The 226,198-nt window shown below is 71.2% G+C and carries 216 protein-coding genes and 4 pseudogenes (2 of these 220 running past the window's edge); 106 read left to right on the top strand and 114 right to left on the bottom strand.

Translation table 11 applies throughout. The features are described from left to right. Together HNR73_RS14010 and HNR73_RS14005 are read left to right on the top strand one after the other, a co-directional pair. Positions 1-73: the final stretch of a hypothetical protein gene (locus HNR73_RS14010; RefSeq protein WP_184787843.1), read on the top strand. Its footprint begins 92 nt before the window's first position; only the last 73 of its 165 coding nucleotides appear in the window; its start codon lies off the left edge, out of view; it ends in the stop codon at positions 71-73. A gap of 54 nt (positions 74-127) precedes the next feature. Then, a complete protein-coding gene (locus HNR73_RS14005; RefSeq protein WP_184787842.1) occupies positions 128-508 on the top strand; it encodes a hypothetical protein in 381 nt (126 codons plus the stop codon). 628 nt (positions 509-1,136) lie between these two features. On the opposite strand, the pseudogene HNR73_RS14000 reads toward HNR73_RS14005, so the two are convergent. Continuing rightward, positions 1,137-2,441: pseudogene (locus tag HNR73_RS14000) on the bottom strand (HAMP domain-containing protein); the annotation flags it as partial. Next, complete coding sequence (locus HNR73_RS13995; RefSeq protein ID WP_184787840.1) at positions 2,438-3,139, bottom strand: response regulator transcription factor; 702 nt, start codon at positions 3,137-3,139, stop codon at positions 2,438-2,440. The pseudogene HNR73_RS14000 and the gene HNR73_RS13995, both read right to left, overlap by 4 nt. 119 nt (positions 3,140-3,258) lie before the next feature. Between HNR73_RS13995 and HNR73_RS13990 the strand changes: the two genes are divergently transcribed. After that, a complete protein-coding gene (locus tag HNR73_RS13990) occupies positions 3,259-3,723 on the top strand; it encodes a hypothetical protein (RefSeq protein ID WP_184787839.1) in 465 nt (154 codons plus the stop codon). 323 nt (positions 3,724-4,046) lie between these two features. Next, on the top strand, positions 4,047-4,994 hold the full coding sequence (locus HNR73_RS13985; protein WP_184787838.1) for a hypothetical protein: 948 nt from the start codon (positions 4,047-4,049) through the stop codon (positions 4,992-4,994). Here the strand turns inward: HNR73_RS13985 and HNR73_RS13980 are convergent. The 3 genes from HNR73_RS13980 to HNR73_RS13970 are packed head-to-tail and all read right to left on the bottom strand — an operon-like array spanning position 4,991 to position 7,054. Then, a complete protein-coding gene (locus tag HNR73_RS13980; RefSeq protein ID WP_184787837.1) occupies positions 4,991-6,049 on the bottom strand; it encodes a winged helix DNA-binding domain-containing protein in 1,059 nt (352 codons plus the stop codon). The two genes, HNR73_RS13985 and HNR73_RS13980, sit on opposite strands and share 4 nt — an antisense overlap. Next, positions 6,046-6,603, bottom strand: a complete 558-nt coding sequence (locus HNR73_RS13975) for a hypothetical protein (protein WP_184787836.1) — start codon at positions 6,601-6,603, stop codon at positions 6,046-6,048. The genes HNR73_RS13980 and HNR73_RS13975 overlap by 4 nt, the downstream gene beginning before the upstream one ends. Before the next feature lie 58 nt (positions 6,604-6,661). Continuing rightward, positions 6,662-7,054, bottom strand: a complete 393-nt coding sequence (locus HNR73_RS13970; RefSeq protein WP_184787835.1) for a VOC family protein — start codon at positions 7,052-7,054, stop codon at positions 6,662-6,664. 122 nt (positions 7,055-7,176) lie between these two features. On the opposite strand from HNR73_RS13970, the gene HNR73_RS13965 reads away from it, so the two are divergent. Next, positions 7,177-10,458 carry a S8 family serine peptidase gene (locus tag HNR73_RS13965; protein ID WP_184787834.1) on the top strand — a complete coding sequence of 1,094 codons (3,282 nt, stop codon included), beginning with the start codon at positions 7,177-7,179 and terminating at the stop codon, positions 10,456-10,458. Between the two features lie 52 nt (positions 10,459-10,510). Here HNR73_RS13965 and HNR73_RS13960 read toward each other — a convergent pair whose 3' ends face one another. From HNR73_RS13960 to HNR73_RS13945, 4 genes are all read right to left on the bottom strand, one after another. Then, positions 10,511-13,114: a TPR repeat domain-containing protein gene (locus HNR73_RS13960; RefSeq protein ID WP_184787833.1), complete on the bottom strand. Its 2,604-nt coding sequence runs from the start codon at positions 13,112-13,114 to the stop codon at positions 10,511-10,513. 9 nt (positions 13,115-13,123) lie between these two features. Beyond that, a complete protein-coding gene (locus tag HNR73_RS13955) occupies positions 13,124-13,477 on the bottom strand; it encodes a hypothetical protein (protein WP_184787832.1) in 354 nt (117 codons plus the stop codon). Between the two features lie 134 nt (positions 13,478-13,611). Beyond that, positions 13,612-13,926, bottom strand: a complete 315-nt coding sequence (locus HNR73_RS13950; RefSeq protein WP_184787831.1) for a DUF3817 domain-containing protein — start codon at positions 13,924-13,926, stop codon at positions 13,612-13,614. Further along, positions 13,923-14,318, bottom strand: coding sequence for a hypothetical protein (locus HNR73_RS13945; protein ID WP_184787830.1), 396 nt, complete (start codon positions 14,316-14,318; stop codon positions 13,923-13,925). The genes HNR73_RS13950 and HNR73_RS13945 overlap by 4 nt, the downstream gene beginning before the upstream one ends. 74 nt (positions 14,319-14,392) lie before the next feature. Between HNR73_RS13945 and HNR73_RS13940 the strand changes: the two genes are divergently transcribed. Further along, complete coding sequence (locus HNR73_RS13940) at positions 14,393-15,367, top strand: acyltransferase domain-containing protein (protein ID WP_184787829.1); 975 nt, start codon at positions 14,393-14,395, stop codon at positions 15,365-15,367. Here HNR73_RS13940 and HNR73_RS13935 read toward each other — a convergent pair. Beyond that, positions 15,355-16,089 carry a sugar phosphate isomerase/epimerase family protein gene (locus tag HNR73_RS13935; RefSeq protein WP_184787828.1) on the bottom strand — a complete coding sequence of 245 codons (735 nt, stop codon included), beginning with the start codon at positions 16,087-16,089 and terminating at the stop codon, positions 15,355-15,357. The genes HNR73_RS13940 and HNR73_RS13935 overlap by 13 nt on opposite strands. Before the next feature lie 221 nt (positions 16,090-16,310). On the opposite strand from HNR73_RS13935, the gene HNR73_RS13930 reads away from it, so the two are divergent. The 11 genes from HNR73_RS13930 (at position 16,311) to HNR73_RS13880 (ending at position 28,453) form a co-directional block, all read left to right on the top strand. Beyond that, positions 16,311-17,327 (top strand): potassium channel family protein, encoded by a 1,017-nt coding sequence (locus HNR73_RS13930; RefSeq protein WP_239122425.1) that lies wholly within the window; start codon positions 16,311-16,313, stop codon positions 17,325-17,327. Next, positions 17,324-18,079, top strand: coding sequence for a pyrimidine reductase family protein (locus tag HNR73_RS13925; RefSeq protein ID WP_184787827.1), 756 nt, complete (start codon positions 17,324-17,326; stop codon positions 18,077-18,079). The genes HNR73_RS13930 and HNR73_RS13925 overlap by 4 nt, the downstream gene beginning before the upstream one ends. A 4-nt stretch (positions 18,080-18,083) precedes the next feature. Further along, entirely contained in the window at positions 18,084-19,823 is a 1,740-nt protein-coding gene (locus HNR73_RS13920; RefSeq protein WP_184787826.1) for an ATP-binding protein, read from the top strand. 67 nt (positions 19,824-19,890) lie between these two features. Further along, positions 19,891-20,343, top strand: coding sequence for a YbaB/EbfC family nucleoid-associated protein (locus tag HNR73_RS13915; RefSeq protein ID WP_184787825.1), 453 nt, complete (start codon positions 19,891-19,893; stop codon positions 20,341-20,343). Then, positions 20,343-20,666 (top strand): hypothetical protein, encoded by a 324-nt coding sequence (locus HNR73_RS13910; RefSeq protein ID WP_184787824.1) that lies wholly within the window; start codon positions 20,343-20,345, stop codon positions 20,664-20,666. Before HNR73_RS13915 ends, HNR73_RS13910 begins: the two co-directional genes overlap by 1 nt. Next, entirely contained in the window at positions 20,663-21,697 is a 1,035-nt protein-coding gene (locus HNR73_RS13905) for a WXG100 family type VII secretion target (protein ID WP_184787823.1), read from the top strand. Before HNR73_RS13910 ends, HNR73_RS13905 begins: the two co-directional genes overlap by 4 nt. A 2-nt stretch (positions 21,698-21,699) precedes the next feature. Further along, entirely contained in the window at positions 21,700-22,257 is a 558-nt protein-coding gene (locus HNR73_RS13900; protein WP_184787822.1) for a hypothetical protein, read from the top strand. A 66-nt stretch (positions 22,258-22,323) separates the two neighbouring features. After that, positions 22,324-23,751, top strand: coding sequence for an RNB domain-containing ribonuclease (locus tag HNR73_RS13895; RefSeq protein ID WP_184787821.1), 1,428 nt, complete (start codon positions 22,324-22,326; stop codon positions 23,749-23,751). A gap of 86 nt (positions 23,752-23,837) precedes the next feature. Beyond that, entirely contained in the window at positions 23,838-25,010 is a 1,173-nt protein-coding gene (locus tag HNR73_RS13890; protein ID WP_184787820.1) for an exonuclease SbcCD subunit D, read from the top strand. Next, positions 25,007-27,445 carry an AAA family ATPase gene (locus HNR73_RS13885; protein WP_184787819.1) on the top strand — a complete coding sequence of 813 codons (2,439 nt, stop codon included), beginning with the start codon at positions 25,007-25,009 and terminating at the stop codon, positions 27,443-27,445. The genes HNR73_RS13890 and HNR73_RS13885 overlap by 4 nt, the downstream gene beginning before the upstream one ends. An 81-nt stretch (positions 27,446-27,526) precedes the next feature. Then, positions 27,527-28,453 carry a DNA double-strand break repair nuclease NurA gene (locus tag HNR73_RS13880; RefSeq protein WP_373316655.1) on the top strand — a complete coding sequence of 309 codons (927 nt, stop codon included), beginning with the start codon at positions 27,527-27,529 and terminating at the stop codon, positions 28,451-28,453. A 1,890-nt stretch (positions 28,454-30,343) separates the two neighbouring features. On the opposite strand, the gene HNR73_RS13875 is transcribed toward HNR73_RS13880, so the two are convergent. From HNR73_RS13875 to HNR73_RS13860, 4 genes are all read right to left on the bottom strand, one after another. After that, complete coding sequence (locus tag HNR73_RS13875) at positions 30,344-30,820, bottom strand: cupin domain-containing protein (RefSeq protein WP_184787817.1); 477 nt, start codon at positions 30,818-30,820, stop codon at positions 30,344-30,346. A gap of 89 nt (positions 30,821-30,909) precedes the next feature. Then, a complete protein-coding gene (locus tag HNR73_RS13870; protein WP_184787816.1) occupies positions 30,910-31,353 on the bottom strand; it encodes a carboxymuconolactone decarboxylase family protein in 444 nt (147 codons plus the stop codon). Positions 31,354-31,369: 16 nt separating this feature from the next. Next, positions 31,370-32,602, bottom strand: coding sequence for an MFS transporter (locus HNR73_RS13865; protein WP_184787815.1), 1,233 nt, complete (start codon positions 32,600-32,602; stop codon positions 31,370-31,372). Between the two features lie 187 nt (positions 32,603-32,789). Continuing rightward, a complete protein-coding gene (locus HNR73_RS13860; protein WP_260337127.1) occupies positions 32,790-33,266 on the bottom strand; it encodes an RrF2 family transcriptional regulator in 477 nt (158 codons plus the stop codon). Between the two features lie 184 nt (positions 33,267-33,450). On the opposite strand from HNR73_RS13860, the gene HNR73_RS13855 reads away from it, so the two are divergent. The 3 genes from HNR73_RS13855 (at position 33,451) to HNR73_RS13845 (ending at position 37,133) form a co-directional block, all read left to right on the top strand. Further along, positions 33,451-34,944, top strand: coding sequence for an alpha/beta hydrolase (locus HNR73_RS13855; RefSeq protein ID WP_184787814.1), 1,494 nt, complete (start codon positions 33,451-33,453; stop codon positions 34,942-34,944). Between the two features lie 76 nt (positions 34,945-35,020). Beyond that, positions 35,021-36,619 carry a serine/threonine protein kinase gene (locus HNR73_RS13850; RefSeq protein WP_184787813.1) on the top strand — a complete coding sequence of 533 codons (1,599 nt, stop codon included), beginning with the start codon at positions 35,021-35,023 and terminating at the stop codon, positions 36,617-36,619. A gap of 76 nt (positions 36,620-36,695) precedes the next feature. Continuing rightward, positions 36,696-37,133: a hypothetical protein gene (locus HNR73_RS13845; RefSeq protein ID WP_184787812.1), complete on the top strand. Its 438-nt coding sequence runs from the start codon at positions 36,696-36,698 to the stop codon at positions 37,131-37,133. A gap of 4 nt (positions 37,134-37,137) precedes the next feature. Here the strand turns inward: HNR73_RS13845 and HNR73_RS13840 are convergent, their stop codons facing one another. Next, on the bottom strand, positions 37,138-38,157 hold the full coding sequence (locus HNR73_RS13840; protein WP_184787811.1) for a TY-Chap domain-containing protein: 1,020 nt from the start codon (positions 38,155-38,157) through the stop codon (positions 37,138-37,140). A 146-nt stretch (positions 38,158-38,303) separates the two neighbouring features. Here HNR73_RS13840 and HNR73_RS13835 point away from each other — a divergent pair, with 146 nt between their 5' ends. The 4 genes from HNR73_RS13835 (at position 38,304) to bioD (ending at position 42,124) form a co-directional block, all read left to right on the top strand. Continuing rightward, positions 38,304-38,948, top strand: coding sequence for a DUF3159 domain-containing protein (locus HNR73_RS13835; RefSeq protein WP_239122367.1), 645 nt, complete (start codon positions 38,304-38,306; stop codon positions 38,946-38,948). Between the two features lie 61 nt (positions 38,949-39,009). Further along, positions 39,010-40,344 carry an adenosylmethionine--8-amino-7-oxononanoate transaminase gene (gene bioA, locus HNR73_RS13830; protein WP_239122366.1) on the top strand — a complete coding sequence of 445 codons (1,335 nt, stop codon included), beginning with the start codon at positions 39,010-39,012 and terminating at the stop codon, positions 40,342-40,344. Next, a complete protein-coding gene (locus HNR73_RS13825; RefSeq protein WP_184787808.1) occupies positions 40,341-41,468 on the top strand; it encodes an 8-amino-7-oxononanoate synthase in 1,128 nt (375 codons plus the stop codon). Before bioA ends, HNR73_RS13825 begins: the two co-directional genes overlap by 4 nt. 5 nt (positions 41,469-41,473) lie before the next feature. Further along, entirely contained in the window at positions 41,474-42,124 is a 651-nt protein-coding gene (gene bioD / locus HNR73_RS13820; RefSeq protein WP_203686902.1) for a dethiobiotin synthase, read from the top strand. Here the strand turns inward: bioD and HNR73_RS13815 are convergent. From HNR73_RS13815 to HNR73_RS13805, 3 genes are read right to left on the bottom strand one after another with little or no spacing between them, the layout of a single operon-like run. After that, the gene (locus tag HNR73_RS13815) at positions 42,096-43,244 is read right to left on the bottom strand and encodes a cytochrome P450 (RefSeq protein ID WP_221330920.1); all 1,149 of its coding nucleotides are present in this window, start codon (positions 43,242-43,244) and stop codon (positions 42,096-42,098) included. The genes bioD and HNR73_RS13815 overlap by 29 nt on opposite strands. Positions 43,245-43,246: 2 nt before the next feature. Next, positions 43,247-43,783: a GNAT family N-acetyltransferase gene (locus HNR73_RS13810; RefSeq protein ID WP_184787805.1), complete on the bottom strand. Its 537-nt coding sequence runs from the start codon at positions 43,781-43,783 to the stop codon at positions 43,247-43,249. Between the two features lie 10 nt (positions 43,784-43,793). Further along, entirely contained in the window at positions 43,794-44,294 is a 501-nt protein-coding gene (locus tag HNR73_RS13805; protein WP_184787804.1) for a hypothetical protein, read from the bottom strand. Positions 44,295-44,608: 314 nt separating this feature from the next. On the opposite strand from HNR73_RS13805, the gene HNR73_RS13800 reads away from it, so the two are divergent. Then, entirely contained in the window at positions 44,609-46,495 is a 1,887-nt protein-coding gene (locus HNR73_RS13800; RefSeq protein WP_184787803.1) for a hypothetical protein, read from the top strand. Between the two features lie 76 nt (positions 46,496-46,571). Further along, on the top strand, positions 46,572-47,135 hold the full coding sequence (locus HNR73_RS13795; RefSeq protein ID WP_184787802.1) for a hypothetical protein: 564 nt from the start codon (positions 46,572-46,574) through the stop codon (positions 47,133-47,135). 188 nt (positions 47,136-47,323) lie between these two features. On the opposite strand, the gene HNR73_RS13790 is transcribed toward HNR73_RS13795, so the two are convergent. Genes HNR73_RS13790 through HNR73_RS13780 form a run of 3 tightly spaced genes read right to left on the bottom strand, consistent with a single transcriptional unit; the run spans position 47,324 to position 51,087 of the window. Beyond that, positions 47,324-50,275 carry an ATP-binding protein gene (locus HNR73_RS13790; RefSeq protein WP_184787801.1) on the bottom strand — a complete coding sequence of 984 codons (2,952 nt, stop codon included), beginning with the start codon at positions 50,273-50,275 and terminating at the stop codon, positions 47,324-47,326. An 8-nt stretch (positions 50,276-50,283) separates the two neighbouring features. After that, a complete protein-coding gene (gene msrB / locus HNR73_RS13785) occupies positions 50,284-50,673 on the bottom strand; it encodes a peptide-methionine (R)-S-oxide reductase MsrB (RefSeq protein ID WP_184787800.1) in 390 nt (129 codons plus the stop codon). Positions 50,674-50,709: 36 nt separating this feature from the next. Next, on the bottom strand, positions 50,710-51,087 hold the full coding sequence (locus HNR73_RS13780; RefSeq protein WP_184787799.1) for a MerR family transcriptional regulator: 378 nt from the start codon (positions 51,085-51,087) through the stop codon (positions 50,710-50,712). A 54-nt stretch (positions 51,088-51,141) separates the two neighbouring features. Here HNR73_RS13780 and HNR73_RS13775 point away from each other — a divergent pair, with 54 nt between their 5' ends. Beyond that, entirely contained in the window at positions 51,142-52,233 is a 1,092-nt protein-coding gene (locus HNR73_RS13775) for an alkene reductase (protein ID WP_184787798.1), read from the top strand. Between the two features lie 72 nt (positions 52,234-52,305). Here the strand turns inward: HNR73_RS13775 and HNR73_RS13770 are convergent, their stop codons facing one another. Beyond that, complete coding sequence (locus HNR73_RS13770) at positions 52,306-53,346, bottom strand: serine hydrolase (RefSeq protein WP_184787797.1); 1,041 nt, start codon at positions 53,344-53,346, stop codon at positions 52,306-52,308. Positions 53,347-53,649: 303 nt separating this feature from the next. After that, positions 53,650-54,978 carry a C1 family peptidase gene (locus HNR73_RS13765; protein ID WP_184787796.1) on the bottom strand — a complete coding sequence of 443 codons (1,329 nt, stop codon included), beginning with the start codon at positions 54,976-54,978 and terminating at the stop codon, positions 53,650-53,652. Positions 54,979-55,176: 198 nt separating this feature from the next. Between HNR73_RS13765 and HNR73_RS13760 the strand changes: the two genes are divergently transcribed. Together HNR73_RS13760 and HNR73_RS13755 are read left to right on the top strand one after the other, a co-directional pair. Further along, positions 55,177-55,620, top strand: coding sequence for a GNAT family N-acetyltransferase (locus HNR73_RS13760; protein WP_184787795.1), 444 nt, complete (start codon positions 55,177-55,179; stop codon positions 55,618-55,620). A 269-nt stretch (positions 55,621-55,889) separates the two neighbouring features. Then, positions 55,890-56,381 (top strand): hypothetical protein, encoded by a 492-nt coding sequence (locus tag HNR73_RS13755; protein WP_184787794.1) that lies wholly within the window; start codon positions 55,890-55,892, stop codon positions 56,379-56,381. A gap of 84 nt (positions 56,382-56,465) precedes the next feature. Here HNR73_RS13755 and HNR73_RS13750 read toward each other — a convergent pair whose 3' ends face one another. The 4 genes from HNR73_RS13750 to hemE form a co-directional block, all read right to left on the bottom strand. After that, positions 56,466-57,941 (bottom strand): APC family permease, encoded by a 1,476-nt coding sequence (locus HNR73_RS13750; RefSeq protein WP_184787793.1) that lies wholly within the window; start codon positions 57,939-57,941, stop codon positions 56,466-56,468. A gap of 110 nt (positions 57,942-58,051) precedes the next feature. Next, the gene (hemQ, locus tag HNR73_RS13745; RefSeq protein WP_184787792.1) at positions 58,052-58,759 is read right to left on the bottom strand and encodes a hydrogen peroxide-dependent heme synthase; all 708 of its coding nucleotides are present in this window, start codon (positions 58,757-58,759) and stop codon (positions 58,052-58,054) included. 67 nt (positions 58,760-58,826) lie between these two features. Next, positions 58,827-60,230 (bottom strand): protoporphyrinogen oxidase, encoded by a 1,404-nt coding sequence (gene hemG / locus HNR73_RS13740; protein WP_184787791.1) that lies wholly within the window; start codon positions 60,228-60,230, stop codon positions 58,827-58,829. Further along, positions 60,227-61,291 (bottom strand): uroporphyrinogen decarboxylase, encoded by a 1,065-nt coding sequence (gene hemE / locus HNR73_RS13735; RefSeq protein ID WP_184787790.1) that lies wholly within the window; start codon positions 61,289-61,291, stop codon positions 60,227-60,229. Before hemE ends, hemG begins: the two co-directional genes overlap by 4 nt. A 112-nt stretch (positions 61,292-61,403) precedes the next feature. On the opposite strand from hemE, the gene HNR73_RS13730 reads away from it, so the two are divergent. Further along, complete coding sequence (locus HNR73_RS13730) at positions 61,404-61,958, top strand: DUF3000 domain-containing protein (protein ID WP_184787789.1); 555 nt, start codon at positions 61,404-61,406, stop codon at positions 61,956-61,958. Positions 61,959-62,044: 86 nt separating this feature from the next. Here HNR73_RS13730 and HNR73_RS13725 read toward each other — a convergent pair whose 3' ends face one another. Next, positions 62,045-62,713 carry a hypothetical protein gene (locus tag HNR73_RS13725; protein ID WP_184787788.1) on the bottom strand — a complete coding sequence of 223 codons (669 nt, stop codon included), beginning with the start codon at positions 62,711-62,713 and terminating at the stop codon, positions 62,045-62,047. A 239-nt stretch (positions 62,714-62,952) separates the two neighbouring features. Between HNR73_RS13725 and HNR73_RS40715 the strand changes: the two genes are divergently transcribed. The 3 genes from HNR73_RS40715 to HNR73_RS13710 all read left to right on the top strand — a co-directional run bounded on the left by HNR73_RS40715 (position 62,953) and on the right by HNR73_RS13710 (position 67,523). After that, positions 62,953-64,191 carry an HRDC domain-containing protein gene (locus HNR73_RS40715; protein WP_184787787.1) on the top strand — a complete coding sequence of 413 codons (1,239 nt, stop codon included), beginning with the start codon at positions 62,953-62,955 and terminating at the stop codon, positions 64,189-64,191. A gap of 72 nt (positions 64,192-64,263) precedes the next feature. Beyond that, complete coding sequence (locus tag HNR73_RS13715; protein WP_184787786.1) at positions 64,264-65,451, top strand: thiolase family protein; 1,188 nt, start codon at positions 64,264-64,266, stop codon at positions 65,449-65,451. 2 nt (positions 65,452-65,453) lie between these two features. Then, complete coding sequence (locus tag HNR73_RS13710; protein WP_184787785.1) at positions 65,454-67,523, top strand: 3-hydroxyacyl-CoA dehydrogenase NAD-binding domain-containing protein; 2,070 nt, start codon at positions 65,454-65,456, stop codon at positions 67,521-67,523. 59 nt (positions 67,524-67,582) lie between these two features. On the opposite strand, the gene HNR73_RS13705 is transcribed toward HNR73_RS13710, so the two are convergent. After that, positions 67,583-68,386, bottom strand: a complete 804-nt coding sequence (locus HNR73_RS13705) for a class I SAM-dependent methyltransferase (protein WP_184787784.1) — start codon at positions 68,384-68,386, stop codon at positions 67,583-67,585. 720 nt (positions 68,387-69,106) lie between these two features. Between HNR73_RS13705 and HNR73_RS13700 the strand changes: the two genes are divergently transcribed. After that, the gene (locus HNR73_RS13700) at positions 69,107-69,457 is read left to right on the top strand and encodes a hypothetical protein (protein ID WP_184787783.1); all 351 of its coding nucleotides are present in this window, start codon (positions 69,107-69,109) and stop codon (positions 69,455-69,457) included. A gap of 151 nt (positions 69,458-69,608) precedes the next feature. Here the strand turns inward: HNR73_RS13700 and HNR73_RS13695 are convergent, their stop codons facing one another. The 3 genes from HNR73_RS13695 to HNR73_RS13685 form a co-directional block, all read right to left on the bottom strand. After that, the gene (locus tag HNR73_RS13695) at positions 69,609-71,132 is read right to left on the bottom strand and encodes an alkaline phosphatase D family protein (protein ID WP_239122364.1); all 1,524 of its coding nucleotides are present in this window, start codon (positions 71,130-71,132) and stop codon (positions 69,609-69,611) included. A gap of 140 nt (positions 71,133-71,272) precedes the next feature. Next, the gene (locus HNR73_RS13690; RefSeq protein WP_184787781.1) at positions 71,273-71,674 is read right to left on the bottom strand and encodes a VOC family protein; all 402 of its coding nucleotides are present in this window, start codon (positions 71,672-71,674) and stop codon (positions 71,273-71,275) included. Between the two features lie 206 nt (positions 71,675-71,880). Next, positions 71,881-72,786, bottom strand: coding sequence for a LysR family transcriptional regulator (locus HNR73_RS13685; protein WP_184787780.1), 906 nt, complete (start codon positions 72,784-72,786; stop codon positions 71,881-71,883). Between the two features lie 24 nt (positions 72,787-72,810). On the opposite strand from HNR73_RS13685, the gene HNR73_RS40710 reads away from it, so the two are divergent. The 3 genes from HNR73_RS40710 to HNR73_RS13670 are packed head-to-tail and all read left to right on the top strand — an operon-like array spanning position 72,811 to position 74,959. Continuing rightward, positions 72,811-73,704, top strand: a complete 894-nt coding sequence (locus tag HNR73_RS40710; RefSeq protein WP_308441969.1) for an NAD(P)-dependent oxidoreductase — start codon at positions 72,811-72,813, stop codon at positions 73,702-73,704. Further along, positions 73,701-74,108 (top strand): RidA family protein, encoded by a 408-nt coding sequence (locus tag HNR73_RS40705; RefSeq protein ID WP_184787778.1) that lies wholly within the window; start codon positions 73,701-73,703, stop codon positions 74,106-74,108. Before HNR73_RS40710 ends, HNR73_RS40705 begins: the two co-directional genes overlap by 4 nt. A 47-nt stretch (positions 74,109-74,155) precedes the next feature. Further along, positions 74,156-74,959, top strand: coding sequence for a hypothetical protein (locus HNR73_RS13670; protein ID WP_184787777.1), 804 nt, complete (start codon positions 74,156-74,158; stop codon positions 74,957-74,959). Here HNR73_RS13670 and HNR73_RS13665 read toward each other — a convergent pair. After that, entirely contained in the window at positions 74,949-75,800 is an 852-nt protein-coding gene (locus tag HNR73_RS13665) for a hypothetical protein (RefSeq protein WP_184787776.1), read from the bottom strand. The genes HNR73_RS13670 and HNR73_RS13665 overlap by 11 nt on opposite strands. A gap of 27 nt (positions 75,801-75,827) precedes the next feature. Next, complete coding sequence (locus HNR73_RS13660) at positions 75,828-76,268, bottom strand: SbtR family transcriptional regulator (protein WP_184787775.1); 441 nt, start codon at positions 76,266-76,268, stop codon at positions 75,828-75,830. Between HNR73_RS13660 and HNR73_RS13655 the strand changes: the two genes are divergently transcribed. Continuing rightward, a complete protein-coding gene (locus HNR73_RS13655) occupies positions 76,267-76,677 on the top strand; it encodes an ester cyclase (RefSeq protein WP_184787774.1) in 411 nt (136 codons plus the stop codon). The two genes, HNR73_RS13660 and HNR73_RS13655, sit on opposite strands and share 2 nt — an antisense overlap. A 10-nt stretch (positions 76,678-76,687) precedes the next feature. Here HNR73_RS13655 and HNR73_RS13650 read toward each other — a convergent pair whose 3' ends face one another. Next, the gene (locus HNR73_RS13650) at positions 76,688-77,080 is read right to left on the bottom strand and encodes a winged helix-turn-helix transcriptional regulator (RefSeq protein ID WP_184787773.1); all 393 of its coding nucleotides are present in this window, start codon (positions 77,078-77,080) and stop codon (positions 76,688-76,690) included. 113 nt (positions 77,081-77,193) lie between these two features. Between HNR73_RS13650 and HNR73_RS13645 the strand changes: the two genes are divergently transcribed. Next, positions 77,194-77,559, top strand: a complete 366-nt coding sequence (locus HNR73_RS13645) for a DoxX family protein (RefSeq protein WP_184787772.1) — start codon at positions 77,194-77,196, stop codon at positions 77,557-77,559. Here the strand turns inward: HNR73_RS13645 and HNR73_RS13640 are convergent. From HNR73_RS13640 to dxs, 3 genes are read right to left on the bottom strand one after another with little or no spacing between them, the layout of a single operon-like run. Beyond that, entirely contained in the window at positions 77,556-78,554 is a 999-nt protein-coding gene (locus HNR73_RS13640) for a sensor histidine kinase (protein WP_184787928.1), read from the bottom strand. The two genes, HNR73_RS13645 and HNR73_RS13640, sit on opposite strands and share 4 nt — an antisense overlap. A 43-nt stretch (positions 78,555-78,597) precedes the next feature. Continuing rightward, the gene (locus tag HNR73_RS13635; RefSeq protein ID WP_184787771.1) at positions 78,598-79,263 is read right to left on the bottom strand and encodes a response regulator transcription factor; all 666 of its coding nucleotides are present in this window, start codon (positions 79,261-79,263) and stop codon (positions 78,598-78,600) included. A 40-nt stretch (positions 79,264-79,303) separates the two neighbouring features. Next, positions 79,304-81,232, bottom strand: a complete 1,929-nt coding sequence (gene dxs, locus HNR73_RS13630; RefSeq protein ID WP_184787770.1) for a 1-deoxy-D-xylulose-5-phosphate synthase — start codon at positions 81,230-81,232, stop codon at positions 79,304-79,306. Between the two features lie 169 nt (positions 81,233-81,401). Here dxs and HNR73_RS13625 point away from each other — a divergent pair, with 169 nt between their 5' ends. After that, positions 81,402-82,361 carry an amidohydrolase family protein gene (locus HNR73_RS13625; protein ID WP_184787769.1) on the top strand — a complete coding sequence of 320 codons (960 nt, stop codon included), beginning with the start codon at positions 81,402-81,404 and terminating at the stop codon, positions 82,359-82,361. Here the strand turns inward: HNR73_RS13625 and HNR73_RS39745 are convergent. Then, positions 82,358-82,561, bottom strand: coding sequence for a hypothetical protein (locus HNR73_RS39745; protein WP_184787938.1), 204 nt, complete (start codon positions 82,559-82,561; stop codon positions 82,358-82,360). The two genes, HNR73_RS13625 and HNR73_RS39745, sit on opposite strands and share 4 nt — an antisense overlap. A 28-nt stretch (positions 82,562-82,589) precedes the next feature. Next, on the bottom strand, positions 82,590-83,735 hold the full coding sequence (locus tag HNR73_RS13615) for an anhydro-N-acetylmuramic acid kinase (protein ID WP_184787768.1): 1,146 nt from the start codon (positions 83,733-83,735) through the stop codon (positions 82,590-82,592). Between the two features lie 160 nt (positions 83,736-83,895). Here HNR73_RS13615 and HNR73_RS13610 point away from each other — a divergent pair, with 160 nt between their 5' ends. From HNR73_RS13610 to HNR73_RS13595, 4 genes are all read left to right on the top strand, one after another. Further along, on the top strand, positions 83,896-85,020 hold the full coding sequence (locus HNR73_RS13610; RefSeq protein WP_184787767.1) for an epoxide hydrolase family protein: 1,125 nt from the start codon (positions 83,896-83,898) through the stop codon (positions 85,018-85,020). A gap of 83 nt (positions 85,021-85,103) precedes the next feature. Continuing rightward, positions 85,104-85,433: a PadR family transcriptional regulator gene (locus HNR73_RS13605; RefSeq protein WP_184787766.1), complete on the top strand. Its 330-nt coding sequence runs from the start codon at positions 85,104-85,106 to the stop codon at positions 85,431-85,433. Next, positions 85,430-87,484 (top strand): hypothetical protein, encoded by a 2,055-nt coding sequence (locus HNR73_RS13600; RefSeq protein WP_184787765.1) that lies wholly within the window; start codon positions 85,430-85,432, stop codon positions 87,482-87,484. The genes HNR73_RS13605 and HNR73_RS13600 overlap by 4 nt, the downstream gene beginning before the upstream one ends. Continuing rightward, entirely contained in the window at positions 87,481-89,460 is a 1,980-nt protein-coding gene (locus tag HNR73_RS13595; protein WP_184787764.1) for a hypothetical protein, read from the top strand. Before HNR73_RS13600 ends, HNR73_RS13595 begins: the two co-directional genes overlap by 4 nt. Positions 89,461-89,515: 55 nt before the next feature. Here HNR73_RS13595 and HNR73_RS13590 read toward each other — a convergent pair whose 3' ends face one another. After that, positions 89,516-90,295: an enoyl-CoA hydratase/isomerase family protein gene (locus tag HNR73_RS13590; RefSeq protein ID WP_239122363.1), complete on the bottom strand. Its 780-nt coding sequence runs from the start codon at positions 90,293-90,295 to the stop codon at positions 89,516-89,518. Between the two features lie 85 nt (positions 90,296-90,380). Here HNR73_RS13590 and HNR73_RS13585 point away from each other — a divergent pair, with 85 nt between their 5' ends. The 3 genes from HNR73_RS13585 to HNR73_RS13575 are packed head-to-tail and all read left to right on the top strand — an operon-like array spanning position 90,381 to position 92,034. Further along, positions 90,381-90,797, top strand: coding sequence for a YbaB/EbfC family nucleoid-associated protein (locus tag HNR73_RS13585; RefSeq protein ID WP_184787762.1), 417 nt, complete (start codon positions 90,381-90,383; stop codon positions 90,795-90,797). A 4-nt stretch (positions 90,798-90,801) separates the two neighbouring features. After that, positions 90,802-91,110: a hypothetical protein gene (locus HNR73_RS13580; protein ID WP_184787761.1), complete on the top strand. Its 309-nt coding sequence runs from the start codon at positions 90,802-90,804 to the stop codon at positions 91,108-91,110. Positions 91,111-91,113: 3 nt separating this feature from the next. Next, positions 91,114-92,034 (top strand): hypothetical protein, encoded by a 921-nt coding sequence (locus HNR73_RS13575; protein WP_184787760.1) that lies wholly within the window; start codon positions 91,114-91,116, stop codon positions 92,032-92,034. 47 nt (positions 92,035-92,081) lie between these two features. Here the strand turns inward: HNR73_RS13575 and HNR73_RS13570 are convergent, their stop codons facing one another. The 3 genes from HNR73_RS13570 to HNR73_RS13560 all read right to left on the bottom strand — a co-directional run bounded on the left by HNR73_RS13570 (position 92,082) and on the right by HNR73_RS13560 (position 94,841). Next, entirely contained in the window at positions 92,082-93,146 is a 1,065-nt protein-coding gene (locus HNR73_RS13570) for a cellulose binding domain-containing protein (protein ID WP_184787759.1), read from the bottom strand. A 187-nt stretch (positions 93,147-93,333) separates the two neighbouring features. Then, positions 93,334-93,828, bottom strand: a complete 495-nt coding sequence (locus tag HNR73_RS13565; RefSeq protein WP_184787758.1) for a GNAT family N-acetyltransferase — start codon at positions 93,826-93,828, stop codon at positions 93,334-93,336. Positions 93,829-93,857: 29 nt separating this feature from the next. After that, positions 93,858-94,841, bottom strand: coding sequence for an aldo/keto reductase (locus HNR73_RS13560; RefSeq protein WP_184787757.1), 984 nt, complete (start codon positions 94,839-94,841; stop codon positions 93,858-93,860). An 83-nt stretch (positions 94,842-94,924) separates the two neighbouring features. Here HNR73_RS13560 and pdxR point away from each other — a divergent pair, with 83 nt between their 5' ends. Next, a complete protein-coding gene (gene pdxR, locus HNR73_RS13555) occupies positions 94,925-96,337 on the top strand; it encodes a MocR-like pyridoxine biosynthesis transcription factor PdxR (protein WP_184787756.1) in 1,413 nt (470 codons plus the stop codon). A 10-nt stretch (positions 96,338-96,347) separates the two neighbouring features. Here pdxR and HNR73_RS13550 read toward each other — a convergent pair whose 3' ends face one another. Then, positions 96,348-96,806 (bottom strand): class I SAM-dependent methyltransferase, encoded by a 459-nt coding sequence (locus HNR73_RS13550; RefSeq protein ID WP_184787755.1) that lies wholly within the window; start codon positions 96,804-96,806, stop codon positions 96,348-96,350. A gap of 200 nt (positions 96,807-97,006) precedes the next feature. Between HNR73_RS13550 and HNR73_RS13545 the strand changes: the two genes are divergently transcribed. From HNR73_RS13545 to HNR73_RS13535, 3 genes are read left to right on the top strand one after another with little or no spacing between them, the layout of a single operon-like run. Further along, the gene (locus HNR73_RS13545; protein WP_184787754.1) at positions 97,007-98,128 is read left to right on the top strand and encodes a sensor histidine kinase; all 1,122 of its coding nucleotides are present in this window, start codon (positions 97,007-97,009) and stop codon (positions 98,126-98,128) included. Further along, positions 98,125-98,790 carry a response regulator gene (locus HNR73_RS13540; RefSeq protein ID WP_184787753.1) on the top strand — a complete coding sequence of 222 codons (666 nt, stop codon included), beginning with the start codon at positions 98,125-98,127 and terminating at the stop codon, positions 98,788-98,790. The genes HNR73_RS13545 and HNR73_RS13540 overlap by 4 nt, the downstream gene beginning before the upstream one ends. 53 nt (positions 98,791-98,843) lie before the next feature. Further along, positions 98,844-99,647: a hypothetical protein gene (locus HNR73_RS13535; protein ID WP_184787752.1), complete on the top strand. Its 804-nt coding sequence runs from the start codon at positions 98,844-98,846 to the stop codon at positions 99,645-99,647. Here the strand turns inward: HNR73_RS13535 and HNR73_RS13530 are convergent. The 5 genes from HNR73_RS13530 to HNR73_RS13510 all read right to left on the bottom strand — a co-directional run bounded on the left by HNR73_RS13530 (position 99,640) and on the right by HNR73_RS13510 (position 104,190). Continuing rightward, positions 99,640-100,833 (bottom strand): ABC transporter ATP-binding protein, encoded by a 1,194-nt coding sequence (locus tag HNR73_RS13530; protein ID WP_275414590.1) that lies wholly within the window; start codon positions 100,831-100,833, stop codon positions 99,640-99,642. The genes HNR73_RS13535 and HNR73_RS13530 overlap by 8 nt on opposite strands. Positions 100,834-100,836: 3 nt before the next feature. Then, positions 100,837-101,025 carry a hypothetical protein gene (locus tag HNR73_RS13525; protein ID WP_184787751.1) on the bottom strand — a complete coding sequence of 63 codons (189 nt, stop codon included), beginning with the start codon at positions 101,023-101,025 and terminating at the stop codon, positions 100,837-100,839. A 46-nt stretch (positions 101,026-101,071) separates the two neighbouring features. Further along, entirely contained in the window at positions 101,072-101,971 is a 900-nt protein-coding gene (locus HNR73_RS13520) for a carbohydrate ABC transporter permease (RefSeq protein ID WP_239122362.1), read from the bottom strand. Next, complete coding sequence (locus HNR73_RS13515; protein ID WP_184787750.1) at positions 101,968-102,855, bottom strand: carbohydrate ABC transporter permease; 888 nt, start codon at positions 102,853-102,855, stop codon at positions 101,968-101,970. Before HNR73_RS13515 ends, HNR73_RS13520 begins: the two co-directional genes overlap by 4 nt. A gap of 69 nt (positions 102,856-102,924) precedes the next feature. Continuing rightward, positions 102,925-104,190 (bottom strand): ABC transporter substrate-binding protein, encoded by a 1,266-nt coding sequence (locus tag HNR73_RS13510; protein WP_203686896.1) that lies wholly within the window; start codon positions 104,188-104,190, stop codon positions 102,925-102,927. Between the two features lie 259 nt (positions 104,191-104,449). Here HNR73_RS13510 and HNR73_RS13505 point away from each other — a divergent pair, with 259 nt between their 5' ends. From HNR73_RS13505 to HNR73_RS13480, 6 genes are all read left to right on the top strand, one after another. Next, positions 104,450-105,655 (top strand): ROK family transcriptional regulator, encoded by a 1,206-nt coding sequence (locus tag HNR73_RS13505; RefSeq protein ID WP_184787749.1) that lies wholly within the window; start codon positions 104,450-104,452, stop codon positions 105,653-105,655. 149 nt (positions 105,656-105,804) lie between these two features. After that, positions 105,805-107,355, top strand: a complete 1,551-nt coding sequence (locus HNR73_RS13500) for an ABC transporter substrate-binding protein (RefSeq protein WP_184787748.1) — start codon at positions 105,805-105,807, stop codon at positions 107,353-107,355. 1 nt (position 107,356) lies between these two features. Then, positions 107,357-108,289, top strand: coding sequence for an ABC transporter permease (locus HNR73_RS13495; protein ID WP_184787747.1), 933 nt, complete (start codon positions 107,357-107,359; stop codon positions 108,287-108,289). Further along, positions 108,286-109,101 carry an ABC transporter permease gene (locus HNR73_RS13490; protein ID WP_184787746.1) on the top strand — a complete coding sequence of 272 codons (816 nt, stop codon included), beginning with the start codon at positions 108,286-108,288 and terminating at the stop codon, positions 109,099-109,101. Before HNR73_RS13495 ends, HNR73_RS13490 begins: the two co-directional genes overlap by 4 nt. Then, positions 109,086-110,003, top strand: a complete 918-nt coding sequence (locus tag HNR73_RS13485) for an oligopeptide/dipeptide ABC transporter ATP-binding protein (RefSeq protein ID WP_184787745.1) — start codon at positions 109,086-109,088, stop codon at positions 110,001-110,003. Before HNR73_RS13490 ends, HNR73_RS13485 begins: the two co-directional genes overlap by 16 nt. Then, positions 110,000-110,656: an ABC transporter ATP-binding protein gene (locus HNR73_RS13480; RefSeq protein WP_184787744.1), complete on the top strand. Its 657-nt coding sequence runs from the start codon at positions 110,000-110,002 to the stop codon at positions 110,654-110,656. Before HNR73_RS13485 ends, HNR73_RS13480 begins: the two co-directional genes overlap by 4 nt. A 1-nt stretch (position 110,657) precedes the next feature. On the opposite strand, the gene HNR73_RS13475 is transcribed toward HNR73_RS13480, so the two are convergent. Next, positions 110,658-111,056 carry a hypothetical protein gene (locus tag HNR73_RS13475; protein ID WP_184787743.1) on the bottom strand — a complete coding sequence of 133 codons (399 nt, stop codon included), beginning with the start codon at positions 111,054-111,056 and terminating at the stop codon, positions 110,658-110,660. Next, the gene (locus HNR73_RS13470; protein ID WP_184787742.1) at positions 111,053-111,295 is read right to left on the bottom strand and encodes a hypothetical protein; all 243 of its coding nucleotides are present in this window, start codon (positions 111,293-111,295) and stop codon (positions 111,053-111,055) included. The genes HNR73_RS13475 and HNR73_RS13470 overlap by 4 nt, the downstream gene beginning before the upstream one ends. A 351-nt stretch (positions 111,296-111,646) precedes the next feature. Between HNR73_RS13470 and HNR73_RS13465 the strand changes: the two genes are divergently transcribed. Both HNR73_RS13465 and HNR73_RS13460 read left to right on the top strand, forming a co-directional pair. Then, on the top strand, positions 111,647-111,934 hold the full coding sequence (locus HNR73_RS13465; protein WP_184787741.1) for a hypothetical protein: 288 nt from the start codon (positions 111,647-111,649) through the stop codon (positions 111,932-111,934). Continuing rightward, positions 111,931-112,422, top strand: a complete 492-nt coding sequence (locus HNR73_RS13460; RefSeq protein ID WP_184787740.1) for a hypothetical protein — start codon at positions 111,931-111,933, stop codon at positions 112,420-112,422. The genes HNR73_RS13465 and HNR73_RS13460 overlap by 4 nt, the downstream gene beginning before the upstream one ends. 5 nt (positions 112,423-112,427) lie before the next feature. Here HNR73_RS13460 and HNR73_RS13455 read toward each other — a convergent pair whose 3' ends face one another. Beyond that, the gene (locus tag HNR73_RS13455; protein ID WP_184787739.1) at positions 112,428-113,636 is read right to left on the bottom strand and encodes a class I SAM-dependent RNA methyltransferase; all 1,209 of its coding nucleotides are present in this window, start codon (positions 113,634-113,636) and stop codon (positions 112,428-112,430) included. Further along, complete coding sequence (locus tag HNR73_RS13450) at positions 113,633-115,600, bottom strand: APC family permease (protein ID WP_184787738.1); 1,968 nt, start codon at positions 115,598-115,600, stop codon at positions 113,633-113,635. Before HNR73_RS13450 ends, HNR73_RS13455 begins: the two co-directional genes overlap by 4 nt. A gap of 164 nt (positions 115,601-115,764) precedes the next feature. On the opposite strand from HNR73_RS13450, the gene HNR73_RS13445 reads away from it, so the two are divergent. Both HNR73_RS13445 and HNR73_RS13440 read left to right on the top strand, forming a co-directional pair. After that, positions 115,765-116,430, top strand: coding sequence for a potassium channel family protein (locus HNR73_RS13445; protein WP_184787737.1), 666 nt, complete (start codon positions 115,765-115,767; stop codon positions 116,428-116,430). Continuing rightward, complete coding sequence (locus HNR73_RS13440) at positions 116,430-117,095, top strand: potassium channel family protein (RefSeq protein ID WP_184787736.1); 666 nt, start codon at positions 116,430-116,432, stop codon at positions 117,093-117,095. The genes HNR73_RS13445 and HNR73_RS13440 overlap by 1 nt, the downstream gene beginning before the upstream one ends. On the opposite strand, the gene HNR73_RS13435 is transcribed toward HNR73_RS13440, so the two are convergent. From HNR73_RS13435 to dut, 4 genes are all read right to left on the bottom strand, one after another. Then, a complete protein-coding gene (locus HNR73_RS13435) occupies positions 117,092-117,748 on the bottom strand; it encodes a DUF3159 domain-containing protein (RefSeq protein WP_239122361.1) in 657 nt (218 codons plus the stop codon). The genes HNR73_RS13440 and HNR73_RS13435 overlap by 4 nt on opposite strands. 16 nt (positions 117,749-117,764) lie before the next feature. Then, a complete protein-coding gene (locus HNR73_RS13430) occupies positions 117,765-118,154 on the bottom strand; it encodes an OB-fold nucleic acid binding domain-containing protein (RefSeq protein ID WP_184787734.1) in 390 nt (129 codons plus the stop codon). A 195-nt stretch (positions 118,155-118,349) separates the two neighbouring features. After that, positions 118,350-119,054 carry a DUF3710 domain-containing protein gene (locus HNR73_RS13425; RefSeq protein WP_184787733.1) on the bottom strand — a complete coding sequence of 235 codons (705 nt, stop codon included), beginning with the start codon at positions 119,052-119,054 and terminating at the stop codon, positions 118,350-118,352. Positions 119,055-119,062: 8 nt separating this feature from the next. After that, positions 119,063-119,572: a dUTP diphosphatase gene (gene dut / locus HNR73_RS13420; protein WP_184787732.1), complete on the bottom strand. Its 510-nt coding sequence runs from the start codon at positions 119,570-119,572 to the stop codon at positions 119,063-119,065. A gap of 56 nt (positions 119,573-119,628) precedes the next feature. Between dut and HNR73_RS13415 the strand changes: the two genes are divergently transcribed. Further along, complete coding sequence (locus HNR73_RS13415; protein WP_184787924.1) at positions 119,629-120,090, top strand: DUF3093 domain-containing protein; 462 nt, start codon at positions 119,629-119,631, stop codon at positions 120,088-120,090. A 36-nt stretch (positions 120,091-120,126) separates the two neighbouring features. Here HNR73_RS13415 and HNR73_RS13410 read toward each other — a convergent pair whose 3' ends face one another. Next, positions 120,127-120,426 carry a DUF4193 domain-containing protein gene (locus HNR73_RS13410; RefSeq protein WP_184787731.1) on the bottom strand — a complete coding sequence of 100 codons (300 nt, stop codon included), beginning with the start codon at positions 120,424-120,426 and terminating at the stop codon, positions 120,127-120,129. 335 nt (positions 120,427-120,761) lie between these two features. On the opposite strand from HNR73_RS13410, the gene HNR73_RS13405 reads away from it, so the two are divergent. After that, positions 120,762-121,277 carry a LytR C-terminal domain-containing protein gene (locus tag HNR73_RS13405; RefSeq protein WP_184787730.1) on the top strand — a complete coding sequence of 172 codons (516 nt, stop codon included), beginning with the start codon at positions 120,762-120,764 and terminating at the stop codon, positions 121,275-121,277. Here HNR73_RS13405 and HNR73_RS13400 read toward each other — a convergent pair. After that, a complete protein-coding gene (locus HNR73_RS13400) occupies positions 121,267-122,094 on the bottom strand; it encodes an inositol monophosphatase family protein (RefSeq protein ID WP_184787923.1) in 828 nt (275 codons plus the stop codon). The two genes, HNR73_RS13405 and HNR73_RS13400, sit on opposite strands and share 11 nt — an antisense overlap. A gap of 269 nt (positions 122,095-122,363) precedes the next feature. On the opposite strand from HNR73_RS13400, the gene HNR73_RS13395 reads away from it, so the two are divergent. From HNR73_RS13395 to HNR73_RS13385, 3 genes are all read left to right on the top strand, one after another. After that, a complete protein-coding gene (locus HNR73_RS13395; RefSeq protein ID WP_184787729.1) occupies positions 122,364-124,004 on the top strand; it encodes an RNA polymerase sigma factor in 1,641 nt (546 codons plus the stop codon). Between the two features lie 359 nt (positions 124,005-124,363). Then, entirely contained in the window at positions 124,364-124,603 is a 240-nt protein-coding gene (locus HNR73_RS13390; protein WP_184787728.1) for a DUF7455 domain-containing protein, read from the top strand. Between the two features lie 380 nt (positions 124,604-124,983). Then, on the top strand, positions 124,984-126,129 hold the full coding sequence (locus HNR73_RS13385) for a serine hydrolase domain-containing protein (RefSeq protein ID WP_184787727.1): 1,146 nt from the start codon (positions 124,984-124,986) through the stop codon (positions 126,127-126,129). Positions 126,130-126,426: 297 nt separating this feature from the next. On the opposite strand, the gene larA is transcribed toward HNR73_RS13385, so the two are convergent. From larA to HNR73_RS13360, 5 genes are read right to left on the bottom strand one after another with little or no spacing between them, the layout of a single operon-like run. Then, on the bottom strand, positions 126,427-127,701 hold the full coding sequence (gene larA / locus HNR73_RS13380; RefSeq protein WP_184787726.1) for a nickel-dependent lactate racemase: 1,275 nt from the start codon (positions 127,699-127,701) through the stop codon (positions 126,427-126,429). Between the two features lie 2 nt (positions 127,702-127,703). Further along, on the bottom strand, positions 127,704-128,534 hold the full coding sequence (locus tag HNR73_RS13375) for a fumarylacetoacetate hydrolase family protein (protein WP_184787725.1): 831 nt from the start codon (positions 128,532-128,534) through the stop codon (positions 127,704-127,706). Positions 128,535-128,564: 30 nt separating this feature from the next. Then, entirely contained in the window at positions 128,565-129,311 is a 747-nt protein-coding gene (locus HNR73_RS13370) for an SDR family NAD(P)-dependent oxidoreductase (RefSeq protein WP_184787724.1), read from the bottom strand. Next, a complete protein-coding gene (locus tag HNR73_RS13365; RefSeq protein ID WP_184787723.1) occupies positions 129,308-130,603 on the bottom strand; it encodes an L-fuconate dehydratase in 1,296 nt (431 codons plus the stop codon). Before HNR73_RS13365 ends, HNR73_RS13370 begins: the two co-directional genes overlap by 4 nt. Positions 130,604-130,634: 31 nt before the next feature. Further along, complete coding sequence (locus tag HNR73_RS13360) at positions 130,635-131,969, bottom strand: MFS transporter (protein WP_184787722.1); 1,335 nt, start codon at positions 131,967-131,969, stop codon at positions 130,635-130,637. 131 nt (positions 131,970-132,100) lie between these two features. Here HNR73_RS13360 and HNR73_RS13355 point away from each other — a divergent pair, with 131 nt between their 5' ends. Beyond that, a complete protein-coding gene (locus HNR73_RS13355; RefSeq protein WP_184787721.1) occupies positions 132,101-132,880 on the top strand; it encodes an IclR family transcriptional regulator in 780 nt (259 codons plus the stop codon). Here the strand turns inward: HNR73_RS13355 and HNR73_RS13350 are convergent. Next, on the bottom strand, positions 132,858-133,343 hold the full coding sequence (locus HNR73_RS13350) for a hypothetical protein (RefSeq protein ID WP_184787720.1): 486 nt from the start codon (positions 133,341-133,343) through the stop codon (positions 132,858-132,860). The genes HNR73_RS13355 and HNR73_RS13350 overlap by 23 nt on opposite strands. A gap of 90 nt (positions 133,344-133,433) precedes the next feature. Next, on the bottom strand, positions 133,434-134,294 hold the full coding sequence (locus HNR73_RS13345) for an alpha/beta fold hydrolase (RefSeq protein ID WP_184787719.1): 861 nt from the start codon (positions 134,292-134,294) through the stop codon (positions 133,434-133,436). Between the two features lie 80 nt (positions 134,295-134,374). Here HNR73_RS13345 and HNR73_RS13340 point away from each other — a divergent pair, with 80 nt between their 5' ends. Then, positions 134,375-134,923 (top strand): CGNR zinc finger domain-containing protein, encoded by a 549-nt coding sequence (locus HNR73_RS13340; protein WP_184787718.1) that lies wholly within the window; start codon positions 134,375-134,377, stop codon positions 134,921-134,923. 4 nt (positions 134,924-134,927) lie between these two features. On the opposite strand, the pseudogene HNR73_RS41180 reads toward HNR73_RS13340, so the two are convergent. The 3 genes and pseudogenes from HNR73_RS41180 to dtd form a co-directional block, all read right to left on the bottom strand. After that, a pseudogene (locus HNR73_RS41180) lies at positions 134,928-135,113 on the bottom strand (ATP-dependent helicase); the annotation flags it as partial. Positions 135,114-135,179: 66 nt separating this feature from the next. Next, positions 135,180-136,643: pseudogene (locus HNR73_RS13335) on the bottom strand (DEAD/DEAH box helicase); the annotation flags it as partial. A 56-nt stretch (positions 136,644-136,699) separates the two neighbouring features. Next, positions 136,700-137,122, bottom strand: a complete 423-nt coding sequence (gene dtd / locus HNR73_RS13330; RefSeq protein WP_184787922.1) for a D-aminoacyl-tRNA deacylase — start codon at positions 137,120-137,122, stop codon at positions 136,700-136,702. An 83-nt stretch (positions 137,123-137,205) separates the two neighbouring features. Between dtd and HNR73_RS13325 the strand changes: the two genes are divergently transcribed. Together HNR73_RS13325 and HNR73_RS13320 are read left to right on the top strand one after the other, a co-directional pair. After that, positions 137,206-137,559: a DUF3099 domain-containing protein gene (locus HNR73_RS13325; protein ID WP_184787716.1), complete on the top strand. Its 354-nt coding sequence runs from the start codon at positions 137,206-137,208 to the stop codon at positions 137,557-137,559. A gap of 50 nt (positions 137,560-137,609) precedes the next feature. Then, complete coding sequence (locus HNR73_RS13320; protein WP_184787715.1) at positions 137,610-137,852, top strand: DUF3039 domain-containing protein; 243 nt, start codon at positions 137,610-137,612, stop codon at positions 137,850-137,852. A 7-nt stretch (positions 137,853-137,859) separates the two neighbouring features. On the opposite strand, the gene HNR73_RS13315 is transcribed toward HNR73_RS13320, so the two are convergent. Then, positions 137,860-138,471 carry a trimeric intracellular cation channel family protein gene (locus HNR73_RS13315; protein WP_184787714.1) on the bottom strand — a complete coding sequence of 204 codons (612 nt, stop codon included), beginning with the start codon at positions 138,469-138,471 and terminating at the stop codon, positions 137,860-137,862. Positions 138,472-138,572: 101 nt separating this feature from the next. Between HNR73_RS13315 and HNR73_RS13310 the strand changes: the two genes are divergently transcribed. From HNR73_RS13310 to HNR73_RS13290, 5 genes are all read left to right on the top strand, one after another. Beyond that, positions 138,573-140,018 carry a DUF2252 domain-containing protein gene (locus tag HNR73_RS13310; protein ID WP_184787713.1) on the top strand — a complete coding sequence of 482 codons (1,446 nt, stop codon included), beginning with the start codon at positions 138,573-138,575 and terminating at the stop codon, positions 140,016-140,018. Positions 140,019-141,823: 1,805 nt separating this feature from the next. Continuing rightward, the gene (locus HNR73_RS13305; protein ID WP_184787712.1) at positions 141,824-142,798 is read left to right on the top strand and encodes a methionine ABC transporter ATP-binding protein; all 975 of its coding nucleotides are present in this window, start codon (positions 141,824-141,826) and stop codon (positions 142,796-142,798) included. Continuing rightward, positions 142,795-143,457, top strand: a complete 663-nt coding sequence (locus tag HNR73_RS13300) for a methionine ABC transporter permease (RefSeq protein WP_184787711.1) — start codon at positions 142,795-142,797, stop codon at positions 143,455-143,457. Before HNR73_RS13305 ends, HNR73_RS13300 begins: the two co-directional genes overlap by 4 nt. A gap of 32 nt (positions 143,458-143,489) precedes the next feature. Continuing rightward, the gene (locus HNR73_RS13295; protein WP_184787710.1) at positions 143,490-144,323 is read left to right on the top strand and encodes a MetQ/NlpA family ABC transporter substrate-binding protein; all 834 of its coding nucleotides are present in this window, start codon (positions 143,490-143,492) and stop codon (positions 144,321-144,323) included. A 95-nt stretch (positions 144,324-144,418) separates the two neighbouring features. After that, positions 144,419-144,991: a DinB family protein gene (locus tag HNR73_RS13290; RefSeq protein ID WP_184787709.1), complete on the top strand. Its 573-nt coding sequence runs from the start codon at positions 144,419-144,421 to the stop codon at positions 144,989-144,991. A 55-nt stretch (positions 144,992-145,046) separates the two neighbouring features. Here the strand turns inward: HNR73_RS13290 and sigB are convergent, their stop codons facing one another. Then, the gene (gene sigB, locus HNR73_RS13285) at positions 145,047-146,027 is read right to left on the bottom strand and encodes an RNA polymerase sigma factor SigB (protein ID WP_184787708.1); all 981 of its coding nucleotides are present in this window, start codon (positions 146,025-146,027) and stop codon (positions 145,047-145,049) included. 219 nt (positions 146,028-146,246) lie between these two features. On the opposite strand from sigB, the gene HNR73_RS13280 reads away from it, so the two are divergent. Together HNR73_RS13280 and HNR73_RS13275 are read left to right on the top strand one after the other, a co-directional pair. Then, on the top strand, positions 146,247-146,621 hold the full coding sequence (locus HNR73_RS13280) for a BlaI/MecI/CopY family transcriptional regulator (RefSeq protein ID WP_184787707.1): 375 nt from the start codon (positions 146,247-146,249) through the stop codon (positions 146,619-146,621). Between the two features lie 25 nt (positions 146,622-146,646). Next, the gene (locus tag HNR73_RS13275) at positions 146,647-147,567 is read left to right on the top strand and encodes a M56 family metallopeptidase (protein ID WP_184787706.1); all 921 of its coding nucleotides are present in this window, start codon (positions 146,647-146,649) and stop codon (positions 147,565-147,567) included. Between the two features lie 52 nt (positions 147,568-147,619). Here the strand turns inward: HNR73_RS13275 and HNR73_RS13270 are convergent, their stop codons facing one another. Next, positions 147,620-148,216, bottom strand: coding sequence for a TetR/AcrR family transcriptional regulator (locus HNR73_RS13270; RefSeq protein WP_184787705.1), 597 nt, complete (start codon positions 148,214-148,216; stop codon positions 147,620-147,622). Between the two features lie 77 nt (positions 148,217-148,293). On the opposite strand from HNR73_RS13270, the gene HNR73_RS13265 reads away from it, so the two are divergent. After that, a complete protein-coding gene (locus HNR73_RS13265) occupies positions 148,294-149,217 on the top strand; it encodes an alpha/beta hydrolase (RefSeq protein WP_184787704.1) in 924 nt (307 codons plus the stop codon). A gap of 4 nt (positions 149,218-149,221) precedes the next feature. Here HNR73_RS13265 and HNR73_RS13260 read toward each other — a convergent pair whose 3' ends face one another. The 3 genes from HNR73_RS13260 to HNR73_RS13250 are packed head-to-tail and all read right to left on the bottom strand — an operon-like array spanning position 149,222 to position 150,700. After that, positions 149,222-149,692, bottom strand: coding sequence for a macro domain-containing protein (locus HNR73_RS13260; protein ID WP_184787703.1), 471 nt, complete (start codon positions 149,690-149,692; stop codon positions 149,222-149,224). A gap of 40 nt (positions 149,693-149,732) precedes the next feature. Next, positions 149,733-150,107 (bottom strand): VOC family protein, encoded by a 375-nt coding sequence (locus HNR73_RS13255; protein ID WP_184787702.1) that lies wholly within the window; start codon positions 150,105-150,107, stop codon positions 149,733-149,735. After that, positions 150,098-150,700 (bottom strand): TetR/AcrR family transcriptional regulator, encoded by a 603-nt coding sequence (locus HNR73_RS13250; protein ID WP_203686631.1) that lies wholly within the window; start codon positions 150,698-150,700, stop codon positions 150,098-150,100. Before HNR73_RS13250 ends, HNR73_RS13255 begins: the two co-directional genes overlap by 10 nt. Before the next feature lie 122 nt (positions 150,701-150,822). Between HNR73_RS13250 and HNR73_RS13245 the strand changes: the two genes are divergently transcribed. Beyond that, entirely contained in the window at positions 150,823-152,298 is a 1,476-nt protein-coding gene (locus HNR73_RS13245) for a chitinase (protein ID WP_184787701.1), read from the top strand. A gap of 34 nt (positions 152,299-152,332) precedes the next feature. Here HNR73_RS13245 and HNR73_RS13240 read toward each other — a convergent pair whose 3' ends face one another. Then, the gene (locus tag HNR73_RS13240) at positions 152,333-152,884 is read right to left on the bottom strand and encodes a CGNR zinc finger domain-containing protein (protein WP_203686634.1); all 552 of its coding nucleotides are present in this window, start codon (positions 152,882-152,884) and stop codon (positions 152,333-152,335) included. A gap of 74 nt (positions 152,885-152,958) precedes the next feature. Between HNR73_RS13240 and HNR73_RS13235 the strand changes: the two genes are divergently transcribed. Beyond that, positions 152,959-154,146 carry an MFS transporter gene (locus HNR73_RS13235; protein WP_203686636.1) on the top strand — a complete coding sequence of 396 codons (1,188 nt, stop codon included), beginning with the start codon at positions 152,959-152,961 and terminating at the stop codon, positions 154,144-154,146. Here the strand turns inward: HNR73_RS13235 and HNR73_RS13230 are convergent. The 4 genes from HNR73_RS13230 to HNR73_RS13215 are packed head-to-tail and all read right to left on the bottom strand — an operon-like array spanning position 154,133 to position 159,491. After that, positions 154,133-156,547, bottom strand: coding sequence for a glycoside hydrolase family 32 protein (locus HNR73_RS13230; RefSeq protein ID WP_184787699.1), 2,415 nt, complete (start codon positions 156,545-156,547; stop codon positions 154,133-154,135). The genes HNR73_RS13235 and HNR73_RS13230 overlap by 14 nt on opposite strands. 58 nt (positions 156,548-156,605) lie before the next feature. Further along, positions 156,606-157,433: an ATP-binding cassette domain-containing protein gene (locus HNR73_RS13225; RefSeq protein WP_184787698.1), complete on the bottom strand. Its 828-nt coding sequence runs from the start codon at positions 157,431-157,433 to the stop codon at positions 156,606-156,608. Next, positions 157,430-158,440, bottom strand: a complete 1,011-nt coding sequence (locus tag HNR73_RS13220; RefSeq protein ID WP_184787697.1) for an ABC transporter permease — start codon at positions 158,438-158,440, stop codon at positions 157,430-157,432. Before HNR73_RS13220 ends, HNR73_RS13225 begins: the two co-directional genes overlap by 4 nt. Before the next feature lie 37 nt (positions 158,441-158,477). Then, on the bottom strand, positions 158,478-159,491 hold the full coding sequence (locus tag HNR73_RS13215; protein ID WP_184787696.1) for a sugar ABC transporter substrate-binding protein: 1,014 nt from the start codon (positions 159,489-159,491) through the stop codon (positions 158,478-158,480). Between the two features lie 164 nt (positions 159,492-159,655). Here HNR73_RS13215 and HNR73_RS13210 point away from each other — a divergent pair, with 164 nt between their 5' ends. After that, entirely contained in the window at positions 159,656-160,660 is a 1,005-nt protein-coding gene (locus HNR73_RS13210) for a LacI family DNA-binding transcriptional regulator (protein ID WP_184787695.1), read from the top strand. 16 nt (positions 160,661-160,676) lie between these two features. Then, positions 160,677-161,624 (top strand): carbohydrate kinase family protein, encoded by a 948-nt coding sequence (locus HNR73_RS13205; RefSeq protein ID WP_184787694.1) that lies wholly within the window; start codon positions 160,677-160,679, stop codon positions 161,622-161,624. A gap of 37 nt (positions 161,625-161,661) precedes the next feature. Here the strand turns inward: HNR73_RS13205 and HNR73_RS13200 are convergent, their stop codons facing one another. Further along, the gene (locus tag HNR73_RS13200) at positions 161,662-164,895 is read right to left on the bottom strand and encodes a S8 family peptidase (protein ID WP_184787693.1); all 3,234 of its coding nucleotides are present in this window, start codon (positions 164,893-164,895) and stop codon (positions 161,662-161,664) included. A gap of 314 nt (positions 164,896-165,209) precedes the next feature. Between HNR73_RS13200 and HNR73_RS13195 the strand changes: the two genes are divergently transcribed. Then, the gene (locus HNR73_RS13195; protein WP_184787692.1) at positions 165,210-165,893 is read left to right on the top strand and encodes an iron-dependent transcriptional repressor DtxR; all 684 of its coding nucleotides are present in this window, start codon (positions 165,210-165,212) and stop codon (positions 165,891-165,893) included. Positions 165,894-166,023: 130 nt separating this feature from the next. Here the strand turns inward: HNR73_RS13195 and HNR73_RS13190 are convergent, their stop codons facing one another. The 4 genes from HNR73_RS13190 to HNR73_RS13175 form a co-directional block, all read right to left on the bottom strand. Next, positions 166,024-166,644 (bottom strand): hypothetical protein, encoded by a 621-nt coding sequence (locus HNR73_RS13190; protein ID WP_184787691.1) that lies wholly within the window; start codon positions 166,642-166,644, stop codon positions 166,024-166,026. Between the two features lie 67 nt (positions 166,645-166,711). Further along, positions 166,712-167,656: an ROK family glucokinase gene (locus HNR73_RS13185; protein ID WP_184787690.1), complete on the bottom strand. Its 945-nt coding sequence runs from the start codon at positions 167,654-167,656 to the stop codon at positions 166,712-166,714. A gap of 3 nt (positions 167,657-167,659) precedes the next feature. After that, positions 167,660-168,106, bottom strand: a complete 447-nt coding sequence (locus HNR73_RS13180) for an SRPBCC family protein (protein WP_184787689.1) — start codon at positions 168,104-168,106, stop codon at positions 167,660-167,662. Between the two features lie 66 nt (positions 168,107-168,172). Next, positions 168,173-168,532 (bottom strand): polyketide cyclase / dehydrase and lipid transport, encoded by a 360-nt coding sequence (locus tag HNR73_RS13175; RefSeq protein WP_184787688.1) that lies wholly within the window; start codon positions 168,530-168,532, stop codon positions 168,173-168,175. A 96-nt stretch (positions 168,533-168,628) separates the two neighbouring features. Here HNR73_RS13175 and HNR73_RS13170 point away from each other — a divergent pair, with 96 nt between their 5' ends. The 3 genes from HNR73_RS13170 (at position 168,629) to HNR73_RS13160 (ending at position 172,820) form a co-directional block, all read left to right on the top strand. Continuing rightward, positions 168,629-170,425 (top strand): AMP-dependent synthetase/ligase, encoded by a 1,797-nt coding sequence (locus HNR73_RS13170; RefSeq protein WP_184787687.1) that lies wholly within the window; start codon positions 168,629-168,631, stop codon positions 170,423-170,425. Positions 170,426-170,540: 115 nt separating this feature from the next. After that, positions 170,541-172,121 carry a sensor histidine kinase gene (locus tag HNR73_RS13165; protein WP_184787919.1) on the top strand — a complete coding sequence of 527 codons (1,581 nt, stop codon included), beginning with the start codon at positions 170,541-170,543 and terminating at the stop codon, positions 172,119-172,121. A gap of 60 nt (positions 172,122-172,181) precedes the next feature. Next, positions 172,182-172,820, top strand: coding sequence for a response regulator transcription factor (locus HNR73_RS13160; protein WP_184787918.1), 639 nt, complete (start codon positions 172,182-172,184; stop codon positions 172,818-172,820). 57 nt (positions 172,821-172,877) lie between these two features. On the opposite strand, the gene HNR73_RS13155 is transcribed toward HNR73_RS13160, so the two are convergent. Continuing rightward, positions 172,878-173,783 (bottom strand): oxidoreductase, encoded by a 906-nt coding sequence (locus HNR73_RS13155; RefSeq protein WP_184787686.1) that lies wholly within the window; start codon positions 173,781-173,783, stop codon positions 172,878-172,880. A 79-nt stretch (positions 173,784-173,862) separates the two neighbouring features. On the opposite strand from HNR73_RS13155, the gene HNR73_RS13150 reads away from it, so the two are divergent. Next, entirely contained in the window at positions 173,863-174,474 is a 612-nt protein-coding gene (locus HNR73_RS13150; protein WP_239122256.1) for a TetR family transcriptional regulator, read from the top strand. A 6-nt stretch (positions 174,475-174,480) separates the two neighbouring features. Here HNR73_RS13150 and HNR73_RS13145 read toward each other — a convergent pair whose 3' ends face one another. Next, positions 174,481-175,047 (bottom strand): TetR/AcrR family transcriptional regulator, encoded by a 567-nt coding sequence (locus HNR73_RS13145; protein ID WP_184787685.1) that lies wholly within the window; start codon positions 175,045-175,047, stop codon positions 174,481-174,483. An 84-nt stretch (positions 175,048-175,131) separates the two neighbouring features. Between HNR73_RS13145 and HNR73_RS13140 the strand changes: the two genes are divergently transcribed. The 3 genes from HNR73_RS13140 (at position 175,132) to HNR73_RS13130 (ending at position 179,091) form a co-directional block, all read left to right on the top strand. Further along, the gene (locus HNR73_RS13140; protein WP_184787684.1) at positions 175,132-175,914 is read left to right on the top strand and encodes an SDR family NAD(P)-dependent oxidoreductase; all 783 of its coding nucleotides are present in this window, start codon (positions 175,132-175,134) and stop codon (positions 175,912-175,914) included. A 155-nt stretch (positions 175,915-176,069) separates the two neighbouring features. Further along, positions 176,070-178,199 carry a S9 family peptidase gene (locus tag HNR73_RS13135; protein WP_184787683.1) on the top strand — a complete coding sequence of 710 codons (2,130 nt, stop codon included), beginning with the start codon at positions 176,070-176,072 and terminating at the stop codon, positions 178,197-178,199. A gap of 97 nt (positions 178,200-178,296) precedes the next feature. Next, the gene (locus tag HNR73_RS13130) at positions 178,297-179,091 is read left to right on the top strand and encodes a pentapeptide repeat-containing protein (protein ID WP_184787682.1); all 795 of its coding nucleotides are present in this window, start codon (positions 178,297-178,299) and stop codon (positions 179,089-179,091) included. Here the strand turns inward: HNR73_RS13130 and HNR73_RS13125 are convergent. Both HNR73_RS13125 and HNR73_RS13120 read right to left on the bottom strand, forming a co-directional pair. Further along, positions 179,088-180,212, bottom strand: a complete 1,125-nt coding sequence (locus HNR73_RS13125) for a glycosyltransferase family 4 protein (RefSeq protein WP_184787681.1) — start codon at positions 180,210-180,212, stop codon at positions 179,088-179,090. The genes HNR73_RS13130 and HNR73_RS13125 overlap by 4 nt on opposite strands. A 28-nt stretch (positions 180,213-180,240) precedes the next feature. Then, complete coding sequence (locus HNR73_RS13120; protein ID WP_239122260.1) at positions 180,241-181,473, bottom strand: M48 family metallopeptidase; 1,233 nt, start codon at positions 181,471-181,473, stop codon at positions 180,241-180,243. Positions 181,474-181,711: 238 nt separating this feature from the next. Between HNR73_RS13120 and HNR73_RS13115 the strand changes: the two genes are divergently transcribed. The 3 genes from HNR73_RS13115 (at position 181,712) to HNR73_RS13105 (ending at position 186,685) form a co-directional block, all read left to right on the top strand. Next, the gene (locus HNR73_RS13115; protein WP_184787679.1) at positions 181,712-183,139 is read left to right on the top strand and encodes an NYN domain-containing protein; all 1,428 of its coding nucleotides are present in this window, start codon (positions 181,712-181,714) and stop codon (positions 183,137-183,139) included. 173 nt (positions 183,140-183,312) lie between these two features. Then, on the top strand, positions 183,313-183,864 hold the full coding sequence (locus HNR73_RS13110; RefSeq protein ID WP_184787678.1) for a hypothetical protein: 552 nt from the start codon (positions 183,313-183,315) through the stop codon (positions 183,862-183,864). A 1,054-nt stretch (positions 183,865-184,918) separates the two neighbouring features. Then, a complete protein-coding gene (locus HNR73_RS13105; RefSeq protein ID WP_239122257.1) occupies positions 184,919-186,685 on the top strand; it encodes a DEDD exonuclease domain-containing protein in 1,767 nt (588 codons plus the stop codon). On the opposite strand, the gene HNR73_RS13100 is transcribed toward HNR73_RS13105, so the two are convergent. Next, positions 186,674-188,428 (bottom strand): RelA/SpoT family protein, encoded by a 1,755-nt coding sequence (locus HNR73_RS13100; RefSeq protein ID WP_184787677.1) that lies wholly within the window; start codon positions 188,426-188,428, stop codon positions 186,674-186,676. The two genes, HNR73_RS13105 and HNR73_RS13100, sit on opposite strands and share 12 nt — an antisense overlap. A 301-nt stretch (positions 188,429-188,729) precedes the next feature. Here HNR73_RS13100 and HNR73_RS13095 point away from each other — a divergent pair, with 301 nt between their 5' ends. Both HNR73_RS13095 and HNR73_RS13090 read left to right on the top strand, forming a co-directional pair. Next, positions 188,730-189,326, top strand: a complete 597-nt coding sequence (locus tag HNR73_RS13095) for a PadR family transcriptional regulator (protein WP_184787676.1) — start codon at positions 188,730-188,732, stop codon at positions 189,324-189,326. Beyond that, complete coding sequence (locus HNR73_RS13090; protein WP_184787675.1) at positions 189,323-190,258, top strand: hypothetical protein; 936 nt, start codon at positions 189,323-189,325, stop codon at positions 190,256-190,258. The genes HNR73_RS13095 and HNR73_RS13090 overlap by 4 nt, the downstream gene beginning before the upstream one ends. A gap of 1,676 nt (positions 190,259-191,934) precedes the next feature. Here HNR73_RS13090 and qcrB read toward each other — a convergent pair. From qcrB to ctaE, 4 genes are read right to left on the bottom strand one after another with little or no spacing between them, the layout of a single operon-like run. Continuing rightward, the gene (qcrB, locus tag HNR73_RS13085) at positions 191,935-193,545 is read right to left on the bottom strand and encodes a cytochrome bc1 complex cytochrome b subunit (RefSeq protein WP_184787674.1); all 1,611 of its coding nucleotides are present in this window, start codon (positions 193,543-193,545) and stop codon (positions 191,935-191,937) included. Beyond that, entirely contained in the window at positions 193,542-194,645 is a 1,104-nt protein-coding gene (gene qcrA, locus HNR73_RS13080; RefSeq protein WP_184787673.1) for a cytochrome bc1 complex Rieske iron-sulfur subunit, read from the bottom strand. The genes qcrB and qcrA overlap by 4 nt, the downstream gene beginning before the upstream one ends. Next, positions 194,642-195,460 carry a cytochrome bc1 complex diheme cytochrome c subunit gene (gene qcrC / locus HNR73_RS13075; RefSeq protein ID WP_184787672.1) on the bottom strand — a complete coding sequence of 273 codons (819 nt, stop codon included), beginning with the start codon at positions 195,458-195,460 and terminating at the stop codon, positions 194,642-194,644. The genes qcrA and qcrC overlap by 4 nt, the downstream gene beginning before the upstream one ends. A 6-nt stretch (positions 195,461-195,466) precedes the next feature. Next, positions 195,467-196,069 carry an aa3-type cytochrome oxidase subunit III gene (gene ctaE / locus HNR73_RS13070; RefSeq protein WP_184787671.1) on the bottom strand — a complete coding sequence of 201 codons (603 nt, stop codon included), beginning with the start codon at positions 196,067-196,069 and terminating at the stop codon, positions 195,467-195,469. Between the two features lie 245 nt (positions 196,070-196,314). Between ctaE and HNR73_RS13065 the strand changes: the two genes are divergently transcribed. Genes HNR73_RS13065 through HNR73_RS13045 form a run of 5 tightly spaced genes read left to right on the top strand, consistent with a single transcriptional unit; the run spans position 196,315 to position 199,295 of the window. Beyond that, complete coding sequence (locus HNR73_RS13065) at positions 196,315-196,719, top strand: hypothetical protein (protein WP_184787670.1); 405 nt, start codon at positions 196,315-196,317, stop codon at positions 196,717-196,719. Between the two features lie 15 nt (positions 196,720-196,734). Then, complete coding sequence (gene trpD / locus HNR73_RS13060; RefSeq protein ID WP_184787669.1) at positions 196,735-197,790, top strand: anthranilate phosphoribosyltransferase; 1,056 nt, start codon at positions 196,735-196,737, stop codon at positions 197,788-197,790. Positions 197,791-197,822: 32 nt separating this feature from the next. Continuing rightward, positions 197,823-198,356: an NUDIX hydrolase gene (locus HNR73_RS13055; RefSeq protein WP_184787668.1), complete on the top strand. Its 534-nt coding sequence runs from the start codon at positions 197,823-197,825 to the stop codon at positions 198,354-198,356. Beyond that, positions 198,349-199,014, top strand: coding sequence for a nucleotidyltransferase family protein (locus tag HNR73_RS13050; protein ID WP_184787667.1), 666 nt, complete (start codon positions 198,349-198,351; stop codon positions 199,012-199,014). The genes HNR73_RS13055 and HNR73_RS13050 overlap by 8 nt, the downstream gene beginning before the upstream one ends. Continuing rightward, complete coding sequence (locus HNR73_RS13045; RefSeq protein WP_184787666.1) at positions 199,011-199,295, top strand: Lrp/AsnC family transcriptional regulator; 285 nt, start codon at positions 199,011-199,013, stop codon at positions 199,293-199,295. Before HNR73_RS13050 ends, HNR73_RS13045 begins: the two co-directional genes overlap by 4 nt. Before the next feature lie 40 nt (positions 199,296-199,335). Here HNR73_RS13045 and HNR73_RS13040 read toward each other — a convergent pair whose 3' ends face one another. The 5 genes from HNR73_RS13040 to ctaC form a co-directional block, all read right to left on the bottom strand. Next, on the bottom strand, positions 199,336-199,809 hold the full coding sequence (locus HNR73_RS13040) for an Rv0361 family membrane protein (RefSeq protein WP_184787665.1): 474 nt from the start codon (positions 199,807-199,809) through the stop codon (positions 199,336-199,338). 53 nt (positions 199,810-199,862) lie between these two features. Further along, the gene (locus tag HNR73_RS40700) at positions 199,863-200,546 is read right to left on the bottom strand and encodes an Rv0361 family membrane protein (protein ID WP_184787664.1); all 684 of its coding nucleotides are present in this window, start codon (positions 200,544-200,546) and stop codon (positions 199,863-199,865) included. A 68-nt stretch (positions 200,547-200,614) separates the two neighbouring features. Continuing rightward, entirely contained in the window at positions 200,615-201,478 is an 864-nt protein-coding gene (locus HNR73_RS13030) for a DMT family transporter (RefSeq protein ID WP_184787663.1), read from the bottom strand. 21 nt (positions 201,479-201,499) lie between these two features. After that, positions 201,500-201,925 carry a cytochrome c oxidase subunit 4 gene (locus tag HNR73_RS13025; RefSeq protein ID WP_184787662.1) on the bottom strand — a complete coding sequence of 142 codons (426 nt, stop codon included), beginning with the start codon at positions 201,923-201,925 and terminating at the stop codon, positions 201,500-201,502. A 13-nt stretch (positions 201,926-201,938) separates the two neighbouring features. Then, the gene (gene ctaC / locus HNR73_RS13020; protein WP_184787661.1) at positions 201,939-202,829 is read right to left on the bottom strand and encodes an aa3-type cytochrome oxidase subunit II; all 891 of its coding nucleotides are present in this window, start codon (positions 202,827-202,829) and stop codon (positions 201,939-201,941) included. Positions 202,830-202,980: 151 nt separating this feature from the next. On the opposite strand from ctaC, the gene HNR73_RS13015 reads away from it, so the two are divergent. Further along, on the top strand, positions 202,981-204,138 hold the full coding sequence (locus HNR73_RS13015) for a cysteine desulfurase family protein (RefSeq protein WP_221330881.1): 1,158 nt from the start codon (positions 202,981-202,983) through the stop codon (positions 204,136-204,138). Between the two features lie 424 nt (positions 204,139-204,562). Here the strand turns inward: HNR73_RS13015 and HNR73_RS13010 are convergent, their stop codons facing one another. The 6 genes from HNR73_RS13010 to HNR73_RS12985 all read right to left on the bottom strand — a co-directional run bounded on the left by HNR73_RS13010 (position 204,563) and on the right by HNR73_RS12985 (position 213,455). After that, positions 204,563-207,577 carry an AfsR/SARP family transcriptional regulator gene (locus tag HNR73_RS13010; RefSeq protein ID WP_184787659.1) on the bottom strand — a complete coding sequence of 1,005 codons (3,015 nt, stop codon included), beginning with the start codon at positions 207,575-207,577 and terminating at the stop codon, positions 204,563-204,565. A gap of 148 nt (positions 207,578-207,725) precedes the next feature. Next, complete coding sequence (locus HNR73_RS13005) at positions 207,726-208,748, bottom strand: ABC transporter ATP-binding protein (RefSeq protein ID WP_184787658.1); 1,023 nt, start codon at positions 208,746-208,748, stop codon at positions 207,726-207,728. Next, positions 208,741-209,763, bottom strand: coding sequence for an ABC transporter ATP-binding protein (locus HNR73_RS13000; protein ID WP_184787915.1), 1,023 nt, complete (start codon positions 209,761-209,763; stop codon positions 208,741-208,743). The genes HNR73_RS13005 and HNR73_RS13000 overlap by 8 nt, the downstream gene beginning before the upstream one ends. A 17-nt stretch (positions 209,764-209,780) precedes the next feature. Beyond that, the gene (locus HNR73_RS12995) at positions 209,781-210,698 is read right to left on the bottom strand and encodes an ABC transporter permease (protein WP_184787657.1); all 918 of its coding nucleotides are present in this window, start codon (positions 210,696-210,698) and stop codon (positions 209,781-209,783) included. After that, complete coding sequence (locus HNR73_RS40695; RefSeq protein ID WP_184787656.1) at positions 210,691-211,698, bottom strand: ABC transporter permease; 1,008 nt, start codon at positions 211,696-211,698, stop codon at positions 210,691-210,693. The genes HNR73_RS12995 and HNR73_RS40695 overlap by 8 nt, the downstream gene beginning before the upstream one ends. A gap of 119 nt (positions 211,699-211,817) precedes the next feature. Beyond that, positions 211,818-213,455 carry a peptide ABC transporter substrate-binding protein gene (locus tag HNR73_RS12985; protein ID WP_184787655.1) on the bottom strand — a complete coding sequence of 546 codons (1,638 nt, stop codon included), beginning with the start codon at positions 213,453-213,455 and terminating at the stop codon, positions 211,818-211,820. A 188-nt stretch (positions 213,456-213,643) separates the two neighbouring features. Here HNR73_RS12985 and HNR73_RS12980 point away from each other — a divergent pair, with 188 nt between their 5' ends. Further along, positions 213,644-213,859: a sulfurtransferase TusA family protein gene (locus HNR73_RS12980; protein ID WP_184787654.1), complete on the top strand. Its 216-nt coding sequence runs from the start codon at positions 213,644-213,646 to the stop codon at positions 213,857-213,859. A gap of 82 nt (positions 213,860-213,941) precedes the next feature. On the opposite strand, the gene HNR73_RS12975 is transcribed toward HNR73_RS12980, so the two are convergent. From HNR73_RS12975 to HNR73_RS12965, 3 genes are all read right to left on the bottom strand, one after another. Further along, positions 213,942-214,919 carry a carbohydrate kinase family protein gene (locus tag HNR73_RS12975; protein ID WP_184787653.1) on the bottom strand — a complete coding sequence of 326 codons (978 nt, stop codon included), beginning with the start codon at positions 214,917-214,919 and terminating at the stop codon, positions 213,942-213,944. Between the two features lie 476 nt (positions 214,920-215,395). Continuing rightward, positions 215,396-215,770: an iron-sulfur cluster insertion protein ErpA gene (gene erpA, locus HNR73_RS39725; RefSeq protein WP_373316628.1), complete on the bottom strand. Its 375-nt coding sequence runs from the start codon at positions 215,768-215,770 to the stop codon at positions 215,396-215,398. A gap of 109 nt (positions 215,771-215,879) precedes the next feature. Beyond that, a complete protein-coding gene (locus tag HNR73_RS12965) occupies positions 215,880-216,998 on the bottom strand; it encodes a glycerate kinase family protein (RefSeq protein ID WP_184787651.1) in 1,119 nt (372 codons plus the stop codon). A gap of 116 nt (positions 216,999-217,114) precedes the next feature. Here HNR73_RS12965 and nadA point away from each other — a divergent pair, with 116 nt between their 5' ends. The 3 genes from nadA (at position 217,115) to HNR73_RS12950 (ending at position 220,736) form a co-directional block, all read left to right on the top strand. Continuing rightward, positions 217,115-218,284, top strand: coding sequence for a quinolinate synthase NadA (gene nadA, locus HNR73_RS12960; RefSeq protein WP_184787650.1), 1,170 nt, complete (start codon positions 217,115-217,117; stop codon positions 218,282-218,284). A 67-nt stretch (positions 218,285-218,351) separates the two neighbouring features. Then, positions 218,352-219,683: a UDP-N-acetylglucosamine 1-carboxyvinyltransferase gene (gene murA, locus HNR73_RS12955; RefSeq protein ID WP_184787649.1), complete on the top strand. Its 1,332-nt coding sequence runs from the start codon at positions 218,352-218,354 to the stop codon at positions 219,681-219,683. A 387-nt stretch (positions 219,684-220,070) separates the two neighbouring features. Further along, complete coding sequence (locus tag HNR73_RS12950; protein WP_184787648.1) at positions 220,071-220,736, top strand: DUF3043 domain-containing protein; 666 nt, start codon at positions 220,071-220,073, stop codon at positions 220,734-220,736. Here HNR73_RS12950 and HNR73_RS12945 read toward each other — a convergent pair. Continuing rightward, on the bottom strand, positions 220,733-221,719 hold the full coding sequence (locus tag HNR73_RS12945) for a helix-turn-helix transcriptional regulator (RefSeq protein WP_184787647.1): 987 nt from the start codon (positions 221,717-221,719) through the stop codon (positions 220,733-220,735). The two genes, HNR73_RS12950 and HNR73_RS12945, sit on opposite strands and share 4 nt — an antisense overlap. A 63-nt stretch (positions 221,720-221,782) precedes the next feature. Between HNR73_RS12945 and HNR73_RS12940 the strand changes: the two genes are divergently transcribed. Further along, positions 221,783-224,056: an ATP-binding cassette domain-containing protein gene (locus tag HNR73_RS12940; protein ID WP_184787646.1), complete on the top strand. Its 2,274-nt coding sequence runs from the start codon at positions 221,783-221,785 to the stop codon at positions 224,054-224,056. A 154-nt stretch (positions 224,057-224,210) separates the two neighbouring features. Here HNR73_RS12940 and HNR73_RS41370 read toward each other — a convergent pair whose 3' ends face one another. From HNR73_RS41370 to HNR73_RS12925, 4 genes and pseudogenes are all read right to left on the bottom strand, one after another. Next, the gene (locus HNR73_RS41370; protein WP_505863542.1) at positions 224,211-224,714 is read right to left on the bottom strand and encodes a hypothetical protein; all 504 of its coding nucleotides are present in this window, start codon (positions 224,712-224,714) and stop codon (positions 224,211-224,213) included. Further along, positions 224,709-225,086 (bottom strand): annotated as a pseudogene (locus HNR73_RS41365) (ATP-binding cassette domain-containing protein); the annotation flags it as partial. The gene HNR73_RS41370 and the pseudogene HNR73_RS41365, both read right to left, overlap by 6 nt. Positions 225,087-225,184: 98 nt before the next feature. Continuing rightward, a complete protein-coding gene (locus tag HNR73_RS12930) occupies positions 225,185-225,991 on the bottom strand; it encodes an ABC transporter permease (protein WP_239122258.1) in 807 nt (268 codons plus the stop codon). After that, positions 225,984-226,198 carry the 3' end of an ABC transporter permease gene (locus tag HNR73_RS12925; RefSeq protein WP_184787644.1) on the bottom strand. Its footprint extends 577 nt past the window's final position, so 215 of the gene's 792 nt are visible here — the last part of the coding sequence; its start codon lies off the right edge, out of view — the gene reads right to left on this strand; it ends in the stop codon at positions 225,984-225,986. Before HNR73_RS12925 ends, HNR73_RS12930 begins: the two co-directional genes overlap by 8 nt.

The raw sequence follows: 226,198 nt of genomic DNA, 5'->3' as shown, positions 1-226,198 counted from the left end.
CTGCCAGAACAAGACCTGTCCGTCGGCCCAACGGAACTTCCCCTACAAGGAAAAGGTCTTCGTCGGCTCCTAGCGGGTCACCGAACCGTCCCCCCTCCCGCACTGTGAAACCCGAATGGAGTACGACATGCCCGCCGAGCAGATGAAGATCAGGTCCTCGCTCACGCCGATGCGAATCGGCCAGATATTCCAGACCGTGCTGGAAAAGCGCGGAGTGCGGTTCGAGCCCCTGACCCATGGCGGTAATCCGATCGCCGCGATGGGGCCGCAGCCGGAACTGTCGGTCGTCGCCTCGCACGATAAGAACATCGGCGCGTGGGCGATTCAGCTCATCGTGCACCGCGACGGCGACGGAAGCGCGGTGGAAATGAACGTCGTCTACCACTCCGGTCTGCGCCGCGCGTGGAGCGGAACCTCCAACACCTACTCACGCTCGGCCGGATCGAGCCGCGCGCAGCTGGTCCTCGACGCCTTCAACCGCGAGGACCCGCGACTCAGGATCCTCTGAGAGCCGGTACGGACTCCGCTCCGCCCCGGACGCGTTCACGCCGCCGAAGCCTCCGGCGGTGGCGGCCGCGGCTGTGGTGGAGGGCCACTTCGACGACGCGGCGGGCATCCTGGACGACGGCCGGTGACGAGGCCGCGCTCTTCGCGGGGGTCGAGACGCCGGGGCATCGCCCGCACCGGGATGACCACCAGTCCCGGCCGCGCCCGAACGCCGCCGTGGTCGGTACGGGTCGCCGCACCGCGCGGGGTGGCTACTTCTCCTCGCCCGGCCCCTGCGGGACGTCGTCACCACCCGACGCGCGGCCCGGCTTCCGCCACGTCCGTGCCGGACGGGCCGCCTTGCCGGTCTTGCCGGTCTTGCCGGTCTTGCGCCAGGAGCGCTCCTCCGGCGTGGCCGGTTCGTGGACCGGCTCTCCCGTCACGTCCACGTCACGCCGGGACCGTTCCGCGCGGGCGACCGGTTCGCCACCGGACTCGCTCGCGCTCGCCTTCCCGGTCCTGCGCCACGACCTGACCGGGCGCTCCGGCGGGGCCGCGTCGGCCGCGTTCTCCTCGCCGGTCTTGCGGACGGCCTCGTCGGCGGCGTTCTGCTTGGCGGCCTTGCGGCCGGTCTCCTCGGCCCGGTGGCGGCTGCGCCAATGACGCCGGGGCTGCTTCTCCCCCGCCGGCTGCCCGAACACGAGGGCGACGCGGGCCCCGCCGAGTCGGCTGTGTCCGATGTGGAGGCTGCCGCCGGTGGCGTCGGCGACGCGGCGGATGATGTCGAGCCCGAGGCCGGTCGAACCGGCGCCGGAGGATCCGCGCGCCAGGGCCGTCCCGGGGTCCTCGATGCCCGGTCCGCCGTCCTCGACGGCGAGGATCCGCCGCCGTACGTCGAGGACCGCCTGGAAGGGCGCGCCCTGCGGAGTGTGCGCGAAGACGTTGCCGAGCATCGCGTCGACGGCGGCGCTGAGTTCGGCCTTGGCGACCGGCACCCGCAGCGCGCGCGTGTTGCCCTCCACGGTCCAGGAGCGGCCGTGGTCTTCGGCGAGCACCGACCAGAAGGTGAGCCGTTCGGTGAGGACCTCGCTGACGTCGCAGGTCTCGGTGGAGCGTTCGGTGACGGACTTGCGGGCGCCGAGGATGATCTCGTCGATCTGGCGCTGGAGGGAGCCGACGGCCTCGCGGATGCGTTCGGCCTCGGGGCCGGGGCCGAGGGTGTCGGCGTCGAGGCGCAGCGCCGTCAGGGGGGTGCGGAGGCGATGGGAGAGGTCGGCGGCGATCTCGCGTTCGGCGTCGACGAGGCGGACGACCCGGTCGGCCATGCCGTTGAAGGCGGCACCGGCCTCGGCGAGGTCGGCGGGGCCGCCCGGTTCGACGCGGGCGGCGAGGTCACCGCCGCCGAAGCGTCCGGCGACGGCGGCGAGGTCGCGGGCGGCGCGCACGAAGCGGGCGGCGAGGCGGTCGGCGGTGACGACGGAGATCCCGACGAGGACGAGCGCGAGGGCGCAGAGCGCGAGCCGGGCGCCGTTGACGTTGCGGGTGAGTTCGGCGTCGGGGATGTAGACCTCGATGACGGCCGTCCCCGACGACAGCGCCACGGTCCGCAGGTAGACGAGTCCACCGTCGGCGGGCGCGGTGAGGGATCGACCTTCACCCGCGGCGAGCATGACGTCGACGGCGGCGGCGTGCTCGCTGCCGAGGACGGGACGGCCGGGGAGGTGCACGGCGAGGTGCCCGTTGGCGCCCGAGCGGGTGCTGAGAATCGCGCGGAGGATCTCCTGGGAGTCGTCGGTGACGGCCAGGACGGTGACCATGGCGGCGCTCTGGTCACGCGCGGCGGTGACCGCGCGGTCGTGGGCGAGCTGGCCGACGACGAGGGCCAGCGGGATCAGCAGTGCCAGCGCGACCATGGAGGTCGTCGCGAGGGCGACGCGAACGAAGGCCCATCTCACCGACGTTCGTCCACCAGCATGACGCCGACCCCGCGGACCGTGCGCAGGAGTCGTGGGCTGGCGGCGGTCTCGCCGAGTTTGCGGCGGAGCCAGGACAGGTGGACGTCGACGGTGGCCTCGGCGCCGAGGTAGGGCTGGCGCCAGACCTGTTCGACGAGTTCGCGGCGGGTGACGACGCGCCCGGCGTGTTCGGCGAGGTAGGCGAGGAGGTCGAATTCGCGGCGGGTGAGGTCGAGGGGGGCGCCGTCGAGTTCGGCGTGGCGGCGGGACTGGTCGATGCGCAGGGAGCCGGTGGTGGTGACCTGCGCGGTGGGCTGGTCGGTGCGTTGTCCGCCGCGGCGGAGGACGGCGGCGACGCGGGCCTGGAGGTGGGCGGCGGAGAAGGGTTTGGTGACGTAGTCGTCGGCGCCGGCGTTGAGGAGGCGGATCATGCTGGTCTCGTCGTTGCGGGCGGTGGCGACGATGACGGGGACGTCGGTGATGCCGCGGAGCATGCGGAGGGCGTCGGCTCCGTCGAGGTCGGGGAGGCCGAGGTCGAGGATGACCAGGTCGATCGCGCCGGCGCCGGCGGTACCGATGTGGCGGAGGGCTTCGAGGGCGGCACCGACGGGGCGCACGGCGTGCCCGGCGTTGGACAACGCGCGGGTGAGCGCGGCGCGCACGGTCGCGTCGTCTTCCACGAGCAGGACGGTTGCCATGGCGCCAGACCATACCGTTAGCGCTCCCACGCCGGTATCCGAGAGGGTATTGAGGAAGGTGCATGCTTGGATTCATCCGGACATAGCGGTGGCCGGGCCGCTGTGGCAGGATGTGGCGCGTGCCCCGCCCGCCCAAACCGGTCACGGCCGTCCTGGTCTGGTCGCTGACCACGGCCGTCGCCGCCTTCTCCGCCTGGCTCGGGATGCGCCCGGTCCTGGCCGCCGCGATCCTCGACGACGGCCTGCCGGTCCCCATCTCGGAGGTGCACGGCGCACCCTCCTTCGCCCCGAGCGACTCGGCGACGAGCCGCGTCGAGCCGCGCACCCTGGACGGCTGGCACGAGATCCGCTCGGGCGTGTGGGAACAGGGTTTCCACACCGAGGGCGGAAGCGTCACGATCCGAGCGGCGAGGGGCAAGGTCACCCTGATCTCGGCGACCCCCCGCGACGGCTTCGCGGTCCTGGTGGACGACGAGGAGAAGACGCGTCTCCTGGTCCGCTTCCACCGCGGCGATGAGGTCCACACGGTGGACGCGATGTGGTGGAACGGCGGCCCGTACGCGATCGTCGAGGAGTCGGGGTAGACGCGGGGAGCCCGCCGGCGAACGACGCGGCGCCGAACCTGACCCGCCGCCCGTTCGACGGCGAGCGCTGAGGGCGCGTGACACGGCGGGCGGCGAGCGCGAGCCAAGCGGGCCGAAGGCCCGGAGGCGCAGCCACGCGGCGGCGCCGGATATGGGGCCTAGCCCCCCACCACAAGTAGGCACAACTCCAATGTCGACACCTCCGCTCCCGAGCAGGATCGGTTCTGCCACCAACGATCCGCTCTCCGGAGGACCCCATGTCGACCATCCGCCCCCTCGCCCTGCTGCGTCGAACGTCCGGCTGGCATCGCCCGTTGATGGTCATGGTCGCGGCCATGTCCGTTCTGGTCCTGGTCTCGCTGGGCGGTGTGTTGTTCGATGATCGTGTGCAGATGGGTGTGTCTCCGTGGGAGAAGCCGCTGAAGTTCGGTTTCGCGTTCGTCGCCTACGGCCTCACCTTGGCGTGGATGCTCTCCCTTCCGCACAAGGGCAAGCGCTTCACCTGGTGGATCGGCGCGGTCGTCGCCCTGTCGGGGACGCTGGACGTCGCGGTGATCGCGATTCAGGGTGCTCGCGGTACGTTCAGCCACTTCAACGACAGTGGCGACTGGGGCGCGGAGTTGACCAAAATGGTCTTCAACTACTTCGTTCCGCTGTTGATGCTGGCGAACCTGGTTCTGGCGATCACCCTGATCGCGCAGCGCATCGGTGACAAGGCGACGGCTCTCGCGATCCGTCTGGCGGCCGTGTCCTCGGTGGTGGGCATGGGTCTGGGCCTGCTGATCAGCTTCAACCCGGAGCCGATGGGCGGTACCTACACCGACGGCAACGGCGCGTCGGTCGAGATGATGATCAGCCACAATGTCGGTATCCGTGACGACAGCGGGGTCATGCCTTTCACGGGCTGGAGCAGCGTCGGCGGTGACCTGCGCATTCCGCACTTCGTGGGTATGCACGGCATGCAGGTTCTGCTTCTGGCCGGTCTGGTGCTGAGTCTTCTGGCCGCCCGTGTCGCCTGGTTGCGTGACGAGCGCACGCGTCGTTCGATGGTCGCGGTCGTCGGTCTCGGTTATGGCGGCGTCACGGCGCTGGTGACCTGGCAGGCGCTGCGCGGTCAGTCGCTGATCCACCCCGACGCCCGGACCTGGGCGGCGGCGGGAGTGATCGCGGCGGTCGTCGCGGTGGGCGCGGCGGCGGTCTACGCGGTCGGCAGGGGCCGTGCGAAGGCGGCGGCGGAGCGTCCGGCCGAGCGTGTGCGCGAGCTGGTCTAGAACGTCACCCGAACGTCGGCGAGTCCACGCGCCGTCGCGAGCAGTCCGGCTTCGGACTCCACGCGGCGGCGCGTTTCGGCGTCGAGGCCGGTGAAGGGGGTGACGGTGACGTCGAGGCGTTTCCCGGCGGTCCTCATCTGCCAGTGCCCGGTGATTTCGGCGTCGACGAGGAGGGCGCCTCGGCGGCTGAGGTTCTTGAACAGTTCGCCGCGTCGTGTCTTGTCGGGCAGGAGCAGTTCGCGGTCGCCGAGGAGGAAGGCGTCCGTCGGCGGCAGGAGCCGCACCGCCGAGGGGCGTTCGGCCTTCTCGACGGCGTCGACGAGGTCGCCGGGCAGGAAGGCGCGGCGGCCGTCGACGTCGACCTCGGTGAGGTCGCCGGGCCAGAACTCGGCGAGCCGGGGCGGGGCGGTGCCGAGGAAGGCGGCGGTGTCGGCGTGGGTGGACGGGCCGGTGAAGGCGAGGAAGCGCGCGATGAGTTCGCCGGTCCCGGCGGGTGCGGTCGGGACGGTCCATTCCTCGATGCGGGTGAAGGTCAGGGGCCGGGATCCCGGCGTGATCACGAGTCCGGCGGGCAGCGCGCCGAGCCGGAACAGCGACTCGTAGACGTGCACGGAGTCGCAGCCTTTGCAGTGGTACGCGTAGGCGTCGTCGACGGCGGCCGTGACCAGTGCGCTGAGTTCGCCTTTCGTGCGCGGTTCCGTGGTGGCCTCGCGCATCGCGGCGGCGACGGCGCCGACCGCCTCCTGCCCGTCGACGCCGGCGGCCTTCAGCGTGGGCGCGGCTCCGGCCATCCGGGCCAGCGCGTCGGCCGAGGAGTGCGGCAGCAGCGCGGCGGCGAGGCCGGGCAGGTCTTCGCGCCGGTGGAGGTGGGGGGCGCCGCGATGGGACCAGACGGCCGTCGTGTCCTCGGTCCCGGCGCCGCGCGCGGTCAAGGCGACCAGCGCCGATCCCGGTGGGGTGTCCTGAACGCCCAGGTCGAGTAGCGGCCGTCGGCCGTCCGGGCGGTCGAGGCCCTGGGCGGCGTGGCGGTACCGGAGGACGCTCAGTCGGTTCATGTCGCCAATGTAACGGCGGGCGCCTCTCCCGACAGGGCCTCGGCGGTACGGCGGGTCCGCTGGTCGGGTGATCCGGCGAGGACGCGCGCGAGGGCGGTGAGGCGGGCCAGCTCGGCCGGGTCGGTGGTGTCGTGGCGGGCGAGGACGACGCGGACCGGGCGGGTCGGGCGGCGGCGTTCGGTGTCGTCGAGGGTGAGGACGAGGTCGGCGCCTTCGCGGGTGAGGGCGGCGGTGACCTTGCGGGCGGGGAACTTCCGGGTGCCGCGCGGGGTCTCGGCGACGAGCCGGGCGGCCTCGACGCGCAGCGGCGAGACCCGCGCCGGGCGCAGCCGGGGCACGACGAGGGCGGCGCCGACGGTGACGAACAGGAGCCCGGCCGCGGGCAGCAGGCTCAGCGGGTCGGGGCCGATCCCGGCGAAGACGGCGACGGCGGCGAGCGCGATCCAGGCCAGGCCGAGGACGGCGAAGATCCAGGTGGCGACGGCTCGCCGGAAGCGGTGCCGGGCGGGTACGTCGAAGGTCACCGGCAGTGGCGCGGCGGGCTTGCTGGGCATCGTTTCTCCAGAGGGCGGTGGAGCTTTCGCCCGGGCGACATTACCGGCCGCGTGCCCGTCAGGCGTCCTTGCGTTCGATGAAGTCCCAGCGGTTGCCGTAGAGGTCGGCGAAGACGGCGACGGTCCCGAAGGCCTCGTGGCGCGGTTCCTCTTCGAAGGCGACGCCCGCGGCGAGCATGCGGGCGTGGTCGCGGTGGAAGTCGTCGGTGTAGAGGAAGAAGGCGACCCGGCCGCCGGTCTGGTCGCCGATGCGGGACTCCTGGTGGTCGCCGTCGGCCTTGGCGAGGAGGAGGGCGGCGCCGCCGGTACCGGCGGGACGGACCTTGACCCAGCGTTTCGACGGGCTCATGACGGTGTCCTCGACGAGTTCGAAGCCGAGTCTGCCGACGTAGTACTCGATGGCCACGTCGTAATCGCGGACGACGAGGACGACCTCACCCAGATGCGCCATGGCAACGATGATCGCCGATCGGGACCCGCCGGTGACGGGCGGGTCGCACCCCTTGACTCAACCGTAAAGACTGCGAGCATTTCGGGGTGAACGCCTTCCATTCGCGATGAACAGGGTGACCCATGCGTATACGCCCCGCTTTAGTCCTCCTGACCTGCCTCGGCCTGGCCGGTGCCGCTCTCACCGCGGCCGCTCCCCCGCCGGCCCTGGCCGACCCGCCCTCCGCGCCCGGCGCCCGCTCGGGCGGCCCGGCCGTCCCGGTGCGGCTCATCACCGGCGACACCGTCCACCTCTATCCCGACGGTTCCGCCGGCTTCCGGCCGGGGAAAGGCCGCGAAGGGGTGGGCTATTCGCGCACCTTCGCTCCCGACGGTTCCGGGGACGTCGTGGTCGTCCCGGCCGACGCCGCCGAGGGGCTCGCCGCCGGGTGGCTGGATCCGCGGCTGTTCGACGTGACCCGGCTGGCCGCCGACGGCCACGGCCACGCCGAGACCCTGCCGCTGATCGTCGAGACCGACGGTGAAGGGACCTTCGAGCGGCGGCGCCCGGGCGTGGAGAAGACGAGCGCGACCCTCGACGGCATCGGCGCCGAAGCCGTCACCGTATCCACTGTGGACGGTTCCTGGTGGGCCTCGCTGAACTCCACCCGCAAGGGTGTCGAGCGCGTCTGGCTGGACGGTACGGCCCGTGTCGCGCTCGATGTGAGCGTTCCGCAGGTCGGTGCGCCCGCCGCGTGGAACGCCGGGTTCGACGGGGAGGGCGTCACCGTCGCCGTCCTCGACACCGGCTACGACCCCGCCCACCCCGACCTCGGCGGCGTCACCGAGACCGCCGACTTCACCGGCACGTCACCGGAGGCGATCGACGGCAACGGACATGGGACCCACGTCGCCTCGATCGTCGCGGGCACCGGAACGGCCTCGCAGGGCCGCTACACCGGCGTCGCGCCCGGCGCCGGGCTCCTGATCGGCAAGGTCTGCGGCGACGACGGCTTCTGCGACGAGAGCGCCATTATCGCCGGGATGGAATGGGCCGCGCACGGCGGCTCCGACGTGGTCAACATGAGCATCGGCGGCTATCCGAGCGACGGCACCGGCCCCGTCGAGCAGGCCCTGAACATGCTCACCGAACACACCGGGACCCTCTTCGTCGTCTCGGCCGGCAACTACGGCGCACCCCACATGATCGGCTCGCCCGGTGCCGCCGACGCGGCCCTCACCGTCGGCTCGGTGGAGAAGACCGACGTGCTGTCGGAGTCCTCCAGCCGCGGGCCGCGCCTCGGCGACGGTGCCGTCAAACCCGACATCACCGCGCCCGGCGGCTCGATCGTCGCCGCCCGCGCGTCCGGTACGTCGATGGGCACGCCCGTCGACGAGAACCACACGAGCGAGTCCGGCACGTCCATGGCCTCACCGCACGTCGCCGGAGGCGCCGCGCTGCTCAAGCAGGCACATCCCGACTGGACCGCCGAGCGGCTCAAGGCGGCCCTGATGGGCGCCGCCCACCCGCTCGACGGCCTGACCCCCTACGAGCAGGGGACCGGGCGCCTCGACCTGGCCCGCGCGGTCACGGGTCCCCTCAGCGTGTCCGTCGGCAGCCTCAGTTTCGGGCTCTACGCCTGGCCGCACCAGCAACCCGCGCCGAGCCGGACGGTCACCTACGCCAACTCCGGCGACACCCCGCTCACCCTGACCCTGTCCGTGACCGGCGCCAACGCCGGGGGCACGGCGATCCCGGCCGGGCTGTTCACCCTCGACACGCCGACGCTGACCGTCCCGGCGGGCGGCACGGCCGACGTCGTCATCACCTTGCACCCTTCGGCGGACGCGGCCCTGGGCCTGATCGGCGCGGCCCTCGTCGCCACCGACGGCACCCACACCGCCCGCACGGCCCTCGGGCTCGACCTCGAACGCGAGCTGCACAAGCTCACGCTCACCCCGAAGGCACGGCCCGGCGACCGGATCGACGGCATCGACGCGGCCTGGGCGAACCTCGACACCGGCGAGTCGGGCTACATCACCGACTGGGACACGAACTACACCGGCACCGTCCGTCTGACCCCCGGCCGGTACCAGATCTTCGGCACGGCCCGCAGCATCGGAACCCAGTCCCGGCTGACCGCCTTCGACACGCGCGTGACCATCGCCGCCACGGACACCACGACGACCTGGGACCTCGCCAAGGGCGTGCTGTCGAAGGTCACCCTCGACCGGACGACGTCCTACCGCGAGGCCAACGTGACCCTCAGCTTCGGCGCGACGGGGATCGGCGCGAACACCGTCGGCGCGCCCGTGTACGTCGTCTCGGCCGGCACGGCACCGAAGACGAGGCTGTTCTACTCCTACCAGCCCGTCCATCGCGCGGTGCGAAGCGGCGTGACCACGCACGTCTACACGCTCTACTTCCCTTCCACCGGCGGGCTTCCCGCCACACCCGCCTACACCGCGCGGGACAGCGGCCTGTCACGTGAACAGGCCGTGTACCACTCGCAGGGGACCACGCGGATCGAAGGTTCACGGCTCAACCAGGTCGCCGCCTCACCCGACGGCCTCGCCGGTTTCGCGTCGGTCACCGAGGTGGCGTGGCCGTCGCAACGGACCGAGTTCTTCTCGCTGCACCCGGGACTCACCTGGGGCGGCTTCACCTTCGTCGGCGACGGGCAGAACTTCGAGCAGCTGTTCTGGGCCGGCGAACGGACCCTGACACCCCAGACCGTGCACTGGAACGAGGCGCCCCTCGGCGCGGGCGTCGGCGGACCCGAGGACTCCGGCGGCGCGTGGATGCACCACGGCGGGCACCTCGCGATCCGGATGCCCATGTTCACCGGCTCCGACCCGAACGTGCGCGCCAACTACGAGGGGCCGCTGGTCACCGGGACGACACGCCTGCGCGACCCGCACGGCATGGAGATCCTGTCGACCGAACAGCCGTGCGTCGGCGGCGTGGTCGTCGACGCCATGGCGCACGGTTCGCACACCCTCGACTGCACCGCCGAACGCGACGTCCCCTGGTCGGTCCTGGGCACGAAGACCACCGCGACCTGGACCTTCACCATCCCCCACCACCGCATGGACGGCACCCCCGCCGGGCTCAACGCCGTACGGATCGACTCGCCGAACATCAGCGACGGCTTCGTGCCCGGGAAGTACCGGCAGGACCTGACCCTCGACGTCTACCGCCAGCCCGGAACCCCGCCGACGACCGCGACGAGGCTGCGCTTCGAGGTCTCCTACGACGACGGCGCCACCTGGAAGGCCGTCACCGTCAGCCGTGTCGGTGACCACGCCACCGCTTCACTGAGGCACCCAGCAGGCGCGCGCTTCGTGTCGACGCGCGTGTCGGCGACCGACGCGAACGGCGCGAGCGTGACCGCGACGACGATCCGGGCGTGGGGGGTGAGGTAGACGCACCCAGGACCGCGGCCCGGACCAGAAGGCCCGGGCCGCGGTACGCGGATCAATCGGTCGGGTCGGGAGCCTTGCCCCCGGAGCCTTCGAAGTGCTCGGGGTTGTTCCGCCACTTCTTGTACTCGTCGTAGTCCTTGTTGAAGTCGTGCCGGTCGCCGTCGGAGGCGTAGATGTAGGAGTCGAACTTGGTGTCGGCCGGGTCCACTCCCGACTTCCTCAAGGCCGCGGCCAGGTCCGAGGTCATCCGCTTCATGTCCTCGGTCTCGGCGTGCATGCCGCGCAGCCCGCCGTTGTCGCCCTGGAGGTTCTTCGGCAGATCGTTGTAGTCGATCTTCCCGCTCTCCAGCTGGTTGGCGAGCATGCCGTGCATCTGGTACGCCTGGAAGCGCGGCTGGTCGATGTTGCCGGCGACGGGCTTCATGTCGATGTCGCTGGCGTCGTAGGGGGTGGTGGGATCGATGTTCAGCGGGATGACGGCACCGATGATCGCCTGGGCGATACCGGTCGGCAGGCTCTTGATCAGCGGGCCGTGCACGTCGCTCCCGAGGCGGCCCCCGGGGTGGAGGTTGTCGTAGATGTCGATGCCCGTGCCGAGCCCGGTGAAGCCGACACTGACCCCCGCACCGGCCCAGGTCGACAGGATCGTGTCGCCCCTGATCGCCTTGGCCGTGTCGCCGGCCTGGCCGGACTCCACACCGGCGACGTAGTCGAGCGCGTTGTTGCGAAGCCCGTTGGCGAGGTTCCCGAAGAGCTGCCCGTTGACCGCCGAAAGCCGCCCGGCCAGTTCGGGGTGTTCGGCCATCGTCTTGGAGTTGTCGTAGATCACGGCCATCACATCGTCGCCGAGTTTCGCGCCGGCCACCGGGTCACCGGCCACGAGCTGGAAGAACCGCACGCGGTCGTTCTCGGAGATCTGCAGCCCGTCGTTGACCCAGACCTCCTTGCCGTTGGCATCGGTGATCATGTAACCCCACTGCGTCTTGGGCGAGTCGGAACCGTCGATCCCGCCGAAGGACTGCATGTAGGTGGTCGCGATCTCACCCATCTCACGTGAGACGTAGGGGTTGAGCTTGCCCATCGGCGAGTTGATGTCGCCGTCGAGCGGGCCCCCCGCCCCGGTGAAGAACTCGAAGGCGGGCTGGTCCCAGTGCGTCTTCTCGGTGTTGGTCATGACGTCGATGAGCGAAGCCGTCGACGTGCCCGCGAGGTAACGCTCGTAGGGCTCGTCGCTGGTGGCCGCGCCGGGGATCCAGTCGATGAGACCCGCCGCGGACTTGCCGTTGTCCTTCCACGGCTGCCCGAACAGCTCGCGGAGCACGAACTCGGGGGTGTCGGCGCCGTACTCGGAGTTGCGGACGCCGCCGGTGAGGACCGTCTGGTTCGCCTCGTGGTTGCGGGTCGAGGCGTCGAGGATCTGTTCCATCCCCGCGAGGTGCTCGACTCCGCCCTTGAGCCCGAAGGGCGGCTTGTCCTCGGCCCCGCCGAGCCAGTGGGCGAACTCCGCCATCCGGACCGTGGTGCGGCTGGAGAAGGCCAGACCACCGACGAGGCCCGGAGCGGCGGCACCGAGCAGCGGCGCCAGCTTCCCGAAGCCCTCGCGCCATTCGGACGCGACGTTGTTGCCGTCGATCTGGTCGTCGTTGATCTCGGTGTTGACCAAGCGCTGCACGGTCTCGGGCAGCATGTCCAGACCGCCGCCGATGCCCTCGTCGGACAGCGCCAGGATGCCCGAACCGACCGCCCCGCGGACGAGTGCGGCGTCGCCCGCCGAGAGCTTGCCGTCCTTGAGCCACTCGTCGATCTGGAACAGCGCCCCGTTGTTGATCATGTCGTGGTTGCCGCCCATGCCGCCGCCACCGTAGACACGCTTGCCGCCGATGCCGTCGTAGAAGGCCTTGAGGAACGCCAGCTCGTTCTTGGTGAGGTCGCCGCCGTTCTTCTGCAACCACGCCGCGTGCCCGGTCAGGGCCTGGAGCTGGAGAAGCAGCTCGCGGTCGGCGTCGGTGAGCTTCTCACCGTTCTTGATCTTGTTCTTGAGCATCTCGGCGAGGTCTTCACCGTCCTTGGCGTCCAGCGGGACCGGTGCCTTGACCCCCCACAGGTTGAACGCCGCCCAGCCCATCTCCCCGCTGCCGACGAGCTCCTTCAGCACCTCGGGCGTGGGACCGTTGGCCATCTGGCCGCCGCGCTTCTCGGTCTCGTCGTCGAACACCCCGCGCAGGCGGGTCGCCTCGCGCGTGAGCTCGCCTTCCAGGCTCTCCTGCCGCTGAAGCCGCGAGGTGCTGGCCGCGCCCTCGCCCGGGCCGCCGGTGCCGATCTCGAAGATCTTGTTGAGCTCGGTGCGGTAACGGGCCTCCAGCGCCTCCAGTGCCAGCCGGAAGGTCTTGATCTCGCCCGCCCAGCCGTTGAGGACGGTCCCGCCGAAGATCGCCGCCTGCGTGCCCTCCTGCCAGGAGGCCATGTTGTCGGCGTTGCGCTGCCGGATCGGGTCGGACACGATGGAGCTGAACTCCACCGCGCCCTTCTCGATCGTTCCGCGCAGATTCGAACCGCGCCCGGTGATCTGACCGGCGAGCCCGTTGAGGTTGTTGGCGTTGGCTCGCACCACCGCGTCATTCGCCTTGGTCTCCCAGGGGCTGGCGTCCCATGCCACGGCGTCCTCCTAGCGGTTGATGTCGAGAAGCTGCTTGTACCGGGCGTCACCGAACTTCGGCGTGATCAGCCGGTAACCGTCGGCGATGTCGGTGTCGTAGTTGACGGTCATCCCCGTCCCACCCTGGATGTTCTCGCCGACCGATCTGCCGTGCGTGGCGATCGACTGGAGGGCCTTGGCGTTGTCCTCCTGGAAGCTCTGGATCCCCCGCACCATCGGGCCTTCGTTGGCGGCGCTGCCGGCCTCGTCGCAGAAGGTGTCGAAGTTGCGGCGGACGCTCTTGAAGCCGTCGGCGGCCGTTTCCGCCTGCCGCCCCGACGAGCCCGCGTCGTGCACGCTCCGGATGCCTACTTCTCCGGCCATGGAGAGCCTCCAACCACATTGGACGGTCCAGTGATTGTCGGCAGCCTAGCGGAGTGGTGACCGCCAAGTAAACAAAAGATTCGGGTTAAATCGCACCCGATGGGAGCGCGACCACCCCAGGTCGCGCAGCGTGATCAGGCGGCCTCGGCGGCCAGCTTCGGCGCGATCTGCCGGTGCACCCAGCGCTCGGCGACGAAGGAGACCACCGGAACGGTCCCCGCGATCAGGACCAGCAGCGTCTGCTTAAGCGGCCAGCCCGCACGGCGGGCCACGTCGAAGGCGGCGATCAGGTAGAAGACGTACAGGAAGCCGTGCACCGGGCCGATGATCGCCACCAGCGAGTCGTTGGCGCCGGCGTACTTCAGCGGCATGGCCACGAAGAAGAGCAGGACCAGCAGGGTGCCGACGATGTAGGACATCACGCGGTAGCGGGTGAGGGCGGCCTTCATGCGGTCTGTCTCCCTGGGTAGTCGCTGGCTCGTTTGTCCGGGTTCTCGTTCATCCACGCCAGATAGTCGTTGTACGCCGACAACGCGTCGTCGGGCTCGCCGGAGCCGCCCGGGGCGGCGTGCGTCACGTCGGTCGGGAACGGCGACTCCATCGGCGGTTCCTCGACGCGGGCGAGCGGGCCGTGCTTGCGCAGCTCCTCGCGGATCTCGCGGACCCACAAGGCGATCGCGCACAACGCGAACAACGGCCATTCGAAGGCGTAGGCCCAGCTCAGCGCGTTTCCGCCGGCGGCACGGCCGATCTGCCACCACGCGAGGTAGCCGAAGGCCGCGCACACGACGATCAGCGCGGCGTGGACGAGCAGCCAGCGACGGGTGAGGAACCGGGACACACGCGGATTCTAGGCGGCGAACCTGAGAGTTGACGGAGCCGGTCGCCGTCGGGTGAGATAGCGCGGTGATTGACGTGCGGGAAGTGCGGACGAGGCTGGGGTGGCCCGACGCCGCGCAGGAGATCTTGACCACCTGGGACGAGCTCGGGGCGCCCGCCGAGCCGGTACGGCTGCCGGACCGCTCGGAGGTGATCCGGATCCTGCACCGCATGGGCGCCGACGAGATCGACGTCGCCGACGTCGTCACCGCGCGCCCGGACCCCGAGGCCGACCCGGCCATGTGGTGGGTGCTGGAACGCTGCGTCGCGCACCTGCGCTCCGACATGGGCGGGCACGGGATGCTGTCGTGGCCGTCGCTGGCCGACCAGCGCGACCCGCGCGCCCGGCTCACCTACCTGTACGCGTTCCTCGCGCACCTCCCCGAGACCCTCGCCTGGCACGCCGAACGGGGCGTGCCCGAGGAGGTGTCGTGGGCGACCTTCGCCGACGTCGGGGAGAAACTGCGCATCAACCGCCAGATCTACGGCGAGGCCGGGCTCGACGTGGCCTTCTGGTTCACGCTGCACTTCCGCGGCTCGATCTACCGTCTCGGCCGGCTCCAGTTCGACATGCACCTCTCCGAGGGCGAGCCGGTCCTCGGCGTGCACATCCCCGAATCGGGCGGGCCGATGAGCCCCGAGGCCTGCGACGCGTCCTTCGCGTGGGCGGCCGAGTTCTATCCCAAGCACTTCCCCGACCATCCCGCGACGCGCGCGACGTGCCTGTCGTGGCTGCTCGACCCGAGGCTCGCCGAGGTCCTGCCGGGGTCGAACATCGCCGCCTTCGGCCGGCGTTTCGAGCTCATGCCCGCCAAGGACGAGGCCGGGCTGCACGGCACGCTCGACGTGCTGCGCTTCGTGTTCAAGAAGGTCGTGCCCTCACCCGAGAAGGCCGACCTGGCGGTGCTGCCGCGCGACAACAGCCTCCAGCGGGCCCTCGTCGGGCACCTGGCCGCCGGCGGGCGATGGGAGCAGCGCGGCGGCCGCGTGCCGCTGCCTCAGCAGAACTGACGCAGGAACGCCAGGCCCGTCTCGGCGGTGGCGTAGGGGGTGTGGGCGTCGTCGCGTTCGACGATGAACTCGATGACGCCGGAACGCGCCGCCATGGGGATGAGGTCGGTGAAGTCGATGACGCCCTCGCCCGGGTCGGCCATGGCGCCGTCGATCGTGCGGTCCTTGACGTGCACCTGGCGCACGCGGCCGGGGTTCGCCGCGAGGATGTCGCGCGGGTCGACGCCGGCGTGGACCGCCCAGTAGAGGTCGACTTCGAGGTGCACGAGGTGCGGGTCGGTGTTGGACGTGATCAGCTCGTAGGGCCGCACGCCGTCGATCGTCTGGGTGAACTCGTGGGCGTGGTTGTGGTAGCCGAGGCTGATGCCCGCCTGCTGCGCCAGGACCGCCGCGGCCGTCAGCTCGTCGGCGAAGCGCCGCCACTCGTCGGCGGTGTCGAACTGCGCCCACGGCACGACGATGAAGGAGTGGCCGAGGGTCAGCGCGTCGTTGATCGTGTCGACGATCGCGTCGTTGAGTTTGACGTGGCTCGACGTCGCCTGCAGCCCGGCGTCGTCCAGGAGGCGGCGGAACTCGCCCGCCGTGCGCCCGTACGTCCCGGCCATCTCGACCGAGCGGTAGCCCAGCTCGGCGAGCTTGGCCAGCACGGCCGCCGGATCGTCCTCGGCGAGCGAGCGCAGGGTGTACAGCTGGATCGACAACTGCTGCGGCGTAAGGATCACGCTGGACAGGATCGCGTACGGGGTGCTGGTTGGCAAGGGTAGGACGGGGGTTGTTTCGTGGGGGGTGGGCGCAAGCCCGCCGATCGCGCCACCATGATCCGTCCTTCACCGGCGGCGTTCGGCACGGCGGATCCGGCGAGTTCGCCGACGGCCGCCGCGGTCATCGGCCCGCGAGCGCCGGCCTCGCCTGAATCGTCCGGTACGTGCGCTAAGTTACCCCCGTGTCCACCGACCACCGCACCCCCGTGCACATGCCCAGCGCGCGGCTGAGTCCGGCACGGGCGATCCTCATCCGCGTCGGCGCGGCGGGCGCGTGTCTGGTCCTCGCGTGCTTCCTGGTGATCATCGACCGGGAGGGCTACCGCGATTCCGCCGACGGCGCCGTCTCCGTCCTCGACGCCGTCTACTACGCCACGGTCACGTTGAGCACGACCGGGTACGGCGACATCGTCCCGATCGACGACACGTCGCGCCTGATCAACATCGTCGTGATCACGCCCTTGCGCGTGATCTTCCTCGTCGTTCTCGTCGGCACGACCGTCGAGGTCCTCACCCGGCGCACGCGTGCGGCGTGGCGGGAGAAGAGCTGGAGCAGGACATTGCGCGACCACACCGTCGTCATCGGCTACGGCACCAAGGGCCGCAGCGCCATCGCGACCCTGCGGGCCTCAGGCATCCCCGCCGACCGCATCGTCGTCGTCGACCGCCGCCACGAACACATCGAGGAGGCGAGCGCCGACGGCTACGTCGCGGTGCAGGGCGACGCGACGCGTTCGTCGATCCTCACCCGGGCGCACATCACGGGGGCGTGCCGGGTGATCGTGGCCGCCGACCGCGACGACACCTCGGTCCTGGTCACGCTCACCGCGCGGCAGTCGAACCCGGACGCCACGATCGTCGCGGCGGTGCGGGAGGCGGAGAATGCTCCGCTCCTGCGGCAGAGCGGCGCCGACGCGGTCATCACGTCCTCCGACGCCTCGGGCCGCCTGCTCGGCATGTCGACGGTCACACCGGCCATCAGCGAGGTCATCGAGGACCTCCTCACCCAGGGCCGGGGCCTCGATCTCGCGGAGCGGCCCGTCGCCGCCGGCGAGATCGGCAAGGGGCCGCGCGAGCTCGCCGACGTGGTCGTCGCGGTCTGCCGGAACGGTCGGCGCCTCCACTGCGACCTGACCGGCCCGCTGCGCGAAGGCGACCGGCTCGTCACCATCACCGCACCGGCTACGGTGTCGGGATGATCACGCGCCTCCTTCCCACCGACGGCCCCGGGCCCGAGTTGTCCGACGCCGAGATCATCGACCGCTACGAGCAGGCCGACCGTTCGGTCAAGCACCTGCGGATCAACTTCGTGTCGAGCGCCGACGGCGCGGTGACCGTCGACGGGGAGTCGGCGGGCCTGTCGGGCGGCGCCGACAAGCGCGTCTTCAAGATCCTGCGCATGCTCTGCGACGTCCTCGTCGCCGGTGCGGGCACCGTCCGGCGGGAGGGCTACGAGGACCTGCGCCTCGACGGGAAGCGCGTCGACTGGCGCCGCGCGCACGGCCTCGCCGAGCAGCCGACGATGGCGATCGTGAGCGCGAACCTCGACTTCGATCCCGCCGCTCCCCTCTTCACCCGCGCGCCGGTCCGGCCGATCCTCCTCACCTGCGAGAACGCTCCCCGGGAGCGGTGTGAGGCGCTGTCGAAGGTCGCCGAGATCGTCGTCTGCGGCGAGTCGACTGTGGACTTCGCCACCATGACCGGCGAGCTGACCGCGCGCGGTCTTCCGCAGATCCTGTGCGAGGGCGGGCCGCACATCCTCGGCGAGCTGACCGCCGCCGACGCCGTCGACGAACTGTGCCTGACCGTGGCGCCGCTGCTGGCCGGGGCCGGTGCGGGCCGGATCACGGCGGGCCCGGCCTCGCCGGTCCGGTCCCTGCGGCTGGCCCACGCCCTGCACGCCGAGGGCAACCTGATCCTGCGCTACGTGCGTGCTGTCACAACCGGGTGAGAGGATGGCGTCCGTGACTGAGCTGGACGCGAGGCCCGTCGGCAGGGTGCTCGGCACCGAGGACGCCACCCCCCTGTCGTTCTGGGTGGCGGTGACCGAGGGCGAATACCTGCAACTCGACGACGTCGTGACGACCTCCCGCGAGGTGCCCGGCCGCGACCCGGTCACCGTCTCGGGTGTCGTGACCTCGGTGCGGGCCCGGCACGAGGGAGCCCAGTTCGACTCCGACGTGTTCCTCATCAGCGAGGGCATGCTCCCCGCGCAGGTGCAGGAGGCCGCCGAGATCACCGTGACGCGCGTCGAGCCGGAGGTCTTCGTGCCGCCGCGCCCGGGCGACGCGGTGTTCCGCGCGACGGGCGACGCGCGCGCGTCGGCCCTCTACTTCGACCGGATGGTCCGGATGGTCCCCCTGGGGCGCGGCCGGGACGGCGAACCGGTCTACCTCAACGCCGACTTCCTCGACGGCAGCCGTGGCGCGCACGTCTCCATCTCGGGCATCTCGGGCGTGGCGACCAAGACGAGCTTCGCGACGTGGCTCCTCTACTCCCTGCTGCACTCCGACGCGCTCGGCGGCGAAGCGGTCAACACCAAGGTGCTGATCTTCAACGTCAAGGGCGAGGACCTGCTCCTGCTCGACCACCCCAACAAGCACCTCGACGACCGGCTGCGCGGCGAGTACGAGCGTCTCGGCCTGCCCGCCGGGCCCTTCGGCTCGGTGACCGTCTTCGCGCCCCCGCGCGAGGGCGACCGCAACGGCACGCCCGACGTGGCCTGCCGCACGACGGGCGTGGAGTCCTTCTACTGGACGGTCGCGGAGTTCTGCCAGCAACGGCTGCTCCCCTACGTCTTCGCCGACGGCGACGACGAGCGCCAGCAGTACACGATGGTCGTCGGCCAGGTCGCGGCCAGGCTGGCGCGTGAGGCCGAGCCGAAGGACGACGGCGCCGCCGTCGTCGACGGGGTGCTCCTGCGCTCCTACGGCGATCTGGTCGACCTGCTCGTCGAGCGCCTCGGCGACGAGGACACCCGCGGCCAGTGGGCGGGCAGCGCGATGGGCATGGGCACGGTCAACGCCTTCATCCGCCGCATGATCAACTCCAAGCGCGACATCGGCCGCCTCGTCCGCGGCGACCTCCCGCCCCGCCGGGCGCACGGCGTGTCCACCGAGGACGGCGCCCAGGTCACCGTCGTCGACCTGCACAACCTTCCCGACCGGGCGCAGCGCTTCGTCGTCGGCGTGGTGCTGCGCACCGAGTTCGAACGCAAGGAGAAGGCCGGCAGCGCGCGGCCCCTGCAGTTCGTGGTCCTCGACGAACTCAACAAGTACGCCCCCCGGGACGGCACGAGCCCCATCAAGGAGATCCTGCTCGACATCGCCGAACGCGGCCGCTCCCTCGGCGTGATCCTGGTCGGCGCGCAGCAGACCGCCAGCGAGGTGGAGCGCCGGATCGCCGCCAACAGCGCCATCCGCGTCGTCGGCCGCCTCGACCCGGCCGAGGCCGGCCGCCCCGAATACGGCTTCCTGCCCAGCTCACAGCGCCAGCGCGTGCTCATGGCCAAACCCGGCACCATGTTCGTGGCCCAGCCCGAACTGCCCGTGCCGCTCGTCGTGGAGTTCCCGTTCCCGGCCTGGGCGACGCGACCGCAGGAGGCCGGGGAACCGCCCGCCTCGACACTGCGATCGGCGACCGGCCAGGTCGACCCCTTCGCACTGGCCGAGGAAGAAGACGACATCCCGTTCTGACCGGCCCTTCCACGGTCTTGCGCGCCGGTACTACTGTGCCGCGAGCACGACCACGGGAGGAGAGACGATGACCGACCCCATCGGGGGCCTGAACCGCAAGCTGCTCGATCCGGACGAGTGGCTGGCGCAGCAAGACGCGCGCATCGCCAAACTGCGCGCCACCAGCGAGGAGGCGACCGCCGAACTCGCCCGCGCGAACGTCGAGGCGGGCGACCGCGACGGCCTGGTCACCGTGACGGTCAACCCGTCGGGCGTCCTGCTGTCGGCGCGGTTCACCTCCCGCGCGAGCGGAGCCGCCCCGGCGCAGCTCACGGCCGCCCTCATGACCGCCTACCGCGCGGCCACGCGCGAGGCCTCGGCCAAGATGCTCGACATCATGTCCGACGTCGTCGGCGAGGACACCGACGCGATGAACTTCCTCAAGAGCACCATGCCCGACATCGAAGAAGAACCCGAGGACGACCGCGACTCCCGCGGCGGCTTCGGCTACGACCGCTACGGCGACGGAGGCTACCGCTGATGGGATTCAACGTCTCCACCGAAGAACTCAGCGGGCACCTGACGCCCCTGACGGCCGTCAAGGACAGCGTCAAACGCTGCAAGGACGCCTCCGACCAGGTCGGTTACGGCGGCTTCGAGGCCTACGGGCTCTTCCTGCAGGCGCTCGTCCCGCCGATCCTCGAAATGTGCCTCGGCGACGCCACCGAGATGATGAACCAGGCCGCCGAGCTCGCCGGTGCGTTCCACAAGAGCATCGAGGCCAACAACGAGTGCTACATGGCCAACGAGACGGCCATCGAACAGATGTGGACCGACGTGCACGAATCGGGGCTCTTCAGATGACCGGCGAAGCGACGATCGGACCCGGGCCACTGGTCGCGGAGAACAAGGGACCGTCGGCCACGGCCGGCGCCGGTCTCATCGACAGCGGCTACAGCGCCTGGAAGGACATCGGCCAGGACGGCAAGACCGACTGGGTCACCCTCGCCGTCGACGGCCTGTCGGTCGGCCTCGACCTGCTCGGCGTGGCCCTCAACCCGCTCGGCGAGCTCGTCAAGGCCGGCGTCGGGTGGCTCATGGAGCACATCGCCTGGATCCGCGAGCCCCTGGAGATGCTCACCGGCGACCCTGGCGCGATCACGGCCGTGTCGCAGACCTGGGGCAACATCGCCCAGGAGATGGCCGCGACCGCCAAGTACTACGAGGAGTCCCTCGGCGGGATCGCCTCGTGGGCCGGGGAGGCCGCGCAGCGCTATCGCACCAACGCCGCCGACTACATCGCCGGGTTGCGCGCGCTGGCCGCCCACTCCGACGACGTGGGGCAGGGCGTGGCGATCGCCGGGATGGTCGTGGCGACCGAGCGCGCGATCGTGTTCGACATGATCGCGTCGTTCATCAGCCGCATCATCACGCAGGCGATCGTGGCCGCGGCCGCGGCGGGCCCGACCCTCGGCGGGTCGATGGCGGCCTTCTTCACCAGCCTCGGCGTCGACCTGACGATCACCGCCAGCAACCTGACCAAGCGGATGTCGAAGCTGCTGACGGTCATCAAGCGTTTCGTGGCGAAGTTCGACAAGCTCGGCGAGACCGGCAAGAAGGTCGCCAAGGCCCTCGGCGACCGCTCGCAGACCATGCACAACTGGGCCGACCGGGCGGTCAAGTCCAGTCCCGCGAGGCTGAAGGCGAAGGGCATCCAGGACCTGGTGAACAGTTCGCCGCTGAAGAAGTACAGCGAACCCCTGGGCAACTTCAACAGCAAGTTCGGCGACGCGCCGGCCGCGTTCAACGACTCCTACGCGCAGAAGACCGCCAAGGAGGGCGCGAAGGCCTACAAGGAGGGCGAAGAGAACGCCCACGGCGGCAGGGACGGCTGACGATGACGACGTCCGGACGCGCGAACAGGAAGGCGTGGGCGCTGCTCGCGCTGTTCATCGGGTGGGGGCTGGCCGCGGTCGTCCTGGCCGGTTTCGCGCTGTCCGGGCTCGAACGTTTCGGCTCGGCCGCCGGCTGGGCGATCGTGTCCGGGACGGCGCGCGTCGACACGTGCGCGTCGTCCTGGTTCGGCGCTCCCTACGAGTGCCGGGCGGAGGTCACCTGGACCGGTTCGGCGACCGGGGAGCAGTGGCGGGAGAGCGTCTCCGTCTACTCCATGTCGCCGCTGTCCGGCGAGGTCGCCGTCGAGCGCCGCACCGACCGCGACCGCAAGGCCGACGAGGACCACGGGCGGGTCTACCCGGTGGGACACCCGGTCCAGACGGCCCGCGGGTGGAGCGTGGCCGGTGTCTTCGCGGTGTTCCTGGCGACGCTGTTCATCCCGGTGTGGCTGGTCAAGCGCCGTCGCGCGAAGCCGGTCGCGGCCGGCGGCGGCGATGCCGCGGCGTCCGATCTGGACGCCCGCCGCGCCGCCGAGAAGCGCCTGCGCCGCCGGAAATGACCACGCGGGGCGGCCGTCTCGCGCGGCTGACCGTTTCCGTCGTACCCAGCGCCTAGGCTCGTCGGTATGCCTCGCCGCATCCTTCAGGTCGCCGACGCCGTCCAGCCCGACCTCACCGCGGGCTTCGCCCGCATCCGCGCCGAGATGCGCCTGCCGGTCGAGTTCGGCCCGGCGGCCCTGACCGAGGCGCTCGACGCCGCGGGCCGTGCGCTGCCCGCGCGCGCCGACCGCACCGAGGTCCCGCTGCTGACCATCGACCCGCCCGGCTCGATGGACCTCGACCAGGCCATGTGTATCGAACGCGCGGGCGAGGGCTTCCGCGTCTGGTACGCCATCGCCGACGTCGGCGCCTTCGTCACGCCCGGCGGCGCCCTCGACACCGAGGTCCACCTGCGCGGCGAGAGCGTCTACCTGCCCGACGGCAACGTCCCGCTGCATCCGCGCGAGCTGTCCGAGGGCGCGGCCAGTCTCCTGCCGGGCAAGACCAGACCGGCCGCGCTGTGGCGGATCGACCTCGACGCGACCGGTGAGATCACCGCCGCCGAGGTGACCCGCGCCCTGGTCCGCAGCCGTGACCGCCTCGAATACCGCGCGGTCCAGGAGTCCATCGACGCCGGCACCGCCGAGGGCACGATCGCGCTGCTCGCCGAGGTCGGGCGGCTGCGCCAGGCCCTCGAACGCGCCCGGGGCGGGGTCAGCATCCCCACCGCCGAGCAGGAGGTCGTCGGGGAGAACGGCGGCTACCGCCTGGCCTTCCGCTTCCCGCTCCCGGCCGAGGGCTGGAACGCCCAGATCTCCCTGCTCACGGGCATCGCGGCGGCCCGGATGATGCTCGACGGCGGGGTCGGGGTGCTGCGGGTGCTGCCGACACCGTCCGAGCAGGACATCGCCAAGGTCCGCCGGGTCGCGAAGGCGCTGGACGTCGCGTGGCCGGAAGGCCGCGGCTACGGCGAGGTCGTCGCCGGGCTCGATCCGGCACGCTCGCAGCACGCGGCCTTCCTCCAGGAGTCGATGATGCTGCTGCGCGGCTCGGGCTACGAGTCCTTCGACGGCGCCCCGCCCGAGCAGGGTCTCCACTCGGCCGTCGCCGCGCCCTACGCGCACGTCACGGCGCCGCTGCGGCGCCTCGTCGACCGCTACGCCACCGAGGTCTGCCTCGCGCTGTGCGCGGGGACCGAGATCCCCTCGTGGGTGCGCGAGGCCCTGCCCGCGCTGCCGAAGGAGATGGCGGTCTCGGGCAGACGGGCGGGCAGCGTGGAGCGCGCGGCGGTGGACCTGGTCGAGGCGACCGTCCTCGCACCGCGCGTCGGCGAGCGCTTCGAGTCGGTGGTGATCGACGTCGAGGACCGCAGGCCGGCCGGGCGGGTGCAGATCGCCGACCCGGCGGTCATCGCGCGCTGCACCGGTGAAGGACTGCCGCTCGGGGAGGCGCTGTCGGTGCGCCTGGTGGTGGCCGACGCCGAGAATCGCAAGGTGGAGTTCACGGCGGCGTGAGGCCGCGGTGGGGGCCCGGGGTGGGGCCGTACAGTGCGAACAGACCCAAGGCAACAACGGCATCGAGACGGTGAGGTCTACCTAAAGTGCGCATTCTGCACACCTCGGACTGGCATCTGGGCAAGGTCCTCAAAGGACAGTCGCGGCTGCCCGAGCAGCGGGCCGTGATGAGGGAGATGACCGAGATCGCCCGGCGGGAGAAGCCCGACCTGGTGATCGTCGCCGGCGACCTCTTCGAGACCTCGGCGCCATCGGCGCTGGCCGAGGGCCTGCTCTACGACACCCTCAGCGCGCTGCGGTCGACCGGTGCCGACGTGATCGCCATCGCGGGCAACCACGACAACGGCCCGGCCATCGACGCGCTGCGCTCGTGGGCCGAGGCCGCCGGAATCGTCGTGCGCGGCAAGATCGGCACCGCCAAGGACCACCTGGTCACCGGCACCACGCGCGACGGCGAACCGTGGCGCTGCGCCGCGCTGCCCTTCGTCTCCCAGCGCTACGCCGTGCGGGCCACGGAGATGTTCGAACTGACCGCCGCCGAGGCCGACCAGAGCTACGCCGACCACGTCCGCCGCCTCTTCGCCGCCCTCACCGGCGGTTTCGACAACAGCGCGGTCAACCTGGTCACCGGTCACCTGACCGTCTACGGCTCGAAGCTCGGCAAGACCGAGCGCGAGGCGCACACCGTCGCCTCGTACAACATCCCGGCGACGATCTTCCCGCCGTCGACGCACTACGTCGCCCTCGGCCACATCCACAAACGCCAGCGCATCGACGGGCCCTGCCCGATCCGCTACTCCGGCGGCCCCATCACCGTCGACTTCGGCGAGGAGGACGCCGTACCGGGCGTGCTCCTGGTCGACGTGACGGTCTCGACGCCGGCGAAGGTCCGCCACGTCCCGCTGACCAGCGCGGTGAAGCTGCGCACGGTCCGCGGCGACCTCGACGGCCTGAAGAAGGACCGCGAGCGGATCGTCAAGATCGACGGCGACGCGCTCCTGCGGGTCTACATCAAGGAGAAGCCCCGGGCCGGTCTCCGCGAAGAGGTCCAGGAGCTGTTCCCCAACGCCATCGAAGTGCGCATCGACCCCGTCATCTTCGACAACGAGAGCGGGAAGTCCACCGCGCGGCGGGCCGGCCGCAGCCCCCGCGAACTGTTCGGCGACTACCTCACCGACAGCGGCCACGACGACGAGAAGGTCACCGAGTTGTTCGACAGGCTCTACGACGAGGCGTCCAGCGAAGGGACGGCGGCATGAGGCCGCTGCGGCTCGACGTCGTCGGCTTCGCGGCCTTCCGCAAGCAGACCACGCTCGACTTCGCCGACGCCGACTTCTTCGCGCTCGTCGGCCCGACCGGCGCCGGGAAGTCCACGGTCCTCGACGCGATCTGCTTCGCCCTCTACGGCAAGGTCCCGCGCTGGAACGGCACGGGCGTCCGCGACGCCCTCGCCCCGTCGACCGGTGAGGCCCGCGTGCGGCTGGTGTTCGCCGCGGGCGGGAAACGCTACGTCGCCACGCGCGTGGTCCGCCGCAACTCCAAAGGCGACGTGTCGACCTTCAGCGCCGGGCTCGAACGCATCCCCGACAGCGTCGACGTCTCCCGCATCGACGAGGTCGACGCCGCCAAACTCGGCCAGGTCCTGGCCGGTTCGCCCTCGGAGATGTCGGCGCGCGTCGAGCAGGTCATCGGCCTGCCCTACGACCAGTTCACCAAGTGCGTGGTCCTGCCGCAGGGCGCGTTCGCGGAGTTCCTGCGCGCCAAGAACGCCGAGCGGCAGAAGATCCTGGAGAACCTGCTCGGCCTCGACGTCTACAAGAAGATCGGCAAGGAGGCCGGTCAGCGCGCGATCGCCGCGAAAGGCGGCCTCGAACAACTCGACCGCCAGCTCGCCGAACTCGGCGCCGTCGGCGAGGACGAGATCGCGGCCGCCTCGGCGCACATCGAGCGCATGCGGCGGCTGGAGTCGCGGCTGAAGGAACGCGTCCCGCAACTGCGCGAGGCGCGCACCGCGGTCGACGGCGCCCGCGACGGCCTGTCCAAGGTGGAGGAACACCTGGCGATGCTGCGGGCCGTGAGCCCGCCGGTCGACCTGGACGCGACCACCGGCGCCGTCGTCGAGGCCGAGACCGCGCTCACCGCGGCGAAGACGGTCCGCGACGCCGCCGAGGCCGCCGAGGAGAAGCTGCGGGCCTCCCTCGGGGAGAGCGACCCGGCGCGCTTCCAGGCGCTCCTCGCCGCCTACGACGAGCACGAGAAGAAGACCGGCCGGATCGAGAACGGCCGCACCAAGGTCGCCGCGATGAGGACCGAGGCCGATGCGGCCAGGACGGCCGCCGAAGCAGCCGACAAGGCCGCCGCGCACGCCGAGTCCGCGCTGGAGACCGCGCGGACCACCGACGTCGCCGCCACCCTCCGCCCCCACCTGGTGGCCGGGGAGCCGTGCCCGGTCTGCGACCAGGACGTCGCCGCGCTGCCCGCTCCCCTGCCCACCGAGGCCCTGGAACTGGCCGCGAAGGCCCACGAGGCCGCCCGCCGCGAGCAGTCGGCCGCCGGGAAGCGCCTGACGGCCGCCGAGACGCAGCTCCAGAACGGCACCGCCCTCCTCGACGAGCTCGTCGCCGAACACGCCGCCGCCGGTGAACGTCTCGCCGGCGCGCCCAGCCGCGCGGAGGCCGCCGAGGCGATCGCCGAGGCCGAACGGCAGCGGCTCGCCCTCGCCGAGGCCGGGCGCGAGGTCACGGCCGCGCGCGAGCGTTTCCGCAAGGCCGACGCCCGCGTGACCATGGTCAAGGAGCGGGTCAGCAAGGAATGGCTGACCTTCGACACCGCCCGCGACCGCCTCGCCCGGCTCGGGCCTCCCCCGGCCGACCGGCGCGACCTCAAGGCCTCCTGGGAGGACCTCGCGGCCTGGGTCGGCGAGCGCCTCGCCGAAGCCCTGAACCTGCACGGGGACGCCAAGGCGGAGGTCGCCGAGGCACGCGCGAACGCCGCCGCGATCGACGACGAGCTGCTGGCGCTGCTGGCCGAGGCCGATCGGCCGGTCCCGTCGAGCGCCGACGGTTCGGACTACCTCACCGAGGCGGCCCGCGCGCTGTCGCAGGCTGAGCACGACTACAAGCACCTGGTCACACGCCGTGAACAGGCCGGGCAGCTGCGGCTCGACCGCGACGAGAAACGCGCCGAGGCGGCCGTCGCCGAACAGCTGGCCAAACACCTCAACGCGCGCAACTTCCTGGCCTGGCTGACCCATGCCGCGCTGGAGATCCTCCTGGACGATGCCACGGCGATCCTGCGCGATCTCAGCGACGGGCAGTACGACCTGGAGTACGACAACGACCAGTTCCACGTGGTCGACCACCACGACGCCGGGCAGCGGCGGCCCGCGTACACACTGTCGGGCGGGGAGACCTTCGCGGCCTCGCTGGCGCTGGCGCTGGCGCTGTCGCGGCAACTGGCGGGGATGTCGGCCGGTACCGCCCACCTTGAGTCGATCATGCTCGACGAGGGCTTCGGTACCCTGGACGCGTCCACATTGGACACCGTGGCGACGACGCTGGAAGCCCTTGCCGTCAAGGGCGACCGGATGGTCGGCGTCGTGACGCACGTCCCCGCCCTCGCCGACCGCATCCCGGTGCGCTTCGAAGTCACCAAGGACGCGATCGGCGCGAAAGTCGAGAAAGTCGTGGCGTGAACGTGCCGGCCGGCCCTCCGGGGCGTTCTTCGACATGAAGGCGTGACAAGTGCATATCCAAGGTGAGGGCTGCCGGTGCACATTCAAGTAGACGCGTGGGATCCCGCCTACGTCTCCGACGACGGCGTCACGCAGTCGAAGGCGAAGGTCGACGCCGGAATCGAGGTCCCGCTCGCCGAGTGGGGGCCACGAGACCCCGCCGACACCAGCCTGCCCAGCTCCGTCCTGCTCGTCGACGGCGTCCGGCGACTCGACGCGCACCTCTGGCTCACCCCCGACGACAACGGAGAGGCCAGGCCCGGGATCTGCGCGTCCTACGCCGCCGGCGTCGTCCGCTGCTCGACCGCCGGAGGCGCCAAAGTCGTCGCCAGCCGCGTCATGCACGGACTGTTCACATCGGCCAAGGACGCCCCCTCCCTACGGGCCTACCCCACGGCGGTGTACACCGCCCACCGCGTCGGCGACGGCGAAACCGGCGACCTCGTCAACGCCGTCCAGCAACACCTCCGCGCCCTCGAAATCGCCGTCACCGACCAAGCCGAAGTCCAAGACGACGAACTCCTCATCGTCGACGGGCCCCTCCACGGCCGCGCCCACGTCCCCCGCGCCCTCGGCTACATCAAGTCCCACCGCGTGCAATACCTGACAGCCGAACTGATCCGCGTCGTCAACGCGCTCAAAGCCGGGCAACGCACGCCCGTGTTCGCCCTCGACACGTCCTGGGAGCGGTACTCCTGGTACCTGCGCCTGCCCGGCGCGGACGTACCCGCCGCGGGACTCGTCCGGCTCGAAGCATCCATGGACCTGACACTCGACCAAGTCACCACACTCGCCGACAACGCCGCACGCGTACTGCCCCGACTCGCCTCATCGCCGTACAAGGACCCCAGAGCGCCACAGAACCTCACACCCATCGCGGGGCTGGAGAAGCGCCTCCGGACACTCCTGGGCGACCAGCGGCTACTACAGAGGGGACTACGGGCGGCGGCGCGTTTAACGCGGTACTGAGTTCTTGAGGCGGCGCGAACGAGACCGCGTGAGGGGTAGGGGAGCGGGGTCGGCCGCCGGTGGGGTGGGTGGGGCGGGGTGGGGCTCGGCTTTGGCGGGCGGGTGCGGGCGGAGCGGGGCTCAGCCTTGGTGACACTGCTACGGGCGGGTGCGGGCCGCTCCGGTGGGTGCGGGCGGGTGCCCGGCGTAGGTGGGTGAGCGGAGCGGGGCTCAGCCTTGGTGACACTGCTGCGGGCGGGTTCCCGGCCTGCGGAGAACCGCGAAGCGAAGCTTGCCCTTGGCGAGCGCGCTGCGGCCGGGTCCCCACCAGAGCGGACCACGAAGCGGAACTCTCCCCTGAACGGACGCCGCGGCGAGGTTCCCGGCCTGTGTGGGCGGGCGAAGCGAGGCTCACGCTTGTGGGGGCGTGTCTTGGGTTCCCTGGGTTGGTGGGTGAGGTTTTAAGGGCCTGTGTTTGTTTGGGCGGCGCGAACGAGACCGCCTGAGGGGTATGGGATCGGGCTGCGGCCCGCCGCCGGTGCCGGGTTCCCGGCCAGGGCGCGGAAACGCGGCCGGGCACCCGGCGTCAGCGGGCGAGCGAAGCGACACTCGGCGAGGTGCGGGAACGCGGCGGGTTCCGGGCCTGTGTGGGCGTGCGAAGCGAGTCTCACCCATCGGGAGATGCCTGTGGCCGGGTTCCTGGGCTGTGTGGGCGGGCGAAGCGAGGCTCACGCTTGGCGGGGTCGGCGTCTTGGGTTCCCGGTGTTGGGTGGGTGAGGTTGTAAGGGCCTGTGTTTGTTTGGGCGGCGCGAACGAAACCGCCTGAGGGGTATGGGATCGGGCTGCGGCCCGCCGCCGGTGCCGGGTCCCCGGCCAGGGTGCAGGAACGCATCCGGGTACCCGGCGTGGCGAGCGAGCGAAGCGACACTCGCCGAGGTGCGGAAACGCGGCGGGGCCCCGGCGTGGGCGGGCGAGCGAAGCGAGACTCACGCTCACGGGACCGGCGTCTTGGGTTCCCGGTGTTGGTGGGTGAGGTTTTAAGGGCCTGTGCTTGTTTGGGCGGCGCGAACGAAACCGCCTTGCGGGTATGGGATCGGGCTGCGGCCCGCCGCCGGTGCCGGGTACCCGGCCCGCGTGGGTGAGCGAAGCGAGACTCGCCGAGGTGCGGGAACGCGGCGGGTTCCCGGCGTGGGTGGGTAAGCGAAGCGCGACTCGGCCTTGACCGGCCGCTGCGGCCGGGTCTCCCCGTGTTGGGTGGGCGAGCGAAGCGAGCCTCACCCATCGGGAGACGCCTGTGGCCGGGTTCCCGGCCTGTGTGGGCGGGCGAAGCGAGGCTCACGCTCGCGGGACCGGCACCTTGGGTTCCCGGCGTTGGTGGGTGAGCTTTAAGGGCCTGTGCTTATTCGGGCGGCGCGAACGAAACCGCCTGAGCGGTATGGGATCGGGCTGCGGCCCGCCGCCGGTGCCGGGTCCCCGGCGTGAGCGCGGAAACACGGCCAGGTCCCCGGCGTGGGTGAGCCGCGAAGCGGGGCTCGGCCTTGGCGGGCCGCTGAGGCCGGGTTCCCTGGCCTGCGTGGGCGAGCGAAGCGAGACTCACGCTCGCGGGACTGGCGCCTTGGGTTCCCGGCGTTTGCGGGTGAGCTCTTAAGAACCTGTGCCTATCTGGGCGGCGCGAACGAAACCGCCTTTGCGGCATGAGATCTGGCTGCGGCCCGCCGCCGGTGTCGGGTCCCCGGCGCGGGTTGGCAAGCGAAGCGAGCCCCGCCCACCCGCCGAACCTGCGGTCCCCCACCCCGCGCCCCGGCGAGGCAGGCCCCCGCCCCCACCAGCCAAAGCGGCGAGGCCCGCGCCCCCGCGCGAGCCTCGCCGCCCCACTCACCGCCGCGCCAAACGCGCGGCCACCCTCCCCCGTCAGCCCTTGCGGCCCGTCCACACCGTGCTCTCCGTGTAGTGGTTGTCGAAACGCTCCTGCGAATCACGCAGGTCCTGCACCGTCGCCTCCTTGCGGGCGAGGCGGTCCAGCAGGCGGTAGTAGTCGAAGCGGTCGTTGCCCGGCGTAAACAGCACCAGCACATCCGCCTCCGCGCCGGGGGCCGGAGCGAAAGCGTGCGGCGTCTTCGGCGGGACGACCAGGAAGTCCCCCTTCGACAAGGTCACGATCTCCTCGCCCGTCAGGACCTGCAGCGTCCCGTCGAGGACGAAGAACGCCTCCGTCGCCTTCTCGTGGAAATGCGGCGGAGCACCGAAGGAACCCTCCGCGAACTTCGAGCGGTTCGCCGTGATCGCGCCACCGGTCGTGTCGCTGTCGGCGAGGAGAGTGATGATGCTGGCCGGGTCGCTGACGAGGGTCTCGGCGGTCGCGGCGCGGGAAAGGGTGATGGTCGACATCTCGGCTCCTTGATTCTCTACGTTTTCTATCCTGGATACTACATGTCTTAAATAAGTGCGGCAAGTGCTCCCGGCGTGATCGCCGACACCTACCTCGCGGCGGGCGCGTTCTGCAGCACGACGTTGACGCGGTTCCAGGAGTTGATCGACGCGATCGCCGTGACGAGGGCGGCGAGCCGGGCGTCGTCGAAGTGCCGGGCGGCCTCGGCCCACACGTCGTCCTCGACGCGGCCGCCGTCGGCGATCCGGGTGGCGGCCTCGGCCAGCGCCAGGGCGGCGCGTTCGTCGTCGGCGAAGAAGGGCGTGTCATGCCAGGCCGCGATCGCGTTGAGCCTGGCCGGGGTCTCCCCCGAGGACGTGGCCTCGGTGCCGTGCATGTCGACGCAGTAGCCGCAGCCGTTGATCTGGCTGACGCGGAGTTTGACCAGGTGCAGGATCCGCGCCGGGAGCTCGCTGCCGGCGAGGTAGGCCTCGACGTCGAGCATGGCGCGGAAGCCCTTGGCGGCGTGTTTGCCATAGGTCGTGAGACGCATGTCGTTTCCTTCGATGTCAGTTGGCGAGCAGGACGACCAGGGTGGGCCCGAAGGCTCCCCCGAGCTGGAAGGCGAGGTTGAACAGACCGATCGCGACCGGCCGCTTCTCGACCGGCGCCGCCCGCATGGCGCGCACCCCGAAGACGGCCTGCCCGCCGGAGTTGGCCAGCAGCGACAGCGTCGACACCGCGAACAGCCCGAGTGCCCACGGCGACAGGAACACACCGGCGAGCGCCAGGCCGCCCAGGCCGAGCAGCAGGGGCGTGAGGAGGCGTTGCGGCAGCCGGGGCGCGACGGCCGCGAGACCGAAGACGAGCACCGAACCGGTGATCATGGCCGCCATCTGCCCGGCGCCGATGGTCCCGGCCGACCACGAGGTCTTCTCGGCGAGCAGCCTCGGGACGGTGAACAGCATCGCGAAGTAGGACGTCGACAGCAGCAGCGTCATGCCGCTCGCGGCGAGGAAGGCCGGCGACCGGAGCAGCGTGGCGGGGACGAAGCCGTCGGGGACACGGCGGACGCGCAGCCCGAGCAGGACCACCGCGATGAGCACGGCGACGGCGCCGGGCAGCGGGTAGTGCGGGACGGCGACCAGCGCGGTGACCAGGACGGCGAGGACGGCCGCGCCGACGGCATCGAAGCGCCCGTCGCCACCGGTGGCGCCCTTGGGCGTGTATCGCAGGACGAAGGGCACGCCGACGAGGGTGACGGCCTGGATCGCGAAGGCGAGGTGCCAGGAGGCGGCCGCGGTGACGGTCGAGCCGACCAGGGGCCCGGTCGCGCCGAGGAAGCCGAAACCGGCGGCGATCGTGCCCATCCTGCGGGTCGAGCCGCCCGCGAGGTTCATGGCGACCGCGACGAGGGCCGAACCGCCGAAGGCCTGGAGCGCGCGTCCGGCGAGCAGAAGCGGAAGCCACGGGGCGACGGCGACCAGCGCGGTCCCGAGCGCGGTGAGGGCCGCACCGGTGAGCAGGACCGGGCGGATGCCCCGGCGGCGGACGAGACCGCCCATGAGGGGCGTGCCGAGGGCCATGGCCCAGCCGAAGGCCGAGACGAGCCAGGAGACGGTCGCCAGGGAGACGCCGAAGTCGCCGGCGAGGGTCGGCAGGATCATCGCCGGGCTGTTGGCGCTCAGCGCCAGCGGCGCCGACAGGACGACGAGCCACCCCGCCGGGACGAGCGCGCGGGCGGGTTCGGCGCGGGATCCGGCGCGTACGGGGGAAGGGGCGGTTCTGGTGAGCGTTGCCATGGGGGACTCCCGGTGAATTGAGATATTTAATGTCCAGAATTATGGGCGGGCGAGGCCGGACCTCGCGCGAACTCGGCGACGCCGGAGGGGCCCTACGCAGGCATGGTCGACTTCGCCGACCGGGCCGCCGGCCCAAGCGTTCCTCCGGCGGGGTTCCGCGCGAACCACGGCGCCGGACCCACGCGACCTACTCGGTCAGCCGCTTGCGGGTGCGCTCCGGCGCCTCGGGGTACGCGGCCTCGACCGAGGCCTTGATGTCGGCGATGGTCTGACCGGCGAGCTCGCGGCGCCAGGCCAGTTCGGCGCGACCCATCGCCTGGGAGACCAGGCATTGGGCGCGGTAGTCGACCGCCGGGTCTCCCCCGGGCCCCTTGCGCAGGATCTCGGTGCAGCGGAAGGCGTCCTCGGGCCCCTCGATCGCGGTCACGATGTCCATGAGCGTGATCCGCTCGGGCGAGCGCGCGAGCCGGAAGCCGCCTTTCGGGCCGGAGGTCGAGGTCAGGATCCCGGCGCGGGCCAGGGCCTGGAGCTGCTTGTTCAGGTAGGCGGCGGGCAGCTCGTAGAAGGCGGCGAGGCGGGCGGCGGTGACGGCGCGGTCGCCGTCGACCCACGTGAGGTTGACGCAGCTGTGCAGGGCCCACTCGACGCCTTCGTTCATCTTCATATCCTAGACATTAGATGTCTTTGATATCGACGTCAAGGGCTCCGGTGATCTTTCCGCGCGCCCGGCGGCGGGAGCACGAGGCGGCGGGGTCGCCAAGGGCGGTGAACTCTCCGCACACCCCCGGCGGGCGGGTTCCGAGCGAGTCCCCCCGCGCCGTCTCGATCCACTGTGGTTGGGTGGGCCCATGCATTGGGGACGCGCGCGCCGCATCACTGCACTCGGCATCGGGGTACTCGTCGTGGCCACGGCCTGTGCGACCAAGACCGCGGAACTGAACCCCCCCGGGAGCGCCGGCGGCGCCGACTGGGGCAGATGCGAGGGCGTCGAGCGGGTCTCCGGCACCACCATGGAGTGCACGACGATCGAGGTCCCCGCCGACTGGAACACCCCCGACAACGGCGAGACCATGGAGATCGCACTCCTGCGCGCCCGCAGCGACACCCAGACCGACAAGATCGGCTCCCTGGTCATCAACCCCGGCGGTCCCGGCGGTTCCGGCGTCGACTTCGCCGCCTACCTCGCCGAGACCCTCCCCGCCGAGATCCTGTCGCGCTTCGACATCGTCGGCTTCGACCCGCGCGGCGTCTCGCGCTCCACACCGGTCGACTGCATCTCCGACAGTGACAAGGACGCCATCAACGGCTTCTCCCCGGACCCGGTGTCCGACACCGACTTCCAGGCCCTCGTCGCCCTCCAGCAGAGCGCGGTCGGCGCCTGCTACTCCGCCTACGGCGACGGTCTCGCCCGCTTCGCCAGCGCGCAGGCCGCCCACGACATCGACGCGATCCGCACCGCCGTCGGCGACCCCCAGCTCACCTACCTCGGCTTCTCCTACGGCACGCTCCTCGGCGCCCTCTACGCCCAGCAGAACGGCGGGAACCTGCGCGCGGCGGTCCTCGACGGCGCCGTCGACCCCGGACAGGACGACGTCGCCACCAGCGAAGGACAGGCCGCGGCCTTCGAGCTCGCCTTCGACAACTTCGCCACCTGGTGCGAGAACCGCGGCACCTCCTGCGAACTGGGCGCCGACCCCCGCAAGTACGTGATGGACCTGCTCGCCAAGGCCGACGCGAGTCCCCCGGTCGCCAACGGCCGCCAGGCCACCTCCGGCTGGATCCTCACGGCCGTGATCGCCGCCCTGTACGACGAGAGCGCGTGGCCGTACCTGTCCGCCGGCCTCTCCGAGGCGAACGCGGGCAACCCCGACCTGGTCTTCCAGATAGCCGACGGCTACGTCGGCCGCTCCGCCACCGGCGAGTACGACAACTCCACCGACGCCTTCACCGCCGTCACGTGCTCCGACGACGCCTCGGTGCAGACCGTCGAGGAGATCCGCGGCTTCCAGGGCCAGTGGCGCGCGAAGTACCCGATGTTCGGCGCCCCGCTCGCCACGACACTGCTGCCGTGCGCACTGTGGCAAGCGCCACGGGCCCCTTACCCGACAGGCCCCGCGACGGGCGGGCCTACAATCGTCGTGGTCGGCACCAAAGGCGATCCAGCGACGCCTTATGCCAACACCGCCAAACTCGCCGCCCAGCTGGGCACCGGCGAGGTGTTGACGTGGGAAGGCGAAGGCCACACCGCCTACCCGAAGACACCGTGCATCGCCGATGCCGTCAACGGGTACCTGATCGACCTGACGGTTCCCCCCACCGGAACCGTTTGCCCCGCTAGGTAGACAACGCCTTCACATACCGCAAGCGTCTATCGTGTGGCGAGTTCACGACCGACGGCTTGGGGGAGAAAACACGCCGATGACGAAGACCATCAATGGCCGCTACCGACTCGATGAGCGCATCGGCGCCGGCGGCATGGGAGAGGTATGGCGCGGTGAAGACCTGACGCTGCACCGGACCGTCGCGGTGAAGATGCTGCACGCCAACCTTCGCGACAACTCCGAGCAGCAGGCGCGCTTCGAGGCCGAGGCCCGCACGCTCGCGCAGATCCACCACGCCAACGTCGTCGACATCTACGACTTCGGGCAGGAGGAGGGCAGTTCCTTCCTCGTCATGGAGTTCGTTCCGGGCAGGTCACTGGGGGACATCCTGCGCGACGAGAAGGAGACGATGACGGTCGAGCGCACGGCCGGGATCGTCGTGCAGGCCGCGCAGGCCCTCAACGCGGTGCACAAACGGGGGATCGTGCACCGTGACATCAAGCCCGACAACCTGATCGTCAAGGAGGACGGCACGGTCGTCCTCACCGACTTCGGCATCGCCCGCACCGACATGTCGATGACGCTGACCGCCGACGGGACCGTCATCGGCACGGCCTACTACATGGCACCCGAGCAGGTCTCCGGCGAGCGGCCCGTGCCCGCCAGCGACCAGTACTCGCTGGGGATCGTCACCTACCGCTGCATCGTCGGCGAACTGCCCTTCGACGGCACGACGCCGATGTCGGTGGCGATCAAGCAGCTGCGCGACCCGGTCCCGGATCTGCCCGACAGCACCCCGCCCGTGCTGGCCGCGGCGGTGCTGCGCTCGCTGCGCAAGAAGCCCGAGGACCGCTACCCCGACTGCCTGACCTTCGCCAAGGCCCTCAACGGGCTCATCCCCCGGGGTGAGACGACCGCGTCGATGGCGGCGATCACGCCGCTGACCGACGCACCGATGACCAGGGTCATGCCGAACGTGACCAAGACCGCCGGCGCGACCGAGCCCGCGACGAAGCCGGCCAAGATCGCCGGGGCCGCGGCGATCCCGGTCCGCACGCCCAAGGAGGCCAAGGCGGCACTGCGGCGCCAGGCCGCCGCGACCGCCCCCGCCCCGGTGGTGGCACCGCCCGTCGAAGGCGCACGGGTCGCGAGCTCGGCGCAGCGGCGGAACAAGACGCCGATGATCCTCGCCGGCGTCATCGCGGTGATCGCGGTGGTGCTGGGGGCCGTGCTGCTGTCGAACCTGCCGAAGGACGACGGGACCGGTGGGGACACCGGCGGCGACCTCGGGGCCAACCCGGGCGTCACCGAGACCGAGGGCGACAACAACGGTGGTGACAATCCCGACGGAGGCGACGACCCCGGCGGCGAGGACACCCCCGCCCCCGGCGACGAAAGCCCGGACGACACGGAGCCCTCGGGAGACGGGAACGACGGCTCGGACGGCGAGACGGCGGAAGTTCCGCCGGTGTCGCCCCCCGGCAACGACATGAACGTGCCCGACGCGAGGAACTGGGTCGAGAAGCGCGGCTTCGACTTCAAGGTAAAACTCGGCGACGGCGGCGACGGCACCAAGTGCACGTCCTACGGGCAGTCCCCGGAAGCGGGCACCAAGCTGGAGACGGGCAAGACGGTCGAGGTCTTCTACAACGAGGGTTGCAAGGACAAGTTCGACGAACAGGGCATCGAGTACTAGCCCTCCGACCACAGTGGACTCGAACCGGGCGCGCCTTCGGGCCGCCCGGTTCCCCGTTCCGGGCTACCGTCGTGACATGGGAGGCGTCGAACGCCTGTGGGCGGCCGGGCGAATGCCGAGTAACGAGGGCCTCTACCGCCCTGACGACACCGCCTTGGAACTGCACGTCCCCGGGCCGGGCGCCTACCACTACGACGCGGGGCAGCCCATCCCGTGGCGGATCGGCGGGCCGATGGACGTCACCGCCCTCACCGAGGACGGAGGCGACGCGGCATACGCCGACTTCGACGTCGCCCTGCCGGACGGCTCCGGCCGGATGACCGGCGGCAGCAGCGGGATGGGCAACATCGGCTGGATCGCCCGCCTGAACGGTGACGGCTCCCTGCGCTGGATCGCGCCGTTGTGGTCGTCCAACCCCTTCACGGACGCGCGGATCGAGGGGACGACGGGATACTTCACCAACGACTGGCGCAACATCCTCACCCTCGACCTCACCGACCCGGCGCTGGCGTGAGCGGCTAGAACGCCGACCGGCCCGCGATCCCCAGCACCGGCAGGTAAAGACGCTCGCCGTCGGCGGTGAAACCGTCGTACTGGATGTCGAAGAGGTCGTCGATCCCGAACAGCTTCATCCCGTCGACCAGCATGTGCGCGGCGGCGGCCGAGTCGGCGCGGTTGCCGTGCTCGAAGGTCCGCGACCAGGTCGGCACTCCCCCGCCCGGCGGGCGATACCCCAGGTCGGCGAGGCGGCCGAGCCCGCCGCGGTAGGGATCCCGGACGGCCGCCGACGCCTCCACGCGGATCGAACCGTCCACGACGGTCTGCACGAACCGGCCCGACCAGTCGTTGGTGCGCAGGATCAGGGTCGCGGCGGTGTCCATGATCGGCATGTCGCCGGCCATGTCGTTGATGCAGCCGGTGAGGCGGTCGGCGAACTCGGCGATGTCCTTGACCACCGGCTCGCCCGGGAGTTCGATGTCCTCACGGCTGTAGGCACGCCACCCGGAGGTGTCGCCGTGGACGATGTTGCGGGCCTCCAGGGCCTCCATCGCCTCGGTGGCCAGGATCCGCAGGCTCACCCCGCCGTAGAAGCGGCGCAGGTGCAGTTCGAGGGTCGCGACCGGGTCGCGCCAGCGGACCCACGGGCCCCCGTCGCCGCCCCGGATGTCGGGCTGGCCGAGGACTCTCAAGATCCGGCGCAGCACCTCACGGAATACGATCATCCGGTGTTCCTCACCGGCCTTGCCGCGTTCGGCGGACTTCAGCACCATCAGCTCGATCGCGTAGTACTCGGCGTCGGTCTTGACGTTGGCCGAGGAGGGCACCATGTCGGCGAAGGCCGCGCCGGTGGTGTACCCGGTCTCGGCGCGCAACGCGCCGAGCCCTTCCTCGCCGGCCTGGCCGCGGTGCAACTCCCAGCCCAGGAACTCCATCGCGCGCACCAGATCGCCCTCGCGCCAGCGTCCGAAGTCAACACGACCGAGCCGGGCGATCAGTTCGTCCAGCTGCTGGTCGGTCAGGCGCTTGGTACCGAGCATCTGCGCATCCTGCCATCTTCTCGTCGATCTTCACAGTGGCCCCGGACACTGGATGCGACCGGGCTGAACCTTTAGGCTTGCCTATCCTCAATTCTGCTGACGGACCTACGCGAGCTGACCATTCGACGAACTTGGACGGTGTGCGGGTGAGTGCCCAGGATCTGGACCGGCGGGACTCCCTCGCCGCGCTGCTCGGCGGTCGCCGGGGCGCGATCGACGCCACGCTACCGCCTGTCGCCTTCGGGGTGGGATGGCTCATCTCCGGTCACTCGATCGGGATAGGGGTCGTCTCCGCACTCGTCGTGGGTGCCATTGTCGCCGCATGGCGCTGGCGGCGGGGCACGCGCCCCCGCGCGGTCCTCATCGGGCTACTGGGCGTATGCGTCGCCGGACTCATCGCGATCTACACCGGCCGCGCCGAGGACTTCTTCCTCCTGCAGATCCTCAGCAACGGCGCCTCGGTCCTGGCCTGGCTCATCTCCATCGTCGTCCGCTGGCCCTTCCTCGGCCTCATCGCCGGGGCCGCGCTCGGCCAGAGGACCCGCTGGCGCCGCGACCCGGCCCTGCTGCGCGCCTACAGCCGCGCCAGCGTCGTGTGGATCTTCCAGTACGTGCTGCGCCTGGCGGTGTTCCTCCCCCTCTGGTGGGCCGGCCAGGTCACCTGGCTCACCGCGGCCCGCGTCGTGATGACCTGGCCGCTCATCGCGGCCTGCCTCGCGATCAGCTGGTGGGTGCTGCGCAAGTCGCTCCCCCCGGGCCACCCGGGCATCCGCCATCCGCAGGTCGACTGAACATTTCCCTGTCGTACCCTCCAAACAAGGTCGTATGAAACCTACAAAAGGAGGGCTTGCCGTGCCGAAGACCGAGAGCGCCGCCTGGCTCCAGCGCGACGCCGCCGCCGTCTGGCACCCGTTCACCCAGCACAGCCGCTGGCTCGACGACGAACCCACCGTCGTCGAACGCGCCGAAGGACCCTGGCTATACGACATCGACGGCAACCGGTACCTCGACGGCGTCTCCTCCCTGTGGGTCACCACCTTCGGGCACGGCGAACCCGCGATCAACGACGCGATCCGCGAGCAGCTCGCCCGCCTCGACCACGCCACCTTCCTCGGCGCCACCCACCGGCCCGGCATCGAACTCGCCGAGGAACTCCTGTCGACCGCCCCCACCGGCGGCGAGCGCGCCCTCGGCAAGGTCTTCTTCGCCGGGGACGGGTCCTCGGCGGTCGAGGCCGCACTGAAGATGGCCTACCAGTACTCGGTGCAGACCGGGCGGGCCCGGCCGCTGTTCGTGCGGCTGGCCGAGGCCTACCACGGCGACACGCTCGGTTCGGTCAGCGTCGGCGGGATCGGCCTGTTCCACGCCACCTACAAGCCGCTGCTGCTCAAGACGGTCGAGGCGCCCTCCCCCGCGGTCTTCGACCGGCGGACGACGGATCCGGCCACCGCGGCCGCCGAGGCCGCGGCCGGGCTGGAGTCGCTGATGGCCGAGCACGGCGACGAGGTCTGCGCGATCATCGTCGAGCCGATGGTGCAGGCGGCGGCGGGGATCCTCACCTACGACGCGTCCTACCTGACGGCGGCGCGCGCGCTCGCCGACCGGCACGGCGCCCTGCTGATCTGCGACGAGGTCGCCGTCGGGGTGGGCCGCACCGGGCGGATGTGGGCGAGCGAGCACGCCGGGATCGTGCCGGACCTGCTGATCGCGGCGAAAGGCCTGACCGCCGGTTACCTGCCGTTGTCGGCGGTCCTGGCCACCGACGAGGTCTACAACGCCTTCCTGGGCGCCCCCGCCGAGGCCCGCACCTTCTTCCACGGTCACACCTACACCGCCAACCCCCTGTGCGCGGCGGCGGCGCTGGCCAACCTGCGGCTCATGCGGGAACGCGAGCTCGTCAAGCGCGCCGACGAACTCGGCGTCCTGCTCGGCGAGCGGCTGGCGGCCCTGACCCGCCACGAGGCCGTCACCGGGATCCGGCGGCTGGGCGTGATGGCCGCCGTCGACGTCGCCGACAAGGGTGAACGGGCGGGCGTCGCGGTGTGCAAGGCGGCGAAGAGGCGCGGGGTGTGGCTGCGGCCGCTGGGCAACTCGGTGGTGCTGATGCCGCCGCTGGCGCTGCGGCCCGAGGAGACCGACCTGCTCGTCGGCGCCCTCGACGAGGCGATCGCCGAGGTCTACGCGTGACGTCGTGGTGGGACGTGCTCGACCGGAAGGCCGCGCTGCGGGCGAAGGCCGGGCTGACCCGGTCGCTGGTCGCGCGCTCGCCGGGCGACGCGCTGGTCGATCTGGCCGGTAACGACTATCTCGGCCTGTCGCGGCATCCGGCGGTCCTGTCGGCGGCCCGGGACGCGCTCGACGCCTACGGTCTGGGCGCGACGGGTTCGCGGCTGGTGCGGGGTTCCACCGAGGCGCACGAGGCCCTGGAGGAGCGTCTCGGCGCGGTTCTCGGGGGCGCAGAGGGGCGCGGGCTGGTGTACTCCTCGGGTTATCTGGCCAACCTGGGCGCGGTGCGGGCGCTGTGCCGTACCGGAACGCTGCTGATCCGCGACGCCCACGCGCATGCATCCCTTGTGGACGGTTGCGGGCTGGCCGGGATCGTCCCGGAGGTGCTCCCCCACTCCGATCCGGCGGCCCTGTCGGCGATTCTGGCGGCGCATCCGGGACGGCACGCGGTCGTGCTGGTGGAGTCGGTGTACTCCGTCGACGGCGACCTCGCGCCCCTCGCCGAACTACACGAGGTCACCTCGGCGCACGGCGCGATCCTCCTCGTCGACGAGGCCCACGCGCTCGGGGTGATCGGGCCGGGCGGTGCCGGGGGCGTGGCCGCCGCCGGTCTCACCGGCGCGCCCGGACTGGCGGTCACCGCGACCCTGTCCAAGGCCCTGGGCGCCGCGGGCGGGATCGTGGCCGGACCGCCGTCATTGCGCAGGCACCTGGTCGACACCGGCCGGACCTTCATCTTCGACACCGCGCTGCCCCCGTCGGTGGCGGCCGGCGCCCACGCGGCACTGGAGATCGCCCTCACCGACACGCGCCTGCGCGCCGAGGTGACCGACCGCTCCGCCCACGCCGCGAGCGCTCTGGGCGTCCCCGCCCCCGCCGCCGGAGTCCTCTCGGTGCCCGCTCCGGGCGCCGCCGAGGCCGTAGGGTGGGCTGCGGCGTGCCGCGCGAACGGCGTGGCCGTCGGCTGCTTCCGGCCACCGTCCACACCGGACTCGACGTCCCGGCTGCGGCTCACCGTCAACACCGGCGTCGACCGCGCCGACTTCGAGCGCGCCGTCAAGACCATCGCGGAGGCCCGTCCATGACACCCCTGATCGTCACCGGAACCGACACCGGCGTCGGCAAGACCGTCGTCACCGCCGCCGTCGCGGCGGCGGCCGCGGCGGTCGGGCTGGAGGTCGCCGTCCTCAAACCCGCGCAGTCCGGCGGGGACGACGACGCCGCCACCGTCACCCGGCTGTCGGGCGTCACCGACTCCCACGCCCTGGTGAGCTTCCCCGACGCCCTCTCCCCACTGGCCGCGGCACGCGCGTCGGGTGCTCCCCCGCTGCCGATGACCGACGTGATCAAGGCCGTCTACGGCTGTACCGCCGACGTCCTGCTCATCGAAGGCGCCGGCGGACTGCTGGTGCAGATGGGCGAACGCGGCTGGACCATCGCCGACCTGTGCGCGGCCCTCCAGGCCTCGGCGATCGTCGTCGCCCGGGCGGGCCTGGGCACCCTGAACCACACCGCGCTGACCCTGGAGGCACTCGACGCGCGCGGGATCGGCGCGAACGTCGTCGTCGGCGCGATGCCGCGCGATCCCGAGCCGGTCCACGAGACGAACCTGACGACGCTCACGGAGATGTCGGGCGGGCTCGCCGGGATCGTGCCGGAGGGCGCGGGCGGCCTGTCGCGGGCGGAGTTCACCGCCGCCGCACCGGGCTGGCTCACCGGAGCGCTGTACGGGACCTTGTGATCACGAGGGCGTCGGGCATGCGGAAGGACAGATTGTCCGGGCAGTCCGGCGCCTTCACCACCTCGCACCCCCGCAGCAGCGGCGCGGCCTCGGCGACGACCACGGCCGCCTCCATCCGCGCCAGTTGCGCGCCCAGGCACCGGTGCGCGCCCGCACCGAACGCCAGGTGCCGCCGCGAACCGCGCTGCCCGGGCACGTAGTCGTCCCCGGCGGCCTCACGACCGGCCGCGCCCAGCCAGAGCAGCACACTCTCACCGGCGTGCACGGCGAAGCCGTCCAGCTCGGTGTCGACGGCCGCGACCCGCCGCCAGCTCACGATCGGCGGAACCAGCCGCAGGCCCTCCTCCACCACCTCGGCGACGCCGTGGCGTCCCGAGGCCAGGCCGTCACGGACGGCGGGTTCGCCCGCGAGCCGGTGCAGCAGCAGCGTCAGGAACTGCGAGGTCGTCTCCTGCCCGGCGACCAGCAGGAAGAACAACGCCGCCACGACCTGGTCCTCACCGCCCGGCCCGCAATGCGCGCGCAGCTCGGCGATGAGCCCGCTCGGCACCGTGCGCGCCAGCTCCCGCAGCGCGGCGTGGTGCTCGCCGACGACGTGCGCCAGGCGCTCCTGCCGTTCGGCGTCGAGGGGCGCCCAGAACAGCTCCAGGGCCGCGCGGGAGAAACGCTTGACGACCGCGACGTCCTGCTCGGGCATCACGATGAGACGGGCCAGCGCGAGCAGCGGCAGGTCGGCGGCGAGGGACTCGTACAGGTCGACGGTCCCGCCTTCGCGCAGTCGCGCGGCGAGGCGCGCGACCCGGCGCCGGACGACACCGGTCAGCCACGGCCGCAACGCGTCGACGCGCGCGGGCGTCATGGCCTCCCCGACGATCGCGCGAAGCGCCGGATGCGTGTCGGTGCCGTTGTTGGCGAGGGTCGCCGGGAGCCGGAAACCGTTGCGGGACAGCACGCGCAGCGCCGCCACGGGAATCGGGGTGACGGCGTCGAGGGCGTTGCCGGGGGCGAAGACGGCCTGGTCGCCGAGGACCCGGCGGACCAGCGCGTGGCTCGCGACGACGACCTGCCCGCCCTGCCGCCACACCGGGGCCTTCGCGTCGTGCTCCCAAAGCCGGTGCAGCGTCACGGGCGCACGATGACCGGCCGGCCCGGTTCGGGCAACGGGTCGGTGGCCAGGCGGGCGTGCTCCTCGGTGTCGTGCCGCTGCCCGTCCTGGAGGAGTTTCTCGCGCCGGACGCCCTCGGCGATGAATCCCGCGCGGGTGGCGACCTTGCAGGAGGCCGGGTTGTTGAGGCGGTGGCCGAGTTCGAGGCGGTGGAGGCCTTGCGCGTGCGCCCAGGCGGCGATGCCGCACAGCGCGTCGGTGGCCACTCCCATGCCGCGGACCTCGGCGTGGGTGGCGTACCAGGTCCAGCCGTTGGCGTTGCGGTCGATGTTGGTGACGCCGATCGAGCCCCACGGCCGGTCGGCCGCGTCGGCGATGGCGAAGGCGTGGCCGTTGTCGAGGCCGTCGACCCACGCGATCCAGGCCCGGGCGCCGTCGAGGTCGTCGAACTGGGCCTGCGTGCGCATCAGCGGGTCGTGATGGAGGTCGAAGAGCAGCTCGGCCTCCTCCACGCGCCACGGACGCAGGACGAGACCACTGAGATCGGGAACCATGCGCGAAAGGCTACCGGCGCGGGCGCTCCCCGGCCGCCGGCGTCGGCCAGGAGCGATAGGTCTCCCACAGGTTGCGCAGCATGAACACCTTCTCGTCGAAGTGCGGGTCGGCCGCGCACAGGCGCCCGTCGTAGGGTGCGCGCATCCGCAGTGTCCGCCCGCTTTCGAGGTAGATGACGGGGACCGTGCGCGTCCCCCGCCGCTCCGGGCGGATCTCGACGATGCTCGTCCACGGCAGGTAGCCGAAGGTCGAGCGGCCCAGCGCGATCGGATGCACGCCCGACTCGTCGACGCTGGCGCCGCTGCGGTACGCCAGCGGGGCCACGAAGGCCGCCCCCAGCACGAAACCGGCCGGGATCGGGACGAGGTCGATCGGCCCGACGGTACCGGTCAGGCCCTCCCACACCACGAACAGGGCGGCGACCGCGGCCACCAGGACACCGGCGAAAAGCCCCCGCCCGCACACCTGTCTCCAGGTCGGGCGGAAGTACAACGACGCGCTCCCACCCACGGGTCGCCTCCTACAACACACACCGCTGCTTTTCGGCTGATCGTCCCATGTGGCCAGCGGGAATATCCGGGTTCGGTAAGGAATCCGCTACGAGCGGGGGAACGACTCACCCGGACGTGGGTACACGATGGACCGATCCCGCCGCCTCCGGCGCTCCTCCCGAACCGCCCGCTCGCGCGTGAAACGGCCCCCACTCGTCACCCGTCCGTCCACAAGCGACCACCCGCCGTTCGTGCGCGTCCCCCGCAGACGGGCGCGAATCGGGGATAATCACTCCGTCGTGCCCGCTCGTCGGAGCGTGGGGGAGGAGCCCGATGCCCTACCTGTGCGAGATCGAGATAACCGGTCCCCGTACCGACGACGAAGGGACGGTCGTCGCCCAGGCCGTCCTCGCCGCGGTCGAGGAGGGCTGGCGGTCCCCGCGCATCGACCGCGAGGTCGAGGCCGAGACCGAAGCCGAGGACGCCGACACGGTCCTCGACTACCGGGTTCTGGGCTACCCCGGCGGCGCCTTCGTGGTCGTCGTCCTCCCCGACGTCGGCCTGGAGGCCGCCTCGCTCGCGGCGGCCTCGCTGGCCCGCCACGTCGTGACCTGGAGCCCCGGCCTGCTCGAATACTCCGTCGGCAAACTCAAGGTCGTCCCCCTCGACGAGCCCTACGACGCCGAGAACTGGCTGCCGCCCTTCGACGACGACGGCGAGCTCTCCCACCGGCCGCCGCCGGAGCTGCTCGGCGACGAACTGCGCTCCCTGAGCGCCCGCTACCTCCTCGTCTCGGCGCTGCCGTCCCTGTGGGACCCGGCCGCGCCCGAAGGCGGCGTGGACGCCGCCGAGGTCGTCGCCGGTGCCGACGAGGCGCCCTGGGACCGCGACCTCGTCGACGAACTCGGCATCCTGCTGGTCCGGGCCGCGCGCTTCGAGGCCGCGAAAGGCGCCACGTCGCGGCTGGTGGTGCGCGGCAGCGGCGACCTCGAACTCGCCGCGAGCCTGCTGCGGCGGGCGCGCGGCGCCGTCGCCGGGGAGGAGCCCGGCTGGCACGACGACCAGGTGCGCGGCCACGAGCTGCTCTCCTACTTCACCGCCGACCACGGCCTCGCCTGGCGTCACCCCGAGGCCGGCGAGCCCGAACCCGACTACCGCAGGCGTCGCACCGACCGGCTCCGCGAACTGCTCTGGGCCGGCCTGCGCACCCTGGCGACCCTCGCCGCGCCCCTCGCCGAGGTGAAGGGCACCTGGCGCGTCCTCGACGCCCTCGGCGACGACGAGATCGTCGCCACCTACGCCGAATGGGAGACCGGCCAGCTGGAGGTCTCCGTCGAACACGACGACGAGGAGATCTACGCCGCCTCGACGGCCCTGGCGCTGGTGTGGACGGCGATCCGCCGCCCGGAGCTGCTGTCGGAGATGAGCGAGACCGAGGACTTCCGCGACGTCTTCGTCATCGACCCGACACCCTTCCACTTCTTCACCTGCTCGGCGCTGATCATGGCCGGTGCGCAACCGACCGTGGCCGCCGTCGAGACCGTCGACCTGCCCCCGGAGCTGCGCCGTTCGCTGCTGGAGTTCGCCGCCGCGCTGGCCGAGACCGAACGCGACGGCGGCGAGCGCGAGGACCCCTATGACGACATGAACGACGCCCTCGAAGCGGTCATCACCGCCGAGGACGACCGCTCGGGCCCGATCCTGGCCGTCCTTGAGGTGATCGGCCGCGCGGCGGCGCTCATCCCGACCGACGTCGGCGTCCGCGGCCCCGGCGCCGTCCTCGCCCCGCGTCATCTGGCGGCCGAGCTGGTCGCGCACCCGTCGATGCACGGGACGGTCCTGCTCGACGACGACACCTGGGGCGACGACACGATCCGCCTGCACACCCTGGCGTTCGTCGCGGCGATGGACGCGGTCGCGGCGGGCGAACTGGCCGCCGACTTCCCCGACCTCACCGGTGCCGACCCGCGCATGGAACCGGCGGCGCGGGAGCGGGCGCGCAACTGGGTGGGGACGGCGTTGCGCCTGGCCGAGGTCGACGGCGAGGTCGCGTTCACGACCTCCGACGCGCGCGTCTACACCGAGCGGGTCCGCGAGGAGGGCGCCCTGCCGTCGTGGCCCGTCCGGCGCTGTGTGGCCGCCGCGGCGACGGCGGCGGCGGACCTGCTGCGCGCCGCCGGGCGCGAGGAGGAGCTGCCGGAGGTCTTCGTGACGGCCTGAGAGGCGGCTGTGAGCGTTCTGTGAGCGCCCCCGCGCAGCCTTCCGGGAGAGAACCTCACGGAAGGAACCCGAGCTCATGCTGAAGATCGAACTGACCGTCCCCAAGGGACTGTTCGGCGGCGAGGCCCTGGCCGCGACGGCCGAGCGGATGCTCGACGACATCAGTCGCGGCGACTGCCAGACCCCCCGGGAGACCGCGGCCGCGCGCGCCGGCTGGCAGGTCGTGGTGCACGAGGCGGTGGTGTGGGCGACCGGCGGCGATCCGCGCCCGGTCGTCCGGGTGAGCTTCCCGGCGGCGATGCTCACCGACGAGGGCCGCGAGGTGTTCATGACCAAGCTGGCCGCGGCACTGGACCCGCTGAAGCCGTGGATCTACTTCGACGCGGTCCCCGACGGCGACTTCGGCGTGGACGCGCCGATGCGCGCCGCCGAACTGATCCGCGACATGCGCGCCGCCATGGGCGCCGAGACGATCGCGGCCGTACCGATCCGGGCGGGCGAGGCCACGGCGATCGATCCGGTCTGCGGGATGACCGTCGCGCTGTCGGGCGAGCCGATCCTCGTCGAGCACGACGGGGAGAACTATGCCTTCTGCAACCGCGCCTGCGCGGCGTCCTTCGCCGAGCGCGTGGCGGTTTAGCGGGACGCGACGGTCCGGCGGGTGTCGCTTCCGGGTGCGCTGGTGCGAGGGCTCCGCGTGGCACGGCCCGCACTCGCGCACGCCGGGCGAGGCGGGCTCACCACGCCGGGACACCGCCTGGCCCGGCAGGATCTCTCGGGTACGCCGCGGAGCCACCACGCACGCCCGGCGGGGCGCCCGGCCACCGCCTACCCCGCCACAGCCTCCCGAATCAGCCGCAGCGCCGCCTCACGCGGCAAACCCCTCCCTCGCTCAAGCCTGTCCAGTCGGACCGCCTCACCCAGCGCGCGGTCCAGATCCTCGCGGAGCCCGGCCACATCAGGGTGGGCGTCGTCGGCCGCACCGCGCAGGCCGTGGGCGGCACCGAGCACGTCGGCGGCCGTGCCGGGATCGCCGTGGCGGAGGCGATGGCGGGCGACGCCGACGCCGACCGCCGCGACCAGCAGCATGTCGGGCATGGCGGCGGCCAGGTCGAGGGCCTCGCGCAGGTGTCGCGCGGCACCGTCCCGGTCACCGGCGAGGTGCCCGGCCTCCAGACGCAGCAGCGCGGGCAGCCCCGGCTCACCGGTCTCCACCGACGCGGCGAGCGCGAGCTGGCGGGCGGCTTCGGCGAGGTCGCCGTCGAGGCGGGCCAGCGACGCCAGACCGGCCCGGGCGGTGCCCGCGTTCGCACCGCCGGGTGTGCGCGCGAGGTAGGCCTCGAACTCCACGCGGGCGGCCTCCCGGTCGCCCGCGTGGACGTGCGTGACACCGAGCCACACGCGCCGGTCGTGACCGGCGCCGAGTTCGGCGGCCGGGACCATCGAACGCTCCAGCGCCTCGGCGGCCCCCACGAAGTCGCCGGCGGCGGTCCGCACCTGTGCGAGGAAGCCCAGGGCCGTCACCAGCGACCGCCGTTCCCCGCATGCGGCGAAGGCGTCGGCGGCGGCGGCGAGTGCGGCGCGCACGGCGTCGAGGCCGCCGGTGTTGGACAGCAGGAGCCCGCTCGCGAAGCGGATCGTGCCGCGGGTGAACGGGTCGGGGTGGTCCTGCCAGGGCCGCAGCGCGGCGATTCCGGTGGCGGGGTCGTCGTCGAGGTAGGCGGACAGGGCCGTCACCAGGGCACCGACCGCCTCACCCGGCCGCTCGACGGTCACGCTGAGTTTCGAGGGCCGCCCGGCGAGGATCGTGTGCAGCAGGTGGTCGGCGACGGCCGCGGGCGCGCGTTCGTGCGAACTCGCCGGCTCGACCGCGCGCAGCAGCCGCTCGGCGGTCGCGGCCGAACCGTCCCGGACCGTCCAGAAGGGACTCAGGTCGGTGGCCAGCACCAGGGCCGCGCCCGGATCGGCCGCGAGCGTGTGCTGGAAGGCGGCGAGGAGGTCGTCCTCCGCTACGGCGAGTTCGGCGAGCCACGCCAGCTGCTCCGACGAGCGCAGGGCGGGAGCGGCCCGCGCGGCCAGGGCGGCGAAGTGCGCGGCGTGCGCGGCGCCGACCATGCGCAGCCGACCGTCCTCGCGTAGGCGTGAGCGGCCGTACTCGGCGATCGTCTCCAGCATCCGGTAGCGGCCGCCGTCGAGGAGTTCGAGGAGGGACTTGTCGACCAGCGAGTCCAGGTCCTCCGTGCGCACGCCGAGGGCCGCGGCCGCGTCGGCGGCGAAGGAGCCGGGGAAGACCGCGAGGTTCTCGGCGGCCGCGCGGGCGGTGTCGTCCAGCAGGTCGAAGCTCCACTCCACGACCGCCAGCAGGGTCCGGTGGCGGGGCAGGGCCGTTCGGTTCCCGCCGCGCAGGATCGCGAAACGGTCGGCGAGCCGGTCCCGCAGGATGCCGGGCGTCATGACCCGCAGGCGGGCCGCGGCGAGTTCGATGGCCAGTGGAAGACCGTCGAGCGTTCGGCAGAGGCCGATGACGAGGTCGCGTTCGGCGTCGAGGTCGAAGTCGGGCTGGACGGCCATCGCGCGTTCGGTGAACAGGCGCAGCGAGGTCGCCGGATCCATCGGAGGCACGGGCAGCAGCGACTCGGCGAGGACGCCAAGGGGTTCACGGCTCGTGGCCAGGATCCGCAGGCTCGGGCAGCGGGCGAGCAGGTCCTCGGCGAGCCGGGCGGCGTCGTCGAGGAGGTGCTCGCAGTTGTCGAGCACGAGCAGGGCGGGTTCGGCCGACAGCGTCTCGGTGAGGTTCGCCAGGGCGTCGGCGCCGGGTGTGCTCCCGTGCCGCCCCAGGGCGTGCAGCGCGACGGCGGCCAGGTCGTCGCCCGGACCGGCGGCGGCCAGTTCGACCAGCCAGGCCGTCTCGGGCGCGCGGGCCGCGGCGGTCACCGCCAGCCGGGTCTTGCCGACGCCGCCGGGTCCGACGAGGGTGACGAGGCGGCGTTCACGCGTCAGCGCGGCGACCCTCGCCAGTTCCTCGCCGCGGCCGACGAAGCCGGTCAGCGCCGCGCGCAGGTTCCCGCGCGGCGCCGGGTCGGCGCGCAGGGCGGCCAGGTGGGCCGCCCGCAGTTCCGGGCCGGGGTCGGCGCCCAGTTCCTCGGCGAGCCGCGCCCGGTAGCGCTCGAAGACGGCGAGCGCCTCGGCGCGGCGCCGGTCGGCGTGCAGCGCGGTGATCAGGAGCGCGCCGAGCCGTTCCCGCAGGGGATGCGCTGCGGTCAGTTCGCCGAGTTCGGCGGTGAGGGCACGCGCGTCGGCGTCGGGGAGACGCAGTTCGGCGCTCGCGGCGGACTCGACGGCGGTGAGCCGGAGCTCCCCCAGCCGGGCGCCGAGGGCGACGGCGTAGGGGGCGTCGTCGGTCTCGGCGGGGAGGCCGCCGCGCCACAGCGCGAGCGCCTCGCGCAGGCGCGCCGGGGCCGGGTCGGCGATCAGCGCCTCGAAGCGGTGGAGGTCGACGTCCTCGGGCGCGAGACCGAGCCGGTATCCGGCGTCGCCGAGTTCCAGCGCGACATCGCCGGGCAGGGCCGCGCGCAGCCGCGACACCAGGGCCTGGAGGGCGTGGGCGGGGTCGGCGGGGCCGTCATCGGTCCAGATCGCGCGGGCCAGCTCGCCGGGCGGCACGAACCGCCCGGCGTCGACGGCGAGCCGGATCAGCAGTGCCCGGACCCGCCGCCCGCCGATGACGAGCGCGCGGCCCCCGTCGGTCACTTCGAGGGGGCCGAGGAGGCCGACGCGCACGGGTCAGCTCACTCCTTCGGCTTCAGTCGCAGGCTGATGGAGTTGATGCAGTAGCGCTGGTCGGGGAGGTCCTTGGGCGCGATGCCCTCGCCTTTGAAGAGGTGGCCAAGGTGCGAGTCGCAGTTGGCGCAGCGGACCTCGGTGCGGACCATGCCCATCGAGCGGTCCTCGATGAGCGTGACCTTCGCCGGGTCGGCGTCGGCGAAGGACGGCCAGCCGCAGCCGCTGTGGAACTTGGTGTCGCTGCGAAACAGCTCCGAACCGCAGGCCCTGCACTCGTAGACGCCTTCGGTCTCGGTGTCGGTGTACTCGCCGGTGAAGGCCGGCTCGGTGCCCCCGAGGCGGAGCACCCGGAACTCGGCGGGACTGAGTTTCGCCTGCCACGGATCTTCGGTCATGGCTACGACACTACGTCGCCCGGCGGCCCGTGATCCTTACGTACGCGTGACGTCGAGCGGCCCGCGCGCGGCGCCGAGGATGCGGTCGAGGACCGTCAGCGAGTCGCCGAGCTCGGCGATCTGCCGCACTATGCGCTCGCGGACCGGGATCAGGCCGGCGATCAGATCGGGCGCGGGTTCGGCGTAGGCCTCGGTGCCGTCGCCGTTGACGCAGCCGAGGACGTCGGCGATGCAGGAGCTGCGCATCCCGGCGGCGTAGAGCAGCTGGATGCGGGCCACGCGCTCGATGTCGCCGTCGGCGTAGATTCGGTAGCCGGCGGGCGTGCGCGCGGGCGCGAGGAGGCCCTGTTCCTCGTAGTAGCGCAGCGAGCGGATGCTCACGCCGGCCAGTCGGGCGAGTTCGCCGATTCGCATGTGACGAAGCCTACCTTGACCCTCACGTCGACGTGAGGGTTTAGCGTCACATACATGCATGAGCAACTAAATCTTCTGGCCCCGTACTGCTCCTCCGCCCTCGACCTCTCCAACCGCATCGCCATGGCCCCGATGAGCCGCGCGCGTGGATCCCTGACCGGAGCGCCGCACCCGCGGACCAGCCTGTACTACGGTCAGCGCGCGTCCGCCGGACTCATCATCACCGAGGGGCTGTGGCCGAACGCGCACGGCCGCGGCGGACCGTGGATACCCGGCATGGCGACCCGCGAGCAGTCCGACGCGTGGAAGCCCGTCACGAGCACCGTGCACGAGGCGGGCGGGAAGATCTTCGCGCAGCTGTGGCACGTCGGACGGCTCAGTCACCCGACCCTCCACCCCGACGGCGACACGCCCCTGGCACCCTCGGCGGTCGCCGCGCCCGGACTGACCCACCTGGAGCACGGCAAGGGCGCGTTCGTCACTCCGCGCGCCATGACCCGCGCCGACATCGACCGGACCGTCGCCGACTACGCCGCCTCGGCGCGGCTGGCGGTGGCCGCGGGCTTCGACGGCGTCGAGATCCACGGCGCCAACGGCTACCTGCTCGCGCAGTTCATGTCCGACAACGCCAACCTCCGCACCGACGAGTACGGCGGCGGCGCCCACGGACGCATCCGCCTCGCCATCGAGATCACCGAGGCCGTCGCCGACGCCGTGGGCGCCGGCCGGGTCGGGCTGCGGATCTCCCCCGGCAACCCCGAGAACGGCCTCCACCAGGCCGATCCGGCGGCCACCGCCCGTCCGCTCGTCGACGCCGTCGACCGCCTCGGCCTCGCCTACCTCCACATCAGCGAGAAGAGCGCCTACCCCGCGCTGGCCGACCTGCGGCCGCGCTGGCACGGGACGCTCATCGGCAACTACGACCCGGCCCAGCCGACGACACGCGAACAGGGCGAGCGGATGCTCGCCGAAGGGCTCGCCGACATCGTGTCCTACGGGCGGCTGTTCATCGCCAACCCGGACCTGCCGCTGCGCTTCGCGACGGGGGCGCCGCTCGCGCCCGTCGACGAGAGCACCGTCTACATCGGAGGGACGCGGGGATACGTGGACTACCCGGCGCTGACGGACACGACGGCAGACGCCTGATCCGCCCCCGGAAAAGGGCCCGCCTACCGGCGGGCCCTTTCCTCACACCACGTGCTCACGCGACCTTCGAGGTCAGCCGCCGTTGGTCGGCGCGTACTCCTTGGTCGGCTCGGCGAAGCGCGCCGGGCCGGACAGCCTGCTCACCACGTTGAAGAAGCGCTGGCCCATGCGGGCGCGCGCGGCGTTCAGCGGGTGGGCGCTGCCGAAGTCCTCGGGGTCGCTGTCGGGCAGCGTCGCGAAGATGGAGTAGGTCAGGATCGGCGCGTTGTTCGCGTCGAAGATGATCCCGGCCTCGTGCCGGTCGTTGTCGAGCCAGCCGGCCTTCGTCGCGATGCGCATGCGGTCGCCGGTCGGCAGGTTCAGCCGGATGCCGTCGGTGAAGGCGATGGGCGACCGGATCAGGTTGAACAGGAAGTTCGTCGCCGCCTCCGACACCAGCTGGCCGCGGACGTGGGCCGAGAAGAGGTCGTGCATCTCGCGCGGGGTCGTCCAGCCCATGAACATGCGGTTGGGGTTCGAGCCCGGCTCGACCTGGGTCTTCGGGAAACCCTTGGCCTTCATGATCTCGTTGATCTCCAGCGTCGGCGCCTTCAGCCCGGAGAGCCGGACCGAGGTGTCGCAGGAGATGGTGAGCAGGTTGGCCAGGGCGTGGCCGACCGTCACGTGGCTCGGGTACCAGCCGTCGAGACGGAACATGCCGTCCCCGCCGGGGATGATGATCTCCTTGGTGACGTCGATCAGGTCCGTCATGGAGATCAGGCCGCGGTCGGCCTTGTCCAGCACGGCCGTGGCGATCGCGATCTTGTTGACGCTGAGGGCGTCGACGACCACGTCGGACTCGTCGTTGACGGCGACGTGCTGCGTGCCCGTCCCGTCGGCGACGGTGATGTAGGCCCGCCAGGTCCCCCCGGCGACCGCGCTGTGCCGCTCATAGATTCGACGCACCCGCTCGCACGCCTGGGCGACGGTCGTCGCCGGCGACACCTCGTCGGCCGTCTCTCCGGCCTCAAGGGCGGCCGAGGCCGCGGTCGAGGTGGTGCCGGCGAGAACGGTTCCGGCGGCGACGGCGGTGCCGAGGCCGAGTGCGCCCCTACGGTTGATCTTCGGTGACACGTGGGTCCCTTTCGATTGAGTCGATCAAATATATAGACGTCCTCGCCGTCTTGGGGGGTTCGCTCCCACGGGCCACTTTCCTGGTACGTAAGGGAGTTATGGCTGGTCGTGACGGGCGAACACGAGGAGGCCCGGTCGTGATCACACTGCCGATGACGGCGACCTTGGGCGCTCGTGCGGGTACTCACCGGGCGGGCGGCGGGCCCGGCGGTTTCCCCTGGAAACACGAAATCGGAGATCCGATGAGGTCGCCTGCGCGTCCTCATCGGATCTCCGACATGCCGTCTAGCCGGGCGAGCGCCTTCAGCGCGCGAGCGACCCCATCGGGTCCCAGGCGGGCAGGACGATCGGCTCGGTGTCGAGTCCGGCGGCGAGCTCGGCCGGGAGGGCCGAACGGCGGGCCGAGATCTCGAAGACGTACTCGCGGAACCAGGCCGAGGTCATGGTCCAGTAGCCGCTCTGGCCCTTCTCGTCGCCCCAGCTGTTCTCGACGCGCCAGCGGAGCGCCTCGCCGTCGCGCACGTCGACGCCGGTGAACAGCATCGCGTGCGTCATCGCGGTCTCCTGGTAGTGGAGACGCTGGACCTTGTCGAGGCCGAACTCGGTGTCGTAGAGCGCCTCGTAGTCGAACAGGCCGGTGTCCCAGATGCCCTCGTCGCGGGCCATGTGCGGGCCGACGTCGCAGCCGAACCACACCGGCTCGCCACCGGTGAGCGCCTTGGCGGCGATGTCGGCGATGACGTCGATGTCGACGTTGAGGTAGACCACGCCGGGGGCGTCGATGACGTTGCCGAGCCGGTCGACGGTGTAGGTGCGGCCGTACTCGTGGCGGGGGTCGTGCACGAGGCAGACGTACTCGTCGAGCGGCAGCGTGACGTACTTCCGCGCGAACTGCTGCGGGGTGAGTTCACCCTCGTGGTGGAACTCCTTGTCGGAGTCGATCCACTGCCAGTTGAACGACGCCGGGGGCGTCCCGAGGTGGATGCAGAGCACACGGTGGACGAGCTGGAGGACCTCCTCCTTCGTCTCCCGCAGCGCCTCGATCGACGCGCCGGTCTCCGACTGGGTGCGCAGGCGCAGGGCGCCCTCGCGCAGCACCGTACGGAGGATCCCGTTCATCTCGCGGGTCGCCGAGGACGCGTGCGTCTCGGGCATGACCGACTTGGGGACCAGGCCGTGCTTCTGCACCAAGGCGACGAACATGTTCCACTGGCCGCCGTCCTCGGCGGCCGAGGCCAGCACCTTGTGCAGGGTGCGGTCCTGGATGTCGACGTCGGCCATGTCGATGACCTGTTCGAGCAGGTAGTTGGCACGCTCGATCTTGTCCCAGAACATGATGTGGTTCTGGGAGAACTCGAAGTCCTTGACGCCCAGGGCCTTCATGGTGCCGGGACGCAGGAGGTTGAGACCCGCGAACAGCCAGCAACGGCCACTCTGCTTCTGGTTGGTGACCTTCCAGTCGTCAAGGTGGTGGGACATGGTGTGGTCGATCGACTTCGCCTTGGCGTTGTCGAGGACCACGTCGTTCAGGGAGGTCTTCGCCACGGCGTTCTGGGCGACCTTGTAGGCCCGGTTCGCGGCGAACTCCTTGTGGAGGGCGTCGAGTTGCGACTGAGTGAGCGCAGCGTCCATAGGGGTGTGGCTCCTTGCGGATCGCGTGTTGGAACGTGTGAGGCTGGTAACGAGCTTTCTGGCACCCTAGCGCTTACGAGTGGGTAACGGCGAGGTCGAGATCATGCTGTGACGTGCTGGTGACCTGGTCGTTCGCGAAGAGTTTCACCTACTTGACCTGGGTCTGGAACAGTGCCCGGACTGTGCTGTCATGTGCGCATGACGAGCATCCGCGCCGCGCGTTTCACTGAACTCGACACGCTCACCCTCTACACCCTGCTGCGCCTGCGCGTGGACGTGTTCGTGGTCGAGCAGAAGGCCGCCTATCCCGAGCTCGACGGCCGCGACACCGAGCCGTCGACGGTGCACATCTGGACCGAAGGCGACGCCGGCGTCACCGGTTACCTGCGGATACTGTCCGACGCCGGCGACGTGGCCCGTATCGGGCGCGTGTGCACCGCGCTGACGGCGCGCGGGAGCGGTGTCGGGGGCCTGCTCATGGAGGCGGCGATGGAGGCCGTCGCCGGGCGCGAGTCGGTCCTCGACGCGCAGACCTACGCCAAGGACTTCTACGCCCGTTTCGGCTATCGAGTCGACGGCGACGAGTACCTCGACGAGGACGGCATCCCGCACGTCCCGATGCGTCGCGCGGCCGTTCACTGACCCGTTGGTGCAGGCGGATCACCGACACCGCGGCGTTGTGCAGCAGCGGTCGCCGACGGTGAGAACCGCGAGACTCTATCGACTTCCATCAAATCCTTTGTAGGGTTCGCGGCCCTCCGCGCGCGCACTCCGGCGGATTCGGCGGCCTCCCCCGGACGCCGCCTGTCGACACTCGACAAACGCATCCACACGAGAGTGGCCGAACGTGGCATGAGCCGAATATGGTGCCTGCTGCCCCACAACCCTTTCAACAAAGACAAAAGGAAGTTATGAGTCACCTCGCACGACGCGTCCTGTCCACCGCCGCCGCCGTCACCCTCCTCGGCATCGGCCTGGCCGGATGCGGTTCCGCCGGCTCCGACACCGGCTCCGGGTCCGGTACGGGAGCCGACACCCCCGCCGAAGACAGCCCGTCCCTGGACTGCACCGACCTCAAGGAGCAGGTCGACGACGCCGCCCCCAGCGCCACCGCCTCCTTCGACGAGTTCGACCCCACGAAGTTCCTGGCCCTGGCCGACTGGGCCGCCGAGAACGGCAAGGACTTCGAGGACCCCGACCTCGGCACCCGCGTCACCGAGTGGGGCGAGGACACCCCGAAGATCGAGGAGCACCAGAAGGCCCTTGAGGCCGGCGACGACAAGGCCCTCGACGAGCTGGAGGCCGACGGCGTCGACAACGCCAAGATCGACTCCTACGAGGCGAACTCGAACAAGATCGACGAGGCCTGCCCGGGCATCGGCTTCGGCGTCCTCCCCGAATAGGGATCCGCGCACGGCCGCCCACCGGCCCCCGTGGACAGCGTGAAGGCCCCAGGTCACCGACCTGGGGCCTTCCCTCGTCCACCGCTACGGGTGCGGGTCCTCGTCGACGGGCACCTCACCGCGTTCGGCACGCCGCCCGGTCACCCGCTGACCGATGAAGGTGACGAGCCACAGCACCAACCCGACGGCGAGCAGGTACCCGGCCAGCGCGAACTTGTCGCGCTCGGCGGGCTGCCACGCACCGTTGTAGATCGACGTCCAGGGCACGATCAGGATGAGACTGATCAGCGCACCGAGCACCGGCAGCGGCGTCGGCGTCTTGAAGTGCCTGTGCTCCACCGGATCCTTCCGCAGCACCAGCACGGCGACGTTGACCACGGTGAACACGGCGAGCAGCAGCAGCGAGGTCGTCGCGCCGAGGGTCTGCGTGTTCGAGTACGAGGTCAGCGCCATCGCCACCAGCGAGGTGAAGATGATCGCCGTCCAGGGCGTGCGGCGCGTGGGCGCGACCTTGCCGAGGACCGCCGGGATCACGTGCTGACGGGACATGCCGTAGACGAGACGGCTGGCCATCATCATGTTGATCAGCGCCGAGTTCGACACCGCGAAGATGGAGATCGCCAGGAAGATCCACAGCGGGAAGCCCGGAACCGCGTAGGACACGACGTTCTGCAGCGCCCCCGCCTCGCCCTTGCTCAGGTCCGCCGGGCTGAGCAGCGTCGACGACAGGATCGCCACGGTCAGATAGATCCCGGCCGCGATGCACATGCCGGTGAGCATGGCCCGGGGGAAGATCCGCGGGTTCGTGGTCTCCTCGGCCATGTTCACCGAGTCCTCGAAGCCCACCATCGCGAAGAACGCCAGTGACGTCGCACCTATGACGGCGAGGAAGACCGGCGCGTCGGCGGTGTTGAACTCGCTCAGCCGGCCCGCGTCGCCCTTGCCCTCGAAGATGCCGATGAGGGCGATGACGACGACGATCGCCAGACCGGTCATCTCGATGATGGTGAACGCGACGTTCGCCTTCACCGACTCGCTGACCCCGCGCAGGTTCAGTGCGGCGAAGATGAGCAGGAAGGCGATCGCGATCGGGATGATCAGCGCCTCGCTCGGCGTCCCGTCGGCGTTGTAGAGGTCGGGGAAGTGGTCACCGAACTCGAAGAGCTTCGGGATGTAGCTCGACCCGACCGCGCGCGCCGCCGACGAGGCCGAACTCATGCCCGAGGACATGACCGTGAAGGCCACCATGAAGGTGAAGAAGTGCACGCCCCACGCCTTGTGCGTGTACAGCGCGGCACCGGCGGCCCTCGGGTACTTCCCGACCAGCTCCAGGTAGCTGAACGCGGTCAGGAAGGCCGAGACGAACGCCAGCAGGAAGGGCACCCACAGCGCGCCGCCGACCTGCTTGGCCACGTTCCCGGTCAGCGCGTAGACACCGGTGCCGAGAATGTCGCCGATGATGAACAGCAGCAACAGCTTCGGCCCGATGGCGCGCTTGAGCTCGGTCGGCGGGGCGCCGCCTTCCGGAGGGGGCGATTCGGTCACATCCGTCTTTGTCATGCGAGACAGTTACCAGATCTGCGTGACCACCGCCACCTTTGGACACGCACCGAGACCGAATTAGTGCCGTTCCGGACCCGCTTTCCACCGTTTTGCCGCCATTACCGGCACTAGGGCAGAGCGTTGACGATCTCGGCGACCTCGCGTCGGCGTCCGGTGTAGAAGGGGATCTCCTCACGGACGTGCATGCGCGCCCGCGACGCCCGCAGCGTGCGCATCAGGTCGACGATCCGGTGCAACTCGTCGGCCTCGAAGGCCAGGATCCACTCGTAGTCGTTGAGGGAGAACGAGGCGACGGTGTTGGCGCGCACGTCGGGGTAGTCGCGCGCCTGACGGCCGTGCTCGGCGAGCATCGCGCGGCGCTCCTCGTCAGGGAGCAGGTACCAGTCGTAGGAGCGCACGAACGGGTACACCGAGATGTACGCGCGCGCCTCCTCGTCGGCGAGGAAGGCCGGGATGTGGCTCTTGTTGAACTCCGCCGGGCGGTGCAGCGCCATCGACGACCACACCGGCTCCAGGTGCCGGCCCAGGGAGGTCCGCCGGAAGGACGAGTAGGCCGACTGGAGCTCGTCGGAGGACTCCGCGTGCCACCAGATCATCACGTCGGCATCGGCGCGCAGACCGGAGATCTCGTAGGTGCCACGGACCACGACGTCCTTATCCGCGAGGGACTTGAACAGCGCCTCGACGTCCTCGGCGAGGTCGTCGCGCATACCGGGCAGCGGACTGACCGCCTTGAAGACCGACCACATCGTGTACCGGATGCTGTCGTTCAGTTCGCGGATACGGGCGGCGTTCGGATTGATCGACTCGGCCATGCCGCGATTCTCCCCCCGCGCGCGGCCCGGCCTTTCCCGGGGGCCGCGCACTGTGGGAAGCCGCTCGTCAGCCCCGCCCGGCGGCCAGACCCGCGAACACCCGCTCCGCCGCCTTCTCCCCCGACGCGATGCACACCGGGATCCCCACGCCGTCGAAGGCCGCACCGGCCAGCCCCAGCGTCGAGAACCCCGACAGCGCCTCGCGGGCGGCGGCGATCCGCTCCTCGTGTCCCGGTCCGTACTGCGGCAGCCCGCCGCCCCAGCGCGTCACGTGCGCGTCGACCGGCTCGGGCAGCTCGCGCCCGATCAGCTCACCGAGCTCGGCGCGGGCCAGCGCGATGAGCTGCGCGTCGGTGCGCTGGAGCTCGGCCTCCTGCCCGTGGCGGCCGATCGAGCAGCGCAGCACGGTGAGCTCGTCGGCGCGGTGGGGCCACTTCCGGGAGAAGAAGGTCGCGGCCTTGACCGCCCGCCCTTCCGTCGCCGGGACGAGGAAGCCGGACAGCTCGGGAAGCTCGGCGTCGAGCTCCAAGGCCATCGTCACCAGCGCCATGGACGCGTATTCGAGGACGCCGACCTCGGTGGCGGCCTCCGCCGAAACGCCTTCCAGCAGCCGCGAGGCCGGGCGCGCCGGAACGGCGAGGACGACCGCGTCGGCGGTGAGGATCTCGGGGTCACGCGTGTCGCCGATGGTGGCCAGCCAGCGCTCGCCGTCGTGGGACAGCTCGCGGACGGGCAGGCCGAGGCGCAGTTCGGCGCCGGAGGCCAGGGCGGTGGCCTCGACGAGCATGCTCAGGCCCCCGGCGATGGTGCCGAAGACGGGCGCGGGCGCCTCGCCGGGCGCCTTCGCGGCGGGTGCGGCGACCGCGCGGACGGCGTCGGAGAGCCGGTCGTGCTCGCGCGCGGCGGCGGCGAGCGCGGGGGCGGTGGCGCGCAGGGACAGTTCGTCGGCGCGCCCGGCGTAGACGCCGCCGAGGAGCGGGTCGACGAGCCGGTCGGCGACCTCGTCGCCGAAGGCGCGGCGGACGAGCGAGCCGACGGTGACGTCGCCGTCGGGCAGCAGTGCCCCGCCGGCGCTCTCCTCGGCGCGCATTCGCGCGAGCCCTTCGGGACTGAGGACGCCGGTCTCGGCGACGGCGTCGAAGTCGCCGGGCACACCGAGGAGGGTCCCTTTCGGGATGGGCCGCAGTTCACCGTCGACGGCCAGGGCGGCGGGCAGGCCCGCCGGGTGCGTGACGGCCTCGGCGAGGCCGACCTTCCCGGCGAGGCGGACGGCCTCGGGTCGGCGCACGAGGAAGGTCTCGGCGCCGAGTTCGACCGGGGTGTCGGCGATCTGGCCGGTGCGGAGTTTCCCGCCCAGGTGCTCGGCCCGGTCGACGACGACGATCTCCAGCGCGGGCCCGCCGAGCTCGCGCAGGCGCAGCGCGGCGGCCAGTCCGCTGATGCCGCCGCCGATGACCAGGGCGCGGGTCATGACGAGTACTCGTGCACCAGCGCGACGGTCCGGGTCAGGGCGTCGGGGTCGGTGTCGGGCATGACGCCGTGGCCGAGGTTGAAGACGTGGCCACGGGCGGCCTTGCCCTCGGCGAGGATCCGGCGGATCTCGGCGTCGAGGACCTCGACGGGGGCGAAGAGCACGGTCGGGTCGAGGTTTCCCTGCACCGAGCGGTCGCCGACACGGGCCGCGGCGGCGTCGAGAGGCGTACGCCAGTCGACGCCCACGACGTCGGCACCGACCTCGCCGATCGCCTCCAGCAGGTGCGAGGTGCCGACCCCGAAGTGGATCTTCGGGATGTCCACGTCGGACAGTCCGGCGAAGACCGCCCGGGAATGCGGCGCCACGAAACGCTCGTAGTCACGGGCCGACAGGGCACCCGCCCAGGAGTCGAAGAGCTGGATCGCGCTCGCCCCGGCGGCGATCTGAACCCGCAGGAAGGACAGCGTGATCGCGGCCAGGCGCGCACAGAGGGCGTGCCACAGCTCGGGGCGGCCGTACATGAGGGCCTTGGTCTTGGTGTAGGTCCGCGACGGGCCGCCTTCGATGAGGTAGCTGGCGACCGTGAACGGCGCCCCGGCGAAACCGATCAGCGGGGTGGCGCCGAGCTCGGCGACGAGCGTCCGGACGGCCTCGGTGACGTACCAGACGTCCTCGGGCGCGAGGTCGCGCAAGCGGTCGAGGTCGGCCTCACCGGTGATGGGCTTCTCGATGACCGGACCGGTCCCGGGGACGATCTCGACGCCCAGTCCGATGGCGTGCAGCGGGACCACGATGTCGGAGAAGAAGACCGCCGCGTCGACGCCGTGACGGCGGACCGGCTGGAGGGTGATCTCGGTGATCATGTCCGGACGCGAGCAGGCGTCCAGCATCGCCACGCCCTCGCGCAGGGCGCGGTACTCGGGGAGCGAGCGGCCGGCCTGGCGCATGAACCACACGGGCGTGCGATCGACCGGCAGGCCCCGGCAGGCACGGACGAACGCGGAGTCGGCGGGCGCGGCGGTGCGGCCTTCGGCCGGAGTCATGGCAGTCATCAACATCGGATGATTCCACGCGCCGGGTGCCGCTCACCCCTCGGGAGCGCCCGGCGCGACGGAGACCACGGCGCGGCGGATGCCCGCCGCCGTACCCCGAGGCCCTAAGGTCACCGGTATGACGCCGTCGACCGCGTCCCCTCCAGAGTCGTTCGCGCGCGCGGTGACCGGACTGCGCGCGCTGCGCCCGCGTGCCGAGATCCGGCTGGACGAGATCACCGCCCCGCAGCGCCTCGCCCCCTACGCCTTCGCGCTCACCGCCAACGTGGAGAGCCAGGGCGACCCGGAAGCGGCGACCGGGCGGCTGATCCTGCTGCACGACCCCGCCGGGCACGACGCCTGGGACGGGACCCTGCGCCTGGTCACCTACGTCTGCGCCGACCTCGACCCCGAGGCCGCCGCCGACCCCCTGCTGCCGACCGTGGCGTGGTCGTGGCTCACCGACGCGCTCGCCGCGGCCGGCGCCGAGCACCACGCGGCGGGCGGGACGGTCACCCAGACCTCGTCGACGCGCTTCGGCGACCTCGCCGGAGAGCCCGCGACGGCCGAGGTCGAACTGCGCGCCTCCTGGACGCCGGAGGGCGAGGACCTGTCGAAGCATCTGGGGGCCTGGTGCGAACTGCTGGCGACCATGGCGGGACTGCCGCCGCCCGGCGTCGCCCGGATCTCCTGAAAGCGTGCGAAGCGCCCGTGACCGGTCCGGTCACGGGCGCTTCGCACGGTCATGGCCGGGAACCTCGGTGTCCCCGCCGTCCCCCGTCAGCGGTAGGCGTCGGCCTCGCCGCATTCCTTGTCGATCCGGTCGATCGCCTTCTCGGCTCCGGACTGGTCGGAGTCGGCCAGCGCCGCCAGGAAGGCCTCCACCTCGACGAGGCACTCCTCGATCGCGGCCTTGGCCTCCTTCTGGTAGTCCAGGTCCTCACCGGACTCGTCGAGGAGGCTGTTGAGGTCCTCGATGTCGTCCTTGAGGCCGGTGATCTCCTCGTTGAGCTCGGCGACGGTGGTGTCACGTTCGGTCACGGTCGACTCCGAGGCCGTCAGGTCCTGCTCTGTCGCCGTGAGCTTCCCGTTGGTGTTGATCAGGAGCACCAGCAGCACGACGGCCACGATGAAGAACAGCGCCCCCGCGCCGCTCAGGATCGGGACCAGCGGCGAACGGCCGGCCTTGGCCGGACCGGCGGGCGGCTGCATCGGCGGCGGTTCGCCGAAGGCGGCGGGCGGACCGGTGACCGGCTGCGTCGCCGACCAGGCGGGCGGACCCGAGGTGGGGTCGGCGGGCATCTGCGAGGTCGAGTACTCCGGTTGGTAAGGGGCGGGTTGCGGCTGAAGCGGCGGGGGCGGGGGCGGGGGCGGCTGATAGGGCTGCCCCGGCGGCGGTGTCGAGCTGGGACCGTCATAGGGGTTCCAGCCGCCGGAGGGTGTCGTCATGGGTGGGCTCCTCGCGACAAGGGCGGTCGAAAAGGGGTGTGCGGCCGCGGGCGGAGACTCGGACACGCCGCGTCGCACTGTCCGGCAACCTGGAGTCACTGTAGACACAAGGCGCAACGATCGGCCTACGTCGACATCACATCTCAATCGCGACTCGAACGCGACTCGAACGGGAGAAGCAACCGTCCGGCTGAGGGGTAGAGCCCCCATTACCGTCCGATCACCCGTAAGTTTGCAGCGTGACCGACCAACCCCCTACGCAGGGCGACGCCTCCGCCACGACAGTGGCGCCGGTGCTCCTCACCGAGCCACGAGACGGTGTGCCCGACACGATAGAAACCGCTGCGGCGCTCGCGCGTGCCGTCGAAGCGGTCGCCGCCGGAACCGGCCCGGTGGCCATCGACGCCGAACGCGCCTCCGGTTATCGATACAGCGCCCGCGCCTATCTCATCCAGTTGCGCCGCGAAGGCACCGGCACGGTCCTCATCGACCCGCTCCCCTTCGCCGACCTGCGCACCCTGGGCGCGGCCATCAACGGCGCCGAATGGATCCTGCACGCCGCCAGCCAGGACCTCCCCTGCCTGGCCGAGCTCGACCTGCGCCCGCAGACCCTCTTCGACACCGAGCTCGGCGCCCGCCTCGCCGGCTTCGAACGCGTCGGCCTCGCCGCGATCACCGAGCGCCTCCTCGGCTACAGCCTGGAGAAGCACCACTCGGCCGCCGACTGGAGCACCCGGCCGCTCCCCGACTCGTGGCTGACCTACGCCGCCCTCGACGTCGAGCTGCTCATCGACCTGCGCGACTCCCTGGCCGCCGAACTCACCGAGCAGGGCAAGCAGGACTGGGCCGCCGAGGAGTTCGCGGCCCTCACCCAGGCATCCGCCCCGGCCCCCCGCAACGATCCCTGGCGCCGGACCTCGGGCATCCACAAGGTGCGCGGCGCCCGGGCCCTGGCCCGCGTGCGCGCCATGTGGCACGCCCGCGACGAGCTCGCGTCCCGGCGAGACCTGGCGCCGTCCAAGATCGTCCCCGACGCGGCCATCGTCGCCGCCGCGCAGGCCGACCCCAAGGCCGAGCGCGAACTCGTCGGACTCGCCGGTTTCCGAGGCCGCTTCGGCCGCAGCCACGCCCGGTACTGGCTGCGCGCCCTCACCAAGGCCCGCGAACTCCCCGACGCCGAGCTCCCCCGCACCAGCCCCTCCCACGACGGGCCGCCCCCGGCCCACCGCTGGTCGGAGCGCGACCCGGTCGCCGCCGCGCGGCTGGCGCGGGCGCGGGCGGTGGTGACCGAGGTCGCCACCGAGCGCAACCTCCCCACCGAGAACCTCATGGCGCCCGCGACGGTCCGGGCCCTGTGCTGGACGCCGCCCACCGAGACGGGTGAGGCCCCTGTGGCGGAGTTCCTCCGCTCGCACGGCGCCCGGGAGTGGCAGATCGGACTGCTCGCGACGCAGCTGGCCGAGGCGGTTCAGGACTGACCTACCGGCCTCGGTTACTGGCGAGTAGCATTTGGGCCGAGTCTCATCGTTGAGCCCTTCAGGGAGGCACCTGTGAGCCGTACCGTCCGAGAGGTCGTCTTCGTCGACGGTGTGCGAACACCGTTCGGCAAGGCCGGGGGCATGTATGCCGAGACCCGCGCCGACGATCTCGTCATCCGCTGCATCCGAGAGCTGCTGCGCCGCTATCCACAGCTGCCGCCCGAGCGTGTCGACGACGTGGCCATCGCCGCCACGACCCAGATCGGCGACCAGGGCCTCACCCTGGGCCGCGTGGCCGCGCTGCTGGCCGGGCTGCCCAAGAGCGTCCCGGGCTACTCCATCGACCGCATGTGCGCCGGCGCGATGACCGCGGTCACCACGATCGCCGGCGGCATCGCCATGGGCGCCACCGACATCGGCATCGCCGGTGGCGTCGAGCACATGGGCCGTCACCCGATGGGCGAGGGCGTCGACCCGAACCCGCGGATCATCGCCGAGAAGCTGGTCGACCCGTCGGCGCTGGTCATGGGCGCCACCGCGGAGAACCTGCACGACCGCTTCCCGCACCTGACCAAGGAGCGTGCCGACGCCTTCGCGGTGGCCAGCCAGGCCAAGTACGCCGCGGCCGCGCGCGACCTGGAGAAGGACTTCGTCAGCGTCGCGACCCGCTCGGCCGAACTCGGCTGGGGCCTCGCCACCGCCGACGAGCCGCCGCGTCCGGGCACCACGATGGAGATCCTGGCCGGGCTGAAGACGTCCTTCCGCCCGCACGGCCGGGTCACCGCCGGCAACTCCGCCGGTCTCAACGACGGCGCCACGGCCAGCATCATCGCCGCCGAGGAGGTCGCCCGCGAGCTCGGGCTGCCGATCGGCATGCGCATGGTCTCCTACGCCTTCATGGGCGTCGAGCCCGAAGTCATGGGCGCCGGTCCCATCCCGTCGACGGAGAAGGCCCTGGCCAAGGCCGGCCTGTCCATCGGCGACATCGGCCTCTTCGAGCTCAACGAGGCCTTCGCCGTGCAGGTCCTGGCCTTCCTGGACCACTTCGGCATCGCCGACGACGACTCCCGCGTGAACCCCAGCGGTGGGGCGATCGCCATGGGCCACCCGCTGGCCGCCTCCGGCGTGCGGCTGATGACGCAGCTGTCGCGCCACTTCGCCGCCCACCCCGAGGTGCGCTACGGCCTGACGGCCATGTGCATCGGCATCGGCATGGGCGGAACGGTCATCTGGGAGAACCCCGCTTGGGAAGGGAAGTGACGATGAGCTCCGCACTGAAAGAGTTCCCCAACGAGGTAGTCACCAGCAGCCACGTCCGCTTCGTGCGGGTGCCGGGCCTCGACGGTGAGGCCGCGCTGATCACGCTCGACAACGGCCACGACCACAAGAAGCCGAACTCCTTCGGCCCGGCCGGGCTGGCCTCGCTCGACAAGGCCCTCGACGAGGTCTTCGCGCACGAGCCGAAGCTCATCGCGATCACCGGCAAGCCCTTCATCTTCCTGGCCGGCGCCGACATCACCGGCATGCCGCTGATCAGCGACCGCGAAGACGCCCTGGCCATCGCCCGCGAGGGCCACCGCGTCTTCGCGCGGCTGAAGGACTCGGCGATCCCGACCTTCGCGTTCGTCAACGGCGCCGTGCTCGGCGGCGGTGTCGAACTGGCCCTGCACTGCCACTACCGGACGCTGTCGTCGGGCGCGGCGGTCATCGCCCTCCCGGAGACCTTCCTCGGCCTGGCCCCGACCTGGGGCGGCACGATGCTGCTGCCGCACCTGATCGGCGCCGACAAGGCCGTCAAGGTCATCATCGAGAACCCGCTGAACCAGAACAAGATGCTGCGGGCTCCCGAGGCCTTCGCGCTTGGCATGTTCGACACGATGCTCGAACCGGCCGACTTCATCGAGGAGTCCCTCGCCTGGGCGGCGAAGGTCGTCGGCGGCGAGATCACCGTCGAGCGTCCCGAGGCCGACAAGGGCGAGGCGTGGGACGCGGCCCTGGCACGCGGCAAGGCCGTCGCGGACATGAAGCTCCACGGCGCGGCCCCCGGTCCGTACAAGGCCCTCGAACTGATGGCCCTGGCCAAGGACGTCGACTTCACCGAGGGCACGAAGGCCGAGGACGAGGTCCTCGCCGACCTGATCCTCTCCCCCGAGCTCAAGGCCGGTCTCTACGCCTTCGACCTGGTGCAGCGCCGCGCGAAGCGCCCGGTCGGTGTGCCGGACAAGTCCCTGGCCCGCAAGGTGACCAAGGTCGGCGTCGTCGGCGCGGGCCTGATGGCCTCGCAGCTGGCGCTGCTGTTCCTGCGCCGCCTCGAAGTGCCGGTCGTGCTGACCGACCTCGACCAGGAGCGCGTGGACAAGGGCGTCGCCTACGTCCACGGCGAGATCGACAAGCTGCTCTACAAGGGCCGTGTGTCGCAGGACAAGGCGAACCGACTCAAGGCCGCGATCAGCGGTTCGGTCGACAAGCAGGTCTTCGCCGACGCCGACTTCGTCATCGAGGCCGTCTTCGAGGAACTGTCGATCAAGAAGCAGGTCTTCGCCGAGCTGGAGGCGATCGTCACGGACGAGTGCGTGCTCGCCACGAACACGTCCTCGCTGTCGGTGACGGCGATGGCGGCCGACCTCAAGCATCCCGAACGGGTCGTCGGCTTCCACTTCTTCAACCCGGTCGGGATGATGCCGCTGCTGGAGATCGCCCGTGGCGAGGCCACCGACGATCCGACGCTGGCGACCGCATTCGCGGTGTGCAAGACGCTGAAGAAGAACGGCGTGCTGGTCAAGGACGCTCCCGCGTTCGTGGTCAACCGCCTCCTGACGCGCTTCATGGGCGAGATCCTCAAGGCGGTCGACGAGGGCACCGACCCGGTCACGGCGGACAAGTCCGTTGAGCCGCTCGGTCTCCCGCTGAGCCCTTTCGTGCTGCTTCAGCTCGTGGGGCCGGCCGTGGCGAAGCACGTCGCGCAGACCCTGCACGACGCCTTCCCCGACCGTTACGGCGTGAGCAGCAACCTCGACCGCATCGTGGCCGCCGGCAAGAGCGGCATCTACCTGTGGAACGAGAAGGGGCAGCCCTACGTCGACCCCGAGATCGAGGCCATGCTGGTGACCGACGGCGAGCCGTCGACGTCCGAGGAGCTGCGCGAGCGCGCCGTCGCCGCCGTGGCCGACGAGGCCCGCCGCATGCTCGACGAGGGTGTCGTGGCCGCGCCGGAGGACCTGGACCTGTGCATGCTGCTGGGTGCGGGCTGGCCGTTCCACCTGGGCGGCGTCACGCCGTACCTGGACCGGACGGGCGTCTCGGAGAAGGTCACCGGACGCAGGTTCCACTAGCCCCGCGAGTTCCACCGCGCTGAGCGAGGGCGCCACCGGGAAACCGGTGGCGCCCTCCGTCATGTCCGGCGGCCCTCGATGAGGCCCGCGCCCGGCCGATGGCGCCACGGCCCGGCGGGAGCCCGGCGCAGGAAGTCGGCGCTCGCGGCGGCCTCGAAGTCGGCGCCGCGCGCCATCATCATCCGGCGCATCGGGCCGTCGACGGTCATGGCGGTCCAGTACGCCGCGGCGCCGGGATGCTCGATCACGTGGTGGACGGTCTCGTCGCGGCCGACGGCGAGTCCGCCCGAGACGGCCGCCGCGGACAGGTCCTGGTGCCAGGTCGCCTGCTCCCGTCCGGTGTCGCCGGTGGCCTTCGCCAGGACGTCCTCCATGAGCGCGAAAGGGCCCTCGGTCTCGGTTCGCGGCGGCCAGTAGACCACCGACAGGCGCCCGCCGGGTCGCAGGGCCCGGGTCCAGTCGGTGATCGCGGCGGCGGGGTCGGGCAGTTGCTGAAGCCCGAACACCGAGACGACGGCGGCGGCCGTGCCCGGCCAGGTGGCCGCCAGCGCGGTGGCGTCGCCGTGGACGAGACGCACCTCGGGACGACCGGCGGCGCGTTCCCGCGCCAGCGCGATCATGCCCGCCGAGAGGTCGATGCCGACGATCTCGCGACCGGGATGCGCGGCGGTCAGCGCGTCGAGCTCGGGAAAGGTGCCACAGCACGGGACCAGGATCGGCCCCGGCGGCAGCGCGGCGTCCCGCACGACCTCGGCGGCGGTGGCGACCCAGGGGGCGAAGCGGGGCACGAAGTAGCGCTCGTAGCCGGACGCGGCCTCGTCCCAGCCCCGGGCGAGGAGGGCGGCCTGGTCTTCGTCGGTCATGGGCGCATCCTCCATGGCCGTCGCCGGGCGCGCAAGCCGATCGCGGCGGGCGCCGGGAGCATTACCGGGGGGGCGCCGGAGGGTACGTCTCCCTCGCGCGGAACGCGGCGAGCACCGGGAGCACCGTCGCCGGCAGCCGCCTGCCCCGCGCGGATCGCGGACGAGCCCCGCGCGGATCGCGGCGAGCACCGGGAGCACCGTCGCCGGCAGCCGCCTGCCCCGCGCGGATCGCGGACGAGCCCCGCGCGGATCGCGGCGAGCACCGGGAGCGCCGTCGCCGATGCAGCCGCCTGCCCCGCGCGGATCCCACGAGCGCGGAACGCGGCGAGCACCGGGAGCGCCGTCGCCGGCAGCCGCCTGCCCCGCGCGGATCCCACGAGCGCCGGAGGCGCCGCCTGGGGTACGTCTCCCCCGCGCGGATCGCGGGAGGAGTTCATCCGCGAGCGGTTCGGTCCGTCTCCTCGCACGCGGATCGCGGTGTCGACGCCGGTCCTGCGGGTCGCGGCCGCACGGTCCGCCTGCCCCGCGCGGATCGCGGACGAGTCCCGCGCGGCCGTCGCCGCCTGTGCGGGGTCTCCCGCCGCCCGCGCCCCTCACCTTCGCATCGAACCATTTACACTCATTGCCCTATTTCCACTTTTTCCGGCTTATGCGTATCTTTCGCCGCTTCTCCTCGTTGTCCCTTGTGTCCAATCGAGACACGACCCAAGTGGGGGAAACATGAAGAAGACCCTGGCTGCGGCGGCGCTGCTGACCGCCGCGACCGGTGCCATGCTCGCGATGTCGGCCCCGGCGCAGGCGGCTCCGGAGGGCATGGGCGGCGACGACACGCAGCAGGTTCGCATCGGCGACAACCTCTGCGCGCTGCCCTGGTACTGGGAGGGTCCCGCCAACGCGGGCGTCGTCGGCAAGTCGGTCACCTACAAGGCGTGCACCGACAGCGATGACGACGACGACGCCAAGGTGTCGATCCTCAGCGACATCTGTGTCGCCCCCTGGCACTGGAACGGCCCGCTCAACGTCCTCAACTTCGGCGTGAGCGCGGACTACCAGGCCTGCACCGAAGGTTAAGTAACGCCGCAGGTGGGGGCGTGGCCTCACCGAAGCGTCGACCGGCCCACCTCAACCGAGGTGGGCCGGTCTCTTTGCGCGCGAGGCGGTTCGCCCGGCCTCGATGGTGGAAGTGCGCGCGGAGCGGGATGGCTCCGGGCGCTCTGTCCGTTCAGGCCGCGGGGATCTCCACGCTGTACAGCTCGGTGCCGCCGATCTCGTGCAGCCGGACCGTCAGCGCGCGGCTCTCGGCGTCGATCGACATCTCGCCGAAGAACTGCCCGCCGTCGAGCGGGCCGGTGCCGGCGACCGCCGGGGGCTTGTGGAATCGGACCTCGGGACCGAAGGTCTTGTCGAACTTGACCGGCCCGTAGGACCCGGCGTTCATGGGTCCGGCGATGAACTCCCAGAAGGGCGTGAACTCCTTGTACGCCGCCCGCGCGGGGTCGTAGTGCTGCGCCGAGGTGTAGTGCACGTCGGCGGTGGCCACGACCAGGTTGGCGATCCCTTCACGGTGGACGTGGCTCAGCAGTTCGGCGATCTCCAGTTCGCGCCCGAGCGGCATGCCCGCGTCGCCCTGTGGAACGCCGTCCTGGTTGGGCTTGCCGTCGCTGACGATCCCGCCCAGCGGCATCCCGGCCGACAGCACCTTCCACGTCGCCGTCGATTCGCTCAGGGCGCGCTTGAGCCAGTCGAGCTGCGCGCGGCCGAGCAGGCCCGACGGTGTCGCCGGGTCGTTGTTGGCGTCGTTGCGGTTGCGGAAGGAACGCATGTCGATGGTGAACACGTCGAGCAGCGGGCCGTAGGAGACCTTGCGGTAGATGCGCCCCTCACCGTCGGAGGCGAGCAGGCTCGGCGTGTACTCCGCGAGCGCCTTCCACGCGTGGGCGGCGAGCACGTCGACGTTCTTCTCGGTGTAGCGGGCGTCGTCGAGGACCTTGCCCGGGTACCAGTTGTTGATGACCTCGTGGTCGTCCCACTGCGAGACGACGGGGACCTTGCGCAGGAAGGCGCGCAGCTTCTCGTCGAGGAGGTTGTACTTGTACTGGCCGCGAAACTCGTCGAGGGTCTCGGCGACCTTCGACTTCTCCGGCGTGACGACGTTGCGCCACACGCGGCCGTCGGCGAGGGTGACGCTCTCCTCGATGACGTTGTCGGCGTAGTAGAAGTCGCCGCTGCACAGGAAGAAGTCGGGGTCGCGGGCGCCCATGTCGTCGAAGATCTTGAAGCCGCCGAAGTCGCGGTTGATGCCCCAGCCCTGTCCGGCGAGGTCGGCCGACCAGACGAAGCGGACGTCCTGCCCGCCGGTGCGCGGGGTGCGGAAGGTGCCTTCGACGGGCAGTCCGGCGCGGCCGTCGTCGGCCCAGACGCGGTAGTGGACGGTGCGGCCGGGGCACAGGCCGTCGACGCGGATCTTGCCGGTGAAGTCGGTCGCCTCGGTGAGCGCGGGGCCGCGCAGGCGCCGGGCGTGCTTGAAGTCGGGCCGTGTGCTGACCTCAGCCCACATGCGCGCGGGCCGGTCGGCGCGGGTCCAGACGATGCCGCTGTCCGCGGTGACCTCACCGCTCTGCGCACCGTAGGTGAGCAGCGGGCGGTCGGTGAGCAGGGCCGGCGCGGCGGCGGCCCGAGAGGCGGTGGCGAGCAGGCTCGCGCCGGTGCCGAGGGCGGTGGCGCGGAGCAGGTTCCTTCGTCGCACGGTCACTCCTGAGGTCGGGGTACCTATGTAGACACTCTAGATAGGAGTAATGACGCGTCCGCGGCGGACTCCGGTTGCAGGTGCCCGGATGAGAGATCGGCGCCCACCGGCTGATCCGGCGGGCGCCGGGTGTCCGTGCGCTATTCGGCGGCGTGCGCGGCGTTCCAGGCGTCGCGTTCAGCCTGGCTGCGCTCGACGCAGAACTCGTTGCCCTCGATGTCCTTCATGGTGACCCAGCCGCGGCCGTCGGGCCTGCGGTGGTCCTCGTGGACGGTGGCGCCGAGGGCGAGAAGGCGCTCGACCTCCTCTTCGCGGGAGGTGTCGGGCGTGAGGTCGAAGTGGAGGCGGTTCTTGGCGGCCTTGCCCTCGGGGACCGCGATGAACAGCAACGCGGGGCCTTCGGGGAGTCGTAGCAGCGCCTCGGGGTCGCCGGGGAGATCGTCGTCGGCGAGGGGGTGGCCGAGCACGGCCGCCCAGAAGTTACCGAGTGTGAAGGTGTCGGCGCAGTCGATCGTTACGTGGCCGATGGAAGATGAAGCCATATGAACGTTGAAAGCCTTTCGAGGCGGTCCCGTGGACCGGAGTGCGGGCTAGGCCCGCGCCTCGGCGAGGTGCTTTCGATGCGTCGGTTAAGACTGCACCCGCCGAGGCGCGGACTTGCTCGTCATAAGCGAGCTGCTGATCATTCCGCACCTCCTTTCGTTGTCTGGCATCGCGGGGAAGCATACCCACTGAGCCCCGGTGACTGTCAACCCCCGGCGAGCACCTTTTCGGCGGCCTCGGCGAGGAAGGGCAGGAAGGCCTCGACGGCGGCGGGCACGCGCCGGCCGCCCGGGGTGGCCGCGTACACCGCGCGGACCGGGGCGTCGGCCGCGTCGAGGGCGACGAGCACGACGTCGTCGCGCAGGGCGCTCGCGGCGAGCGCCGGGACGAGGGTCACACCGAGTCCGGCGGCGACGCAGCCGAGTTTGGCGGTCCACTCCTGGACGACGAAGTCGATGCGCGGCTCGAATCCGGCCCCGGCGACGGTGGCGAAGAGCGTGCGTTCGGCGTCGGGGAATCCGGCGATCCAGGTGTCCTCGGCCAGTTCGGCCAGGCGCAGTCGGCGGCGGCGGGCGTGGCGGTGGCCGCGTGGGAGGGCGACCAGGATGGCGTCGGTGCCGAGGCGGCGCAGGTCGAGCGCGGAGAGTGCGTCGAGGCGGTCGGTGTAGGTGCTGACGACGGCGACGTCGACGGTGCCGTCGGCGAGCCCCGCGACGTGATCGGGCGTGCGTCCCTCCACAAGGGACACGCGGACGGCGGGGTGGGCGGCCTGGAAGGCGGCCATCGCGCGGGGCACGAGCGCGGCGTTGGCCGTCGAGAAGGCGCCGACGCGCAGGCGGCCGGCGTGCACGTCGCGCAACTCGCCCAGTTCGCGGCGGGCGGCGTCGACGTGGGAGAGCGCGGCCCTGGAGTGCGCGAGGAGGCGGCGGCCCTCCTCGGTGAGGACGACACCGCGCGCGAGGCGGTCGAAGAGCACGGCGCCGAGCTCGGTCTCCAGGGCCGCGATCTGCCGCGAGACGGCCGACTGGGTGTAGCCGAGGGCCGTGGCGGCGGCCGTGAAGGAGCCGAGGCGGGCGACCTCGCCGAAGACCCGCAGCCAGGTCGTGTCCATGTGCACCATCCATGCGAAGTAGGCATGGCAAGCATGCCAGACATTCGTTGGTCGAATGGCCGGAGTGGATCTACGGTCGAGTCCACACACCCCCGAAGGGAACCCCGCATGTCACGTATCGCCGTACTCGGACTCGGCCGCATGGGCGCGGCCATGACCCGCCGCCTGCTCGCGACCGGGCATCAGGTCACGGTGTGGAACCGCACCGCCGCCAAGGCCGAGCCCCTGCGCGAGGCGGGCGCCTCCGTCGCCGGCACCCCGGCCCGCGCCGTCGCCGAAGCCGAGGTCGTGATCAGCATGCTGTCCGGCCCCGAAGCGCTGGAGGCGGTGATGGACGAGGCCCTCGCCGCCCTGCCCGACGGGTGCGCGCTGGCGGAGATGTCGACCGTCGGGCCCGGCGCCGCCCGCGCACTGGCCGCCCGCCTGCCGGAAGGCGTCACGATGGTCGACGCCCCGGTGATGGGCAGCGTCGACAAGGCCGAGACGGGGACGCTGACCATCCTCGTCGGCGGCGACGGCCCGCCACCGGTGCTCGCCGAACTCGGCACCGTCGTCCACTGCGGACCGATCGGTTCCGGTGCCGCGATGAAGCTCGTCGTCAACGCCGGGATGATCACGGCGGTCACCGCACTCGCCGAGACCCTGGCCCTCGCCGACCGCCTCGGACTTCCCGCGGACCTCGTCGAGAAGACCCTCGCCGCCGGACCTCTCGCGGCCGTCCTCACCCGCGCCCGCTCGACCACCGCGGCGTTCCCGATCGCCCACGCCGCCAAGGACCTCGCGCTCGCCGAGGCCGCCACCGGCGCGGCCTACCCGGTCGCGGAAGCGGTCCGCGCCGTCCTCGCCACCACCGACGGCGACGCCGACCTCGGCGCCGTCGTCGCCCACGTCCGCACCACCACAGGGAGCAACACGTGACCGTCACCTACCTCGACCCCGACACCGTCCCCGCCCCGGCGGCGGCCTACACCCACACCGCCCGCGTCGACCTGGGCACCACGGCGATGATCTTCGTGTCCGGCCAGGTCGCCCTCGACGACGACGGCGAGGTCGTCGGCGAAGGCGACATGACCGCCCAGACCGAGCACGTCTTCGCCGGGCTGGAGAAGCTCCTCGCCGCCCACGGCGGGACCCTCGCCGACATCGTCAACATCCGCACCTTCATCACCGACATGGATCTGCGCCCCGAACACGGCGCCGTACGGATCAAGTGGCTCGCCGGGCGCGAACACCCGCCGACGAGCACCCTCGTCGAGGTCCCGCGACTGTTCCGGCCGGGACTGCTGGTCGAGGTGGAGGTCGTGGCGGTCGTCGCGGCCTGACGCGCGGCCGCCGTAGGGTTGCCGTCTCCACCGAGAGGCGGCCGACGATGCTCGTGACCCTGAACAGCGTGGCGGCCGGACGTCCCGGCCGCGGCAACGAGGACTTCGTCGGCGCGATCCCCACGGCGGCCGTGCTGCTCGACGGGGCCGGTGGCGTCGCCGGCGCCGAAGCGGCCTGCCGCCACGGCGTCGCCTGGTACGCCCGGCGGCTGGGCGCGGAACTGCTCGGCCTGCTGTCGCGCGACGCGGCCGAGAGTCTTCCCGCGCTGCTCGCCGAGGCGATCGAGCTCGCGACCGGCGCCCACCGCGACACCTGCGACGTCACCGATCCCGCCAGTCCGTGGGCGACCGTCGCGGTCCTGCGCGTCACCGACGGCGTCGCCGACCACCTCGTGCTCGGCGACGCCGTCCTGCTCCTCGACCGGCCCGGCGGGCCGCCGCTCGTCGTCACCGATGATCGCGAAGACGCCGTCGCCGGGCCCTACCGCTCGGCACTGCGGACCGCCGAAGGCGAGGAGTACGAACGGATCCGCGCCGAGGGCATCGCGGCGATGCGCGCGGCCCGCAACCGTCCCGGCGGCTACTGGATCGCCAAGGACGACCCCGCCGCGGCGGGAGAGGCGCTCACCGGGAGCCACCCCGTCGGCGGGCCGACCGGCGCGGCGCTGCTCAGCAACGGGGCGGCCCGCCTCGTCGAACCCTTCGGGATCATCGACTGGCCCGAGTTCGCGGCCCTGCTCACCGCGGAGGGACCGGCCGAGATCATCCGCCGCGTGCGGGCCGAGGAGGCGCGACAGTCGGTATCGCCCGACGACGCCAGCATCGCCCACTGCACCGCGCTCACCGGTTGACCCGCCCCCGCAGTTCCCGCGCCAGTCCCCTCGCCCACGCCTCACGCACCGCCGGTTCGGCCTCGATCCCCCGCGCCAGCGCCGCCCGGGTCGGGGCGAGCGCGCCGTGCTCGGTGTAGCGGACGGCCAGGCCGAGCCCCTTCCAGGAGTTCTCGTCGCGCGGGGGCGTCGTGACCGTCTCGTCCCACCAGCCGGTGACCTGGTGGGAGGGGTTCGTCTTCGGTTGACCGCCGCCGAGGTGGTGGAAGAGGTGGCCGTCGATGGAGACGTTGACGATCGCGCTCGCCGGGAGTTTCCGGGCCCATGCCGCGTGCTGCCACCATCGCCAGGTGTTCGGGCTGGTGTGCCGCTCTACGGTGAGGCCGAGAAAGCGGAGCTTGCGGCGGATGACGGGCACGTTGGCGCGTTCGTCGGTGATCCATTGGTCGAGGGCGGTGTGGAGGTCACCGAAGGTGCCGCCTTCGGCGACGATGTCGACGAAGCAGAGGTCGCGTCCGCGGGCCATGTCGGCCGGGGCTGGCAGCCGCGCGGCCATGATCTCGCGCAGACGGCGCCGCTCATGCTCCTCGGAGTGCCTGTACCGCCCCAGGGAGACCGGCAGCCGTCGCAGTCGTCCGCTCCACGAGGTCTCCCGCAGGGCACCGGCGAGCAGGTCGTGAACGCTGTCGGCGGACCTGCCGACGAAGCACAGGTCGCCGTCGCCGGCACGCGCCAGGACCTTGGCCGCGCAGGCGGTGATCGCGTCGGCCCAGGGCGGCGGGCCCCCGTCGTCCGAGGGCAGTGTTTCGAGCCGGTCGGGCAGCGTGAGGTCCCAGCGGAAGGGCAGCGGGGGCTCGGTCATGCCCTTCAGTCTCCGGTGCCGCGCAAGCTATTTCGCGCGGTCGGTGCCGTGCCGCAGGAGCTCGACCAGGCGTGCCGTGCGCTCGGGCCCGGAACCCGTCAGCGCGATGCCGGTCGCCATCACCAGCAGGTCCACCGGGTCGACACCGGCCCGGACCTCTTCGCCCGCGCGGTCCAGCAGTCCGGTGACGACCGTGGTGATCGCGTCGTGCCAGGCGGCGAACTCCGGCGAGCCGGGGGCGCCGTCGGCGGCGGCCAGCGCCGCGGCGAGGTCACGTTTGCCCGCGACGTGGCCGATGAAGCCGGCGAGCCAGGAGTACAGGCCGTCGAGGTCGTCCGCCCGTGCGCACAGGGCCGCCACTTCCTCGGCGTAGACGTCGATGTGCAGGTCGCGGCGGGCCGGGAAGTGGCGGTACACGGTCGCGTTGCCGATGCCGGCCCGGCGGGCGTCGGCGCGCATCTGAAGCATGTCGAACGCGCTCACCCTCGCCGAAGTCGGCCGCCGCCTGCTCGCCCTCTACCCCGAGGCGATCGCGAAAGGCGACTTCGGCGAGGCCCTCACCTACATCGACCCCGACGTGATCGACCATCGCGGCGGCACCTCCGGCGACCACCACGGCATCGACGCCTGGCGCGCGAAATGGGAGGCCGCCGCCGGCGGCGACGGCGAGATCCACGACACCGAGGTCACCGTCCTCGCGACCGTCTCCGACGGCGAGACCCTCGCCAACGTGTACTCCTACCGGGGCGTGCACACCGCCACCGGGAAACCCTTCGACGTCGGCGGCATGGACCTGATCCGCGTCCGCGACGGCCGCGTCGTCGAGCACTGGGCCTTCGGCGACTACGACGCCATCCGGGCACAGGTCGGCGCCTGACGCGCCGTGGTCAGGGAGACGAGTCCCCCTGACCACGCTCGTCGTAGTCCTTTTGACTCGCCTCGATCCCCGGGTTGTTCTCGATCGCCCACTCCGCCAGCATCACCGCCGGCTCGACCAGCGTCCGGCCGGAGTCCGTCAGCTCGTACTCGACCCGGGGCGGCACCTCGGCGTAGACCGTGCGCCCCACGAGGCCGTCGCGCTCCAGATGCCGCAGGGTCCGGGTCAGCATCCGCTGCGAGACACCCGGAATCCGCGTGAGCAGCTCCCCGAAGCGCATCCGCCCGCCGTGCAGCGTCGCCACGACCAGCACCGTCCACTTGTCGCCGATCCGGTCGAGGATCCCGCGGATCGCGCGGCCGCCGTCGCCGCGGATGAGACAGGTCTTCTCGTACTTCGACATCGCCCTCGCGCTCCCCGGTGAAAGTGCCTTACGCACACCGATGTTCCTTTTGTAAGGCCTCCAATAGTCACCTAACATGGGCCTACTTACCAGTCGTAACCATGGAGGAAGCGATGAAGATCGCCTACTGGATCGTCGCCGGGCTGCTCGCCGCCTTCTACCTCTTCGCCGGCGCCCAGAAGCTCGTCTCCAGCAAGGAGAAGCTTCGCCCCATGATGGGCTGGATCGACACCGTCCCGATGTGGGCGGTCCGGCTCATCGGCGTCATCGAGGTCGCCGGCGCGGTCGGCCTCATCCTGCCCCCGCTGACCGGCATCGCGCCCGTCCTCGCCCTCGTCGCGGCGATCGGCTTCGTCGTCCTCCAGATCCTCGCCGGGGCACTGCACCTGTCACGGCGCGAGGTCAAGGAGACCGGCCTCAACGCCGGCCTCATCGTGCTCGCCGGCATCGCGGCCTGGCTCGCGACCGTCTGGCTCTAGTCGCCGACCACGCCCTCCGGCGGCGGCAGCGGGATCTCCACCCGGAACTCCAGCCCACCGCCGTCGGGCAGCGCGTGCGCGGTCACCGTCCCGCCGTGCGCGGCGACCACCGCCCGCACGATCGACAGCCCCAGCCCGGCACCCCGCGCGCCGACGCGCTCGACCCCGCCCCTGGTGAAGGGCTCGAACAGGGTCGGGACGGCGTCGGCCTCCACATCGGACCCGGTGTTGCCGACGACCATCCACGCCGCCGTCGAATGCGCCCCCGCCAGCACCCACAGGCGCCCGCCGGGGACGTTGTGCCGGATCGCGTTCTCGATGAGGTTCCCCGCCAGACGCTCCAGCAGCGAAGGGTCACCGATCACCGGCGCCGGCATCATCGACGTCGCCATCGCCAGCCCGAGCTCGTCGGCCAGCCGCTGGGCCGAGACGATCGCGCCCGAGGCGCATTCACCGAGGTCGGTCGGCACGCGCGTGGTCAGCCGCCGCGCGATCTCGATCTCGGTGCGCGCCAGCAGCAACAGGCCCTCGATGAGGTCCCCGGCACGGCTCGTGGCACCCCGCACGACCTCGGCCATGCGCCGGTACTCGTCGATGTCGGCGTCGGGATCGGAGGTGGTCACGTCGATCTCGGTGCGCATGACCGCCAGGGGCGTCCGCAACTCGTGACTGGCGTTGGCCACGAAACGCTTCTGCGCCTCGAAGGCCGAGGAGATCCGGTCGAGCATGTCGTCGAAGGTGCCGGCGAGCTCGTGGATCTCGTCGTCGGGACCGTCGTGCCGGATGCGCTCGTCGAAGGTCTCGGCCGACAGCCTCCGCGCGGTCGCGGTGACATCGTGCAGGGGCCGCAGTGCGCGTCCGGCGACGTAGTAGCCGAGACCCATGCCGCCGACGATGACCACCGGGATCGTCAGCCACCAGCGCGGCAGGACCAGCCCGAGCGTCCCGGCGACGACGGCCACCACGCCGTACCAGATCCCCAGCCGCAGGCGCATCGTCGGACGCGGCAGCCGCGCCCACGGCCACCGCCCGCGCACGTCACTCACCGGTCGGAATGCGGTACCCCGCGCCGATGACGGTCTCGATGAGCGGCGGGTCACCGAGTTTGCGGCGCAGCGTCCGCACGGTGACGCGCACGATCGTGGTGAAAGGGTCGGTGTTGGCGTCCCACACGCGGTCGAGCAGCTCCTCGCTGGACACGACCGCGCCACCGGCCTTCATCAGTTCTTCGAGGACCCCGAACTCCTTGCGCGTCAGGTCCAGCGCCTCCCCGCCGCGGCTCGCCTTGTGCCGGGCGGGGTCGAGCTCGACGCCGGCGACGCTCAGCACCGGCGGGGCGGCGGGCGTCGCGCGGCGGCCGAGGGCGCGCACGCGCGCGACGAGTTCGTCGAAGGCGAAGGGCTTCGACATGTAGTCGTCGGCGCCGAGCCCGAGGCCCTGGACGCGCGCGGCGACACTGCTCGACGCCGTCAGCATCAGCACGCGCGTGATGGCGCCCTTGCGCGCCAGCGCCGCGCAGATCTCGTCGCCGTGCATGCCGGGAAGATCGCGGTCGAGGACGATCACGTCGTAGCGCGTGACCGTCGCGGCCTCGTAGCCCGTGGTCCCGTCGTAGGCGACGTCCACCGCGAAGCCGCGCTTGCGAAGTCCCCGCGCGATGGCGTCGGCGAGGCTGAACTCGTCCTCGATGACAAGGATCCGCACCCCCGTGCCTCCTGTCGGAGCGGAAGGCCGACGTACGCGCCTAGACGCGCACCTCGGATCCCTCGGTGAGGCGCAGGACGGTCTCGGTGATGTCGCGCGACAGGTCCTGGGCGGTGAGACCGAGATCGGTCAGCAGCTCCTGGCGGGTGCCGTAGGGGTGCCAGTCGCGGGCGACACCGAAGTCGCGAAGGGGCACGTGGACGCCGTTGTCGCGCAGGGTGCGCGCCAGGGAGTCGCCGAAGCCTCCGTTGCGGACGCCGTCCTCGACGGTGACGACGAGACGGTGCTTCGCGGCCATGTCGGCCAGGACGCCCGGGACGGGCGTAACCCAGCGCGGGTCGACGACGGTGACGCCGAAGCCCTGGCCGCGCACGCGCTCGGCGGTCTCCATGGCCAGCTGCCCGAAGGCACCGACGGCGACCAGCAGGACGTCCTTGCGCTCGTCGCGGGCCAGCACGTCGACGCCGCCGACACGCTCCAGCGCCGGGATGTCGGCGGGCACGGCGCCGGTCGGGAAGCGCACGATCGTCGGGCCGTCCTCGATACCCACGGCCTCGCGGAACTCCTCGCGCAGGGTCTGCGCGTCACGCGGGGCCGCGATGCGGATGCCCGGGACGACGCTGAACACCGACAGGTCCCAGATGCCGTAGTGGCTCGGGCCGTCGGGGCCGGTGATGCCGGCCCGGTCGAGGACGAAGGTCACCGGCAGCTTGTGCATGGCGACGTCGAGGAGCACCTGGTCGAAGGCGCGGTTGAGGAAGGTCGCGTAGACGGCGACGACCGGGTGCAGCCCGCCGATGGCGAGGCCGGCGGCGGACGTCGCGGCGTGCTGCTCGGCGATGCCGACGTCGTAGACGCGCTCGGGGTACTTGGCGGCCAGCTTGTGCACGCCCGTCGGGATCGCCATCGCGGCGGTGATGCCGACGACGTCGGGACGCTCGTCGGCGACGGCGACCAGTTCGTCGGCGAACACGCCCGTCCAGCGGGTGCCGCCGGACTTCAGCGGCAGGCCGGTCTGCGGGTCGAAGGCCGGCGGCGAGTGCAGGCAGTCGTCCTCGTCGTCCTCGGCGGGCCGGTAGCCGAAGCCCTTGCGGGTCACGGCGTGCACGATGACCGGGCCGCCGAAGCGCTTCGCGCGCTCAAGGGCGCTGGTCATGGCGTCGATGTCGTGGCCGTCGACGGGACCGACGTACTTGATGCCGAGGTCGTCGAACATCGCCTGCGGGGCGACGGCGTCCTTCATGCCGCGCTTGATGGCGTGCAGGACCTCGTACATGGGCGGGCCGACGAGCGGCGTCCGGCCGAGGGCCTCCTTGACCGCGTCCAGGACCTTCTCGTAGGAAGGGTTGAGGCGCAGGGTCGCCAGGTGGTTGCCGAGGCCGCCGATGGTCGGCGCGTAGGAGCGGCCGTTGTCGTTGACGATGATCACGACGGGCAGGTCGCCGGCGGCGATGTTGTTGAGCGCCTCCCAGCACATGCCGCCGGTCAGGGCGCCGTCGCCGACGACGGCGACGACGTGGCGGTCCTCACCGCGCAGGCGGTAGGCCTTGGCGAGGCCGTCGGCGTAGGAGAGGACGGTCGAGGCGTGCGAGTTCTCGATCACGTCGTGCTCGGACTCGTCCTGGGCGGGGTAGCCCGACAGGCCGCCGCGCTGGCGCAGGCCGACGAAGCCGTCGGAGCGGCCGGTGAGGATCTTGTGCACGTACGACTGGTGACCCGTGTCGAAGAGGATCTTGTCGCGCGGGGAGTCGAACACGCGGTGGGCGGCCATGGTCAGCTCGACGACACCGAGGTTCGGACCCAGGTGACCGCCGGTCTTGGACACCGAGGCGACCAGGAAGTCGCGGATCTCTCCGGCCAGGGCGGGCAGCGCCTCCACCGGGAGTTTCCGGAAAGCGGCGGCGTCCGTGATGCGCGGGAGGATATTCGCCGGCCCGGCCGCCGAGGCGGCGTCGTCACGTGAACTCATAGCGGCAAAGTCTATCCGTGCCGATCGTCAGGTTCCCGACAACACACGCGTTCAACGGACGCGCCGGAGCTTATATACCACTGCAAAACGGAGAAAGTGAGAGGATCCGCCCATGATGCCTAAGGCCGATGTTCACCTTCACCAGGAGTGGTCCCCCAGACTCGACCGCGTGCTGGCCAGCCGCGCCGGGCGGGAGCCCTACGACTGGTCCGCCTGGCGCGGCGACCTGCTCGCCGAGGCGCCCCCGGGAATGGCGAGGCTGCAGCGTCTCTCGCAGGTCTTCCCCGCGCCCGCCTCGGCCGACGACGACGAGGGCTTCGTCGACCGCGTCGCCGACACCCTGCTGGAGAGCGCGGCCGCCGGGTCGGTGTTCACCGAGGTCCGCTTCGGCAACGAGTCGATGCTGCGGCCCGGTTTCATGGAGCTGTTCCGGCGGGCCGAACAGCGCGTCCGCGACGAGTATCCGGTCTTCTACGCCGAGGCCATCGCCAGCGTGCTGCTCTGGTACGAGCCCGACCGGCTCGCCGCGGTCGTCGACGAGTGCGTGCGCGCCGCCACCGAAGGCCTGGCCGGGATGGATCTGCTCTATGTGCCCTATGCCACCGAGGCCAACTGGCGGGTCGGGCGCCAGGTCGTCGACCGGGCCGTCGACGCCGGTCTCGGCGTGACCGTGCACGCCGGCGAGTTCTCCACGGCGAACATCGGCGCCGTCGCCCACCTCGACGGCGTGACCCGCATCGGGCACGCCACGCAGGCGTTCCGCGACCCGTGGCTGCTGGACGTGCTGGCCGAGCGGGAGGTGACGGTCGAGTGCTGCCTGAGCTGCAACGTGCTGCTCGGGGCCGTGCCGCGCCTCGCCGACCACCCGCTGCGCCGCTTCCGCGCCCACGGGATCAAGGTCGCGCTCGGGACGGACAACCCGGTGCAGATCGGCACGACCATCGGCGACGAGTACGCGGCGGCCGCGCAACTGGGGCTGTCGGACGCGGAGTTGCTGGAGCTGACGCGCACGGCGGTCCGCGCGGGGTTCACGTCGGAGGACCGGCGGGCGGAGTTGCTGGGCCACCTCGACGGGTTCGAGCCGGAGGGCGCGATGGGCGGGGTGACGCGGGAGCAGCGCGTGGGTTAGCCGAACGCGTACTCGTCAACGTCCAGCTCGGCACCGGTGGCGGCGAGGAAGTCGAGCACAGCCCGGTCCAGGTGCCATCCGAGCGGGTCCGGTACGTCCTCCCCGTCGCGATCGACGCCGTCGGGATCGTGGAGGTACCGGACCAGCTGGAGTACCCGAGCCGGGCGGTGATCTCCTCCGCGTTCATCTGCTCCGAACACAGGGAGAGGTAGGCCCACTGGCGGACCTTCATCCGACCACGATCCGCCCGCTCCACTCCCCCAGCGGTTCCGGCAGCCGCAGCGGCTGCACGCCCGCCGTCAGCGACCCCAGCACCGCCGCGCGCGAAGCACCCGTCGCCTCCGGCAACGCCCCCGGCAGCCCGTGCGCGCTCAACCACCCCAGCAGCGCAAATGCATACGCCTCCTTCGCGTCCACCGGAATCCCCAAGTCCCCGGTCTCGCGAAGCTCGAACCGTCCCTCGCCGCGCGCCCAGATCCGGGCCCGCAGCAGCGGGTTGTGCACTCCACCGCCCGAGGCGTAGACGATCCGCGAGCCGTGCGCGGCGACCGCGTCGGCGATCGTCGCGGCGGTCAGCTCGGTCAGTGTCGCCAGGAGGTCGTGCGGGTCACCGGTCCAGCCGAGGTCGTCGAGGTAGCCGCCGTGAAACAGCTCCTTTCCCGTCGACTTCGGGGCGGGCAGGCGATAGTAGGGCTCGGCGAGCAGCCTGGCGAGGAGGGCCTCGTCGACCGTCCCGCGCACGGCGAGCGCTCCGCCCTTGTCGTAGGCGAGTCCGAAGTGGACGCGGGCGGCGGCGTCGATGAGAGCGTTGCCGGGCCCGATGTCGTAGGCGGTGACGGCGCCGTCGGCCGCGACGGCGGTGAGGTTGGCGATGCCGCCGATGTTGAGCGCGGCCTGGCCGGGGGCGAGGAGACCGGCGTCGAGGACGGGGACGAGCGGGGCGCCCTGCCCGCCGGCGGCGATGTCGGCGGCACGCAGGTCGGACAGCACGGGAAGTCCGGTGGCGGCGGCGATCCAGGCGGGCTGTCCGAGCTGGAGGGTGCCGTGGGCGCGCGTGCCTTCGATCCAGTGGAAGACGGTCTGCCCGTGGGAGACGACGAGGTCGGCGTGTCCTTCGCACAGTTCGGCGAGGCCGCGGGCGGCGGCGGCACCGAAGGCCCGGCCGAGGCGGGTGTCGAGTTCGCAGACGTCGCCGATGGTGGTCTTGGCCGGGGGCAGTACGGCGACGACGGCGGCGCGCAGTCGCGGATCATGCTCGACGGCGAGGTCGCCGAGGGGCGTGAGGCGGAGGATGCCGTCGGTGTAGGAGAAGTCGGCGGCGGCGACGTCGATCGCGTCGTGGGAGGTGCCCGACATGATCCCGATGATGCGCATGGCCGCGAGCGTAGCCCGTCGGGTAACATGATCGACGGTCCAAGATTCTTGTTCAAGGAGGTGACGCGATGATCATCGTCAACGATCGGGCGCGCGTCTCCTCGACCATCGGCTGAAGTACGCCGGGCGCGGGTCCACACCGCTTCGAATGTGGAGAACCATGTCTGTTCGACCTTTCCGGATCGACGTGTCCGACGCCGTCCTCGACGACCTCCGGGCCCGCCTCCTGAACTCCCGCTTCACCACCGCCTCCAGTGACGAGCACTGGGCGGGCGGCACCGACCCCGGCTACCTGCGCGACCTCGTCGCCCACTGGGCCGGCGGTTTCGACTGGCGCGCCGCCGAGGCGCGCCTGAACTCCTTCCCGCAGTTCCTCGCCGAGATCGGCGGCCGTGACGTGCACTTCGTGCACGTCAGGAGCAAGGCTGCCGAGGGCGCGCTGCCGCTCGTCCTCACGCACGGCTGGCCGAGCAGTTTCGTGGAGATGCTGCCGCTGGTCGGTCCGCTGACCGACCCGGCCGCGCACGGCCTCGACCCGTCGGTGTCCTTCGACGTTGTCATCCCGTCGCTGCCGGGCTTCGCCTGGTCGCAGACCATGGCCGGGCACTTCACCCGCGGCGGCGTCGCCGACCTGTGGCACGAGTTGCTGACGGGCGTGCTCGGTTACGAGCGCTACGGCGTCTTCGGCGGCGACATCGGCGGTGGCGTGTCCATGCGCACGGCCACGCAGTACCCGGACAGCGTCGTCGGGGTGCACACGATCCATCCGCCCTTCCCGGGGAAGTTCGACCCCGAGCCGACCGCGGAGGAGGAGGCGTTCATGGCCGCCGAGAAGGCCTACGACGTCAACGATCAGGGCTACAGCGAGATCATGTGGTCGCGGCCGGACACGATCGGGGCGGCGCTCATCGACTCCCCCGCCGGGCTGGCCGCCTGGATCGTCGACAAGTACCACGACTGGACCGACGACTTCGCCGCCACCTGGGACCACGACACGCTCCTGACGATGCTCACCGTCTACTGGGCGAGCGGCTCGATCGGCACGTCGTTCCGCCAGTACTTCGACTACGAGCACAACAAGCCCGGCTCGCCGATCACGGTGCCGACGGCGGTGACGCTGAGCCACGAACCGGTGATGGCGAACTTCCCGCGCTCGATCGCCGAGCGGGCCAGCACCGATCTGCGCCATTGGAGCGAGCCGAAGCGCGGTGGGCACTTCCTGCCCATCGAGGAGCCGGAGCTCGTCGCCGGTGAACTGAGGACCTTCTTCGGCCCCCTCAGGTGATCCGGGGCGGCCCCGGCATGCGCCGGGGCCGCCGTTCCCCGTCGGGTGGACAAGCAGCCCCGACCCTATGTAGAGTTTCTGCTATGCCTGAGAAAGTACGTGTCACCGCAGCGGTGGCGAAGGTCCTCGCGGCCTTCCTCTCCGATCCGACCGTGGATCGCTACGGCCTCGATCTCATGGGCGACACCGGTCTGCCAAGCGGCACCCTGTACCCGATCCTCGTCCGCCTCCAGCGCGCCGAATGGGTCACGGCCGAATGGGAGGACATCGACCCCGAGACCGCCGGCCGCCCGGCCCGCCGCTACTACCGCCTCACCCCCGACGGGCTCGCCAGCGCCCGCACCGAACTCGCCGCGCTGTACCAGCACCTGTCGAAGGCCGAGGGCGCCGCCGGGAAACCGAGGACCGCATGAGCCTCCTCGACGGCGTGACCACCCGCTGCATCGCCATCGCCGCGCGCCGCTGGCCGACCGACATCCGCGCCGACCAGGTCGCCGAATGGGGAGCCGAGCTCCACGTCATGGCCACCGATCCCGGCACCGGACGCCTGATCCGCGCCCTCCGGCGCCTGCGCTTCGCCCTCAGCCTGGCCGCGTCGCCGCCCGTCGAGGACGAGAACGGCGTCCCGCGCGGCTGGCGGGAGTTCCTGCCCGCCTGGGGGCGGATGCTGTGGCCCGCGCTGGTACTCGTGGGGGCGGGCATCGCCACGAACCTGCTCACCTCGTTCATCGGCGTCTCCGGCCGGCTCCTCGGCGACCTCTTCCTCGGCTCGAACCTCGACTACGCCGACGCGCCCCGGGCGATCTGGACCAAGGTCGCCATCGGCTTCGCCGTGTGCGCCGTCGCCGCGTTCCTCGTCGGCTGGTTCGGGACCCTCGTCGGCCGCCGCCTGCCGCTGCTCACCGCACCCCGTACCGCGTGGCGCCGGGCCCTGGCCGCCGTCGGCGCGGTCGCACTGGTCGGCCTCGGCTTCGCCCTCAGCGCCTTCTGGTCCGGAGTCGGGGTCTTCTACGACTGGTTCGGCCTCGGCATGTGGGCGGTGGTGGCCGCCGCCGTCGCGATCGGGGTCGTCTTCATCGCCCGGGGTGGGATGCGCTGGGTCGCCCGCGTGCTCGGGGTCGCCGGCGGGCTGATCCTCCTCGACCTCGTCGCCGTCGAGATCGGCCTGCGGAGGGCGACCGCCCCCGACAGCTTCGTCACGGCGGACCTCATCGACCTGTCCATGGCGCCGCTGTGGTTCCCCATGTCGCTCGGAAGCCACGAGTTCTTCCTCTTCAACACCCCCGAACCCACCACGGTCTCCACGACCGGCGACATCGCCTGGACGCTGTCCGGATCCATGACGGCCTACCTGCTCGCCCTGGTGTTCCTCATCGGTTACACCGTCCGCTCCGCACGGGCCGCGGTCCGGGTCCCCGCGGCGGCACCGGCCGTGGTGGTGGAGCCGCGCGTCGTCCCCCGCAGGCCCCGGATCGCCGCGCTCGCCTGCGTCGCGGTCGCCCTGGGCACCTGGGCCTGGACCGTCTCCTACACGGCCTCCCGGATCGAACCTCGCGACGACCACCCCGAACTCTTCGTCCGCGGCTTCGAGCTGCGGCTCGCCGCGATCCTCCTCGCCATGCTCGCCCTCGCCTACGCCCTCAACGGCCGCGGCAGGCCGCTCGTCCCCACCGTCGTCGGCGGCGTCACGCTGCTCATCGCCGACATCGCCGTCAGCGCCGTCGACATCCCCGACCCGACCGCCTTCGTCCTCGCCGGCGTCTTCGGCGCGGGCCTGGCCTGGGGCGTCTGGAGTCTGGCGAGATCCTTCACCGTGACCGCGACCCCGAACGGGCGCCGCGGGCAGGCCGTCATCGCCCTGCTCGCCGTCTACGCGGCGCCCCTGGTGTTCCTGCAGATGACCTCGGGGGACGCCAGCGAGTTCGCCGATCCGCCCGCCGACCTGCGCGTCATCACCGCCGTCATCGCCGCCGCCACGATCGCGCTGGGCATGACCGCCGCCGTGACAGCCCGGAAACGCCCGCCCTCGAAGGGCCGCGCCCTGGCCATGGTCACCGTCCCGGCCGTCCTCTTCGCTGCGATCGGCCTGGCCGGAGACGGCGAGCGGGTCCCGTTCCTCGCCGGCGCGGGACTGCTCGCCCTGCCGATGTTCCTCATCGCGGCGACCGTGATCCGCTGGGACCGCGTCCGCCGCCCCGCGCTGCGCATCGCGATCCTCGCGCTGGTCTTCGCACCGGCCATGGCCCTGCAAGGAGTCATCGTCCTGCTCGGCGTCAACATCGGCGGCTGGACCATCACCGAGCCCCTCATGAACGCCGCCGGAACCGGGATCAGCCACGACGGCGTCCCGATGTTCATCGGGGCGATGATCATCGGCCTGCCCGCCGCGATCATCGTCTCCCGCGACCGCACCGCACGGCCGAAGACCCTGACCGCCCGAGTGGGAGGACTGACGACGGTATGACCGCCACCGCCCGACTGCTACTGGACGTCGCGGCCCGACGCTGGCCCGCCGACATGCGCACCGAACAACGCCTGGAATGGGAGGCCGAGATGCACACCATCCACCACGACACGTCGACGAGCCCTTTACTGCGGTCACTGCGCGGACTCCGGTTCGCCTTCAGCCTGGCCGCGGCACCGCCGGCCGACGACGGGCACGGCGTCCCCCGTGGCTGGCGCGAGCTCCTTCCCGAACGCGGCCGCCGCCTGACACCGGTGCTGCTGCTGGTGGTCGCCACGATGGTCACGGCCGGGCTCGGCGCGACCCTGCCCGCCTTCGCTTTCCTGTGGTCCGGCCGCAGTGTCGTCGACCCCGACGGCGTCCCCCACCAGACCACGGTTGCCACCTGGGCCGTCGGCATCGGCATCGTGCTCCTGGCCACCGCCCTCGCCTTCGCCGGCGTCCGGCTCGGCGCCCGTTTCCCGATGCCGAACCTCCTCAAGGCCTTCGGTGTCGTGACCGCCACCCTGCTCGTGCTCACGGTGGCCACGCCCGGCTGGCCGAGCTTCCTGCGGCCCGAGGTCGACTTCACCCCGCTCGTCGACGCCATCGCCCTCACCGCGTGGGGCACCGCGATGTTCGCGGTGACCGCGCTGGCGGTACGCCTGCTGAGGAAAGGGCCCTGGGCCGCGCTCGCGGTCTCCGCGGGTTCGCTGGCCGTACTCGATCTGGTCGCGATGATCTTCGCGACGCCCCTCCTCACGGAAGCGGACGCGAGGCCCGGCACACTCGCCGAATCACTCCACGGCCTGCTGTGGTTCCCCTTGTCCCTGGTCAGCATCCAGTCCGGGGTCAGCGGAAACGAGGTCGACGACGGCCTCGCCACGACGCTGAGCCCGTCGATGGGCATGCTGGTCGCGGTCTCGACCTTCACCGTCGCCTACGTGCTGCGCTCGCGGAAGACCGCACCCGCCACCGCCGAGGCCTCCACCCCCGCCGTGCGGGCCGCGCGGCCACTGGCACCACTGCGCTGGACCGCCGGTGCCCTGGGAGTCGCCGCCTTCGGCAGCTGGGTGTGGACGCTCGCCTTCGCCACGCACGACGACGCCATCACATCGTGGGCCCTGGAGGCCCGGCTGACCGCCGTACTCGCCACCGTCCTCGCCGGGACCGTCGTCCTGACCGGACTGGGACGGCCGCTGCTCACCGCCGTGCTCGCCACACCCCTCCTGGTCGCCGCCGATCTCCTCCTCGACCGCTTCGGCGTGCACGGCACGATCGGTGCCGTCCAGGCGGCCGGTACCGGCGCCGTCCTGCTCGCCGTCGCCTGGTGGCTCGGCGACCGGATCCTGCCGGGGCGGGGCGCGGACACCGCACGGCCGTTGACCTTCGTGGCGGTCCTGGCGGCCTTCGCGGTGACCGGGGTCTTCGGCTCCGTCAACGTTCCCACCGACACCGCGGTCTGGGACTATCCCCCGCAGATCGTCATCGCGTCGGTCGCGCTCACGGTGCTCTCCGGCCTCGCGGCGCTCGGTGCCCGGCGGCGGCACGTCACCATCGCGCGGGCGATCATCGGCCTGACGGTCCGGACCGCCCTGGTCACCACGGCACTCGCCTTCACCGGAGGGCTCGGCTACGGGATAGCCGTCGGGCCCGTACTGGCGGCCTGGACCCTGGCCACGATCCGCTGGGAGGGCCGAGCGCGCTCCGCGGGCGGATGGGCGGCCGCGCTCGTCGGCACGGCACTGGCCTCCGTCCCCATCCTGTTCGTGTCCTGGGCGATCACCGGAGCCATCGGCGCGCCCCTCTGGGCCGTCGCGGGCTACGGCAAGGAGATCTTCCCCGGCGATGTGCTCATGCCCGCCGTCACGCTTCTCGGCGCCGGAATCGCCTGGCTGGTCACGACCTTCGCCGAAGGCGGGGCGTCGGCCGCGCGGAGCCGCTCGCGCGAACCTCTCCTCCGCGGGGGCGGGGTGACCGATCCGGTACTGCCGTAGGAGAACGCGAAGGGCGGTCACCGTACACCGGTGACCGCCCTTCGCGAACGTGTGTCTACTCGCCCCGGAAGACCGGATCGCGCCGCTCCAGGTTCGCCGCGATGCCCTCGGCGGCGTCGGCGGTCGCCCAGAGCCGTTCCTGCTCGGACAGTTCATGGTCCAGGGCCTCGCGCACCCGGCCGGCCAGATCCGAGCGCAGCGTCGCGCGGATGGAGCGCACGGCCAACGGGGCCGCCGCCGCGATGGAGGCGGCCCAGGCGAAGGCGACGTCCCGCTGGCGGCCGGGTTCGGTGAGCCGGTCGGCGAGGCCGAGGCGGTGCGCCTCGGTGCCGTCGACGCGGCGGCCGGTGAGCAGCATGTCGGCGGCGGCCTGACGGCCGACGATGTCGGGCAGCGTCACGCTGAGACCGAAGCCCTGGTGGAAACCGAGGCGCGCGAAGTTCGCCACGAAGCGCGTCGAGGGGTCGGCGACGCGGAAGTCGGCGGCGCACGCCAGCCCCAGCCCGCCGCCGACGGCCGAACCCTGCACGGCGGCGATGATCGGCGTCTCGACCTCGAAGATCTGGGCGGCGCGTCGGTAGAGCCGCGACGACACCGCGACCCGGTCGCCGGCGAAGGCGCCACCGGGGTTGAAGTTCGCGCCGGCGCAGAAGTGCTTCCCACGCGAGGCCAGGACCAGGGCGCGGCAGCGCGGGTCCCCGTCGAGTTCCCTGGCGGCGTCGACGATCAGCCCGATCAGGTGCTCGTCGAAGTAGTTGTTGGGCGGCCGGTCGATCTCCAGCAGCCCGACGCCGTCCTTCACCACGACCGACAGGTCCAGTCCTTGTGCTGTCACGCCGACACGATGCCACCCGCCGCGACCCAACGGAGAGCCAACCCCCTGCGGGCAGGGTGGAGCCACCACCACCGAAGGGGGCAACATGAGAGACGACCCGATCGCGGGGATGGAACAGACCCTGCGCGCGCTGGCCGAACACGCCGAGCGCTACCAGGAGTTCGACGCGCAGGCCGGCGGATTCGTCGGCGAGGCCGAGAGCTCCGACGGTCTCCTGCGGGTACGCGTCTCCGCCGACGGCTGCCTCGACGACCTCACGATCGACGCGCGGGCGATGCGGCAGGGCTCGGAGACCCTCGCCGAGACGATCCTCGACCTGAGCAGGCGCGCCCGGGAGGACCTGGGCCGCCGCTTCGACGAGGCGAAGGACGAAGGGATCGGCGAGGACTTCAGCCCCGCCGCCACCGAGGATCTGGCCCGCGGCCTCGAACGGCTCGCGGCCGACACCAGTGACCAGGCCGAAGAACTCGTATGGCGCCTGCGCAGGGCGACGGGAGGATGACATCGTGACCGACCGCAGAATCACCGCGTCGAAGATCGAGGGCCTCGGCCCGAAAATGGTCAGGGAGGTCGGCGAGAAGCTCGACAAGGTCAACGACGGCCTGCCCGACCTGCAGGAGGTGGAGTCGGCGAACTTCACCACGGTCATCCCGTCGATGGCCGTCGCCTACGCGATGGCCGCCGAGGTCTTCGAGGCACAGCTGAAACGGCAATGGGAACTGCTCGACCAGATCCACGACCGGCTGAAAGGCGCGGCCCGTGCCTGGGAAGACGTCGAGAAGGCCAACACCGCCGACACCTTCAAGGGGCTGTGACCCGTGGCGGGAAACAGCGCCAGTGACATCGCGGCGAAGATCGCACTGGTGGAGATCCTGATCGCGGCACCCCTGACGCGCAACCGTAACGTCTTCAAGATCGCCGCGATCATCTTCGCCAGCCAGTGCGACCCCGAGGGCGTCATCGAGATCGGCAAGAAGTGGGGTGAGGTCGCCCAGACCCTCCGGGAGGCCCAGAAGGCGGTCACCTCCGTCGTCGACAGCGTCAGCGAGGAGGAGTGGAAGTCCGACGACCGCGACGCCTTCGCCGAGACGATGGAGGACGTCAAAGGCGCCCTCCAGGGCATGGAGTACCTGGCCCAGGCACTGTCGATCGCGATGACCGTACTCGGCTACCTGTTGCTGGTCCTGGTGATCGCGATGGCCTCACTGGCCACGTACCTGCTGATCCTGGGCATCGCCTCGGTCATCCCGTGGACGAAGGCCGTCGCCTCCGCCCAGATCAAGGTCGTCGCGCCGATCGGCTATCAGGCGCTCCGGCGCCTGGAGGACGCCATCGGGGCGACGGGCCGCGCCATGGCCGCGCTGGTCGGCGCGGCCGCCGTGATCGACGCCGGGATCCAGATCGGGCACGGCAACGCCAGGGCCTTCGCCGGTGACGCCTTCAACGGCGTCGTCGACAGCCTCGACGAGATCGCCGCGGGCGCGGCCGCCTACTGGGAGGTCAAGGGTTTCGGAGCCGCCATCAAAGGCGGCGGCGCGCTCGCCCTGCCCGCGCTGGGCGCCGGGACGGGGCTCAACATTCTGCCCCTGCCGGGTCCCAATGGGGAGACCGCGCCCGCCGGGCAGGCCTCGGCATACGGAAACCAGTGGATCCCGGACAAGGGTGGCTGGCGGGACTACAACAAGCTCGACACCGGCACCGGCTGGAACGACAAGCCGACCCCGACCGAGCCCAAGTAGCCGCCGCCGGGCCTCCCTCGGGGAGGAGGCCCGGCGTGCGGCCGTGCTCACGTGGCCGAACAGCTCGCCGCCGGTGCGGTGTTGGCGCCCGTCCAGGTCGCGATAAACCCGAAGGCCGCCGACGCGTTCGGGGCCAGGCTGCCGTTGTAGTCGGCGTTGAGGGCCGTCACCGTCGCCGCCGGCTGGGTCACCCGCGCGTTCCACGACTGCGTCACGCGCTGCCCTTCGGTGAAGGCGAAGACGACCTGCCACGTGTTGATCGCGCGTGGGGAGGTGTTCCATACGGTCACCTCGGCCTGGAAACCGCCGCCCCACTGCGAGATGACACGGTAGGCGGCCGTGCAGCCGCCGGGCGGGTTCGGCGTCGGCGAGGCGGTCGGCGTCGTCGGTGTCGGCGTCACACCGCCGAGGACGGCCGCGACGGCCGGGTGGAAACGGTCGGCCATCTTGCGGAAACCGGAGTCGGTGGGGTGGACACCGTCGTAGGTGTCGGCGGCGACGTCGAAGCCGGTCCACTGGTCGACGACGCTGATCGGGGAGGCCGCCGTGGTCAGTCCGGCCGCCCAGGCCGGAATGCGCCGGTTGAGCTCGACCGCGTCCTCCGGGCAGGTCGCGCAGCCGTGCATGGGAATGATCTGCGCGACGACGACGCGCATCGCCGGGTTCTGGGCCCGCATCTGCCCGATGAGGGTCGTATAGGCGGCGATGACGTTGTCGGTGGGGATGTAGCCGCCCCACATGTCGTTGGTGCCCAGGTGCATGACGACCACGTCGGGCCGGGCCGCGGCCAGCCACGAGGGCAGCTGGCCGTTGGCGGCCAGCGCGGTCGCGGCGAGTCCACTGTGACCTTCGTGGTCGCCGTCGTAGGTGAAGCCGTAGCCGCAGCCGCCGCCGTCGGCGACACCGCCGACGAAGTCGAGGTCGGTGTACCCGTCGGAGCGCAGGTGGTCCCACAGCAGCGCCCGCCAGCAGCCGGGTCCGGCGGTGATGGAGTCGCCCAGCGGCATGACGCGCACGGGCGCGGCGGCCGAGGCGGCGGGCTCGACGATGACGAGGCCAAGGGCGGCCAGCGCGAGGGCGAGCAGGGTGAGTAGTAGGGAGCGTCGGTGCATGGGTGCCTCCTGGTGAGGAGGACCGACGGGCACGGTCCACCGCCTCCGGCGGCAGCGCTCCCGACGCGGCGCCGTGTCGGCCCGATGGCCGGTACGTGACGTGGCGTCATGTTATCGGAATCCACCACGGTGCGGGACCGGCCGGAAGCGGCGGAGGAACCGGTCGGCTCCTCCGCCGAAGCGGTCGTCATCCCCCGATGGTCAGCAGCAACAGGGTCTCGGCGGGTTCACCGTCGAAGACCGTGATGTCACGCAGTGGCGCGAAGCCCGCCGCCGTCAGGGCCCGGATCGTTTCCGCTTCACCCGTGGGCGGGCTGGACACCAGGCGCCGCGCGTCGGGATGGGCCTTCAGCACGACCTGGCGCAGGTACTCCCGGAGCATGGCGGGGGCCAGGTCGGGGCCGCACGCGGTCGCGTCGCCGATGACGACGTCGAAGCCGACCGCGTCGGGTTCGCCGGTGGCGAGGGCGTAGTCGCGGTGGTCGCCGACGCGATAATGCCAGGCGTAGCCGCAGGCGCGCCCGTCGGCGAGGACGACCGAGAGGTGGTTGGGGTGCTCGCCGCGGATCCACGGCAGGTACTTGCGCCGGGCGGCGGCGAGGTCGGGCTCGCCGGGCCGCCATGGAGCCACGTGCGGTGCGGCGTGCCAGCCGATGACGTCGCCCAGGTCGGACCCGGTCATGTCCCGGAAGGCGAACCGCGACGACACGGTCACCACGCCCAGGCCTCCGGGGCGGGTCCACCGGCGCCGATCGGCGGGAACAGGGCGTCGAGCCGTTCGGTGATCGCGGCGTCCACGGTCAGGTCCAGTGCCGCCAGCGCGCCGTCGAGTTGCCCGACGGTGCGGGGGCCGACGATCGGCGCGGTCACGCCGGGCCGCGACAGCAGCCACGCCAGCGCCAGGACGGCGGGTTCGGTGCCGATGTCGGCGCAGAGCTTCTCGTAGGCCTCGATGGCGTCGTGGTGTTCGCGCATCAGTTCGCCGCGGTCGTTGTCGCCTCGCACGGATGTGCCCTTGGCCTGTTTGGCGAGCACGCCCCCCAGCAGGCCGCTCTCCAGCGGCGACCACGGCACGACGGCGATCCCGTAGTGCCGCGCGGCGGGCAGTACCTCCAGTTCGGCGTGCCGGGTGATCAGGTTGTAGCGGCATTGCTCGGACACCAGGCCCAGGCTGTGCCGCCGGACCGCCGACTCCTGGGCGGCCGCCAGGTGCCAGCCGGCGAAGTTGGAGGATCCGGCGTAGCGGATCTTCCCCTGCGCCACCAGGGTGTCCATGGCCTGCCAGATCTCGTCCCAGGTGACGTTCCGGTCGACGTGGTGCATCTGGAGGACGTCGATCCGGTCGGTGCGCAGCCGCCGCAGGGACGCCTCGCACGAGGCGATGATGTGGCGGGCCGACAGCCGCCCGTCGTTGGGCCAGGTGCTCATCGGCGTGTAGACCTTGGTCGCCAGGACCACCTTGTCCCTGGCGAGGTCACGTCGGTCGAACCAGGCGCCGATGATCTGCTCGGTGACGCCTTCGCCGCGGCGTCCGCCATAGGAGTTCGCGGTGTCGACGTAGTTGACGCCGACGTCGAGCGCCCTGTCCAGGATCGTGTGGGCGTCGGCTTCGGAGGTGTGCGGGCCGAAGTTCATGGTGCCGAGGCACAGGCGGCTGACGACGAGTCCGCAGCGGCCCAGAGGGGTGTATTCCATGACGCCACCGTATGGACCGGACCGGTCCACTGACAGGTCCACTCGTGGGCACGAAAACTGGTCCGGTTGCTAGATTCGCGGGCATGGCCGAGCACTGGCACGCCGCGCTCGAACTGCTGTTGTCCGACGAGGCGCCGGGCGACGGCCGGCGCGGGCGGCGCACCGAACGCGCGCTGCGCGCGGCGATCCGCTCCGGCCGGATCCCGCCGGGGACGCGACTGCCGTCCTCCCGGGACCTGGCGGGGCAGGCCGGTGTCGCCCGCGGCACCGTCACCGCCGCCTACCGGCAGCTGACGGCCGAAGGCTACGTGCGGACACGACCGGGCTCGGGAACCTTCGTCGCGGCCGCGGTGCCACCGGCGGGCACCACGCCGACCGAACCACCGCCGGACCCCGCCCCGGCCTTCGCATTCGACCTGCGCACCGGTATCCCCGCGCTGTCGGAGTTCCCGCGCGCCGCGTGGTCGTCGGCGGCGAAACGGGCCCTCACCGCGCTTCCCGACTCGGCGCTGGCCTACCCCGACACCTCCGGCCTGCCGGCGCTGCGCAGCGAACTGGCCGCCTACCTCGGCCGCGTCCGCGGGGTCGCCGCCGCATCCGAGGGCGTCCTCATCACGCACGGCGCCGCCGAGGCGCTGGCCCTGCTCGCCCAGAGCCTGCGCGACGAAGGCCACCGGCGCATCGCCGTCGAAGACCCCTGCTATCCCGGCCAGGTCGACATCCTGTCCGGCAACGGCCTCGAAGCGGTGCCGATCCCGGTCGACGAGTCCGGCATCGACGTCGGCGCGCTGCGGCGCAGCGGCTGCCGGGCCGTGGTGGTCACCTCTGCGCACCAGTACCCGCTCGGTGTGGTCTTGAGCCCGGAGCGGCGCCACGCCCTGCTGGACTGGGCGGCACGCGACGACGCGCTGATCATCGAGGACGACTACGACGCCGAACACCGCTACGACCGTCCCGCGGTGGCCGCGCTGCAGGGACTCGCTCCGGACCGCGTCGCCTACGTCGGCACCGTCAGCAAGACCCTCGCCCCGGCCCTGCGACTCGGGTGGCTGGTCGGCCCGTCCCGCTACCACCGGTCGGCGCTGCGCCGCAAGGAACTGCTCAACCGGGGTGGGAGCGTCATCGACCACGCCACCTTCGCGACCTTCCTGCGCGACGGCGGCCACGACCGGCACCTGAGCCGCACACGCCGCAAGTACCGCCGGCGGCGCGACGCCCTCGTCGAGGCACTGGCGGCCCACCTGCCCGGCTGGCGGCCGACCGGGGTCGCCGCCGGACTCCACGTGGTCGTGCGGCTGCCTCCTGGGACCGACGACTCGGCGCTGGCCGCGCGGATGGCCGGTGCCGGAGTCAACGTCATCGCGCTCTCGCGCTACATGCGCACCGCCGCCGCCCCCTTCCCGGGACTGGTCGTCTCCTACGCGGCGAACACGCCCGACCGCCTGCGCGCCGCGGTGGACCTGATGGCCCGGACGTACCGGACCGCAACCGCGTGAAAGGCCGGGCCTAACCGGCCGCGACGGCCGCCACGACCTCCGGCGCCGCGGGCGCGACCTCGGTGAAACCGGCGGCGGAAAGGCGGGCGGCGGCCTCGCCGGGATCCTCGCACTCGACGACGACGCGGCCGCCCGGCACGAGCACCCGGGACAGGGCGGTGAGGGCCGACCACGCCACTCCACTGTGGACGATGGCGACGTCGAAGTCGCCCGCGCCGAGGCCCGCCGACAGCCCGGAGACGTCGGCGTAGCGGAGGTTGCGCAGCTCCTCGGCCGCGGCGAGTTCCCGCGCGCGGGCGAGCATCCCGGGCCGCGCGTCGAGGCCGAGGACCTGGCCCCGGTGAGCGCGATGGGCCGCGCGCCTGCTGGTCCAGCCGATGCCGCAGCCAAGCACCAGGACCCAGTCGTAGGCGTCGATCCGGGCCAGGGAGGGCAGTGCGGCGTCGCGGAGGAGTTCGTGCGTCGTCATGACGGGGTTTCCCTTCTGCGGCGGTGGTGGCGCCGGGTCAGATCCTCGCCGCCGCAACGGTGCCCCGTCGTCGCACGCACGAGGTGTCTTCGGACTGCCCGGACGGCCGTACGCCGGCCCCGGCGTACTCCCGCTGAGGTAGCCGGGATCTCGCCTCCGGGGACGAGGCCGCGCCCGTCGCGACCGGTTACCGTCACCTCATGGGCAAGATCTCCCCCTTCCGGCTCGACGTGCTGCTCGCCGTGACCGTCGTGGCCGTGCAGCTCATCGACCTGCTGCTCGCCGACGGCCCGGTCCCCGCGTTCGGGCCGGTCCTGGCCGTCGCGTCCGGCGGCGTCATGCTGCTGCGTTCGGCCTATCCGCGAACCACCCTGCTGCTGTCGCTGGTCGGCGCGCTCGCCTACGGCGCGATCGGGACCCCGTCGATCATCCAGGCGCTGCCGATCCTGCTCGGCGTCTACACCGTCATCGACGCCGGGCACTGGAAACTCGTGCTCGCGGTGGTCCTGCCCGTGCTCATGCTGTCGATCGTCGGCGACCTGATCGCCGAGACCCGGCCCCTGCGCGAGATCCTCCAGACCGCCTTCCTGCCCGCCGGCTGGTTCGTCGCCGCGGCCTTCCTCGGCCAGGTCTCGCGGCAGCGTCGCGCCTACGTCCGCGAAGTCGAGGAGCGCGCCGCCGAGGCCGAGCGCACCCGCGAGGAGATGGCCCTGCGGCGGGCCGGTGAGGAACGCCTGCGCATCGCCCGCGACCTGCACGACTCCCTCACCCACAGCATCTCGGTGATCAAGGTGCAGGCCGGCGTCGCCGTCCACCTCGCCCGCAAGCGCGGCGAGGAGCCACCGGCGGCGCTCGCCGCGATCCAGGAGGCGAGCACGGTCGCCACCCGTGAGCTGCGGGAGACCCTCGACGTCCTGCGCGGCCCCGGGGAGAGTTCCCAGGGCCTCGCGGGCCTGCCCGCGCTGGTGGAACGGGCCAGCGCGGCGGGCGTCCCGGCGTCCCTCGCCACGGAGGGGGCCGAACAGGCCGTGCCCGCCGAGGTCGGGCAGGCGGCCTACCGGATCGTGCAGGAGGCCTTGACGAACGTCGCGCGCCACGCCGGTCCGGCGACCGCGCGCGTACGGCTCGCGTTCGGTGAGGGCGAACTGGCCGTCCGGATCACCGACGACGGCCGCGCGCAGGCCCCTGCGTCCAAGCCGGGCGTCGGGCTGATCGGCATGCGCGAGCGGGTGGCGGCCCTCGGCGGGACGCTGCGGGCGGCGCCCGCCGACGACGGCGCCGGGTTCGACGTGCACGCCGTTCTTCCCTTGGGGGCCAAGTGATCCGGGTCCTGCTCGCCGACGACCAGGCGCTCATCCGGGGCGGGTTCCGGGCACTCCTCGACGCCGAGGACGACATCGAGGTCGTCGGCGAGGCCCCCGACGGGCGGCGGGCCGTCGAGCTGGTCCGCGAACTGCGGCCGGACGTGGCCATCATCGACGTGCAGATGCCCGTCATGGACGGGATCGAGGCGACCCGGCTGATCAGCGCCGACGCCGAACTCGCCGACGTGCGGGTGGTGATCCTGACCAACTACGGCGTCGACGAGTACGTCTACAACGCGCTGCGGGCCGGGGCGGGCGGTTTCCTGGTCAAGGACATCGAGCCCGAGGACATGGTGCGGGCGGTGCGGACGGCCGCGCGCGGGGACGCGCTGCTGTCGCCGGCGATCACCCGGCGGCTGATCCGCGAGTTCGTCTCGCGCCCGCCGCACGTCGACCACGGGCCGGGCGCCGACGTCCTGACCCGGCGCGAACGCGAGGTGGTCGGTCTGGTCGCGCACGGCCTGAGCAACGAGGAGATCGCCCTGCGGCTGGTGATCAGCCCGGCGACGGCCAAGACGCACGTGAGCCGGGCGATGGTCAAGCTCGACGCGCGCGACCGGGCCCAGCTGGTCGTGTTCGCCTATGAGGCGGGGCTGGTCTCGGCGCGGGAGCGGGACTGACACCGCCCGAACGGACCGTCGCCACGGCCTTCGTCCGCTCCTAGGATCACGCCATGTCGATCACGGCCACCGCTCCCGTGCTCAACGGCCGCGGCGACTCGCTCCTGCGCCTCGACGGCGACGAGTTGTACGTGAACCTTCCCCTTGAGGACCATCGGATCCCCCTGGAGGCGATCGCCTCGGTGCGGGCCGAGGGACGGTCGGTGTCGATCGTGCTGACCGCGGCCACCGGCACCGAGCGGGACCGCACCGCCGACGGTGCCGCCCTGGTCACCTCGCGGCGCTACCCCGTCGACGTGGAGCGGATCAAGCACCGCAGGCGGCTCATCGGTGCCGCCGTGGGCATCGTCGTGGTCAACGTGGCGCTGGCGCTGCCGCTGTTCCTCACCGGACACGGCTGGTTCGTGCTGCTGTTCGGGATCCCCGGGATCATCGGCACGCTCCTGGCCGCCCGGGTGTATCTGCTGCTCCCCGACGCCCTCCGCCTGTGGCGCCTGCCGAAGCACGGCATCACCGTCGACGCGGTCTACTCCCACATCGACGGCAAGGGCCGCGCGGTCTACACCTATGTCGACGTCGACGGCACCGAGCGGATGTTCATGGCCGGGATCCTCCTGCCGCGCATGGGCGTCGAACACTTCGCCGTCAGCTACGACGCACGTAATCCGCGGCACGTCGTGCGGACCGTCGACAACGGACGCGGATCGGCGGCCTTCGGTCTGGTGCTCGCCTCCGCGTTCGCCTTCGTCTGCCTCGTGGCCGCCACCGGCGGTTCACTCGCGATCGCCTTCGGCCAGGAGACACGCTGCCGGGGCCGTCTGTGGACCGGCCCCGGCAGGTATGCGCCCCTCAGGTGAGGGCTTCGCCGGTCTCCGGGTCGAAGAAGTACAGCCGCGAGGGGTTGATCGCCAGCTCGATCGGCTCACCGACCTCGACGGCCACCTCGATGCCGAGCTTGACGGTGAAACGCGCGTGGTCGTCGGGCAGCAGCGCGACGTCGTCGGCTGTCTCGGCGTCGACGGCGGCGCGGGTGGCGTCGGTGTCGACGCGCGGGGCCGCGACCGGGAACACCACGTGCCGTTCGTCGCCGAGGTCCTCGATGATCTCGGGGACCGCGCGGATCACGGGGTGCCCGTTGCCCGCCACGCCGAGGCCGGTGGGCCGCACGCCGAGGATGACCTGGCGTTCGGCGGTGGCCAGCGGCGAGCCTTCGGGCAGGTCGACCTCGACGTCGGCGAAGCGGACCTTGCCGCTGGCGACGGTCGCGGACACGAAGTTCATCGACGGGGAGCCGATGAACGCCGCCACGAAGAGGTTGACCGGCTTGTGGAACAGGTTCGCCGGGGTGTCGCACTGCTGGAGCACGCCGTCGCGCAGGACCGCCACGCGCTGCCCGAGGGTCATCGCCTCGATCTGGTCGTGCGTGACGTAGACGGTCGTGACGCCCAGGCGCTTGTGCAGGCGGGACAGTTCGGCGCGCATGCTGACACGCAGTTTGGCGTCCAGGTTGGACAGCGGCTCGTCCATGAGGAAGACCTTCGGGCGGCGCACGATCGCGCGGCCCATCGCCACGCGCTGCCGCTGCCCGCCCGACAGCGCCGCCGGACGGCGCTTGAGGAGGTGCTCAAGGCCGAGGGTCTTGGCCACGTCGGTGGCCTGCTCGGCCCGGTCGGCGCGCTTGGTGCCGCGCATCCGCAGACCGAACTCCATGTTGCGCTGCACCGACATGCGCGGGTAGAGCGCGTAGCTCTGGAACACCATCGCCACGTCGCGCTGCTGCGGAAGGTCGCGCGTGACGTCGGCGCCGCCGATGTGGATCTCGCCTCCGCTGACCTCTTCGAGGCCGGCGATCATGCGCAACAGGGTCGACTTGCCGCAGCCGGAGGGCCCGACCAGGACCATGAACTCGCCCGGCTCGATGTCGAGGTCGACGCCGTCGACGGCGCGGACGCCGCCGCGGTAGACCTTGTCCACTTTGGACAGGGTGACGCCGACCGAGGGCAGCGCCACGTCGGCCTCGGCGATCGCTTCGGTGTCGGACACGAGTCAGCCTTTCCGGAGTGCGGCCGACGGCCCCGTGCCGCCCGTGCCGTGGTGTTCGGTGCCGCCGGAGCCGGCGGGCCCGCAAGGGTCCCAGTACTCCGCGGCGATGGTGTCCATGAGGGTCTCGGCCTCACCGGCGGCCAGGCCGCGCAGTGGCCGGGAGTGCCCGACGTCTTCGAATACCGTGCTCATCGTCGTGCTCCCATCCGTTCGCGCTCGTCCTCGTCGTGCACGCCGCTCATCCCTTCAGCGCCCCGGCCATCAGCCCGCGCATGAAGAACCGGCCCAGCAGGACGTAGACCAGCAGCGTCGGCAGGCAGGCGATCAGCGCGGAGGCCATGGCCTCGTTGAAGGGGATCGACTGGCCGCCGGCGATGTTGTTCAACGCGATCGTGACCGGCCAGTACGACTTGTTCGTGGTCAGCACCGCGCCGAAGAGGAAGTCGTTCCAGGCGGAGGTGAACTGCCAGATGATCGCCACCGCGAAGGCGGGCGGCGCGACGGGCAGCGCGACGTGGAAGAAGGTCCGCAGCATCCCGGCGCCGTCGACCTCGGCGGCCTCGATGATCTCGTCGGATATCCCCGAGAAGTAGCTGCGGAAGATCAGCGTGGTCAGCGGCAGCCCGTAGATGATGTGCACCAGGATCAGGCCGTCGAGTCCGCCCTTGAGACCGAGGAAGGACATCGTCTCGGTCATCGGGATCAGCACCGACTGGTAGGGGATGAACATCCCGAACAGGATCAGCGGGAACACGAAGTCGGCGCCCGGGAAGCGCCACTTCGACAGCACGAAGCCGTTGGCGGCGCCCAGCAGCGCCGAGATGATGCTCGCCGGGACGGCGAGCATCACGCTGTTGAACAGCCCGTCCTGCAGCTTCGGCCACACCGCCTCGAAGGAGGCGAAGGACCACGTCGAGGGCAGTTCCCACACCCGCTGGACGCTGACCTCGGAGGGATCCTTCAGCGAGGTCACGATCAGCGCGTAGATCGGCATGAGGAAGAAGACCAGGAACAGCAGCAGGGCGGCGTACTTGCCGAAGCGCGCGTAGGGCGCGTACTTCGACTGGATCCGGAAGTCGCGCTCCTTGCGCTTCTTTGGGGGCTTGGCCACGACGGTCTTCTCGGCGGTGGTGGTCACTTGCGTCGCTCCGATCGCACCGAGTACCAGATGTAGGGCACGATCACCACGGCGATGCCGGCCAGCAGCAGCGTCGCGATGGTGGCGCCGCGACCGTAGAAGCCGCCGTCGAAGGTGGTGAACCACATGTACATCGCCGGGGTGTCGAGGGCCAGGTCGCCCTTGGGCACGATGGCCAGGAGCAGGTCGAAGGTCTTCAGTGAGATGTGCGCCAGGATCACCAGCGCGCTCATCACGACCGGCCACAGCATGGGCCGCACGACGTGCCAGAACACGCGCGGCTCGTTGGCGCCGTCGACGCGCGCGGCCTCGCGCAGCTCCTCGGGGACACCGCGGATGCCGGCCAGGAACAGGGCCATGATGTAGCCCGACAGCGCCCAGCCCGCCGGCAGCGCGATCGAGGCGATCGCCCAGCTGGAGTCGGAGTTGTACCAGTCACCGGCCAGGAAGCCGAGGCCGACGTCGTCGAAGAGCTTGTTCAGTCCCCCGGCCGGTTCGCCGTTCTGCAGCAGCCAGCGCCAGATGATGCCGACGGCGATCAGCGACAGCGCCATCGGGAAGATGAAGGAGCTGCGGAAGAAGGACTCGAAGCGGACACCCCGGTCAAGGAGCATCGCCAGGACCAGGCCTGTGACCAGCGCGCCGAGCACGAACACGGCCGTGAAGATCAAGACGTTGCGCACGTCCATGTTGAAGCGCTCGTCTTTGAGCAGGTTCTGGTAGTTGTCCAGGCCCACGCTGTCGTCGGTGATCTGGTAGCCGCGCGAGGTCGAGGTCGACACCTTCGCGTTCCACCCGGCGAAGCCGTACACGAACACGCCGATCAACAGCAGGGACGGCGTGACCAGCAGCAGCGCCGGACCCCAGCGCCGGAAGCGTCTCATCAGGTAACTCCACAGTGGGTGGTGTGCCGTGCCGCCCGTGCCCGCGCGGCACGGCACACCTGGTCGCGACTACTTGGTCTCTTCGTACTTCTGCTTGACGGTGGCGGCGAACTTGGCCACGTCGCCGTCTTCGATGAAGAGCCCGAGCGCGGTGTCGATCTCGGCGTTCCAGGCGTTGTTGGCGACCACGCCGTGGGCGAGGGAACCGACGATCTGGATGGAGCCGTCCTTGGTGCCCTGCCACTGCTCAAGGCCCCACTTGAGGTACCCGGTGTAGAGGGCGGGGTCGGCGTCGGTGCGAGCCGGGACCGAACCCTTCTTCGGGTTGAAGGCGTCCTGGCCGCTCTTGGAGCCGGCCTCCTTCAGCCACGCCTCGGCGGCGGTCTTGTTCTTCGCCTGGGCGGGCAGGGTGAACGAGTCCGACAGGAAGTTGAAGATGTTGTCGGTACCCGGGGAGGCCGCCACCGCGTAGTCGGTGTCGACGGTCAGGCCCTTGTCGCCCTTGAGGTAGGCGTCGGCCCAGTCGCCCATGACCGCGAAGGCCGCGTCACCCGAGACAACCTTGTCCATCATGGGCTGCCAGTCGGCGGAGGGGGCCTTGATGTCGCTGTATTCGAGGACCTTGGCGAACACGCCGAGGGCCTCGGTGACCTCGGAACCGGTCCAGTCGGTGGTCCCGTTCCACAGGCCGTCGTAGCCGGCCTTGCCCAGCTCGCCGAGCAGGACGTTCTCCAGCAGGTGCTTCTGGGTCCAGCCGGGGCCGATCGCCAGCGGGGTCTTGCCCTTGGCCTTGATCTTCTCGGCGACGGTGAGGAAGTCCGACCAGCTGGCCGGGACCTTCTCGTCGACGCCGAGGTCCTTCAGGGTCTTGGGGTTGAACCACATCAGGTTCGAGCGGTGGATGTTGACCGGGACGGCGTAGAGCTTGCCGTCGATGGTCAGGTAGTTCAGCAGCTCCGCAGGGAAGACGTCACGCCAGCCCTCGGAGTCGTAGAGGCTCGTGATGTCGGAGACCCAGCCGTTGCGGATGTCGTCCTGCAGTTCCAGGCCGGCGTGCCGCTGGTAGGAATCGGGGGCGTCGCCGTCCTTGAGACGGGTCTGCAAGATGGCCTTGGCGTTGGACCCGGCACCGCCGGAGACCGCCGCGTTGACGAACTCGATGTCGGGGTTCTTCGTCTGGAAGTCCGCGATCATCGCGGCGAGGCCGTCCTCCTCGCCCGGACCGGTCCACCACGAGAAGACCTCCACCTTGCTGTTGTCACCCCCGCCACCGTCGTTCGCGTCCTTCGAACAGGCCGGCAGTGCCGCGAGCGCGGCCGCCATGGCGAGCGCCACGAACCCTCTCCGTCGAAGGCCCATTGCCACCTCCCAGGTGTTAGATACTTGCGCCAGGCGAACCTCACCACGGCGTGTTGAGATCTGTCAACGGCTGCCAAGTTTCTGTTGCTAATCCGTTAAGCCCGGGGTCCTTTGAGCGCAGAAAAGCGGGCCAAGTGGCCCATGCCGGACGATGTTCTGTGAACGGTTGACTAAACTTTGCCGACCGAGTTCTCCTCGCGTCCACCGCGGGGACGGCCCAGACCGGAGGACTTCCGTGCCGAGTGACCACGTCTCCACGCCGAGCCGAGCGCGAGCCGAGGGCGCGAACGCGGCCCGGCTGTGGCGTGATGGACTGCGCGGCAACACTTTCCGGGTGGCGCGGGCGTTGCGGGAGGCGGGCCCGAGCACGCGGGCCGAGCTGGTGTCGCGGACGGGCCTGTCGCGGCCGACGGTGTCGGCGGCGCTGACCGAGCTCGGCGAGGCCGGCCTGGCCGGTGAGGAGCCGAAGGCGGCGGCGCAGGCGACCGGTGGCCGCCGGGCGGCGCTGGTGAGTCTGAGCCGCAGCGCGGGTCTCGCCGTCGGGGTGGACATCGGGCGTCGGCACGTGCGGGTGGCGGTGGCCGACCTGGGGCAGCGGATCCTGACCGAGTGCTCCGAGCCGCTCGACCGCGACGCCGACGACCGTCCGGCGCACGTGCTGGACCGTACGACGTCGATGGTCGACGGTGCGCTGGCCGAGGTCGGGGCGGTCCGCGGGGACATCGTGGGCGTGGGGCTGGGGATTCCGGTTCCGTTGACGCGACTGGGTGTGCTGGGTTCGCCGACGCTGCTGCCGGCCTGGGCGGATCTGGTTCCGGCGTCGGAGCTGTCGGCGCGGCTGGGGGTGCCGGTGCACGCCGACAACGACGCCAACCTGGGCGCGCTCGGGGAGCAGCGCTGGGGTGCCGGCCGGGGAACGAAGGTGTTCGTCTACGTCAAGCTGGCCACCGGTGTCGGTGCCGGGCTGGTCTTCGACGGTGTGCTGTTCCGCGGGATCACCGGCACCGCCGGGGAACTGGGCCACATCACGCTCGACGCGCACGGGCCGGTGTGCCAGTGCGGCAACCGGGGCTGTCTTGAGCTGTACGTGGGCGGCCGGGCGCTGCTGGACCACGCGCGGCACACCCATCCGACCCTGTCGGCGCTGTCGGAGCTGACCGCGTTGGCCGCCGAGGGCGACCCGCGGCTGCGGCGGATCCTCAACGACGCCGGCGGGCATCTCGGGATCGCCCTCGGCGGGCTGGTGAACCTGGTCAATCCGGAGCTGATCGCCGTCGGCGGGGAGTTGGGCGCGGCGGCGCAGCTGTTCCTGGATCCCTTGCGCACCGGGCTCACCAGTACGGCGATGCCCGCCGCGGCCGAGGCCGTGCACATCGCGCCGGCCGCGCTCGGCGACCGCGCGACGGCCCTGGGCGGTGTGGCGCTCGCACTGAGCTCCTGAGGTCGCGACCTATCCAGCACACCCCGGCTCCCCCTACAGTCTCTTGTGGACGCACGGTGGGCGCGCGATGGCGCACCGGGTCGTTCTCGCGCATCCGCTAATCTGACAACGATTTTCATTCTCATCTTGACTGTGGAGAGGTGCCCTCGTTGTCCCGACATCCCCTCACCCGGCTCGCCCCGGCCGTCGCGCTGCTCGCCGTCACCGCACTGACCGCCTGCTCCTCACCCGCCGAACCGGCCGACGGCGACGTCCTGCGGGTCGTCACCCCGTACACGATCAAGAATCTCGACCCGCTCCAGCAGGGACTCTGGGCGCCGGAATGGGGCTACGGCGAACTGCTCATGCGCGCCACCGAACACGGCACCGTCGAACCCTGGCTCCTGGAGTCGATCGAGCACCACACGCCGACCGGCTGGCGCCTCGACCTCAAGCCCGGCATCGCCTTCCACAACGGGAACCCGCTGAACGCCGCCGCCCTCGACGCCGTGTTCGAGGCCAACCTCTCCGGGAACAAGCGCACGGGGTCGCTGCTCGCCGGGGCCGTCGTCGGCACCGACGGCCCGCTCACGGTGATCATCGAGACCCGCTCCCCCACCCCGAACCTGCCCAACATCCTGGCCGATGAGGGCGTCCTGCCCGTCTACGACGTCGCGGCCCTGGCCGCCGTCCCCGACCGCACCGACGACGCCGCGATCGCCGCGGCGGGCATCTACACCGGCCCGTTCACCGTCGCGTCGCTGACGCCGGATCGCCTGACCCTCAAGCGAAACGACGCCCACCGTGACGGGCCACCGGCCCTCGACGGCGTCGAGGTGTCCTTTGTGGAGGACGGCCAGGCACGCGTGCTCGCCGTCCGCTCCGGCGAGGCCGACCTCGCCTTCTACCCACCCACCGAGGCCCTGCGCAACCTCGGCGACGACGTGCGGGTCATCGACGCCACGGCCAACCCGTCGCCCCTGCGCGGGTTCGTCAACACCCGGGGCCCGCTCGGCGACGTCGCCGTCCGCCGCGCCCTCGCGCTGGCCATCGACTACGCGTCGCTGTCCGCCGACGCCATGGACGGGCTCTACAGCCCGCCGATCGGCATGTTCCCCGCCTCGGTCCCCTACGCCCGCCAGGATCTGCGCACCGACACCGCCGAGGCCGCGCGCCTGCTCGACGCGGCGGGCTGGGGCTTCCGCGACGGGATCCGCGCCAAGGACGGCAAGGCCCTCACGATCACGGTCCTGTCCTACGGCAGCCAGCCCGACACCGCCGTGATCGCCACCGCCCTCCAGGCGCAACTGTCCGCGACCGGCTTCGCCGTCGAGGTCCGCGACGTCCCCGCCAACTACGAGGCCATGGCCGACCCGGCGGGCTGGGACGTCGGCCTGAGCTTCGACAGCGCCCTGGGCACCACCTACGATCCGCTCGGACGCCTGCACGACTTCCTGCACACCGAAGGCCAGTACAACTTCGGCGCCGTCGGCGACACCGAACTCGACCACCTCCTCGACGAACTCTCGGCCACCTTCGACGAGGACGAGCGCACCCGCCTGCTCGACGAGATCCAGCGGCACGCCGTCGCCGAACAGGCCTACGCGCTGTTCCTCGCCGACCGGCCCGCGCGCGTCGTCGCCGCACCCGCCTACGCCGGGTACACCGTCTCCTCGGTCCTCCAGCACGTCGGCACGGCCACCGGGCCGGGCGCCTCCTGACGTGCCCGCCCCGCTTCGGCGCCTCGCCTCCGCGCTGGCCGTACTCGCCACGGCCGGCGCGCTGGTGTGGGGCCTGATGCTGCTCTCCCCCGTCGACCCGGCCCGCCAGATCCTGCTCGCCCAGGGCGATCCGGCCCCCGCACCCGCCGAAGTCGACGCCACCCGCCATGAACTCGGCCTCGACCGCTCCTACCCCGAGCAGTACGCCCGCTGGCTCACCGCCGCCGTGCGCGGTGACTTCGGGACCTCCTGGCGCACCGGCGATCCCGTCGCCGCCGAACTCGCCGGGCGCCTCCCCGCCACCATCCGGCTCACCCTGGTGGCGCTGCTCTTCGCGACGGCCGTGGCACTGGCGCTGGCTCTGCCGGGCCTGGAACGGCCCGGCGGCCCCGCCGACGTGTTCGCCCGCGGCCTGGTCTTCGGCGGTTCGGCGCTGCCCGTCTTCGCCGTCGGCGTGGTACTGCTGGAGTTCGTGGTCGTCGGCGCCGGAATCGGCCGCGTCGTCGCCGACGGAACCTGGTCGGGGGCACTGCTTCCGGCACTCCCGCTCGCTCTGGGCATCGGCGCGGAATGGGCCCGCGTCCTGCGCGGCGGGCTGCGCGACGCCCTCGGCGCCCCGCACAGCGAGACCGCCCGCGCCCGCGGCGCCGGCCGCCTGCGGATCCTCGCCCTGCACGGTCTCCCGCACGCCGCCGCGCCCTTCCTCACCGTCGCGGCGATGAGCGCCGGCGGACTCCTGGCCGGCGCCGCCGTCGTCGAGACCCTGTTCACCTGGCCCGGCATCGGCCGCCTGCTCATCACCTCCATCGACGCCGGCGACCTGCCGGTCGTCCAGGCGATCGTGCTCCTCGGCGTGGTCGCCTTCCTCGCCGCGAACCTGCTCGCCGAAACCCTCACCGCGGCCATCGACCCACGACGCCGGGAGAAGAGGTGAGGAACCGCTCCCTCCACGTCGGAGCGTGGCTGCTGGTCGCCCTCGCCGTGATCGCCGTGGCCGCACCGCTTCTCCTGCCCGACCCCGACCGCGTCGACTACACCGCCAAGCTCGCCCCGCCCGGCGCCACCCACCTGCTCGGCACCGACCGGCTCGGCCGCGACCTGGCCGCCCGGCTGGCCGCCGGCGCCCGCACCACCCTCGGCTCGGTCGGCGCGGTGTGGCTGGTGTCGGTCGCGATCGGACTTCTCGCCGGAACCCTCAGCGCCCTCGCCGGACGCCTCGCGCACGAGACCGTCGCCCGCGTCGTCGACGTCGCGCTCGCCCTGCCGCAGACCGTCGTGGCACTCGCCGTCGCCGGCGCGATCGGCCCCGGCATGTGGCAGCTGGTGTTCGCCATGTCGGCCACGGCCTGGGCGCCCACGGCACGCCTCGCCCACACCTACGTCCACGCCGCCCGCGAACGGCCCGACGTGCTCGCCGCGCGCATGGCCGGGATCGGGACCGTGCGGGCGATGGCCGCCCACGTCCTGCCCGGCGCCTCGGCGCGCGTCGTCGTGGTCGCCACCCTCGGCGTCGGGCAGCTGATCCTGTCGCTGGCCGCGCTGTCCTTCCTGGGGCTCGGAGCCCAGCCGCCGACCGCCGAGTGGGGACGGATGCTCGCCGACAGCCGCCACGACGTCATCGCCGCGCCCTGGCTGATCATCGCGCCGACCACGGCGGTCTTCCTCGCCGTCACCGCCGTCTCGCTGCTGGCCGACGGCGCCCGGGAACACATCGACCCGGGGAGCCGCTCATGGCCACGGTTCTGAAGATCCGCGACCTCGCCGTCACCTATCCCGACGGCACACAGGCCCTGCGCGGTGTCGACCTCGACCTCGCCGAAGGCGAGTGCCTGGCACTCGCCGGCGAATCCGGGTCGGGCAAGTCGACGCTCCTGCGGGTGCTGCTGTCGCTGCTGCCGAAGGGATCGCGGGTCACGGGGTCGGCGGTCGTCGACGACGACGGCACGTCGCTGGAGGCGGTCGGCGCCGACCGGGCGACACTGCGGCGGCTGCGCGGCGGGCTGCTGGGATACGTCGGGCAGGACCCGCACGCCGCCGCCGATCCACTGTGGAGCGTCGGGCGGCACCTCCGGGAGGCGTGGCGCGCCAGGCGGATGCGCCCGGCGAAAGGCGCCGCCGAGGAACGCGCCGAGGCCGTCGGCATCACCCAGGCGCGGGCACGGCTGCGGCAGTACCCCCACCAGTGGTCGGGCGGGATGCTCCAGCGCGCGCACATCGCCGGTGCGGGCGTGCACGGCCCCCTCGTCACGCTCGCCGACGAGCCGACCAGCGCCCTCGACGCCGGGCTCGCCGCGACGACCCTGGCGGTCCTGCGAGCCGACGCGCGAGCGCTTCTGCTGGTGTGCCACGACCTGCGGCACGTCGCGGCGGTCGCCGACCGGGTCGCCGTCCTCTACGCCGGGCGCGTCGTGGAGACCGGCGTCGACGTACCGGCGCGGCCACGCCACCCCTACACGAAGGCCCTGGTCGCCGCCGCGCCCCGGCCCGGGCACGGCCTGCCCGAGGAACTGCCCGGCACATCGCCCGATCTCCGGCGCGAGCTCACCGGCTGCGCCTTCGCGCCACGCTGCGGCCTCGCGCTGGAGTCGTGCCACCGCGAGGATCCCGTGCTCGACGACGGTGTCGCGTGCCCGGTGGTGCCGCGGTGACGCCGGTCGTGGAGGCCCGCGGCCTGTCGCGCACCTACCGGCGCGGCCGGCTGCGCGTCCCGGCGGTGTCCGATGTGGACCTCACCGTGGCGGCGGGGACCGTCGTCGGCGTCGAAGGCCCCTCGGGCTCGGGGAAATCGACGCTACTGCGACTGCTGATGCGCCTGGAGGCACCCGACTCCGGTGAACTGCTCCTCGACGGGCACGCGTCGCGGAGAACGGCGCCGGGCTGGGCGATGCCGGTCTTCCAGGACGCCCGCGCCAGCCTCGACGCGCGCTGGCCGGTCTGGCGGACCGTCGCCGAACCGCTCCTGCGAACGGACCGGGCCGCACGCCGCGCGGCGGCCCTGGACTGGCTGTCCCGCGTCGGCCTCGGTCACGTCGATCCCGATGCCCGCCCCCGTGAACTCTCCGGCGGCCAGTGCCAGCGCGTCGCCGTCGCCCGCGCGCTGATCGCCCGCCCTCGCGTCGTGTTCGCCGACGAACCCACCGCGTCCCTCGACGCCACGACCGCCGCCGGGATCACCCGGCTCCTGCGCGCCGCCGCCGACGAGCACGGCACGGCACTTGTCGTCGTCAGCCACGACGCCGACCGCCTCGCCGTACTGGCCGACCGGATCGTGCGCATGGACGCCGGGCGCCTGACCGCGTGAGTCAACGCGACGCGGTCACCACGAAGGGGCAGACCGCGCAGGCGGCGCGCCCCTCCTGTGCCCACCACCGGCAACTGTCGCGGATACCGCATTCGGGCAGCGGACCGTCGGCTCCCGCGACGGCGTCGTACTCCCGGTGCGCGACGGTGACCGCCGCGCACTCCCCTTCCTGCCAGAACGCGCATCCGCTCGTCACGCACGCCCCGGAGAAGCGATACCGCGTCTCCAGGCGTCCATCGGCGTCGAGCCCGGACCGCAGCGTCTCGGTGAGACGCGGCCCGCCGGGCGTGTAGACGACCCGCCCGCCCGGGCCCACGATCCCCAGCAGGCGGCTGGAGGCCACCGCGGGCGCGCTCGGGCAGGTGGCCGTGTCATCGGTGGTGGGCCGTGTGGTGGTCACTTGATGCCGCGCAGGAGCTCGGCGACCTCCTGCGCCCGGTGGGACGTGTAGGCGTACCGGCCGATGAGCTCCCACCCGCGCAGGCGGGAGGTGTCGACCTGGACGACGTCGATGTCGACGGCCAGGAACTGGTTGAGCGCCCGGCTGCCCGCCTCGGCGACCTCCTGGGCGATGGCGGCCTGCTGCTTGGTGGACAGGTCGGTGCCGTCGACGGTGAACGTGAACGTGTACTTGGCCATGACGGATCCCCTTGCCCGGCCGCGCCTTCCGTCGCGCGACCGTTCACCTCCACTGTGGACCCGCACCACTCCCGGACGGCGACCGTCGGGCGAACGTGCCGAAGACGTCACCGGATCGGTCGCGATCCGTGGCCCGATCATCGCCGAGGGTCACCTGAGCCTTGTGCTGGGCATGACCCGGCCCTCCACTGTGCACTGCCGAGCGCAGCTCACGAGCCGCCCGCACAGCGAAAACGTCATCCACCGTCGACCCCCGGCACCAACGCCCGCCTGTACCGGTACGACGACGAAATCCTGACGCGACCCGCCTTTTCCTAGGCTCGCCACCGTCCCCGAAACGAAAGGCGCGCCATGACCGCGGCAAGCGGCATCACCGTCGACCCCGAAGCCATCACCGGACTCGCCGACGAACTCGGCACCACCGTCCACCCCGCCCTGCGACACGCCCTGGACGCCACCGCGCGACTGTCCACCACGGACCTCCCGCCCACCCTCGCCGCCGCCTGCACCCGCGCCGCCCGGACCGCCGGGATCCGCGCGGCCGCGCGCGTCGCCGGACTCGGCCTGATCCGCCGCGCCCTCACCGACACCGCCGAACGCTGGTCGGACCACACCGGCGTGTGGCGCGACGCGTCATGAACCCCACCACCACCGGACGCGCCCCCGCCGACCCGCGACTCACCATCGCCTACGACCCGCGCCCCGTCGAAGCACTCGCCGGCACCTGGCGCACCATCGCCGCCCACGACCGCGACGCAGCCCACGGCTTCGACACCGCCGTAGCCGCGGTCACCACCGCCCACTGGCTCGGCCGCGACCGCGCCGCCTTCGACACCCTCGGCGACCGCTACCGCGACCTCCTCGACACCGACCGCGAACACGCCGAGACCGCCGCCTTCGCGCTGGACGTGCTCGCCCGCTGGCTGCACATCGCACGACGCACCGCCCACGCCCACGCCCACGCGGCCGCGCTCGCCGGGCTCACCGAGCCCGGCGACGAAACCGCCCGCGCGCGGATCACCGAAGCGGCCGGCCGGCGGCTGGACGCACTCGACGCGATGATCGACGAGGCCACGACCCTTGCCGTGGAAGTGCTGGACCGATGTTCGTGCGACGCGGGAAGGTGACCGCCCTACGCCGGCTCGAACAGCGCGATCGTCTCGAAGTGGTGCGTCATCGGGAACGCGTCGAAGGACCGCAGCGTCTTCAGCCGCCAGCCCAGCTTCGCGAAGGTCTTCACATCCCGGCCCAGCGCCGCCGGATCGCAGGCGACATAGGCGATCGCGCGCGGAATCGCCTCGACCATCCCGGTGATCACCCGCTCGCCGGCGCCGGAGCGCGGCGGGTCGAGCACGATCACGTCGGGCTGGGGAAGCTCGTCGACGAGCGCGACGACGTCGCCGTAGACGGCGTGCGCCTGCGGGAGGTCGGCGAAGTTGCCGGTGGCGTTGCCGCGCCGGTCGGTCTCCACGAGGGTCACGTCACCGTGCTCCCCCACCACCTCGGCCAGCGCCACGGCGAACAGCCCGGCACCGCCGTAGAGGTCCCAGGCGCTTTCACCGACCTGCGGGTCGAGGAGTTCGAGCACGGTCGCGGTGAAGGTCTCGGCGGCGTGCCGGTGGACCTGCCAGAAGGCCTCCGACATCAGCTCGAAGCGGCGCTTTCCGACGGTCTCACCGATGAGCGCGGGGCCGCTGATCTGCTCGGCGTGGGCACGACGGCCGTGTCCTTCCTGCCGCCCACGGGTGGCGTGGACGGACAGTTCGGATTCGGCGGAGTCGATGACGCCGACGCTGCCGTAGCCCGACCAGTCGCCGTCGAGGACGTCGGCGCCCTGAACGCGTTCGGTGGCGACCATGCAGCGGTCGATGTCGACGACGTGGTGCGAGCGGTGACCGCGCAGCCCCGCACGGCCGGTGCCGTCGACGGCGTACTGCATGCGGGTACGCCAGCCCGACTCACCGCCGGGGAGCGACTCGACCCGGTAACCGGCGACGTCGGCCTCGTCCATGCCACCGAGGCGCACGAGCTGCTCACGCAGAACGGTGGTCTTCAAGGCGAGCTGGGTGTCGCGATCGGCGTGCTGGAAGTCGCAGCCGCCGCAACCGCCCGGGTGGGCGTAGACGCAGGGCGCCTCGCGGCGGCCGGGCGCGGGGGTCAGGATCTCCACGGCGTCGCCGCGCAGGTAGCCCGACTTCCGCTCGGTGATCTTGACCTTGACGGTCTCACCGGGCAGGGCGTGCCGGACGAAGATGACGCGGCCGTCGTGGCGAGCGACGCAATGTCCCCCGTGGGCGACCGACCCCACCTCGACGGTGAGGAGGTCCTTGTCGTTGCTCATCGGTGCGGGGTCATCCTGTCGTCGAAGCGGTCGAGGTCGCGGCTCTCACTGGACACCAGTTGCCACGGCACGCTGGTGACCATGACTCCCGGCTCGAACAGCAGGCGGCTCTTGATACGCAGCGCGCTCTGATTGTGCAGGAGGTGCTCCCACCAGCGCCCGACGACGTACTCGGGGATGAACACCGTCACGACGTCGCGCGGAGACGCCTTCCGCAGCGACTTGATGTAGTCGATGATCGGGCGGGTGATCTCCCGGTACGGCGACTCCACCACCGACAACGGCACCGGAATGCGCCTGCGGTCCCATTCGGCCTGGAGGGCGCGGGTCTCGGCGTCGTCGACGTTGACGGTGAGGGCCACGATGCTGTCGGGCCGCGTGGCCTGCGCGTAGGACAGGGCCCGCAGCGTCGGCAGGTGCAGCTTGCTGACCACGACGACGACATGGTTGCGCGACGGCAGCGGCGGACGCTCGTCGGGCGGCACGAGCTCGTGGGAGACCTTGTCGTAGTGCTTCCGGATCGCGCGCATGAGCACGTAGAACATCCCCATGAACACGATGGACAGCCACGCCCCGTGGGTGAACTTCGTGATCACCACGATGATCAGCACCGTCGAGGTCATCAGCAGGCCGAAGGCGTTGATCGCCTGCGACCGGCGCATCCGGTGGCGCGCCCGGGAGTCGCGTTCGGTGCGCAGCAGCCTGTTCCAGTGCCGGATCATCCCGCTCTGCGACATGACGAAGGACACGAACACACCGACGATGTAGAGCTGGATCAGCTTGTGCTCGTCGGCCTTGTAGACCACGACGAGGACCATCGCGGCCAGCGCCAGCATCACGATGCCGTTGGAGAAGGCGAGCCGGTCACCACGGGTGTGCAGCTGGCGGGGAAGGTAACGGTCCTGGGCGAGGATCGAACCGAGGACGGGGAAGCCGTTGAAGGCGGTGTTGGCCGCCAGGACCAGGATCAGGCCGGTCACGGCCGTGACGTAGACGAACCCGATCGGGAAGTGATCGAAGACCGTCTGCGAGAGCTGGGCCAGCAGGGTCTTCTGGATGTAGCCGTTGGGTGTCCCGGCGAGGTCGACCGGGTTCTCGGCCATCTTGACCTCGGTGATCTTCGCCAGCGCGATCAGGCCCATGAACATGACCACGGAGATGCCGCCCATCAGCAGCAGCGTCGTGGCGGCGTTCTTCCCCTTCGGCGGCTTGAACGACGGCACACCGTTGGCGATCGCCTCCACACCCGTCAGGGCCGCACAGCCCGACGCGAAGGTCCGCAGCAGCAGGAACACCAGGGTGGCACCGGCGAGGTCGGGCTGCTCGGCGATGAGGTCGAAGTCCGCGCTCTCGGCGCGCAGGTCGTCACCGAGGACGAACACGCGGAACAGGCCGTAGGCGACCAGGCCGAAGATGCCGAAGATGAACGCGTAGGTCGGAATGGCGAAGGCCACACCCGACTCGCGGATGCCGCGCAGGTTCACCGCGGCCAGCAGGGTGATCGCGATCAGCGAGAAGGCGACCTTGTGCTCGTCGACGAGATTCCAGGCCGAACCGATGTTGGCCGCCGCCGCCGAGATCGACACCGCGACGGTCAGGACGTAGTCGACGAGCAGGGCACTGGCCACGACCAGGCCGAAGGCCGGCCCGTGGTTGACGGTGGCGACCTCGTAGTCACCGCCGCCGGAGGGATAGGCGTTGACGTTCTGCCGGTAGGAGGCGACCACGGCGATCATCACCAGGGCGATGAACAGCCCGATCCACCCGCTGTAGACGTAGGCACCCGCCCCCGCGATGCTCAGCGCCAGGAAGATCTGCTCGGGGGCGTAGGCCACCGACGACATCGCGTCGGAGGCGAACACCGGCAGCGCGACGCGTTTGGGCAGGACGGCGTGCGAGAGCCGGTCTGAGCGAAACGGTCTGCCGAGGAGCAGACGTTTCACCAGCGAAGTTGGACTTGCCACTGCGACAGAGTAGCCACCGGCGACCGCCGCGCGCGCCCGCCCGGCCGCACACGTGAGGACGGAGTTCGCCGGTGATCGTTCGGCGACCGATCGTCACGTGGCAGGCTGTTTCATATCGGGACGCTCCAGGGAGCGTCGACGCACGTCAAACGGGAGACACTCGGGTGCATGTGGTGATCATGGGATGCGGGCGGGTCGGTTCGACCCTGGCGCGCGGTCTCACCGAACGCGGGCATTCGGTCGCGGTCATCGACCAGAACCCCGAGGCCTTCCGCCGGCTCGACCGCGACTTCGAAGGACAGATGATCACCGGCGTCGGTTTCGACCGGACGGTGCTCACCGAGGCCGGCATCTCCCGCGCCGACGCCTTCGCCGCGGTCTCCTCCGGCGACAACTCCAACATCATCGCCGCGCGGGTCGCCCGCGAGACCTTCGGCGTGACCAACGTGGTCGCCCGCATCTACGACTCCGGACGCGCCGCCGTCTACGAACGGCTCGGCATCCCGACCGTCGCGACCGTCCGCTGGGCCGCCGGGCGGCTCATGCGCCTGCTCGACCCGGGCCCCGACAGCGAGGTGTGGCGCGACTCCACGAGCGCCGTCGCCATGATCGAACTGAACCTGCACCAGGACTGGACCGGGCAGCCCCTTGAGCGCCTGGAGAAGGCGACCGGCGTGCGCACGGCCTACCTCATCCGCTTCGGGCTCGGTGTCCTGCCGACACCGTCGACGGTCATCCAGGACGGCGACCAGGTCTTCGCCCTCGTCACCGATGACCTCGCCACGCCGGTACGGCGCACCGCCGCCGAGGCACCGGAAGGAGCACAGTGATGCGCGTCGCCATCGCCGGTGCCGGGAACGTCGGCCGGTCCATCGCCACCGAACTGGCCGACAACGGCCACCACATCCTGCTCCTCGAACGCAACCCGTCGATGCTGCGGCCCGAACGGGTCCCGCAGGCCGAATGGATGCTCGCCGACGCCTGCGAACTGTCCAGCCTCCAGGCCGCGCGGCTCGCCGAGTGCGAGGTCGTGGTCGCCGCCACCGGTGACGACAAGGTGAACCTTGTCGTGTCGCTGCTGGCCAAGACGGAGTTCGCGGTGCCCCGGGTCGTCGCGCGGGTCAACCGCGCGGAGAACGAGTGGCTGTTCACCGAGCAGTGGGGCGTCGACGTGTCGGTCAGCAAGCCGCGGCTGCTGGCGGCACTGGTCGAGGAGGCCGTGTCGGTCGGCGAGGTCGTGCGGCTGATGACCTTCCGGCAGTCCCAGGCGAACCTGGTGGAGATCACGCTGCCCGAGGAGGCGCCCTACGTCGGGCGTCCCCTGCGCGAGGTGCCGATGCCGCCGGACAGCACGCTGACGGCGATCCTGCGCGGCCGCCGGGTGATCACGCCGACGCCCGACGATCCCCTCGAAGCCGGCGACGAGCTGGTGTTCGTGTGCGCCGAGGACGCCGAGGAGGCGTTGCGGGTCGTGCTGCTGGGGCTGTCCGACTAGGCCGCGGTCGGCGGGGACTTCAGCGAGAGGTCCTTGCGCACGGCCCAGATGGTGATCGCGACGAGAGCGCCGGTGACCGGGTAACCCGCGACGATGGTGACGACGCCCAGCGAGGTGTCGGCGCCCATGGCGTAGAGGGCCCAGCGGACGATGTTCTTGGCGAGCCACACCACGCCCCACAGCACGGTGAGCCAGGTGAAGATCCGCAGCAGACGCGGGTTGGCGCGCCATTCACCCTTGCCGCCCCCGGCGACCACGGCCCACACCCAGCCCACGGCGGGCTGACGGAACAGGACCGAGACGAGCATGGCCACGCCGTAGACGAGGCCGATGAGGATGCCGGGAAGGTAGAAGTCCTCGGCGTCGCCGCTCTTCCAGGCGAGATAGGCGCCCACGGCGATGCCGAACAGGCCGTTGAGGGCGTGCCGGACGGTCTCCCTGCGGAACAACCGCCACGCCGCGATCGCCAGCGCGGAGCCGACGGCGGTGATGATGGCGGGCCGCAGGTCCCAGATGAGGTTGACCACGACGAAGACACCGACGGGCACGCTGGCCTCGATCAGACCGCGCACCCCGCCGAGCTGGGCGGCGAGCTGTTCACCGAACGGCTGCTCGGCCTGTGGCTTGGCGGTCGCGTGCTGCTCTTCGGTCACGTTGCTCCTCATCCGGTCACGACGATGGCGGCGCCAGGGTGTAGTGCGGATTGTAGATAACTTTACGTTCCTCGCGAATCGCCACTCTTCCGCGTGCCGTCAGCAGCCGCCCGGGCTCGATGCCGGCGATCCTGCGACGTCCCAGCCACACCAGGGTGATCATGTCCGAACCGTCGTAGAGGACGGCTTCGAGCAGTGGCAGATTCGTGCACGGGGTGAAAGTCACTGTTTTCAGGCGGCCGGTGACCGCGACGTGCTGACCCGGGGCGATCTCGCCCATCGGCATGCACGACGCCCGGCGGCACTCGCGCTGGAGTTCCTGGGCATCGAGTTCCGAATCGTCGGCCGACAGGCGCTGCAACGCACGCCTGAGCGGTGACAACCGACGTTCCTTCGTGGCCGGCACGGCGCCTGCTCCCTTGTGAGAGGACTTCCTCGACCCAGCGTACGCCGGGCGGTCAAGGGTGGCCGGGACCGTGACGGGAGCCTCCGCGCGGGGTGTCCGGAGGCGATCTGGGCCACAGGACGGCTTCCGGACGGCGAGACGGGACGCCGCCGTGAGGCGACGTCCCGTCTCGCCGAGTGCTCGTTCGCCGGGTTTCTACTCGCTTGCGGCCGGGCCGGGCGAGGGCTTGCGGCCTCCGCCGTTCTGGCCCGCGGCGGCCTGGGCGCGGGCGCGCTCGGCCACCTCCTTGGGCAGCTGCATGGGCAGGATCTCCTGTACCGGCATGGCCTCGCCGCCCCGGTCGACGATCACACCGCGCAGGCAGCCGTCGAGCACGGCCGCGGCCTCGTCGTCGGTGGCGGCCTTGCCCTGGAACACCGCACGGATCATCCAGCGGGGACCGGAGATCCCGATGAACCGCGCCTGCACGGGACCCTTGGGGCCTTTCAGGCGGGCGTGGAGCTCGGCGCCCCACTCGCCTTCGCCTTCCTTGACGCTGCCGCCCTCACGGTGGATCTGGGCCTGGATGTCCTCACGGACCTCGTCCCAGATGTCCTCGGTGCGGGGAGCGGCGATCGCGGTCAGCTGGAGGGCGCTCTCGCCGTGCACGAGCACGATCTGCTTGATGTTGCCCTGCTGGTCGCCCTGCATCTGGACGTTGACGCCCTCGACGACGGGCACGCGCAGACTGCCCAGGTCGAGTCGCTGGACGCCGTCCTTGGGCGCCTCGGTGACGTCGTAGGGCCCGGCGCCGCCTTCCTCGTTCTCTTCGTCCTCGGTGGCGAGGTCCTCGGCGACGTCCGCCTCTACCGGCGTGGGTTCGCCGCGGCCGGCGTCTTTCTTCTTGCGACGTCCAAACACCGTTTCCCTCAGTCCTTCCGATCAGTCCGGTCCAGCGCCGCGTGGCCGCCGGTCGAGCCGTGCCCGCCGGCGCCGCGCTCGGTGTCGGGCAGCGTCTTGGCGACGTTGAACACCGCGCGCGCGACGCGCTGGACGACTAGCTGCGCTATACGGTCACCGCGGGCGATTTTCGCGGTGCTGTTCGGGTCAAGGTTGACCAGGTTGACCAAAATCTCGCCACGGTAACCGGCGTCGACCGTACCCGGTGCGTTGAGCACCGTCACGCCCAGCCGGGCGGCCAGTCCCGAGCGGGGATGGACGAGCCCAACGTAGCCCTCCGGCAACGCGATCGCCACGCCCGTGCGGACCAGCGCGCGGTGTCCCGGGGCGAGTTCGGCGTCCTCGGCGGCGTACAGGTCGGCGCCCGCGTCGCCGTCGTGGGCGTAGGCCGGAGGTGGCAGTCCGTCGTCGATCAGGCGCAGCCCGACGGGGACGGTCTCCGGTCCGGTCGATCCCTGCCGCTCGGTCCGCTCCGACATGTCCTCAAGCCTCTCGCTAACCTCGAACCGTGACCTCCGGTTCGTTTCGTGAACGCATGTACCTGCCATGGTGGGCCTGGCCCGTGACCATCGCGATCGTCGCACTGATGGCCGCCGAGATCCATCTGGGCGCGCCAGGGGTGCGAGTCTGGCTTCCCTATGTCCTGGGAATCCCGGCCGCGGTGGGTTTCCTGCTGTGGCTCGGGCGCCTGCGCGTCGAGGTCACCGAGGAGCGCTTCGAGGTCGACGACGCCGCCCTGCCGGTGGAGTTCATCGCCGAGGTGACGCCGTTGACGGGCACGCCTCTGCGTGACGCCCTCAGCGTGGGCCTGCACCCGCTGGCCTTCGTGGTGCAGCGGCCGTGGATGCGCGGGGCGGTCAAGGTCGACCTGAACGACCCGGCCGATCCCACCCCGTACTGGATCGTCTCGACCCGCCACCCCGAGCGGCTGGCCGAGGCGCTGCGCAGCGCACAGGGTGCGCACCGTCCAGTGGACGACGCACACCCTGTGTCGTGATCTGTCGGGCCCCACGCCCCGGTCGACCGCCCCGCGCTATGCGGCGCAGTCGCGGCAGATGAGTTTCCCTTTTTTCTGCGAGGCAAGCTGACTGCGGTGGTGGACCAAGAAACAACTTGAGCAACGGAACTCATCGGTCTGCATCGGCAGGACCTTGACCGTCAACTCCTCATCGGCCAAATCCGCCCCGGGCAGCTCGAAGTTCTCCGCCACCTCCGCCTCGTCAACATCCACGCTGCCCGACTGCGCATCGGTACGACGCGACTTGAGCTCTTCGAGGCTGTCTTCGCTCGAGTCGTCCGAGTCCCGACGCGGCGCGTCGTAGTCGGTAGCCATTGGTGTTCACACTCCCATGTCTTGTTCGCGCCCGGCATGGACCGAGCACTCATATTCCTGCCCGCGGCAAGCTCCCGCACCGTCCCTTGTCGACACACCTGCGGTCCACGGTCACCACGGCGGGGTACCCCCTGAGGCGCGGTACCTTACCGCGTCAGCGCATCCTAGTTACACCCGCCGCCCGAAAAATGTTCCCAATGTGACCCAGGCGACTCAGAAGGTTAGGTGTTCGCGCGGTCCGGGCAAGTTCGGCGCGCCGGAGTCGACCATGCGAATCCGCATCGGCGTCGGGACAAGATAGCCTCTCCCCGTCGTCAATTACAGGGGAGGCCACCATGCGGCTCGCGCGCGTTCGGGCGTTGATCATCATCGGGACTCTCGCCTTGGTCGCGACGGCGACGGCCGGCTGGGCGATCCTCAACGACTCGCAGGCCGACCTCGGGGGTTGCGCGGCCGACAAGATTCCGGTCGATCTGGAGATGCCCGATCCCAAACTCGTCGAGGTCCGTGTCTACAACGGAACCAACGAGCCGGGACTGGGTGAGCAGGTCAAGGGGGATCTGGAGGAGTACGGCTACAAGGTCGTCAAGGTCGGCAACAAGAAGCGCGAGGACCTCAAGGGCAGTGCCGAGGTCCGCTATGGACCGAAGGCCGTCGGCGCCGGGCACGTCCTGAGCGCCTACTTCCTCGACTCCTCCCGCGCCTTCGACCCTGAGCGCAATGACGCGATCGTCGATGTGATCATCGGCTCAGGTTTCCGCCAGGTCAACACCGAGAGCGAGAAGGTGCAGTCCCTCGGCGAGATCGGTCGCCCGACCGCGCCGATGGGGACCTGCGCCGTCAACGCGTGACACTCCGGTAGGCGGTGTCGGCTTTCCGACTCTGCAGAAGTCCACGGAGTGGACCGGCTATCGCCGGGGCGGCGGCCAGGATCATCGACCGCCCCGGCACATCTCCCCACAGGCCCCCCACGACGGCCCCCGCTTCCGCGGCGATGATCCCTCCGGCGGCGTAGTCCCACACGTTCGGCCCGCTCTCGTAGTAGGCGTCGACCGTCCCGTCGGCCACCATGCACAGGTCCAGCGCCGCCGACCCCGTCCGCCGGATGTCGCGCACGTGCGGGATCACCCCGGCCAGCAACGCCCCCTGCCGCGCCCGCTGATCCGGGTCGTAGCCGAAACCGGTGGCCAGCATCGAGCGCCCCAGCTCGGCAGGCTCGTTGCACCGGACCGGCAGCCCGTCACGGAACGCGCCCGCCCCCGCCGAAGCGTGATAGACGGTCCCGGTGGCGATATTGCGCACCACCCCCACCAGAAGCCTCCCGCGCGCCTCAGCGGCCAGCGAGACGGCGTAGTAGGGCATGCCGTAGACGTAGTTGACCGTCCCGTCGATCGGATCGACGATCCACCGGACACCGTCCCGGGCCTCCCCGCGACTGCCGCCCTCCTCCCCGATGAAGGAGTCCCCCGGCCGGGCCGCCGACAAGCGCGCCACGATCAGTTCCTCCGCGGCCTTGTCGGCGGCGGTGACCACGTCGTTAACGGTCGATTTCGTACTGATCCGGGACACCGCCACGGCGCGCTCCGCGGCGGCGAGTCCGGCGGCTTCGGCGGCCGTCGCGAGAGCGAGTTCGAGCAGGGAAGGGATGTCGTGTTCGTCCGGTATCACACCAAAAGGAACCGGCCACTCAGGCGTGATGGGATGATCGGAGATTTCTTCGCTGTCCACGGACCCATCGTGCCAAGTGAAGCCCCACGTCGATCTTCAGGTGGGTTTTTTCGTCACAGCGGCCTTGACAGAAGATGATCGGGGCAGTAGGGCGTTACAATTCACGCCTGCCCACGCGACGCCGAAGCGACGCGGGGGTTCGCAGACCAAGAAACCCAACCGGACCGGCTACGGTTCGGTGTGCCCGCCAACGCCTCGGAAGGTAGTTCGTGACAGCAGCGCGCCCCACCGGCATTGACATCCGCTCTCTCACTGAGTCCATTCTGGAGCAGGCCGCCAACAACGGCGGGCAGGTCACCTCTGGAGAGGTCGCCCGCACGCTTGAGGGTGTCACCCCCGCTCAGGGGAAGAAGATCCTCCGCGCGATCGCCGACGCCGACGTGACCGTCGTCGTCGACGGCTCGGCCAGCACCTCACGCCGCCGCGTTCCGGCCGCCCGGGCCGCCACACCGGCGTCCAAGGCGACCACGGCGCGCACCACCCGTAAGCGGGCCACGCCCGCCAAGGTGACGACCACATCGGTCAACGGCGAGGCAGAAGACACCACGGCGGACGCTCCAGCCACGGCCAAGAAGGCCGCGGCCAAGAAAACCACCGCAAAGAAGGCCGTCGCCAAGAAGACGACGGCCAAGAAGACCACCGCCGCCAAGCCCGCCGACGGAGACCCCGATCTCGTCGACGAGCCCGGCGACGACTTCGACGAGGCCGCCTTCGAGGCCGAACTCGCCGCCGAGGACGCCGCCCCGCGCAAGACCGCGCGTAAGACGGCCGCCAAGAAGACCGCGAAGAAGACCGCGGCCAAGAAGGCGACGTCGAAGAAGGACGGCGACGAGGACGGACCCGACCTCGGGTCCGACGGCCTCGACTTCGACTGGGACGACGAGGACTCCGAGGCCCTCAAGCAGGCCCGCAAGGACGCCGAGATGACCGCCTCGGCCGACTCCGTACGCGCCTACCTGAAGCAGATCGGCAAAGTGCCGCTGCTGAACGCGGCGCAGGAGGTCGAACTGGCCAAGCGCATCGAGGCCGGCCTGTACTCGGTGGAGCGCCTGCGCACCGCCGAGGAGGCCGGGGAGAAGCTGCCCATGCAGCTGCGCCGTGACCTGTCGTGGATCACCCGCGACGGCGACCGCGCCAAGAACCACCTCCTTGAGGCCAACCTGCGGCTCGTGGTGTCCCTCGCCAAGCGCTACACCGGCCGCGGCATGGCCTTCCTGGACCTCATCCAGGAGGGCAACCTCGGTCTGATCCGCGCCGTCGAGAAGTTCGACTACACCAAGGGCTTCAAGTTCTCGACCTACGCGACGTGGTGGATCCGGCAGGCCATCACCCGCGCCATGGCAGACCAGGCCCGCACCATCCGCATACCGGTGCACATGGTCGAGGTCATCAACAAGCTCGGCCGCATCCAGCGCGAACTCCTCCAGGACCTGGGCCGCGAGCCCACCCCCGAGGAACTCGCCAAGGAGATGGACATCTCCCCGGAGAAAGTCCTGGAGATCCAGCAGTACGCGCGTGAGCCGATCTCGCTGGACCAGACCATCGGTGACGAGGGCGACAGCCAGCTCGGTGACTTCATCGAGGACTCCGAGGCGGTCGTCGCCGTCGACGCGGTGTCCTTCTCGCTGCTCCAGGATCAGCTCCAGCAGGTGCTCCAGACGCTGTCGGAGCGCGAGGCCGGCGTCGTCCGGCTGCGCTTCGGGCTGACCGACGGGCAGCCGCGGACCCTGGACGAGATCGGGCAGGTCTACGGCGTCACCCGCGAGCGGATCCGCCAGATCGAGTCGAAGACGATGTCCAAGTTGCGGCACCCGTCCCGTTCGCAGGTACTACGGGACTATTTGGACTGAGTATTTCAACCCTTCGGTCACACTCTGTCACCGTCACGCGGATCGTCCGTTGCCATGGGTTGCCGATCATGGCATCGGTTGTATACCGTGATCTGCCAGTGGTCACGGCGCTACGTCGAGGAATACCCGCCCTCCGGGGCGGGTATCGGTCGGATGAGCGTCGCGAACACGGAACTGTCGGTCCGATCGGTGACAATGGAAAGAAGAAAGCGCAAGGCGGTGTGAGACACGTCGCCGACGACGAGATTGGGGAAGCCTTTGACGTCGGTCGCGTGTTGGACCTTGAGTCATGTAACCCCCGGACCAGCCCACGTCAGGACGAGTGGCGTTGACCGGTCACAGCGGACGAGGAGGAGTCAATGACCCCGACCCTGATGCCCCCGCCGGAGACGGCGGCGCGTCCTATCACCGGTGAGCGCTGCGACCGGTGCTCCGCAGCGGCCAAGGTACGTATTGTCCTTGCCGACGAAGCCGGCGACCTGGTGTTCTGCGGACACCACGCCAACAAGTACGCCGAGCAGCTGGTGAAGATCGCGGTCGACTTCGTCGCCGACCCCGAGTTCACCTGGCGCGGCAGCGACCTGATGTCGAAGAACTAGGCTGGGTCGAAACACAGACTCCCGGCGAGACTGACCACCCCGCTCCGGCGCGAAAGCGCCGGGGCGGGGTGTTTTTCGTGCCCGGGGGCCCGCGCCGGGCGCGTCCCGTACCGACCGCCACGCCGAAGCTCAGCGTTCGGGGGATACGGCCCCGGGCCGCCCGGAACACGAAACCCCACCCGGCCCGCCACAGGTGGCCCTCCCACAAGCCCTCGCCGTCCGGCCGGGCCCGCGCGCCCCCTCGGTCCGGGACACGGGAGCACGAACGCCCCTCACTACCCCCCACGGCGTACGTCAAAGCCACTCCCCCGAGCCGATGTCGTCCCGAGCCCGTCGCGCCATCGTTGGGCGAACCCGTCCCCATCCGAAAGGACCCGCCGATGTCGCCCGCCTCGCTCGACCCCGCCGCCCTCGACGCCGCTCTTGAAGCGGTCCACCGCGCCGGGATGCCCGGCCTGTTCGCCGAGGTCCGCGACGGCGACCAGGTGTGGCGAGGTGCCGCCGGAGTCGCCGACCTCGCCACCGGGCGGCCCGTCACGCCCGACATGCGCCACCGTGTCGGCAGCCTCTCCAAGGCCTTCACGGCCGCCGCGGTGCTGCGGCAGGTCGAGGCGGGCCGGCTCACCCTCGACACCCCCGTCGGTCACTACCTCCCCGAACTCGTCCCCGGCGCGCGCGGTGCGGCGATCACCGTCCGGATGCTCATCGGCCACACCAGCGGCCTCGCCGAGTACCTCCCGTACGCCTACCCGACCCTCAAGGCCCTCCCCGTCGTCGCCGACACCGGCCCCGAGAGCCTCGACGACAACCGGCACACCCGCTTCGACCCCGTCGAGCTGATCTCACTCGGTGTCGCGGCGCCGCCCGTGGGTACTCCCGGCAAGGCACCCGGCGTCTACTCCAACACGAACTACCTCCTCCTCTGCCGCCTCCTGGAACTCGTGACCGGCGAGACCGCCGAGGACCACATCACCCGGGACGTCATCGACCGCGCGGGACTTCTCGACACCGAGCTCCCGACCGGAGCGCACATCCACGGTCCGCACTCCCACCACTACGAGTCCTGGTTCGGCATGATCGACCCGCCGCGCGACTTCAGCGTCTTCGACATGTCGTGGGTCGGCCCGTCCGCCTCGCTCATCTCGACCGTCGCCGACCTCAACCGCTTCTTCGCCCTCCTCCTCGACGGCGAGATCGTCACCCCGGCGTCCCTGGCCGAGATGCGGCGGACCGGACCCGTCATCGCCTTCGACGGCACGACCATCGACTACGGCCTCGGACTCCACCGCAAGGACGTCCCCGGCCACGGCACCTTCTGGGGCCACGACGGCTCGGCCTGGGGCTCCGGGGCGATCTCCATGAGGAGCGCGGACGGCGACCGGCAGATGTCCCTCGCGGTCAACCTCCAGCGCTGGAACCGGCTCGACGCGACCGGACGTCCGCAACCCCACCCCATCGACGCGGCCCTCGCCGCCTTCCAGCGGCTCGCGATGACCGGCGACACCGCCCCGGCCGGACGGGACTGACCGACAGGCCCGGCCCACCGCGAAAGCAGTGGGCCGGGCCTTCGCGTCGCTCGCTCTGGGCATTGCCCTGGACAGGCCGTCGGGAACAGGAACGACATAACAAACCCTTATCGCTCAACAGATCCAAGGATGCGACACGAGCCCGCCGAACGCGCTTCGGCCGGGTGCCGAGTGACGCCGGAGGCGATGATCCCGGTGGAGGTCGGCAGGATCTCGAAGCAAGACGATCCGCCACGGCCACGGCTCCGCGAGAGGGTCCGGTAGGGCGCCTGAGACCGAAACGGCGCCCCGCCGGATCTAGTCCCGCACGTAGGGAATCGTCTGCGGTCCCTCCGGCAGCACGCACACCCGCGCGCCCTCACCCGCCGCGTCGAGCGCGGCCCGGACGGTGGCACCGATGTCGTCGGTCCAGTCCAGGTGGGCGGCGCGCAGCTCCTCCTCCCCCAGCCCGGCGGCGTGCACGACCACCCGCGCCTTCGTCTGCACCTTCGCCTGCATCTGGACCTGCCACTGGTCGGGCCGCGTGTCCGGCCGGGCCGTGATCTCGTCCAGCAGCGCCCGCGGCGACACCGCCGAGGAAAGCACCTCGCGGTAGGAGCCGTGGTCGGGAAACCCGTCGCGGCATTCGGCGGCGCACACGATCACGCCGCCCTCCTTGACGATCGTCGCGGCCGCCGTCATGCCCTTCACCGACTGGTAGAGGTTCTGGTCGAGCGGGAAACCCGAGTTCGTCGTCACGACCACGTCGAAGAGACCGTCGACGGGCCGCATCGCCAGTTCCCGTGCGGCGGCCCGGGCGGCGGCGTGCATCGCGAACAGTTCCCCACCGAAGGCGGCGACGATCCGCTGTTCACGGTTGAGCAGCACGTCGAAGGCGAAGTCGACGTTTCCCGCCCCCGCGACGACCGCGCGGATGTCGTCGTGCACGGGGTTTCCCTCGCAGACGGCCCAGGTCGCCGACGGGTGACCGATGCGGCGGGCGTCGTGCAGCGTGAGGACCGTGTCGAGCCCGGCGAGTCCGGGCGCGACGAGTTTCGGCCCGCCGCTGAACCCGGCGAAGAAGTGCGGCTCGACGAAACCGGTCGTGATCCGCACGTCCGCCTCGACCCAGTGCCGGTTGAGCCACACGGGCACGCCCTCGCCGTGCGTACCGCACCAGACCAGCGAGGACGCGTCACGCGCGTCGTGGTTGACGACCCGCACGCGCGCGGCGACGTCGGCGCCGAGCATCGCCTCGATCTCCGCGGGCGAGTTCCCGCGGTGCGTCCCGGTCGCGACCAGGACGACCACGTCGGCGTCGTCGACGATCCCGCTGAGTTCGTCGAGGACCGCCGGGATCATCAGGTGCCTCGGCTGGGCGCGGGTGCCGTCGCACATCGAGATCGCGACGGTCTGACCGGGCCGGACGAGCTCGCGCAGGGGCGATCCGGCGACGGGCCGGCGGAGGGTGTCGCGCAGGAGCGCGGCGGGATCGGCGGCACCGTCGGCGTAGGCGGGCTCGACGACGACGGTCCGCTCGGCGGGGAGGTCGACGTCGAGCCCGTGCTCGCCGTAGGCGAGGCGCACGCGCATGCTCAGACCCGCTCGGTCCGGCAGCGGTTGACCAGGCGGCCGATGCCGTCGATCTCGATGACGACCTCGTCGCCGTTGCCGAGCAGCAGCGGCGGGTCCCGGAAGATGCCGACGCCGCCGGGCGTCCCGGTGGCGATGACGTCGCCGGGGTGCAGGGTGAAGGCGCGCGAGCAGTGGGCGATGATCTCGGCCACCGAGTGGTACATGACCGAGGTGTTCGCCTCCTGCACGGTCGTGCCGTTGAGGACGCAGCGGACGTCGAGGTTCTGCGGGTCGGCGACCTCGTCGGCGGTCACGATCGCCGGGCCCATCGGGCAGAAGGTGTCGAGGGACTTCCCGCGTGCCCATTGGACGTCGCCGAACTGGAGATCGCGGGCGCTGACGTCGTTGAGGCAGGTGTACCCGAAGACGTGGGACAGGGCGTCGGCCACGTCGACGTGCCGGGCGGTGCGGCCGATGACGACGGCGAGTTCGGCCTCGTAGTCGACCTGGGCCGTGTACTCGGGGTCCCAGACGATGTCGTGGCCGGGCCCGACGACGCTGGTCGTGGTCTTGAGGAACACGGCGGGTTCGGCGGGGGTCTCGGCGCCCTGCTCCTCGGCGTGCTCGCGGTAGTTGCGGCCGATGCAGACGACGTTGCGGGGGCGTGGCAGTGGGGCCAGGAGGCGGGCGTCGTCGGCGAGGGGTTCGGGGGCGACGGTGAGGGCGTCGAGGCCGCCGGGGTGGGCGATCAGCTCGGCCATGGTGACCGGGCCGGTGGTGGCGTGGACGCGGCCGTCGCGGAGGACGCCGAGGGCCTCGGTGCCGTTGTCGTCGTAGGTGACGAGGTGCATGTGGGTTTCCCTTGGTGTTGGTGTGGTCGGTCAGACCGCGGTCATGCCGCCGTCCATGACGAATGCGGTGCCGTTGACGAAGCGGCCGTCGTCGCTGACGAGGAAGGCGATCCCGGCGGCGACCTCCTCGGGGCTGCCCATGCGCCCGTCGAGCTGGCGGGCCTCCATGGCGCGGCGGGTGGCCTCGGGGTCGGGGGCGTCGGCGAGGATCTTGCCGATCCATTCGCTGGCGACGGTTCCCGGGCAGATCGCGTTGGCGCGGATGCCCTTCGCGGCGTAGTCGGCGGCGATGGAGCGGGTCAGGGCGATGACGCCGCCCTTGGAGGCGCAGTAGGCGGCGCGGTTGCCGACGCCGACGAGCCCGGCGACCGAGCCGACGTTGACGATGTTGCCGCCGCCGGCGGCGAGCATGCGCGGGATGACCGCGCGGCAGGTGGTGAAGACCGCGGTGAGGTTGATGGAGATGACGCGGTCCCAGTCCTCGGTGCTGGTGTCGGCCAGGGGCGCGGCGACGCCGACGCCGGCGATGTTGGCCAGGACGGCGGGGGTGCCCGTGGCGTCGAGGACCCCGGTGAGGGCGGTGTCGTCGCGGATGTCGAAGGCGTGGGTGGTCGCCGTACCGCCCGCCTCCCCGACCGCGTGGGCGGTGCGCTGGAGACCGACGGCGTCGACGTCGGCGGCGGTGATGTCGTATCCGGCGCGGGCGAGGCGGACGGCGGTGGCGAAGCCGATGCCGGAGGCGGCGCCGGTGACGAACGCGAGGGGTTTGGCGGTCACGCCCACACCTTCCCCTCGGGGAACGCGTGGTCGGCGAGGGAGGCGGGCTTCATCTTCGCGCTGAAGCCGGGTTTCGCCGGGGCGCGGTAGGCGGCCGATTCGACCACGATCGGGTCCTCGAAGTGCTCGTGGAGGTGTGGGACGGACTCGATGGCGCGGCCTTCCCGGCTGCCGGACACGGCGATGAAGTCGAACATGGACAGGTGCTGCACCAGCTCGCACAGGCCCACGCCCCCGGCGTGCGGGCAGACCGGGACGCCGAACTTGGCGGCCAGCAGCAGGATCGCGACGTTCTCGTTGACACCGGCGACGCGGGCGGCGTCGATCTGGACGACGTCGAGGGCCTCGGCCTGGAGGAGCTGCTTGAAGAGGATGCGGTTGTGGGCGTGCTCGCCGGTGGCGACCTTGATGGGCGCGACGCCGCGGCGGATGGCGGCGTGACCGAGGATGTCGTCGGGAGCGGTCGGCTCCTCGATCCAGTAGGGGTCGAACTCCTTGAGGCGTTCCATCCAGGCGATGGCCTCGGCGACGTCCCATTTCTGGTTGGCGTCGCTGGCCAGGCGGATGTCGGGCCCGAGGGCGGCGCGGGCGGTCCGGAAGCGGCGGACGTCGTCCTCGACGTTCCCGCCGACCTTGAGCTTGATCATCGTGAAGCCCTCGGCGACGGCCTCGCGGGCCAGCCGGACCATCTTCTCGTCGTCGTAGCCGAGCCAGCCCGGAGAGGTCGTGTAGGCCGGGTAGCCGGTGTCGAGCAGCTCGGCCTCGCGGGCGGCCTTGCCGTCGGCCTTGGCGCGCAGGAGGCCGAGGGCCTCCTCGGGAGTCAGCGCGTCGGAGAGGTAGCGCCAGTCGACGAGGGCGACGACCTGCTCGGGCGTCATGTCGGCCAGGAGCTTCCAGACCGGCTTGCCCTCGACGCGGGCGAAGAGGTCCCACATCGCGTTGATGAGCGCGCCCGCGGCCAGGTGCACGACGCCCTTCTCCGGGCCCAGCCAGCGGAACTGCGAGTCGCCGGTGAGGCGGCGGGCGAAGGCGCCCATGTCGGCGAAGGCCTCGTCGATGTCGAGGCCGACGAGGGTCGCGCCCATCGCCTCGATCGCGGCGACGCAGATGTCGTTGCCGCGACCGATCGTGAAGGTGAAGCCGTGGCCCTCGTGCCCGTCGCGGTGATCGGTGCGCAGGGTCAGGTAGGCGGCCGAGTAGTCGCCGTCGGGATGCATGGCGTCCGAACCGGCCTGCTCGGCCGAGGTCGGGAAACGCACATCGTGCGTGTCGACGGCCGTGATGCGTGGCATCAGGTTTGTCCTTTCTCGTTCTTCTAGATATCTAGCCGACGGCCCGGCGTGGCACCGGAAGAGGCTCGATCTTGCCGATCACGAACAGGTAGTTCAGCGCGCCGACCAGGGCGATCACCCCGATGATCGTCAACGGCAGGACGAAGGAACCCGTCTCGTCGGCGAGGTAGCCGACCATGATCGGCGTGAGGATCCCGGCGAAGTTCGACGCGAAATTCTGGATGCCGCCGATCGACGCGACGTGCGCCGAACTGGGCGCGACGTCGGCGGGCAGTGCCCAGATGCCGGTCCCGGCGAAGGTCAGGGACGCGTACGCCAGCGACAGCAGGGCCAGCGCCATCCACGCCTGCGGGACGATCACGGCCAGGATGATGACCGAGCCGCCCGCCATCCCGGCGACGATGATCGTCTTGCGGACCCGGGTGACGGGCACGCCCCGCCGGATCGCGCGGTCGGCGAGCCAGCCGCCGAGCCAGCCCGACAGCACGGCGCAGATGCCGGGGATCATCCCGAAGAAACCGAGCTTGAGCAGGCTGAAGTCGCGCTCCTCGACGAGGTAGGTCGGGAAGAACGTGATGAAGAAGTAGATGACGCTGTTGAGGCAGAAGAAGCCGAACATCATCCCGAGGACCGTCCGGTAGCGAAACAGCCTCCGCCACGGGAGCTTGGCCGCCTCGGCGTCGTCGTCGGCGGCGATGCGGGCGCCGCCCTCACGGATGTAGGCGAGTTCCTCGGCGTTGACCCGCCGGTGTTTGTCGGGGTCGCGGTAGGCCTTCCACCAGCCGACCGCCCAGGCCAGGCCCAGGATGCCGATGATGATGAAGGTCGTGCGCCACCCCGCGAAGTGGATGATCAGGGTGACGATGGGGATCGCGATGACCGCGCCGACGCGGGAGCCGGAGTCCCAGATGCCGGTGGCCAGGCCGCGTTCGCGCTGTGGGAACCAGGTCGCGGTGACCTTCGCCGAGGTCGCCGGCGCGGGACTCTCACCGGCGCCGAGGAGGAGCCGGGCGCCGATCAGGGTCCAGAAGCTGTGCACGGCGGCGGTGATCATGGTGAAGATCGACCACCACACCGCGGCGATGGTGAAGGAGCGGCGGGCGCCGACCTTGTCGACGTACCAGCCGGCCGCGAGCTGGCAGAAGTCGTAGGACCAGAAGAAGGCCGCGAGGATGAGTCCCTGCTGGGTCTTGTCGAGGTGGATGTCCTCGCCCATGAAGGGCAGCGCGACGCTGATGCTGGAGCGGTCGAGGTAGTTGATGGTGAGACCGGCGAAGGCGAGCCAGATGATGGCCCACCGCATCCGGCTCGCCCCACGCGGGGCCGCGCGGGACGCGGGTGCGGCTGCGGAAGCCGGGGTGGACATCGCGAACTCCTTTGTTCGGGGGATCGAGTCCGGTGTCACACGACCGTAATGATCACGACCCAGGTTGTCAACAGGTTGCTTGACTGTCAATCTGTTGACAACCTGGTGTCGCGGCCGTAGATTTGCCGACCATGGGAGCTCGTGAACTCAACGGCTGGGACAGCGCCGCCCCCGCGCCCGCCGTGCTGCGCGCCGGGGCGATCCTCCAGGCGCTCGCCGAGGCGGGTGGCCGCCCCCTCTCCGTCGCCGACCTGGCCAAGGCCGCCGGGGGCATTCCCCGGTCCTCGACCGTCAACGTCTGCGCGGCCCTCGTCTCGACCGGGCTGGTCCGGGCCGCGACGGGCGGTTTCGTGCTCGGCCCCGGCCTCGTCGGCCTGTCGCAGGCCTACCTCGACGCCCTCGACCCGGTGCGCGAGTTCGCGACGCGCACGCGACGGATGACCCCGATCGACGAGACCCTCCAGCTGGGCACCCTCGAAGACGGCGACGTCGTCTACCTGGCGATCCACGGTGGACGTCAGCCCCTGCGCATCACCTCGCGGGTGGGGTCGCGCATCTCGGCGACCTGCACGGCACTGGGCAAGGCCATGCTCGCCGGCCACACCGACGAGCGGATCCGCGAACTGCTCACCGAGCGCCAGCCCTTCCCCGCCTACACCGCCCGGTCCATCACCGGGATCGACGCGCTGATCGAGGCGGTCGGCGAGACCCGCGAGCGCGGGTACGCCGTCGACGACCAGGAGACCACCGACGGCATCACCTGTCTGGCCGTCGCGGTGCCGGGGCTGCCCGAGGCGACCCAGCCTTTCGCGGTCAGCACGTCACTGCTGACCGGGCACGCGACCCGCGAGCGGGTCGAGACGCTGGTCGGGCTCATCCGGGACCTGGTCAGCGGGATGGGGCACGCCTGACACCGCGGTGCTCCGGCGGTCGGCCCGCGGTCGGGCGGGCTGCGGCGACGACCGTGGCCGTACCCGGCTCCACCCTCGGGAGCGCGCGCTCCAGCCCGCGCCAGTCGCGGCCGGCGCACATCCAGCGGAGAAGGCCGGTGCCCTCCAGCGTCGCGTCGGGCCGCCGCACGTACACCCGCCCGCCGGAGATCACCAGGCTCTCGCCCTCGGTGAGGAAACGCCCGGTGCCGAAACCGCCGTACCTGCCTCGGTAGGCGACACCGCTCTCGTCGACCCGCGCCCACCCGTAAAAGAGGAAGAGCAGGTTCACGAGCACGTCGATCACCGCCGCCGTCCCCAGGAAGATCAGGATTCCCGGCCACAGAGGTTCGGGGCCCGAGAGGATCGAGCTGAGGATCAGGGCGATCGCGGTCAGCAGGAGGGTGACGGCCAGGGCGATACGGCCGGAGTAGCGGATCTTCACGGGAGCGGCCTTTCAGTCGCCGGAAGATCATCGTCTCCCGGCGACCGTGTCGCGGCAAGGAACTGTGTGCGAAACGATGGGGCGGGCGCTCTACTCGGACCCGAGCTTCCCGAGGAACGCACCGATCTCCCCCGCGATGCCGGCCAGGTCCTCTTCCAGGGCGAAGTGGCCCGTGTCGTACAGGCGGAGTTCGGCGTCCGGCAGGTCGCGGAGGTAGGCCCTGGCGCCGTCGGCGCTGAAGAACGGGTCGCCGGTCCCCCACAGCACCAGCGCCGGGGGCCGCCGCGTCCGCAGCCATTCCTGCCAGGCCGGGTAGCGCTCCACATTGGAGTGGTAGTCGAAGGCGAGCGCGATCTGCGCCTCCTTGCGGCCGGGGAGGTCGAGGAAGTGCTGGTCGAGGGTCCAGCCGTCGGGTGAGACGTGTTCGGGGGCGCGGGTGCCGGTGAGGTACTGGCCGCGGGTCCCTTCGAGGGTCAGGAGGCCGCGGATCGCGGTTTCGGCCTTCGGGTCCTCGGGTCGCAGTGCGATGAAGTCCTGGGCGGCCCGGGTGAGGCCTTCGGTGTAGGCGTTGCCGTTCTGCACGACGAGGCCGGTGACGCGGTCGGGCCGGCGCTGGGCGAGGCGGAAGCCGACGGGCGCGCCGAAGTCGAACACGTACATCGCGAAGCGGTCGAGGCCGATGGCTTCGACGAAGGCCTCGACGGTGTCGGCGAGCGTGTCGAAGGTGTAGGCGAAGTCGTCGGGGGCGGTGGTGTTGCCGAAGCCGGGGTAGTCGGGGGCGATGAGGCGGTAGTCGTCGCCGAGGGCGTCCATCAGGCGCGTGAACTGGTGGGAGGCCGTGGGGAATCCGTGCAGCAGGAGGAGGACGGGGGCGTCGGGCCTGGTGGGGCGGGTTTCGCGGTAGAAGAGGGTGACGCCGTCGATGTCGATGTGGCGGTGGATGGTGGGCATGCCGGCTCCTCGGTGGGGGTGGGGCTCAAGTTGTAGCCCGGGAAACCTAATGCGTCAAGGCCGTGAGTTAGCATTAGCCCATGGATCCTCTGACCGGTGAGCACGTCGCCCTCGACCTGGTGAACACGCGGACCGCCGACGGCGACCTGCTCGCCACCGCCGACGACCTGCGCGTCTGGCTGGAACTGGAGGCCGGGCGGGTCGGCGACGGCGGGGACTGGATCCCCGGCGACGGCGACCTGGCGGCCGTGCGGAGTGTGCGCGAGGACACGTCGGCGCTGCTGCGGGCCCTGCGGGCCGGGAAGCGCCCGCCGGTGGCCGCGCTCGACGGGCTCGTCGAGGCACAGCGGAGGGCACCGGCGACGACGGTGCCGGTGTGGGAGGGCGACGTGCTGTCGGCCGTCCGCGTGCGCGCGGGCGGCCCGGGCGAGCGCCTCGCGGCCGCACTGGCCGAGGCGGCCGTGGAGTTCGCCGGAAGCGCCGAGCTGGCGCGGCTGCGCGAATGCGAGGCCGGTGACTGCGTGCTGCTGTTCGTCCCGGCGCATCCGCGCCGGCGGTGGTGCTCACCGGCGCGATGCGGGAACAGGGTGCGGGTGGCGCGCCACTACCACCGGCACAAGGACGTCTAGGCGCTCACCACTCGCGGATCTTCTCGATGCGCTCCTGGAGCTGCTCGATGCTCGCCTGCGCGCTCGGCGGGCCGCCGCAGAGCCGGCGCAGTTCGGCGTGGATCTTGCCGTGCGGCTCGTTGGTGGCGTGGTGGCGGGAGGCGACGAGGGCGTTGAGCTGCTTGCGCAGCAGGATCCGCTTCTCGGCGGCGGTCTGCGAGCGCATGACACTCGAGGGGGCCAGGCCGCGGTCGGCGTTGGTGCGGCCGCCGTTGCGGGCCATCTGCTCGGACTGGCGCTTGTTGAGCAGCATCGAGACCTGGTCGGGGGTGAGGAGACCGGGCAGGCCCAGGAACTCCTCCTCCTCGGGCGTGCCCGTCGCCACGGGGGTGCCGAAGGAGGTCCCGTCGAAGATCACCTGGTCGAGCTCGGCGCTCGTCGAGAGGGTCTCGGTGGTCTTGCGGTCGTCCTCGCCGAGTTCCTTCTCCTCGCGGTTGGCCTCGCGAAGGAGGGCGTCGGGGTCCTCGTCCTTCGGGCCGCCGAGAACGTGGTCGCGCTGGCGTTCGAGATCGGCGGCCAGCTCCAGGAGGGGCGCCACGCTGGGCACGAACACCGTGGCGGTCTCGCCGGAGCGGCGGGCGCGCACGAAGCGGCCGATGGCCTGCGCGAAGAACAGGGGAGTCTGGGCGTTGGTCGCGTAGACGCCGACGGCCAGGCGCGGGATGTCGACGCCCTCGGAGACCATGCGGACGGCGACCATCCAGCGCTCGTCGGACTCGGCGAACTTCGCGATCCGCTCGGAGGCGCCCGCGTCGTCGGAGACCACGACCACCGGCGGCAGGCCCGTGACGCGCTCGATGACGCGCGCGTAGGCCCGCGCGGCGGTCTGGTCGGAGGCGATGACGAGGCCGCCCGCGTCGCCCATCCCGGCCGTGCGCAGGGCGGTGAGGCGCGCGTCGGCGGCGCGCAGGACCTGCGGAATCCACTCCCCCGTCGGGTCGAGGGCCGTCCGCCACGCCTGCGCGGTGAGGTCCTTGGTCAGCGGCTCCCCGAGCCGCACGGCGAGTTCGTCACCGGCCTTGGTGCGCCAGCGCGCCTCACCGGAGTAGGCGAGGAACATGACCGGCCGCACGACACCGTCGGCGAGTGCCTCGGAGTAGCCGTAGACGGAGTCGGGACGGGAGGTCAGGACACCGCCCGGACCGCGTTCGTAGTTGACGAAGGGGATGGGGTTGTCGTCGGAGCGGAACGGCGTCCCGGTGAGCTGGAGACGGCGTTCGGCGTGCTCGTAGGCGAGTCGGACGCCTTCGCCCCAGCTGCGGGAGTCGCCGGCGTGGTGGACCTCGTCGAGGATGACCATGGTCTTGCGGGTCATCGTGCGGCGGCGGTGCACGGCCGGGTCGGCGCCGACCTGGGCGTAGGTGACCACGGCGCCGTGGAAGTCGCGCGACTGGTGCAGGTCGGCGTTGCGGAAGGCCGCGTCGAGGGAGATCCCGACGCGGGCCGCGGCCTGGGCCCACTGCACCTTGAGGTGCTCGGTGGGCGCGACGACCATGATCTGCTCGACGGTCCCGTCGCCGAGCATCTCCAGGGCGAGGCGCAGCGCGAAGGTGGTCTTCCCGGCACCGGGCGTGGCCACGGCGAGGAAGTCGCGGTCCCGCTGCCGCAGGTACAGCACGAGAGCCTTTCGCTGCCAGGCGCGCAGTGGCGGCAGGGCGTCGAGATCGACGGTCGTGGACATGCATCAGCTCCCGGGCGGCGGACGTTCTTCGGACGGCCGTACGAGTCTAAGAGTCCTCAGACGTCGAGGAGGACGGTCCTGGGTCCTGCGTTGACGCTGGACACCATCATGTATGCACCGAAGCGGCCCGTCTCGACGGTCGCGCCCCTCCCCCGCAGGCTCGCGACCACGGCTTCCACCAGCGGTTCGGCGACCGGGCCGGGCGCGGCGGCCGTCCACGTGGGCCTGCGGCCCTTGCGCGCGTCACCGTAAAGTGTGAACTGGCTGACCACGAGGATCGGCGCGTCGACGTCGGCGGCGGACTTCTCGCCGTCCAGGATCCGCAGTTCCCAGATCTTGCGGGCGAGCCGCTCGACCTGCTCGGCCCCGTCGGTGTGCGTCACGCCCACCAGGACCAGCAGTCCCTCCCCGATCTCCCCGACGGTCTCCCCCTCGACGGTCACCTTCGCTTCGGCGACGGTCTGCACCACGGCCCGCACGACATCAACTCCCCTGGCGGTCGGCACCTGCCACCCGCGATCCTGGCACGTCCGTCCCGGCGCGGGTCTGGCAGGCTGAGGGCATGGCGACCGCCCGGTCAGAAGGCAAACCGGTGCTCATCACGAGCGCCGAGAAGAGCCAGGACGAACAGCTGCGCGACCGCAAGGTCCGGTACGTGCTGATGATGGCCGCCCGCGCGGTGCTGTTGATCGTGGCGACCGTGCTGGTGATGGCGAAGGCGCCCCTGCTGTGGCTGTGGATCCCCCTGTGCGTCGCCGGGGGCGCGATCCTGCCGTGGGTGGCGGTCCTCGTCGCCAACGACCGCCCGCCCAAGGAACAGCACCGGCTCCGCTCCCGATGGCACCGCAGGCCGTCACCGGACGACCCGCGGGCGGTCACGCAGCGCGAACACCGGGTCCTCGATCCGGACGAATAGGCGTGCGACACTAGTTGTGACAGATCTGCGACAGAGTTTTGGAGCCACACGTGACCAACCCCGACGGCGGCACGATCATCCAGGAGCGGACCGACGCCGATCTCCGTTACGACGAGGGTGACCATGAGCGGTTCGCGCACTACGTGCCGAAGGACCAGCTCATGGAGGCGATGGTGAACGGGACCGCGATCCGCGCGCTCTGCGGCAAGCTCTGGGTACCCTCGCGTGATCCCGAGCGCTTCCCGATCTGCCCGGAGTGCAAGGAGATCCACGAGAACATGCTCGGCGACTGACGCCGGTTCACCCCGACGTCGAGCCGACCCTGGGGGTCGGCGCCGACCAGCGCCGGTACAGCGAGAGCAGCCGCAGCCCGAAGACGAGGACGATCGCGATCGTCATCGGCACCTGTTTGGCCAGGCCGAAGTGGGTGCTGGCGACGATCACGGCCGCCCCCAGCAGCGAGGCCGAGGCGTAGATCTCCCTGTGCAGGACCACCGGGATCTCCTTGGTGAGGACGTCGCGCAGGACGCCCCCGCCGATGCCGGTGATCATCCCGACGAGGATCGCGCCGACCATCGGGACACCGTGGTCGACGCCTTTGAGCGCGCCGACCACGCTGAACAGCCCCAGACCCGCCGCGTCGAGGACGAGCATCGTCCTCCGCAGCCGGTCGACCTGCGGGTGCAGCCAGAACATCGCCAGCGAGGTCACCGCCGCCGTCGTGACGTACTCCCAGTCGGTGAACGCCAGCGGCGGCACCGCCCCGATCACGACGTCGCGCACGACACCGCCGCCCAGCGCGGTGACCATCCCGATGAACACCACGCCGAACAGGTCGAGGCGTTTGGCGACCGCCGCCGAGGCGCCCGACGCGGCGAACACCGCGACCCCGATCAGGTCCAGCACCAGCATGTCCACTCCCAGGTTCGCGCCGCACCGGCGGCGCCGCTTCGCCGCCCGCTTCGCCGAGGACGAGATCCGGCCGAAACTCCTTCGCCGACGGTGATCAGACTATGTGGGCACGGGCGTCGCCGGACGCAACGGCGCGGCGGGGTTGCGCCGGGCACACCGGCGGGCCGAAGCTGGAATCCGAGCACGAGGAGGCCGCCACGAACACGCACTGGAGGCAGTGGACCGACCCCGCCGACGTCTACGCCCGGGGACGGGCGCTGCGCGCGAAGGTCGACCACGCCCTGCACCGCGACGTCAGCCCCACCCAGGGACGGCCGACGATGACCGAGTTCGTCAAGGCCTCGGCCGCCGGGCGCATCCCCGCGCTGATGCCGCTGCGGACCCGCAAGATGCTCGCCTCGCCCTTCTCGTTCTTCCGGGGCGCCGCCGGGCTCATGGCCCACGACCTCGCCGACGACCCCACCAGCGGCATCACCGCGCAGCTGTGCGGCGACGCGCACGCCGCCAACCTCGGCTTCTACGGGCGCGGCGACGGCGAGATCGTCATGGACTTCAACGACTTCGACGAGACCGTCCCCGGTCCCTGGGAATGGGACCTCAAACGCCTCGCGACGAGCCTCGTGCTCGCCGGGCGCGCCGGAGGCGTGTCGGAGAAGGGCTGCCGCGAGGCCGTCGCCGACACCGTCCGCTCCTACCGGACCGTCGTCGGCCTGCTCGCCGAGCAGCCGTTCCTGGACTCCTGGTACGCCCTCGGCGACCGCTCCGTCCTCGCCGGCGTCGACACCGGGGACCTCGTCGACGAGATCGCGATGGCGACCGCGAAGGCCAGGAAGAACACCAGCGCCAAGGCCGCCGCGAAGTGGACCCGCCGTGAAGGCAACGGCGACTGGCGCTTCGTGCCCGACCCGCCGACGCTGTCGGCCGTCGACGCCGCCACCGCCGACGCCGTCGTGGGCGGCCTCGACGACTACGCCGACACCCTTCCCGACTCCCTGCACGAGCTGATCAACCGCTACACGGTGTGCGACGTGGCCTTCCGCATCGTCGGGACGGGCAGTGTGGGACTGCGCAACTACCTGATCCTGCTGCGCGGCAACGGCGACGAGCCGCTGATCCTGCAGGTGAAGCAGGTGATCCCCTCGGCGCTCGGCCCGCACCTGCCGAAGGCGCCGCCCGCCGGGCACGACGGCGAACGCGTCGTGCGCGGCGCCCGGCTCGTCCAGGCCGACACCGACGTGCTGCTGGGGTGGACGGCGATCGAGGGCAGGCACTTCATCGTGCGGCAGTTCCGCAACCGCAAGGGAAAGATCGACCCCGAGACCCTCGACCGGGAAGACCTCGACGACTACGGGCGCCTCGCCGGGGCCCTGCTCGCGCGGGCGCACGCGCGTTCCCTGGACGCCCGCCTCCTCGCGGGTTACTGCACCGACGGGGAAGGGCTCGACGACTCGATGCTGGCCTACGCGCTGGCCTACGCCGACGTCACCGAGCGGGACTACGCCGAACTGGGCGCGGCGGTCAAACGCGGGGAGCTGGCGACGGAGTGAAGTGAGGGGTGGGGTGCTGGTCGAGGGTGCGGTCAGACCCCACTGCCACGTCACCAGCTGGAGCCGGCGCCGCCCGGCCGGGCGGGCGACGAGCGCGCGGCCGCGATCGGCGAGCCAGGTGATCAGCAGGTACCGGGCTCCGGCGACGACGACGGCGACCCACGGCACGCCCGGGAAGACGACACCGAGACCGGCGGCGACGAACCCGCCGAGGGTCGGCAGAACCGCGCGGGCGCCCGGACGCGCGAGCCGGTTTCGCCCACGCCGGGAACCCGGACGCAGCAGCCGCACCTGGCCGAGCCGCGTCTCGCGGCTTACCCACGCGGTGACGAGACACGGCCCGCAGCCCTTCGCAGGCCGCCGAACGTGCGCGCTCTGCGCACACTCTGCCCGCGCTCAGCTCGCCATCCGCTCGCCCTTTGCTCGCCATCCGCTCGCGCTCAGCTCGCCATCCGCTCGCCCTTTGCACGCCATGCCCTCAGCTCGCCATCCGCTTTTGTCACACCTCGCCCGTATCGTGATTTTTGGGGCCCCTTTGGGGTGAGCGGGGGAGCGCGTTTTTCGCACGGCCGCCCGCCGCCGAACGCTGCCCGCGAGTCGCGCTCAGAGCGGCAGCGACGAGCGAAACCAGGCCCTCGCGCGCGAGCGTGAGCCGCGCGGTCGCGGTTCCGCGCACGCCGGGACCCGCCCGAACGCCCCCACTCAGGGCGAGCCACGCTTCGCTCGCCCGCCAACGCCGGGAACCAAGCGCGCTTCTGCACCACGCCGGGGACCCGGCACCGGCGGCGGGCCGCAGCCCGATCCCATGCCGCAAAGGCGGTTTCGTTCGCGCCGCCCAAACAAGCACAGGCCCTTAAAACCTCACCCACCCAAGGCCGGGGACCCAAGACGCCGGTCCCGCGAGCGTGAGTCTCGCTTCGCTCGCCCACGCAGGCCAGGGAACCCCGGCCGCAGCGGCCCGCCAAGGCCGAGTCTCGCCTCGCCCACCCACCCACGCCGGGAACCCGCCGCGGTTCCGCAACCCGGCGAGTCTCGCTTCGCTCACCCACGCAGACCGGGAACCCCGGCCGCGTTTCCGCACCCACACCGGGAACCCGGCACCGGCGGCGGGCCGCAGCCCGATCCCATGCCTGGCAGGCGGTTTCGTTCGCGCCGCCCAAACAAACACAGGCCCTAAAAACCTCACCCACCAACACCGGGAACCCAAGACACAACCCCGCGAGCGCGAGCCACGCTTCACTCCCCCACCCACGCCAAGAACACAGCCCACGTGCCCCACCCACGCCGAGACCCGCCCGAACGCCCCCACTCTGGGCAAGCCTCGCTTCGCTCGCCCACACACGCCGCGAACCCGGCCGCAGCGCTCCCGCTGAGGGCGAGCCCCACTTCACCCACCACCCCGGAACCCCGCACCCGCACCCGCACCCGCAGCCCGATCCCCACCCCTCACGCGGTCTCGTTCGCGCCGCCAGTCCCGCTGGGACTTAGATCACCAATCCTTGGCGTCCCTGGGAGCTCCCTGGCAGACTTCGCGGCGTGAACACTCTCCGCACCCCTTCGTGCCGCCGCGACGCCGCCTTGCGCGTCTCGATGCCGGCGTCGGGTGTGTGTCCGTGTTCGCCTCGGCGCGTGATGCGCCGAATGTGCGGTTGCTGAGGGCCCCTTTCCGCTCGCGCCCCGAAGCTGGCATTCCCGCGCGTCGTCACGTCGCTGTGACTGCTGTCGACTGACCGCGTTTTCATCCCAGGGCTGACACGGCCACTGATCCCCCACGTCCCGGTCGGGACGCGTCGAAGGACCACACTGTGATCGAACTGTCCGAAGTGCGCAAAAAATACCGAGATACCACGGCCCTCGACGGCGTCGATCTCCATGTCCGCGAGGGCGAGGTCTACGGCGTTCTCGGGCGTTCGGGTGCCGGGAAGTCGACGCTGCTGCGTACCGTGAACGCTCTGGAACGGCCTGATTCGGGTTCGGTGCGGGTCGCCGGTACGGAGATCACGGCTCTGGGCGGGTCCGAGTTGCGGGCGGCGCGGTCGCGTATCGGCATGGTCTTCCAGCATTTCCACCTGCTGCGCAACAAGACCGTCGAGGCGAATGTCGCCTTGCCGTTGCGCATCGCCGGAAAAAACAAGGGCGACCGGGGGCCACGGGTCGCCGAACTCCTCGACGTCGTCGGGTTGTCCGACAAGGCGGGTGCGTATCCGGCGCAGTTGTCGGGTGGGCAGCGGCAGCGTGTCGCGATCGCCCGCGCGCTGGCCGCCGAACCGGATGTCCTGCTCTCCGATGAGGCCACGAGTGCCCTCGATCAGCAGACCACGGTCGAGATCCTGGATCTGCTGCGCCGCCTCAATCGCGATCTCGGGTTGACGATTCTGCTGATCACGCACGAACTCCAGGTCGTGACGCGCATCTGTGATTCCGCGGCGATCCTGCGCGCGGGCCGGGTCGTGGAGTCGGGCAAGGTCGCCGACCTGCTCGCCGAGCCGGGTTCGGAGCTGGGCCGTCAGGCCTTCCATCTCGGTGACACGGCCGCGCCGGAGGCGGCGAGCACCGTCGACATCACCTTCACCGGCGCGGAGGTCGGCGAACCTGTCGTCGCCGCTCTCGTCCGCCGTTTCGACCTCGACGTGTCGATCCTCGACGCCGCGGTGCAGACCGCTCCCGGCGACGGCGGCTTCACCGTCGGCCGCCTTCGGCTGGCCGTCCCGGCGTCTCCTCGCACGGGCGAGGCCCTGGAGTGGCTGCGGGCACGCGGGTACGGGGTGGAGGAGCGATGAACCTCGACTGGGCGGAACTCGCCGAACTTCTCGGCCCGGCGTCCCTGGAGACCCTCCAGATGGTGGGCCTGGCGACACTGTGGACGGTCATCGCGGGTCTTCCGCTGGGCGTCGCGCTGTACTCGCTGTCGCCGCGCGGGCTGCGGCCCGTCGGCTCGGTCTACAAGATCCTCGGACTGGTCGTCAACATCGGCCGCTCCATCCCGTTCATCCTGCTGATGCTGGCGATCATCCCGGTGACGCGGCTGCTGATCGGGACCAGCATCGGCAGTTTCGCGGCCGTCGTGCCGCTGTCGGTGGCGGCCGTGCCCTTCTTCGCGCGGCTCGTCGAGTCCTCGCTGCTCGACATCGATCCCGGCCTGGTCGAGGCCGCGCGTTCCATGGGCGCGCACGGGCTCGGCATCGTCGGCCGCGTCCTCGTCCCGGAGTCCCTGCCCTCGCTGATCCGCGCGCTGACCGTCACCGTCGTGGCGATCATCGGGTACTCGGCGATGGCCGGCGCGATCGGCGGCGGCGGACTCGGCGCGGTCGCCGTCCGCTACGGCTACCAGCGCTTTCAGTACGACACCATGATCGTCGCGGTGATCATCCTGGTCGTTCTCGTCCAGTTGATCCAGTTCGCCGGCGACCTCGTCTCACGGCGACTCGACCGTCGCTGACCCGTTCACCCAACCCCGAAAGGCACCACATCATGAACCGTCGCCGCTTGCTCAGCGCCGCCGCCATCACCGCCACCGCCGCCCTGTCCGTCGGCCTGCTGTCCGCCTGCGGTGCGGGCGCCGGGGCCAGTTCGGACCCGAAGGACAAGCTGATCGTCGGGGCGAGCGCCGTCCCGCACGCCGAGATCCTGGAGTACGTGCGCGACAACCTCGCCGCGGGTGCCGGTCTTGAGCTGGACGTGCAGGTCTTCGACGACTATGTCCTGCCGAACACGGCCGTGGACACCGGGGAGATCAACGCCAACTTCTTCCAGCACCAGCCTTATCTCGACGAGTTCAACAAGGAGAACGGGACGAGCCTGGTCGGTGTGAAGGCCGTGCACGTCGAGCCGCTGGGGGCCTACTCGCAGAAGCTGACCGAGCTGGCCTCGCTGCCCGACGGCGCCACGATCGCGTTCCCCGACGACGCCACCAACGGCGGCCGTGCGCTGAAGCTGCTGGCCGACAACGGCCTGATCACCCTGAAGGACGGGGTGGGGACGGCCGCGACGGAGAAGGACGTCGTGGGCAACCCGAAGAACCTGGAGTTCCAGCCGCTGGCCGCCGAGCAGTTGCCGCGTTCGCTGGAGGACGTCGACGTGGCGATCATCAACGGCAACTACGCGCTGCAGGCCGACCTGAACCCGGCGCGGGACGCGCTGGCCATCGAGAAGGCCGAGGGGAACCCGTACGCGAACCTGCTGGTGACGAAGTCGGGTCAGGAGAACGACGAGCGGATCACGAAGCTGGCGACGTTGCTGACCTCGCCCGAGGTGAAGAAGTTCATCGAGGACAAGTACCAGGGCTCGGTCATCCCGGCCTTCTAGGTCCCGGCGCTCGGCCTTACGAAGCCGTCCCCTCCGTGGAGGGGGCGGCTTCGTCGTGGGCGGGGTGCGTGTGGCGCCGTGGCACTCTTGCCCGCATGATCGACGATTTCGCCAAGGCGTATTTGCACAACGATCTGCGTGAGATGCGTGAGGCCCTCGTCTGGAAGCTCGACGGGCTCTCGGAGTACGACGTGCGGCGCCCGCTCACCGCGACGGGCACCAACCTCCTCGGTCTGGTCAAGCACGTCGCGTGCTCCAGCGCGCGGTACTTCGGCGAGGTCTTCGACCGTCCTTTCGCCGAGGTGCCCCGCTGGGACGCCGAAGACGCGTGGACGGGCGAGCTCTGGGCGGCCGAGGACGAGACGCGTGCGGAGATCTTCGGGCTCTACCGGCGGGTGGCCGAGCACGCCGACGCGACGATCGAGGCCCTGGCCGTCGACGCGCCCGGGTTCGTGCCGTGGTGGCCGCGCCCGAAGGTCAAGCTCTTCAACATCCTGGTGCACTCGCTCGTCGAGCTCGCGCGGCACGCGGGACACGCCGACATCCTGCGGGAGCAACTCGACGGCGAGGTCGGGTCCTACCCCGGGGGCGCGGGTGGGCGCGACGACGCGGAGCGGGCGGCCCGGTTCGCGGCGATCGAGCGCGCGGCCAAGGCCGCCGGTTCCTAGACCGGACACGCGAAAGGGCCGTCCCTCCCGGGACGGCCCTTGTCGTCTCATGGCCTCAGCAGCCGACGTACTCCGACAGGCGCTCGGCGCGCGACGGGTGCCGCAGCTTCAGCAGCGTGGTCTTCTCGATCTGGCGGACGCGCTCGCGCGACAGGCCGAAGTCGCGGCCGACCTCTTCGAGGGTGCGCTGGCGCCCGTCGTCGATGCCGAAGCGGAGCTTGATCACGGCCTGCTCACGCTCGGTGAGCGTGGTCAGGACCTCGGCGATCTCGTTGCGCAGCAGCGCGTAGGACACGTTGTCCGAGACCGGGCGGGCCCGGTCGGAGCAGTCGAGCAGGTCCGACAGCGGGGTGTCGCTGTCGTCGCCGACGGTCTGGTCCAGCGAGAGCGGGTCGCGGTCGTAGGACATCAGCTCCAGCACCCGGAAGGGCTCGACTTCGAGTTCGGCGGCGATCTCGAAGTAGCTGGGCTCGCGCCCGATGCGCATCGTCAGCTCACGCCGCACCCGCGCCATCTGGTTGACCTTGTCCAGCGTGTGCGCCGGGATGCGGATGGTGCGGGCCTGGTCTGCCATGGCGCGGGTGATGGCCTGCCGGATCCACCACGTCGCGTAGGTCGAGAACTTGAAGCCCTTGGTGTAGTCGAACTTCTCGACGGCGCGGATCAGACCCAGATTCCCCTCCTGGATCAGGTCCAGCAGCGCCATGCCCCGCCCGGTGTAACGCTTGGCGACACTGACCACGAGCCGCAGGTTCGCCTCCAGGAGGCGGTTCTTCGCCGCGCGCCCCTGCGCGGCGATGGTCTCAAGGTCTTTGCGCAGCTGCTCGTCCAGGACCGGCTGGTCCGGGTCGGTCAGCCGCACCTGCGCGAAAAGCCCGGCTTCGATGGCCTTGGCCAGCTCGACCTCTTCGACGGCGGTGAGCAGCTTGTGCTTGCCGATACCGTTGAGGTACGCACGGACCAGATCCGCGGAGGTTCCCCGTTCGGTTCGGTCAACCGTCGACGAGTCTTCGTGTTCGGTAACCGGAAGTGCCACGTTTCCTTCGCCTCCCCAAGTTCTCAGCACGCTCTTCGTGCCGGGCTTGGACCCAGCTTGCCGAGTAGCGCGTGAAACCCCGGTGAGTCAAGCCCCGCCGTGGCACAAACACGGGAGACGCAAGTCCCGACAAGTCCGGCATTTCAGCTGTCGCGCAGGCTTTCTACCAGCGGTAGAATCGTGTCGAGCCGTCCGCCACCCGCCGGAGAGAACCCACACATGGCCCGACTTGGAGAGCTGGAACGCGCCGTCATGGAGGTCCTGTGGACCGCCGGACGGCCCGTCACCGCGCGAGAGGTAGTCGACGCGCTGCCCGACCGCAGCCTCGCCGCCACCACCGTCCTGACCGTCCTGTCCCGCCTGGAGCACAAGGGATTCGTCGCCCGTGATCGTAACGGGCGCGCGCACCACTACCGTCCCGTCGCCGGACGCGAGGAACACGTCGCCGCGCTCATGCGCGAGGCCCTCGACACCGCCTCCGACCGCGGCGCCGCCCTCGCCCGCTTCGCCGAGGAGGTCAGCCCGACGGAGGCCGCGGCGCTCGCCGACGCCCTCACCGAGGCGGTGCGACGCCGAAGCGACGGCGAGCCGTGAGCGGCCGCTGTCCCGGCGGTGGTTCATGAGCGTCTCCGTCGCCGGTTACGGCCTCGCCGTGCTCGCCGTGGCCCTCATCGGTCCCGTCCCGGCGTTGCTGGCGCGGGCCCGCTGGACCCACCGTGAGCCGCGGGCCGCGGTGGTCTGCTGGCAGGCGATCGGTCTGTCGGGGGGCCTGGCGCTGCTCGGATCCATCACCGCCATGGCCCTCGCGCCGCTCGGCGGGAACCTGCTCGGCGCCCTCGGCGCCTGGTTCGGGCAGCTCGCCGACGGCGACCTGACCGGTGGGCTCGGCACATGGCACCAGGTCCTGCTGGTCGCGACCTTCGTCGTGTACGCCCGCCTCGTCGGCGTGCTCGCCACGACGATCTACCGCACCTGGACCGACCGGCGGCGCCACCGCGACCTCGTCGACCTCGTCGCCGATCCGTGGCCCACGGGCCGTCCGGGTCAAGGGCACGTCCTCAAGCACCCGGGCGCCGCGGCCTACTGCCTTCCCGGCTGGACCCCGCGGGTCGTGGTCACCTCGGGCGCGCTCGAAGCGCTCGACGACGCCGAACTGCGCGCCGTCCTCGCCCATGAGGAGGCGCACCTGCGCGAACGCCACGACCTCGTCGCGCTGCCTTTCGCGGCCTGGACCCGTGCCCTGCCGTGGTTCCCGGGCATCCGTCGCGCGCGGATGGCCGTGGACTCGCTGCTGGAGATGGTCGCCGACGACACCGCCGTGCACCGCTGCGAACGCACCGCCCTCGCCTCCGCCCTCGCGCGGATCGCGACGATCGGCGGGGCCGCGACGCCCGACGGGGCCTTCGCCTCGACGGGCGGGACGATCCTCGCGCGCGTCCGCCGTCTCCTCGACCCGCCGGAGCGCTCCGGCGCGCTGCGGGTCGTGCTGTACGGGACGGCCGCGCTGCTGTTCGTGCTGCCGGCGCTGGTACTGGTCTGACACCGTCAACGCGAAAGCCGCCTCGCGTCGCGAGGCGGCTTTCGCGTGTGCCTCACGCGCGCAGGGCGTCGAGTCTCGCGTCGAGGACCACCCGTGCCGAATCGGGCGTGTGCAGCCCGACGAGCAGCTGGACGCTCAGGCCGTCGGTCATGGTGACGAGGTCGGCGGCCACGACGTCGGGGTCGAGGCCCGCACGGAACCGCCCGGACTCGGCGGCGGCGCGGACGAGGAGCGCGAAGAGCGCGGCGAGCTCGCGGTAGGACCGGCGCTGGAGCTCCCCGAGCGCCGGGTCGACCGCCGCCTGGGCCGCGAAGGCCAGCCACACCCGCGACTCGGCACGGCTGTCCTCGTCGAGCGGGAGGATCCCGGCCAGGGTCTCGGCGAGCATCGTGACCGTGTCGCCCGGGTCTGGCGCGGCGTCGATGCGCGTCTGAACACGCGCGGTGACCTGGGCGTTCAGGTAGTCGTGGACGAAGAGCATCAGCTGCTCCTTCGTCGCGAAGCAGCGCTGCACCGCGCCCATCGACACTCCGGCGCGGTCGGCGGCCTCGCGCAGTGTCGCCGCCTCAAGCCCGCCTTCGGCGATCAGGCCGAAGACCGCGGCGGCGATCCGGCGGCGGCGGCTCTCATGGTCGACGACTCTGGGCATGCCCGAAGTCTATTCGATGCGCTTGTATCGCTACGTGCTAGGTTTCGATACAAGCGCATCGGAAAGGATTCTCGACCATGGAACGACGCGGACTCCTCCACGCGGGAACGGCACTCGCCGCGACCGCCCTCACCACCACCGTCGCCTCCCCCGCACACGCCGCCCGGCGGCGGCCCACCTTCGTACTCGTCCACGGCGCCAACGGCAACGGCTATTCCTTCGCGCCGCTCGCCGCCGAACTCGCGCTCGCCGGTTTCGGCGCCGTACCGGTCGACCTGCCCGGGCACGGCCCCGCTGCGAACTACCCGGCCTCCTACCAGTCCCCGCAGGATCTCGCCGCCTTCGCCGACGCCCCCTCGCCGACACTCGCGGGCACGGCCCTCGCCGACAACGCCGACCACGTCGCCGGCATCGTCCGCCGCGCCGCCGCGCACGGCCCGGTGATCCTCCTCGGCCAGAGCATGGGCGGCGCGACGGTCACCCTCGCCGCCGACCGGGTCCCCGGCCTGATCACGCGGCTGGTCTACCTGTCGGCGTTCTGCTGCACGGCCTTCCGCAGCGTCGCCGACGCCTTCGGCAGCCCGGAGGCCGCGGGCTCGCTGCTCGGCGACATCCCGCCCGTCGGCGACCCCGCGCGCACCGGCGTCCTGCGCACCAACTGGCGGGCCGCCGAGGTCGTCGCACCCGCCAAGGCCGCGCTCGCCGCGGACTACGACGAGGCCGCCTTCGGTGCGGTGCTCAACGGCTTCGAGCCCGACGAGGCGGCCGCCGTCGCGACCGACGACGCCCGCGGCGACCGGCGCCGGTGGGGACGCGTCCCGCGGACCTACGTGCGGTTCACCGCCGACCGCGCGATCCCCCTGGCCCTGCAGGACCGGATGATCGCCGACGCCGACGCGGCCACCCCGGGCAACCGCTTCACCGTGCACTCGCTGCGGGCGCCACACCTCGGGCCGCAGGACGCGGCGGTGCTGATGGACGTGCTGGCGGGACTGGCCTGAGGCGTCAGCCGAAGTCGTAGACGTACACGGCCGTCTCGGCGAGCGCGGTGGTGATGAGCGGTTCGACGCGCTCCCATCTCCCGCCCGCGAGTCCGCATCCGATGCGGGGCATGTGCACCGACGCGCCGAGGTCGGCCGCGTGCCCGGCGAGGGTGTCCAGGCAGGTCGCGACGGCCTCGTATCTGACCGGTGGTGTGCCGCCGCGGCCGGTGCGGGTGCCGTGCTGGCCGACCATGTTGGCGACCCAGGTGTCGTGCCCGACCCGGATCACGCGGACGGCGCCGAGCGCGAAGTCGTTCCGCGCGCGGTGGCGCCACCAGGCCCGGAAGTCGCGCTCGGGTTCGGGCCAGCGCTTGGAGAGCGCCAGTACGAAGCCCTTGCCCCAGCCGCCGGCGTCGTTGCAGACGTGGGCGATGAGTTTGGGGCCTTTCGCCTGGGGCGAGGTCGCGTCGCCGCGCAGGTAGGTGACAGCCATGGGGTGATCATCGCCCAAGCCTGTGACGGTCCTCGGTTGGTCAGTCGAGGACCATGACCTCGTAGAGGTTCCCGGCCTCGTCGGTGAAGAACAGTCCGCGTGAGCGGAAGGGGTGGTCGATGCGGCCGTTGTCGGGTTCGCGGGGGCTGCTCCCGTAGGAGACGCCCATGCGTTCAAGGCGGTCGAGCACGGCGTCGAAGGTCGTGCCGTCCACGTCGAAGGCGAGGTGGTGGCCTTCGGGCTTCTCGACGGTCAGGTAGTCGAGGGTCAGCTGCTCGTTGACCCGCACCGGCGCGAAGTGGCCGCTCATCCCGGCGGCGGGCAGGCGTTCCAGGCCCATCACCTCGGCGAAGAAGTCGGCGGCGCGCTCGTTGTCGACGGCGGGGACGATCGTGTGGTTGAGGGTCACGGGCATGTCGGCGCCACTCCGTGCAGGAAGGCGTCGATGGTGCGGGGCAGGTCGAGGACGTGGGCCCCGTCGGGCGCCGGGCGGGTGAAGGTCAGCCTGAGGAACAGCTCGGCGGCCTCCTCCGGGGTGAAGCGCATGGTCGCCCGCTCGGGTTCGAAGAGCGCCGACAGGGCCTCGATGGTGCGGCCCATGGCGGCGTCGCGTTCGTCGCCCGGCCGCCCGTCGGGGTTCTCCGGCCGGCGGGGGCGGCCGCCGGTGTGGAGCGCGCCGATGAGCGCGCCCATGCGCTCCAGGTAGGCGCGCATGGACTCGGCCGCTTCGGTGAGACGGTCGGCGAGCGGCTGGTCGAGGGGGATGGCGGTGATCTCGGCGAGTACGTGGCCGGGGTCGAAGGCCTGTGCGAGGCAGGCGTGGAGGAGTTCGTCCTTGTCGGTGAAGACGCGGAAGATGGTGGCCTCCCCGATGCCCGCGGCGCGGGCGATCTGGCCGGTGGTGACGGCGGCGCCGAGCTCGGCGACCAGCGGCAGGGCCGCCCGCACGATCATCTCGCGGCGCTGTTCGGGCGTCATTCCCGGCGCTCGTTTCCTGGTTTCGGTCATGCCGGAAAGCTTACGGAGTGAGTACTCACTCCGTCAACTCCGAAATCAGTGCGCGGGAAAGACTTGAGAAACTGCCAAGAAAGTGTGTAATTAGCTGAACGACTCATGAAGGAAGTGCGGCCATGCAGAACCGAAAGCACCGATCGAGACTCTTACCGGCGATAATCGCGATCGCCTCGACCGTCATCGCCGCCGTCCTCGTGACGACCCTCCCGGCGGGCGCGGCCAACGTCCTGTCCAACGGCGGCTTCGAATCCGGCAACCTCGGCGGCTGGAACTGCGGCACCGGCACCGCCGTCGCCACCGGCCAGGCCCGCACCGGCACCTACGCGCTGGCCGGTACCCCGGCGGGCTCGGCCAACGCCCGCTGCGAACAGACGGTAACCGTCACACCCGGCACGGCCTACACCTACACCGCCCACGTCAAGGGCTCCTACGTCTACATCGGCGTCAACGGCGGCGCCTCCACCTGGACCCCCGGCAGCGGCGCGGGTTACGCGAGCCTGACCCTGACCTTCACCCCAGCCACCTCGACGGCGACGGTCTACGTGCACGGCTGGTACGGCCAGCCGACCTTCTACGCCGACGACTTCTCCCTCGACGGGCCCGGCGGCCCCGGCCCGACCCCGACGGCCTCGCCGACGGTGAGCCCCACCGTCAGCCCGACACCGAGCCCGACCGATCCCCCGCCGAACGGCAGCCTCCCCAAGCACACCCTCACCGGCTACTGGCACAACTTCGTCAACGGCTCGACGAACATCCGCCTGCGCGACGTGTCGACCGACTACGACCTGGTCATCGTGGCCTTCGCCGACGCGACCGGCCAGCCCGGCGGCGTCTCGTTCAACGTCGATCCGGGCCTGTCGAGCGCACTGGGCGGCTACACCAACGACCAGTTCAGGTCCGACGTGGCCGCCCTGCGGGCACGCGGGACCGAGGTGCTGATCTCGGTCGGCGGCGAGCGCGGCAGCGTCTCGGTCGGCGATTCGGGTGCGGCGACGACCTTCGCCAACAACATCTACGGCCTGATGACGTCCTTCGGTTTCAACGGCGTCGACATCGACCTGGAGAACGGCCTCAACCCCGACGCGATGGGCAACGCGCTGCGGCAGATCCGTGCGAAGGCGGGCGCGAACCTCATCATCACGATGGCGCCGCAGACGATCGACATGCAGTCGGCGGGGAGCTCGTACTTCAAGCTGGCGCTGGCGATCAAGGACATCCTCACGACCGTCCACACGCAGTTCTACAACTCCGGGACGATGCTCGGCTGCGACCAGAACCAGGCCTACTCGCAGGGGACGGTGAACTTCATCGTCGCGCTGGCCTGCATCCAGCTGGAGGGCGGGCTGCGGCCCGACCAGGTCGCGCTCGGCGTGCCGGCCACGTCCTCGGCGGCCGGAGGCGGTTATGTCAGCCCGTCGGTGGTCAACCAGGCCGTCGACTGCCTGGCCCGCGGCACGAACTGCGGTTCCTTCAAGCCGCCGCGGACCTACCCCGCGCTGCGCGGCGTGATGACCTGGTCGATCAACTGGGACAAGCACGGCGGTGAGGCGTTCTCCAACACCGTCGGACCGCACATCGACTCACTGCCCTAACGGATGCGCCCGCGTCTCTCCATGGGGCGCGGGCTCATTCGGCGGCCCGTTCGCGCTTGCGTTGCCGGTAGGCGGCGACGCGGGCGCGGCCGGCGCACGTCGCGGAGCAGTAGCGGCGGGCCGAACCGGGGCCGTCGTCGAGGAAGTAGGGGGCCTCGCAGCCGTCCATCGGGCAGCGGCCCCAGGCGGGCCGTCCCCGCTCGCTCAAGAGCTGGGCGAGCGACAGCGCCGATGAGGCCAGCAGCCAGTCACCCCAGCCGGCGTCCTCGCGGTCGACGTGCAGGTGCCAGGTGTGCCCGTCGTGTCGCGACAGACGCGGCCGGGCGCCGCTCCCGGCGAGCACGTCGTTGAGCGCGAGGGCGGCACGGTCCACATCGGACTCGGCGAGGAGCCCGGCCAGGCGGGTGATCGCCGCGCGCAGGTCGTCGAGGTCGGCTTCGGTGAGCGCGGTGTCGGCGAGATCGACGGTGCGCTCGCCGTGTTCGGCGAGCACGGCGGCGAAGTCGTGGCGGGTCGCGTCGGGGCGCGCGTGCACGAGATTGACCAGATCGATCAGGCGACGCGCGGGCTGGAATCCGGTGGTCACGGGCCGATTGTCCTCCTCACCTGCCCCAACGATAACCGTAACGGCTTATTATTGCTAGCCGTTACAGTATGCGGGTGACCGCTCCCCTCCCCCGCTACCTCACCGCGGCCTTCCTCGCCCGCCTCGCCGACGAGGGCGTCGGCGTCACCATCGCCCTGCTCGCCTTGGCACACACCGGAAGCCCCGCCCTCGGCGCACTCGTCCTGACCGCCTTCACCGCCCCGCACCTGCTCGCCGGACCCCTCGCCGGAGCCCTCGCCGCGCGGACCCGCTCCCCCCGGCTGCTCCACACCGGCGCACTCACCGGCTTCGCCGCCGCACTCGCCGCGCTCCCCGCGCTCGTCGGCCGCGCACCGGTGTGGGCGGTGGTCGCGGTGTCGGCGGCGGGCGGCTGCTGCGGCCCGATGGTCACCGGAGGACTGTCCAGCCTCGTCGCCGAACTCACCACCCGAAACGAGCACCGCGCCTACGCCTGGGACGCCGCGACCTACAACGCCGCCTCGGTCACCGGACCCGCCCTCGCCGCCGGCGCCGCGCACCTCTGGTCGCCCGGCACGGCGACGGTCGTACTGGCCGCGGGCGCACTCGCCGCCGCCGCGCTGGTCGCCACCCTCCCCCACCGCGCCGAACCCGGACCACGACCGGCCGGCACCGCCCTCACGGCCGGACTGCGAGCACTCTGGCGCGTCCCCGAGCTGCGCGCGATCACCGCGGCCACCACGGCCTCCTTCGTCGGCATCGGCGGCCTGACCCTGACCACCGTCCTGTTCGCCGCCCACCTCGGCGACGCCGGCGGCGCCGGGCCGCTGCTCACCGCCTTCGCGCTCGGCGCGCTCACCGGATCGGTGCTGCTGACCCGCCTGCCGACGTCCCCACCACCACTGCGGCTGGCCCGCCTGTGCCTCGCCGCGCTCGGCGTGGCGCTGATCCTGACGGCTCTCGCACCCACCTACTGGGCGAGCCTCGCCGGGTTCGCGCTCGCCGGACTCGCCGACGGACCACTGCTCGGCGCGACCCTGCGCCTGCGCGCCGACCACGCCCCGCCCGGCACGCGCGCGCAGGTCTTCACCCTCGGTGCCGCGCTGAAGATCTCGGCGGCCTCACTCGGCGCCGCGCTCGTCGGGCTCACCGGCGGCCTGCCCGCACCGGCCCTGCTGGCCGGGATCGGGGTGATCGTGCTGGCCTCGGCGGCGCTCACCCGGCTCGGCGACGCGCGGCGGCGCGGCACCACCGCGCCGCCGCCCGAGCTCAGCTCACCGTGACACCGGAGAACGTCGCCGTCCCGTCGAAGACGTTGAGCCCGAAAAACCCGCTCGCGTAGGCACCGTCGGTCACGTCGACGAGCGCCACCCCGTCGAGGAACACCCGTATCCGCGGACCGGACGCCACCACCGTCAGCCGGTAGGTACGGCCCGCGACGATCACGGCCGGAACGACCGCCAGGTCGGCGCCGGGCCGCCAGAGCTTGACGTAGCCCGCGGTGTCCACATTGGCCGTGTAGTGCCCACTCCCGTCGGGACTCGCCCGGAACGTCAGCGCCGCCGCCCGGCCCGCCGTCAGCCGCAGATCCCCGCCGTAGGTGAAGTCGCCGCCCCGCAGCGAACTGAGATAGAAACCGTCGCCCACCGCCGCACCCCTCAGCGCGCCCGGCGCCGTCCACGCCCCCGACAGCGGCGTCCACGGCCCCGCCGGGCCCGTCACGGCGGAACCGTCGACCCGCGCGTTCTGGAAGTCACCGGTCCCGGCGTAGACGTTCACGCCTAGCCGCCCACCGGCATAAGCGGTGTCCGACAGGTCGATCAGCGGCGCCGGGGAATGGTCGAGGTACACCCGCAGCCGTGCGCCCTGCGCGACGACTTTCAGGTGATACCAGCGGTCGCGGGCCACCGCGAACGGCACGGTCGCCAAGACCTGACCGGGCCGCCAGAGCCGGACATACCCGTCGGCGTCGACATTGACGGTGTAGTGGCCCGAGACGTCGGCGCTCGCCCGGAAGGTAAGCGCCGCCGCTCGCCCGTCCACGATGGACACATCGGCCTCGTAGGCGAAGTCGGTCCGCACGGTGTCGTTGAGGTAGAAGGCGTCCCCGGCCGCCGAACCGCGCTTGCCGCCGCCGACGTCCCGCCACGCGCCACCGGCCGGGCGCCACGTTCCCGGCAGGTTCGTCGACAGTGTCGACTCGGCGGTGTTCCAGGCCGAGGCGAGCCGGTGCACCTCCAGCGACACCAGCCGCACGTCCCCGCCGGTGGCGAACAACCGCAGCCCGCGCGTGTCCGGCGAACGGTCGAAAGGCGGCGTGTCGGTGTACGAGTAGCGGCCGTCCCCGGCGAAGACCTCCAGCTGGTCGCGGTCGACGAGCAACCGCATCCGCACCCGCCCGTTCACCGGCGCGAGCGGCGCGCCCCGCAACGCACCGGCGGCCTTGTCGTAGCCGACCTCGACACCGCCGGAGCCGTCGGCGCGCGTGTCGGACCGGAAACCGAAGCGGGCGGCCGTGCTCGCCGCCGCGTCGAAGTCGGCGAGCACCTCGAAGGTGTCGCCCTCGACCCCGGCCAGCAGATCCCAGGCCTGCGGCCCGGTCAGCGTGCGGGCGCCGTAGGAGCGCGAGCCGTACCGCAGCGAGGACAGTTCGGCGACGGGCGTGCGGGTGAGCCGGACGCCGTCGGCGAAGGTCTTCAGGCCGAGCGTGACGGGGAAGGTCGCCGCGCCCGTCCAGGAGCTCCCGCGGCTGCGCGGCATCCAGGCCATCTGGACGACGCGCGAACCGGGCGTGTTCTGGAAGGTGAGCCCGGCGTAGATCGTCCCGTCGAAGGCCGAGGGGCCGTGGTCCATGCGCTGTGGCGTGGCCTGATCCGGGCGGAAGACGGCGCCGTCGAAGTCGCCGGTGACGTACTCGCCGCTCGCGTCGTTGAGCACCCACCTGGTCCGGGAGGCGTCACCGTCGACGGGCAGCGGGTACAGGTCGGGGCACTCGAAGAGCCAGCCGGCGGCGAAACGCGAGGTCTTCGACCAGTGCAGCAGGTCCGGGGAGGTGTAGACGTCGACGCCGTTGCCGCCGGCGTCCGACCACACCACCATCGACCAGCGTTGCGTGGCGGCGTGCCAGACCACCTTCGGGTCACGGCTGGTGCCCTGCGGGACGGCGACCGGCCGTCCGCCGTCGTAGGCCTGGAAGGTGCGGGCACCGTCGGTGCTGTAGAAGACGCGGACGCCGTTGGTTCCGGAGAAGACCACGATCGGCGGGTTCTGCGCGGTGCCGAGACCCGAGGTGTTGGCCGTGTCGACGACTCCCCCACCCGACCACAGGTCGCCGGGGTGCACACCCGGTTCCAGGGCGACCGGCCGCTGCGTCCAGTGCACCAGGTCGGGGCTGGTCGCGTGGCCCCAGTGCATCGTGTCCCAGGCGAGTCCATGCGGGTTGTGCTGGTAGAAGAGGTGGTACTGGCCCTGGTGGTAGAGCGGGGCGTTGACGTCGTTCATCCAGCCGCCGCGCGAGGTGAAGTGGAACTGTCCCCGCTCGGGTTCGTCATAGCCGGTCGCGGGATAGGGGAACTCGGGGTACTCGCCGGGCGTCCCGGCAGAGGCCGGGGCCGCCGGGACGAGCAGGGCGAGGGCCGCGAGGAGGGTCACGAGGCGGACTAAGGCTCTTCGGGTTCCGGACATGGTGCGTCTTCCTTCTTCTCGGGCGGCCGGGCCGCCGGTGGACGGCCCGGCCGGTGTCTCAGCGGTCGGCGACGCCCGCGGCCTCGGCGGCCGCCTCGTCGACGACGACCGCCGTGGAGTCCTCGACGCGCAGGGCACCGGTCATGATCGCCACGACCTCGGGCATCGAGTAGGTGTCCCTGTCGACCAGCGCGACCCGCCGGCCGAGCCGCTGGACGTGGATCCGGTCGGCGATCTCGAAGACGTGCGGCATGTTGTGGCTGATCAGCACGACCGGCAGGCCGCGGTCGCGGACCCGGCCGATCAGTGCGAGGACCTGCGCCGACTCCCGCACACCGAGCGCGGCGGTCGGCTCGTCCATGATCACCACGTGCCTGGCCCAGGCCGCCGCGCGCGCCACCGCGACGCCCTGCCGCTGCCCGCCGGAGAGGTCCTCCACCGGCGAGGTCAGCGAACGCAGGCCGATCTGGAGCTCGGCCATGTTGCGCGCGGCCTCGGCGCGCATGCGCGGCTTGTCGAGCATGCGGAACACCGTGCCGAGGACGCCTTTGCGGCGCAGTTCCCGGCCGAGGAACATGTTGGTCGGGATGTCGAGGGCCGGGGCGAGCGCGAGTTCCTGATAGACGGTCTCGATCCCGGCGCGGCGTGCGTCGAGGGGGTTGCGGAAGCGGACGGGTCTCCCGTCGAGGACGATGTGCCCGGCGTCGGGGGTGACCGCTCCGGTGAGCGCTTTGATGAGGGTGCTCTTCCCGGCGCCGTTGTCGCCGATGACGGCCAGGACCTCACCGGCACGGAGGTCGAAGTCGGCGCCGTCGAGGGCGGTGACGTGGCCATAGCGTTTCACCAGTCCACGAGCGGAAAGGCGGGGTTCTTCCGCACCGGTCATCGGTTCCTCCCCCGGGAGATCCGGTCGACGGCGACGGCGAGGATCACCAGGACGCCGGTGATGAGGATCTGGTAGATCGGGGCGACGCCGGTCAGCTGGAGGCCGTTGCGGAACACGCCGACGATGAGCGCGCCGACGAGGGTCCCGAGGACGGCGCCCCGGCCGCCGAAGAGGCTCGTGCCGCCGAGGACGACGGCGGTGATGCTCTCCAGGTTCTCGGTCTGCCCGGCCTTGGGATCGCCGACGCCGGTGCGGGCCACCAGCAGGAGCGCGGCGACGCCGTAGACGAGTCCGGCGACGGTGTAGACCGCCAGCAGCACGCGCCGGGTCGGCACGCCCGTCAGGCGGGTCGCCTCGGGGTTGTTGCCGGTGGCGTAGACACGCCGTCCCCAGGCGGTCTGGCCGAGCACGAAGGCGAAGACGCCGAAGAGGACCAGCGCCACGACCGTGCCGTAGGTGACGCGGGTGCCGCCGAGGTCGAAGGTCCGGCCGAGGGCGGTGAGCATCGGCGGGAGTTTGGAGACCGTCTTCTCATCGGAGTAGACGTGCGTCAGCGCGTAGGCGATGTTGAGCATGCCGAGGGTGACGATGAACGGCGGCAGCTTCACCCTGGTGACCAGGAGCCCGTTGGCGGCGCCGAACAGGCCGCACACGGCGATGCCCGCGGCGATCGCGAGCAGCGGGTGCACGCCGCCGTCGACGGCGAACCTGGTCATCACGATGCTGCCGAAGGCCATGATCGCGCCGTTGGACAGGTCGATCCCGGCGGTGAGGATCACCAGGGTCTGGCCGACGGCCAGGGTCCCGACGACCATCACCTGCTGGAGGATGAGCGAGAAGTTCGGTCCGGTCAGGAAACGGTCGGTCTGGAGCGAGAAGTACACGCAGGCGAGCACCAGCGCGGCCAGCGGGCCGATGGTCGAGACGCTGAGCGCGCGGCGCCAGATCGTCCGCGCGGCCATGGGCGGCGGTGGGGCGGGCGGCGCCATCTTGATGGAACTGGTCATGGGGGTTTCCTCATGGTCGGTGTCCGCTCGGGCGCGCTCAGCCCCAGCAGTTCTCCTTGCCGTAGGCGACGTCCTTCGACTCGACACCGGTGACCGGTTCCCCGGCGACGAGGGTGACGCCGGTGTCGGTGTAGCCACCGGCCTTCGTCCCGTCCTTGGCGAAGGCGGCGACGGCCTCGACGCCGAGCTGTGCCATCTTCAGCGGGTACTGCTGGGAGGTGGCGGCGATCTTGCCGTCCTCGACGCCCTGGATCCCGGTGCAGCCGCCGTCGACGGACACGATGGTCACCTCGCCGGCCCGTCCGGCGGCCTCGACGGCGGTGTGGGCGCCGAGAGCGGCGGGCTCGTTGATCGTGTAGACGAGGTCGATGCCGGGGTCCTTCTGGAGGCAGTTCTCCATGGCGCTCTGGCCTTTGGCCTGGTCGCCCTGGGTGTCGGCGGAGCAGACGAGCTGCGGGTCGCCCTCGGCGATGCCGAAGCCCTTGAGGAATCCGTCGTGGCGCAGCTGCCCGACGGTCACGCCGGGCGCGAGGTCGAGCGTGGCGATCTTGGCGGGGGCGCCGGCGAACCTCGCCTTGGCGAACGCGCCGATCAGCTCCCCGGCCTTGAAGTTGTCGGTGGCGAAGAGCGCGTCGGTGGCGTCCTGGGGGTCGGTCGGGGTGTCGAGCGCGATGACCATGATCCCGGCGTCGCGGGCCTTCTGAATGGTCGGGACGATCGCGGCGGTGTCGCTCGGGGTGATCAGGATGCCCTTGACGCCCGCGGCGATCATGTTCTCGATCGCGGTGAGCTGGCCCTGGTTGTCGCCGTCGTAGGCGCCGGCGGCGGCGATGAGTTCGAGGCCGTTGGCGTCGGCGGCGGCCTGCGCGCCCTCCTTCATCTTCACGAAGAAGGGGTTGGTCTCGGTCTTGGTGATCAGGCCGACCTTCACGGCGCCGTCGTCACCGGCCCCCGACCCGCACGCGGCGAGCGCCGGGACGCCGAGGACCACCAGCGCCAGGGCGGCGGCGATTCCGGTGCGGCGGTGCCGCCTTTTTAACGTCGCTTTCATCGTTCCTCCAGTTCAGGGCCTTGCTCAAGGTGTGTCTTGGGTTACATGTCTGTTTCTGAGGCGCTACGCTACAGCCGCGCAAACGCTCGCGCAAGCGTTTGCGCGAGCGTTTGCGTATTCTGGTCGCGGCACCATGGGGGCACACCGGAGCGAAGGGAGGACCAATGGCGACGATGGCCGACGTGGCCCGTGAAGCAGGAGTGTCCGTCTCGACGGTCTCCCACATCATCAACGGGACCCGCTTCGTCAAAGAGGACACCAAGGAACGGGTACTGGCCGCGATCCGCCGCACCGGGTACACCCACAACACGATCGCGAGGTCCCTGGTCACCGCCAGCACCAAGACGATCGGCCTGGCCATCTCGGCGATCTCGAACTTCTACTTCGCCGACATCGTCGCCGCGATCGACACCGCCGCCCGCGAGGCCGGCTACACCCTCCTGCTCGCCGACACCCACGACGACCCCGAGGAGGAACTGCACGTCGTCCAGGCCCTCCACCAGCGCCGCGTCGACGGCGTCCTCTACGCCCCCAGCACCGGCGCCGACGGCCCCGCCCTGAACTACCTCGCCGAACTCGGCGTGCCCACGGTCCTCGTCGACCGCTGCGCCGCGGACTCCCTCGACCAGATCGGCTCGGAGAACCGCGCGGCGACCGCCGCACTCACCGGCCACCTCAGCGCGCTCGGCCACCGCCGCGTCGGCCTCATCGCCAACCTCCCCGACCTGCGCACCACCATCGAACGCACCGAGGGCTACCGCGACGGCCTCAAGGAGGCCGGCCTGTCGGCCGACCCCGCGCTGGTCGTCAACGGCCGCCCCGGCACGGCCTTCGCCGACGCCGCCGTCACCGAACTCCTCGCCCTCCCCGACCCGCCGACCGCGCTGGTCATCGGCAACAACCACCTCGCCATCGAGACCATGCGCGCGCTCACCAAACGCGGCATCCGCGTCCCCGGCGATCTCGCCCTGGTCACCTTCGACGACTTCGAATGGGCCGACCTCTTCCACCCCCGCCTGACCGCCATGGCCCAGCCCATCGGCGACATCGGCGGCCAGGCCGTCCGGCTCCTCCTCGACCGCCTCGGCGACCCCCACCGTCCACCCCGGACGGTCCGCCTCGAACCGACCTTCATGCACCGCGATTCCTGCGGCTGCCCCGCCAACTGACCTCACAGGAGAATCCATGACCGCGATCGCGGTGATCGGCGAAGCCGTGGCCGACGCGTTCCTGCCCGCCACCGGCGACCGCGCCCCGGCGGGCGGCGGTTTCGGCCTGCGTGTCACCCCCGGCGGCAGCCCCGCCAACACCGCCGTCGCACTCGCCCGCCTCGGCACCCGCGCGCGTTTCCTCGGGCGCCTGTCGACCGGCCCGCTCGGCCGGCTCCTGCGCGCGCACCTCGACGAGTCCGGCGTGGACCTGTCGGCGGCCGTCCCCACCAAACGCAAGGCCACCCTCGCCGTCACCGCCCTCGACGCCGAAGGCCGCGCCGACTACGACTTCTACGTCGCCGAGACCGCCGACTGGCACTGGACGCCCGAGGAACTCGCGCACCTCACCGACACCCCCGTCGACGCCGTCCACACCGGCTCACTCGCCCTCGCCCTCGACCCGGGCGCCGCGCGGATCCGCGCCGCCCTGGCCGCCGCCCGCCCGCACGCCACGATCTGCGTCGACCCCAACGCCCGGCCCGGGCTCATTGAGGCCGCCGCCTACCGCGAAGGGCTCCCCCGCTGGCTGCCCCTGGCCGACATCGTCAAGGTCAGCGACGAGGACCTCGCCTACATCCACCCCGGCGAGACGCCAGCCGCGATCGGCGAACGCTGGCACGCCATGGGCGTGCGGCTCATCGTCGTCACCCGCGGCGGGAACGGGGCCGTCGCGTCCTTCGACGGCGAACTCACCGAGGTCCCGGCCGTCCCGGCGGACATGGTCGACACCGTCGGCGCGGGCGACGCCTTCAGCGCCGGGCTGCTGCACACCCTCGGCCGCCTCGGGCGGCTCGGCGGCCGGCTGGACGGGCTCACGGTCGCCGAAGTACGGGAGGCGCTGGAGTTCGCCGCCCTGGTGGCCGCGCGGACCTGCGAGACAAGCGGCGCGAACCCACCGTGGGCCAAAGAACTGACTCCGTGAGGCGGAGGCGCGCCCGTCCGCGCGCCCCCGCCGCCGGTCACCTCAGGCCGTAGGACCTGATCATGGTCTGCGTGACCGTGTTCCCCGCCTCATCGGCCGCCGACAGTCGCGTCGACACCGACGTGGCACCGGCCGGGTGCCGCAGGAGGGCGACGGCGTGGTCGCCGCCGCGACGCACGCCGACCTTCCGCCAGGTCTTCCCCTCGTCGTAGGAGACCTCGAAGGTCAGCGACTTCGTACTCACCTCGGCCGCGCCCGCCTGCTCGTAGACCTCCAGCGCGACGATCTGCGGCAGCCTCGCGTCGGCGTAGCCGTCCACGACGCCCGAGGCGTCGAGCCGGACCGCGCTCATCGCCGGGACGGTCTCGCCGGGCCGGACCGCGAAGTTCCACTCCGCGCTCGCGGCCGTCCCGATCGTGGCCCAGGCGACCTCGCGCACGGCGTCGCACGTGACGGTGACCGTCCCGTCGAACGCGTCCGGCAGTGGAACCCCGAAGGCGTTGCACACCGACTCCGTCTCGCGGCGGATCTCGACGCCGTCGGCCAGGATCACCGTCGTCCCGAGGTACCGCTCGCCTCCACCGCTGTCGGTGAAATGCTCGCGTTCGACCGCGTCGAACATGCCGACCCGAAGGAAGGCCCGGTCGCCCTCGTGGACGAAGGCGGCGTACACCGGGTCGAGACCGACGTTGAGCGGAGCCGAGTTCCAGGTCCGCGCCGCGCGGCCCGCGACCAGCTCGACCCGCCGCTCCGAAGGCTCGCCGCCGCTGTCGTCACCGATGCCGAGGTAGGAGTTCCACCGTCCCGGAGTGAAGTACTCGGTGCGCTCACCGGGCACCGCCTGCCGCCGGTTCTGCGCCCACCAGATCCCCCGTTCGATTCCCGCCCAGAAGTCCACGCGCCAACCGGCGGCCGCCGCCCCCTGCGCGCTGTAGCGGGTGTCCACCGCGGCCAGAGCGGCGTCGGTGACCCGCCGGACGCTCCCCTCCGGGACACGCCCCCGGACGGGGAAGGTGAGGTCGTAGGAGTACTCCTCGGTGGCGCCTTCGGGGCTGACGAGCCGCTCGTCGCGCAGGTACCAGGAGTTCGGGCCGGGCATGTCCCCGGCGACGGAGTAGGACTTCGCACCCACCGGCGGGGTGAGGGTGACGTTGTGCCCGGTCGACGACGCGGGGTCGGCGGCGACCAGCACGTCGGTCACCGACCACGTGACGGCGTCATCGTGGTCGAGGTCGACGCCGTTGAGGGTCCCCCCGGCGGCGGCCCAGGAGACCGTCCGGTCGCCCGAGAGGACGACGTCGCCGGAGAAGGAGGTCTGCGAAGGCTCGTCCCCGCCTTCCATGATCCCGCCGTAGACGGCGTAGCGGGCGGCGGGGATCCGGATCGTCGCGTCACCGTCGGCGTCCCACTCGGCGATCTCGAAGCTCTCGTAGGTGTCCACGTCGAACACCGCCGCGTAGAGGTGGTCGATCGTCCCGGCGCGCGGCTCGGCGTCAAGGGTGAGGTCGTACAGCTCCGGCTCCAGGTAGATGCCCAGCGCCGTGCGGACGACCGTCCCCCCGGCACCGGCGACGAGCGCACCACCGTAGGCGCCGTCGGGTTTCCCGCCCGGATCGGCCGTGACGACGACCTCGGCGTGGCCCCCGGCGGGAACGACCACCGAGGTCTCCTCCACGCCGAACAGGCCCTCGACGGGGCCGGTGACCGCGAGATCGAGTGTCACGTCCACGGCGGACGTGTTGGTGTAGGCGACCGTCCGCGTCACCGGTCCCCCGTCGTGCGGGTAGGCCGACATCGGGAAACTCGCGTTCCCGTCGGCGAAGACCTCCTGCGCGACGGCCCGTGCGACGTCGAGCCGTCCGGCGCCGATCGCGAAGGCCCCCGGCCCGTCGAGCCCGGCGCTCGCACTCATCAGCGCTGCCTTCAGGCGCGCGCCGGTCCAATCGGGATGGCGCTGCTTGAGGATCGCGGCCGCGCCGGTGACGTGCGGTGTGGCCATGGAGGTGCCGTCGGCGGTGACGTAGGGGCCCTCGCCCGCGGTCCCGGCCGCACGGGCGGCGGTGATCGCCGATCCGGGAGCGGCGATGTCGGGCTTGACGGCGTGGTCGCCCATGCGCGGGCCCTGGCTGGAGAAGTCGGACAGCGCGTCGGTCTTGGTGACGCTGCCGACCGCGAGGGCCGAGTCCGCCGAGGCCGGTGCCCCCACCGCCTCGGTGGTGCCGTGGTTCCCGGCGGCCACCACGAAGAGGGTCCCGGTGTCCGCGCTGAGCGCGTCGACGGCGAGGGAGAGCGGATCGGTGCCGTCGGTGGGGTCACCGCCGAGGCTGAGGTTGACCGCGGTGGCGCCCTCGTCGGCCGCCCACTGCATCCCGGCGATGACATCGCTGTCGGCGCAGTAGCCGTCGTCGCCGCAGACCTTGCCGATCAGGAGCCCGCTGCCCGGTGCGACGCCCTTGAACCGGCCGTCGCTCGCGGCCCCGGAACCGGCGACGGTGGACGCCACGTGCGTCCCATGGCCGTAGCCGTCGATCGCCTCGGGCGAGGTGCCGGTGAAGTCGCGGACCCCGGCCACCCTCCCGGCGAGGTCGGGATGGGTCGCGTCGTAGCCGGTGTCGAGGACGGCGACGGTGACGCCCTCCCCGTCGAACCCGGCCTCCCACGCGGCGGGCGCACCGACCTGCGGAACGCTCACATCCAGCGCGACACGGGCCCTGCCGTCCAGCCAGACCCTGGTCACGCCCGCCCCGAACGCGCGGGGGCTCCCGCCGGTGATGTCTTCCCACATGGCCGCGGCCCGGCCCGCGGAGACGCTCAGTGCGCGGGCGTCGATGGCGGGCAGGTCGCGGGAGACGTCGGCGCTGAAGGAACCGCGTGGCGAACCGTCGCCGTACTGGACGATCAGCGGCAGGCCGGTGTCGGCGAGCCCGTCGCGGAGGAGCCCGGAAACGTTGAAGAGCCGCTCGTCGAGGCGCCCGGCCGCGACGAGCGCCGCCGCGTCGGCGGGGACGACGTGCACGTCGCGGTCGTCGCCGTTCCAGACGGTGCGGGTGCCGTAGCCGACGTCCTCGCGGCCTTCGGCGGGTTCGTAGACGAAGGCATCGGGCGAGTTCATACGGACCTTGTCACCGGTGACGAGGGTGAGGACCCGCGGCCGCGCGAAGGCGCCGGCGGGCGGGGCGGTCGGGTCGGGCGGAGGTCCGGCGTTCGCGGGCACACCGCTGAGCAGCAGTGCGGCGGCACCCGCGAGGATGAGTGCTCGTCGGATTCTCAATACGACTCCCGGTCGGGGTGACGTGGGCGCTTCGCCCACGGAGGTACATACGGGAATCGCCCGGCTCACGGTTGTCCGCGGCACCGGACCGATCGACGGTTCTGTCGCACCCCACCGGTAGCCTCGAACGCATATGCCGGCGGGGCACATGGGACCCTGATGGGGCCCTGTGAGCGGCGGAACACGACGGTCCGGCGAGCCATGGCTAGACTGGACTGACTCCAGAAAACAGCCCACGATCGAACGCCCGTCCGACCACGGCGACCGGCAAGTGCGCAGGTAGCATCGTCGCATCGGGAGAAGAGGCCGCACAGATGACTACCGACCTGGTCGACACCACTGAGATGTACCTGCGCACGATCCTCGAACTTGAGGAGGAGGGGGTCACCCCACTGCGCGCACGGATCGCCGAGCGACTGCACCAGAGCGGCCCGACGGTGAGCCAGACGGTCGCGCGCATGCAGCGCGACGGGCTCCTCACCGTCCAGGGGGACCGCCACCTGGAGCTGACCGAGCTTGGCCGTAAGCAGGCCGTGTCGGTCATGCGCAAGCACCGCCTCGCCGAGCTGCTGCTCGTCGACGTCATCGGCATGTCCTACGAGGAGGCCCACGACGAGGCCTGCCGGTGGGAGCACGTGATGAGCGACGCCGTGGAGGAGAAGGTCTTCGAGCTGCTCAAGCGGCCGACCCGCTCCCCCTACGGCAACCCCATCCCCGGGCTCGACGCCTTCGGGGCCACCGCCGTCGACGGCTCGCCGGAGGGCGAGCAGCACCTGGCCTCGGCCGGGCTGCCCGGTTCGGTGACCGTGACCCGGATCTGCGAGAGCGTCCAGACCGACGCGACCGTCCTGCGCGAGCTGCACGAGGCGGGCGTCAACCCCGGCGCCACCGTGCACGTCGAGCAGGAGGAGGGCGCCGTGCTGATCACCCACAGCGGTGACTCGGTCCGCCTCTCCCGCGAAGCCGCGACGCGCGTGTTCGTGGCCCCCGCGGTCTAAGAACGAGAACACGAGGACCCCGGCCGTCGGCCGGGGTCCTCGTGTTTCAGGTCGGTGGGAGCCGGACGCCACGCCCACGACGCTCCTCCGGCGCTCCGCCGCCCGACAGCCCGGCGGCGGCGCCGGGCGCTTACTTCGCGGCCTTCTCGATCGCCTTGGCGAGGGCGACGAGCGGCTTCAGGGTCTTGGCGACGGTGTCCTTCTTCGTCCCCGCCTCGGAGGTGTACCGGAGCGTGAAGAGCCGGTCGTCGTCCGACAGCCAGCCGATCTCGGCGACCGGCCCGCCGCCTTTCGGCGCCTTCAGCACGACCTGGTAGGCCGACTTGCCGAGCTTGCCGACCTCCTCGGCCGAGTCGGGCATCATCGTCGCCTTGAAGCTCGCCGGGTCGGCCTTCGTCTTGGCCGTCGCCAACGTCAGGTCGGGGTAGGAGCCCTTCGTGGTCTGCAGGACGCAGACCTGGGCGTTCTTGGCCTCGGCGGGCTCGACGACGGTGAAATCGACTCCGACGGCCTCGGCGACGGCAGCCACGTCGAGGTACTCGCAGGCGCCCTTGGCGTCGTCCTCGGTGCCCTTCTCCTCCTCGGGCGCGCCCGAGGGGTCGGGTTCGGACTCGATCCCCACCGGCGCCGAGGAGGATCCCGCGGCCTCCGGTTCCCCGCCGCCTTCGCCGCCGCCGCAGGCGGCGGCCGTGCTCAGCGCGAGCAGCAGCGCGCAGGCACCCAGGACCCGGTGAAGGCGCTTTGTGGACACGGTCGTCTCCTCGGGGGATCCCGCCTCTCGGCGGGGACAGGGGAACAGCGCTTCACGGTAGCGCGAGTCAGCTCACCCGCGACAGGTCAGCCGCCCCGATGACTCCGGCGTGGACACCGAGCTGCGCGGCCCGCACGTCGGCGACCGGCAGGCGCGAGCGGGCCGAGAGGGCCTTCTCGTAGGAGGCGCGCGCGGGGTCGAGCAGCAGGTCGCCGGCCTCGATGACGCCGCCGCCGATGACCAGGGTCTCGGGGTCGAAGGCCTGCGCCATGTCGGCGAGCCCTTCGCCCAGGTAGCCGCCGATGCGGGTGAAGGCCTCGCGGGAGACGGGGTCGCCGTCCTGGGCCGCGGTGGTCACCATCGGCCCGTCGATCGCGGCGACGTCGCCGCCGGCGAGTTCGAGGAGCGCGACGGCCTTGTCGGGGCTCTCCGCGGCCAGTTCGCGGGCGAAGCGGACGAGCGCGCTGCCGCTGGCGTACTGCTCGATGCAGCCGTGCCGGCCGCAGCCGCAGATGTGGCCGTCGGGGACGGCGAGCATGTGCCCGAACTCGGCGGCCACGCCGTGGGCGCCGCGGAGCAGGCGGCCGTCGATGACGGCTCCCCCACCGATGCCGGTGCCGACGGTGAACAGCAGCGCCGAGTCGGCGTCGCGGGCGGCGCCGTAGCGGAACTCGGCCCAGGCGGCGACGTTGGCGTCGTTCTCGACGACGACGGGGAGGTCCACGTCGGCGGCGATGCGGTCGCGCAGGGGCTCGTTGCGCCACGCCAGGTTCGGCGCGAACAGGACCGTGGAGCGGGCGGCGTCGATCCAGCCGGCCGCGCCGATCCCGACCGAGGTGACCTCGTGGGTCTCGCGCAGCTCGGTGATGACCTCGATGATGCGGGTGTGCACGCCGGACACGTCGTCGGCCGGGGTTTCCCGCCTGGCCTCACCGAGGACCTTGCCCTCGTCGTCGACGACGGCGCCCAGCACCTTCGTGCCCCCGATGTCCACTCCGATCGCCAGTGACATCGGCTATCCCCTCGACTCGACGCGCCGCTTGAGCTCCTTGAGCGCGGTATCCATGATCATTTTCTCGGCCTTGCGGCGGAACATGCCCAGCATCGGCATGCTCAGGTCGATCGCGAGCGTGTACGTGACCGTCGACGTCCCGTCGCCGTTGTCGGCGATCTCGTAGGAGCCCTGCTGCGACTTCTGGATCGCCGAGGACCCCTCAAGGGTCCAGCTGATCCGGCTCAGGTCGTCGGCATAGGTGTAGCGCAACGCGTACTCGTCTTTGAGCACACCGGCGTCCAGTACGAAACCGACGAGCGCCGGCCTGTCCTGATCGTCGGTTTCGCGCACCTCCGACGACTTGATCGAGCCGGCCCACTCGGGGTAGGCCGCGAAGTCGAGGATCACCGCCGCGACTTGCTCAGGCGCGGCGGACACACCTATTGACTGTGTCGACGAGTCCGTCATGTGCACGAAGGTTACTCGACCGCCGAGGGGCGTCCGGTACAGCACGGCGCACTCGGCGCGGAAGCCTCAGCGGTCACGCTCGACCTCGTCCTTCACTCGCCACATCACCGCTTTCACCCGGCGCCTCAGCCGCTCCCGGCGACGTTCGGTCTCCCGCGGCGACCAGGGCTTTCCGGTGGGGTCGACCCGGACGTAGACGTGGACCAACGCGCCCCGATCGCGGTACCGTTCAATCCAGACCTCGGTGCTTCCCGCGACCGGTCCGCCGACTTTCCATCTCACCCCTTCCACACCGCGTTCCTCGGTAACGGACACGCGCCATTCCGGCCACAATTCGGCGGCCAGCGCGGGCGCGGAGACCAATGGCGCGAGCGTTTCGGGACTACACGCCATGTACGTGTCATCGATGAGATCGAGAGCGGGCACGGCCGTATTGTCCCCCAGGGTCTTCCAACCCGCGCCTACCAGGCGGTAGCGTTTCATTAATCACCCCGGAACGCCCCGGAAATTTTGGAGACAACCGTGCGCGAGTTTTCAGTGCCGCGAGCCGTGACGGTCCCTGACGACGCCAATCTGACCGACCCGCTGTGGGCCAACGCCGAGAACCACCCCGACTCGGTGATCTTCGCCCGCCCCGAGGCCGACGGCACGTGGAGCGACGTGACGAGCGCGACGTTCCGGGACGAGGTCGTCGAGGTGGCCCTCGGCCTGGTCGCGGCGGGCATCAAGCCCGGCGACCGCATCGGCCTCATGTCGGCCACCCGCTACGAGTGGACGCTCGTCGACTACGCCATCTGGGCCGTCGGCGCCGTGAGCGTCCCGGTCTACGAGACCTCCAGCGCCGACCAGGTCCGCTGGAACCTGTCCGACTCCGAGGCGACCGCCTGCATCGTGGAGAAGGAGGCGCACGCCGAGACCGTCGCGTCCGTGCGCGCCGACCTGCCCGAGCTCAAGCAGCTGTGGACGATCGAGTCCGGCGGCCTCGACGACCTCCGCACCGCCGGGAAGACCGCGGCCGCCGACATCAACGAGCTGCGCCGCGCCTCGAAGGCCGACGACCTGGCCACGATCATCTACACCTCCGGCACGACCGGCCGCCCCAAGGGCTGCATGCTGTCGCACCGGAACATGTACAGCGACATCTCCAACACCATCACCGGAGTGCAGTCGCTGTTCCACGAGCACGCCACGACGATCCTGTTCCTCCCCCTCGCGCACTCCTTCGCACGGATCGTCCAGCTCGGCGCCGTCGAGGCGCGCGTACGGCTCGGGCACTTCGCCGACGCCAAGAAGATCGCCACGATCCTGCCGACCTTCCAGCCGACCTTCCTGCTGGCCGTGCCGCGCGTGTTCGAGAAGGTCTACAACGGCGCCCGCCAGAAGGCCGCCGACGGCGGCAAGGGCAAGATCTTCGACCGGGCCGCCGCCACCGCCATCGAGTACAGCGAGGCCCTCGACAGCGGCCGCGTCGGACTCGGCCTGCGGCTGCGCCACAAGCTCTTCGACAAACTCGTCTACGGCAAGCTCCGCGCGGCCCTCGGCGGCCGCTGCGACCGCGCCATCTCCGGTGGCGCGCCCCTCGGTGAGCGCCTCGGGCACTTCTTCCGCGGCATCGGCGTGACGATCTACGAGGGCTACGGCCTCACCGAGACCTCGCCGGTCATCTCGCTGAACCTCGACACGGCCCACAAGGTCGGCACCGTCGGGCGCCCGGTGCCCAACACCAGCGCCCGCCTCGGCGACGACGGCGAGCTGCTCATCAAGGGCGACCAGGTCTTCAAGGGCTACTGGCGCAACCAGCAGGCCACCGACGAGATGATCGTCGACGGCTGGCTGCACACCGGCGACCTCGCCAGCATCGACGAGGACGGTTTCCTGCGCATCACGGGCCGCAAGAAGGAGATCCTGGTGACCGCGGGCGGCAAGAACGTCGCCCCGGCGCCGATGGAGGACGTGATCCGCGCGCATCCGCTGGTCAGCCAGGCCCTCGTGATCGGCGACGCGAAGCCGTTCATCGCCTGCCTCGTCGCCATCGACAGCGAGGCGCTGCCGGGCTGGCTGGAGCGCAACGGCAAGACCGCGGGCACTCCGGTGACCGAGCTGCGCGACGACGAGGACCTCAAGGCCGAGGTGCAGGCCGCGATCGACGCGGCCAACGCGACGGTCTCGAAGGCCGAGGGAATCAAGGCCTACCGCATCCTTCCGGCGGACCTGACCGAGGCCACCGGCGAGGTGACGCCGAAGCAGAGCGTGAAACGCAACGTCGTCATGGAAAAATACGCTGGGGAAATCGACATCATCTACGGCGGCGGCCGCTGACCGCCGGCACCGAAACGGGGGCACCGTCACATATGGACCGGGCCATATGAACGATCGCGCGTGGCCGTGGCCTAGGGAGCGCTGGCGGGTGCCGACGCTCCTGCTGCGGCTGTCCATGTTCCTCGTCGTCGCCGGGCTCGGCCTGGCGGCGACCGGCTGGTGGCACACGCTGACCTGGTGCGCCCTGCTCGCCGCGGCGAACGTGCCCGGGACCCTGGCGCCGGCCCACCCGGTGATCGGGCGGCTCGGGCGTGTCGCGGAGGTCGCGGTGGTCGTGCTGGGCACGGCGTCCAGCGACCATCTCGACGGGTGGCTGCTGCCGTTCCTGACGGTCCCGCTCGGCGGGGCCGCCCTCTTCGGCGGGCGCAGGGTGAAGGAGGGCCTCGGCGAGGCCCTCGCTCTCGCCCTGCTCACCGCCGCCGGCCTGGGGCTGCTGGCCGGTGACGGCGGTGAGGACTTCTGGGTCACCGCGCTGGAGTGGCTGGTGCTGGCCGGGTTGTTCGCGGTGACCGCGAGCTGGCTGCGCAAGGCGCTCCAGGCGAGCACGACGAGCGCCCCCCAGCCCTACGAGGAGGCCACCGCGCTGCTCACGCAGCTGCGGGCGGTCGCCCGTCAGCTTCCCGGGGGCACGCTGGACCCGGGCGGCATCGCCACGCACCTGCTCGACGAGGTGCGCAACCACGTCCCGGCCGAGCGTTCGGCCGTGCTGACCGGCGGTGGCGGCGACCGGCTGGTGATCCTGGCGCAGAACGCGCCCGACCGGGTCGACTGGGAGACGTCGCTGAACACCGACGGCACCCTCGCCGACGCGTGGGCGAGCCAGCAGTCGCAGACCTCGGCGCGGTCGCTGTCGCGATCGCGGTCGTCGGTCGGGGCGGTCTCGGTGCTGGTGGTCCCGCTCGTGGCGGGTGTGCGGACGGTCGGACTCGTCGTGTGCGAGACCGATCAGCCGGGCGCCTACACCGCCGAGATGATCGCCGAGGTCGCCGACGCCGCCGCCAGCGGCGCGCTGCGGCTGGAGACGGCGCTGCTGTTCGACGAGGTCAGGTCCCTGGCCACGACCGAGGAGCGGCAGCGGCTCGCGCGGGAGATCCACGACGGCGTCGCGCAGGAGCTGGCGATGGTCGGGTACGGCATCGACAACGCGCTCGGGCTGCTGCCGCCGCACGCGACGGAGGCCGCGGGTGAGCTCAAGGACCTGCGCACCGAGGTGACGCGGCTGATCACGGAGCTGCGGCTGTCGCTGTTCGAGCTGCGCAGCGAAGTCGACCGGCACGGCGGGCTGACCGCCGCGATCGCCGACTACGCGCGCACCGTCGGCGCGTCGGCCGGGCTGCGCGTGCACCTGTCGCTCGACGAGTCCACGGCGCGGCTGCCAGCCGCGACGGAGGCCGAACTGCTGCGCATCGCCCAGGAGTCGATCACCAACGCCCGCAAGCACGCCCGCGCCGACAACCTGTGGGTGACCTGCGAAGTAGACCCGCCCTACGCGCGCATCGAGGTCAGCGACGACGGCCGCGGCATCGCCGGTTCCGGCGCCGACGGCCGGTACGGACTGACCATCATGTCCGAGCGCGCCGAACGCATCCGTGCGTCGCTGGAGATCCGTCCCCGCGAACCGCACGGCACAACAGTGGCCGTGATCCTCGCCGCGCCCACAGCACGCGGTAGCGTAAACACGGCGAACAAGGAGTGAGAATCCGCTATGAACTCAGTGACCTCAGCGTCGACCAACCCGGTGCCGGCCGGCAACCGCATGACGATTCTGCTCGTCGACGACCACGATCTGATCCGCAAGGGTCTGCGGCACGCGTTCGAGCGTGACCCCCAGTTCGAGGTGACCGGTGAGGCCGGAAGCGTCGCCGAGGCGCTGCGCAAGGCGGCGGCGCTCCAGCCGAGCGTGGTGATCATGGACCTGCGGCTGCCCGACGGCAGTGGCCTGGAGGCGACGCGCAAGCTTCGCAAGGCCCACCCGTCGATGGGCATCGTCGTGCTGACCATGTACGCCGGTGACGACCAGCTGTTCGGCGCCCTGGAAGCCGGTGCCAGCGCGTTCGTGCCCAAGAGCGCGCCCGCCGACGACGTCGTCTCGGCCGCCCGGCACGCCGCCGCGACGCCCAACGCGTTCACCGCCGGCGACCTCGCCGAGGCCATGAAGCGCCGGCTCACCCCGACCGGTCCGCAGCTGTCCCCGCGCGAGTCGCAGGTGCTGAAACTGCTGGCCGACGGCATGAGCGTGGCCGGGATCGCCAAGCAGCTGTACGTGTCGGAGTCGACGGCCAAGACCCACATCTCGAAGCTCTACGAGAAGCTCGGGGCGGGAAACCGCGCGCAGGCGCTGATGACGGCCCTGCGGCTCGGACTGCTCGAAGCGCCCGACGCGCCGAAGTTCTGACGACGCCGTGCACGGGGCCGACCGCCGACGCGGTCGGCCCCGGCATCGTTTCCGGGTCTATCCGACGGCGGCGGTCGCCCGCTCGGAGACCTCCCACAACCGCCGCCCGTTCTCCTCGTCGAGCGCGTCGGCCGAAGGCCGCACCCGCGTGGGGTGCCCGCGCATCTCCCCCATGCCGTCGGGGCCGATGAACTCGCCGCCGACGACGCCCGGATCGGTCGCGGCGAACAGCTGCGGCCAGGCTCCCCGCTCGGCCGGCTGGGCCAGCAGCGCGTTGCCGAAGCGGCCCAGGAACAGTTTCGTGAGACCACTCGTGGAAGCCGTCTGAAGACCCGTCGCGCTGTACCCGGGATGCGCGAGGACGCTCGCGACCGGACTGCCCGCGGCGGTCAGGCGGCGGTGCAGCTCAAGACCGAAGATCGCGTTGGCGAGCTTGGACATGTTGTAGAAGCCCATCGGGGAGTAGCCGCGCTCGCCGGTCAGGTCGTCGAAGCGCATGCGGGCCTTGCGGTGGACGAAGGAACTGACGGTCACCACGCGCGGGTCGCGTCCGGCGGCGAGCAGGCCGAGCAGGCGCGTGGTCAAGGCGAAGTGCCCGAGGTGGTTGGCGGCGAACTGGAGTTCGTGCCCGCCGGGGGTGAGGGTCCGGGGTGGGCCCATGACCCCGGCGTTGTTGACCAGCACATCGAGTCGCCCGTGGTCGGCGGCCAGTCCGTCGGCGAAGGCGTCGATGGAGGCGGGGTCGGTGAGGTCGAGGCGCCGCACGTCGACGTTCTCCGGCGGCAGCCCGGCGACGGCCGCGCGGCCCCTGGTCACGTCCCGGACGGCGAGGATCACGCGCCCGCCCTTGGCCGCGAGGGCGCGGGTCGTGGCGAGGCCGAGGCCGCCGTTGGCCCCGGTGACGGCGAAGGAGCGTCCGGTGAGGTCGGGGATGTCGGCGGCGGTCCAGCGGTGTCGAGTCATGGACGGCACTCTGCCGCAAGTTGTCACTGAGTGTCAAGTAGCGCTTGAGTGCCACATCGGCATGCCGTAGCATGGCCGGGTGACCACGCCGCCCGCGACGAACCTGACCCAGCGCATGCGGCGGCTCGTGTCCGCCGAACTCACCGAGGCCGCGCTGCGGCTCATGGCCGCCGACGGCTTCGACGCGGTGACCATCGACCAGATCGCGGCCGCCGCCGGGGTCTCCCGGCGGACGTTCTTCCGCCACTACGCGTCCAAAGAGGACGTCGTGGTCCGCTTCCTCACCGACATGGGAGCCGACATCACCGCGACCCTCAGCGCCCGCCCGGCCGGCGAACCGCCGTCGGTCGCGCTGCGGCACGCCCTCGGTGTGCCGCTCGCCGCCTGCGCGGGCGCGCACGAACGCGCGCGGCAGGTGGTCGGGCTGATCCTCGGCACCCCGGCGCTGCTCGCACGCTTCCTGGAGCGCCAGAGCCAGTGGCAGGACGACCTCGCCGCCGCACTCGCGGAACGGCTCGGCACCGAGGACGGCGACCTCTACCCGCGCATGGCGGCGGGCATGGCGCTCACCGCGTTCGACACCGCCCTGCACCGCTGGAACGACGGCGGTCATGACGACCCCGGCGTACTCGCCGACCGGGCCTTCGCGATCATCGCCCCCGCACTCGACGCGGTGGAGCGCACGGCCTGACGCGGGTCAGGCCGCCAGGCCGTCCAGCACGATCTCCAGGTGACGGCGCCACGCGCCCGGTTCCGCGGCCTCGGTCAGCTCGACCGCCCGGCCGAGGGCCATGACCTGCACGACCACGTCGTGCGCGGAGACGTCCCGCCGCAGCCGCCCATCCTCCTGGGCGCGTCCGACGAGGTCGCCGATGACGCCGGCGAGGTGGTCGCGGCAGGCGTCGAAGGCGGCCTGCGTCTCGGGCCCCGACAGGCCGTCGAGCATCCCCCGGTGGCGGGCCATCAGGCTCAGCGTCGCCTCGGCGAAGGCGCGCAGACCCCGCCACGCGTCGGCGTCGGCGAGGGCGGGCTCGGTCGCCTCCGTCCACACCGCCGCGTCCTCGGCGAGCACGGCAGTCAGCAGCCGGTCGCGGTCCGGGAAGTGCCGGTAGAGGGTGCCGACGCCGACCCCGCAGGCCGCGGCGATCTCCCGCATGTCGACGGCGAGCCCGCGTTCGGCGAGCAGGGCGCGCGCGACGTCGAGGATCTGGGTGCGGTTACGGCGGGCGTCCTTGCGGCGGGGCTCTGCCTGGGCGGAGGTCATGGACCCATCCTAGACGAAGCGGAACAGTCGTTCCGGACGTGCTAACGTACCGGAACATCCGTTCCGGTACTTGGAGGAGAATCCATGGGCACGATCGTCATCACCGGCGGCACCGACGGGCTCGGCCGCGCGCTCGCCCGCCACTACCTGCGCGAAGGCCGGACCGTGGTCGTCGTCGGGCGCAGCCGCGCCAAGTTCGAGACCCTTGCCGCCGACGCCGGCCCGGTCACCGCGCATTTCATCGCGGCCGACCTGACCCTCGTCGCCGAGAACCGGCGCGTCATCGCCGCGGCCGCGGCCTTCGGCCCGGTCGACGCCCTGATCCTGTGCGCGGCCTACGCCCGCTGGAACCGCGTCGAGACCCCGGAGGGCTTCGAGCACACCTTCGCCCTCTACTACCTCAGCCGCGTTCTGCTCACGACCGGACTGCACCCGAAACTCGTGCTCAACACCTCGGTTCCCGGTGCCCGTCGTGACGCCATACCGCATCACGACCTTCAGTCACGGGAGGACTTCGGCTTCGCCAAGGCCAACCAGCTCACCCGCCGGGCCAACGAACTCTTCGGCCTCCACCTCGCCCAGAGCCCCGGCGAGACCCGCCACATCCTCTACAGCCCCGGTTTCGTCCGCACGAGCCATGCCGGTTCGCTCGGCCGCGTGGCGCGCATCGGCGTCACCGCCATGGCCGCCGTCCTGGGCACCCCACCTGCGAAGGCGGCCGTCGCGGCCGCCACCCTTCTGGCCGACCCGCCCGCCGAGCGCCACAGCGCCTTCGACCGCGACAGGCGGGTCGAGCTGGGCACCACCGGCGGCGACATCGCCGAGGCCGCGAGACTCCACGAGGAGACGCTTCGGCTCCTGGAGTGACCGAGACCACACGACCTCATCCACCAGGCCTAATGACGTCGTCATGACGTCAGCCTAAGTGCGTACAGTGTGCCCTACTTGCAAACAGCGATCCGCTGACGTACGTTGTTTCTCGTCAGCGCACACTGTACGCACCGATTTCGAGGGACGCTCACATGACCGATCGAAAGCTCGACGCCGCCGCCTACCGCGCCGCCGAGAGGCTCCTGCCCCACAAGCGCTCCGGCCTCGTCAAGAACCTCAAGGTCCGTCCCCAGTGGCTCGACGACGGCGAGCGCTTCTGGTACGCCGCCGACACCACCGAGGGAAAGACGTTCTTCACCGTCGACCCGGCCGCCGGAACCCGCGAACCCTTCGAGCCGCCCGCCGACGCCGGCGCCGACTTCCTGGAAGTCCTGTCCCCCGACGGGAAGACCGCGGTCTTCGCCAAAGGCCACGACCTGTGGGCGCGGTCGGTCGAGGACGGCCGCGAGTGGGCCCTGACCGCCGACGGCGCCGAGGACCACGACTACGGCACCGGCCCCGAGGCGATGGCACAGTTCACGCTGCTGGCCAGGATCGGGCTGACGGGCATGCCCCCGGCCGTGGCGTGGTCGCCGGACTCGACGAGGATCCTCACCCACCGCACCGACCAGCGCGGTGTCCGGCGGCAGCATCTCGTCGAGGACGCTCCCGCCGACGGCGGCGCCCCCCGGCTGGTCACCAAGCGCTACGCCTTCCCCGGTGACGAAACGCTCCCGACGGTCGAGCTGATGGTCATCGACGTCGCCTCCGGCGACACGGTCCGGGCGAAGACCCCGCCGCTGCTCGCCCCGCTCTACTCCCCCATCGCCCTGAAACTGGCGTGGTGGGCCGAGGCCGAGTCGGCCGTCTACTACCTGGAGCAGACCCGCGACCAGCGCACTCTCTCCCTGCGCCGCCTCGACCCCGCGACCGGCGAGGTCACCACCATTGTCACCGAATCCGGCCCGACCCGCGTGGAGCCGACGCAGACGATGGGCGCCGAACCGATCATCGCGGTGTTCTCCCACGGCTGGGAGGTCCTCTGGTACTCCCAGCGCGACAACTGGGGGCACCTGTACCTCTACGACGCCAGGACCGGTGAACAGCGGCTCCAGGTCACCTCCGGCGAGTGGGGCGTCCAGCGCGTCCTGCGCGTCGACGAGGACGCCCGCGTCGTCTACTTCGTCGCCTCCGGACTCGTCGACGGTCACCCCTACCGCCGCTCGGTGTGCCGGATCGGCCTCGACGGAACCGGTTTCGCGCGCCTCACCGACGACGACCTCGACCACGCCGTGACCATCGGCCCCGGCGCCCGCTACTTCATCGACAACGCCTCGACGACCGGCACCCCGCCGGTCATCACCGTCCGCGACTGGGCCGGGACGGTCCTCGTCGAACTCGAACGCGCCGACGTCTCCGGCCTCATCGCGGCGGGCTGGACCCCGCCCGAGCCCTTCACCGTCAAGGCCGCCGACGGCGTCACCGACGTCCACGGACTGCTCTATCTGCCGCACGACTTCGACCCCGAGCGCAGCTACCCGGTCCTCGACCACCCTTACCCCGGCCCGCAGACGAACCGCGTCCAACCGACCTTCGACCCCGGCTACTACGGCCGCGACGCCGAGACGATGACCGCGCTCGGGTTCGTCGTCATCGCCGTCGACGGCCGCGGCACGCCCGGCCGTGACAAGGCCTTCCACGACCACTCCTACGGCAACCTCCGCGCGGCCGGCTGCCTCGACGACCACGTCGCGGCCCTGAGGCAGCTCGCCGCCACCCGGCCCTGGATGGACCTCGACCGCGTCGGCTCCTACGGCTTCTCCGGCGGCGGCTACGCCACCGTCCGCGCCATGCTCGACCACCCCGAGATCTACCGGGCGGGCATGGCGGCCTGCGGCAACCACGACAACCGCTTCTACCACCTCGCCTGGGGCGAGACCTACGACGGGCCTTTCGACCCCGAGCTCTACGCCACGACCTCCAACGTCGACAACGCCCACAAGCTCCAGGGCGACCTGCTGCTCATGCACGGCAGCATGGACGACAACGTCTTCCCCCAGCAGACGCTCCGCCTGGCCGACGCGCTCCTGACCGCCGGCAAGGACTTCGAGATGCTGATCATCCCCGGCGCCGACCACATCTTCCTCGGCTACGAGCACGTCCACCACCGCCGGAAATGGGATTTCTTCACCCGCCGCCTGCTCCGCCTCGAACCCCCGGCGGACTACCGCATCGAGCCGACCGGCCTCGACATGGAGATCATCGGCGAGTTCTTCGAATAACAACCAACCGGACCGGCCGGGGTCGCGCGGAGAGGCCGCGACCCCGGCCCCGGCGTGTCCGGACGTAGAGTGTCGAAGCGATCCGACGGGGGCAGACATGACCGACCTTGAACTCCGCGCCGACTGCGCGAACTGCTTCGGCCTGTGCTGCGTCGTGCCCGCGTTCACCGCCTCCAGCGACTTCGCCATCGACAAACCGGCCGGGAAACCCTGCCCCAACCTGGGCACCGACCACCGCTGCGGCATCCACGCCGAGCTGCGCGAACGAGGATTCCCCGGCTGCACGGTCTTCGACTGCTTCGGCGCCGGACAGCGGGTCTCCCAGGTCACCTTCGGCGGACACGGCTGGCGCGGCGACCCGGCGACCGCGCGGTCGATGTTCGCCGTCTTCCCCGTGGCCCGCGCCCTGCACGAACTGCTCTGGTACCTGACCGAGGCACTCGCGCTGCCCGCCGCGAGACCCGTCCACCCAGAACTGGCGAAAGCCCGCGACGACCTCATCGGCCTCACCGAGGCATCCCCCGGGAAACTCGCCGCCGTCGACGTCACGGCGGAGCGCGTGAAAGCCAACCCGCTGCTGCTGAAGGCCAGCGAACTCGCGCGAGGCAACGGACCCGACCGGCGTGGCGCGGACCTCGCCGGTGCTTCACTACGCAACGCCCGTCTCGGCCGCGCGAGCCTGCGCGGCGCCCTCCTCATCGGCGCCGACCTGCGCGGGGCCGACCTGCGCAGAGCCGACCTCACCGGCGCCGACCTGCGGGGAGCCGAACTGAGCGGCGCCGACCTCACCGGCGCGATCTTCTGCACCCAGGCGCAGCTCGACGCGGCCAACGGGGACGCCGCCACACGGGTCCCGGCCGGGCGCACCCGCCCGGCGCACTGGCGCGCCTAGACGTCCAGGAGCTCCGACATGCGGGCCGCCTGACGGTCCCAGGTCCACTCCTCGCACACCCACGCCCGCCCGGCCGCCCCCAGCTTGGCGGCGAGTTCCCGGTCGCCGAGCAGGGTCACGAGCCGCTCGACGAGGGCCGCGCTGTCGGTCCCCCCGACGACGTAGCCGGTCTCCCCTTCGCGGACGGCGTCGGGCGCACCACCGGAGTCACCGGCGACGACGGGCAACCCCGTCGCCGACGCCTCCAGGTAGACGATGCCGAGGCCTTCGACGTCGAGACCGCCGTTGCGGGTGCGGCAGGGCATCGCGAAGACGTCCCCGGCGGCGTAGTGCGCGGGCAGCTCCGCGAACGGAACCGAGCCGGTGAAGAACACCGCGTCGGCGACACCCCGCCGCTCAGCGAGGGCCTTGAGCTTCTTGCGGTACGGACCGCCGCTGACCAGCAACAGCGCCACGTCGGGCACCTTCGCGCGGATCGCGGGCAACGCGTCGATGAGGGTGTCCTGTCCCTTACGCGGCACCAGGCGGGAAACGCACACGATCACGGGCCGATCGGTCAGCCCGTACCGTTCGCGGACCTCCCCGCCGTCGACCTCGGGGGTGAAGGTGTCGACGTCGACGCCCGGCGCCAGGCGCCGCAGCTCGGTCAGCTCACCGACCGCCGGCGCGAGACGCGAACGCGTGTACTCGCCCAGGTAAGTGAGGACGTCGTTGGCACGGGCGATACGCCGCAGCGCCGCCCGCGCGCCCGGCAGGGCCGCCCAGCCGACCTCATGGCCGTGGGTGAGCCCGATGGCGCGGGTGATCCCGGCCTTCTCCCGCAACGCTCCGGCGAGCAGGCCCAACGGCGCGGCGGCACCGAACCACACCGAGTCGCAGTCGTGCTCGCGGGCCAGCGCGACGGCCCGGCGGGATACACGCGGGGTGGGCAGGAGGACACCGGTCTTGTCGCGCACCACCGGGAAGGGCTGCTCGGCGTCGAAGGCCGAGGGGTCGCGCCAGGTGGAGGCGTAGACGACGAGGGAACCGGGCGGGCGCCGGACGGCGAGGTTGTGCACGAACGACTGGATGCCGCCCGGGCGTGGCGGGAAGTCGTTGGTGACCAGCAGGGTTCGGCGCACGCCGTGCACGTTACCGAGGCCTCGCCGGTCAGCCGCCGTCGGCGTGGACACGGGCGGCGGCGATGCGCTGGACCGTGCTCGGATGGGAGCTGAACAGCCAGAACAGGAGCCAGGGCGGGTCCACGTCGGACATGTTCGCCGTCGCGAGGCGCTGCTGCATGGACGCGAAGGTGCCGGGGTCGCCCGTGAGGGTGATGGCGTGCTCGTCGGCGCGCGACTCGGCCCGGCGCGACACCAGGTTCTGCAGGGGCGTGCTCACCAGACCCACGACCGCCACGATCGCCAGGAGCAGCGCGATCGCCCTCGGGCTGGTGATCGACCCGGCTCCGGCACGGCGGAGGAGACCGGTCCAGCCGCCGAGAACGGCGATGCCGCAGACGGTGACGGCCGCGCCGAGCGCGCCCAGGACGGTCCCGATCAGGACGTCGCCGTCCTTGGCGTGCCCGAGCTCGTGGGCGACCACCATGGCGACCTCGTCGTCGGGCGCCTCGTCGAGGAGCGTGTCGTAGACGACGATCCGGCGGGTCGGGCCGATACCGGACACGTAGGCGTTGACCGCGCGGGTCCGGCGGGAGGCGTCGGCGACGAGGACGTCCCCGACCGGGACGCCGTCGCGTTCGGCGAGCGCGAGGAGTTCGGTGCGCAGCGGCCCGTCGGCCATCGGCTCGAACTTGTTGAAGACCGGCTCGATCAGGACCGGGTAGATCAGCGACATGAGCACGACCAGCAGGGCCGCGCCGGTCGCCGCGAAGATCCACCACAGGCGCGGGGCGAGGCGGGTGAGGCCGTAGAAGGCGGCGAGGGCGACGGCACCGAGGACGGCGGTGACCGCGTAGGACTTGGCGACGTCGACGGCCCAGCCGCCCCAGTTCTGGGTGGACAGTCCATAGCGGACCAGGATCGTGTGCCGCCAGGCCGCGAAAGGCAGAGTGACCAGCTGCGCGAGGAGGAGGACGGCGAGACCCCCGAGGACCGCCTCGGCGAGCCGGTGCCCGCCGAAAGGGCGCCCACAGGCGGCGACGATCTTCGAGCCGAACGGGGTGAGTCCGAGGACGAGGGCGGCGATCAGCCCGACCGCCATGGCCAGGTACCCGCCCGGCCGCATCGCCGCGGCGAACTCCTTCCCCTTCGCCACCACCGAGGCCGGGAGCTCGCCGAGGGCGGCGAGCTGCGCCGAACGCGGCGGCGTCGGCGGGTGCTGCCACGGAATGAGGACGACCGTGGCGGCGATGAGGACGAGCAGGAGCACGGCGAAGGCGATGAACGCGGGCTGCCGAACGGCTTGGGACACGGCCATGAGGTACCGTACCGTCGTCCGTTCGGGCGATCCACGCGGAGATATGGGCCACGCGCGGCACGAACCATGGGCTGCGCGGCCCGAAGCCGCCGGGCAAGTGCCACACTTGACGCATGTCGGTACGGACCCCAGCGCGCCGCGCTTCGCGGCTTGACGTGTTGTGGGGGCACGCTGCGCTCTTTTCGCCCATACCGGCAGCGCCATGAACACCCGGCCGGGCAATGACCCGGCCGACGCCGACGCGCTGCGCCCCGGGGAGGCGCTCGCGGCAGGGGTCGAGGATACGGCGGCCGAGCCTGAACTCCCCGAGGCCGCAGAGGACGAGGGTGCCGAACCCGAGTTGCCCGAGGCCACCCGTCAGCGAATCGTGCACCTGACCGCGCAGACCCTTCCCGCGCTGCGCCGTGACGAACTGCCGATGCCGCTGCGGAAGGTCGCGAAGTTCGCGCCGAAACAGCGGGCCCGCCTCGGCGGGTCGACGATCGCCGCGCAGCTCGCGGCCGACCCGGCCTTCCGCGCGACGATCGCGGCGAAGGTCGTCGAAGGCACCGGCGAACTCGGGGCCGCCGTCGCCGCCGGGCATCCACCGGCCGCCGCCGACCCCGTCGAGGTCGCCGCCCTGGCCTATCTGACGCGGCCCGAGGGGTGGCTCGACCTGCTCGACGCCGCCGGCGCCGCCGTGCGCGTGAAGGACGCCGACGCGGCCGTGTCGGCGCAGCTCGCCGAGGCGCAACAGCTCGTGGCGCACGCCGAGCACGACCGGGCGATCGCCGAGCGCGAGGCAGAGAAGCTGCGGGTGGAGTTGTCGGAGCTGCGCACGGAGGTCGTCGACCTGCGCGCGTCGAACCGCGGCCTCGCCAAGGAACTGCGTGAGACGAGCCGCCGGGAGCAGAAGGCCGCCGACTCCCTGGCCGCTGAGCGGGGGCGCCTCAACAAGGCCGGTGAGGACCACAAGGTCGAGGTCCGGCGCTTGCGGCAGGAGCTCGAACAGGCCCGCAAGGCCCTCGAACAGGCCCGGCACGGTGCCCGTGACGCGCGTGCGCTCAACGACGCGCGCTTGTGGCTGCTGCTGGAGACGATCGGTGAGGCCGCGCAGGGGTTGCGTCGTGAGCTGGCGCTGGAGCCGGCGGAGAAGACGCCCGCCGACCTGATCGGCGGGACGATCGCCGACCTGCCCGGACCGTCGGGGACGGCCGCCGCGCGCGGCCTCGACGCCGATGATCCGTCCAGGCTGGACGATCTGCTGGCCCTGCCGAAGGCGCACCTGGTCGTCGACGGGTACAACGTGACGATGCGCGGCTACAAGGAGCTGTCGCTGGAGCAGCAGCGCGCGCGGCTGATCCGCGGGATGTCGGGGCTGGCGGCGCAGACCGGTGCCGAGACGACGATCGTGTTCGACGGGGCCGAGCGCATGCACGGCCTGCCGCCGGCACCGCGGGGTGTGCGGGTCCTGTTCAGCAGGAAGGGCGAGACCGCCGACGAGGTGATCCGCGCGCTGGTGCGCGCCGAGCCGAACGGCCGTCCCGTCATCGTGATCTCGTCGGACAAGGAGGTCGCCGACGGCACCCGCCGGCACGGCGCCTACCCGCTGTCGTCGGACACGCTGTTGCGGAGGCTCAGCCGGGCCTGAATGGCCTGCGCCGAAGAATCGCCGGTCTTGGTCCAAGATTGTCTTGTTTTCTTCGTGCGGCAGGCCACCCTGGCACGAATCCGTTAGTCAAGTGATCTTGGGTTCTCTTAAGGTTCAGCTCGGACACCGGCAGTCCAGCCCACTGAACAAAGCCGAACCTTGAAGGACGAACCTTGAAGAAGACGATCGTTACCTCCGCCGCCCTGCTGAGCCTGGCACTCCTTGCCGGATGCGGTTCCAGTGATGACGGCGGCAAGGGCGACGACAAGCCCGCCGACACCGGCTCGCAGGCTCCCGCGAGTGACGAAAAGGACGGCGAGCACGGCCTGGACACGCCGTATGCCTACCCGGACGGTTTCACCGTCACCCTGTCGAACTTCGAGCGCGGTAAGTCCTCCGACACCGCGCTGCCCGCGGAGACCGACTTCGTGCGGTTCACCGTCCAGGTGGAGAACAAGACGGGCAAGGCCGTCGACCTGGGCCTGTTCACGATCCAGTGCAAGACCGGCGACGACGGCTCGGCCGCCGAGGAGGTCTTCGACGAGGGCCTCGGCGGCCAGCTGACGGGCACCGTCAACGACGGCAAGAAGGCCACGGGGGACTTCGCCTGCGTCCTGGACCCGGCCGAGACGAAGCTGCAGATCGAGGTGTCGCCGAACTACGGCGACGACATCACGGAGCTGCCGGACACCGCCGTCTTCAACGGCGAGGTCGCGGCGAAGTAACCCACGCCAGACCCCGCCCCGTGGGGGAGGGCGGGGTCTGGTGGGGTGGGGGGTGCTGCTGGGGGGCTGCGGCGGCGTCACGGGCGGGGCTGCTGGGGGCGGCTGCTGGGGCGTCGCGGGCGGGCGCTGCTGCGGCGTCACGGGCGGGCGCTGCTGCGGCGTCACGGGCGGGGGCTACTGGGGCGTCGCGGGTGGGCGCTGCTGGGGCGTCGCGGACGGGGCGGCCCCTGCGGGCCGACCGAGATGGCGCGCGATTCGGCTGAATCGCGCGCCATTCCGCATGCGCGGTTACGGGCGACGCGAGCGACCGGCTCGCGGTCAGGCGCTCGCGCGGATGTGGGCGGCGGGTGAAACGTGAACGGCCCCAGGGGCCTCCCGGCCTCCGCCCTAAATCCGACCGTAGCGCCGGTCCAGGCGTGGGTGGCGAAGGTGAACACGGCTCGCTGTGGACAACCGGGCGGTTGTGGACAACCGGGCGGGAGCGCCGGGCGGCTGAACCGTCGGCGCGGCGCCAACCCACACGGCGAACGCCCGCGCGGCCGCACCCCCGGGGCCGAACCGCCCGCACGCCCCGCGCGCCCTCACCCCGCCGGGTCGAGCTCTGCCGTGCAAGGCGCGGTGGCCGACGCAGCCACCCCCGCAACCCCCACCCACCAGACGCCTACGCGAAACGTGAATGCCCCCAGGGGCCTCCCGGCCTCCGCCCTAAATCCGACCGTAGCGCCAGTCCAGGCGTGGCCGGCGAACACGAACACGGCTCGCTGTGGACAACCCTCCGGTTGTGGACAACCACCTCGCACCCCAACCCCGCACGCCGAGCGGTCCGCGCGGCCGCACCCCCGGGCCGACCGCCCGCGCGGCCGCACCCCGCAGGTTCGAACTCCGCCGCGCGAGGCGCGGTGGCCGACGCAGCCACCCCCGCAACCCCCACAGCGCCAAGCGGCCCGAAGCCCCGCAGGCGACCCCACCCAACAGACCAGCCGCACCACGAGCGCAGCGAACCAACCACACAGCCAAGCCAGCCCTGTCACACCTGACCGGTAGGGTCCCCTGCGTGGTCGATGTCGTGAACGGCAGGGGTGCGTCTGCTGAGGGGTCCGGGCGGGGCAGGGCTGTTCAACCGTCTCTTCTCGACCGTGGGGAGCCGCTTTCCGACATCACTTTCGTGGTGGTGGACTTGGAGACGACGGGTGTCGCGTCGGACAGTTCGGCGATCACCGAGGTCGGGGCGGTGAAGGTTCGTGGTGGGGAGATCCTGGGGGAGTTCGGTTCGCTGGTGAATCCGGGTGAGCCGATCGATGCGCGGATCACGATGCTGACGGGCATCTCGGATGAGATGGTGCGGGACGCGCCGTCGATTCGGGAGGTCTTGCCGGCGTTTCTGGAGTTCGCGGCCGGTTGTGTTCTGGTGGCGCACAACGCGCCTTTCGATGTGGGGTTCTTGAAGGCGGCGGCGGATCGTTGCGGTTACGCGTGGCCGAAGCCTCGGGTGGTCGACACGGTCGTGTTGGCGCGCCGGCTGGTGGATCGCGATGAGGTCCCGAACAAGCGGCTGGGGACGCTCGCGCGTTATTTCCGGGCGACGGTCTCGCCGAATCACCGCGCTTTGGCGGATGCCCGTGCGACGGTCGATGTCCTGCACGCGTTGATCGAGCGGCTGGGCAGTCATGGCGTGCACACCTATGAGGAGCTGGCCGAGTTCGGGCGGGCGGTGCCGCCGGAGCTGCGCAAGAAGCGTCATCTGGCGGAGAAGGTTCCAGACCGGCCCGGCGTCTACATCTTCCGCGACGCCGATGATCAGCCCTTGTACGTCGGGACGTCGATCAACATGGCGGCGCGGGTCCGGAGTTATTTCACGGCCGGGGAGACGCGCCGGCAGATGCGGGAGATGGTGCGGCGGACGACGCGCATCGAGACCGTCGAGTGCGCGCATGGTCTGGAGGCGGAGGTCCGTGAGTTGCGGATGATCGCGGCGCACAAGCCTCCGTTCAACCGCCGTTCGAAGAATCCGGAGGGCGTGAACTGGCTGAAGTTGACCGACGAGGCCTATCCGCGTCTGTCGATCGTGCGGCAGTTGTCGGCGGGGGACGCTCACTGGCTGGGGCCGTTCAGTTCGCGGGGCGCGGCGGAGTCCACGGTGGACGCGATCGTTGAGGCGATTCCGTTGCGGCAGTGCACGACGCGGTTGTCGGTGCGGAAGATGAGCCCGGTGTGCGCGCTGGCCGAGTTGGGTCGCTGTCCCGCGCCCTGCCGTCACGAGATTTCGGTGGAGGCTTACGGCGAGCTCGTGGGGGGCCTCACCGAGGCGATGTCGGGTGATCCTGATCCGGTGGTGGGTCCGCTGCTGGCGCGTATCGAGTCGCTGGCGGGTGCGGAGCGTTTCGAGGAGGCCGCGGCGGTTCGTGAGCGGCTGGTCTCGTTCTTGCGCGCGGCCATCCGGACGCAGCGTTTGGCGGCGATCACGCGGATCGCCGAGTGGGTCGCGGCTCGCCGTTCCGCCGACCGTGGCTGGGACATCGCGGTGGTGCGTCATGGGCGTCTGGTGTCGGCGGGGCACAGTGCGCCGGGCGCGGATCCCATGTCGACGGTCGAGGTGCTCGTGGCGACGGCCGAGACGGTCGTCGGGGAGCTTCCGGCGGCCTATGCCAATGAGACGGAGCGGATCCTGCATTGGCTGGAGGATCCGGAGACGCGGCTGGTGCGCAGTAGCGACGGCTGGTCGTCGCCGGTGCGGGGCGCGGGGCGTTACGGGTGGCTGCTGGCGAAGGCGCAGGACGCCGACTTATCGGTCACGCTGCGGCGGGCGCGCTCACGCCTCTGAGGCCTCGGCCTGCCAGGCCCGGGGTGTGCCCGACGATAACGGGACGCGGTCGACCATGTCGATGAGGCGGTCGGCGAGCTGGCCGGCGTCGATCTTGCCGTCGCTGACGGCGAGGCAGAGGGCGTCGACGTCGCGGTAGCCGAGGTCGCGGCCGAGGCGCATGAGCGGTTCGTCGGTGGACAGGCCGCGGTCGCGTTGGTGGAGGGCGAGTTTGAGGGCGGCGCGGCCGGCGGTGATGCGTTCGCCGAGGGCCTTCTCGGGCATGCGGTCGTCGCGGTGCCCGGCGAACCACTGGCTGATCTGGAGTTGCGCCTGCGGGGTCTTGGCGGTGAGGAGCCATTCCTGCGAGGGGCCTGGGTAGTCGCCGCCTTCGGCGGTGATGATCTCGACGAGGTCGCCGTCGGCGAGGCCGCGGGAGAGCGGTACGAGGCGGCCGTTGACGTAGGCGCCGATGAGGCGGTCGCCGATGCGGGTGTCGACGCTGTAGGCGAGGTCGACGGGGGTCGCGGCGAGGGGCATGAGGACCTGTTTGCCCTGGGAGGTGAACACCAGGATCTGTTCGTCGGCGAGGTCGCAGCGCAGTGATTCGAGGAACTTGGCCGAGTCGTTGGTCTCGCGTTGCCAGTCGAGCAGGCGCGTGAGCCACAGCAGCTTCTCGGGCCCGCGGTGGGCGCGCTGGCCGCTTGGCGAGAGCTGGGCGATGATGCCGAGTTCGGCGATCCGGTTCATGTGCCGGGTGCGGACCATGACGTCCATGGGCTCGTGGTCGGGGCCGAAGACGGTGGTGTGCAGTGACTGGTACATGTTGAACTTCGGTGAGGCGATGAAGTCCTTGAAGCGCCCGGGGATCGGCTGCCAGGTGTTGTGGACGGCGCCGAGGGCGGCGTAGCAGTCGGTGTCGGAGCCTTCGACGAGCAGGACGAGGCGCAGCGGGTCGTGTCTCCCGCTGGGGCGGCCGGCGTTGCGCTCGCGGTAGACGGAGTAGTGGTGGCGGGGCCGGTCGACGATCTCGGCGGTGACGCGGACCTCGCGCAGCTGCGGGGCGAGCCTGCGGCGCGCGGCCTCGACGCGCGCGATGCGGTCTCCCCCGCTGGCCAGGAACTTCTCGATCTCCTGGTAGAGCTCGGGTTCGATGATGCCGAGGACGAGGTCCTCCAGCTCCCGTTTGAGCACGTAGAGGCCGAGCCGGTCGGCGAGGGGGATCAGGACGTCCTGGGTGGCCTTGGCGATGCGCACCTGCGAGGGCCGGGACTTGAAGCCGAGGGTCTGCATGTTGTGCACCCGGTCGGCGAGTTTGATGACCATGACCCGGATGTCGCGTCCGGCGGCGACGATGAGCTTGCGGGTGGTCTCGGCCTCGGCGACCTCACCGAAGGAGACCTTGTCGAGCTTGGTGACGCCGTCGACCATCCAGGCGACCTCGGTGCCGAAGTCGGCGCGGAGCTGTTCGAGCGTGTAGCTGGTGTCCTCGACGGTGTCGTGCAGCAGTGAGGCCGCGAGCGTCGTGGTGTCCATGCCGAGCTCGGCGAGGATCTGGGTGACGGCGAGGGGATGGGTGATGTAGGGCTCGCCGCTCTTGCGCATCTGGCCGCGGTGCATCTGTTCGCCGATGCGGTAGGCCTTGCGCAGGAGGGGGATGTCGGGGCTGGCGTACTCGGCGCGGTGGGTGCGCACGAGCTGGTCCACGAGGGCGCTCAGCCCGTCGTTCGACTCACTGGATCTTGAGAGGATGGCCCGCAGCACGTCACACCTCCGTCCGCCTATTGTCGCGTCTTTGGCGATCCTAATGGGACGACCGGGCAGAACCTAGTGATCGAGGGCGAAGTGTCGCTCATCCGATCGGACGATTCGCGGGTGCTGGAGGCGGTGTCGCACAGGGGGTGCGACGTGCAGTGAAGTGTTTCGATATGCCTTCTCGGCCGGTCCGGAATCGGGCACGCAGCGTCCACTTTGGAGCATCCCGGACGTGTCGGAGCACACGCCCGATGATCTTCACTCTCGCCTTCAGCGCGCTATAGTCGAGTTCTGCTATCAGGAGTCGACCATGCCAAAACGGACTACCGACAATCCACTCGTCCTCCCCCTCATGGGCCTGCTCATGGAACGGCCCATGCACCCCTACGAGATGGCGGCCGTGCTTCGCGAACGCGGCAAGGACGCCGCCGTGCGGATCAACCGCGGATCCCTCTACGACGTCGTCCGCGCCATCGAGACCGCCGGCTGGATCACCGCCCTCGCGACCGTCCGCGAAGGCGGCCGGCCCGCCCGGACCGTCTACGAACTCACCCCGGAGGGCCGCGCCGAGTTCACCGCCCGCCTCGGCGACCAGATCCGCCGGCCGCGACGCGAGTACCCCGCCTTCCTCACCGCCGTGGCCTACCTCGGCGCCCTCGGCCCGCAGGGAGCGCTCGCCGCCCTCCGCGAACGCGAGGACCGCCTCGGCGAACTCCTCGACGCCGAACGCGCCGCCCTCGACGAGGCGCTGACCGCGGCCGCGGTCCCCCGCCTCCACGTCATCGAGGCCGAATACGCCCTGCACCAGCTCGACGGCGAACGCGCCTGGGTGCGCGCCATCGCCGACGAGATCCGCGCCGGGACCCTCACCTGGCCCACCTCACCCGACGAGAGCGAGAACGCATGATCTTCGGCATCTACCCCGGCGGCGCGCTCGGCGACGACCAGGGCCGCGTCCTGTCCGGTCCCCCCGACGACCCCGCCGCCATCACGAAGGCCCTCGACGAGCTCGGTGTCACCCTCGTCCGCGGATACCGCACCTACACCGGTGCGGCCGATACGCCGTCCACGCCCGACCGCGTCGAACAGTACGTCACGCCGGGCCGGAAACTCGACCTGGTCCTGCAGTACCAGTCCCCCACCGGCGACGTCGACGGCTACGCCGACTGGGTCCGCGCCGAGGTCGCCCGCCACGGCGCCGACGTCGCCACGCTCCAGATCGCGGAGGAACCGAACGTCGTCGGCAACCCCACCCTCGACGGCGCCTATCCGCGCGTGCGGGAGGCGATCGTCGCGGGCGTCCTCGCCGCCAAGGACGAGGCCCGTGCCAGGGGCTTCGCCGATCTGCGCGTCGGGTTCAACACGACGGTCCTGTTCGGTCCCGCCGCCGGCTTCGTCGCCGACCTCACCACCCTCGGCGGCCCGGAGTTCACCGCCGCCCTCGACTACGTCGGCCTCGACTTCTTCCCCGACGTCTTCCGGCCCATGCCGCTCGCCGAACTCGCCGAGGGAACGGCCGGACTCCTCACCTACCACCGCGAGCAGATCCTGACCCCCGCCGGCATCGCCGCCGACATCCCGATCCACATCACCGAAAACGGCTGGCCGACAGGCCCCGCCCGCACACCGGAACAGCAGGCACAGATCGTGGCAACGATCGTCGGGGCGGTGGTGAAGGCGGCGAGGGAGGTGAACGTGGCGGCGTACACGCACTTCTCACTGCGGGACGCGGACAGTGGCGGGGAAGGCCTGTTCTGGCGCTTCGGGCTGATGGACGACGGGTACGGGGCGAAGCCTGCGTTCGGGGTGTTCGCGGGGTTGGTGGAGAGGTACTCGTGAGGAGCCGACTCGGAGCGGGACGGACGGTGCCGCGCTGGTGGAGGGCGGGTGTGGGGCGGCCGGGGCCGCCGGGCCGAGCCGCGCCGCGGCCGGTGGCTGGGGAGGACGGCTGGCGGGCGGGGCTCCAGGGCTGGCCGCCAGCTGAGGCCGCCGCCCCTGGCCCCGACGGCTCGGGAGAACGCCGGCGGGCTGTGGACGGCAAGCCTGCGGGCCGGGACGCGCGAGCTGGATACCCACGGGCTGGCGGGCGGGCGGAAGCCGCCGATCCCTGAACCACCCCGAACCTCGATGGCACGCGAGGACGGCTGGCGGGATGGAAACTCGCAGCCGACTGGCCGACTAGCCGATGGCTCGCCAGCCAACGGACTGGCCGCTGGAGCCGCCGATCCGTGAACCACCCGAGCCCCGATCACTCGCGAGAACGGGCTGGCGGCTGGCGGCAAGGTCTGCGGTGGAAGGCGGCGAGGGCTGGTTGACAGGCCGGGGCTCGCGAGCTGGCTACCCACGGGCCAGCGGCCCAGCGGGCGGGCTGAAGCCGCGGATCCGTGAACCGCCCCGAACCTCGATGGCTCGCGAGAACGGGCGGCGGGATGGAAACTGGCGGGCCGGAAACTCACGGCCCAGTGGGCCGCCCGAAGCCGCCGATCCGTGAACCCCCAAGCCTCAATGGCTCGCGAGAACGGGCTGGGGACTTGAGGGCTGGGGACTTGAGGGCTGGGGACTTGAGGGCTGAGGGCTGAGGGCTGAGGGCTGAGGGCTGAGGGCTGAGGGCTGAGGGCTGAGGAAGCGTGACACGGCGGGCTCTGGCGGGCCTGCTCGTTTGCGAGCAGCTGACGGGCTGACGCGGAGGCAGCGGCGGTGGGGCGGGCTAGTGGCACCGGCGGGCCGACGCGAGCTGGCGGAGCGTGGCGCGGCGGGCGGCGAGGTCCGGTATGGAAGGCGGCGGGCTCGCGGGCCTGCACGCTCGCGGGAAGCTGACGGCTAACAGTGGACTCGCGCACTCGCTGGCGGGCCTACATGCTTTCGGGCAGCTGACGGCCAACGGCGGGCTCGCGGGCGAGCGGCTCCGGGCCGTGCGCGCGGGCCAGCGGAATGTGCCACGGCGGGCTTGCGGGCTTGCGGGCTTGCGGGCTTGCGGGCTTGCGGGCTTGCGGGCTTGCGGGCTTGCGGGCTTGCGGGCTTGCGGGCTTGCGGGCTTGCGGGCAGCGAAGCGTGACGCGGCGGGGTAGCGGCGGCGGGTCGGGCTGGCGGGGCTGGGAAAGCGCGACTCGGCGGGTGGCGAGGCCTGCGGTGGAAGGCCGCGAGGTCCGAGACGGAAGGCGGAAGCGTGCGGGCGCAGGTCCGGGCGCAGACGCGGGCCAGAGCTTCCCCCAAGCCGCGACCCACCACGGGTGAACTCTGCCGCGTAAGGCGCGGTGGTCGCCAAAGCCGCCCCGCAACACAAGACCAACCGCACCCATGGCCACGACAGTCCCCACCCAGTAAGGCGGCGGAGGCGACCACCGTGCCCAGCGGCAAGCGGGCCGAAGGCCCGGAGGCGAAGCCGCGCAGCGGCGCCAGCAGCATCGCGAGCGCAGCGAGCCAACCAGCACAGGCTCTACCCAAAACCAAAACCAACACCAAACACAAACAACCCCGGCCCCCTCAAGGGGACCGGGGTTGCTCCGTCACCGCCGCTACTTCCCGGCGGTGATCTCCTCACGCTTTTCGCCGTCGCCGACTTCGCCGTCCTCGCCGTCGGCTTCCGGCTTGGGGGCCGGTTGCTCGATCGGCTTGAAGAAGCCCTTCAGCGTGGGTGCGAGCGCGCCGAGGCGGTTCATCTTCTTCGGTACGGTCCAGCCGTTGTACTCCAGCGAGGTGTGTCCGTGCTCGTCCGGCTGTGCCAGCGGCTGGTGCACTTCGTAGAAGCGGCCGTCGGCGTCGCGCTTGATGATGCCGGTCTCGACACCGTGGGCGAGGACCTCGCGGTCGTGCTGCTGGAGTCCGAGGCAGATCCGGTAGGTCATCAGGTACGCCAGTGGCGGTACCACCAGCAGTCCGATCCGGCCGCCCCAGGTCATCGCGTTCAGGCTGATGTTGAACTTGTCGGCGATGATGTCGTTGGCGCCCGACAGTGTGCAGATGATGAAGAAGGCCAGGGCCATCGCGCCGACTCCGGCGCGGGCCGGAACGTCCCGGGGCCGCTGGAGCAGGTTGTGGTGCGCCTTGTCCTTGGTGAAGCGCCGTTCCAGGAACGGGTACATCAGCGGCAGCATGGTGAACAGCCCCATGCCGACGATGCCTGGCCAGAACACCGCCGGAACGGTGAAGCCGAAGGCCCTGATCTCCCAGGCCGGGAAGAGCCGGACGATGCCGTCGAGGAACATGACGTAGAAGTCGGGCTGCGAGCCCGCCGACACGACTTCGGCCCGGTACGGTCCGAACATCCAGATCGGGTTGATCTGGAACAGGCCCGCCATCAGCGCGATCACCGCGAAGACGAGCATGAAGAACCCGCCCTGCTTCGACACGTAGTTCGGGAACATCCGGTACCCGATGACGTTGTGCTCGGTGCGCTTCGGCCCGGGCCACTGGGTGTGCTTCTGGATGAACACCAGACCGACGTGGACGCCGATGAGTGCCAGCAGGAGGCCCGGCAGCAGGAACACGTGCAGGATGTAGAACATCGGGATCACCGAGTCGCCCGGGAACTCTCCGCCGAACAGGGCGAAGGAGACCCACGAGCCGACCAGTGGGATCGACTCGGCGATGCCGCCGGCGATGCGCAGACCGGTACCGGAGAGCGCGTCGTCGGGAAGCGAGTAGCCGATGAAGCCCTCGGCGAAGCCGAGCCAGAACAGCAGCACACCGATGAGCCAGTTCGTCTCACGCGGCTTGCGGAACGCGCCGGTGAAGAAGGTACGGCCCATGTGGACGACGATCGCGGCCATGAACAGCAGCGCGGCCCAGTGGTGCATCTGGCGCAGGATGAGTCCGCCGCGCACGTCGAAGGACAGGTTCAGGCTGGACTCGTAGGCCTTCGACATCTCGATGCCGCGCAACGGGGCGTAGGCGCCCTCGTAGTGCACCTCGGTCATCGACGGGTCGAAGAACAGCGCCAGGAACGTGCCGGTGAGCAGCAGCACGATGAACGAGAACAGCGCGATCTCGCCGAGCAGGAACGACCAGTGGTCGGGGAAGACCTTGGTCAGGACCTTGCGGAGCGGACTCGCCAGTTGGAACCGGTCGTCGAGCTCTCCGGCCGCCTTCGCGGGGAGCTGCTTGACGTCGAGTTTGCGACGCTTCACTTTCGTTCACGCTCCCAGAAGGCCGGGCCGATCGCGACCTTGTAGTCCGACGTCGCGTAGAGGTAGCCCTCTTCGTCGACGCTGATCGGCAGCTGCGGCAGGGCACGGGTCGCCGGCCCGAAGATCGGCGTGGCGTTGTTGGTGATGTGGAACTGCGACTGGTGGCAGGGGCAGAGCAGCCGGTTCGTCTGCTGCTCGTACAGGCTGGCCGGGCAGCCGACGTGGGTGCAGATCTTGGAGTACGCGATGAGGTTCTCCCACTGGGAGCCCTTGTTCATCTCGTAGGCGTTGTTCCGGGCCTCTTCGGCGTCGGGCTCCCGCAGGTGGATCAGCAGCGTCGGGGAGTCGGCGTGCTTGAGGGTCGCGCCGCCGGGGATCGCCGGGAAGACCGTGATCTGGCCGCCGACGCTGATCTCCTCGGGACGGATGAGCGTCCCGTCCTCGCGCATCAGGCGCACCGGGTTGCCGCCGTTGAACTTCGGGTTGAAGCCCGTGGTGAACAGCGCGTCGCCCGGGTCCTTGATCAGACCGCCGATGGGCATCAGCGCGGCCAGGCCGAGCGGCGCGGCACCGAAGAGCAGCGCGCGTTTGAGCATGGGACGGCGGGCCACGCCGGTCTCGTCGCCGATGTGGACGAGAGTCGCTCCGGTGAGCCTGCGCTCCACCGGGTCGGAGGCGCCGTCGTGCCGCTCCTGCATGAGCTCCTCGACGGGGAGGAGCTTCTTCGACCAGGTCAGGATCCCGATGCCGATGCCGCCGAGCGCGATGCCGAGCAGCGCGCCGAGGACCGGCGTGTACCACTTCGACCACGTGTCGGCGCCGCCGAACTCGTACTCCCACGGCCACCAGATGTAGGCGACGATGAAGCCGAGCGCGGCCAGGCCGGACAGGACGAAGAAGAAGGAGATGGTGCGGACGACCCGCTTCTCCTCTTTGGTCCCGGGGACCGGGAAGCGCGGTTCGTAGTGGAGGATCTCCACGCCGTCACGGCGCAGTGCCTCCTTGACGAGCTCGAAACGGGTGACGTTGGGGTCGAGGACGTCGAGCGGCTCGGCCTGCTCGTCCTTCTTCCCCTCGCCTGCTGGAACCTCGGTGCTCATGACTTCCCTGCAATCCAGAGCGTGGCGAGCGCCAACGCCACAATTCCGACGAGGAAGATCGCCAGGCCCTCGGTCGACGGCCCGAAGGCCCCGAGGTCCCAGCCACCCTGCGCCTGGTCGTCCTGGATGTACTTGATGTAGGCGATCAGGTCGCGCTTCTGGTCAGGGGTGAGCTGGTTGTCGGCGAAGACCGGCATGTTCTGCGGGCCCGACAGCATCGCCTGGTAGATCTCCACGGCCGAGGCCGGGTGGAGGTCCGGGGCGAACTTGCCCGACGACAGCGCGCCACCACCGGTGGAGAAGGCGTGGCAGCTGGAGCAGTTCACGCGGAACAGCGTGCCGCCGTTGGCGACGTCGGCGCCTTCGAGGTTGTCCAGGTCGACGTCTTCGGGGACCTCCGGTCCACCGCCGATGGCCTGAATGTAGGCGCCCAGGAAGGCCGCCTGCTCGGGCGTGAACATCGGGGGCTTGCGCAGGGCCTGCGCCTCCTGGCGCGCCATCGGCATGCGGCCGGTGTTCACCTGGAACTCGACGGCCGCCGAACCGACGCCGATCAGGCTGGGCCCGCGGTCCTCGACGCCCTGGGCGTCGGGGCCGTGGCAGCTGATGCAGCTCTGGTCGAAGATCTCCTTACCCCGCTGCTCGTCGAGCGTCAGGGCGGAGTCGGTGGGCTCGTCGGCGTAGATGCCGGGCGAGAAGGCCGTGTAGGTGGCGCCGACGAAGGCGAGTGCCGCGATGAATCGCGCCACCTTGCCGAGCCGACGGAACCGCCCGCGTTGACGGCTTCGAGGTCTGCTCTCTGCAGCCACGGTCATCCTCACTTATTTCAGGAAGTAGATCATGCCGAACAGTGCGATCCAGACGATGTCGACGAAGTGCCAGTAGTAGGACACCACGATCGCCGAGGTCGCCTGGGCGGGCGTGAAGCGCCCCATGGTCGTACGGATCATGTAGAAGATGAACGCGATCAGACCGCCGGTCACGTGCAGGCCGTGGAAGCCGGTCGTCAGGTAGAACATCGTGCTGTATCCGTCGAGGTCGAGCGGCATGCCCTCGGCGACGAGGTTGCGGTACTCGTTCGCCTGGCCGAGCACGAAGACCAGGCCCATCACGAAGGTGATGGCGAACCAGCGGCGCACGCCGTAGACGTCGCCCTTCTCCGCGGCGAAGACACCCATCTGGCAGGTGACCGAGGACGCCACCAGGATGATGGTGAAGACCAGCGCGTAGGGGACGTTCAGGTTCGCCGTGTGATGCTCCCACAACTCGGGCGCGTGCGCCCGGATCGAGAAGTACGCGGCGAAGAGCGCCGCGAAGAACATCAGTTCGCTGGATAGCCAAACGATCGTGCCGACGCTGACCATGTTGGGACGGGTCAGCGAATGGATTCGGCTCTTGTCGATGGTGGCTTGGGCCGCTGTCACGCGGTCATTATTACCGTTGATCGTCGACGCTGTGTAGAGGGGTGCGTAATCCGCGCGTGTCTCATGTGTCCGATGCCTGTTGAGCAGCGACAACGGTCGATACGTGTTCGGGTGGTGACCCGCCCGGCCCGATTCCCTCCTGGGTCCCGGACGCCGGTCGGGCGGCGAGTACGATCCGCAGTGTGCCGTCACGGCGCACGGGCCCGCCACCCGGCGGGCGCGCGAACAGCTACCGCGGAGTCAGCATGAGCACCGAGTACACCGTCCTTCTGTACAGCCACAACCCGGCGGTGCGCAAGGCAATGCGCTCGGCCATCGGCGACAACCCCGCCGCCGACGTCCACATTGAGTACGTCGAGTCGGCCGACTACGCCGAGACCGTGCGGGTCATCGACGACTATGAGGTCGATCTCATGCTCCTCGACGGTGAGGCCCAGCCCGCCGGTGGTCTCGGTGTCGCCCGTCAGCTGCGCGACGAGCTCGAAGACCCGCCGACCTCCTGCGTCGTGCTGGCCCGTTCCGCCGACGAGTGGCTGGGCGCCTGGTCGCGTGCCGACGCCACCCTCACGCACCCGCTCGACCCGGTGACCACCGCCGAGTCGGTCGTGGCCCTGCTCAAGAAGCGCCGTTCCCCCGCCAACTCCCGATAGACCCGGAGGCCCATCATGGGCGCGCGTACCTGGCCGCACCTCCTGTCCACCGTGCTGTCCGGCACGCACCTGTCCGCCGAGGACACGGCGTGGGCGATGGGCGAGATCATGGCCGGTGAGGCCACCCCCGCGCAGGTGGCGGGCTTCGCCGTGGCGCTGCGGGCGAAGGGGGTGACACCGGAGGAGGTCGCCGGCCTGGTCGAGGCCATGGTCGCGCACGCCGTGCAGCTTCCCGGTGAGCTTCCGGTCGCCGCCGACATCGTCGGCACGGGCGGAGACCAGGCGCACACCGTCAACATCTCGACGATGGCGGCGCTCGTGGTCGCCGGGGGCGGTGTCCCCGTCGTCAAGCACGGCAACCGGGCCGCGTCGTCGAAGTGCGGTTCGGCCGACCTGATCGAGGCGCTCGGCGTCCCGCTCGACCTGTCCCCCGAGGCGGTCGTGCGCTGTGTGCGCGAGGCCGGGATCGGTTTCTGCTTCGCCGCGCGTTTCCACGCCGGGATGCGGCACGCCGCCGCGACCCGCCGGGAGCTGGGCATCCCGACCTTCTTCAACTTCCTCGGCCCGCTGACCAACCCGGCGCGCCCGAAGGTCGGCGCGATCGGCTGCGCCGACGAGACGATGGCCCCCGTGATGGCCGGCGTCATCGCCCGCCGTGGCGGGACGGCCCTCGTCCTGCGTGGTGTCGACGGTCTCGACGAGTTCACCACGACCTCGCCGACGCAGGTCTGGCTCGCCCATCGCGGTGAGGTGACCTTCAGCGTCATCGACGCCGTCGACCTGGGCCTGCCGCGCGTGGAGCCGGTGGCCCTGCGCGGGGACGACGCGGCCTTCAACATGAAGGTCACGCACGAACTGCTCGCCGGGCGGACCGGCCCGGTCCGCGACGCCGTCGTGCTCAACGCCGCCGCCGCCTTCGCCGCGCACGAGGGACTGCACTCCACCGACGACGACTGGGCCGCCGACCTGCCGGGCGCGTTGCGCCGGGGCCTGGTCCGGGCGGCGCACGCCATCGACTCCGGCGACACCGAACGCACCCTCGCCCGCTGGGTCGAGGTGGCGGGCGCCTGAGCCGCGGCGGGCGCTGCGTAAGGTAACGCGTCATGGTGAATCGTCGTCGGGCCGGGCTTCTGCGCGGCACCGTCTACCGCGTCTTCTACCGGCTGCCGCGGCGCATGCAGCGCTTCCTGGCCAGGCGCATCTCCCCCAAGTACATCCTCGGCGCGGTGATCCTGCTGCACGACCACGACGGCTCCCGCCTGCTCCTGCTGCGCCAGCCCCCCGGCCACGGATGGGGCCTGCCCGCGGGCCTGATCGACCGGGGCGAGTACCCGATCGACGCGGCCGTGCGGGAACTCGCCGAGGAGACCGGCGTGCGTTTGGCGGGCGGTACCGAGCTGGTGCCGGCGTCGCCGAACGCGGTGGTGCACACCAGCGGCCGCTGGGTGGACGTCGTGTTCACCGCGAACGTCGACCCGGACACCACCGAGCTGACCATCGACGGCGCCGAGGTTCTCGACATCGAGTGGCACGACCTGGCGAATCTGCCGCCGCTGACCCCGGCCAGCGCGAAGCTGTTGTCGCACTACGGGATCGGGCCCTACGCCGAGAGCCTCGGGGAGCCCGTCAGTGACTAGTGCACCGGAGCGCTTGTGCGCCGTCGTCCTCGCCGCCGGTGAGGGTCGGCGCCTGCGTCCGGTGACCCTGCACACGCCCAAACCGCTGCTGAAGGTCGGCGGGGTCTCCCTGCTCGACCGCACCTTCGCGAGACTGGCCGCGCTCGGCTTCGCCGGTCCGGACCTGGTCGCGGTCAACGCCTGCCATCTCGCCGACCAGATCGTCGCCGCCGTCGGCGACCGCGCCCGGCTCTCCGTCGAGGACCCGCCCCCGCTGGGCACCTCCGGCGGGGTGGCGCGGCTCAAGGACTGGATCGGCGGGCGCGACGTGCTCGTCTGCAACGCCGACGCCTACCTCGACGGCGGCGCCGAACCCTACCGGCGCCTCCTCGACGGCTGGGATCGCCGGGAGGTACGGCTGCTGGGGGTCGTCGCCCCCGAAGAACCGCACCTGTTCAGCGGCCACGCGTTCGCCGGGGCGTCCCTGCTGCCCTGGAACCTGGTGAAGGACCTCGCGCCCGAACCGAGCGAGCTGGTGCGCACGGTGTGGCGCCCGGCCGAACGGAACGGCGCGCTGCGGCCGGTCACCCATGATGGAGTGTTCATCGACTGCGGCACCCCGCAGCGGCTGGCCGCCGCCGACCGGCACGCGGCCTCGATCGAAGGAGCAAAGCTGTGATCACCGCGATCGTCCTCATCGACTGCGCCACCGACGCCATCCCCGAGGTGGCCCAGAAGCTCGCCGAGCTGCCCGGCGTCAGCGAGGTCTACTCCACCGCCGGGCACGTCGACCTCATCGCGATGGTGCGGGTGCGGGAGTTCGAGCAGATCGCCGAGGTCATCGCCGGCGGGATCAGCAAGGTCGAGGGCGTCGCCGACACCGACACCCACATCGCCTTCCGCGCCTACTCCAAGCACGATCTCGAAGAGACCTTCGCGATCGGCTTCGACGCCGAGTGACGCCACCGGCCGGTCAGCAGCTCTGACCGGCCGTCGCGCGTCACGGCGTGTTGCCGCAGACCTTCCAGTCGCCGGACTCGGCGACCAGCCGGACGGTGTCCTGCGCCGCCTCGCCCAGACCGCCGATCTCGACGGTCACCGTCGCCTCGGTCTCGGCGTCGTTGATCTTCTCGTCGACGACCTCCCACTCGAAGTCGGCGACCAGCCCGGCGAGGGCGGCCTGCGCCTCGGCGTCGTCGGGACTCGGCGAGCCACGCTCGGCCTCGCACATGTACCCGCGGGCGCCTTCGAGGTCGGCGTCCTTGAGGGCCTGGAAGTAGTCGTCGACGACGTCGGAGGGACCGTCGGCGTCGAGCACGAAGAAGACCAGCGCGGCGACGCCGAGGGCGACGACCGCCGCCACCACCGCCAGCCCGATGAACGCCCCTTTGCGGCCCGTGGGGGCCTCGGGCCCGTCTTCGGGTACCTCCGCCGGTTCTGTGTCCGGCACGGTCTCATCCGGGTGGTCGGTCACGACGGTCCTCTCAGGTCGGCTGCCGGAACACCATAGCCTCGTGTTCGCGGGGCTCAGCCGCCGCTGCAGATCTTCCAGTCGCCGTCCATCTTCTCCAGCTTGAACTCGGCGTCCCCGGCGAGCAGGGCCGAGGAGCTGGTGATCCGCACCGTCACCGAGGCGCTGTCGCCGACCTCGGACTCGGTCAGGATCTCCCACTCCATGTCGGCGACGGCGTCCTTCCACTCGGTCAGCTCGGCGTCGTCGGTGAAGTCGGCGGGATCCATGTAGGTGTCGCTGTCGATCGAGCAGACGTAGGAGTTCACCTCGGTGAAGTCGGCGTCCTTGGCCGCTTCCAGGTAGGAGTTGACCGTGTCGCCGGGCCCGCCGCCGCTGAGCGCGACGATCATGACGACGAGCAGGATCACGACGAGCAGGGCACCGCCGCCGATGGCGGCGAACAGGCCGACCTTCGACTTCTGCGGCGCCGGGGCGCCGTACATGGGCTGGCCCGGGAGCTGGAAGCCCTGGGTCGGGGGCTGCTGGGCGTAGGGGTCCCCGGCGGGCTGGCCGTAGGGCGCACCGGAGGTGTGACCGTAGGCGTCGGGCTGCTGGGGCGGGTACTGCGGAGCCTGCTGGGCATAGGGGTCCGGAGCGGGCTGCGCGTACGGGTCGGGAGCGGGCTGCCCGTACGGGTCGGGCTGGGCGGGCTGCTGCGCCGGGTCGTAGGGCTGACCCGGCTGAGGGGGGTAGGTCACCTCGGTCCTTCCAAAGGTCTCAGGCGGTCGCCGTGAGCGATCCGCCCGCGGATCCTAGCCCTTCCAAGCTACGTGGCCGCGAGCGCGACGATGCCGCCCAGAACGATGAGCGCACCGGCGATTCTTCGCACGGCCTGGGATTCCCCGAGCAGCAGCCACCCGAACAGCGCGCCGACCACGATGGACAGCTCCCGCGAAGGCGCCACGACCGTCACCGGCGCGTACTTGAACGCGAAGAGAACCAGCAGGTAGGCGAGGGGTTCGAGGATCCCGACGACGAAGACCGGCTTGCGGTGCTCGCGCCAGACCTTGCGTATCTCGTTGATGCGGGGCAGCGCGTAGGGCGCCAGCGCGAGGGTGCGCGTCAGGCCGGTACCCCACTGCATGATGAGCGGGATGATGGCCAGCTGGCTGACGGCGTAGCTGTCCCAGACGGTGTAGGCGGCGATCATCACACCACTGCCGACACCGTAGAGGACGCCCGTCATGGCCGTCATCCGCTCGCCGCCGGCGCTGCCCAGGCCGATGACCAGGATCCCGCAGACCACGACGCCGGTGCCGAGCAGCGCGATGACGCTCGGGCGTTCCTGGAGGAACACCACGGCCACGATGACCGACAGCAGGGGTCCCGTCCCACGTGCGAGCGGGTACACCACGGAGAGATCTCCCTTGGCGTACCCGCGCTGCAAGAACAGGATGTAGCTGAGATGTAAAAGGCCGCTGACACCTACTCCGAGCAGGAGCTTGAGGCTCCAGTCGGGTTTGACCGCGAGCGCGACGCCGGCGACGACCGGGAAGTAGAGAACGGTCGAAGCTGCGCACGCCAGCCAGACGAAGACGGGGCCTCCCGTGGAGGCTCGCTTCGCGTACAGGTTCCAACTGGCGTGTGCGATCGCCGCGCACACGACCAGCCCGATAGCGAGGGGGGACATCGGGGTGGAGGGGTCCGTCGGCTATTCGGGACCGAGTCGGCGGGTACCGGTGTAGTACTCGAAGAGCAGCCCGCCGACGGTCACCAGCACCGAGATGAGACCGACCGCGATCAGCCAGGGGTACCAGAAGACGACGCCGACACCGGCGATCGTCGCGGTGAGCGCGATGCCGAAGGGCCAGTAGCTGCCCGGGCTGAAGAAGCCGACCTCACCGGCGCCGTCGGCCATCTCGCCGTCGGCGCGGTCCTCGGGCCGCGGGTCGATGCGCCGGGCCACGAAGGAGAAGTACAGGCCGCACATCGCGATCAGGCAGGCCGAGAGGATCAGGGCGACGGTGCCGACCCATTCGATCTTCCCGTCCTCGACCTTCGCCCACCAGATGTAGCCGCCGGCGAAGACCAGCAGGGTCACCCAGATGACGTGGAAGATGTTCGCTTCGGTTTTCATCTCGACGACTCCCTTAGCCCTGCTCGGCCTGGCGGTCTGTGTCGAACGGCTTGGTGGTGACGGCGTAGGGCTCCTGACCGATCGCGGACAGCGCGTCCTGCGTGGTCGCGCCCTCGACGCGCAGCTGGAGGTAGGTGTTGTAGTCGGCGAGCGGAACCGCGCGGACCTCGAAGTTCATCATCGAGTGGTACGTCCCGCACAGTTCGGCGCAGCGGCCGACGTAGGCACCCGGCTCGTTGATGGTGACCTGGAACTGGTTGGTCACACCGGGGATGACGTCGCGCTTGAAGAGCAGGTCGGGCACCCAGAAGGAGTGGATGACGTCCTGGCTGTCCTCAAGGAAGCGGATGTTCTGGCCGGTCGGGACCACGAGGATCGGGATGACGTTGCTGTCACCGGTGGTCTTGACGTCGTCGACGTCGTTGGCGTTCGGGTCGGAGCCGGTCGAGGGGTACTGGAACTGCCAGTTCCACTTGAACGCCGTGACCTGAATGGTCTGGTCGGGGTTCTCGTCGACCTTGGTGACGTTGCTCTGGATGATCGCGGTGTAGTAGAAGAGGACCGCGATGACGATGAACGGCGTGACCGTGAACAACAGCTCCATCGGGAGGTTGTAGCGGGTCTGCGGGGGAAGGTCCTCGCCCTTCTTCCGGTAGCGGATGACGCACCAGAAGATGAGACCCCACACGAAGACGCCGACCGCGAGGGCGGCGATCGCCGAGTAGATCCACATGTCGAACATCTGCTCCGACTGCGGACTCGGCTTCGTACGTGGCCAGCCGAAGTAGAAGGCGTCCTCGACCGAGCAGCCCGCCAGGACCGTGGTGAGGACCGCGCCGACGACGCTGAGACCGATCAGCCGGCTGACTCGCCGGGAAGCTGCGGACGATGGGCTCGCGGCCACCTGCTCCTGCCTTCCTATTTCGATCCTCTCCCACCACTGTGGCGGGGCGACACGGTGCGGCGAAGAATCGTCAACCGGTACTTCGGTCCTTGGGCACCAACGACGGCAGACTACTGGACTAAATGGCCCCGCCGCATCACGGGGTGGAATATTGTCGTCCGTGTCCTCGACCTATTTCGACGCCGCGAGCGCGTTTCCGCTGCACCCCGCCGCGTCCCAGGCACTGGCCGCGGCGCTGGCCGACGGCTGGGCGGATCCGTCCAAGTTGTACGGCGCGGCGCGTCGTGCCAGGCAGCTGCTCGACGCCTCGCGGGAGGCCGTCGCGGCGGTGATCGGCGCGCGTCCCGACGAGGTGTCGTTCACCGCGAACGGGACGCAGGCGGTGCACGCCGCGGTCCTCGGCGGCCTGCGGGGGCGGTCGCGGGCCGGGAACGTGTTCGTGCACTCCGCGATCGAGCATTCGGCCGTCCTGCACGCCGCCGAACTGCACGAACGCGACGGCGGGCGGGCGGTGCCGGTCGGTGTCGACCGCGCCGGGCGTGTCGACGTCGACGCCTTCGACGAGGCGGTGGCGGCGCCGGGTGTGGCGCTCGCGGCGCTGATCAGCGCCAGTCACGAGGCCGGGACGGTGCAGCCGGTGGGCGCGGTGGCCGCGCTGTGCGAGGAGGCCGGTGTCCCGCTGTTCGTCGACGCCGCGCAGAGCGCGATGTGGCCGGGCGGGATCGAGCCGGGCTGGTCGCTGCTGTCGTTGAGCGCGCGCAAATGGGGCGGTCCCCCCGGGGTGGGGGTGCTGGCCGTGCGGCACGGGACGCGGTGGGAGACGCCGTGGCCGTCGGACGCCAACGAGGCCGGGCGTGTCCCGGGCGCGGTGAACCTGCCCAGCGTGGTCGCCTCGGCGGCGGCCCTGCGGGCGGCGGCGGCCGAGGCCGCCGAGCTGGAGGCCCGGCTGCGGGCACTGACCGCGCTGGTGCGCGAGCGGGTGCCGCTGCTGGTGCCGGACGTGGAGGTCGTCGGCGATCCCGATGAACGGCTTCCCCACCTGGTGACGTTCTCGTGTCTCTATGTGGACGGTGAGGCGATCCTGTCGGCCCTCGACCGGGAGGGCTTCGCGGTCTCCTCGGGTTCGTCGTGCACGTCGTCGACGCTGCGACCGTCCCACGTACTGGAGGCGATGGGTGTGCTTTCTCACGGAAACGTGCGGCTGTCGCTGCACCGCGACGTCGCCGCCGAGGACGTCGAGCGTTTCCTGGAGGTGCTTCCGCCGCTGGTCGCGCGCCTGCGGGAGGAGTCGGGAGTGACCGGCCTGTGAGGGCCGGCCGGTCAGGACCCGGGCACTGGCCCTGACCGGCGACACCTCGACCGGGTCGGTCCGTCATCACCTCCCCGGCGATCCGCGGAGCCGGCCCCGGTTCGGGGTCCCGCCGTGTGGCATCGCCGCGGACCGGACGTCCGTGCGGCGTCCGGCCCGGGCCGAGACCTCCCGGCTCCGTGGTCGTGAGGGGAACGGTAAAGGCGAGCGCTTTTTCGGGGCTTTATGGCTGGTCCCGGTGAGGTGCCGGGTGCGAGATCACTCACGGGACGCCACGCCGCGGCCCGGCGGAGGCCGACGATGGCGGGCCCCGCCGTGCTCTTCGTTCGCCGGTGAGCGGGCGGCGGCGACGCACGCTTCCGCATGACGGCGAAAAACGGCGAGTTCGCAGGTCATGGAAGCGACGAAACGGCGACGGCGGCGGTCATGACGCCGTCAGGAGGGCGCGGGTCTCGGCGATGCGCGGGTCGTCGGGTGGCAACAGCTCGATGAGGCGTTCGACGGCAGCGGCGGCCTCGTCGGTGACGCCGAGACCGACCAGGCACTTCACGAGGACGTACTGAAGTTTGGCCTGCACGTAGCCGGCGCCCAGCTCCTGCGCGAGGTCGAGCCCTTCGCGGAGGACGTCGCGCGATGCGGCGAAGTCGCCGGAAGCGTGCAGGGCCGAGCCCTTGACGTGGACGATCCCCAGGAAGAGCGCGGGATACGGCGTGGCTCGAAGCTCCTCGATCGCCTCGTCGCAGCGCCGCACGGCCTCGGCGTGGTCGCCGAGCAGGAGCAGGTTCGAGGCGATGAAGACCTGGCAGTACAGCCGGTCGACGGAGAGTCCGAGCGCGATGTAGGCGCTCAGGGCGCGTTCGAGGATCGCGATCGCCCGGCGATGGTCGCCCGAGCGCTGGTACACGACGCCGAGTGCCCCCCTGGCGCGCGCGGCACCGGCCGTGTCGTCTCCCAACTCGAACTCGGCGATGGCCCGTTCATAGAGATCGTGCGCCTCGTCCTGGTCCTTCTCCACGACGATGGCGGTCAGTGAGAGGAGCGTCCAGCCCCGCTGCGCGTGCACCGACGGGTCGGGCGGAAGTTCGTCGAGGCGGGCCAATGCCCAGCGCAGCGCCGCGATCGCGATGCGCTCGTTTCCGCCGCCGAGACGCACGGCCTTCGCGAGTTCGACCGCGACGGCGGCGGCGCGCAGCGGGTCGCCCACGTCGAGGAAGGCGCGCCGGGCCGGCCTTGCCAGGCGCAGCGCCTCGGCACGGCGGCTTTCCGCGGTCAGGATCTTCAGCTCAAGGTAGTCGAGGCCCGCCTCGGCGTGCGGGTCGGCGAACGGGCGCATCGCGGCGACGGCACCGTGGATCCGCCGCATGGTGTCGATGTGGAAGCCCTGCTCCAGGAAGGTCACGGGTGCGAGGGCGAGCCGCCAGGCCAGGTCGGGGTACGCGGTGGCGGCCGTGACGGCGGCGGAGAGGACCTCGTGTTCCCGGGCGAACCAGGCTCGGGGCGCCGAGCGCACGGTGTCCAGCGCCGCCGGTTCGGGGGCCGTGAACCCTCGCGGGGGTATCGGTGGGACGTGGATGCGCGTACGAAGCGCCTCCGAGGCGGTGTGGGTGAGGCCGAGCAGGGCCTCGAAGCCCTGGGCGAGCCCCGCGTGGTCGGGGTCGGTCGCCTCGCCTCGGGCGAAGACGCGCACGAGGTCGTGCAGGGTCACGCGGGTCTCGGAGCCCGGGTTCTCAGTGAGGCGGATGAGCTGGGCTTCGGCGAGTTCGGCGGCCAGTGGTGCGGCCTCGGCGGAGGGCGTGTTCACGGCCGCGGCGGCGAGCCAGAGGCCGATGTCCGTCGCGGGCAGCAGGGCCACGGCGCGGAGCATGGCGGCGGCCGGTTCGCTGAGGCGCCGGTAGCCGACGTCGACGCAGGAGCGGACGCGCAGGTCACCGTCGCTGAGGGCGTCGAGGCGCCGCTGCTCGTCGGTGAGGCGGGCGATGATGCGGTCGAGGTGGAAGCCGCGGCGGGCGATGCGGGCGCCGACGATGCGCAGGGCGAGAGGCAGACCGCCGGCGAGAGCGGCGAGCCGGTGCAGGCGTTCGCGGTCGTGGCCGGAGGATCCGCGCGACAGGCGGGTGAGGAGCTCGACGGAGTCGTCTTCGGTGAGGGCGTCGAGACGGACGGCGACGGCGGGGTCGAGGCGGGACAGGTCGGCCCGGGCGGTGACGACGACCGCCGAGCCCGCGGTGTCCGGCAGGAGCGGCCGGACCTGTTCGGCGTCGAAGGCGTTGTCGCAGACGATGAGTACGCGCCGCTCGGACAGCAGGCGGCGGTAGAGGGTGATGCGGGCGGTGCCGTCGGTGGGAACGGCGTCGTCGGGCACGCCCAGGGATCGCAGGAACACCGCGAGGACGGCGTGCGGGTCGCGGGGCTCGGGTTCGGCGCCGCGCAGGTCGGCGAAGAGGCAGCCGTCGGGGAATCGCCACGACGCGGCGTGGGCGGCGTGAACGGCCAGTGCGGTCTTGCCGACGCCGCCGAGGCCGACGACGGTGAGGACCGCTCCTGCGCCGTCGGCGGCGTCTTTGAGACCGTCGGCGAGCGCGGCGAGTTCTCCGGGCCGTCCGACGAAGTCGCGGATGTGCGCGGGCAGTTCGCGCGGCCGCACCGCCGGTGCCGGCGGTGGTCCGGCGATCCAGGTGTGGAGCCGGTCGAGGGCCGGTGCGAGCTCGCCTTCGGGGTCGAGGTCGCGAAGTTCGGGGCCGGGGTCGATGCCGAGGGCCTCGACGATGGCCGCGCAGGCGCGTTCGTGTTCCTTGCGGGCCCGGGCGCGGTCTCCGGACAGGGCGTGGGCGAGGACGAGGAGGTGGAGGACGCGTTCGCGCAGCGGGCGTTCGGTGAGCAGGCCGGGGGCGTCGGTGAGGACGGGTGCGGGGTCTCCGGCGAGGAGGTCGGCGACCATGCGCTGTTCGAGGGCGGAGAGGCGTTCCTCCTCGATGCCGTTGACGACGGCGGTGCCGGCCAGGTCCGGGCAGGCCGGTCCGCGCCAGAGGGCGAGGGCGGTCTGGAAGGCCGCGCGGGCGGCGTTCCAGTCCCCCGCGTGCGCGGCCGTTTCGCCGGTGGCCACTCCGGCGCGGAAGTCGGTCAGGTCGGCGGCGAGGCCGTCGAGGACGTAGCCGCCACCTTCGCGGCGGAGGGTGGCGTGGGCGTCGAGTCCGGCTTCGGTGAGGGCGGTCCGGACGCGGTGGACGGCGATCTGGAGCTGGTTGGCGGCCGTCTTGGGTGGTTCGGCGCCCCACACGAGGTCGATGAGGCGGTCGGTGGAGGCGACGTCGCCGGGGGTCAGCGCGAGGGCGGTGACGAGGGCGCGGCTGCGCAGGCCGCCGAGGTCGACGTCGCGGCCGTCCACCAGCAGCTCGACCGGGCCCAGGACGCGCAGGCGGGCGGGGGCGTTGGCGGGCATGCGGCTCCTTCGGCCAGGCTGATCGGCGGAAGGAACGAGCATAGGCGGAAGCGGGCCTTGGTGGAACCGTTCCCAGTGAGGGCTTTTCGATGGAAAGGCCGGAGCCCCCCTGTGGCGGGCTCCGGCCTCGTTCCGGTCGGTCGTGCGATCACTCGACGGCGTGCACCACGTCACGGGGAGCGGCGTAGTGGCAGGCGTTGGGGTGGGGTGCGCCCTGACGGATCTGCAGGAGCGGTTCCTCGGATGCGCACTTGTCGGTGGCCTTCCAGCAGCGCGTCCGGAACCGGCAGCCCGAGGGCGGGTTCGCCGGCGACGGGACGTCGCCTTCCAGGACGATCTCGTCGCGGTGACCGCGAAGAGTCGGATCCGGCACCGGCACCGCCGACAACAGTGCCTGCGTGTACGGGTGCATCGGGGACTCGTAGATCTCGTCCTCGGTGCCCAGCTCGGCGACCTTGCCCAGGTACATCACCGCGACACGGTCGGCGATGTGCCGGACGACGGACAGGTCGTGCGCGATGAACAGGTACGACAGGCCGAACTCGTCCTGGAGTTGCTCCAGGAGGTTGATGACCTGAGCCTGGATCGACACGTCCAGGGCAGACACCGGCTCGTCGCAGATCAGGATCTCCGGCTTGAGCGCCAAGGCCCGGGCGATCCCGATGCGCTGACGCTGACCACCGGAGAACTGGTGCGGATAACGGTTGATGTGATCCGGATTGAGCCCCACCACGTCCAGAAGATCCTGGACCGCTCTGCGGCGGCCCGAGGTGGGTACCGCGTCGGGGTGGATCACGAAGGGTTCACCGACGATGTCGCCGACGGTCATGCGCGGGTTCAGCGACGTGTACGGGTCCTGGAACACCATCTGCACGTTCCGGCGCAACCGGCGCATCCCCGCGCGACCCAGCCGGGTCACGTCCTCGCCCCGGACCGAGATCGAACCGGAGGTGGACTTCTCCAGCCCGACCAGGAGCTTGGCGAGCGTCGACTTGCCGCAGCCCGATTCGCCGACGACGCCGAGGGTCTCGCCTTTGCGGAGGGTGAGGCTCACCCCGTCGACGGCCTTCACCTGGCCGACCACCGACTTGAAGACGATGCCCTGCCGGATCGGGAAGTGCTTGACGAGATCGGTCACCTCAAGGGCGATCTGTCCGGTGGGGCTAGACATCCTGGATCACCTCCGAGGAGAAGTGGCACGCCGAAGCGCGATCGGCGGCCACCGTCGACAGCGGCGGAACCTGGCTGCGGCACACGTCCTGCGCGTAGGTGCAGCGCGGGGCGAAGGCGCAACCCGGCGGGATGTTCGTCAACGCCGGCGGAAGGCCCTTGATGATCTCCAGCCGCTGGCCCTTGGTGTCCAGTCGCGGAATCGACTTGAGCAGCGCCTTGGTGTACGGATGCGCGGGCCGCGCGAAGATCTCGTGCACCTCCGCCTGCTCCACGATCCGGCCGGCGTACATGACCGAGATCTTGTCGGCCACGTCCGCCACCACGCCCAGGTCGTGGGTGATGAGGATCAGGCCCATGTGCCGTTCGACCTGGATGTCCTTGAGCAGACGCATGATCTGCGCCTGCACCGTCACGTCGAGGGCCGTGGTCGGCTCGTCGGCGATCAGGAGATCCGGATCCAAGGCGAGCGCCATCGCGATCATCACGCGCTGGCGCATGCCACCGGAGAACTGGTGCGGGTACTCCAGGATCCGCTGTTTCGCGGCCGGGATCTTCACCAGGTCGAGGAGTTCGAGGGAACGCGCCATGGCGTCCTTCTTCGACATTCCCCGGTGCTGGCGGAAGAGTTCCGCCAGCTGGTAGCCGACGGTCCACACGGGATTGAGCGCCGACAGCGCGTCCTGGAAGACCATCGCCACGTGGTTGGCCCGGGTGCGCCGCCGGGTGTCCTTCGGGAGTTTCAGCAGGTCGATGCCATGGAACAGCACCCGGCCCTCGGCGATGCGCGCCGGCGGGGTCTCCAGGATGCCCATGATCGCCTGCGAGGTGACCGATTTTCCGCACCCGGACTCGCCGACGATGGCGAGGGTCTCGCCGCGTTCGACGGAGAAGGAGGCCCCGTTGACGGCCTTGGCGACACCGTCGCGGGTGTGGAACTCGACCCGCAGGTCCTCGACCTCCAGCAACGGCCGGTTCAGGTCGAGGTCGGTGAGCACATTCGACTTCGTCTGCACTTTCGCTACGGCCACGGTCACCTCAGCTTCGGGTCGAGGGCGTCACGGATCGCGTCGCCGAGCAGCGCGAAGGAGATCGTGGTGGCCAGCAGGAAGGTGGCGGGCGCGATCAGCAGCAGCGGATGGCCCGAGATCAGCGTGGCGACGTTGTTGGAGATCATGCTGCCCCACGTCACGGCGGGCGGCTTGAGGCCGAGACCGAGGAACGACAGGGTCGCCTCCGCCTCGATGAGCCCGCCGATCATCAGCGGCACGCCGCTCATCATCGGGGCCATGGCGTTGGGGAAGATGTGGCGGAACATCAGGCGGCGGTCGGAGGCGCCGAGCGACCGGGCCGCGTGCACGTAGTCGAGACCGCGCGCCTCGATGAAACTCGCGCGCAGCATCCGCGCGGTGACCGGCCAGCCGAACACCGCCAGCGCCAGGATCGTCGGCCACACCGTGTCCCCGGCGGAGCGCCAGATCGCCAGGATCAGGATCGCGCCGAGCACGAAGGGGATCGCGTTGAAGACGTCGATGACGCGCGAGACGAGGGTGTCCCAGATCCCGCCGTAGTAGCCCGCGATCGCGCCGAGCACGCCGCCGACGACCACGATGAGCACGGTGGTCACCAGACCGACCACGATGGACGGACGGGCGCCGTACATCGTCATCGACCAGTAGTCGCAGCCGAACTGGTCGAAACCGAACCAGTGGCCGGCGCTGGGGCTGCCGAAGAAGCGTTCCAGCCGGCAGTCCTCGGGGTCCTCGGAGGTGAACAGGCCGGGGAAGGCCGCGATGGCGATCATCGCCACGATGATCACCGTCGAGGCGATGACGACGGGCCGCTTGCGCAGCACGTGGAAGGCGTCGCTCCACAGGCTGCGGACCTTGTCCGGCGGCGGTGGGCTGCTGGGCGCCGTGGCCGCGCGGATGAGTTCGGTGGTGTCACTCATAGCGGATCCTCGGGTCGAGTACGGCGTAGAGGAGGTCGACCAGCAGGCTGAACAACAGGAACGTGATGACGAGCATCGTCACGACCGCGATGACGATCGGGGTGTCGTTCTGCCGCACGGCGTTGAACACGAGCTGCCCGACCCCGCGCACGTTCCACAGGCCCTCGGTGATGACGGCGCCGCCGAGCGCGCCGCCGAAGGAGAGGCCGATCAGCGTGATCACCGGGATCAGGGAGTTCCGCAGGGTGTGGGCGAGCATCACGCGGCCGGGTTTGAGCCCTTTCGCCTTCGCCGTGCGGACGAAGTCGGCGCGCAGGTTCTCCAGCATGCTCGTCCGCATGAGGCGGGCGATGCCCGCCGCTCCGATGACCGACAGCGCGACACCCGGGACGAGGATCGTCAACCAGGGATGCTGATCGTCGAAGGAGGGCAGGAAGATTATCGAGAGCGCGTTCTCCTCACCGAGATTCTCGCGCAACCACCCCCCGAACCAGACGCCGGCCACGTACTTCAGGCCGAGGACCACCAGGAAGATGGGGACCGCGCCGAACACGATCGTGCCGAGGCGGATGAAGTAGTCCATGAACTTCTCGCGGCGCATCGCCGCGACCATGCCCAGCCCGATCCCGGCCAGGGCCCAGACGGTCGTGGAGACCGCGAATATCCGCAAGGTGTTCGGGACGCGCTCGGCGACGAGCTCGGTCACCGGACGGAAGCGCAGGTCCTTGCCGAAGTCGCCCTCGGCGTAGCGCTTCATCGTGTCGAAGAAGTTGCCGAAGCAGGGGTTTCCCGGCTGCGTCAGACACGGGTGATCGGTGTGGTAGAGCTCCGAGACGGTCTGCAGCTGCGCCGGGGTCGGCGTGATCTGGGCCCCGAAGAAGGCGTAGGCCGGGTTGCCGTTGATCTGGATCGACAAGGTTGTCAGGTAATGCAGGAGGAACAGTGCCAAGAACAAGGTCAGTACCGCCTGCAGCAGCCGGCGGATGATGTAGCGCCCCACAGATCGCTCCTCTCCAGGGCTGGCCCAATGAGGTGGACCGGCGAAACGGTGGCCGGCGGGGTGTAACTCCGCCGGCCACCGTCGTGTTCAGTCCGGACTGGTCGAGCTGACGCGCGCTGTTACTTGAGCTTCAGCAGACGCAGGTCGGCACCACCGAGGACCGGGTTGATGACCACGCTGTCGAGGTCGAGGCGCTCACCGACCACCGTGGCGGTCGTGCTGTAGAACATCGGGATGCCCGGCATGTCCTCACCGAGGATCTTCTCGGCCTCCTGGTACTTCAGGATGGCCTCGTCCAGGGTCGGCGCGGTGTCGCCGGCCTCCAGAGCCGCCGTGAACTCCGGGTTCTCGTAGCCGGAGCGGTTGTTGGCCGCGCCGCCGCCCCAGACGGGGGTCAGGTAGTTCTCGATGAGGGCGTAGTCGGGGCTCCAGCCGAGACGGTAGGGGCCGTCGACCTCGTGCGCCTGGGTCTTGGCCAGGTAGGCGTTCCACTCGACGAGCTCGTACTCGTAGTCGATGCCGAGGTTCTGCTTGACCTGGTCACCGAAGGCCTTGACCCACTTCTCGTTGGCACCCGAGGCGGCCGTGTTGATCCACAGCTTCAGCTTCTTGCCCTCGGGCCATCCGCCACCGGGCAGCTTCGCCAGGAGCTCCTTGGCCTTGTCCACGTCGAGCTTGCAGTAACCGCAGGTGTCGGCGATCGCGCCGGGGATGATCCCGGGCGGCGAGAAGGAGGTCGCCGGGGTGTAACGGCCCTGGTAGAGGGCTTCGTTGAGCAGGTCACGGTCGACCGCGAGGGACAGCGCCTGGCGGACTTCCTTCTGCTTGTAGAAGTCGTCGTACAGCGGGAAGCCGATGTAGCTCAGCGACGGGGTCGGCACCTCCAGCATGCGGTCGCCGTAGGTTCCCTTGGCGCTCTGGTAGTTCTCCTCCGGGACGGCTTCCATGTCGAGCTGACCGGCCTCGAAGTCGGGGAAGGTCGGCGCGCCGTCGGGGAAGATCTTCCAGGTCAGGGTCTTGTACGCGGGCTTGGTGCCGGCGTAGTCCTCCCAGCGCTCGATCGTCAGCGCGACACCCTTGTCCCAGGTCTTGAGCTGGAACGGGCCGTTGCCGATCGGCTTCTCCTTGCACGCGTCGACCGCGTCGAGGCAGGCCTTGGCCATCGGGAAGAAGACCAGGTAGCCGAGCATGGTCGGGAAGCCGGAGAAGGCCTTCTCAAGCTCGATGTCGATGGTGGTGGCGTCGGTCGCCTTCAGGCCGGTGAGCTCCTTGGCCTTCGGCTCCGGGGCCGTCTTCGGGCCGTCCGGGCCGTCGGGGTCTTCCGACACCATGTCGGCGGCGCCCTTGATGCGGCTGTAGAAGCTGTTGCCGCCCATGGCGTTGGGGCCGTAGGCGCCGTAGTTCCACGCGCGAACGAAGGACTCGGCGTCGACCGCCTCGCCGTTCTGGAACTTCAGACCGGACTTGATCTTGATGGTCCAGTGGATGTTGTCGGTGCTCGTCGGCACGGCCTCGGCGATGACGGGGACCAACTTGCCCGACGTGTCGTAATCGAAGAGACCGTCGTAGACCATGTTGATCAGAGTCGAACTGACGGACTCGGTGCCGTCCGGGGGAAGGGTGTGACCGGGGTCGGTACCCATGGAGAGGGTGATCGTGCCGTCGGTCTTGGACTCGCCCGAGTCGCCGCTGGTGCCACAGGCGCTCAACACGAGCCCCGTCGCGACAGCGAGGGCAATGACACGCGTGGCGCGCATCCTCAGCCTCCTATGTATATGTGGGCACGGATAGCACGCCTCCATGTGGACCACGTGCGTGCCATCACCCTGTCCGAGCCCATTCCAGATTGGAAGAGGTGTTACCGAGCTGATACCGAGGAGCTGCCCGATCGTGGCTTCCCGATCGTTAAGCGCCGTGTCACCGTGGGATCACTAGAGTTGGGGTCGTGGACACACTGGACTGCAGGGGGAAACGATGCCCCCTGCCCGTCATCGACCTCGCGAAACACAGTGGACATGCCGCGCCCGGGACGGTCGTCAGAGTTCTGGCCGACGATCCCGCGGCCGCCCTGGACATCCCGGCGTGGTGCCGGATGCGCGGCAAGGAGTACCTCGGCGAGTCCCTTGTGGACGGGGTCGCGGCCTACGACGTCCGGCTGTAGACGGCGGGAAAAAGAACACGGCGCACGGTGATCGTCACCGTGCGCCGTGCGCGTCGGTCCACTTCGGACCGTGGAGGTTCGGTCAGACGCCGAGGTACCCCGCCGCCTCGGCGGCGCTCGCCGGGCCGTAGGACTCGCCGAGGCGCTTGACGAAGTCCTCGCGGCTGACGGTGTACTCCTGCGTGCCGACGGTCTCCAGGACGAGCGTCGCCATGAGGCTGCCGATCTCGGCGGCCCGGCGCAGCGGAAGACCCCACGACAGGGCCGAGAAGAAGCCGGCGCGGAAGCCGTCGCCGACGCCGGTCGGGTCGTAGGCCTTGATCTCGCGGGCGACGGGGACGTGGATGGGCTCCATGCCCCGGCCGGTGATCTCGACGCCGTCCTTGCCGAGCGTGGTGACGCGGACCGTGACGAAGTCGAGGACCTCGGCGTCGCTCAGGCCCGTCTTGCTCTCCAGGAGTTCCTTCTCGTACTCGTTGGTGAGGAGGAACTCCGCGCCGGTGATGAGCTGACGGACGCCGTCGCCGTCGAGGCGGGCGAGCTGCTGCGAGGGGTCGGCGGCGAAGCGCAGGCCCAGCTCACGGCATTCGGCACTGTGGCGCAGCATCGCGGCGGGGTCGTTGGCGCACACCAGGACCAGGTCGAGCCCGGCCGAGCGCTCGACGATCGGGGCGAGCGCGATGTTGCCGGCCTCGGCCATCGCGCCGGCGTAGAAGGACGCGATCTGGCACATGTCCTCGTCGGTGGTGCAGACGAAGCGTGCGGTGTGGGCGGTGTCGCTGACGTACACCGAGTCGCAGTCGACGCCGTAGGACTTCAGGTGGGCGCGGTATTCGTCGAAGTCCGCGCCGACGGCCCCGACCAGGACCGGGCTGAGTCCGAGCTGGGCCATCCCGTAGCAGATGTTCGCCGCGATGCCTCCGCGTCGCAGCACCAGGTCGTCGACGAGGAAGGACAGGGAGACCTTGTCCAGCTTCTCGGCGATGAGCTGGCCGGAGAACCGGCCGGGGAAGTGCATGAGGTGGTCGGTGGCGATCGAGCCGGTGACGGCGATCTTCATGAAGAGAGGTCCCTGCGAGGTCGATGGACGCCCGGAGCACGAGCCGCCGGGCCGCGAAACAATATAGCGGCCCGCCGGTGGGGACCACGTGAAGCGGTGAGCGTGTCGGCCCGGGGTGTGGGGGACGGCACGGGGTTGGGCGGGGCGTTTGTGCCAGAGTGCCGGACGAACGTGCGAGACAGCCCGCCCGCGTCCGAGAGGCGCGGCGTCGCCGCGACGCGACCTGTGGCCGCGTGAGCCGCGTGAGCCGCGTGAGCCGCCGAGGTGTGGCACGACACTCGGCTTGGCCGCGTCGAGGACCGCCCGCGCCGGCGAGACACCGGCCACGCGCGGAAAGTCCCGCCCCCACGGGCACAGGAAAAGACCCCGCCCTCCCGGGCGGGGTCTCCAAAGCTCTTCCGAACCTCACGTCTCCCCCACGCCCGGCTCGAACCTTCCGGTCCGTTGCCGCACGTGTGGAACCCGTGACGCGGTGCCTAGTGGAACGAGTCTCCGCACGCGCAGGAGCCCTGGGCGTTCGGGTTGTCGATCGTGAAGCCCTGCGCGTCGATGCGGTCGACGAAGTCGATGCTGGCCCCCATGAGGTACGGGACGCTCATGCGGTCCACGACGAGCTCGAAGCCGTCGTAGGCGGTCGTCTGGTCGCCGTCGAGGGAGCGCTCGTCGAAGAACAACTGGTAGCGCAGTCCCGAACAGCCACCCGGCTGGACCGCAACGCGCAGGCGCAGATCGTCGCGCTCTTCCTGCGCGAGGAGGTTCTTGACCTTCTCGGCGGCGTTGTCGGTCAGGCTCGCGCCCGTGGCGACCGTGGCAGCCTCGGCGGCCTCCGGCGTGGTCTCTGTACTAGTCACTTGCTGCTCCCTGTCGACGGTTGCTAGATCCCACCGTAACGAACCACGCCGGGCGTGCCCACATTCCCGCGCCGTTCCGCCGGTCGGGGCCGGATCCGTGTGGGTCATGTCACCGATCCCACTGCGCGGCGAGCCTGGCGGCGAGCGCGCGGAGTCCTTCGGCGGGTTTGGCCATGGCCTCTTCGACGGAGCCGAAGTGGTCGACCAGGGCGTGTGTCTCGGTGACGCCGGCGGAGGCGGCTTCGCGGCGGCCGACGCTGACCTGCCCGGCGACGACGACGCACGGGACACCGCGTTCGGTGGCGGCGGCGGCGACGCCCGACACGAGCTTGCCACGCAGGGACTGGAAGTCGAAGGAGCCCTCACCGGTGATGACGAGGTCGGCGTCGTCGAGGGCGGCGTCGAGGCCGGTGGCGGAGCGGACCAGGTCGACGCCCGATTCGCGGGTGCCGCCGAGCGCGAACAGCGCGGCGCCGATGCCGCCGGCCGCGCCCGCGCCGGGCAGGTCGCGCACGTCCGGGGGACAGCCGGGGACGTCGCGGGCGAGGATCCCGGCGAAGTGTTCGAGGGCCGCGTCGAGGGAGAGCACGTCCTCGCGGCTCGCCCCCTTCTGCGGCCCGAAGACGTTGGAGGCGCCGTGCAGGCCGCACAGCGGGTTGTCGACGTCGGTGGCCGCGACCAGGCGCACCCCGCGCAGGACGGCCGTCCCGTCGAGGCGTTCGCAGGCGGCGAGGGCCGCTCCCCCGTACGGCAGCACGGCCCCGGCCTTGTCGACGGAGACCGCGCCGAGGGCGGCGAGCATCCCGGCGCCGCCGTCGTTGGTCGCCGACCCGCCCAGCCCGACCACGACGGTCCGCGCGCCCGACTCGGCCGCGGCGGCCAGCAGCGCGCCGAGCCCGAAGGAACTCGCGGCGCGGGGGTCGCGTTCGTCCTTCGACAGCAGGTGCAGCCCGCACGCCTGTGCGCTCTCGACGTAGGCGATGTCCCCGACGACGAGGACCTCCCCGGTGACCGGCCGCCCGAGCGGGTCGACGGTCTCGACCGGTACGCGTGTTCCGCCAAGTGCCGTGGCCAGCACTTCCACGAACCCGGGACCCCCGTCGGCGAGGGGCCGGCGGGTGAGCTTGCTCTCAGCGGCGACACCGGCCCATCCCTCGGCGATCGCCTCGGCGACCTGTGGGGCGGACAAGGTACCTGCGAACTTGTCGGGGCAGATCAACACGCGCATGGCCGGAACGCTACAAGTGATCGGACGGTAGCGGCCTGGCGGGCGGAGGCGAGTGGCAGCATTAACGCGGTTGCCTCACCCCTACCCAATGGTGGGGCCCTTGGAGAGGAACGGCGATGACCGAAACCTGGGCCGAGCCCGCCCCGACCGCCACCGCGCTGCTGCTGCTCGGCCGCGGCAGCGACGCGGACTCGGAGAAGGGCGTCGACTGTCCCGGCGAGCTGCCCCCCGCCAGCGACCCCGACCTGGTCGCCCGCGCGAAGGCGGCCAAGGAGAAGCTCGGCTCCTCGGTGTTCATCCTCGGCCACCACTACCAGCGTGACGAGGTCATCCAGTTCGCCGACGTGACCGGCGACTCCTTCAAGCTGGCGCAGCAGGCCGCGGCCCGGCCCGACGCCGAGCACATCGTGTTCTGCGGCGTGCACTTCATGGCCGAATCGGCCGACATCCTCACCAAGGAGCACCAGAAGGTCGTCCTGCCCGACCTGGCGGCCGGCTGCTCGATGGCCGACATGGCCGCGCTGACGCAGGTCGAGAAGGCCTGGGAGCAGTTCACCGACCTGGGCATCGCCGGTGACGTCGTCCCGGTGACCTACATGAACTCCACCGCCGACATCAAGGGCTTCGTCGGCCGCCACGGCGGCGTGGTGTGCACGTCGTCGAACGCCAAACGAGCGCTGGAGTGGGCCTACGCGCGCGGCGAGAAGGTGTTCTTCCTCCCCGACCAGCACCTCGGCCGCAACACCGTGGTGCGCGAGATGGGCTTCAGCCTCGACGACTGCGTCCTCTACAACCCGCACAAGCCCAACGGCGGCCTGAGCGAGCAGGAACTCCGCGACGCCAAGATCATCCTGTGGCGCGGGCACTGCTCCGTGCACGGGCGTTTCACCCTCGACTGCGTCAACGAGGTTAGGGAACGGGTCCCCGGGGTAAACGTCCTCGTGCACCCCGAGTGCAAGCACGAAGTCGTGGAAGCCGCCGACTACGTCGGTTCGACCGAATACATCATCAAAGTCCTCGACGAGGCCCCGGCCGGGTCCTCGTGGGCGGTCGGCACCGAACTGAACCTGGTGAGGCGCGTCGCTGCGGCGCACCCCGACAAGAACATCACGTTCCTCGACCGTACGGTCTGTTACTGCTCCACCATGAACCGCATCGATCTTCCGCACCTCGTCTGGGCGCTCGAAGAGCTGGTCGCGGGCCGCGTCCCCAATCAGATCACTGTGGACGGTGACACGGCACATTACGCCAGGGTGGCGCTCGACCAGATGCTGGCGCTGCCCTAACGGTTCCCAGAGTTGACCGTTATGCTCGCTTGCTGGCGCTGTCGGATGTTTGCCTAAGGAGCCAGTGTTGAGTGAAGACGTCCTCGTAGTCCACGGCGGAACCCCGCTCCGCGGTGAGATCCAGGTCCGCGGCGCGAAGAATCTCGTCTCGAAGGCGATGGTCGCCGCCGTACTCGGCGAGACGGCCTCGACGCTCTACGACGTCCCGGCGATCCGGGACGTCGAGATCGTCACCGGCCTGCTGGAGGCGCACGGCGTCAAGGTGTCCACCGGGCCCGAAGGCGAGCTCGTGATGGACCCGGCGAACGTGACCCGGGCCGCCGTCGACGAGATCAACGTGCACGCCGGATCCAGTCGCATCCCGATCCTGTTCTGTGGCCCCCTGCTGCACCGGCTCGGGCACGCGTTCATCCCCGACCTGGGCGGCTGCAAGATCGGCGACCGCCCCATCGACTTCCACATCCAGGCGCTGCGCGAGTTCGGCGCCGTCGTCGACAAGCGCCCCGACGGGCTGCACCTGTCGGCGCCCAACGGCCTGCGCGGCATCAAGTACGAGCTGGAGTACCCCTCCGTGGGCTCCACCGAGCAGGTGCTGCTCACCGCCGTCCTCGCCGACGGCGTGACCGAACTGCGCAACGCGGCCGTCGAGCCGGAGATCGTCGACCTCATCTGCGTCCTGCAGAAGATGGGCGCGATCATCAAGGTCCACACCGACCGGGTCATCGAGATCCAGGGCGTGGCGAAACTCTCCGGCTACTCGCACCGGCCGATCCCCGACCGGATCGAGGCCGCGAGCTGGGGCGCGGCCGCGCTGGCCACGCACGGCGAGATCTTCGTGCGCGGCGCCAAACAGGCCGACATGATGACCTTCCTCAACGTGTACCGCTCAGTCGGTGGCGCGTTCTCCGTCGACGACTCCCCCATCGGCGGCGGCATCCGCTTCTGGCACCCCGGCGGCGAACTCCAGCCGGTCGCGCTGGAGACCGACGTGCACCCCGGCCTCATGACCGACTGGCAGCAGCCGCTCGTCGTCGCGCTCACGCAGGCGCGCGGGCTGTCGATCGTGCACGAGACCGTCTACGAGCGCCGGTTCGGGTACACGACCGAACTGCGCCAGATGGGCGCCAACATCCAGCTGTACTCGGAGTGCCTCGGCGGGACACCGTGCCGCTGGGGCCGGCGGAACTTCCTGCACTCGGCCGTCATCGCCGGGCCCAGCAAGCTCCACGCCGCCGACCTCCAGATCCCCGACCTGCGAGCCGGATTCAGCCACCTCATCGCCGCCCTCGCCGCCGAAGGCACCTCACGGGTCTACGGCGTCGACAGGTACATCTCGCGAGGGTACGAAGACTTCGACGGGAAACTCGCCGCACTGGGGGCACGCACCGAACGGCCTTGAGCCGTGCCTGTTCGAGCGGCGCGAACGAAACCGCCCGAGGGGCATGGGATCGGGCTCGGCCCGCCGCCGGTGCCGGGTTCCCGGCGCGGCGCCTCGGCGACGTCGGGTTCCCCGATCGCGGGAGCCGCGACGCGTGCTCCCGTTCGCGGGGCCCGTGGCTTGCCGCCCGGCGTGAGTGAGACACGACGCGTGCTCTCGCTCACGGCGAGGGTCGCGGCCCGCCACCTCGCCGAATCCGGCCGCGCGCACCAAACCGCCCGAAAGGCGCACAACCGGGCCCACCCCCTCCCCCACGCCACCCTCCGACCCGGGTGAACGAGCACCTGTGACCAACGGCGGGCCGTACGCCTCGACGGGCGGCCCGCCGACTCGACTATCCTTGCGGCCGTGTCTTCCCTGTTCCGCCGCGCTGAAAAAGACGACGCGGCCACCGCCGATGTGACCGAGGCCGCCGAAGAGACCGAGGCCGTCGACCTCGGTCCGAAGAAAGCGAGCGGTTCGGGCCGCGACAAGGCCGCCGCGACGCCCAAACGCGCCGCCGGCAAGCGCGGGCCCTACGTCCCCCCGCCGACGAACCGCAAGGAGTCGGCCGCCCGCCGCCGCGAGAAGTCGAAGCAGGAGCGAGGCGAACAGCGCGCCCGCCGCGTCGAGATCCAGCAGGGCCTCGACCGCGGCGACCCGGCCTACGACAAGTACCACATGCCGCGCGACCGGGGCCCCGAGCGCCGCCTCGCCCGCGACATCGTCGACAGCCGCTTCACCATCTCCCAGTTCTTCTTCCTCGTCGTCCTCGTCGTCCTGGTGACCAGCCAGCCCGGCATGCCGCCGATGGTCCGCAACGTCTCGACCGGCCTGTGGGTCTTCATGCTCCTCGCCTTCGTGGTCGAGGCCTTCATCATCTGCCGCAAGGTCGGCAAGGCGGTCAAGGAGAAGTACCCGAACACCACCCAGAAGAAGCCCGGCCTCTACTGGTACGTGTGCATGCGCTTCATCATGATCCGCAAGCTGCGCATGCCGCGCCCGCAGGTCAAGACCGGCACCAAGGTCGCCTAGGTCCGCGCCGACCGGGAAGACCCCGCCTCGATCATCCGCCGCCCGAGCCGCCGCATATAAGCGGCGAGCTCGGGCGGTTCGCGTACCTCCAGGGGCACGTCCAGCAGGACCAGGCGCATCGCCAGCCAGTCAAGGGCGTCGCCGCCGGTGGTCAGCAGGCAGCTGCGCTCGTCGATCTCTTCGAGGACGCCGGTGCCGCCGGGGAGGCGGGCGCGGGCGTCCTCGATGCCGGTGTGCAGCACGACGAGCGCACGGTGCCTGGCCCGGATCCCGGTGATCGACTCCGCGACGAAGGTCGCGGCGTCCCCGCCTGGCGGTTCGCGCTCGGTGGCCGGCGCCCCGGTCGCTTCGGGGGCGCCGACGCGGTCGGCGCGGAAGGTGCGCCAGTCGAGCCGGTCGAGGTCGTAGGCGACGAGGTACCAGCGGCGGTCGGCGCTGACGAGCCGGTGCGGGTCGGCGTGCCTGCGCGCGGGTTCGGCGCCGCCCTTCGCGGCGTAGGTGAACCGCAGGCGCTGCCCCCGGCGGCAGGCCGTGGCGAGCGCGGCGAAGACTTCCGGGTCGACGGCGGGCGCGACCGGGTTCCCGCCCCGGAGCATCCCGGTGAGCGGCTCGGTGGCGGCCGTGACGGCCTCCACCCGGCGGCGCAGGCGCCCGGGGAGGACCTGCTCGATCTTGGCCAGGGCGCGCGCGGCCGGCTCGTCCATCCCGGTCGCCGCCGTCTGCAGTCCGACGGCGATGGCGACGGCCTCGTCGTCGTCGAGCAGCAGGGGCGGCATCGCCGTTCCCGCGACGAGCCGGTAGCCGCCGATCGCGCCGATCGAGGCGTCGACGGGGTAGCCGAGGTCGCGCAGGCGCCCGATGTCGCGGCGGATCGTGCGGATGCTGACGCCCAGCCGGTCGGCGAGTTCGACGCCGGTGTACTCGCGGCCGGTCTGGAGCACCGACAGCAGCCGCAGCAGCCGTTCGGTCGGTGAGGCTTCCATGGATTCCAGCATGCCGCAAAAGGGTGACGGGATCTGTCCTGCTTCGTGCCTAAGGTCGGTGACATGGCAAATACGGACGACATCAGGATCACCGGCGCGCGGGAGCACAATCTGCGCGATCTCACGCTGAACATCCCCAAGGGGAAGATCACCGTCTTCACCGGGGTGTCCGGTTCGGGGAAGTCCTCGATCGTGTTCGACACGGTCGCGGTGGAGTCGCAGCGGCAGCTCAACGAGACCTTCACCTGGTTCGTGCGCAACCGGCTGCCGAAGTACGAGCGGCCCAAGGCCGACACCATCGACCGGCTCTCGCCGGCGATCGTGGTCGATCAGCGGCCGATCGGCGGCAGTGCGCGCTCGACGGTCGGGACGATGACCGACATCTACTCGATCCTGCGGGTGCTGTACTCGCGGGTGGGCCGCCCGAGCGCGGGCGAGGCGACGGTCTACTCCTTCAACGACCCGGCCGGGATGTGCCCGGAGTGCGACGGGCTCGGCCGGACGTTCCGCCTCGACCTGGACAGGCTCGTCGACACCTCGAAGTCGCTCAACGGCGGCGCGATCCTCTTCCCGCCGATGGCGGTGGGCACGGTCGCCTGGCAGTACTACGCCGAGTCGGGCCTGTTCGACCCCGATCTGCCGCTGCGGGACTTCCCGGCCGACAAGTGGGAGCTCTTCTTGTACGGCAAGGGCTTCACCGTCAAGCGGCGCAGCGCCAACGCGACCTACAACAACACCTACTGGGGGCTGGCGGAGAACTTCGACCGGCTCTACCTCAAGCGCGATCTGTCGAGTCTGAGCGACAAGACCCGCGAGACCGTCCGGCGCTTCGTCACCGAGGGCGTGTGCCCGGAATGCGGCGGCGCCCGCCTCAACAAGGCCGCGCTGGCCACGCGGGTCGCCGGACTGGGGATCGCCGAGATGGCCGCGCTGGAGGTCGGTGAGCTGATCACGGTGCTCGCCGGGATCGACGACCCGGTCGGCACACCGATCGCGACCCGGGCGGTGAGCGCGCTGCGGCGGATCGAGGACATCGGGCTGGGCTATTTGAGCCTCGACCGGGAAACGCCGTCGCTGTCGGGCGGGGAGGGCCAGCGGCTCAAGACGGTGCGGCACCTGGGCAGCAGCCTGACCGGGATGACCTACATCTTCGACGAGCCGAGCATCGGGCTCCACCCGCGCGACGTTCACCGCCTCAACGACCTGCTGCGCCGGTTGCGCGACAAGGGCAACACGGTGCTGGTCGTCGAGCACGACCGGGACGTCATCACCACCGCCGACCACGTCATCGACATGGGGCCCGGCGCCGGGACGCACGGCGGGGAGATCGTGTTCGAAGGTACCGTCGAGGCGCTCGCCGAGGCCGACACGCCGACGGGCCGGGGGCTGCGCAGGCCGCCGTCGGTGAAGGACGGCGTGCGGCGGGGACGGGGGCGTCTCGACGTCCCGGCCTCGCGGCTGCACAACCTCAAGGGCGTCGGCACGACGATCCCCGAAGGGGTCCTGACGGTGGTCACGGGGGTGGCGGGTTCGGGCAAGAGCAGCCTCGTCTCGGGCGTCTTCGCCGCCGCGCATCCCGCGGCGATCATCGTCGACCAGTCCTCGATCGGCATCTCGGCGCGCTCGACCCCGGCGACCTACATCGGTGCCATGGACCGGATCCGCAAGGTCTTCGCCGACGAGCACGGGGTGAAGCCGGGCATGTTCAGCTTCAACTCCGCCGGGGCGTGCCCCGAGTGCGGCGGGCGCGGGGAGATCTACACCGACCTGGCGTTCATGGACCCGGTCCGCACGACCTGCGAGGCCTGCGGCGGCCGCCGGTTCAACGACGAGGTGCTGGCCATGACCGTGCGCGGGAAGTCGATCGCCGACGTGCTCGACATGACCGCCGAGGAGGCCGCCGGGTTCGTCGAAGGCCTGCCGGGCGCGAAGGCGATGAGCCGCGGCTTCGGCGCGCTGGTCGAGGTGGGCCTGTCGTACGTGAGCCTCGGCCAGTCCGTGTCGACCCTGTCGGGCGGCGAGCGCCAGCGGCTGAAACTGGCGACGCGGCTGCGTGAGGACGGCGCGATCTACGTGCTGGACGAACCGACGACGGGCCTGCACATGTCCGATGTGGACGGCCTGGTGGGGCTGCTCGACCGGCTCGTCGACGACGGGAACACCGTGGTGGTCATCGAGCACAACCTGGACGTGATCGCCCGGGCCGACTGGATCGTCGACCTCGGGCCGGACGGCGGGAGGCGCGGTGGGGAGATCGTGTTCACCGGTACACCGCGCGAGCTGCTGTCGGCGGAGGGTTCGGTGACCGGGGAGTGCCTGCGGGCGGCGGTGGGGTGAGGGCCGGCGGGGCCGGCCGGTGAAGGCGGCGGAGAAAATGTCACACCACGCCCGTATCGTGATTTTTGGGGCCCCTTTGGGGTGATGGGGGGAAGCGCGCGATTCGCTCGAACGCGTGCCGCTTCAGCTCGCCGTGAAACGCGCGCTCCTCCCGTCACCGCGCGGTCGCGTACAGCCTCGCGATCACATCCTCGATGTCCGGTTCGACGATCGACACGTCCCGCAGGCCGACCGTCGTCGCCAGGCGCGCGACGAGCTCCCCGGCCGTGGAGGCGCCGTTGGTCAGCGAGAACGTCACCCGGCGGGGGTCCTCGCCGTCGATCTCGCCGACGGCTCCGCCCAGGTCCAGATCTCCGCTCCAGGGGTCCTCCAGATCCACCACGACCTGCCGCCGTGAGCCGTAGCGGTGGTGCAGGGCGTCCAGGGTGCCGTCGTGGACGACGTGGCCGTGGTCGATGACGACGAGCCGCTTGCAGAGCCGCTCGATGTCGGCGAGGTCGTGGGTGGTGAGCACGATCGTGGTGTCCCCGCGCCGGGCGGTCTCGGCCAGGAAGGACCGCACGGCCTGCTTGCTGACCACGTCGAGGCCGATGGTCGGCTCGTCGAGGAAGAGGATCTCCGGGCCGTGCAGGAGGGCCGCGGTGAGTTCTCCGCGCATGCGCTGACCGAGGGACAGCTGGCGGACCGGGGTGTCGGCGAACTCGTCGAGGTCGAGCATCTCCCGGCAGCGCCTCAGCCGGGCGGCGTGCTCGTCGGCGGGCACGCGGAAGACGTGCCGCAGCAGGTCGAAGGACTCCCGCAGCGGCAGGTCCCACCACAGCACCGAGCGCTGCCCGAAGACCACGCCGATGCGCCTGGTCAGCGCGATCCGCCGCGGCACCGGCTCCAGCCCGCAGACGCGCACCTCCCCCGCCGAGGGCGTCAGGATGCCGGTGAGCATCTTGAGGGTCGTGGACTTCCCGGCACCGTTCGGGCCGATGTAGCCGAGCATCTCGCCGCGCTCGATGCGCAGGTCGACGCCGTCGACGGCCGCGACGACCGTCTTCTCGCGTTTGAGCCGGCCGGTCTTCTTGTAGACGACGAATTCCTTGCGCAGGCCGGAGACGGCCACGACGGTGTTGGACTCGCTCATGATCCCGCTCCCTTGTAGTGCCGAAGTCCGGTGCGCCAGGCCACGGTGGCCAGCAGCGCGGCGATACCCGCGACGAACGGTCCGCCCCACACGAAGAAGGACGGCATGCCCAGCGGGTCGGGGATGCCGAGGATCCCCAGTGCCGGGTAGTAGCCGACGAAGCCGAAACCGAGCAGGAATCCGAAGACCCGCCGGAACAGCCCGTCGAAGACGGTGACGGGGTAACTGGTGAAGTCGCGCCCGCCGTAGGTGAGGGAGTTGGCGAACTCGCCGGAGTCGATCCACCAGAAGGCCACGCACGCCGTCAGCACGAAGACCGCGGAGAAGAACAGCGCCGCCGACAACGGCGTGATCGCCAGCAGCAGCACCCGCGACGGCGTCCAGTCGATGTCGGAGGTGGACACGACCACGGTCAGCAGCGTGGCGCTGAACAGCACACGCCCGAGCCTTCGTGGCGCGAAATCGAGCACGAGCAGCTGCCCGAGCGCCGACAGCGGGCGGATCAGGACGGCGTCGAGCAGGCCGGTGCGCACGTAGTGGCGCAGCCGCTCGACGTTGCCGACGAGCAGGTCGGCGAGGGCGAAGCCGATCGCGGCCAGCGAACTGACCAGCAGCACCTGCTTGAGGGTGAAACCGCCGAGGCTCGGCGTCACCCGGAAGATCACCAGCACCGCGACGATGTCGAGCACCGTGAAGACGGTCTGCGTCGTCAGGTCGATGGCGAAGGAGGCGCGGTACTGGGTCATGCTGCGCACCTGCGCGGTGAGCATCCGCCGATAGGCGGTCACGGTGCCGTCAGCCACCCTGGATCACCAGCTTGCGCATCGCACGGCGCTGGACATAGAAGACCACCGCGTACATGACCGCCGTCCAGGCCACCTGGACACCGATCCGCTCCAACTGCCCGGCCAGGCCGCCGCGCTCGACGGCGACGTCGGTCGGGAACTGCATCAGCGACGGGAACGGCGTCCCGTACTGGAGGATCGCGGCCAGCCAGCCCGGCAGGAACG

This window comes from Phytomonospora endophytica (assembly GCF_014202425.1).
In the GTDB taxonomy this organism is placed as follows: domain Bacteria; phylum Actinomycetota; class Actinomycetes; order Mycobacteriales; family Micromonosporaceae; genus Phytomonospora; species Phytomonospora endophytica.
This window is presented reverse-complemented; position numbering and strand designations above follow the sequence as displayed.

Bases quoted from the DNA above. Each gene is read 5' to 3' on its own strand.
- HNR73_RS13095 (WP_184787676.1), top strand. From the start codon at position 188,730: ATGCCAAAACGGACTACCGACAATCCACTCGTCCTCCCCCTCATGGGC.
- HNR73_RS13910 (WP_184787824.1), top strand. From the start codon at position 20,343: ATGGGATTCAACGTCTCCACCGAAGAACTCAGCGGGCACCTGACGCCC.
- HNR73_RS13165 (WP_184787919.1), top strand. From the start codon at position 170,541: ATGTTCCTCGTCGTCGCCGGGCTCGGCCTGGCGGCGACCGGCTGGTGG.
- HNR73_RS13775 (WP_184787798.1), top strand. From the start codon at position 51,142: ATGCATGAGCAACTAAATCTTCTGGCCCCGTACTGCTCCTCCGCCCTC.
- HNR73_RS13465 (WP_184787741.1), top strand. From the start codon at position 111,647: ATGACCGCGGCAAGCGGCATCACCGTCGACCCCGAAGCCATCACCGGA.
- HNR73_RS13840 (WP_184787811.1), bottom strand. From the start codon at position 38,157: ATGCTCGGTACCAAGCGCCTGACCGACCAGCAGCTGGACGAACTGATC.
- HNR73_RS13780 (WP_184787799.1), bottom strand. From the start codon at position 51,087: ATGCGAATCGGCGAACTCGCCCGACTGGCCGGCGTGAGCATCCGCTCG.
- HNR73_RS13690 (WP_184787781.1), bottom strand. From the start codon at position 71,674: ATGGCTTCATCTTCCATCGGCCACGTAACGATCGACTGCGCCGACACC.
- HNR73_RS13900 (WP_184787822.1), top strand. From the start codon at position 21,700: ATGACGACGTCCGGACGCGCGAACAGGAAGGCGTGGGCGCTGCTCGCG.
- HNR73_RS13875 (WP_184787817.1), bottom strand. From the start codon at position 30,820: ATGTCGACCATCACCCTTTCCCGCGCCGCGACCGCCGAGACCCTCGTC.
- HNR73_RS13195 (WP_184787692.1), top strand. From the start codon at position 165,210: ATGACTACCGACCTGGTCGACACCACTGAGATGTACCTGCGCACGATC.
- qcrA (WP_184787673.1), bottom strand. From the start codon at position 194,645: ATGAGCACCGAGGTTCCAGCAGGCGAGGGGAAGAAGGACGAGCAGGCC.
- HNR73_RS13535 (WP_184787752.1), top strand. From the start codon at position 98,844: ATGTCGATCACGGCCACCGCTCCCGTGCTCAACGGCCGCGGCGACTCG.
- HNR73_RS13560 (WP_184787757.1), bottom strand. From the start codon at position 94,841: ATGGAATACACCCCTCTGGGCCGCTGCGGACTCGTCGTCAGCCGCCTG.
- HNR73_RS13340 (WP_184787718.1), top strand. From the start codon at position 134,375: ATGGATCCTCTGACCGGTGAGCACGTCGCCCTCGACCTGGTGAACACG.
- HNR73_RS13975 (WP_184787836.1), bottom strand. From the start codon at position 6,603: ATGCCCAGCAAGCCCGCCGCGCCACTGCCGGTGACCTTCGACGTACCC.
- HNR73_RS13390 (WP_184787728.1), top strand. From the start codon at position 124,364: ATGACCCCGACCCTGATGCCCCCGCCGGAGACGGCGGCGCGTCCTATC.
- HNR73_RS13055 (WP_184787668.1), top strand. From the start codon at position 197,823: ATGGTGAATCGTCGTCGGGCCGGGCTTCTGCGCGGCACCGTCTACCGC.
- HNR73_RS13850 (WP_184787813.1), top strand. From the start codon at position 35,021: ATGACGAAGACCATCAATGGCCGCTACCGACTCGATGAGCGCATCGGC.
- HNR73_RS13345 (WP_184787719.1), bottom strand. From the start codon at position 134,294: ATGCCCACCATCCACCGCCACATCGACATCGACGGCGTCACCCTCTTC.
- HNR73_RS13130 (WP_184787682.1), top strand. From the start codon at position 178,297: ATGACCGACCTTGAACTCCGCGCCGACTGCGCGAACTGCTTCGGCCTG.
- dut (WP_184787732.1), bottom strand. From the start codon at position 119,572: ATGTCGGAGCGGACCGAGCGGCAGGGATCGACCGGACCGGAGACCGTC.
- HNR73_RS13295 (WP_184787710.1), top strand. From the start codon at position 143,490: ATGAACCGTCGCCGCTTGCTCAGCGCCGCCGCCATCACCGCCACCGCC.
- HNR73_RS13550 (WP_184787755.1), bottom strand. From the start codon at position 96,806: ATGACGACGCACGAACTCCTCCGCGACGCCGCACTGCCCTCCCTGGCC.
- HNR73_RS13250 (WP_203686631.1), bottom strand. From the start codon at position 150,700: ATGACCGAAACCAGGAAACGAGCGCCGGGAATGACGCCCGAACAGCGC.
- HNR73_RS13865 (WP_184787815.1), bottom strand. From the start codon at position 32,602: ATGGCAACGCTCACCAGAACCGCCCCTTCCCCCGTACGCGCCGGATCC.
- HNR73_RS13895 (WP_184787821.1), top strand. From the start codon at position 22,324: ATGCCTCGCCGCATCCTTCAGGTCGCCGACGCCGTCCAGCCCGACCTC.
- HNR73_RS13485 (WP_184787745.1), top strand. From the start codon at position 109,086: ATGGCCACGGTTCTGAAGATCCGCGACCTCGCCGTCACCTATCCCGAC.
- hemG (WP_184787791.1), bottom strand. From the start codon at position 60,230: ATGACCCGCGCCCTGGTCATCGGCGGCGGCATCAGCGGACTGGCCGCC.
- HNR73_RS13600 (WP_184787765.1), top strand. From the start codon at position 85,430: ATGAGCCTCCTCGACGGCGTGACCACCCGCTGCATCGCCATCGCCGCG.
- HNR73_RS13315 (WP_184787714.1), bottom strand. From the start codon at position 138,471: ATGCTGGTGCTGGACCTGATCGGGGTCGCGGTGTTCGCCGCGTCGGGC.
- HNR73_RS13655 (WP_184787774.1), top strand. From the start codon at position 76,267: ATGTCGAACGCGCTCACCCTCGCCGAAGTCGGCCGCCGCCTGCTCGCC.
- HNR73_RS13845 (WP_184787812.1), top strand. From the start codon at position 36,696: ATGGGAGGCGTCGAACGCCTGTGGGCGGCCGGGCGAATGCCGAGTAAC.
- hemQ (WP_184787792.1), bottom strand. From the start codon at position 58,759: ATGGCCGAGTCGATCAATCCGAACGCCGCCCGTATCCGCGAACTGAAC.
- HNR73_RS13525 (WP_184787751.1), bottom strand. From the start codon at position 101,025: ATGAGCACGGTATTCGAAGACGTCGGGCACTCCCGGCCACTGCGCGGC.
- HNR73_RS12965 (WP_184787651.1), bottom strand. From the start codon at position 216,998: ATGCGCGTGTTGATCTGCCCCGACAAGTTCGCAGGTACCTTGTCCGCC.
- HNR73_RS13030 (WP_184787663.1), bottom strand. From the start codon at position 201,478: ATGTCCCCCCTCGCTATCGGGCTGGTCGTGTGCGCGGCGATCGCACAC.
- HNR73_RS13135 (WP_184787683.1), top strand. From the start codon at position 176,070: ATGACCGATCGAAAGCTCGACGCCGCCGCCTACCGCGCCGCCGAGAGG.
- HNR73_RS13290 (WP_184787709.1), top strand. From the start codon at position 144,419: ATGATCGACGATTTCGCCAAGGCGTATTTGCACAACGATCTGCGTGAG.
- nadA (WP_184787650.1), top strand. From the start codon at position 217,115: ATGACCGAAACCTGGGCCGAGCCCGCCCCGACCGCCACCGCGCTGCTG.
- HNR73_RS13855 (WP_184787814.1), top strand. From the start codon at position 33,451: ATGCATTGGGGACGCGCGCGCCGCATCACTGCACTCGGCATCGGGGTA.
- HNR73_RS13925 (WP_184787827.1), top strand. From the start codon at position 17,324: ATGATCACGCGCCTCCTTCCCACCGACGGCCCCGGGCCCGAGTTGTCC.
- HNR73_RS13965 (WP_184787834.1), top strand. From the start codon at position 7,177: ATGCGTATACGCCCCGCTTTAGTCCTCCTGACCTGCCTCGGCCTGGCC.
- HNR73_RS13605 (WP_184787766.1), top strand. From the start codon at position 85,104: ATGCCTGAGAAAGTACGTGTCACCGCAGCGGTGGCGAAGGTCCTCGCG.
- HNR73_RS13795 (WP_184787802.1), top strand. From the start codon at position 46,572: ATGCTGAAGATCGAACTGACCGTCCCCAAGGGACTGTTCGGCGGCGAG.
- HNR73_RS13280 (WP_184787707.1), top strand. From the start codon at position 146,247: ATGGCCCGACTTGGAGAGCTGGAACGCGCCGTCATGGAGGTCCTGTGG.
- HNR73_RS13325 (WP_184787716.1), top strand. From the start codon at position 137,206: ATGGCGACCGCCCGGTCAGAAGGCAAACCGGTGCTCATCACGAGCGCC.
- HNR73_RS13440 (WP_184787736.1), top strand. From the start codon at position 116,430: ATGCGCGTCGCCATCGCCGGTGCCGGGAACGTCGGCCGGTCCATCGCC.
- HNR73_RS13160 (WP_184787918.1), top strand. From the start codon at position 172,182: ATGACGATTCTGCTCGTCGACGACCACGATCTGATCCGCAAGGGTCTG.
- HNR73_RS13950 (WP_184787831.1), bottom strand. From the start codon at position 13,926: ATGAAGGCCGCCCTCACCCGCTACCGCGTGATGTCCTACATCGTCGGC.
- HNR73_RS13415 (WP_184787924.1), top strand. From the start codon at position 119,629: ATGTACCTGCCATGGTGGGCCTGGCCCGTGACCATCGCGATCGTCGCA.
- HNR73_RS13955 (WP_184787832.1), bottom strand. From the start codon at position 13,477: ATGGCCGGAGAAGTAGGCATCCGGAGCGTGCACGACGCGGGCTCGTCG.
- HNR73_RS13375 (WP_184787725.1), bottom strand. From the start codon at position 128,534: ATGCACCTCGTCACCTACGACGACAACGGCACCGAGGCCCTCGGCGTC.
- dxs (WP_184787770.1), bottom strand. From the start codon at position 81,232: ATGAGTTCACGTGACGACGCCGCCTCGGCGGCCGGGCCGGCGAATATC.
- pdxR (WP_184787756.1), top strand. From the start codon at position 94,925: ATGGCCGAGCACTGGCACGCCGCGCTCGAACTGCTGTTGTCCGACGAG.
- HNR73_RS13665 (WP_184787776.1), bottom strand. From the start codon at position 75,800: ATGACCGAGCCCCCGCTGCCCTTCCGCTGGGACCTCACGCTGCCCGAC.
- HNR73_RS13660 (WP_184787775.1), bottom strand. From the start codon at position 76,268: ATGCTTCAGATGCGCGCCGACGCCCGCCGGGCCGGCATCGGCAACGCG.
- HNR73_RS13005 (WP_184787658.1), bottom strand. From the start codon at position 208,748: ATGTCTAGCCCCACCGGACAGATCGCCCTTGAGGTGACCGATCTCGTC.
- HNR73_RS13215 (WP_184787696.1), bottom strand. From the start codon at position 159,491: ATGAAAGCGACGTTAAAAAGGCGGCACCGCCGCACCGGAATCGCCGCC.
- HNR73_RS13210 (WP_184787695.1), top strand. From the start codon at position 159,656: ATGGCGACGATGGCCGACGTGGCCCGTGAAGCAGGAGTGTCCGTCTCG.
- HNR73_RS13585 (WP_184787762.1), top strand. From the start codon at position 90,381: ATGAGAGACGACCCGATCGCGGGGATGGAACAGACCCTGCGCGCGCTG.
- HNR73_RS13545 (WP_184787754.1), top strand. From the start codon at position 97,007: ATGGGCAAGATCTCCCCCTTCCGGCTCGACGTGCTGCTCGCCGTGACC.
- HNR73_RS13885 (WP_184787819.1), top strand. From the start codon at position 25,007: ATGAGGCCGCTGCGGCTCGACGTCGTCGGCTTCGCGGCCTTCCGCAAG.
- HNR73_RS13920 (WP_184787826.1), top strand. From the start codon at position 18,084: ATGGCGTCCGTGACTGAGCTGGACGCGAGGCCCGTCGGCAGGGTGCTC.
- HNR73_RS12985 (WP_184787655.1), bottom strand. From the start codon at position 213,455: ATGCGCGCCACGCGTGTCATTGCCCTCGCTGTCGCGACGGGGCTCGTG.
- HNR73_RS13270 (WP_184787705.1), bottom strand. From the start codon at position 148,216: ATGCCCAGAGTCGTCGACCATGAGAGCCGCCGCCGCCGGATCGCCGCC.
- HNR73_RS12945 (WP_184787647.1), bottom strand. From the start codon at position 221,719: ATGGAAGCCTCACCGACCGAACGGCTGCTGCGGCTGCTGTCGGTGCTC.
- HNR73_RS13010 (WP_184787659.1), bottom strand. From the start codon at position 207,577: ATGCCCGCCAACGCCCCCGCCCGCCTGCGCGTCCTGGGCCCGGTCGAG.
- HNR73_RS13670 (WP_184787777.1), top strand. From the start codon at position 74,156: ATGCTCGTGACCCTGAACAGCGTGGCGGCCGGACGTCCCGGCCGCGGC.
- HNR73_RS13730 (WP_184787789.1), top strand. From the start codon at position 61,404: ATGACGCCGTCGACCGCGTCCCCTCCAGAGTCGTTCGCGCGCGCGGTG.
- msrB (WP_184787800.1), bottom strand. From the start codon at position 50,673: ATGACCGAAGATCCGTGGCAGGCGAAACTCAGTCCCGCCGAGTTCCGG.
- HNR73_RS13870 (WP_184787816.1), bottom strand. From the start codon at position 31,353: ATGCGTCTCACGACCTATGGCAAACACGCCGCCAAGGGCTTCCGCGCC.
- HNR73_RS40710 (WP_308441969.1), top strand. From the start codon at position 72,811: ATGGCAAGCATGCCAGACATTCGTTGGTCGAATGGCCGGAGTGGATCT.
- HNR73_RS13360 (WP_184787722.1), bottom strand. From the start codon at position 131,969: ATGTCCACCCCGGCTTCCGCAGCCGCACCCGCGTCCCGCGCGGCCCCG.
- HNR73_RS13650 (WP_184787773.1), bottom strand. From the start codon at position 77,080: ATGTCGAAGTACGAGAAGACCTGTCTCATCCGCGGCGACGGCGGCCGC.
- HNR73_RS13220 (WP_184787697.1), bottom strand. From the start codon at position 158,440: ATGACCAGTTCCATCAAGATGGCGCCGCCCGCCCCACCGCCGCCCATG.
- HNR73_RS13705 (WP_184787784.1), bottom strand. From the start codon at position 68,386: ATGACCGACGAAGACCAGGCCGCCCTCCTCGCCCGGGGCTGGGACGAG.
- HNR73_RS13570 (WP_184787759.1), bottom strand. From the start codon at position 93,146: ATGCACCGACGCTCCCTACTACTCACCCTGCTCGCCCTCGCGCTGGCC.
- HNR73_RS13800 (WP_184787803.1), top strand. From the start codon at position 44,609: ATGCCCTACCTGTGCGAGATCGAGATAACCGGTCCCCGTACCGACGAC.
- HNR73_RS13915 (WP_184787825.1), top strand. From the start codon at position 19,891: ATGACCGACCCCATCGGGGGCCTGAACCGCAAGCTGCTCGATCCGGAC.
- HNR73_RS13145 (WP_184787685.1), bottom strand. From the start codon at position 175,047: ATGACCTCCGCCCAGGCAGAGCCCCGCCGCAAGGACGCCCGCCGTAAC.
- HNR73_RS13710 (WP_184787785.1), top strand. From the start codon at position 65,454: ATGAGCTCCGCACTGAAAGAGTTCCCCAACGAGGTAGTCACCAGCAGC.
- HNR73_RS13640 (WP_184787928.1), bottom strand. From the start codon at position 78,554: ATGCGCCTGCGGCTGGGGATCTGGTACGGCGTGGTGGCCGTCGTCGCC.
- HNR73_RS13140 (WP_184787684.1), top strand. From the start codon at position 175,132: ATGGGCACGATCGTCATCACCGGCGGCACCGACGGGCTCGGCCGCGCG.
- HNR73_RS13615 (WP_184787768.1), bottom strand. From the start codon at position 83,735: ATGCGCATCATCGGGATCATGTCGGGCACCTCCCACGACGCGATCGAC.
- HNR73_RS13970 (WP_184787835.1), bottom strand. From the start codon at position 7,054: ATGGCGCATCTGGGTGAGGTCGTCCTCGTCGTCCGCGATTACGACGTG.
- HNR73_RS13065 (WP_184787670.1), top strand. From the start codon at position 196,315: ATGAGCACCGAGTACACCGTCCTTCTGTACAGCCACAACCCGGCGGTG.
- HNR73_RS13255 (WP_184787702.1), bottom strand. From the start codon at position 150,107: ATGCCCGTGACCCTCAACCACACGATCGTCCCCGCCGTCGACAACGAG.
- HNR73_RS13355 (WP_184787721.1), top strand. From the start codon at position 132,101: ATGGGAGCTCGTGAACTCAACGGCTGGGACAGCGCCGCCCCCGCGCCC.
- HNR73_RS14005 (WP_184787842.1), top strand. From the start codon at position 128: ATGCCCGCCGAGCAGATGAAGATCAGGTCCTCGCTCACGCCGATGCGA.
- HNR73_RS13245 (WP_184787701.1), top strand. From the start codon at position 150,823: ATGCAGAACCGAAAGCACCGATCGAGACTCTTACCGGCGATAATCGCG.
- HNR73_RS13610 (WP_184787767.1), top strand. From the start codon at position 83,896: ATGTCTGTTCGACCTTTCCGGATCGACGTGTCCGACGCCGTCCTCGAC.
- HNR73_RS13260 (WP_184787703.1), bottom strand. From the start codon at position 149,692: ATGGCTGTCACCTACCTGCGCGGCGACGCGACCTCGCCCCAGGCGAAA.
- HNR73_RS13810 (WP_184787805.1), bottom strand. From the start codon at position 43,783: ATGGTTCCCGATCTCAGTGGTCTCGTCCTGCGTCCGTGGCGCGTGGAG.
- HNR73_RS13460 (WP_184787740.1), top strand. From the start codon at position 111,931: ATGAACCCCACCACCACCGGACGCGCCCCCGCCGACCCGCGACTCACC.
- HNR73_RS13565 (WP_184787758.1), bottom strand. From the start codon at position 93,828: ATGACCGGGTCCGACCTGGGCGACGTCATCGGCTGGCACGCCGCACCG.
- trpD (WP_184787669.1), top strand. From the start codon at position 196,735: ATGGGCGCGCGTACCTGGCCGCACCTCCTGTCCACCGTGCTGTCCGGC.
- HNR73_RS12975 (WP_184787653.1), bottom strand. From the start codon at position 214,919: ATGAAGATCGCCGTCACCGGCTCGATCGCCACCGACCACCTCATGCAC.
- HNR73_RS13310 (WP_184787713.1), top strand. From the start codon at position 138,573: ATGTGGGCACGGGCGTCGCCGGACGCAACGGCGCGGCGGGGTTGCGCC.
- HNR73_RS13180 (WP_184787689.1), bottom strand. From the start codon at position 168,106: ATGACGGACTCGTCGACACAGTCAATAGGTGTGTCCGCCGCGCCTGAG.
- HNR73_RS13090 (WP_184787675.1), top strand. From the start codon at position 189,323: ATGATCTTCGGCATCTACCCCGGCGGCGCGCTCGGCGACGACCAGGGC.
- HNR73_RS13760 (WP_184787795.1), top strand. From the start codon at position 55,177: ATGACGAGCATCCGCGCCGCGCGTTTCACTGAACTCGACACGCTCACC.
- HNR73_RS13515 (WP_184787750.1), bottom strand. From the start codon at position 102,855: ATGAGACGCTTCCGGCGCTGGGGTCCGGCGCTGCTGCTGGTCACGCCG.
- HNR73_RS13230 (WP_184787699.1), bottom strand. From the start codon at position 156,547: ATGTCCGGAACCCGAAGAGCCTTAGTCCGCCTCGTGACCCTCCTCGCG.
- hemE (WP_184787790.1), bottom strand. From the start codon at position 61,291: ATGTTGATGACTGCCATGACTCCGGCCGAAGGCCGCACCGCCGCGCCC.
- HNR73_RS13595 (WP_184787764.1), top strand. From the start codon at position 87,481: ATGACCGCCACCGCCCGACTGCTACTGGACGTCGCGGCCCGACGCTGG.
- HNR73_RS41370 (WP_505863542.1), bottom strand. From the start codon at position 224,714: ATGCGCGGAGAACTCACCGCGGCCCTCCTGCACGGCCCGGAGATCCTC.
- HNR73_RS13985 (WP_184787838.1), top strand. From the start codon at position 4,047: ATGGTCGCGGCCATGTCCGTTCTGGTCCTGGTCTCGCTGGGCGGTGTG.
- HNR73_RS13470 (WP_184787742.1), bottom strand. From the start codon at position 111,295: ATGGCCAAGTACACGTTCACGTTCACCGTCGACGGCACCGACCTGTCC.
- HNR73_RS13725 (WP_184787788.1), bottom strand. From the start codon at position 62,713: ATGACGACACCCTCCGGCGGCTGGAACCCCTATGACGGTCCCAGCTCG.
- HNR73_RS13700 (WP_184787783.1), top strand. From the start codon at position 69,107: ATGAAGAAGACCCTGGCTGCGGCGGCGCTGCTGACCGCCGCGACCGGT.
- HNR73_RS13155 (WP_184787686.1), bottom strand. From the start codon at position 173,783: ATGACTCGACACCGCTGGACCGCCGCCGACATCCCCGACCTCACCGGA.
- HNR73_RS13860 (WP_260337127.1), bottom strand. From the start codon at position 33,266: ATGAAGATGAACGAAGGCGTCGAGTGGGCCCTGCACAGCTGCGTCAAC.
- HNR73_RS13410 (WP_184787731.1), bottom strand. From the start codon at position 120,426: ATGGCTACCGACTACGACGCGCCGCGTCGGGACTCGGACGACTCGAGC.
- HNR73_RS13025 (WP_184787662.1), bottom strand. From the start codon at position 201,925: ATGAAAACCGAAGCGAACATCTTCCACGTCATCTGGGTGACCCTGCTG.
- HNR73_RS13455 (WP_184787739.1), bottom strand. From the start codon at position 113,636: ATGAGCAACGACAAGGACCTCCTCACCGTCGAGGTGGGGTCGGTCGCC.
- HNR73_RS13645 (WP_184787772.1), top strand. From the start codon at position 77,194: ATGAAGATCGCCTACTGGATCGTCGCCGGGCTGCTCGCCGCCTTCTAC.
- qcrC (WP_184787672.1), bottom strand. From the start codon at position 195,460: ATGACCGTGGCTGCAGAGAGCAGACCTCGAAGCCGTCAACGCGGGCGG.
- HNR73_RS13980 (WP_184787837.1), bottom strand. From the start codon at position 6,049: ATGAACCGACTGAGCGTCCTCCGGTACCGCCACGCCGCCCAGGGCCTC.
- HNR73_RS13750 (WP_184787793.1), bottom strand. From the start codon at position 57,941: ATGACAAAGACGGATGTGACCGAATCGCCCCCTCCGGAAGGCGGCGCC.
- HNR73_RS13385 (WP_184787727.1), top strand. From the start codon at position 124,984: ATGTCGCCCGCCTCGCTCGACCCCGCCGCCCTCGACGCCGCTCTTGAA.
- HNR73_RS13905 (WP_184787823.1), top strand. From the start codon at position 20,663: ATGACCGGCGAAGCGACGATCGGACCCGGGCCACTGGTCGCGGAGAAC.
- HNR73_RS13995 (WP_184787840.1), bottom strand. From the start codon at position 3,139: ATGGCAACCGTCCTGCTCGTGGAAGACGACGCGACCGTGCGCGCCGCG.
- HNR73_RS13225 (WP_184787698.1), bottom strand. From the start codon at position 157,433: ATGACCGGTGCGGAAGAACCCCGCCTTTCCGCTCGTGGACTGGTGAAA.
- HNR73_RS13405 (WP_184787730.1), top strand. From the start codon at position 120,762: ATGCGGCTCGCGCGCGTTCGGGCGTTGATCATCATCGGGACTCTCGCC.
- HNR73_RS13275 (WP_184787706.1), top strand. From the start codon at position 146,647: ATGAGCGTCTCCGTCGCCGGTTACGGCCTCGCCGTGCTCGCCGTGGCC.
- larA (WP_184787726.1), bottom strand. From the start codon at position 127,701: ATGCGCGTGCGCCTCGCCTACGGCGAGCACGGGCTCGACGTCGACCTC.
- HNR73_RS13185 (WP_184787690.1), bottom strand. From the start codon at position 167,656: ATGTCACTGGCGATCGGAGTGGACATCGGGGGCACGAAGGTGCTGGGC.
- HNR73_RS13765 (WP_184787796.1), bottom strand. From the start codon at position 54,978: ATGGACGCTGCGCTCACTCAGTCGCAACTCGACGCCCTCCACAAGGAG.
- HNR73_RS12940 (WP_184787646.1), top strand. From the start codon at position 221,783: ATGGCAAATACGGACGACATCAGGATCACCGGCGCGCGGGAGCACAAT.
- HNR73_RS13300 (WP_184787711.1), top strand. From the start codon at position 142,795: ATGAACCTCGACTGGGCGGAACTCGCCGAACTTCTCGGCCCGGCGTCC.
- HNR73_RS13685 (WP_184787780.1), bottom strand. From the start codon at position 72,786: ATGGACACGACCTGGCTGCGGGTCTTCGGCGAGGTCGCCCGCCTCGGC.
- HNR73_RS13205 (WP_184787694.1), top strand. From the start codon at position 160,677: ATGACCGCGATCGCGGTGATCGGCGAAGCCGTGGCCGACGCGTTCCTG.
- HNR73_RS13115 (WP_184787679.1), top strand. From the start codon at position 181,712: ATGAACACCCGGCCGGGCAATGACCCGGCCGACGCCGACGCGCTGCGC.
- HNR73_RS13365 (WP_184787723.1), bottom strand. From the start codon at position 130,603: ATGCCACGCATCACGGCCGTCGACACGCACGATGTGCGTTTCCCGACC.
- HNR73_RS13755 (WP_184787794.1), top strand. From the start codon at position 55,890: ATGAGTCACCTCGCACGACGCGTCCTGTCCACCGCCGCCGCCGTCACC.
- HNR73_RS12995 (WP_184787657.1), bottom strand. From the start codon at position 210,698: ATGAGTGACACCACCGAACTCATCCGCGCGGCCACGGCGCCCAGCAGC.
- HNR73_RS13265 (WP_184787704.1), top strand. From the start codon at position 148,294: ATGGAACGACGCGGACTCCTCCACGCGGGAACGGCACTCGCCGCGACC.